A 230686-nucleotide genomic window follows, 5' to 3' on the forward strand; every position below is an offset into this window, starting at 1 on the left:
TACTAGCAGCTAAAGATCAAAGGCCAGCAACGATTCCGGTCGTCATACTGGCAATTACAACGAGTCTTGATACCTTTTCAGTGAGCATATCTTTTGGTATGCTTCAATTAAGGGAGACACTGCTTATATGCAGTATGGGGATTTTTGCCTTCCTATTTTCCTTTATCGCTTTAACTTTAAATAAGAAAATTCCAGTAGCTTTAGGTATATATCTTCAGATGATTGCAGGTGCTGCATTACTTTTGATGGGTATTTTTTCATTAAATTTATAAAAAATTTGAACATTTCGTCAGCGTTATACTATATAATGAAGGGTAAGAGTGCACGATGAGAATTTACTTTATTTGTACAGGAAATACTTGTAGAAGCCCTATGGCAGCAGCTATTTTAAAATCAAGAAACTTACCGGGAGTAGAAGTTAAATCAGCGGGGATCTATGCAATATCGGGACAGCCGATGTCTGCAAATGCACAGGCTGCTTTACAAAAGCATCACATAGACCATGATCATATTTCGCAGCCGGTAAATATTGAGGAACTACAAAGTTCACATTTGATTTTGACCATGACATGCGGGCATAAAGAAGCATTATTACAAGTATATCCTCAAATGGCGGATAAGACCTTCACACTAAAAGAATATGTTTTAGATAGAGATGAAGATGTCATCGATCCATTTGGTGGAGACCTGGATACGTATTTAACAACATTTGAAGAACTGAACAACTTAATTGACGTACTTGAAAAGAAACTACTGGAGGAATAACCCATGGCAAAAAAAAGTGTGCAGCATTCTTTTGGGCTAAAAAAGAAACTCATTTTATTCGTCACCATTCTAGCAATTGTCACCTACAGCATTAGTTTTATCTTTATTGAATATGTGCAACCGCAATTTTTCCCGAATGTTAAACAATCGGTGTTTCAACTCATTACATATGTTTTAGGTATTATTTGGTCTGGTATTTTGGCTGGCATTTTTAGCTCCCTATTAGTGAAACCATTGCAAAAGCTAGAGAATGTTGCAATAGAAGCAGCTGAGGGGAAAATTGGCAAAGATATTGATATGCCAAGAAGTTCAGATGAGATCCGTTCGCTGTCAGAGGCATTCCAAACAATGCTTGTGAGTCTTCGTCAAATGGTAACAAGCATAAACCAAAACTTCCAAACTACCAATGCAACTGTTTTAGACTTATCGGAAGAAACAGAGCGTGCTACAAGACAGACAGAATCAATCGCAGAAACGATTTCACAAATTTCTGAAGGAGCAACAGGTTCTGCCATTGCTATTCAAGAGACAGCGGAAGCCTTAGAAGATGTTCGTTTATTAGCTGAAGAGGTAAATCAACGTGCCTTGACTTCATCCAATCAATCTACTCAAATGATGGGGGAATTAAAGCATACGACTGATGCTATCAATGATTTGGTAGAAGGTATCCAAAAAATTGCTTCAGGGAATTCTTTGGCGTTACAGGATATCCATCAATTAGAGCAAAATGCTTTGAAGGTAGAGCAAATTATTCAGCTTGTCGGTGATATTGCAGAACAAACGAATTTGTTGGCTCTGAATGCTTCTATTGAAGCGGCAAGAGCTGGAGAGCATGGCAAAGGCTTTGCTGTTGTAGCTGAAGAGGTTCGTAAGTTGGCGGATGAAAGTGCCGAAGCGGTCAAAGGGATTACTCAGCTTATCCAAACCATCCAACTGGATGTACAAACTGTCGTTGGTAAGATGACCGAGCAAGTGAGCATTGCAGAAGGTGAAGTCGCTCGAATTTCAGAAACCACATCTGCAGTAGATGGCATGTCAACGAGAGTTGGCGATATGGCTGCTTCAATAGTAGAAATCTCTGAATTCGTTAGCAAGCAATTAAACAACATCGAAAAAACGGCTCATCAATCACAAGAAGTAGCAGCCATTGCTGAGCAAACGTCAGCAGGGGCAGTTGAAGTCCAAAGTGCTACGGACGAGCAAGTACGCTCTATTGAACAAATCGACCAACTGTCACATATGCTAAAAAAACAATCAGAAGATCTATATCAAATGATCCAACAATTCGAACGATAATCTGTACGCGGGGAAATAAACTTTCTCCGCCTTTTTTTATGTCTAAAATAAACATGGATCCTAAACGTATCACCCCCCTCTAAATTGAGTGAAAAATATGTCTTTATACTAAAATAAATGGTAAACTAAAAGTGAAACTTCCTTCAGCTAGTAACGGCTGAAGATTAGATAAACCGTTTTAATTTTAACGAGCATAGTAATGAATATATTCTCGTACATACGAGATGAATAGCATAATGAAAAGAGGGGACTTCTTTTGAAAATCGCAATATCATCAGATCACGGCGGTAACAATTTACGCAAAGAGATCGTTAATCTATTAGAAGAATTAGAGATGGACTACGAGGATTTTGGCCCAACAGATGAAGGTTCGGTGGATTATCCGGACTATGCTTTACCAGTTGCAGAAGGAGTTGCAAGCGGCAAATTTGACCGAGGCATCCTCATTTGCGGTACTGGCATTGGCATGTCGATTACAGCTAATAAAGTAAAAGGTATTCGCTGTGCGCTTGTACATGACGTGTTCAGTGCTAAAGCAACTCGTTGTCATAATGATTCCAATGTTTTGGCTATGGGTGAAAGAGTGATTGGCCCTGGGCTTGCACGCGAAATCGCGAAAACATGGTTATTGACTGATTTCGAAGGTGGACGTCATGAACGCCGTATTGAAAAAATCTCTACAGTAGAAGCAAAAAACTAAACAACAGATGAGAGGCTTAAGCGATGAACTTACAACAAATCGAAGATCAGCTACAAACGCTGTTAGCCGAATTTGAACAACAAGTCCATTTTCGTGAAGGTCAACTGTTGGTTATAGGTTGTTCAACATCGGAAATTAAAGGGCAAAAAATCGGTACAGCTGGAGGCTTAGAGATTGCGGAAGCACTTTATAAGCCATTACGCGCATTTTCCGAAAAACATGGTCTTTATTTAGCATTCCAAGGATGCGAACATATCAATCGTGCCATCACCATCGAAAGGGAAGCGGCAGAAAAATACGGGCTTGAGCCTGTATCAGTTGTTCCTGCTCAAAAGGCTGGCGGATCCATGTCAGCCTATGCATATCGCCAGATGAAAGATCCGGTTGTGGTGGAAGAAGTTCTTGCACATGCAGGTATTGACATGGGCCAAACATTAATTGGCATGCATTTGAAAAGAGTAGCAGTTCCACTTCGTACTTCCATTACACATATTGGAGATGCGGTAGTGACAGTTGCAACGACTCGCCCTAAATTAATTGGCGGCGAGCGTGCTATATATAATTAAATTTTCATAAAACAGGGGGAAAAGGGTTATGGGAAATCTTGCAGCACAAGAAAAATCAAAGATTGCATCACAAGACAAAGCAGTATTTGAAGCGATGGAAAAAGAATTCGCGCGTCAACAATCAAATATCGAATTGATTGCATCTGAAAATATTGTTTCAGAAGCTGTCTTAGAGGCACAAGGCTCAGTTCTAACAAATAAATATGCAGAAGGCTATCCTGGCAAACGCTATTATGGCGGTTGTGAATATGTCGATGTTGTTGAAAATATTGCACGCGATCGTTTAAAAGAAATTTTCGGTGCGGAATATGCCAATGTACAACCACACTCAGGTGCACAAGCAAATATGGCTGTATACTTCACAATCTTGGAGCAAGGAGATACAGTTTTAGGGATGAATTTATCTCACGGTGGCCATTTAACGCATGGTAGCCCAGTAAACTTCTCAGGCATCCAATACAATTTCGTAGAATATGGTGTGACAGAAGATACACATGTGATTGATTATGAAGATGTTCGCCAAAAAGCACTAGAACATAAACCGAAATTAATCGTAGCGGGTGCATCAGCTTACCCACGTGAAATCGACTTTGCTAAATTCCGTGAAATTGCCGATGAAGTAGGCGCTTATTTCATGGTGGACATGGCTCATATTGCAGGTCTTGTTGCAGCTGGAGCACATCCAAATCCAGTGCCATATGCAGACTTTGTTACTTCTACAACACACAAAACATTGCGTGGACCACGCGGCGGTTTAATTCTTTGCAAAGAAGAATGGGGTAAAAAAATCGATAAATCCATCTTCCCTGGTATCCAAGGTGGCCCTCTAATGCATGTGATTGCAGCAAAAGCTGTAGCATTCGGTGAAGCGCAACAACCAGAATACAAAGAATACATCCAACAAGTTGTAAAAAATGCAAAAGTTTTCGGTGAAGCTCTTACAGCAGAAGGCATCAATATCGTTTCCGGTGGCACAGACAACCATCTATTGCTTTTAGATGTGCGTTCTTTAGGTCTTACTGGTAAGGTAGCTGAGAAATTATTGGATGATGTTCATATTACTGCCAATAAAAATACAATTCCATTCGATCCAGAAAGCCCATTTGTTACATCTGGCGTACGCGTAGGAACACCAGCAATTACTTCTCGCGGTTTCAAAGAAGAGGATATGAAAGAAGTTGCTTCTATTATTGCAGCGGTATTGAAAAATCCAGAAGACGAAGCTGTGAAAGAAGATGCCATTAAACGCGTAAAAGAACTAACAGACAAACACCCAATCTACTCTAAATAATCAGCCCGTAAATCCGGGACTCATACAAAAGCTGCTCTCACTATTAGTGAAAGCAGCTTTTTATTTGATCAATATTATTTATTCAAATAGTTTTTTAAAAATTTGTTTAGAATTTATGCATCCAAAAGTCATGTTGTAACGTCATAACATTAAGTGAGCCCCATTTTGTGGGCAATGAGAATATAAAGTTAATAAAAAATATAAACGAATTACATAAGAACCTGCTATTTCTGTTATAATAAGCAGGATAAACTGAAACTACCAACAGTGTAGAATTACATTTCTGCAGATTGGCAGTTGCGATCGGGCTTTCACACGCAGTAAGAATTCTCCTAAAAGCATTCTCTTCTGAGTTTATTTTAGGGTGATTAGTTGTGTGCAAAAGCAAGATAAATATATATAAGTAGGGAGAGAACACCTTGGGAAAAGTATACGTATTTGACCATCCATTAATTCAACATAAGCTAACATACATTCGTGATAAGAACACAGGTACAAAAGAGTTTCGTGAACTAGTAGATGAAGTGGCTACACTGATGGCTTTTGAAATTACACGTGATATGCCAACAGAAGATATCGAAATCGATACACCAGTTACTAAAACAACTACACAAGTTTTATCCGGTAAGAAAATGGCAATTGTACCTATACTTCGTGCAGGCTTAGGTATGGTAGATGGGATGTTAAAATTAATTCCAGCTGCAAAGGTTGCGCATATCGGTCTTTACCGCGATCCAGAAACACTAAAGCCTGTTGAATACTATGCAAAATTCCCAGCGGATATTGAAGAACGTGAATTTATTATTGTGGACCCAATGCTAGCAACAGGTGGATCTGCGATCGAAGCAATCGATTCACTAAAAAAACGTGGCGCTAAAAATATTAAATTTATGTGCTTGATCGCTGCTCCAGAAGGTGTAGAAGCTATTCATGAGCATCACCCGGAAATTGACATTTATATCGCGGCATTAGATGAAAAACTAAATGACCATGGTTATATTGTTCCAGGTCTTGGCGATGCTGGAGACCGTTTATTCGGCACAAAATAATGATTTCGCAAGGAGTGTTTTGATTGTCTAAAAAATGGAAAGTAATGACGGTATTTGGGACAAGACCAGAAGCAATAAAAATGGCGCCCCTTGTATTGGAATTGAAAAAGCATCCAGACAAGTTCGAAACGATTGTGACCGTAACTGCGCAGCATAGAGAAATGCTCGACCAAGTGCTGGAAACATTTCAAATCACCCCAGATTATGATTTGAACATTATGATAGAACGCCAAACCCTTGTTGATGTGACAACAAGGGGATTGGCAGGTTTAGATGCAGTTTTGAAGGAAGTAACTCCTGACATTATTCTTGTACATGGGGATACGACAACTACATTTATCGCAAGTCTTGCAGCCTTCTATAACCAGATTGCCATCGGACATGTCGAAGCGGGCCTTAGAACTGGCAATAAATATTCTCCGTTCCCGGAAGAAATGAATCGCCAGTTGACAGGGATTATGGCTGACATTCATTTTGCGCCAACTGAACAAGCAAAGCAAAATTTGTTGAGCGAAAATAAAAACGAACAAGCAATTGTTGTTACAGGCAATACGGCGATTGATGCGCTGCAAACAACCATTAAAGACAATTACACACATCCTATTTTAGAAAAAATCGGTAAAGATCGCATGATTCTGCTGACAGCCCATCGCAGAGAAAATCTTGGGGAACCGATGCGTCATATATTCAAAGCTGTTAAACGATTAATTGATGAATTTAATAATCTTCAAATTGTTTATCCGATTCATATGAACCCAGCTGTACGAGAAATTGCGAATGAAATACTTGGAGAAGAATCAAGAGTTCATTTGATTGAGCCTTTAGAAGTATTTGATTTCCATAACTTTGCTAAAAGATCTTATATGATTTTAACTGATTCTGGCGGCGTCCAGGAAGAAGCGCCGTCGCTTGGGAAGCCAGTCCTTGTCCTGCGTGATACAACAGAGCGTCCAGAGGGAATTCAAGCAGGGACATTGAAGCTAGCCGGAACAAATGAAGAAACTATTTATCGGTTAGCAAGTGAATTATTGACAAATGAAGAGGCATATAATGGCATGGCACATGCTGCTAATCCATACGGGGATGGACATGCTTCTGAAAGAATAGTTGAATTTTTATACGATTATTTAACAACAAAATAAAGTATTTTTTCTATTATCAAGAAAAAATGAAAATTGCTAGTTGATATTAACAAAAATTGGTTTATCAATTTGCTTTTGAATGAATGAATGATAATTTCCAGAACACCTTATAAACTTTTTAGAGTTTATAAGGTGTTTTTCTTATTTATATCATTTTTTTAATATATTATTATGGTTTCTTGTAAGAGTGTTTATAACTATGTTTCGAGGATGGAATTAAATCTACCATTCAACCAAAAATAGTAAAAGGATAATAATGCTTAAATATTTGTCTACTATTTGACAAATTAGGCATCTTGTGAAGATTTTCTCAATAACCAATTGACATGAAATATTCACTATTGTATGCTTACAAAGGGTAAGAATGATAAGGGTTTCATAGAAAAAACTCTTTGAAAATCTTTTGATACCAAGTTTCTACTAAATGTGCAGTGAAAATAGGTTTACTGCAGAATTTTAGCGGTTTTTGTACGTCTAGTCGATGTCAAAAGTAAAGCGGTTTCCTCTGGTCTATTTATCATATTTACTTTTTGTGAATAGTGATATTTTGTCTATTGAGTCGCTAGTAGTATTTTACTACTTAACTGGCATCTATTCGGTGGTCAGCTATTACTTCCATCATTCGAAAATAAGATTCAGGAGATTAAAGACCAATGCTTGAAATGCATCAGATTTTTGCACGGCAAAAGAAAATGTTATTTTTTTTGCTCGCATTTTGTGCGCTAGGCTGGGGCTTCACATCTTTTAAAACAGTATTCGCTGGTCTCATAGTAGGCGTGCTTTTTGGTCATTATAACTTTTGGATTCTAGTCCGAAGAATGGAAAAATTTGACCGTGCGTTGAGTGAAGAGAAAAGGGCTCCTGGTTTAGGTTCCGGCTTACGTTTTGCCTCTGGTTTCGCAGCGGCAGCAGTCGCACTTACGTGGCCCACATATTTTCACTTAGTAAGCGTTGTCATTGGGCTAATGATTCCGTACGTTCTGCTTTTAGTAGACAGGATCGTATTTCATGTAAAAAACCAATAAGCACAGTTGAAAGTGAGGTGAATACAAAGTGGAACACAACAATCCGCATTTTGAATTATGGGGATTAGATTTTAACCCGGCAAACTTATTAGTTTTGCTTGTCACAGCTTTAATTGTTTTTCTAATCGCTTTCATTTCTACAAGAAGCCTAAAGTTAAAGCCGACAGGCATGCAAAACTTTATGGAATGGGTTATGGATTTTGTGAAAAATATTATCAACAGTAATATGGACTGGAAAACTGGCGGAAGGTTCCATGTATTGGGCATCACGCTGATTATGTTCATTTTTGTTGCTAACATGTTAGGTCTTCCATTCTCAGTGAAAGTCAATGGATACTTATGGTGGAAATCACCAACAGCAGATCCTACTATTACAATGACTCTAGCAGTAATGATCCTCGTATTATCAAACTACTACGGCGTGAAAATGCGCGGTATGAGTAATTATATCGGGACATTCACAAAACCAATGTTATTCTTATTCCCTTTGAAAATTATTGAAGAGTTTGCGAATACGTTAACGTTGGGTCTACGGCTCTATGGTAACATCTATGCAGGTGAAATTCTACTAGGATTGCTTGCAGGACTGGCTACTATGTGGTCAGGTTGGGGCTTTGCAGCAGCAGCCATCCCAACATTAGTATGGCAAGGATTCTCCGTGTTTATCGGTTCAATCCAAGCATTTATTTTCGTTATGTTAACAATGGTTTATATGTCTCACAAAGTGAGCGAAGACCATTAAGTATAAATTTGTCTGGCATTTGCTAGGCAGCTGACAACCACAAAAATACAAACAATTTCCAAGGAGGAAAATTAACAATGGGTTTATTAGCAGCAGCAATCGCAGTTGGTTTAGGTGCACTTGGCGCAGGTATCGGTAACGGTTTAATCGTTTCAAGAACAGTAGAAGGAATCGCTCGTCAACCAGAAGCTCGTGGCGTTCTTCAAACAACAATGTTCATCGGGGTAGCATTAGTCGAAGCCCTTCCAATCATCGCGGTAGTTATCGCATTTATCGTAATGAACAAATAATCGTCTTTAACTGTTTTATCAAATGGCGAAGAAAATTCCATTTATTGAATCCTTCGCCATTCCTTTATGTCTTAAGGGAAAATGACTCAAGAATGTGTATCTTATACAAAGATTCAATCATAAATGATATGAACTCTAGGCTCTTGAAGGGAGTGAAACAATCGTGTTTTTAGACTATCTATTACTAGGTGAAGCAGCTCATCCAGGCGTAAACTGGGGAGATATTCTTGCAACATTAGTAGTCTTTATCGTCCTAATGCTTCTTCTGAAAAAGTTTGCATGGGGTCCTTTGATGGGCATTATGCAACAACGTGAAGAGCAAGTTGCGGGTGATTTAGAGGCAGCTGAAAAAAGCCGCCAAGAAACGAAACAATTACTGGAAGAACAACGTAGCCTTCTTAAAGAAGCGCGTGTAGAAGCACAAGCGATTGTTGAAAATGCGAAGAAACAAGCAGATCTTCAAAAAGAAGAGATTGTTTCAGCAGCTCGCAATGAAGCTGTGCGTTTACAAGAATCTGCTAAACGTGATATCGAAACAGAAAAAGAAAAAGCCATTGCCGCATTGCGCGAAGAAGTGGTTTCGCTTTCTGTTCTTGCAGCTTCAAAAGTGCTTAATAAAGAAGTATCCGAAGAAGATAATCGTTCACTAATCGAAGAAACGATTGCGAAGGCAGGGGAAAATCGATGAGCCAATCGACTGCTAGCACTCGATATGCAAAAGCCTTATTTCAATTAGCTGTGGAACATAAATTGCTGAAAGAAGTAACAGAAGACTTACGTGAAGTGAAGATTGCCTTCAAAGAGAACGGCGAGCTTTTCCAATTGCTAGATTCACCACGTATTGGCGATGAGAAGAAGAAAGCAATCCTTTCTGAACTTTTTGCTTCTGTACAGCCAATTATTGTGAATGCGCTTAAATTGTTAGTTGATAAAAAACGCATTCATGAAGTGGTCAATGTAATTGATGCATTTATTGAACAAGCGAATGCTGCACAAGGCATTGCAGATGCGATTGTCTTCTCGACTCGTCCGCTTACAGAACAAGAAAAGAAACGCATTTCTGCCACATTCGCAGGATTGGTAGGAAAAAGTGCGCTCCATATTACAAACGAAATCGAGCCAGGCTTAATTGGTGGCATTCGAGTTCAAATCGGAAACCAGATTTACGATAATTCTGTTTCAACAAAGCTTACAGGCTTACAACGTAAATTGATCGGTTAATCCAATAAACATTAAAGAGGTGACAAACGTGGGCATCAAAGCTGAAGAAATCAGTGGACTTATAAAAAAACAGATGGAAAATTACCAATCTGAAATGCAAGTTAGCGAAGTGGGTACTATCATCACTGTTGGTGACGGTATCGCTCGTGCTCACGGCCTAGACAACGTCATGGCTGGAGAATTATTAGAATTCTCAACAGGTGTTCTTGGTATGGCACAAAACTTAGAAGAAAATAATGTCGGTATTGTTATTCTAGGACCAGCTAAAGGCATCAAAGAAGGCGATGAAGTACGTCGTACAGGTCGTATTATGGAAGTGCCAGTTGGTGAAGAACTAATTGGCCGTGTAGTAAACGCATTAGGTTTACCAGTGGATGGACTAGGTCCAATTCATACAACAAAAACTCGTCCAATCGAAAGCCCTGCTTTCGGCGTAATGGCACGTAAATCAGTTGATGAACCACTACAAACTGGTATTAAAGCGATTGACGCTTTAGTTCCAATCGGTCGTGGCCAACGTGAGTTAATCATCGGTGACCGCCAAACAGGTAAAACATCTGTTGCGATCGATACGATCTTAAACCAAGCTGACCAAAACATGACTTGTATCTATGTGGCAATCGGCCAAAAAGAATCTACAGTACGTAGCGTTGTTGAAACATTGCGCAAAAACGGAGCTTTAGATTACACAATCGTTATCACTGCTTCTGCATCATCTCCAGCTCCACTTTTATACCTAGCTCCTTATGCTGGTGTATCAATGGGTGAAGAGTTAATGCTCCAAGGTAAAGACGTACTTATCGTTTATGATGATCTGTCTAAACAAGCAGCAGCTTATCGTGAACTTTCATTACTATTGCGCCGTCCTCCAGGTCGTGAAGCTTACCCTGGTGACGTATTCTACTTACACAGTCGTTTACTTGAACGTGCTGCGAAATTAAACGAATCTTACGGCGGCGGTTCAATCACTGCGCTTCCATTCGTTGAAACACAAGCAGGCGATATCGGTGCATACATTCCAACAAACGTAATTTCTATCACTGATGGACAAATCTTCTTACAATCAGACTTGTTCAACTCTGGTGTACGCCCAGCGATCAACGCAGGTCTTTCTGTATCTCGTGTTGGTGGTTCTGCTCAAATTAAAGCGATGAAAAAAGTTGCAGGTACGCTACGTCTTGACTTAGCGGCATACCGTGAGCTTGAATCATTCGCTCAATTCGGTTCAGACCTTGATGCGGCTACAAAAGCTAAACTTGAACGTGGTCAACGTACAGTAGAAGTACTGAAACAAGATCTAAATAAACCAATCAAAGTTGAAAAACAAGTAGTTATTCTTTACGCATTAACTAAAGGATTCTTAGATGATATCCCTGTGCAAGATATTGTTCGTTTTGAACAAGAACTATATGCATGGTTAGATGCGAATGACGAAAAAGGCGCCGGCGTTTTAAATCAAATTCGCACAACAAAAGGCCTGCCATCTGACGAAGATATGGCATCAACTCTTAATGCATTCAAGAAAACTTTCGCTCCTTCAGCTGAGTAAGATTTTTTGATGCGGATTGATAAAATAAAACGGTAAGGTGGTGAAATACCAGTGGCATCATTACGCGAAGTAAAACAACGCATTAAATCTACAACGAGTACAAGTAAAATCACAAATGCCATGCAGCTTGTGTCTTCTTCTAAAATGGCGCGTGCCGAAGCGAATGCTAAAGCATATGTTCCATATATGAATAAAATACAAGATGTTGTTGCAGCGATTGCAGCAGGCACACCAGATGGCTCACATCCTATGTTAGTCTCTCGTCCGGTGAAGAAAACGGCTTACTTGATTATGGCTTCAGACCGTGGTCTTGCGGGTGCATACAATTCGAATGTTATTCGTACTGCACTAGACGCAATGAACCGTCATAACCATACAAAAGAAAACGTCGTGATCTTTGCTGTGGGCCGTGTTGTTCGTGATTTCTTTAGTAAACAAGGCTTCACTGTCGTAGGAGAAGAAATCGGTTTACCCGATCAACCTTCATTTGCGGATATTAAACAAATTGCTCGTAAAGCTGTTGGTATGTTCACAGACGGTACATATGATGAACTTTATATGTATTACAGTCACTTTATCAGTGCAATTGCCAACGAACCTACGGAGAAAAAAGTATTGCCAATTACGGATATAACTCCGTCAAGCGCTACAGGGGCAAGCTACGAATTCGAGCCATCAGGCGAAGCGATTCTAGAAGTATTGCTGCCTCAATATGCAGAAAGCTTGATTTACGGCGCGTTGCTAGACGGTAAAGCGAGTGAACATGCTGCACGTATGACAGCAATGAAGAGTGCTACAGATAACGCTCATGAATTAATCAATGACTTAACAATATTGTATAACCGTGCACGTCAAGCGGCGATTACACAAGAAATTACAGAAATCGTTGGCGGAGCTGCAGCCTTAGAATAGGCGAGCTTCCCCACTGCTGTAATAGTTCGATAGGAGGGAATACAAGTATGAACACAGGACACGTTCTTCAAGTAATGGGTCCAGTTGTCGATGTTCAATTCGACAACAACACATTGCCAGAAATAAACAATGCGCTAACTGTAGAAATCAAACGTCCAAATGAAGAAGCTGTAACGCTTACACTGGAAGTAGCTCTTCACTTAGGTGACAACGCTGTTCGTACAATTGCAATGTCATCTACAGATGGCTTGCAACGTGGCGCAGCCGTAACTGACAAAGGTGCTGCTATTTCAGTACCAGTTGGTGAAGCAACACTAGGTCGTGTATTCAACGTATTAGGTGAAACAATTGACTTAGACGCACCAATCACAGCAGATGTTCGCCGTGACCCAATCCACCGCGAAGCACCTACATTCGAAGAACTTTCAACAAATGTTGAAGTACTTGAAACAGGTATTAAAGTAGTTGACTTATTAGCTCCTTATATCAAAGGTGGTAAAGTCGGCCTATTCGGTGGTGCCGGTGTAGGCAAAACTGTACTAATCCAAGAATTAATCAACAACATCGCACAAGGACACGGTGGTATCTCCGTATTCTCTGGTGTAGGTGAACGTACTCGTGAAGGTAACGACCTTTACTACGAAATGAGCGATTCTGGCGTTATCAAGAAAACAGCAATGGTATTCGGACAAATGAATGAGCCACCTGGTGCACGTATGCGTGTAGCTTTGACTGGTCTTACAATGGCTGAATACTTCCGTGATGAAATGGGACAAGACGTTCTACTATTCATCGATAATATCTTCCGTTTCACTCAAGCGGGTTCTGAAGTATCTGCGCTTTTAGGCCGTATGCCATCTGCAGTAGGTTACCAACCAACTCTTGCGACTGAAATGGGTCGTTTGCAAGAACGTATCACATCTACAAATAAAGGTTCTGTAACATCTATCCAAGCTGTATATGTACCAGCCGATGACTATACTGACCCGGCTCCTGCTACAACATTCGCTCACTTAGATGCAACAACAAACCTTGAACGTAAATTATCTGAAATGGGTATCTACCCAGCGGTTGACCCACTTGCGTCAACATCACGTGCGCTTTCTCCTGAAATCGTAGGGAAAGAACACTATGATGTAGCTCGTCAAGTACAATCAACATTACAACGCTACAACGAATTGCAAGATATCATCGCAATCCTTGGTATGGACGAGTTGTCTGATGAGGATAAATTGATTGTTGGCCGCGCACGCCGAATTCAATTCTTCTTATCACAAAACTTCCACGTGGCAGAACAATTCACTGGCCAAAAAGGATCTTACGTACATGTAAAAGATACTGTACGCGGATTCAGAGAAATTCTAGATGGCAAGTACGATAAATTACCAGAAGATGCATTCCGACTTGTAGGTCCAATCGAAGAAGTAGTTGCGAAAGCAAAAGATATGGGCGTAGAACTTTAATACTAGGGACTTGGAGGAAAAAATATGAAGACAACTGTAGTCAACATTGTCACTCCTGACGGCCCAGTATACGATTCAGAAGTAAGCATGGTTATTGTGAAGACTGTAACTGGTGAAATGGGTATACTGCCTGGACATATTCCAACAGTAGCTCCTTTAGCAGTTAGTGCTGTTCGACTTAAAAAAGACAACAGTATGGATGTTGTAGCAGTAAGCGGTGGCTTTGTTGAGATTCGTCCTGATAAAGTGACAATCCTAACACCTTCTGCAGAAGTTGCTGATCAAATTGATATAGCACGTGCGAAGGAAGCTGTAAAACGTGCTGAAAGCCGACTTCAAAGCAAGCAAGATGACATTGATTTCAAACGTGCGGAATTATCTCTAAAACGCGCGATGAATCGTATCAACGTTAAAGAGGGTAACATCTAAGTAATAAAGTGAAACTTCAATTGGCTGGGTTTTCTTCATTCCTTGCTGATAGTAAGTATTCTATTCGGGTTTTTAGAGACAGCGATCTCCATCTGAACTTTTTGATGATGGAAAGTCTTACTGCCCTTTAAGCCGGATAAAATTAACTTTTTAAGCGAGCAGGATATTCTGCTCGCTTTTTTACAAGTATTAAGGAGGGATGTTATGAACACAATCACAACAATGGTTGGCCAAAATGCACTAATTAGCATATGTTCACATATTTTCTTTATTGCTATTACCTTTTATGCATTGCAAGCCTTTAGGGTGGAGAATATCTTTAAAAAAAATCATGTATTCCAAATACAGCTTGTTTTTATTTTATTGAGCATTGCCATTGGTGCAACTGTGTCAAATTTCTTTCTTGCGATTGCAGCATGGTCTAAACAATTGCCATATTTATTTAATTAAAGCTATTCTGTATGCAAAAGAAATAATGGCACAAACTGATTATACAAACATTCAATCCGGATGATGTATTATAATAGATGTATGCACTTATACAAATTTGATGCATCATACATTATTTCTTTTGCATAAAGCGTAACATTGCCTGGGAAATAAATTGTCGTAAGTTGTTTTATCCAAGAAAATGACGGGTACCTAAGTTGGGTGCAGAATTTTAGAAAATCTTTACACACTTCCAAAGTATTTTACGTAATATAGGAATACTATAGTTATTTATTCGTAGACTGCTAAAATAGTGTAAACGGTGCTTGTCTTTATCCAGAAAAAGCTGTATTATGTAATTTGCTTTGTTACTAATTATTTACAATGATGATTTAAAAAATGGATGAATTTGATGGACTGAAACATAAATATGGATATTTAGAATAAGTTCGGAGGGACATATTGTGGAGAAAATTGTTGTAAAAGGCGGTAAGGTGTTAAGCGGGAAAGTAAAAGTAGAAGGAGCAAAAAACGCTGTTCTACCAGTTCTAGCAGCATCGTTATTAGCATCTGAAGGAAAAAATATAATTAAAAACGTGCCGAACTTGGCCGATGTTTATACAATAGATGAAGTACTAAAAAGCTTAAATGTTCAATTATCTTTCTCAAGTGAGGAAAATATTGTTGAAATTGATGCTTCGGCACAATTATCATCTGAAGCTCAATTTGAGTTTGTACGCAAAATGCGTGCGTCTATTTTGGTGATGGGTCCGCTTCTTGCCCGCAATGGCTATGCGCGCGTAGCAATGCCTGGTGGCTGTGCAATCGGCTCTCGCCCAATTGATCAGCATTTAAAAGGCTTTGAACTAATGGGAGCTAAAATTTCTACTGGCCATGGCTATGTAGAAGCACACACAGAAGGCCGATTAAAAGGCGCTAAAATTTACTTGGATTTCCCAAGTGTTGGAGCGACAGAGAACATCTTGACAGCTGCAGCGCTAGCAGATGGTACGACAATTATCGAAAATGCTGCAAAAGAGCCGGAAATTGTCGATTTAGCGAATTTCATCAATGAAATGGGCGGTAAAGTAGTCGGCGCTGGTACGGATACAATCCGTATCGAAGGTGTTGAAACATTATATGGTACAATACATTCTATTATTCCTGACCGAATTGAAGCAGGCACATTCATGGTTGCAGCTGCAATTACTGGCGGAGATGTACACATTGAAAATGCAGTACCAGAGCATATGACAGCCTTAATTTCTAAAATGGTGGAAATGGGCGTCGAAATCGAGGAAGAAGGAGAAGGCTTGCGCGTCCGTGCAACACATCCATTAAAAGCAGTTGATGTGAAAACAATGCCACATCCAGGATTCCCTACTGATATGCAATCACAGCTTATGTCATTAATGCTTGTTGCAGAAGGTGCAAGTGTTATTACAGAAACTGTTTTTGAAAATCGTTTCATGCATGTAGAAGAATTCCGTCGTATGAACGCGAATGCTAAAATCGATGGCCGCTCTGTTATGATTGATGGACCTTGCAAATTGCAAGGTGCAGAAGTAGCAGCGACAGATTTGCGCGCAGCTGCAGCATTAATCCTAGCTGGCTTAGTAGCTGAAGGCATTACACGCGTGTCAGAACTGAAACACCTGGACAGAGGATATGTTAATTTCCATACAAAATTAGCGGCTCTAGGTGCTGATATCGAACGTATCTCTACAGAAGAAGTCTTTGCCAAAGAATTGCAAGTTAATTCATAAAAAACGAAAAAAACTCATTGCATGTATTGTATGCACTGAGTTTTTTTATTTTGGAGAAATTTCTATGTGTCCGTGAAAACACCTATTGGGTCGAATAAGAATCGGCTGGGTGTCCCAAAATGAAGAATAGAAATTCCCAACCAATCAAGCTGCCCAAGCACAAACAAACGCTTAACCCCTCTTTATGCATAATCAATAGAAACCATACATATAATTCACCATGAAAAAAATACACCTATATATCCTCATTTCAATCGTCGCATTGTTTTTGCTGCCAACTATTGTGATCAAACAAAAAGCCAAGGAGAAAGTACCAGTACAAACACACGTCGCACGGCCCTTAAAAAGTGGACAAGATGCTGTGAAAGAAAAAGATGGAAGCTGCCCGATTACTATTCAAATAGTGGGCCAAAAGGAGACGTACCCACTAGAAGAATATATAGTGGGAGTTGTGGCGGCAGAAATGCCCGCTTCTTTTGATTTGGAAGCTTTAAAGGCTCAGGCCATTGCTTCAAGGACATTTGCTTTAAAACGAACAAGCTTCGGCAAAAGTAAAATTGAACCGACTGTATCTGCCCAGGCTTATGCGAGTCCTTCACAGCGCAAAAAAGATTGGGGTGCCAATTACCAAAAGAATGAGAAAAAGATCCGCAAAGCTGTACAAGCAACAAAGGGACAAGTACTTACTTATAAAAAGGATCTTATTACAGCTATGTTTTTCTCGACTAGTAATGGGCAAACGGAGAGCGCCAAAAGCTACAGTGGACAAGTGGTTCCCTATCTGCAGTCCGTAACTGTGCCAACAAGCGAAAAAGAATCACCGCGTTTTCACACCAACTATACATTCACACTGATGCAATGGAATAACGCGTTCAATCAACAGTGGACCAAATCTCAAATCTACAATATAAAGATTGCACGGAATTCTTCAGGCAGAGTGAAGTATATAGCTTCAGGTACAAAAAAATGGACAGGCAGAGAAGTGAGAGAAAAATTGCAGCTTGCTTCATCTGATTTCACAGTTGCTTGGGATACTGACACGAAAAAGGTCAAAGTTCAAACAACAGGATATGGACATGGTGTAGGAATGAGCCAATACGGAGCAAAAGCTCTTGCAGAAAAGGGGGCGAGCTCGAGCGAAATATTGCATCATTTCTATCAACACGTAAAAATAGAAAAATTAAAAAAATCTTCTTCTCTATGTTTAAACTCTCAAGCTATTGACAAGAATAGCAAATGAGGTGATGAACATGAGAGAGGAAAATAAAAAACCTACTCCACAAAAGAAAAATGTAACAAAACAACGCTGGTTCTGGCCAGTTATTTATGCAAGCTTTGCAGTATTGCTTGTTGCCGGTGTTTGGGGCTACTCAGCATTAACCAATTCTTCAAAACCATTGACAGGCAGCAAGTTAACAGCAACAAATGGTGCAAAGTCACCAACTGTCGAAACAAATGCACAAACGGAATCTTTGCAGTATCCATTTAAAGAAGCACTTTTAAAAGACGCTAAAGTTGTACAGGACTATTACGATGTAGAAGCAAATGAAGAATCAAGAGCAGGCGCATTGCTTGTCTTTAACCAAACATTTACGACAAGCGATGGCATCTCTATTGCTGTCAACGGTGAAAGCTTTGATGTATTAGCAGCATTAAGCGGTAAAGTAGAAGAAGTGAAGAGTGATCCATTTATCGGGAATGAAATCACGATTTCACATTCGAATGGCATGACAACTGTTTATAGCTCTGTCTCAGATATCGCTGTTAAAAAAGGCGATAAAGTGGATCAAGGACAAGTTATCGGTAAAACAACTGATAATCAATATAACCCAGCTGCAGGAAATCATTTATACTTTGAAGTAATGCAAGAAGGCAAGCACATCAACCCAACAAGTTTACTTGCTTTTTAGAAAATTCAATTCACCCAAGTTCTAAGCATACGATTTTAAACATATGGTAAAGAAACGTTCGTACATTGTGGAAAGGAAGAGAATGTGCACGAACATATTCGCAACCGCTGTTTAAAACTCGGTTTTATGCTGAAGGAAACTAAGCAAACCGTAAGAGCCTTAGCACAAAAGACTGGTTACTCCAAAAGTACCATTCATAAGGATCTTACAGAAAGATTGATGCTGGTGAATGAAGAATTAGCGAAAGAAGTAAGCGAGATCTTAGCTTACCACAAATCCATCCGTCATATACGCGGTGGAGAGGCAACTCGGCAAAAATGGTTGACGCACCATGCCGATAATAAGACACCTTCGCAACAAGATTAGCGGGGGTGTTTTTTTATTTTGAACAGGTGGAAAACCCGCCAAAAAGCCCATAATATGGAGAAATAATAGATGTAATTGCGTATAGGCTATGCTAAAATATTCTAGATACATATATATATAAACGTGCGAAAGAACAGTTAGGAAAGGTGAAATTATGTTTTCGAGAGATATAGGAATCGATTTAGGTACGGCTAATGTGCTAATTCACTTAAAAGGGAAAGGTATCGTTTTGAACGAACCATCCGTTGTAGCTCTAGATCAAAAAACAAACGAAGTCTTGGCCGTTGGCGAAGAAGCACGCAAGATGGTCGGCCGTACGCCAGGAAATATTGTGGCGATCCGTCCTTTAAAAGATGGTGTCATTGCTGATTTTGATATGACAGAGTCTATGCTTCGCTACTTTATCAATAAACTGAATATCAAAGGATTTATGTCTAAACCTCGCATTCTTATTTGCTGTCCTACAAATATTACAAGTGTTGAACAAAAAGCGATTCGGGAAGCAGCAGAGAAATCTGGTGGACGCAACGTGTTTTTAGAAGAAGAACCAAAAGTTTCAGCAATTGGTGCAGGAATGGATATTTTTCAGCCAAGCGGCAATATGGTTATTGATATAGGCGGAGGCACTACGGATGTAGCAGTCTTGTCTATGGGTGACATCGTAACATCAGAATCTATCAAAGTAGCCGGGGATTTGTTTGACCATGATATCTTCCAATATATCAAGAAAAAATACAAACTCCTGATTGGTGAAAGAACAGCGGAGAATATTAAAATCACAATTGGTACAGTCTATCCTGAAGGACGTAATGAATCCATGGAGATTCGTGGCCGAGATTTGGTAACAGGTCTGCCAAGAACTTTAGAAGTCCATTCGCATGAAATTGAACAAGCTTTACAAGAATCCGTATCGCTTATCATACAATCAGCCAAAAATGTACTCGAAAAAACGCCTCCAGAGCTCTCAGCAGACATTATAGACCGTGGTGTAATGGTAACGGGCGGTGGAGCTCTACTTCACGGCTTAGACCGTTTATTGGCCGAAGAAATCAAAGTACCTGTCTTTATTGCTGAAAACCCTATGGACTGTGTAGCGATAGGTACAGGAATAATATTAGAAAATATTGACCGAACACCTAAACGTATGAAATAATTAGCCGAAATAAAAAAATGATAGAATCAATAAAAATATACTAAGTAAATTTAATTTATAATATAAAGATTCAACTACGATACTCATTGATGAACGATTACTATATACATTCCAGCTGGAAGGATGAATGAAATGTTTCGTGGATTTTACACGGTCGCTACCGGCATGATTGCAGAGCAGCGGCGCACTGAACTATTATCAAATAATATTGCCAATGCCAATACACCTGGGTTTAAAGCAGATCAATCAACTATCCGCGCGTTTCCGGATATGCTGATGTCAACCATTACAAAAAGTGGTCCTGCAAATCGCCAGAATGGCTATGAAGGCAGTTCCGTTAAACAAATTGGCGCGCTCGGTACAGGCACATACATGCAAGAAACGCTGCCTGACTATACGCAGGGCCAAATCACCGCGACAGATATGCCAACCGATGTAGCATTAGTAGACGGCAATCTCCCTGTAAACGAAGAAACGGGCACAAAGGGAGCGATATTTTACCGTTTGCAAAATGAAGCGGGTAATGAGGCATATACACGTAATGGCAGCTTTACTCTTGATGCTGCTGGCAATCTAGTAAACTCACAAGGTTTATTTGTCCTTTCAGATCAAGGTCAAAAGATTAATTTACAAAGTGATGACTTTCAAATTCGTGAGAATGGGGATGTTTATGAGCAAGGACGAAGAGTGGCTAAACTCGGAGTTGCCTATTCTGATGAACCGGATACACTAGCAAAACGTGATGCAGGGCTTTACTATACAAATAATGGTGATAATCTTCCTTCAGCTTATACAGTGAACGGTGTACAATTTTCAACGAAACAAGGCTATATTGAACGCTCCAATGTTGATTCAGCACGCACGATGACGGATATGATGACAGCCTATAGAGCATTTGAAGCAAACCAAAAGATTCTTCAAGCATATGACCGAAGCATGGATAAAGCAGTCAATGAAATCGGCAAAGTATAAGCATTGGCTTTGGAGGGATATTAAGTGATCAGAACAATGGTGTCTGCTGCCAATACAATGGGGCAATTACAGCAACAGTTGGATACAATCAGTAACAACATATCTAACAGCAATACGCATGGCTTTAAAGCGAAGGAAACAAAATTTGGCGAACTGCTATACCAACAGTTCGATAATGATGATAAAGATAAAGCACCACGGCAATCACAGCCCGGTATCCGCATAGGAGTCGGAGCAGGTCTTGCGCAAGCGCAAATTAATTCGAAACTCGGCACATTTCAACAAACTGGTCGAGCACTTGATTTTTCCTTGTCGAAAGAAAGACAATATTTTAATGTCTTGATGCCAGATGGCAACACTACTAAAACAGTCTACACAAGACAAGGAGATTTTTATCTCTCACCAACAGATAATGGGAATGTGATGCTTGTCAATAACGATGGCTATCCAATTGCTGATTCTAGAGGAAATGCGATTCAATTGCCGAACGGGGCAAAAGAATTCAGCGTAACAGCAGACGGGAATTTAAATGTTCAGTATAATAATAGAAGTGTTAAAATAGAGTTAGGTGTAACTCAAATTCAAAAGCCGGAGCTAATGGAACATATTTCAGGCACTTATATCGGCTTGCCTGAGAACTTCGGTGAATTTGGTGTTCAAGAAGCTTCAGTACTTCAAAATTTGCAAGGCGGAAACCGAAACCAAATCGCCATGCAAAATGGTGGCCTTGAAGCATCTAATGTAGATATTTCGAAAGAGATGTCCGATCTCATTAATACTCAGCGTTCATACCAATTTAACGCACGTACCATTACAATGGCTGATCAAATGATGGGGCTAGTAAATGGGATTCGATAAGTAGAGGAGAATTTTGTAATGGCAAATAATACAACAGAACAAAAAACTGAAAATCCAACTCGTGCCGCTAAAACTCGCAAAGAAGCGAAACAGCAAAAGCAAGCAGGTGTTGGAGAAAGAGACGGAAACTGGGTCACTAGAGGTATTTTTTCCATCGGCATCAGAATCCTAATTGTTGTTGTTTTACTAGCTATTGCAGTCATCGCCGGAGCTATGATTGGCTATGGCGTTATCGGTGATGGCAACCCATTTGGCGTTTTTAAACCGGAGACTTGGGAACATGTCTTTGATCTTATGAACGGCAAATAGGCAGTTGATTTATAGAGGAGGAAGAGCATTGCTAACTGCAGAACAAATCCAACAAATATTGCCGCACCGCTATCCATTTCTTTTAGTGGATCGGATTACAGAAGTAGAAGAAGGCAAACGTGCTGTCGGCATTAAAAATGTATCAATTAATGAGCCTTTCTTTAATGGGCATTTCCCAGGCTATCCTGTAATGCCTGGCGTACTTATTATTGAAGCAATGGCACAAGTAGGCGGCGTTGCCTTATTGAGTTCAGATGACTTTAAAGGTCGTCTAGCCTTCCTAACAGGTATAGACAACGCACGTTTTAAACGACAAGTAGTCCCTGGTGACCAGCTTCATATTGAAGTAGAATTCACAAGGATTCGCGGCACAATGGGAAAAGGCCATGCAAAAGCAACAGTGGATGGAGAGCTTGCTAGCGAAGCGGATATCCTATTTGCAATTGGGCCTGCAGCTCCAAAAGAATAAAGTCCTGCTTTTAAAAAGTTTTTTTAGTTGTAAGGATAGTTTTCCTCTTTCCGTTCATACTATTCTTGAATCGCACACAGCGTGTCGTGGTTTAAGATTATATGCTGGAAGGAGGATTTTAGTATGTGGAGAAAATCAGCAGGCGTTTTAATTTGTACTGCCATTCTATTGGTTGGGTGCAATAACAAAAAAGCAGTAGAAGATACACGTACGGAAACACCAATGGAGGACGTCAACCGTGATGTTAACACTGGCAATACAGATGACGGTGTTACAAATGACGGTGTAAACAACGGCGCTCAAAACGGCAGTACAACAACTGACATTGAGCAAGGCGTGAACAATGGCATGACTGGCGTTGAAGAAGGCGTCAATGATGTGACTGAAGGTGTTGAACAAGGAGTAAACGATGTATTGCCTGGCAACCAGCCTACACCTAATGATCATATGGTAACGGATGATGAAGCTACAAACGGCAATAATGTGCCTCATGATAAGGATGACAATAAATAGTATGGGTTAACACCCATAAGAAAAAGATGATTTCTGTTAAGAGATCATCTTTTTCGTATTTTTTACTTTAATTTTTTTCGATTATGTAAATCGGACTTGAACCGTTCAAGCAATGCATTGCCCGTTAAGCCTTCTTCTACAAGTTCAAGCAATAGCTGCTCAGCGTACTGCCTTCTGTTTGAATTTAGTGTACCTTTCAACAAGACAGATACATGGCCAGTATCGGGCATTTCCGTAATGTTATGGACAACAACGCGGAAGTAAGCAGGTTCATTGTCAGGATAAGAAATTACTGCACGGACGTCAAGGATGTCATCTGTCCCAAGATATTTAGCAAAATCGCCAGCATACTGAGCATCCATATACATCTCTAGAATCCAATACTTATGGCTATTTTCTTGATTGATAATAATCCCGTCTATGAGCGGGTATGACGTGAACTGATTTTCTTCTAACAACTCTAATGATAGCATTTTGAATGTCTTTATAATAATCACCGCCAATCTTTCAAAAGATATAGTATATGACACACCAACGTCAATTATGTTTGATGATTCAGAGAATTTTTACTCTAGCTTTACGTCTAGAGAAGATGACATTATTATAACATGAAAAAAAGCTAAAATAGATTTTTACGTATTTTCCTGCATGAGGAAAACAGCATACTGCTCCGTTTCTCCAGAAACAAAATTGAATATCGAATCAAAATATAGGTTGAATTTTGTTTTCGCTATTTTGCTAAAACGTAGCCACCTCCGTATGATAGGGATAACTTAAGCGGGAGGAGGTGAAGATGTGAATCAAGTTGCTCTTGTGGGGAGGATAACAAAAGATCCAGACTTGCGGCGATTAGGGGAAGGTAGGATGGCAACAAGCTTTACCATTGCGATAAATCGCAAGTTCAAAAATGCGAATGGTCAGGTTGAAGCTGACTTTGTATCTTGTGTTGTGTGGGGCAAGCTCGCTGCGAATGTTGTCAAGTATTGCGGAAAAGGTTCATTAATTGGGGTTGGTGGCCGGTTGCAATCAAGGTCTTATGACCGTGACGATGGTAAGCGAGTATATTTAACAGAAGTGGTAGCGGATGAAGTTCGTTTTATCGCATTGAAGAACCGCGAAGAACATACTCAAAAAGGAACTGGAGACCAGAGGGCAACAACTCAAAATAACATACCACAGGGCTTTGTATTACCGACAGAAGAAGTGGAAGGGTTGCCGATTGTATAATGCGGCAAAGGTTGTAATGATAGCTCCTATGGCAAGACCGCGCCAATGGGTTTGATGAATTGTTCTAAATAAAAAATTCAACCAAATGATCATCCACAGAACAATTCAAAAAAGGCTATTACAGGTACAGGGAAATTATGTGATGAAAGTAAAGCGTATTAAACAAATGTCTATGGGGAAGACAGCGGATGAAGTCATCGATTGTATGACTTTATCTGTACATAATAAAAAGGTTCTGCTGTAAATAGCAGAACCTTTTTTAATTTGGCTAAAAGTTAAATGACAATAAATCCTTGATCTCATCGTCGTTTAGTTCCGTAATCCATTGGCTGGATTGGATTAATTCTTCCGACAACGATTGCTTTTCGGTTAATAATGTATCAATTTTTTCCTCTACCGTCCCAGTCGTCATGAACTTATGTACATGGACAAATTGGGTTTGACCAATCCGGTACGCACGGTCTGTTGCTTGGTTTTCAACTGCTGGATTCCACCATCTGTCTGCATGGAGAACATGGTTAGCTGCAGTTAAATTCAGGCCTGTGCCCCCAGCCTTTAAGGACAAAATGAAAACGGGAAATTCGCCTTTTTGGAAAGACTCGACAAAATAATCACGCTGATTTTTTGGCATGCTACCTGTTAAAAATGGCGCATCTATATCATAGAGTTCTGTTAGACAATGCTGTATGAGCTGGCCCATTCCAATATATTGTGTAAAGATCAGGCATTGCTCACCATTGCCTGCAATATCGCCAGCCAGGGTAATAATACGATCCAGCTTCTCAGAGCGTTCCATCATTTCTTTGGCGTTCTCGAAAGGCTCCTTTAAATAAAGAGCAGGATGGTTACACAGCTGCTTCAACTTATTAAGCATCTTTAAGATAAGCCCTTTTCTTTCAAAGCCTGAGAGTGTCTCCAGTTTTTGCACCGTTTCTTGTATAAAGCTTTCATAAAGCACGGCCTGCTCCTCAGTCAGCGGGCAATATTCCCGTTGTTCCACTTTGTCAGGCAAATTGAGCATAAGGGCAGGATCCTGCTTGGTACGTCGCAGCAGGAACGGCTGGATTTTCTTACGTAAACGGTGTTTATGGACTTCTGAATCATCTCGCTCAATCGGCGCTATATATTCTTCCTGGAAGCGTGAAAAGCTGCCCAGATAACCTTTGTATATAAAATCAAAGATCGCCCATAGTTCAGATAATCGGTTTTCAACAGGTGTACCAGTCAATGCTATATGATGTTTTCCACGCAATTTTCGAATCGCCTTCGATTGTTTTGTATGCATGTTTTTAATATTTTGCGCTTCGTCTAGCGTAACATTTGACCACTCTATTTCTTCAAGCATTTCTACATCCTGGGTGATGGTACCGTAGGTTGATAACACAATTTGCGGTTTTTCACGCTGCAAATGGTCGTAAAATGTTTGGTCCTTCAAACGTGTTGGACCATAATGCATATATACCTTTAAGGTAGGTGCAAATCGTGCTAATTCTTTTTGCCAGTTGCCAAGCACAGAGGTTGGGCAAATAATCAGAGACGGTGACGCTTCTTTGTTTTCATCATAGATATGCAGTAAATAAGAAATAAGCTGTACGGTTTTCCCGAGACCCATATCATCAGCTAAGCAAGCACCAAATTGTTGGTCGTGCATAAAGGATAGCCATTCAAATCCTTCTTGTTGATAAGGACGTAATTCTGCATGTAGATTTTGAGAGATGGGAACTTGTGGCAGGCCTTTTTTATCCACAAGTTTCTTAACATACTCTTGCAGGGACTTTTGCATTTCGAATTGGAAGAACGGATCATCTGCTTCCTCTTCTTCTTCGTCGTCAAGCGGAATGGTTAGCTCTTCCGGCAACTCTTGGAACAAAAGATCTTTCACTGTCCAATTCTCCGATTCGGCTTTATCCATCAGCTTGCGAATCTCTTGCATCCACTGTGCATCGACGCGTACCCATTCTGTACCAGCTCTGATAAATTCACGATTATCATTCACCATCTGTTGGAAGTCTTCCATTGAAATCTCTTGGCCATTTAAAGATAGCTTCCAGTTAAATGTTAAGATTTCTTGCAGGCCGGCAGCTGATTTATAGTTTGATGCAGTATTCGCGGTTGCCCGCACTTTGAAGCGGGAGTCCTTCAGCTCTTTCAGCCATGCAGGCAGAACAATTTCAAAACCTAATGCTTGAAGCCTTGCGAAATCTGACCGCAAAAACTCTCGAACATCCGCATCTTTTAACCGAGATGAAAGGAACTTCTCAGAGTCAACGTCTTGCATATATGCTTGATCTCTCAACAGGTCGATCATTTGCTGTTGCAGCTGTTGAATGCCGATTGCATAGTTCTTCCACTTTTCAGGAAGAGCATTTTCAATTTTTAAGGTACGTTTTCGCACTGGTGGAGCCCAGTAATTCATACTTTTCTTGCCTCGAATGACGGTTTCAAGGTGCCATTCATCTTCGTTTTCTGCTGGCTCTCTTAGCCTCATGCCAACATAGATCTCATCCTCAACAGTTTTGGAATGGATAGGCCAACCGCCATTTCGGAAATAAGATAAAAGGGAAGGGATTTCTCCAATGGCAAGCCCCAATTCAACTAGCTTTTGGGCCAAGGCTGTATTCACTAATTGTGAAGCTTGTTCATTAATTGGCAATTGGAGGGCAAGCTGGTCTTCTTGCACTGATACATAATCCCAAAGATCCTCGCTATACCAATATTTTGACGCAGCAGAAGCTGCCTCTATCCTTTCGTTTGAAGCCTTATCTGCTCCTTCAATAGAAATAAAAGGATGCCTTTGCTGGGCTGAGAACAGCTCGATGAATTCCAGTGGTGTCACTGTAACCGTATCGTCTGTATGGACTGCTGTTAGTCCATAAAAGGATGCCTCGTATTGATAAAAAAGGAAAGATAGCCACTCATCAACATTCATAGGTGTGCCGTGCTCATCAAGCGATTGGATCGTGTAGGACTGGCCATTTTCAGTTTTGATTTCCACTAGCAAGGTTTTCAAAAATGATGCTGGCACTTTTGATTGTAATGTCATAGCTTGAGGTTTCCTTTCTCGATTTCTTCTTGCAATGCTCGCAGGCGCTTATATTGCTTTTTCGTTTGGTCGATGTATTGATTCCAAAACTCGTTCTTTCCGCTTTTTTTGGCAGCGGTCTTCATTTTTTTCCATACTTGTACTGCCTGTTTATAATGCTGACGGGATTTTTGGCCCAATTCATTCATCGCCAAAGAATGGTATAGCGGCAAAAGTACTTCCGGTTTTTGCTCTACGACTGTTTTGAGACCGCAATTTTCCAGATATCCGAGTGAGGAAGGAAAGCGGTGATGAAGCGCCGACCATTCAGTGAATCGACCGCGTTCAACTAAAAAGAGCGAATAGGGCTGCAACCCATAAGTACCAGCTGCTGCAAATAAAACTTCCGCTTCTTCGTCATTAAGATTGATATAAGAACATAGCCTATGGAAAGCCCCCACAAAGTTTGGGCGGTAACGAATTGAAATATGGTTATTTATAAAAGTATCTAAGTGAGGAAGCATTGTACGCAAAATCATTGAAAGTGCTTCATAATCGTTATTGTTTGCGGCAAATTGAGCCAAGTCGAGCCATAGTAGCAGGTCTTCCGAGTTCATCTTCGAAAGCTCACGACCTAGTTCCTCATAATTTTTCAGCATAATATAGAACATAGACTCTATGCTTTCAATACGAACATCATCCGCTACTTGCGTAGTTTGCCGGATTGTTTGTAGCTCATTCTCACGTCTCGCTTTTTCGTTAAACATTGATTCCCAGAAGTTCTTGTAAATCATTAAACGATGTCCAAAAAAGCCCTTTTCCTGCAAAGTAAATCGGCGAACCATCGCCTGAAGTGTATCGTAAAATGGATCTGTAGCAAAAAGGCGGGATTTTGAAGAAGTCGTCCGTATATGCTCCCTAATATTTTCCTTTTCATTATCGATAAAGCGAATGATATAGCCACCATAGGATTTATGGACATCTTCTAAGTGCTTCCATGTATGAATCACTAAAGCCATATGTGTGAAAAGCTTAAACAAACTTTGCCATTCGCGTTCGAGAGGTGTCTCACGAAAAACTTGGCGCTGCATATCTTGAAAAATACTCTCCAGCAAGTATGGAGTGAGCGATGTTTGACGAAATAAGTTGGCCTTATACACTCTTTCTACTAGAGCTAACCAAGATTCAGGCGACCGTTCATCTTTTAGGAGATGAAGCTGTGTAGATTTACTTCTGCGGAAGTTATCTAGCCAGTCTGATAAAGAGTCAATATATTGATACAGAACAAAAATGGCTGCCACTTTATGGCGGCACCATATTTCTCTTGGACAGTTGCATGATATGCGATCAGTATTCATGTTTAATTGAACTAGTGTTGGCATAGCGTCTTGAACCACAAATTGAATTGTATTTTGTGTTTCGCTAAACGTGTTGATTTTCACATAATTATGGCGCGCCAAAAAGGCTGCACGCCGTACTAATTCTTCATCCTCAGCATCGCTGGCATGAAGTTGTAAATCTATTTCGGCCATTTGATTGCGTATAAAGCCTTCATATCTGTTGGCCACTTCAGAAATATTCATATTCATAGTGATCGCTCCTGAAAAAACTTTCCTTTCATTATATCGCTATTTAAGGTCTGCCGTAAATGCCTTTGAACCGTTTCGCCAAAAGCCTTCATAATTGTGCAAATGAATTTAAAAACATTCAGAAAAGGCGACAAAGATTTTTGTGTCATGATTAAAGGTTACATGATATATTGTTAATAATCAGAATATTCCTTATAAGGAGGGGAATAGAATGTTGGAAGTGAAAAGAATGGAACCATTCTACACAAAGCGAGATGGCGCAAGGCTCAAAATGGTTTTTGCCTATCAATATTTCTCCATAATAAAGGACGAAGAAGTATTTCATTTCATCCCTATAGAAGGTAAGGAAATTGTGATTAATTTATCCACTTTGCGCATCGAGAACTTGTCAGAAGTCTTTGTATTTCAAAAAGGAAGCCGATTTCTTCGATTGCCCTTACATGAATTGATGTTGACATCGGATGTAAATAAACATTTGGAGTTAATATTAGATGATCTTGAACTAAAAAGAGATGAACAGCTGAGCGCCCCTTCAGAGATGGATTTGCTGATAAAAGAACTGGAAGACATTAATCGCTTGCAGTTGATTGACAAAGCACTAGCAGAGCGAGATGAAGAGTTATTCTATACTCTCGCAAAAGAGATCGCACCAATGGAGGACGCACAGGTTGAACAATAAGTTAAACAATTAAGAAGCACCTAATCTTTAAAGATTGGGTGCTTTTGCTATATAAAAAAATTATCTATTTTAATTAGGGGAACATTATCCAATTAAGAGAAGGATAAATAGCAAGATTAATAGTATGGCGAGGAAACAACAATAAACCCATATGACGGCATCCATAAAGTTGAAACCTAAACGTTTCCACAACCCTCTCATCCCAATCCCTCCGTCTTCACACTGCCTTACTCATAGATATGAAGAGTTAAGACCTTTTGTGACTAATGACAGAAAGGGTCGATGGTATAGTGGTGTATATGCATTGGTGTAAAACACAGAATAAAAGAAGTTAAAAATAAAATTGAGTGAAGGACAATGGAGGAAATCATCAGACGGCAGGTATATGGAGTCAGTAACTGAACACAACCGGAGTATAGGTAAGCGGTTACGGAGTTACTGAATCTCCATCAGGGATTCTTCATCAAACAACATATCCCTGCCCTGTGAGTTGGATAAGACTTTCCGAAGCACACGATGATGAATTTCTTCCTCAAGAATGCGGATGAATTCAGGGTTCAAATTGTTTCTTTTGGCATCTTTATATGCTTGAACCAATAATTTGTCTGATAACGTATCCATAAACTTCCCTCCTTCTTTTTTTGAAAGTACTGGTTCTATATGGTCAAACGAAAGAATATTATTGTAGGTTGCTTGGGTGTACACCTAATTTAACAAATCGCTTCCAGCAAAACAATATGCCCTTTATCCACAAGAAATAGTGGATAAGATGTGATTAAACTGTGTGGAAAAATAGTAAACCAGTTGACTATGAGTGTGGACATTGTGCATAAACTTATCCACAGAAGACAGAAATATCGAAATTTGTCGAAAACTTTTTTATGAATAATAGTTCTATTATAAAGATTAGGTTAGTTTATAACTATTTTGGTTCAATTTACAAAGACATGGAAGTACAAAAAAAAATTTCCACCATCTTAATAAATATCCAAATAAACAAATACTAAACCTTTTATAAAAAAATTTTCCAATTAATTTTTAAAAATATATAATTATGGAGCAGAGCTATCCTTTATCTCTTACTCACCGAACTTACGTTTCATTATAACAAAGAACAAAGGTTCGATTCAATAGACATTGCATTGTTTTTATCTTTTGAGAGGCAGTATAAAGAAGATTTTGTATAACTAAGATGAAAAGAGCGAACCCTATCCTAATCTATACGTCATGTAAGAATGATCAAGCAATTTAGCGCTATTTGGCGCTAGTAGAACATACAATGAAAATATGCTACAATTAGTGCCAATACGACAAGGTAATAATGTAGCATAATGCATACCGGCTAGTGCCGGAATTTCAAATAAGAAGAGGTGCTATACAAATGATTTATGCTGGAATACTAGCAGGCGGAAAAGGCACGCGAATGGGCAATGTGCCAATGCCAAAGCAATTTTTACACTTAAATGAAAAACCAATCATTATCCACACAATTGAGAAGTTTATACTAAATAAAAAAATCGATACTATTATCGTTGCAACTCCAAAAGAGTGGATACGTCACACTACCGATACATTAGTGAAATACGGTCTAACAATGCCAAACATTAAAGTAATCGAAGGCGGCACTGATCGTAACGATACCATCATGAACATCATTTCATATATTGAAAGCGTTTCTCCGGTCAGCGATGAAGATATCATCATTACACATGATGCGGTAAGACCTTTCTTGACGCACCGCATTATTGAACAAAATATTGAAGAGGGCTTAAAGAATGATGCTGTGGATACTGTTATCAGTGCGATTGATACAATTGTAGAATCAACAGACGGCGAATATATCTCGTCTATTCCAATCAGATCACATATGTATCAAGGGCAAACCCCACAAACCTTTAAAATTAATAAATTAAAGCAAATTTATAGTATGCTTAGCGAAGAAGAGAAAGAAATCCTTACAGATGCGTGTAAAATATTTGCCATCAAGGGTCTTCAAGTGAAATTAGTGCGCGGTGAAACATTTAATATCAAAGTGACAACTCCGTACGATTTAAGTGTTTCCAACGCAATATTGAAAGGAAGTATGGATAAGTGATTAACCAAATTTATCGCCTCGTATCACCAAGACAAATTGAAGTCACTTATAAAGACAGCTCTATAACAGCGGAAAAAGTGGTTGTACGCCCTACACATCTTTCTATTTGTGCGGCGGACCAACGCTATTACACAGGAACGCGCGGCGAAGAAGCAATGAAGAAAAAGCTTCCGATGGCTCTTATTCATGAGGGTGTTGGTGAAATCGCTTATGACCCGCAAGATGAATTCCCTGTAGGCACAAAGGTTGTTATGGTACCGAACAAGCCTACAGAAGAAGATCCTTATATTAGAGAAAATTATTTGACTACAAGCCACTTCAGATCAAGCGGCTATGATGGATTTATGCAGGATTATGTATTTATTCGCCGCGACCGTTTAATTGTATTGCCGCAAGATATTGATATGAATGTTGCTGCCTATACAGAACTTGTTTCTGTTGCTGTGCATGCTATCACTCGTTTCGAAGAAAAATCCATTAAACGCCGTAGTTCATTCGGCGTTTGGGGAGACGGCAATCTAGGTTTTATTACATCTTTATTCTTAAAAACGCTATATCCTGATTGTAAAGTGACGATCTTTGGGAAAACAGATTACAAATTAAATCAATTCTCATTCTGTGATGAAGCGATTTACATTAATGATATCCCAGAAGGCTATGAAATTGATCATGCCTTCGAATGTGCTGGAGGCAAGGGAAGCCAATATGCAATTGACCAAATCATTGATGTCATCAAACCAGAAGGCTCTATTGCATTGCTTGGCGTTAGTGAATATCCAGTAGAAATCAATACGCGCATGGTACTGGAAAAAGGATTAACACTTATCGGTAGCAGCCGAAGCGGTGTGGCCGACTTCCAACGTACAGTGGATATCTATAAAGAACATCCAGAAATCGTTGAATATCTAGCTACTTTAATTGGACAAGTCTTCCACGTGACATCTGTACAAGATGCGCTTAGTGCATTTGAATCAGACCTTTCTAATTCATGGGGCAAAACCATCATGAACTGGAAAATCTAAAAATGGGCATTGGAAGAACCATTCAATACAAAATATTAGCGCTTTACAGGCTGATCTATCGGTGCTGTTATCGTCTGGCATGCATGGGGAAGCCTGTAAAGTCTAATAAGGTTGTTATTCCTTTATATCGCCAAGACGAGCTTGAAGGCAACTTGAAGGCAGTATATGAAGAAATGAAAAAGACTCACCCAGAGCTGCAATTTCATATTATTAAGCCGAACAACAAGATTAGTGTAAAGTTGTTTAAGGAAATCAATATGATTGCAGATGCCAAAATTATCTTGTTGGATGATTATTACTTGCCGGTTTATTTAATCAATCCTCGAAAAGAAACAGATATAGTGCAACTTTGGCATGCAGCAGGCGCTTTTAAGAAATTTGGCTATAGTACGATCAACACAAAATTTGGTCCAAGTAGCAGTTATTTAGACGTTGTGCCAATCCATTCGCATTATACCCATGTATTCGTATCTTCTGAAAACATGATTCCGTATTATGCAGAAGCATTTCATATGCAGAGAGATCGTATTTTTCCATTTGGCGTGCCGCGCATTGATTACTTTAGCGATCAAGCGTTTGTAGAAAAGACGCGAGATCAGATATTAAAGACCTTGTCTGAAAAACAGCGAGGGATGGTTAAAATACTGATTGCTCCTACATACCGCGCTGGAAGCAGCTCAAAGGAATCTGATCTCGATATCGTAGAAGAGTTGATCAAGACAGCCGGACATCTTGACAAGGACAAGCTAATTGTCTTTGTAGGTCATCCGTATATTGACCATAGTCATTTCGAGGCGCTTCAAAAAACGAGCAACATCATCGTTGACGGGCAGTTTTCTACAAATGATTGGATGCTTGTGGCAGATGCTTTCATCACTGATTATTCTTCGGCCATATTTGAATTTGCGCTATTCCACAAGCCATTAGCGCATTATGTACCAGACTTAGAAGCTTATACAAAAAATCGCGGGTTATATAATGACCTTCATAACATTTCAGACGGTGCTATTTTGAGAAGCAGGTCAGCACTGATCGATTGGATTAACAGTCGGCATACAGGCGATTCATATGATACCTCTCGCATGGTAGAATATAATTTTTCCCAAACCTCACATATCGCAAAGAGCATTGTTGAGCAATTGTTTAAATAAGCAGCAGACGAACATTTTCTTGTTTGTCTGCTTTTTTTATGGATTTAGGAGAATTTTCCGTCTTTTATACATATAATTGTTCAACTATTCCGAATTGAACACTATAATGGAATGATAGAGAAATAGGGAAAGAGGGAATTACTATGCCATTATCATTGAATCCACAAATCCATCGAATCGGTTTGCCCGGAATTCGAAAGTTTTCCAACCTTCTAGTAAACTTTCCAAATGCCATTAATTTAACCATAGGCCAACCTGATTTTGCACCACCGGAGGCTGTAAAAAGAGCTGGTATCTATGCACTCGAAAATAATTTAACTACTTATTCCGTGAATGCTGGGTTAGTAGAACTTCGGAAAGCAGTCTCTACATTTTTAGCTGATAAATACCAATGCCAGTATGATGCAAATACTGAAATCCTTGTGACGAATGGGGCTTCCCAGGCAATTGATTCAGTGCTCCGTACGATTTTACAGGAAGGCGATGAGGTTATTTTGCCTGCTCCTATTTATGCAGGCTATGAGCCAGTTATCTCGTACTGCGGTGCAAAAACGGTTTATTTGGATACGACAGACACCGGTTTTCAACCATCTGCGACCAAACTAAAAGAGCTCATTACCCCTAAGACTAAAGCGGTGATCTTTAATTTCCCATCGAACCCAACAGGTGCCACGATTACACCCGATCAAATGGATGCATTGGCAGAAGTGCTAAAAGAAGAGGACATCTACATTGTATCTGATGAAATTTATAGCGAAAATACATTTAGCGGGGAACACCGTTCATTTGGCTATTATCCCGAACTAAAAGATCGCCTTTTTCTTATTCATGGTCTATCTAAGTCCCATGCTATGACGGGTTTCCGTATCGGGTTCCTGCTTGCCGATGCTCCACTTATTCAAGAAGTAGTGAAAGTGCATTCCTTCAATGCTATCTGTGCCTCTGTACCCAGTCAATATGCAGCCATTGAAGCACTGACAAACTGCAGGGATACGCCTGCAATTATGAATGAAAGCTATATACGACGTAGAGATTATGTATACAAAAGGTTAAAGGCAATGGAAATTGATGTACAGCTGCCAACTGGTGCATTCTATATCTTCCCATCCATCAAAAAATTCGGCCTTACTTCTGAAGAATTTGCTGTACGTTTGCTGAAGGAAGCCGGTGTCGGTACCATCCCAGGTTCTGTCTTTACTCCATATGGAGAAGGCTACCTCCGCATTACATACGCCTATTCAGATCAAGAATTGGAGGAAGGCATGAATCGTCTTGAACGTTTCATACAAACACTCTAATGATATGCGCTTATAATCAAAACTAGATAAGACAATTATGAAGGACATCACTATGTGATGCCCTTCTTAAAGTTGCTCCATATTTGTTTAATCTATATAGAATAAAAAAACCCCTAATTAGTATATTTTTTGTATTAATATTTATAATAGTGAATAATTATTTAAAATATATGCTATATTAAAAATAGAAATATGTGGATGGAGAGATTTCTGAAGGGAGTGTTTTTTTGAGTTTATTTTTTACATATTTAATAGCTGGTCTTGCAATTGCAATGCCTGTAGGAGCTATGACGGTAGAAATGACGAAACAAGGTCTGAAAAAAGGGTTTATGCAAGGATGGGCTGTAGGGTTAGGTGGAATGACGGTTGATTTCCTATTAATTATTGCCTTGTATATGGGATTGGCATCTATCCTTTCTATATCTTATATACAAATACCAATGTGGCTGATTGGTGCTTTTTTCTTAGCCTATTTAGGGTACGATTCTATTAAAAACTCGAATCAAGACATTGCACTTGCTGGTGATAAATCGAATGTATCATTTTTTAGCTCCTATCGTAATGGCTTATTCGTAGCTCTTTCACCAGGAAATCTTATGTTTTGGATTTCTGTTTTTGGCGCTGTACTTTCCGATTCTTATGATATGACTCAACCAACGAAATTTTTAGTTGTTGGAGCGGGGATATTAAGCGGAATCTTACTTCATGATGTTGGTCTGCTTTCTATTGTTGCTGTAACAAGGAAAGTGATGAATCAAACCATGATCAAATGGGTATCGATTATTGCTGGGTGTATTTTATTATGCTTTGCAGGGTATTTCCTATATGAGTTTGTGATAGCGACAAAGAGACTACTAGTGAGCTGAAAAAAGGACAACACCTTTAATGTGTTGTCCTTTCTTAGACAGGATAAGTTCATTAGAAATCAGACTTTATAATAGCTTCTAATGCTTTTTTTAACGCTTCTGTATCGCTTTCAGTTAAATCTTGAAGAACCTTATGATTTAGCTTATCTGTGGCTGCTTCTACTTCTTCTCTGATTTCATTCGACTTTTCAGTTGCTATTACTAGGACATTTCTACGATTGTTTGGATCTACCGAACGTTCTATTAATTCGGCCTTTTGCATTTTATCTAATATTCCCGAGACAGTAGGGGCTTCTAAGTGGACCATTTCTCCAATTTGTTTAGGGGATAATTGTCCTTCTCTCCACAGGCAATTCAACACACCATATTGAGCGGGTGTCACGCCATATTCCTCTAATAGCTTGCTGAAGTATTTAAACACTTTATTTTGACTTACGCTTAGTAAAAAATTAATACACTCTTTTAATTCCATTAAATCTCCTCCAAATTGACATTACCTATAATATCATGGTAACTTTTACAATGAAATAGTTTTGTATCAGAAGTATTTTGCAACAAAAGGAGGAAGATATCTATGGATACATTCAAGGCAATAGTGGTAAAGGAACTACAAGATCAGGTCATTTATGGGTTAGAGGATGTTCATATGGACGCTCTTTCTGAGGGAGAAGTGTTAATTAAGGTAGCATACTCTTCCATAAACTATAAGGATATGTTAGCTGTTCAAAAAAATTCAGGAGTGATTCGGAATTATCCAATGATACCTGGTATTGATTTAAGTGGAACTGTTGTTAGTTCAACAGATAGTCGATACACAGAAGGTCAGAAAGTATTGGTTACAGGTTTTGGTACTGGAGTGAGCCATACAGGCGGGTTTGCAGAGTATGCGAGAATACCAGGAGATTGGATTGTTCCATTGCCAAACAACTTAACCTTAAAAGAAGCTATGGTTTTTGGAACAGCTGGATTTACGGCCTCGCTCTCTATCATCGCTTTAGAAAAGAAAGGCTTGGATGTAAACAATGATGCTAGAATCCTAGTCACTGGCTCAACTGGTGGAGTAGGTAGCGTAGCTTTACAAATTTTATCTAAAATAGGTTACAAAAATATCGCTGCTTTAGTTCGAAAAGATTATCAGGTAGAGGTTGCAAAGTCTTTAGGAGCAACAGAGATCGTTTTTGCACATGAATTAGGGGAACTGAATAAACCGTTGAATAAGCAAAACTTTGACTTTGTCCTAGATACTGTGGGCGGCGACATTGCTTCTGTCCTCATTCCTCAAATTTCTTATGGCGGTAGTATGAGTATGTGTGGAAATGCAGGGGGTATAAAAATATCATCAACTGTGTTGCCATTTATCCTAAGAGGAATAAGCCTTTTGGGCATTGACTCAGTAAATGTACCAATTGAAGATCGTCCTGCTGTTTGGGAGAAAATAGCCAATGACTGGAATATTTCTCAAACCACCTTAATAAATGAAATCTCGCTTGAAGAAGTACCACAAACAATTGAAGCTATTAAAAATGGTCAGCATGTAGGCAGAACGATTGTTAAATTTTAGAGGAACTATCTAATTGTTTTTCAATAATTGTTCCGCTACAATTACATTCAAATTTATATTGAAAACCCGTATACATTTTGCTTGTATACGGGTATTTTTCTTACAGATTAATGGGCGTTTAATCTCCCCAATAATTTTTCATTAAAGAAACGGACCAATCCGGTTGTCTTACTTCACCTCTAGGCAAGAATTCCTTCATTACAGGCTTAATATCAATAATAGGTGTGCCGTCGATTGAATCTAACCCCTTTACAATGAATGAACGTTGTTTTAGTTCAATCAGCTCAACGATCGTGACACCTATTTTATTCGGCCTGTTTTTTGCCCGTTGCGCAAAAATGCCGACCTCTGGATAATTTGTATTGTTTCTTGGATGTCTTGCTTCATACTGAATTTTATCGTCTGAAACCTTATCAAAGTAAAAAATGATTTCTAGATGTGAGAATTCATGAATGCCCCTTAGTGAGGCTTCATCTATATTTTCCACAAGTTCAATTGTTGATATGATTGGCCCCCATTGATCATCCGCAATATGCTTTCTTGTATTGTTAACAAAGGCAATTGGTTCAATCGTATACTGCATACTGATCCCTCTTTCTAATAAAAAATTCTCTCTAATTTAATTATATACCTACTTTTTATTTGTTAATTGTTTTTCTTCTACTTAAAAACCTAATGTTCCCTATAAAATCATTGATAGAAGATTATAAAATACTAAATTGGGATATAAGGAAAAAATGGATATACTATGAGTGGAGGTTTTGGATATGAAAAAAGTAACCGTAGCAGTTCCCGTGTATAATGCGGAAGAATATATTGAAACATGCTTGAATTCAATTGTAGAACAATCTTTAAATAAAGATGAGTATGAGGTTATTGTCGTGGATGATGCATCAACTGACCGGACGCAGAGCATACTTGAGTATTTCAAAATGCGCTACCCATCGCTCATCCAAACGATTTATCGCAGCGAAAATTCGGGCGGTGCCAGTGTACCGAGAAATGAAGCAATCGCCATGGCGCAGGGCGAGTATATCTTTTTTGTCGATAGTGATGACTATTTGGGTGCAGAAGCCTTAGAAAGAATGTATGCATATGGCCATGCCAACAATTCCGATATAGTGATCGGTAAATATGTCGGCGTGAAGGGTAGGAAAGTACCGGAAGCTATTTTTGCCAAAGGAAATTTAGAGAAGGCAGAAATACTAGATGACAGCCTGTTCTATGCCTTGTCAGCCCTTAAAATGTTCAGATTAGAGAAAGTGCGTGCGTTGCAGCTATCTTTTGACGCAGACGCCATTGTAGCAGAGGACCAAGCATTCACAGTTTCCATGTATTGTAATACGGAGCAAATCTCAATTGTAGCTGATTATGATTGCTACTTTGTGACGAAGCACGAGGATGGACATTTATCGGAAAATGAACTAAATACAGATTTATATTTTCGTTTAATGGCTGACATCCTTCATTCTATATATCAAGGTTCTGTCGGAGATACAGAGTACAAGCATAAACTGGCGGGCAAATTTGTGACGCGCATGTTCCGTCATGGACAATCAAAGGATTTCTTCAAGAACAAGCACATGACAATGGGACAAAAGAAAGAATGGCTTCTTGCCTTCTCACGTTTTATCAACGAGAACATGCCTGAGGAAGCAGACCGATACGTGACAGCTACATTTAGTGAAAGATTATACTATATTCGTGAAAATGATTTATATAAATTAACAATTGCGGAAAAGCTAAGAACCTTAACCACAGATGTCAAAAAGCTTAGAAAAGAAAATAAAGAGTTGAAAAAAGAAGTCAAAAAGTTAAAATCAGAAAAGAAATCACAAAGCGGTAACAAAACAGAAGGATGAGAAGAATAGCACAATTTGTCGTGATTTAGTGGAATCCACTGGAACGAATGAAGAAAAAACTTTATAATGTAGAAAGTTATACGGCAAAAAGGTGTGGCGAATGAAGCGATTACAGAAACAACACAATGACGCCATAATATTTTCATTAAACGGTAAAAGAGGTACATGCATTGAAGAAGCTAAAAAAAGTGAAAAAGAAATTTCGGAAGAAACTAGATAGAAAATTCAAAAGAGAAATATTCCAAGCACTTTATAAAATGTTTTCTCTATTGCCAATCGATAACAACAAAATCTCGATTCTTTCAGATAGCCGCAAAACATTGAGCGACAATTTTCAATTTGTTTATGATGAGTTGAAGAGAAGGCATAATTATGAATATTATTTCTTGCTAAAAGAAAGTGTTAAAAAACGCAAAAGATATTTAGAAATTATCCAACTAGCCTATAATATGGCTACATCAAAAGTCATCATGGTCGATGATTTTTATCCAATGGTGTATCCGCTGAAAATCCGTAAAAATGCTGATTTAATCCAGCTTTGGCATGCAGTGGGCGCATTTAAAACATTCGGCTATAGCCGTGTCGGCAAAATTGGCGGTCCAGATCCGAATTCCAAAAACCACAAAAACTATACAAAGGTAACGGTCAGCTCTTCGACTGTTGCGCCCTTCTATGCGGAAGGCTTTGGTGTTTCTTTGGACAAGGTTATTCCTACTGGGATTCCACGTACTGATGTTTTCTTCGATGAAACATACAAGAAAGATAAAGAAGAAATGTTGTATACTAAGTATCCGGAATTCAGAGGGAAGAAAATCGTACTCTATGCGCCAACTTTTAGAGGTAATGGACAAAGCAGTGCACACTTTCCAATGGAGATGCTTGATTTCGATCGTATTTACGAAAAGTTGGATGACAATACCATCTTCCTAATCAAAATGCATCCATTTGTGAAGAAGAAAGTTCATATCCCTGCTGAATACAAGGATAAGATTCAAGATTTCACGAAATATCCAAGCGTAAATGATTTATTGTTTATTACAGACGTGTTAATCACAGACTACTCATCTGTTTGCTTTGAATACGCATTATTAAATAAACCCATGATTTTTTATTGCTTTGACCTTGAAGAATATATCGAAACGCGTGATTTCTATATTCCATACCAAGACTTTACGCCAGGTCCGATTGTCCGTACCTGTGATGCCATGATTGATGAAGCAATTCAATTAAAAGATGTGAAAGCTGTAGATTATAAAACATTTACAGACAAATTCTTTGAGGATTTGGATGGCAAATCTACTGAACGTGTAGCGGATTTAATTGACGCTTGCATGGCTTCCAAGTCTTAACCCCCTATGAAAGAAGAAGGAGTGTTATCAACACATGAAGAAATATTTAATACGCTCAGGGATTACGCCATTTCAAACGTTTAGCCCCGCGGAGATGATTGTGAACAATTCAATTGGCGGAAATGTAGGCAACCTAATTTATGCATACAGTGTGTACCGTACATTAATGACGGATGAGAACGTAGAATTCGTGCCCGATTATTATAAAATCAATCCAAAAGATGCAGACTACATCAATGAAACTTATGATGCTTATCTAATTCCGCTTGCGGATGCATTCCGTAAAGATTTTGTGCCAACACTACGCAGATATACGCAGTTAATCAACAAATTAAAAATTCCCGTTTACGTAATAGGCGTTGGCTTACGTACAACATTTGATCCTAAACCGGATGATGAATTTGAATTTGACGAAGACGTAAAAGCATTTGTTAAAGCTGTATTAAAAAGATCTCCAATGATCGGGGTGCGCGGCCAAATTACGGCGGATTATCTAACTCGCCTTGGCTTTAAAGACGGCGTTGATCATATGGCAATCGGGTGCCCATCTATGTACACATTTGGTCGAGAGCTAAAAATCCGTGAAACGAATATTACGCCAGAATCTATGGTTGCTGTCAATTCTTCACGTCTTTCACCGAAAAATGTGTTAGATTTCATTACACGTAGCATGGATGAATTCCCAAATCATTACTTCATCCCCCAATGGCTGAAAGAATTGAGATTGACGTATATTGGTTATCCAGAAATTCCAAAAATCGAAAATGGCAACTATCCAGGAAAAATTACAGATCCTGTTTATGCTAATAACCGTGTTCGCTATTTCCTAAACGTTCCTACATGGTTAGAATTCTTGCAACAAGCAGACTTTGCATTCGGCGCACGTTTACACGGCAACATTACGTCAACAATTGCCGGAACGCCAAGCTTGATGATTCCAAAAGATGGTCGTATGCGCGAATTAACTGAGTACCACCATTTAACACATGTATGGGCAAAGGATATTGACGACAACACAAACATTTGGGACTTAATTGAAAAAGTGGATTTCCATGAAGCATCAAAATACCAAGGCGAGAATTTTGATCGTTATATCGATTTCCTAAATTTAAGCAAAATCGATCATATCTATAAAAATGGCAACGAACCAACACGTATTCCGCTTGATGAAAAGCTAGCTGGCGTTGATTTACAGCCACCTCTAGAACCTATTACAAGCTGCACAATTCCAGAAGCGGTAAAACGTTTTGAAACACTTTCTGAGCTTGAAAACAAAAATGCACCAAAAGCAAAAGCACCTTCAAGCGGCTCTGCTGAAAAACGCAGACTAGAAGAAAAAGAAAAACAAATTAAACATTTGCAAGGTACATTAAACCGTAAATCCGTTCGCACAGCATTGAAAATTGCAAACATGTTTGCGAAGAAATAAAATAAAGACTGTCCATTCGTTATGAGTGGGCAGTTTTTTTATATTTTTTGATCGTCAATGATTTAACATTTACAGACGAAATATTAAAAAGAAAATCGTACTTGTAATTTTTAAGGTAGGAAAAGTTATTATTAAATGCATAGATTAAGATATAGATTATAGTAGGAAGTGTTGGAGAAATGAATATTTAATTTACTCATCTTTTCAATATTGGTATTATTAACTAACAGGGATGCCGTGTGAGAAAAGGAAGTGTGTTTTTGGAAAAAATCACTTTTTTTATATTTAATATAATTTTAGTATTTATATTATTTTTCGATTTTTTTGTACGAGGTAGTAAACTTATATTTGCATTTTTGCTTATTTTGTTAGTAGTAGTTCTATTATTGAATTTTTATTTTTCTAAAAATGAAAAGTTTAGATGGACAATAGGTAAGAAACAGGAAGCGTTAGTAGAGGCTTTAATTGCTACATGTATGATGGTTTTAATTGTTATTTTTTATTTGTTGGGTGGACGTTCTCAGCATGGGGTGGATCCCACAGGATCTGTTATTTGGATATTATATTTATTAACATTAGGTAAGTTTTTTAAGGATTATAAAGAGAATATTCCGGAGTAGAATAATAAATAACACTCAATATCTTATTCATTCGCCTTTTTGTTTTTTACTATATGTCTGAATAATATTGATAGGTTAAGGGAGTTCATACAAACAATAAAATGAGTAGAAGCGTCCTAGAGAACCTGCAACCAAATAAAAAACTGCAGAGACACCTCTGCAGTTATTTTGTCATTAAATCATCTTTTATTTTCGTTGTAGAAATACCTTCTGTTCGAGGAAGGTAGATCACTTCGCAATAATCTTTTAGAAAATCAAATTTGCCTTCCCAGTCGTGGCCCATGACAAATGTGTCAATCCGATGTGTTTTAACATCGTCAATTTTTTGCTCCCATCTGTTTTCAGGGATGACTTCATCCACATACCGGACTGCTTCGAGGATGGTTTTTCGGTCCTCATAGCTGTAGTATGCTTGTTTACCTTTGATGGCATTGAATTCGTCGGTTGATACGGCAACGACAAGATAGTCACCAAGCGCTTTTGCCCGACGCAAAATATTGATATGGCCGACATGGAGAAGATCAAATGTGCCATATGTAATGATTCGTTTCACAGTAATGCCTCCATTCAATGCGCAACTAATTTCGTGCAAGCAAATAATCAACTAGCTTGCTGCTTGCGTGACCATCCGAGAATTGATTCCACGAAGCAGAAAATCGTTGAATGCGCTCATGGTCAAATACATTATTTTGTAGAACGTATACAAGTTCATCGTCCGTTGATACGACAGGCCCAGGCACAAGATCCTCATAGTTGGTCCAAAAACCACGTTCCATCTCATATTTCTCCAAATCATATGGATAAAAGATTTGTGGCTTCCCAAGGAGAGCGTATTCAAATGGAATCGAAGAATAATCTGAGATGACGCAATCAGCTACACACAGCAAATCATTAATTGGTACATTATTTTTTACAGAGATAATTTGTGGATGATTCATCGCTGCCAAATTTTGCGCCACAGCAGGATGCAATTTAATGATTAATAAATAATTTTCGCCAAGTTCGTTTATGATATCCTTAAAGTCTATCGGAATACTTTGTGCATTGAGCTGCTGATCGCGGAAAGTAGGCGCATAAAGAATAATGCGTTTGCCGATCATGTCGGGATATTCTTTGAACAATGCAATTTTCGCCGCTTCCATAGCATCCAGGTCATAGAAAAAGTCTGTACGTGGAATGCCTAAACGTAAAAACTGACCATCCTTCATCTCAAATGCGGATTTGAAAATTGGGACCATCTCGTCTGAGCCTACTACGACACGATTCATACGATTGTACACACGTCTAAAACGGCGTACTGCAGCGGGAGAGCGAAACAGCACGCTCGCATCCTGCATACCGAACTTCTTCACAGCACCTGCTGCATGCCATAGCTGGATACACTCTACATCTGGCCGGAAATTCGTCACACTCAGAATAGGGAAATAATTATCAATTAAAATGGTCCGAGCTGTTGCCAAATGATAAAGACCTCTCACATAATCCATTATATTAGTTGGACTAAACGACAAAATCGCCTTAGCTCCGGTCCCTTTAAATGTTTCTTTACATTTAGAGGTACGCAGCACGATGAAACCTTTTTCCCCCCGCCTTGCCAGCTCATTCGCCACAAAGCGCGCGTTGTCTCCAAAATCACATAATAATACAATTTTTTTCTTTAAAGGCATTAGATTAAACAATTCAAAAATACATTTATTTATAAATAAAAATAGTTCAATTAACCATTCTTTTCTCATTCATTCACCCAATCTACAAAAACTATCTATCCTGCAATGGCAGTACTATGCCACATATTAATAAATGCAGCTTAATAACACGCAACAATCAGTCAGTAAAAAAATCAAAATGATTGAAGTTTATCTTTATAGTTACTGATTATAGCATAGTTTTGCCGACTTTTTCTAAAAAATACCGCGTGACAAATTTCACAAAAAGATGTTATTGCGCTAACGGAATATTTTCCATTAATATGTTATACTATGTTGAAGTATTTTTCTTAATAAATATAAATGAATTGGTGTATTGTGGAACCTTCGATTGCCGCTAGCGTTAGCATTGTAGCGTAAGCGACAAAGCATGCGATAAGGGGCAGAAGCAGTATTCATTTAGGAAATCAAAACCACGAAATTGAGGAATTAACGAAATGAGAGCACTTATAAAAATTATAAAAGAACAATACCATTCTTTTTATTTAATAATGCGCTTGGCTAAATTTCAATTGCGCATCGACAATCAAAACAACTATCTAGGTTTTGCATGGGAAATACTTAATCCAGCGATACAAATGGCGATGTACTGGTTCGTCTTCGGCTTTGGAGTTCGCGGTAAAGAGAATATCACGAACGGCCATTCAGAAATACCGTACATCTATTGGATGCTCGCAGGGATATCAATGTGGTTCTTCATCAATAAGGCGATTCTAAACGGGTCAAAGGCCATTTATCAAAAATATACGATGGTCGCCAAGATGAATTTCCCATTATCCGTATTGCCGAGCTATATCATCATGGGGAAATATTACGGCCATTTAGCGCTTGTAGGCCTCATTATGGTTGTTTTCTGGATTAAGGGTTATTACCCAAGCATCTATTATATACAGCTAATTTATTTCTTACTGATGAGCTATATTCTCGCATTTGCGATTACACTCGTGACATCAACGCTTACTGTTGTTGTACGGGATATTCAAATGCTTATTCAGTCACTATTACAAGCGATGTTCTTCTTATCACCTATCTTATGGGATCGTTCTACATCGATGCCGCACTGGATTCAAAGTATTTTACAGCTTAACCCATTCTATTATCTAGCTAATGGCTACAGAGCCTCGCTTTTATATAATGACTGGTACATTGTAGAACACTGGCAGCTGACTCTATACAACTGGGGATTAATTCTATTCCTTCTGTTAATCGGTTCAACAGCGCACTTTAAATTCAGAAACCGCTTCTCTGACTTTATCTAAAAATGTATTAAAAGGAGAATTACCATGGCGGAATCCGTGATTATCAAAAATGTAACTAAAACATATCGTATGTATAAAACAAAGGGCGAGCAGCTGAAAGATCTTGTGTTGCCTGGAAAATCTGGGTCTGATTTTAATGCAATAGAAGATATCTCCTTCGCAGTCGAAAAAGGGGATGTTGTCGGCCTTGTAGGCATCAACGGCTCCGGCAAATCGACTCTATCCAATATCATCGGTGGTATTGTGCCGCCAACATCTGGCGAGGTGATCGTCGATGGAGAAGTCAATGTGATTGCTATCAATGCAGGCCTGAACAGTCAATTGACAGGCATCGAGAATATCGAATTCAAATGCTTGTTGATGGGCTATAGCAAAGAAAGAATTGCAAAAGTCATGCCTGAAATTATCGAGTTTTCAGAGCTTGGGGACTTTATCTATCAGCCTGTAAAAAAATACTCTAGCGGGATGAAATCAAAACTCGGCTTTGCAATTAGTGTGACCGCAGATCCTGATATCCTGATCATCGACGAAGCGCTATCGGTGGGTGACCAAACCTTTGCTGACAAATCGCTTGCAAAGATGAATGAATATAAAAAACGTGGCAAGACCATCTTCTTTGTCAGCCATAATTTGTCGCAGGTACGAAGCTTCTGTACGAAGATTGCTTGGATTGAAGGCGGCCACTTACGAGAATTTGGGCCGACTAATATTGTCATGAAGAACTATTCCGAATTCATTAAGAAATATCATAAACTTTCGCCTGAAGATCAAAAGGCTTTCCGCGATAAATTGGCCAATCGCCGCAAACAGAACAACAAGTAGTTTTTCACGGATCGAGGCTAAAACTCGGTCCGTGTTTCACCTTAAAAGGATGTGAACTCAATGAAAAGAACAGTATTTATGACAACTTGGGGCATTAGTGATACGTTGGATGACACAACAAAAGAGTTATTACAGCGAGCATCCCTATTTGCAAATGACGAGTATCGCCCGGTTATTCTGACAATGGATTTTAAAATTAATTATGATGAGATTATTAAAGGGCTTTATGCTACAGGCTGGTTAAAAAAAGAGGTTGAAGTAATAAACGTCTTTGATTATTACCGCCAAAAGTTCTCTTCTAAAGAAGTGTCCGCTGCTCAAAAAGCCCAATATGAACAAAATATCAAAAAATATGAGGGCGACTACTGGGTACAAGATGGTGATACAATAGCACGTTATTTCCAAAACGGCAGTTATATCAAGTATAAGCAATGGGATGAGGATGGCGTGCTGAAGTTCATCGACTACTTCGATGAAAATCGTGTACGTATCCGAAAAGAAGAATACAATCCGAAGGGCTACAAAATTCGAGAGACTTTGTATCACCCAGCCAATAATAAAAAGAACCAAGAGCGCTTCTTTACGCCCGATGGCTTTTGTTACTGCACCAATTGGTTCAATTACCAAACAGATAAGCAGCAAGCGCTTTTCCTATTTGACCCTGCTCATAAAAAAGCGGAGGACTTTTCGAATCGAAAAGACTTTCAAATTTACTGGCTAGAAGAATTGTGCCGAACTGAAGTCGTGAAACCGGTCATCATTGTAGACGGCGTGTTAACTGTCAATCGCGTCATTCAGCTTGATGATGATTTAGCGTATAAAATTTATAACATACACCAAAATCACTTTGAAGCGCCTTACACATTGGGCAGTGACTATAATAAAGCAACTAAGCCAATACTTGATATCGTTTCTAAAGGTTTTCCAATCGTTGTGCCGACATCACAGCAACAGTTGGACTTGCACAAAGAGATTGGCAACAGAGGCAATATTCATGTTATTTCACCAAGCGTTGAAATGCCACGTGCTAAGAATGAAAAAAATTCGTTGCTTGTTTCGATGATTGCAGATTTTACGGCAGAAAACCGCATTGGCCAAGCAATCGAAGCATTCATGGAGGTTGCGCGCGACATACCAGGTGCGAAGCTTGAAATTTACGGATCGGGCGAAGAAGAAGACAAGCTGAAGAAATTAATTAAAAAGCTTAAAGTCGCGCACGGTGTAAAACTTAAAGAACCAGTTCAAGATACAGATGCGGTCTACTCGAAATCAGCTGTCTCAATCGTTACAGCAGAAGCGAAAGGTTTCGTCCAAAGTATTCTCGAATCATTTGCCAACGGTACACCTGTTGTGGCTTATGACACCAACTATGGACCAGCTCAACTCATCCAAAACGAGGAAACCGGCTATCTTGTACAAGATGGAGAAATTGAGGCATTAGCAGATCGTATCAAAAAATTGCTTGATAGCCCAGAAGACAGACAACGAATGGGTAACAATGCACAGCAATTAGTGAAAGAACAATATACACCTCAAAGCTTCTATGAAAACTGGAAGCAACTAATTCAGAGCACTATCGAAGAAGATAAACAGAAACCATTGCTTTAGGGCGATGGTTTTTTGTTTTAGTAGGTGCCATCATTTATTGCAGGTCTCGTGGGCTTTATAACCGTTCCTAGGAGTTTTTCAACCGTTGCCATCAGATTTACAACCGTTCCCCGGAAATTTACTACCGAAATTGAATAATTTAAGTCTTTTTTCCCTCTTCAAACAACAAAAGTCACTACTTGCTGTTTAAATAGCTTCCATTTTCGGTTACAATAGCCATATCTAAAACATCCACCGAAGGGAGTACTCATGAATCAAACAGCAAAAGGATTTTTTCTAGTCTTAACTTTTATCCTCGGCATCACTATCACTATGCAAGTACCCGTAGGTGCAAAAACTGCATACAAGACAACGAAAACTCAGGAAGTTGCTCGTATTAAAACGACGTCAGCCAAAATTTATAGCAATCCAACGAAGCTCAAAAGCTTCAAGCTAGCTGCAAAGACACGTATGAGTAAAACTTATGAAGCCAACAGAAAAACAAAGATTGGCAAAACAACGTACTATCAGCTTACACAAGGCAAAACTAAAGTTGGTTGGTTAGCGACAAAAGATATCACACGCCATAAACGCATCCTGCAAAGCACCAAGAAAACAACAGCATACATAGCAGGGACACACAACTCCTATAACATGCCATGGGGCACAACGAAGAACAAAGTATCATCACTAAGTAGCTCTCGTGCAAAAGAATTCAAAGCTATACGCATTGAAAAGATTGGCAGTACTCTTTGGTACAAGGGTACATTGAACAATAAAACGGTGTGGATTTCACAGAGTGCCCTTAAAACAAATCCATATACAGCACTCAATCTTAGAAAACCATCAAACGTTACTGCGAAAGAAATGCAAAACTTCTTAATCAGTAAAGGGAAGTTACCCAATAATGTATTGTACAAGCTAGCACCGACTTTCGTTACGTTACAAAAAGAAGCGGGCATTAATGCGCAATTTATGCTGGCGCATGCCATTCTTGAAACAGGCTGGGGAAGTTCAACCATTTCCCAATACAAAAACAATTATTTTGGTTATCAAGCCTACGATACCTGTGCATTAACCTGTGCCAAATACTTTCCCTCGGGCAAAGCTGGACTTAGCGCATATGCCTATAAAATTTATCGAGACTATCTAACAAGCTCTGGTGCATATTACAACGGTCCGACACTAATTGGCATGAATGTCCGGTATGCGACAGACCCAGAATGGAGCGACAAGATTGCAAACTTAATGGCTCAAATGAAATCGTATAGCAGTAGCTATTATAGTAAAAAAACAGCAAGCAAAGTTGTTTTTAAAGAGCCAAAAGAGTACAACAACGTCATTCCGGTAGGGAAACCACAGCCGGATCAATTCCTAACAATGCCGGATGCGATTAAAGCGAAAGTGGATGTAGCGGAAGGCGCCCAAATCTACAGCCTGCCTTATGTTTACTCCGCACAATACGGCACCTACAAAAAAGGCAAGGCTATCACTTTAAAGGCCTACCACACAGATGTCCGTGATTTTACAAATACCAAAGGTAAAATGGTGCGCTGGTATCGCATTGACTACAGTGGCAAACAAGGCTGGCTCAGAAGCGATCAAATTGCAGTTTCGAATTTAGGCTTTACCAACAATCGTACTGCACTTCAAAACGACAAGTACACACAAGTGGCATCAGTTAATAAGAATGCATTGATCAAGTTGGTCAAAAAAGATAATAAATATGTTACAAAAACAGACAAGAAAAAAGTGAAATGGTATCAAATCTACAAACCAGGCTCTACAAAAAAACTATGGATTAAAAGCTCTAACCTGCAAATGTTCAACTAAAAAGTAACGAGGTTCCTTCTCTGGAATCTCGTTTTTATTTTGACACAATCTACTATCTATTAAATTCACAAAAATCATGATATAGTTAGTAAAAATCCATGATTTTACTAGAAAGGAAGTTTTATATGCCGAATCCCAAAACATTAGCTGCTTCGATGATTTCTGCAGCTATCCTTGCAACGACTGTTACAACGGCCATTCCTACTATTCAAGCGGATGCTAAAACGACTGTCAAAGCAAAAGTAAAACAAGGCAAAACAAGCCGACTTGGCAGAATTAAAACAGCGAAAGCCATTATCTATCCATCACCAACAGCTACAAAGGGGACAACAAGCGCTAAGCAGCTGCACCTGACATTTTATATAAATAAGAAAGCCATCTACAAAGATACAGCGTACTTTTTAATAAGTAATTACAAAGATCCGAGCAAACCAACTGTTGGGTGGGTTAAATCGAAAGATATTACTACGAGAACTCATACTATTGCTAAAAATAGCACAACTAAACGTTATGTGAAAGGAAATGGCAAAGCGTATACAAGACCTTGGGGAGACGAGCGTAATGTTATGTTTACAACTCTCACCAAAGACAAAAATACACTGTTCCAACCAAAAACAACCGAAAAAGTTGGCAATGACGTATGGTACAGTGGCAAATTAAATGGCCAAACGGTCTGGCTTAAATACAATCAGGTTACTACAACAAAACCATCAACAAGTGAACCAAAACCTGAAACACCAAAGCCAACCGAACCACCTAAAACAGAAGAACCAACCAAACCAACTGAACCAACTAAACCAGTCGAGCCGCCAAAGGAAGATCCTTCTTTTGAAACAACTGCTGTTGAAAAAATCGGCTCTTTAAAAAGTACGGCTAAAATCTATCAAGATCCAACTAAGTTAGTAGATGCCGAACTAGGAAGCAGCTATAGCAAGGAAAACTTCTATGTATATAAGAAGACAACTATCAAAAGTAAAACCTACTACCAAATTAGCCGCGATTCAAAACCAATCGGCTGGGTAGAAGAAGGCCAACTGAATCTGAAAAACATCACCTCATCAAGCACAACAAATCTAAAGTTATACCTGACTGGCTTCGGCTCAGCATATAATATCTCTGATGGAGATACAAATAACGTTGTCTATGAGAAACTTGATGCCTACCGTGCGAAAGCTTTCACTGCTAAAAAGGTAGAAGTGGTAAACGGCAAAACGTACTACCAAGGATCGATCGGCGGTAAAACAGTTTGGATCAATCTTGAACAAGCAGGCAATAACTATATAGCAGAAAACTTGCGCAAAACATCAAACATCACACAGAGTGAAATGCAAAATTACTTAATTAAGAAAAAAGGTGCTGCGATCACTTCCGCTACTCTTTACAAAATGATTCCGGCTTTCTTGGAAATTCAAAAAGAGTATGGCATTAACGCACAATTTATGTTTGCGCATGCTATCGTTGAGACAGGGTGGGGAAGCTCGCAAATCTCTCAATACAAAAACAACTTCTTTGGCTATCAAGCATATGATTCTGCGCCATTTACATGTGCGCTATACTTCCCTTCAGGAAAAGAAGGTCTTGCTTATTATGCAGAAAAAATTTACCAAAATTATTTGAGAGTTGGCGGCGTCTATAATAATGGTGTTAATGTGGCGGGCATGAATGTTCGCTACGCGACAGATAAAAACTGGGGACGCACCATTACACGCATTATGGAAGAAATGAAGCCATACAACTCTAGCTATTATGCTGCACAGCCAATCAGCACAATAGTACCGGCGCCAGTAAATAAAACATACGATCATATTATTCCTGCCAATATGCCACAGCCAAGTATCTTTAAAACATTTGATAAAGGCATTAAGGCAACAACGAATGCATCGACGAAAGTTTATTCAATGCCGTATGCACAGCCAGCACGTCAACTTGGCACATTAGCAAGTGGCAAGAGCATTACACTGCTTGGCCATAATTCAGATGTGAAGGACATTAAAGACAGCAGCGGCAAATTTAAAGCACGCTGGTTCCGCATTCAATATACAGATGCTAACGGACAAGCTACGGACCAAGCATGGGTAAGCAGCGAAAGCCTCGATATCCAAAACCTAGCTGTCACAAACGGAGACGGCTGCAACGTCCGCGACAAACCAACAACAAAAGACTCAAAAATCTTAACAAAATTAAATGACGAAACGTATTTCAAACTCGTCTTAGACAGCAAAAACAAACCTGTCACAGAAAAAGACGAAAGTAACACAACATGGTATAAACTTTATATTCCGGGTACCGATACCACAGCTTGGATTAGCTCTACTATTATTACGAAGTTTTAGAAAGAACTCCGCCTATGAAAGGCGGAGTTTTTTTATGTTTTAAAATGCTAAAAGGATGGCAATTGTTTACTTCCAAATCCGATCTAATTGGCCAGCATATAATTCAATAGCTTTTTTGTAACTAAGAATTTCTTTATCATTAGTCGTCTGTATTAAACACTTTAATAATATCTCCATTGCCTGGCTATGTTCATTTAAATTATATAGCGTCATAGAATAGAAAGTTTTGAGTACCTGACTAGTTAGGAAAGCTTCGATTCCCTGTAGAAAGACATCTTTGGATTTTTCATATTCTCCTAAGGTTCTATAGGAGCTGCCTAAGCCTATGTATGCTTCTTCTAAATCCTTTGAAGGTAACCCCAACTGAATAGCTTTTTCATAGTAAGGAATAGCATTCACTTCGTCACCTAAAAGGTCAAAACTCCAAGCGCATTGATAGCTTAAGACAGCATCGTCAGGATATGTCATTACGAGTTTTAAAAGAAGTTCATTAGATGCTTTATACTCTCCACTTTTTCTTAAATCTAATGCTTTATTCAAATCAGTTTCCATTTGACCCTCCGAATAATTTGGCTTCATTCTCTTGATTAGTATTATATAGCAATTCAGAAAGTTAACACATTTAAAATTTACTGCCGTTGCCTGCAATTTTACAACCGCTGCTAAAGCTTTTACAGACGCTCCCATCCGATTTACCACCGCTCTTCATTAGTTAACTCACGAAATTGAGCAATTTAAGTCCTAAGCTGCTCCTAAATAGAGGTAGTATTTCGAGCAAAATCAAATTAGCAACGCGCAAGAAGATCATTGATAAGTAGGTATATAGCGCGCATCTTTATACTTACCTATCTTCTGAAGCTTCATCTGACTTAATAAGCGGTAGGCTTGCCGAGAATTCGCTAAGCCTAAATATTGATAGCATTCCAAACTTGAAATAGAGGGATCAATCAATGAAAAATAGTCATAGATAGCCTGGACATGAGCATCGCGACTTGTGTGATGGCAATAGGGACAGTACCAATGCATATTTATTCTTCGCATTTGCAATTTACGGCAGTTAGGACAAGCTACACCGTTCAAAACGTCCTTTCTAGAAAGGTTATACCTCTGCAATAATGGATAAGGATTATAATCAGTATGCTGTTTCAATAAGGATTGGACGAGTTTTTCTAGCTGCAGGGGTGACAATGGCTCTTTTTGTACCGGTATATTTCGAATATAGGGTTTAATATCATTTTTCAAAAGAATAGTATTAGCTGATGAAGTTAGTTCAATGTAGCTTGAGGAAAAAGGAAAAACTATCGCGCCGTAAATGGGGAGATTGATATAATTGTGTAAAAAGAATACTTGAAGTTGGTGGGTGTATTCTTCCAGTTGGGGTTCTGGACTAGGAAATGCATGTGTTTCACCTGTTGATAAATGGCGCACCAATTGTCGAGGATTTTGTCTTAATTCTATCGTTCCTTTGATATTCTTTACCTCAAACACAACTGCAAAATTTGTAGTTAACAGCAAAATATCTATTTGTATTTTAGATTCCAATACAAGAGATAAGTTATGAAATACATAATACTTTTCAGGTGAATGCAACTGACCAAGAGTATCAACTATAATTTTCTCTCCTAAATCGCCAGCTTCTATATTTCTCCATTGCCTCTCCAATTCCTGTTTCAAAGGATGAGTCGCTGATAACCGATCACTCAGTTTTCGCAAGGAATCTAAATAATGGGTGGGTGCAAAAGGTTTAATCAACATAAAAATCACTCCCAAACTCAATTGTTTAAACGAGTATATAATATGAAGAAACCTGTGTAAAATGGCTGACAATATTACAAACATCAAATAAATATACACAAAAGAAAAGCATACTTGTAAAATATAGTGAATGCTAAATTATGGCCAACTATTGCAGTTGAAAATTTATTATGCAAATATCGACTAATAGCCACAATGCCTAGCTTCAATGCTTACCATCGTTCTCTGTTGATTTACCATCACTGAGGACACATTTACTACCGTTCATACTCATTTAACAACCGCCCTCTAGAAGTTTACTCCCCAAAAAGTACAATTTAAGTCCCGAAGATACTCGCCCGTTCAGCAATCATGGGATCGCTTTGGAAAAGAAATGGCTGTCATTAAAAATATAAATAAGTAAATTAACAAGGGGAGGACCAATATTAGGTTCTCCCTTGTTTGTTTTAAATGCTGCGTTCATTTATTTGCTTTACAATATTCTCTTTAAAATCCTTAAACGGCATACTGATTGATTGTTTTTCGCCGTGCTTTCGAACATTTACTGCGTTTTCTTTTAACTCTTCTTCACCAAGCACAATAATATAAGGAATCTTTTGCATCTGTGCTCTTCTTATTTTATAGCCTAATTTTTCTTCGTCTTCATCAATTTTAACTCGTACTCCTAATTGTCTTAGCTGAGATTGGATTTTTAAGCAATAATCTAGGTGCACCTGAGAAACGGGGACAATTTGTACCTGTGTAGGAGCGAGCCAAACAGGGAAGGCTCCTGCAAAATGTTCAATTAAAATGCCTAAGAAACGATCGATGGAACCGAATACTGCGCGATGAATGACCACCGGACGAGCTTTTTCATTTTGTTTGTCTATATATGTTAAATCAAACTTCTCTGGTAGCTGGAAGTCGAGCTGTACTGTAGCACATTGATGGCTGCGTTGAATGGCATCTTTAATGTGAATATCAATTTTGGGACCATAAAACGCACCATCACCCTCATTGATTTTGTAAGGGTACCCCAAGTTATTTAGTACGTTTTCTAAAGCTGTTTCAGCACGATTCCAAAGTTCCTCGCTTCCCATTGAATCTTCTGGGCGTGTTGATAATTCTATTTCGTATTCAAACCCGAATACTTTATACACATGGTCGATGATCTTTAATGCAAGAGTAATTTCGTCTTCAATCTGTTCTGGTGTAACGAAAATATGAGCATCGTCCTGGCAAAATGATCTAACGCGTAATAATCCATTTAAAGCACCGCTGAATTCATGTCGATGAACTTGCCCGAATTCCGCCATGCGAATAGGCAAATCACGATAGGAATGTCGTTCATTTTTGAAAATGAGCATATGTCCAGGACAGTTCATCGGTTTTAAGGCAAAGCTTTGTTCATCAACCTGTGTAAAGTACATGTTTTCTTTGTAGTGATCCCAGTGACCGGATTGCTCCCACAATCTCTGATTCATCATGAGTGGAGTCCGCACCTCTTTATAATCATACTCAGCCTGTAAATTTCGTAAAAAGGACTCGAGCTCATTCCGTATAATCTGGCCATTTGCCAAATAGAAAGGCATGCCGGGTGCTTCCTCTGAGAACATGAATAACTCAAGCTCTTTTCCAAGTTTACGGTGATTTCGCTTTTCTGCTTCTTCTAGAAAGACGAAATAGTCACGTAGCTCATCCTTTGTTGCAAAAGCGACACCATAGATGCGTTGAAGCATTTTATTATTACTATCGCCTCGCCAATATGCCCCAGACACTTTTGTTAATTTAAAATGCTGGATCTTACCTGTAGAAGGTATATGGGGACCCCGGCATAAATCATAAAAGTCACCCTGTTCATAAACAGTAACTGTTTCATCCTGTGGAATGTCTTCTAACAACTCAAGTTTTAATGGATCATGCGCAAATAATTGCTTAGCTTTCTCGCGTGAAACTTCCTTTCGATTTATCTGCACGTTTTCATTAATGATTTGTTTCATGACCTTTTCTATTTGAGGTAAATCACTTGGAGTGATAGGGGAATCCAGCTCCACATCATAATAAAAACCATCTTCAATGACAGGACCAATTCCAAAATGAATAGAAGGATATATGCGTTTTAATGCGTGCGCCAATAAGTGGGCTGTTGAATGGCGAACCACTGCTATTCCTTCTTTTGAAGCTGCATCATATAAGGAAATCTGTGCATCTTCTGTAATCGGACGTGCTACATCTGTAGGTATCCCATTTACATAACCGACAATTGTCTTTTTAGAAAGACTGGGGCTAATGGAGTTGGCAATATCTGTTAGTGTTAGGCCTCGTTCGTATTGCTGTTGTTTGCCATCTGGAAATTGAATTTGTATAAATTGATCATTCATCATGTTAAACACTCCTATTTTTATAATAAAAAAACACACGCATCCCTAAACAAGGGACGAGTGTGTTGTTAACCCGTGGTTCCACCCAACTTTCCATACGCTAAAGAATAGCCTATGGCTCTGGTGCTGTAACGTAGCATAGACGGTATTGGATACTACATTCCCCAATACAGCTCAAAGGTGGTAAATTATTTTCCTAAGCTAGGAAGATTTCAGCAAAACTTCCCTCTCTGTAAACCGTAAAAATAATTCCTGTCCTTATCATCGCTTTTGAATTTTTCATGCCAATCAATGGAATCCTCCGTTAAATACAAAAAAACGCACGCATCCCTAATAAAGGGACGAGTACGTTTTAACCCGTGGTTCCACCCAACTTCCCATAAGTTAGAAAACAACTTATGGCTTTGGTGCTGTAACGTAGCATAGACGGTACCGGATACTAGATTCCCCGATACAGCTCAAAGGTGGTAAATTACTCTCCTGCGTTAGGAAGATTTCAGCAAAACTTCCCTCTCTGTAAACCGTAAAAGTGATTCATGTCCTTATCAGTGCTTCTTTAGAATTAAAATTATTATATATATTATGATAAGTAGAACTATTTAGCAACACCTATTTTAATTATGAACAATTTATTATCTTAACCTCCTCACCAATCCAATCATTTTACATCCCCTTAAACTTCCGCTAGCATTATGACGTATAAATATCACATTTACACAGATAGATGAAAAAAGGAAGGATGAGTAACATGAGACTCTCTATTCTAGATCAAGCGCCGATTCCAAAAGGGGCTAAACCGGCACAGGCTTTAAAAAACAGCGAAACATTGGCGATTCTTGGCGAAGAGCTAGGCTATCACCGTATGTGGATGGCAGAGCATCATAACGGGCAATCGCTTGCAAGCTCTGCGCCTGAAGTAACAGCGGCTCACTTGGCTGCTAAAACAAACCGTATTCGTATCGGCACAGGCGGCATCATGATGATGCATTACTCACCATTAAAAGTAGCGGAAGTGTTCAAAACATTAAGCGCACTGTCACCTGGCCGCATCGACTTTGGCGTTGGACGCGCACCAGGCGGGGATACTTATGCTATTTATGCGATGGCAAAAGGTAAACGACCTGAGATGACGGATCAATATAAAGAAATTGAAACAACCCTTAAGTTAATGAACGATCAAAAATCAGGCATTTCTGTCTATGATTCAGTCGTGGCGACACCAGCGCAAGTGGAACTTCCTGAAGCATGGTTATTAGGCTCGACTGGTAATAGTGCCGTACGAGCAGGTCGCATGGGTATGGGTTACTCCTTTGCTCAATTCTTCAATGGCGGGATGACAAGAGAAATCTTCGACACATATCGCGCTAATTTCGAGCCTTCATACTTTATGGAAACACCAGAAATTTTGGTGACATATGCGACAACTGTAGCGGAAACAAAAGAAGAAGCAGAATTTTTAGCGATGCCGATTGATATTTCTAGACTACAGCTGATGCAAGGTAATTTAATTCAAACCTTGTCACCAGAAGAAGCAAAAGATTATCCATTAACTGAAATGGACAAAATGATGATTGAAGAAAACCGCAAATTGCATCTAGTCGGAACACCGAAGGAAGTAGGCGATATTATTCGCCGAGACCAAGAGCAATACGGTTTTGACGAAGCGATGTTCAATTGCAACCAATTCAGCATCGAAAGCCGAAAACAAAGCTACACACTATTAGCAAAAGAATTATTGGATTAATTTATATCCACAGCAGAAGCAGGGCAAATATGAATAAAATAAGAAACCAGAAGCGCTGATTAAGTCAGTTCTTCTGGTTTTTTTGTGTTTAAGTAATCTGTAAATGCTCTAATTATTAAAATTATTGGATAGAAAGGTTGTAGAATACCTTACTCATATTTCTTTATTCTACAAAAGCTAATAAAAGGAGTCTTTCTATGGAAGATACAGAAGTTAAATTAATACCGGATGAAGCATTAGTTTCTATGAGTAATATGGAAGAAGTTATCCCAACGAACATTCTAGAAATAGGTGCTCAAACAAAATGGAAAAAGGGGTTTTCTGGGCAAGAGGTAGTCATTGCTGTTATAGATACGGGTTGTGATAGTAGTCACCCAGATTTATCTGAAGCGATAATTGATGGCTATAATTTTACGACTGAGCATTATGGGAATCCTGAAAATTATAATGATACGAACGGTCACGGTACCCATGCGGCAGGTGTGATAGCAGCTGCGCAAAATAATAAGGGAGTTATAGGTATATCATTCAAATCCAAATTATTAATTTTAAAAGTACTAAATTCTGTTGGCGGTGGATCTATTGATAATCTAATTAAGTCTCTTGACTATGCTTCAAATTGGCGTGGACCAAATAATGAAAGAGTTAGAATCATATCTCTATCACTTGGTACAAAGCAATCTTCGACGGAGCTCCACAACGCTGTAAAGAGAGCGATAAATAATGGAATATCAGTTGTAGTAGCTTCAGGAAATGATGGTGATGGAGAATTTAGTACGAATGAATATCGATATCCAGGAGCTTATGAAGAAGTGATTGAGGTTGGGGCAATTGATCAGAATCAAAAAATAGCACATTTCTCAAATACAAATGAGTATGTTGATCTCTATGCTCCTGGAGTTAATGTGTATTCAACATTTCTAAATCAACAATATGCGATTTTATCAGGTACTTCAATGGCTGTACCACATGTAGCAGGAGCGTTAGGTTTACTGATTGAAGAGCATGAATATAAACAAAATAAAAGGTTAAGTGAACAAGAAATTTATGACATTCTAATGCTACATACAGAGAATAGAGAATTAAATAATCATAATATAAATATTTTATCTTTATCTAAAAAACCTTTTAAAAGAAAGGAGGAAATCAGATGAATGATTCCTTAACAATTAAAGAATTGTTTGTTAAATGCTATTGTGAATCTAGGAAAACACAAGCATACTTAACACAGTGCTTGGATAAATGCCCAGAAGAGGAGAGAGAATACTTAATAGAGCTTGTAGAAAAAACAGCCTCAACCTCTAAAAAAATAAAAGAATTTTACGAAAAGCATTAGATTTTATTGTAAAAAATGGTATAATTAAAAAGTAAATATTCAGACAAAAAGTAGAATAAACCTATTTATGACTATACATTGCTAGTCATTTTTTTACAACCAAAAATAGAACATACATTCTCTTTTTGTGTAGGTGTGGAGGTAATTATTATGGAATTTAACATGACAGAAGGATATTGTACGGATGCCCTTCAAAAGTTCAAGTTGGATAATGAGGAGTTTTTAAAAAATAATATTGTTCTTTCCTTTCTTAAAAATAAGGACCATGAGGATTTATTTGTTACTGCTATATGTAATCCAACTATTGAAAATGAGAAAAAATTAGACAATGCCTTTAGGAAGTTTTATTTTCATATTCGGTTTATTTCTTTTATCTCAACAGCTATATATTTTAATGCAGTCAACTTCGATAAAAAACATAGAAAGATTCAACAACGACACCCTCTAACTGTTGATAGACCTTTAGGAAATGATGAAGATGGCACCTTTAAGGATTTAATTACTGATGAAAAAGCCCAAATTCATATTGATCATATTATACAAAAAGAAAGCATTTTGGATTATCTCGAAGATCCACAGTTATGCTCAGCGGTTGAGAAGTTAACGGAAAAGCAAAAGGAAATAATCAATTTAGCATTCGTAAACGGACTCTCAGACACCCAAATTGGGAAGATACTGAACAAATCTCAGCAATCTGTTTCTAAGACTAGAAAAAAAGCAATTCAGAATATAATACAGTCTTTAAAAGGAGGGAAAAATAGCAAATGACAGAAATCCCTGAATGGATTGTTATTTTAGGGAACTTTGGGTTTCCTATAGCCATAACAATGTACTTATTCGTTCGTTTTGAAAAGAAAATAGAAAATTTAGAAGCAGCTATAACAGAACTAGGACAAGTTATTAAAGAAACAAGGAGGAATTAATAGATGACAGTATTCTTATATGAGTTAGTAAAAGAATCACAAGAAAGCAAACATGCAATGCAATCATTAATTGATTTATTTGAACCTAAATTAAAAAAATCTCTTTCGCTTACAAGCTATGAAAATCGAGAAGATTTAGCACAAGAATTAAAATATACACTTATTAAATATATTCATGGATATCAAGTAGAGGAAACACCGGGGTTTTATGATTTGAAAAGAAAAATAGAAAATAAAAGAGCTATGTGAAGAGCTTTAAATTATATGTAATCATAATTTCTATAATAAAACGGAGGGAAATTTTGTATGGAAATCATCGTCTATACTCAACCAAATTGTATATATTGCGAAAATCTCGTAAGCTTTCTTGAAGAAAAGAAAGTGAATTATAAAGAGATAAATATCCATAAAAGTTTGAGGTGTACGAAGAATTCAGTCAACTAGGAGGGAGAGCTACACCTTATATTATTAAAAAAATAAATAATAAAATTGTTTCAAAGATTGTAGGATTTAATAAAAAAGAGATAAGAACTGAACTTAATATTTCTTAATTTAAATTTTAGCAGGTAGAAAATTTATTTCTATCTGCTTTTTTCTATATAAAAGGGTTGTTATTTCATCAACGTTTTCCTCTTTATTAATTATTATGCTGTGTTAGAAAGGATGAGAAAATTGAAGGTTTTAAAAGTATTAACAACTAGTAATTTAAAGATGCATAAGTATTTATTGTTAATAGGGTTAGCTAGTTTATTACTTTATGGGGGACTCATTGAATATACATTGCTATATAAAGCGAAAGATCCAGGTAATGCTTTACAATTTTCAAGTTTTTTAATCCAGTCGGGTATGTTGTTTTTTCTGTTGATAGGATTTCAATTAGCCACTAAGAATCTAACAAGCTCGCTGTATCAAGTAGCAAATAAAGAAATGAGAAAATTACATTGTATTAATATATCCTTTTTATTTATTTTATCCTTACTGTTTGTTTTAACTTTTATCATAAGTACTAACATTTATTATCACTGTATAGACCCTACTAACTCTTTTGTAAAAGAGAGTTCACTGTTCTTTTTGTATTATTGGTGGTTGCCTTTTATTATAAGTGCCCTTATAGGCTATATTTTTGGATTGAGTTTCTCTAGCAAAATAGTTTACGTGTGCATATTTATTGTTTGGGCAATTCTCTCACCTACAAATCTAAACTTTTTAAATAATTTGCTTGTTAACTCACAATTAATAGAGGTAGCCAATTGGCTACAAAATATAAATTTAGGTGTATCTAAAGTTGATGAGTTATATAATTCATTATTTAGCTTTGAATTTGATTGGTATAAAAAAGGCATGTTATTGCTCACCTTAATTTTAATTGTTATTTTACAGATTATCTTTTTGAAAAAATGGAGATTTCAGCAATACAGTATTATCTTAGTGTTTGTTTTATTGTTGTGTTACAGCTCTATTCCATATCATTATTCAAAAAACCAATTACAAGATATACCTACTTTAGCAAAGGAATACGAGTATTATAGAAATTTAGAAAGCACCCCCAAACAAAAATACTTTGATTATAGAATTGATAAAGTTAATTTGAGTATACAAAACACAAACTTATTTTCCGTAACGGCAAAACTTCAAATTTCTAATGTAAAAGATCCTAACATAGCTTTTACTTTATATAAGGGCTTTAAAATAAAGAATATTTCTTTAGATAACGGTAAACCGGTAAAATATTATCAAACCGGTGATTATATATACGTGAATCTTTCTGAAATTAACAAGAAAAAAATAAATACATTGAAATTTACTTATTCGGGCAATGGCACTATGAGAAATCCATCAATTGGGGATGTCGTTTATCTCCCTCATAATTTTACTTGGATTCCTAGTAATCAAAGAATGCCTACCCACTATTTATTTAATCAGGGAGTTACAGCTGCTGCGATTAACAATTCGCCTAATATAGAGTATAGCCTGATACTCCGGGATAACCAGAGACGTTATTTTACGAATTTACGATATGAGGGAAAAGGGAGGTACTATGGTGTAGCTAAAGGTGTTACTTTAATTACCGGAGAACTGACGCATAAACATGATAATAATATGGAAGTGGTTTATCCTAGCTCTTGGTTCCCTTATAAAGAGGAGTTTAAACAGTATGTTACTCAATACAAAGAAGACCTACAAAGATACAATCGTCTTTTAAAAACAAAAAACAAAATACCCCAGAGAATTATATTGCTCCCTACTCTGGATCCGTTTATTTCTGGCATAAATCCACACTCTATTGGGGATGGAACTAATCTTATTATCCATTTGGACCCCAGTAAATTTACAAGAGTGATACCTATCGAAAAGGGGATTCCCTTTCAGATAGACAGTGCTTTTAATGAATACAATAGCTTAACTGAAAAACAAAGAATAAATTGGCTAATTTTTAATAGTTTTGTAGGCTTCAAAATCAGTAACAAGTCTCATGCAGCAGAGTCATTATTTTATTTTTACCTTGAATCCATTCATAGTGCTTTGACACCAAATGAACAAAAAATATTAAAGGATCTAATAAATTTTAGAGAGCGACTTTCAAATGACTTCTTAAAAAAGTGGAAATATCTTATATGCGATAATGAAGAAGATGACTGGAAACAAATCCGGTCTTTAATCAAAGAGAGCTTACTAAAAGAGAGAAAATCGTAAAGGATTTTCTCTTTTTTATATTAGTCCTAAAATATAAAGCTATTTTAAAAATAAGGTTGTAATAATAGCTCTATCTCTTTCTTTATATAATGTCAGCTGATACAAATTAATGCATTAATTTAAAAATGATGAGGAGGAATAGGTATGACAATGGTTTTAGAAAGGTTAAATGTCAAAAAGATTATTGTGTCAGGGGTACTTTTAATGAGTGTGCTTATGGGGATCAATGCATTTGCGGCAATGGATAAATATTCAACTGCTAAATTGAACTTTGCTAGTAAAGCAATTGGGGACAACGTAAATATTTGGGATGGAAAAGCAAAGGTTACTGCAAAAAATGATACTGCAGGTTCTGAACCAACCTTTAGTGCAACAATTAAAAAATCTGTTACATTGCTACCAGATCCAACAACCTGGAATAAGAATATGTTTTCTAGAGGAAGTTTTTCTTCTACAGTTTCTATTTCTGAAGCATCCACCTATTATGCCCAAGCTTCAACACTTTCACCTTTAGGTATGGGGAATGTACAAGTGCAATCACTAGACACTAGTTGGTAAAACATTAAAACAAGATGGACCATTAATTTAATTAATGGTCCATTTGTTTAGTATATAAGAATCTTAAAATAATAGGAGGTTCCTAATGATAAAAATAAGTAATTTATCTAAAACGATAAGAAGGAAAGTAATACTAGATAATATTAATGCAGAATTAAGCGGGATTACAGGGATAATTGGTCCGAATGGTGCTGGCAAAACAACTCTTATGGAGATTATTGCTTCTGTTCAGAAAGCGGATAGCAAATCAATAATTACTTATAACAATAATAATCGGAAAGTGAAAATTGGCTATTTACCTCAAAACTTTAATATCTATCCTAACTTGACTGTAATCCAAGTCATTGAATTAATAGCATCTTTAAAAAAATCTTACCATAAAGTCTATATTGAACAGTTAATAGATCAAATGAATTTAGAACTTTATCGAGATGTTAAATTAAAAAAACTATCGGGGGGAACTTTACAAAGAGTTGGTATTGTTCAGGCCCTCTTAAATAAACCGGATTATTTAATAATCGATGAACCTACTACAGGTTTAGATATTATTGAAGCAATTAAACTAAGGGAGTCTTTGCTGAGTCTGAAAGATGAGGTGGAGATTATAATATCTTCCCATATTCCAGAAGATATAGCATCGATATGTGATAATTTGCTCGTAATTAAAGAAGGTAAAAAAATATATGACGGGGATATTAATCAACTAATCTCAAAAACATCTAATACAACCTACGAAGGCATTATAAATAGGTCGGAATTGAATAGCGCAAACTCAATGGGAAGGTTAGTTCGGGTCGAACCATTGGATAGTAATCAAGTAAAGGTTAGATTGGTTACCAATAATCCATTAAATAATAATTGCTTTAATAAAGTAGAAGCAGACTTTTTAAGTGGTTACATAAATTTATTGGAAGGGGATTATAATGTCTAAAATTATCAGGATAAAGTCAATATCAGTCCAATCTTTATTAAGTATCATCGCTATAATGTTTTTGATTTTTTTCATCGTGATAATGGCTGATATTTTTAAGAGTGCAAATACTATCTTTCTTTTAATTCAAATTGTTTTTGTTCCCCTTTTTAGTATTCTTGTGCTTTTTCTTTTTTATGATCTTTTTGGTACAAGACATACTTCTTTTCTTCTAACAATTTACGATGATTTGGTACAAAGGATTTTTTTTATTTATTTCGGCCTATATAGTATTTTATTATTAATACTTTGCCTTTCATTAAAGACTATTTATGAGGATTTCAATGTATTAGTAGGCTTCTCTTTACTGTTATCTCAAATATTGTTGTTTAGCAGTATATTTTTGTTTCTTTTTATGATTATATCTGACATTAGTATTACCATATCTTTAATGGCTCTTTATCTATCAATAGAATTAGCAACATTTGGTGCTAACCGATTATTATATCATGCATTTTATTTTAATTTACACACTCCAATGAGTCTTTCTACTGTAATCAATATATTTATCATCAATCTTACATTAGGCTTGATAAGTTTTAGACTCTGTAAATCTATCGTTACTTTTGATTAAACTGAAATTTCATCCTGTGGTTGTAAATTAGACGTATTCCTTTTCTTTATATAATGTCAGCTGGCAAATTAAAAATAAAAGGAGGTCCAACAAATGGAAGTTGGATATCATTTAAACCAAGAAGAGATTACAGCTTTAATAAGTAGCTTTAAACAGAAACAAAAGTTTCAAAACTTAATGAAGGAAATTAAACGATACAGTGAATTAGATTTCGATACAGAAAAAGCAGAAGTGATTCAAGCCTTAAAATTTGATACGACAAAAGGGGAGCAAGTAATCACTGCTAAAGCACTGGTACTGCAATTTAGTGATAAAGTTAACATTCGGTATATTACACGATACTTAAATGGAGATCTTGAAACAACGAATGATTTTTTTGTAGGAACACTTAATCATAACAGCATTGAAGAACCAGAAAAAATTCTACAAACAGTTATGAGGGCAAGTGATGACAATGTTGTTTCTGTAATCAAAAATGAATTTGATGAAGAAGCAGTAGAGATGTCGGCAGAAGCAAATGAAAAATTTGAAGAAGAATTTAACTACGATGAAAATTATGAGCCAGGTCAATTAGTCGGACAAGTTGATGCTCAGAGCCCAATTAAAGGTTGTATTGCAGGCGGCTATATTTATTGTGGTGATTCGTGTGGAGGGTACCCTGCATGTAAGAGTACAAAAAGTGGAGTAAATGGTCTGGATAACTGCTGTAAAACACATGATTGTTGCTACAACACCTATGGCGTAGGTTACCCGCATTGCTATTGCGATCAACAATTATGTGATTGCGCCCAAGCTGCTCCTTTTGCCAAGGCTAAGATACTCGTTGAGTCAGCATTCTGCTTTGTATGCTAGTATTCAAAGAATCTATAATGTTAATAAGTCGATGAAACGGTAAATAAAAATGGTTCTATACATCAATTTTGATGTTAGGAACCATTTTTTATTTGCTCAAGCATACAAAATCAGAGATAACGGCATTATATATTATTCGTACAATGTTTTATATTCAATGTAGGAGATGTATTTCAGTATAAGGATAGTATTTGATATTTTATTGAATAATGATTTCCCCAACATATTGAGCCTTTCCTTTATCTGAATTAAGATTAACTTCAATCAAATATTCGCCTTTTTCTTTCGGTACACTAAATGTTTGTTCATTTTTGACCTCTAAATCAATCTTTTGTTGGTTCTTTGAAAGTACGATACTTATACCGTCGGGATCAAAATGGCCATCTTCAATCAAAAAGTCAACTTGTTGGCCACTCTTAAGTTTTATTGGTTCTTGTTTCTGGGCCAAGGAATTAATATCGTCCGTTTTTTTATTATATTTTTTATTATAATCCCATTTAACATTTGCTTTTGCTAATTCTGTCTCTTCACTAATGTTGTTGGGATCTACTAGTGAAACAGTTGGGGGAGAGAAATCGTAATTTTCGCCAAAACAACCTGTTAATAAAAGGGCAAGACATAAGCCTATAGCCCATTTTAATATCCTCATTATTGATTTTACACTCCTTTAAGTTTAAAAGTTACATTTATTATAACATTCTAACTACAAATCCCATAACACCCTTATTAACACAAATCTGAATTCCTTATTTAGAAGGTTTCTACATAACGAATAGCTGATTGCAGAGTATGTATAGTTTGATGGTAATGGGTGATCCATTTCTTTATGTTTCTTAAAATTATGGTTGTGAATAAGGTGATATGCGTTTCTTTATATAAGGTAAGTAAGAATGGTGATATAGCCAAGAGGTAAGGCGAAGGTCTGCAAAACCTTTACACCACGGTTCGATTCCGTGTATCACCTTTATGAATAAATCCTATAATTTCAAGAAGATTTTATGAGTGTCAAATATTAATGAAAAAGGCGGTCCTGTCCTTCAGGGCTGCTTTTTTTGAATTCAACTTGAAGATTGTTCTAATCAAAAAGCCTTTATAATATAAATAAAAAGCCGCATGTAATCAAACTTTTTACAGTTGATTACATACGGTTTTTAAAAAATTTTATGCCTTCTTAGAGGTAAGTTATACCATAAAGAGTACCTCTCCCGGTTGTTGGGTAGGAATCGCTCGCCCTTCCCACTCTTAAAGCGTAAGTGTCACCAGTAATACTAAATTCTCCAGTATTTAATGTAGCACCCGGTTTTACTGTCCAAGATTTCACAACTTTCATTGCAAACTTATACGATAGTATGGAAACTTTGAGATCATTATTTCCTGTATTTGTAGCGGTAACTTTTGCGACGCCACCTAGAATATCAATACGTGCACTCTGCATATAACCAGCTAAAGGACTGTCATAGTTAACTGAAACACTGTTTGTCTCTTTTGGAATTCCTTGAGCAGATACTTCTTTATTGATTTCCTCTTTTTTAAATTGATCGTAATCTTTTTTCATACTCTTCATCCTCCTGAAATTTTTTGAATTACATGTAATAAAGAAGGCTAAGGGGGAAGATTTACAACCTTGCTTAGGAATTTATAAAATCAATCTAATATCGAATAAGTACCGTGAAAATCAATTTCTCACTATATTTCTTCCTATACAAAGGTTGCTGCGAGGTTTAAATTATGCTGAATTTAATTAATCTAAAAAAGTTTTGAAAACAGTATTGACAAGAGTTTGATTTCATGAGAAGATTATCTCGAATTAAAGATATTTGTTTTAAGTCTATTATTTTTTTAATATATATCTCGATTTCGAGACAGTTAGTATTTTCAGATTATATACATTGGAGGAGATTTAAAATGGCAAAATGGACAGTAGATCAATCACATTCAACAGTAGGTTTTGAAGTAAAACACATGATGGTTTCAAAAGTAAGAGGACTATTTGATTCTTATACTGCAGATGTAGAAGCAGCAGATTTAACGGATTTAACAACAGCAACAATCGCATTCAAATTTGATGTAGCAAGCATTAACACAAACAGCGAAGATCGCGATAATCATTTGAAATCAGCAGATTTCTTCGATGCAGAAAACAACCCAACTATCGACTTTACATCTACAAACATCGTAAAAGATGGCGATGACTACAAAGTAACTGGTGATTTAACAATCAAAGGCGTAACAAAACCAGTAACATTCGACGTAGAGTACGGCGGTAAAGGTACAAACCCATGGGGCATAGAAGTGTACGGATTCGAAGCGGAAACAAAAATCAACCGTGAAGAATTCGACTTAACTTGGAACGCAGCACTAGAAACAGGTGGCGTACTAGTAGGTAAAGACATCAAAATCAAAGTGGAATTAGAAATTAACCCAGCTGCATAATAAAAGCTTGTGTATAATGCTGAATTTAGTTGATATAAGTTCAGCATCATCTTCCAAACAAAAGCTCAAAAGCATTTTTTTTAAAACAATATCTCGAATTCAAGATAATTATGGGAGGGGTATTTCATGGATGCACTTAAAGGACTACATCACGTTACAGCTATAACAAGCAGTGCAGAAAAAATATATGATTTCTTCACTTACGTATTAGGTCTTCGATTAGTGAAAAAAACAGTGAACCAAGATGATATCCAAACCTATCATTTGTACTTCACAGATGATGTCGGCAGCCCAGGAACAGATATGACATTCTTTGACTTTCCAGGTATTCCAAAAGGGGTGCATGGCACAAATGAGATTTCTAAAACATCTTTCCGGGTTCCTAATGATGAGGCATTAGCGTATTGGGTAAAACGCTTTGATAAATTTGAAGTGAGACATACAGGAATCCAAGAGCAGTTTGGCAAAAAGACTTTATCATTCGTCGATTTTGACGACCAGAATTATCAGCTCATATCAGATGAGTTAAACGCGGGAGTGCCAGCAGGGACACCTTGGCAAAACGGACCGGTGCCACTTGAATATGCGATTACCGGATTAGGACCTATTTTTGTCCGGACTTCTTTTGCTGACTACTTCAAGCAACTGTTAGAGGAAGTATTCTTCATGAAAGAAGTCGCTAAAGAAGGCTCATTCAAACTATTTGAAATGGGTGAAGGTGGCAACGGGGCTCAAGTAATCGTTGAAATGAACACCGTGCTTCCGCAAGCTCGACAAGGCTATGGCACAGTCCATCACACAGCATTCCGTGTGAATGACAGAGCGGACTTGGATGCTTGGCAACAACGTTTAGAGTTATATAAACTGCCAAACACCGGCTATGTAGAACGTTACTATTTTGGTTCTCTTTATACAAATGCTGCCCCTTCCATTTTATTTGAATTAGCAACAGATGGTCCTGGCTTTATGGGGGATGAACCATATGAAACGCTTGGCGAAAATCTATCATTGCCGCCATTCTTTGAGCCAAAACGCGAAGAAATCGAAAAAATCGTAAGGCCTATTGATACAGTGCGCAGTACTCGCACATTAGAAAAGGAATATTTATAGGGAAGTGAAATCATGGGATTTATGTCTAAATTATTTGGTACAAAACAAGAGGAGGAAGAAACAATGACAAAAGTAAATATCGGTATTATTTTAGGATCAACTCGTGAAGGACGTGTAAGTCCACAAGTAGGCGCTTGGGTAAAAGAAATCGCAGACAAACGTGGTGACGCGAACTACACAATCATTGATATTGCAGATTACAAGTTGCCACTACTAGGTGAAGCAGGCGGAGATGCATCAGGCGCAGCTGCATGGTCAGAAGCTGTTGCAGCACAAGATGGTTTTGTATTTATCGTTCAAGAATACAATCATTCGATTACTGGTTCACTTAAAAATGCACTAGACTACCTTCGCGAAGAATGGAACAACAAAGCAGCTGGTATCGTATCATACGGTTCAGTTGGCGGTGCTCGTGCAGCAGAACATCTGCGTGGCATCTTAGGTGAATTGCTTGTAGCGGATGTTCGTGTACACCCAGCATTATCATTGTTCACAGATTTCGAAAACGGTACAGACTTTAAACCAAAAGCTGTTCAAGAAGAATCAGTGAATCAAATGTTAGATCAAGTCGTTCCTTGGTCAAAAGCATTGTTCACTATTCGTTAATCTTTCTTTCATTCATATACATGCGCAGCGACTTGCGCATGTATATGTACATCATGAAAATTGAGCAAATCGCATCAAACAAGTTGATGGATGTGCTCAGTCGTTGTGAAAAAAGGGATAGATAAGGGGATATAGAGATGACAGAATTCACGCAGTTGGTAAAAGAAAGACGATCGGCAAGCAACTTTCTTCCGAATTATGAAATTTCACAGGAAGAGTTAGATGAAATATTTGGACTAGTAAAGCTTGGACCCTCAGCTTTCAACCTTCAACACACGCATTATATAGTCGTGACAGACCCAGAGGTGAAAGAAGAAATAAGAAAGGCCGCTAATGGGCAGTATAAGGTCCATAGTGCATCAGCTGTCATCTTGGTGCTAGGCGATAAAGAAGCCTATAAAAAAGCAGCCGAAATCAATGAAGGATTATTGATGCTGGGTATATTAAATAAACAAGAATATGACTTTGCGGTAGAAGGTACTGTTGATCTGTATGAGACAAGAGGACCATCATTCCAAAGAGATGAAGCCATCCGAAATGCTTCCTTATCTTCTATGCTGTTTATGCTAGCAGCGAAAGAAAAAGGCTGGGACACTTGCCCGATGATTGGATTCGAAGAGGATAAAGTAAAAGAAATCCTGAATATCAGTGATCAATACGAGGTAGCATTAATGATTACACTAGGTAAAGAAAAAGTAGCGAGCAGACAACCACGAGGCTATCGCAAGCCTGTGAATGAGTTCGTCACCATCGTTTAATAAAGAATTGGAGTGAGTAAAATGAGCAAAAAAACAATGGGTATTCATCACATTACAGCCATTGTAGGCCACCCACAAGAAAACGTAGATTTTTATGCAGGTGTATTAGGATTACGTTTAGTGAAAAAAACAGTCAACTTTGATGATCCGGCAACTTACCATCTTTATTTTGGGAACGATGGCGGAAAACCAGGCACTATCATTACCTTCTTCCCTTGGGCAAATGCACAGCAAGGTGAAATTGGTGACGGACAAGTTGGGGTAACAGCATATGCTATTCCACAGGGTTCTTTGGCATTTTGGAAACAAAGATTGGCTAAATTTAATGTGCAATATACAATTGCAGAACGTTTTGGCGAAGAAGTTCTAGCATTTGATGATCCTCATGGCTTACATTTAGAGCTAGTTGAAAGAGAAGCAGGGGAAACAAATACATGGACTACCGGAGAAATCACACCACAATACGCTATTAAAGGATTTGCCGGAGCTACACTTTATTCTGCAAATCCAAGCGAGACAGCTATGTTAGTCGAAGAAATCATGGGCCTTGAAGTAGTAGGGCAAGAGGGAGATTATATTCGTTTCCGTTCTAGCGCTGATATCGGAAATGTCATCGACCTGAAACTAACAACAAATGGCCGTGGAATTATGGGTGTCGGAACAGTTCATCATATTGCATGGCGTGCCATTGATAATGAGGACCAATTAGATTGGCAGAAATATATCTCTCAGCATGGGTATGGCGTAACACCGGTTCGAGATAGGAATTATTTCAATGCCATCTACTTTAGAGAGCATGGCGAAATCCTGTTTGAAATGGCGACAGATCCTCCAGGATTCGCACATGATGAATCACCAGAAACAATGGGTGAAAAATTAATGCTGCCTGAGCAGTTTGAACCTTATAGAGCGGGCATGGAACGGAGATTAATACCGATTGAAGTGAGAGAGCTAGATTAAATCATATAAAAGGAATGATGACGATGCGATCGATTGACCCAGAAACAATGGCTGAAAGAGATAATTATAAATTTTTGACAGGAAGTATTATCCCTAGGCCGGTTGCATTTGTTACTACCCTTACGCAAGATGGAGTTCTGAACGGAGCTCCATTTAGCTACTTTAATATCGTTTCATCTAATCCGCCTATGATTTCCCTATCGATTCAACGGTCAAACGGGAAAATGAAGGACACAGCGCGAAACATCCTGGACTCTAACGAATTTGTCGTTCATATTGTGGATGAACACAATGTAGGTAAAATTAATATTACTGCAGCCAGCCTTCCACCTGAACAAAGTGAAGTAGAGCTAGCAAACTTAACGCCTGTGGAAAGTACAAAGATTGCTGTACCGGGCATCAAAGAATCAAAGGTCCGAATGGAATGTGTACTGGAGCAAGCCTTAGAGTTAGGTGGCACAGATGAGCCTGGCTGTGACCTGATTATTGGTAAAGTCGTTCAATTTCATATAGAAGAGGCTATTTATGAAAAAGGAAGAATTAATCCTAGAGGATTAGCGGCCGTTAGCAGATTGGCAGGCCAATCCTATGCTAAAATTGGTGAGATGTTTGAAATAGAAAGACCGAAATAGCTTTAGTTATGAGAGAACACAAGAGGAGGTTACAACATGAAGCACATTTTTAATAAGGGGACCAACCCAAATAAACCAACATTTTTAATGCTCCATGGCACCGGTGGGAACGAACTTGATTTGCTGCCATTAGCAGGAGTCATAGATGATGAAGCCAATGTATTAAGCGTTAGAGGGAATGTCTTAGAACAAGGCATGCCAAGGTTCTTCCGCCGATTATCTGAAGGGGTATTTGATGAAGAAGATTTAATCTTCCGCACGAGAGAGCTAAATGAGTTTCTGGATGAAGCAGCAGAAAAATACGACTTCGATCGAGATAACATCATTGCCATCGGTTACTCAAACGGAGCCAATATCGCAGCCAGTCTGCTATTTCACTACCAACATGCATTAAAAGGAGCCATCCTGTTACACCCAATGGTGCCGAGAAGAGGCATCGCTTTACCAGACCTAGCAGGAAAATCTGTATTTATTGGTGCCGGAACAAACGACCCGATCTGCTCTCCTGAAGAGACGAAAGAATTACAACAGCTACTGCAACAAGCCAATGCTAGCGTTGAGCTTCACTGGGAAAATAGAGGTCATCAATTAACAATGGGTGAAGTGGAAAGTGCTAAGGAATGGTATTTGAAGTTAGGTTAGAATCCTATTTATATAGTCTTTAGCTTCATTAAATGAACGAGATTCATTTAGTGGGGTTAAAGGCTTTTTTTCATGCGCTTATTAAATTGAAAAAGGGACAATCTGAAATTTACTGTTGTTCCTACGAGAAATACAACCGCTCACGAGGCGTTTACTAACACTCTCATCCAATTTACTGCCGCTAAGAAGAAGTATACTCAAGAAAAAAGACAAATTAAGTCCCCGCTTTCTATCCGTTAGCAAAACTCACAGATTTTGCTACCAATGATTAAACTCCAACAAAAATCTTCTAAAAAAAGTTTACCAATACAAAACATCGGGTATCTCCTCTCTATGAACAAAATCTAAAGGAGGAAGACAGATGTCACAAGAAGAAATGCAAATGAAGTTCAAAGAAATCCTATTATACGGTTACCAAAGAGGAAATGAAGAGGGTACACTCTCTGCTTCAGATTTAGTACAAGAACTAGCGGATAAAATGAAGGACGTTCTATGGGTCGCAAATACACAAGGGTAATGATAACAAGTATAACTTCAAGCAACTTTTCGAAAATTCGCCAATTGCACTTACACCAAAAACTCCCTATAAACAGATCAACATAAAAGGCACCCTTAACAAACTCGTCAAAGGTGCCTTTTTTCATGCCTTAAATCTTAACAGTATTATTTTCCCGTACACGTTTGATTATCCGACCTCGGCGCCTTTTTAGCGCTACGATACTAGTACCATATTTTACCGAAAGTTCTTCATAGGAGAATCCTCTAATATAGTAATCTATGAGAAATTGCTGATCTTGTTCCTCCAGTTTATTCAACAAACCTTCCAGTTCATTAGCTACTTCGTTGTCAAACTCCATAGGCAAGTGTATCTCCAGCTGGGAGCTTTCTTCAGGCTGATAGTGCGTCTCATAGCGGATTTCTCGTTTTAATTCATCTAGAATACTGCCATGAATGCACCTATAAGCATAGGGAGTAAAGTCGCCCTGTCTGCTGTCGTATTTTTGCCACGCCTGCCACAGAGCAATGCGAGCAGTTTGGCGATAATGCTCATGATTTTTGTAGATTTTACATTTACGGATGGCAGCTGAAATCATGGGCTCGAATCTTGTCAGTATTTCTTCAAAATGATACATATTTGATTTCTCAATTCTCATTGTGCACAACGAATTATTCCTAGGTGAGTTCAGAATAGAATGTTTTCAGAAAGAGGTACAAAAGCTATTCTGTCGAATAATCGCGCCAAAAAGGTCGTTTGCTGGTTCCAAACGATTCAAATGGAAGCCGTAAACGACAAAAGTGAACTATTTTAAGTTGGTGAGAAGAAAAATAGAGAAATCATTTTCTTACTTTATAAATTAAAATATTCTTCCATTGCCATAATAAAAATTTATCAAAATAATAGGAGGATAATCGTAAAATTGTTTTATAAAAATAAGAATTGTATGAATTATTCTTTCTGAAATAAAAGCGGAATTGTTTAGTGGAAATGAGAATCTTTTTGAGTTGCAGAGCATAATGTAGCAGGGTGGCCAGATTGAGGAAACTTATAAAATGGTTGAAATAGGGTAAGGAAGCAGGAAATCATGACGTATATAAAAACAAAGGTCAATCACCAAAAATTTCTATACGATTGAATAATATTTTAATAGGGAGAGTGTTTATAAATATGATTAGGTATATCTAAAGTAAGGAATGATATAGAGATATAATATTTGTACCAGACAAATGGTATATATATAAAGGAAGTTACTCATAAAAGACTAACCTATTTTATCTATATATAAACCAATTTTAAATTAAAAAGTTATTTTTATACTTTACTAATAAATTATTACTTTATCTATTAACTACAAAATAAAATAAATAACTGTTAATAAGAAGTCTATAAAATAATACTATAGTTACAATAATGATATATTTTTGGTAAAAAAACATCATTTATAATATAAAAATGTATTTGTTAGAATATTCTTCACACATTTTTGTTATTTTTAATATTAAATTGACATTAACATTTTTTTGTTCAATATTTTTACAGAAAAAAAGGTGGAAAATTGATAGGATATAGTCGATAATAAGGACAAGCATGGTTAGTTGATAAGTCTATCAATGCGATTTAATGCTAATCATATCCAATAAGGGAGGATTTTCAATTCATGAAGAATTTTAAACTAGTAAAAACTACAGCTGCCCTAGCTCTTGGTGCTTCAGTAGTAACTGCTGCTGTCGTTCCTGGTGCTACTACTGCATCAGCTGCTTCTAAGTACAAAGTGTCAAACGGTCAATTAGTAAACGCTAAAACTGGTAAAGTTGTTAAAGGTTATGTAGTATTCAAATCTAAACTTTACTACAATGGCAAATTGAAAAAAGGTTACAAAACTGTTGGTTCAGGTAAAACAATCAAACTTTACTACAATGGTAAATTAAAAGAAGGTTACAAAACTGCAAGAAACAATAAATTGTTGTTCTTTAACGGTTCACTTAAAAAAGGCTACAAAACAGCTGGTAACGGCGAACGCCTTTACAAAGATGGCCATTTAGACAAAGGCTACGAAGTATACGGTGATGTTGATAAAGATCCATCACTTTACTACAATGGCTACCTAAAATCAGGCTACAAAACAGCTAACAATGCAACTCTTTTATTCTACAACGGTAAATTAAAATCAGGCTACAAAACTGCTAAAGAAGGTACAGTTCTTTATAAAGAAGGTCGCTTAAACGAAGGCCTTGCACTAGTTGGCGGCAAACTATTTAAAGATTCTTCTTTAAATAAAGGCCTAGTAAAATACGAAGATAAATTCTACTTCGATGCAGATCTAGCTAACGGTACTTACGAGTACGAAGGCAAAGAAATTGCTGTTGAAAACGGTGTAGAAGTTAGTGCAAAAGTTAACTCTGTAGAAGCGATTAACGGTACTCAACTTAAAGTAACTTTCAACAAATCAGTAGACGCAACTACTGCAGAAGATGAAGGTAATTACTCTTTAGATAACACAGCATTAAATTCTTCAAATGCTAAAGCAGAATTACAAGATGACTCAAAAACTGTTATTTTAACATTAAATACAGCATTTGATAACAAATCTGAACATTCTGTTGCTGTTACTATTAGTGGTATTCTTGAAAAAGATTCTACAACATCAAAATTACCAAAATTTAGTTCAGTAATTAAAGTGCTTGATACTACTCCAGCACAAGTAGCATCTGTTAAAGGCTTAACTAATGGATCAACAGTTACAGAAGTTACAGTTGATTATTCTGAACCTGTTCAAGCTGGTGCTGTAATTAAAATTGATGGCACTAAAGTAGGCCTAACAACTGCTGGTGAATCACAAACGATTTCTGGTCTTTCTTTAGACTCTTCTAAAGAACATACTGTTGAAGTAGTGAACTTAACAGACGCTGCTGGTAACATAACAGCTGTTGCAACTTCTAAATTCACTGCTACTAAAGATGACGTTGCACCAGAAATTAAATCATTAACTGCATTAAATGACAAAGAATTTGTTGTTGAATTCAGTGAAAAAATTAAAGCTTCAACTCTAACTGCTGCTGATTTCAAATTAGCTAATAGCACTACTTTGGCAACAGTTACTCCTACTGATGTTAGAGCATTAGATGGTGATACTACAGGTACTAAATTTGTTGTTACTACTAATTTGACTTCTGCAAGTTATGAAACTGTTACATCTATTCCTTTAACAGTAGCAGTAGCAGAAAAATCATTTACAGATGTTGCTGGTAATGAAAACGCAGCTACTACTAAATCTGTAACTCTTTCTAAAGATACAACTGCACCAGTAGTACAATCAGTAAAATTCACTAAAGCATCTTCTGGTGATATTGAAAAAGTTACATTTACATTTGACGAAAATGTAGCAGAAGTAACAGGCATGAATAAAGATGCAGTTGAAGTTGTAAGCAAAACTGGCTTATTACAATCTGGTTTTGTAACAGGAACTTCTGTATCTGGTAAAACCTTGACTCTAACTCTTAAAGCTGGTGTTAAAGATGGCACATATAGCTTCACTCTTCCAGCAGGTTTTGTAACAGATACTTCAACTTCATTAAATAAATCTGCTAAAGTTGAAAAAGTTCTAGACTTTGGTGCAGCTGAAGAAGAAACACAATTTGCTATTGTTTCAGCAAAAAATGTTGTTTCTGAAAATAATACTAACGTAATTACAGTTGACTTTGGTAAAGATGTAATCGGTGGTGCATTTGATGGTTCAGCTACAAATACTGATCGTTATACTCTAAATGGTAAAGCTATACCTTCTGATGCTAAAATTGTATTAATTTCTCAACAAAAAGCACAAATTACATTACCAGTTGGAACAGTTGAAACATCTGATGATGCAGCAGTACTACAAGTTTCTGGTGTTAAAACTACAACAGGTTTAACTAACAAACTTTATACTGTAACTTTAGACAATCTTACAGATAACGTAGCACCTAAATTACAAACTGCTCAATTATTACCAGACGGTAAAACATTTGTATTAACTTACAATGAAAATGTTACTGGTGTTGTTACAAATGATGACGTAAAAACAGCATTTAAATTTACTGAAGCTGGTAAAGATGTAACACTTAATACAGCTAAAGTAGTTAGTGTAACTGGTAAAACTGTTGTAATCACAGCCGATAAAGCTGTTACAACTTCAACTCCAGAAGTAAAAGCAGAAGCAGCTGGATTCTACAATGGAAAAACTGCTTATACTCCAGTAGCAAATGATACAATTTTAAAAGGTGGAGTAACATACACTTACTATGCTAAAGGTGATGTAATCGTACCAGCAGCAGATGATCAAACACCAGCAGTAACAGCTCCAGAAGCTGGATTCTATAATGGCACAACAAATGCATACACACCAGTTGCAACTGATAAAATTGTAAAAGGTGATGCAACATACACTTACTATGCTAAAGGTGATGTAATTGTACCTTCTGAGTCTTCAACTTCAGGTGCAGCATTTGATACTACAAAAGCTGTGACAGTTGAAACTCTTGCTGCATTAGTTAAAGACAAAGCTTCAAATACACAAGCTAAAGATATCAAAGTTACAACTACTCGCTAATTGTGATTATTGATTAATCCATCCCTTACCTTATTGGGCGAACGGATTCAAAGACTCCTATCTTCTTCGGAAGATGGGAGTTTTTTTGTTTCAAAGCTAGCGTTTGGATTCTCTTTTCAAATATATATTATTATATTGAATTCTAGCTCTCATATATTCGTATATGGGAGCTTTTTTCGTTAGGAGGGAATGCGAATGATTGCTCTTAAAGCAATATACAAGTACTTAAAAAGCGATTACTTTTAAACATGCCTAAAAGGTAAGGGCTTTTAAGTAATAGCTTTACACGCCTATTTCAAGGTTTTAATAGAAAAGGAGAATCCAAATGGAAGAGATTTTTGTGAAGGAATGGTTTTCTAAACAACTAAGACAGGTATTTCATGTCTATCCACAAGCATTTGATGTAGCAATAGAGGTCATTGATTTAAAGCATTCAGTCTTAGATCAGTACATGCAAGTGATTAATAATAATAAATGGAATTTAAAACTAGTTAATAGTGCTTACTCTTGTACACATGATGATATTAGAGGTAATCACTGGGAAGCATATTTCATCTGTAAAGAAAAGGGTGTTTTGTTTGAACTGTGGAAGAAGAATGATGAAGTAATAGCCTATGAAATCTACAAGTAAAGGAGCATAAGTACATGATATACAGCTACGAACGATTTTTAAAAGGGATGGCACTAAGAACGTCTGACCAAGTAACATTAAACGACATTGGATACGAAAACATTGAACTCTACAAAGAGGAAATGGATGAACGATTCTTTACAGAAGAAGAGTTCAAAGAATTTCCAAAGGTTTGTATGGTCACAGCGATTAGTTATCTAACAAAGACCAATGATGATTACTTAATGATGGATGTTTACGATGAAAGTAACCAAAACCATGTCAAAACAATTTGGGTGAAAAACGGAGAAGTACAATAAGAGAATGAGTAAACTCACGACAAAACTAATCGAGATCTCACGACAAAAGTAAATTAACAGAATGATAAAAAGGACAAGTTCATGTGACAGAAGGCATGGGCTATTTTTGTATGCAAAAAAACTCACGACATTATTATATAACTGTCGTGAGTTTCAATTTTAGGAGGATGAGAGTATGAGTTCAAAAGCAATTTTAACAATTGTAATAACAGTTTTAGCAGAAGTAATTAAACTATTACAGGAAAAGACACAAGAATCCTAAACTAACACAATGGTTTAGGGTTTTATTTTTTTGAAAGGAATGATAACAGTGAAAGCACCTATTGAAACATTTCAACAATGGTTAGTAGAAGAAGGCAAAGCAGTAAAGACAATTGAATCTTATGTGAATGATGTAAAGAAGTTTGAAGCCTACAGACAGGAACATAGCCAATGTGAAGAGTTTCTCACACGTTTTTTGTTTGTACGTTACAAGCAACATTTACAAGAGAACAAGTTTAAAGTAGCAACCATTAACAAGAAGATTAATAGTTTAAAGGTGTATAACGATTTCCTACAGTATAAAGGCTATGTGAATGACAACTACATTCAATTGAAGAAGGATAAGGTTGTAATTGCCAATGGTAGTGAGCATACTGTGACAGCACTAACAGAGGAAGAAGTAGAGCGTTTTTTATTCTACCTAGAAGATAAAGCAAAAGTAAGTGAACGGAACCGTTTAATAGGTTATCTATTACTGTACACAGGCGTTCGAGTAAGTGAGTTAGTAGGCATTCATTTAGAAAATATTAGTCTAATGCCACCAACCATCATGATAAAAGGTAAAAGGGGGAAGATACGTGAGATTAGCCTACGACAAGATGTATTAACCTATTTGAAGGAATACTTACAAGGGGAACGAGAGAAAAGTTCATTTAGTAATAGTCCTTACCTTCTTGTCAGTCAAAGAGGTGAAAAATTACATCGTGATGCAGTTTGGAATTGGTTGAGTCATGTTTCAAAGGAAATAAAAATACATCTTCACCCACATTTATTAAGACATTCTTTTGCCACCAGATTACTCCGTAAAGGTGTAGATATTACAACTGTTAGCAAATTAACAGGACATGCAAGTGTGAACATGACTGCAAAGTATTACATTCAAACATCAAGGGAAGAAAAACTAGCAGCAGTTGAACGTTTATAAATGATATAAGTTTTTCTTATACTAAAACCCTGTAAAGCCCGCTTTTCCGTAGTTTTTCGAAAGAAAATCTATTAACAACAAAAAAGACGTTAAAAATGATTCGTGTGTACTACGAAGTGTTTTACCTCTACAAATCACTAGTTGGGAAGGCTTAGTCCCCAATTACATAGGGGTTATGCAAGTTTTAAGGCTCAGTCCACCATAATTGATATTTTAATGATTATTTTAATGTAAATTGTTATAAAATAACCATTTATTTGTTAAATATTTATTATCAATAGTGGGAATGCATCAATAATATATAGGTGGAGTATAGGAGTATTGAAATATTGAAATTGTATACTTATAATTGAGTAGAAGTTTAAATAACACATCAAAATATATTCCATAAGAAGTACAACTAAAGGTGCGTTGTTATTATTCTTCAAGCTTCAAAATTAAAAATGAAAGGGTGCAAACTTCTATGAATAAAAAGAATCAAGCAAAAAAGATGTGTGAACACAATCGATTGTTGGATAAAGAACTTATCCAACAATTAGGGTTTTATGAAACATGCCAAATAAGAGGACTAATTGGAAAAGGAAGAGAGGTGTAAAACATGCAAGAGTATCATTATTTACTTACTGAATCACAACGTCTTTTACAAGACCCCAAGGATTGTAACTGCTTCTGGATTGAAGGATATGCTTTATCTATTACAACAATACATAGTAAAGAAAGAATTAATATAGTTGAGTTTTCATTAGAAAATGGAAGGTTTCTTTCATTTCCATTTGCCTTAAAAGAGGGAATGAATAAAAACTATCAAAAATTTTCAACAGCTATACGTATAAAACCATCTAAAATAAAAATTCCAGAAGATGTATTGGTGAAAAAGCTTGGTTTACTAGTTTCGACACAGATAGAAAACGGTATAGAAAATTATTATTTGCATAATATTTGTCCACTAGAAGAGTTAAAATATAAGACAAAAAGATATTGTGGTTATTAGTAATATATATAACATAAATGAAATTTGACATATTAATAGAACAAAAGCAGATAATATGTTTGGGAGAGATTAAGCTAAAAGGCTTCAATGTATACAAAAAACACAGAATATTCTGTTATAAATTAAAAGTAATCGTATTTAAATGGGGGAGAAATGAATGGTAGTTAGAAGAGTAAGAAACATTACACCAAACGTGGATAATAAAAAAGGAGATAATAGTACATCGTTTGAAAAAAGTATTTATTCAAATCCATACTTTGAAATGCAAAAACAATTTAACCGATTGAAAGGACATACAAGTATCAGTTATTTGATGGGGGAAAAAGGAATTTTTCAGATTAAAGATAATGAAACTATATTTATTTCAGATCCAATTTGTGTACTTGAACGTTACAAGCAGAGTGAAGAAGGAACAGTCCAAGTGAAGCTAATGTATAAAGTAAATAATACCTTTCAAACACGCGAATTCCCAATGAGTATTCTAGTTCCTAAAAATATTGAAAAGCTAATTGACTATGGTTTTCCAATTCAAGCGAATAATTATAAAGCGTTATCAAATTTTCTAATGCAACAACAATATATAGCACCAATGCTACGACATTACACAGATGTTGGATTCTTTGAAGATAAAGAATGCAAACAATTAGTCTTCGGAATGAATGAGATAATTAAGGGCAATGATACAGAAGGAAGAATGCCATTTGTTTTTGATAGTGAGAATGCTAGCTTTGATTTAACACCTGCTGGTAACCTAGTTGAATGGATAACTATGGTAAAAGATGAAGTAATCGGACATACACCGTTAGAATTCATCCTAGCTTGTGGTTTCTCAAGTGCTATTGTCGGTTATCTCTATCAGAAAGATTATCTAACTGATACATTGATGATTAATTTAACAGGTGATTCCACAAGCGGGAAAACAACTGCGGGTATGTTAGCAGTCTCTATATTTGGTGCACCAACGAAAAAGCAAAAAGGGTTGTTTACTTCATGGAATGGTACATCTAATGCTATCTTACAATCACTTGTTGGTAACTATGGTGTACCTTATCTCATTGATGAATTATCTATGAGTAATGAAGGAGATTTTTCTTCGTTCCTTTATAGTATTGCGGATGGTCGTAACAAAAAAAGATTAAACAAAGAACTTTCATTCCAAAACACTGGTGGTTGGGCAACTACTATTTTCTCAACAGGTGAGTTGTCTATCCTAAGCAAGTCAGCAAATAATACAGGATTAAAACTGCGAGCACTCGAATTTTCTAATGAACAATGGACAACTAGTGCTGAGAATTCTAACAATATTAAAGAATGTGTGATGAAAAATTACGGACATGCTGGAAAAGAATTTGTAAAATACATACTTAAAAACCCGTCAATAATTGATAATTTATTGCCTTTGAACATAAAAAACTTCACTAGTATACTAACAGATTCACCTTTTAAAGAGAGAATGGCGAAAAAATATGCCATCATTCAGCTTGCTGCTGAATTAGCAAACAAAGTCTTTAATTTTGGCATAGATATCGATAACTTAAAAAATTTTATTGTTGAAAGAGATGCTATGCTTGCTGAAAGCAGAGACATTGGCAAAACGGCATGGAATCGCATGCTCGAGTTTGTTCAACAACATCAAAATCAGTTTATTATCGGTAATGTTCCTAACTATTCACAAGAAATTGTAGGGAAAATTGTTGGTGGCAAACCAAAGCTAAAAGTTAGCATCCTTAAGAATGTATTTGAAAAAGCTATGCATGATTTTGGTTATCAAGATACACAAACCATTCTTAAAAATTGGAAGAAAAAAGGCTGGCTTGATTACGAGGGAGGGCGACTTACAAGCAGAAAGCAAGTGTTTTCAAAAGAGCAACAAGATCAGAGACAAGCTATATTAGGTGTGGATGATTTACCAAAAAAACCAGCTGATACTGTGTACACCTTGCTTGTCGATGCAGAAGACTTACAATTTAGCAGTTGAATGTTAGTGTAGTAAAAAATCACAGCTTAGTAGCAATCTATATCATTGTTACTAAGCGTCTTTAATTCACTTTTGAGATAGATATTATTTTATTGAATCAGCTTAAAGGAGAGATTACAATGACAAAAAATTTACTTATTAAACACGCAATCGATATTTACATGAAATATCTTTCACAAAAAGGTATGAGCAAAGAAACCGCTAGAGGTTACCGAATCGACATTGAACAATTTGCTCGTTACATGGCACAAAAAGAAAATGGTCCAGTGTTAGTAAACCGGATTGCACAAGTAGAAGTAGAAGATTTCATTCAGGAAGCAAGAGTTGAACATAAATGGGCTGCTAAAACTGTGAACCGCAAAATCAATTCATTGGCTAGTTTCTTTAAGTACCTGTCCAAATATAAAGAAGTAGACGAAAATATCATGGAAAATGTAGAACGTGTCAAAGTACCATATAAAGAACGTACATTTCTAAGTACCGAAGAAGTCATGCTAATTTTAAAACACATTAAACATCCAACCGCTAAAAGCTTTTTGTACACAATGGCTAACACAGGGTTACGGATTACCGAGTGCATTCATTTACGTTTACAAGATGTAGACTTCGACAAACGAATCATTCATGTCATTAACGGTAAGGGAGGAAAAGATAGAAATATTCCAATTAGCGAATCCCTGTACAACAATCTCCAACAGTACTTAAAAAATGTTCGACCAGAAGTAGATTCATTGTACTTCTTTGCTTTACAGAAAACAGGATCCATTAGTCGTCATTTAATCAATAGCACACTAAAGGAAGCATGTGAAGAAGCTGGCATTCAAAAAACTGTCACAAGCCATGCATTTCGTCATTCCTTTGCAAGTGCATTAGTGAAAAATGATGTCCATGTTGCAGTCATTCAACAATTACTAGGTCATGCAGATTTACGAACAACAACAGTTTACTTGCACGTACAAACAGAGGACATGCAGGCAGCGGTAAATACATTAAGTTTGTAGGAGAGATTCATCATGACAAATTTTAATCCAGAAGTGTACGAAGATGAAAAAGTAGCAACCGTTTTACAAATGCTCAAAAAAGGTTACTCACAAGATGAGATTGTTGAGTTCTATGGAAATAAAAATTGGAAGTCCATTGATATGTACTTTAGACGGAAAGGATTCCGTTGGAAGGATGACACGTTTGTTCCTTATAATGAAGAAAAGGAAAAGGAGAGAAAAGAACGACTTGCAAGTGTACAAGTTGAACTAACAAAGCCAGCTAAAATCATACGAGCATTGGAAAAAGAACATGCGGACATCTTAGAGGTTTCCGTTAAAAGTGGTTTTAGATCCATTGAAGAACTTGGACAGTACATGATGAATAAAGGGTACAAATGGGATAGTGAAAAAGAAAATTACATTGAATACTTTCCAGAACCAGAAGAAGAATCCCAAGGCAAACAAGGTTCCAATGTTGCAACTGTATGCGGAACCAATCCGCAATTTGAAGCCATTCTTACTTACCTCGTTAAACATGAAACACAACTAAAAGAATTACTCGAAACAGAAGAAAAACAACTTCCTACTTTTAAACTTAGAGGAGGAAACGCTAACAAAACTCTCACCATGAATAATCGCATTATTGCACTGCTAGTTGATTACAGTGATGAACACAACATGACACAAAAGACCATTGTAGAAACAGCCCTCATTGAGTTCTTCCAAAAGTACGGGTACAAGGAAGAAGTGAACCGACTGTTTCACCCTTGAAGAAGCGGACAGAACCCCGCTTCTTTTTTTGCTAGGACAAGGATTTCCCGTAAAACCCTATAAATTTACATTGTTTCTTTGCTTTTAGTTTTGAGTAGAAAATCTATAATTTTGTAATAGGTTGCTAATGAATAAACAGCAATTCCAGGTATTAAATAGAGGTATTCTGATATTGTACTTAAATCTTTTGTTTTAATAGGAGAAGAATTAAAATTACTTTCAATTGCTGTATAAGCAGAATTTGCTAATAAGAGCACTGTAATGAGAATTGTTAATATATCTGCTATTTGACCAAGTAAAGGAGTGTCCAATTGACTCCTTTTTTGATGAGATGTACTAATTTTTAGATTGAAAATTTGAGATAAATGACTATCTACTTTTGTAAATATATCTATTTTTTTGAGTAACCAGTAAAATAAGACCGTCAAAATAAAGCAAACTCCAATAAATAGAGTAAATTTTGTTCTATCAAGATTTCTTAAAGAAAAAATATCAAGTACTTTTAATACTAATAACCAAGGAATAAAGGTTACTAAAAAGCAGATAATTAATTGATTCAATGTTTCTAAAATATGTAAAATTCTTTTAGATTCAAAAGTACTGAAAATAGCCCCTTCTACAAACAAATCAAATATTAAAATAAAGAAAGAAATAAGAAAAAAAATAACTAATTCTTGTTTGAATAAGTAAAATATCAAAGGAGAACTTAATGATATTACTAAATAAATTAAAGTTGCAATTTTAGGATTCAAAGACATCTTTTTCACTCCAATGTTATGTAATAAATAATTAATACCGTCAAGTTCTGTTAACGCTATTTACCTTTATTTTTTCGGTTGTGAATTTGAATATATAATAGTAGAAACTCTAATTTTTTATAAATATATTGGGTAGAATGGGAGTTTCCTTATGTTTCATCAGAAATGGATGGGGAATTTATTGGGGAATATATGAGAGTAGCTCTACAATTTTGTAGACTCTACAGTTTAACTACTTTTCCTAGATAGAATAAAAAAATACTAGAATCTAAATAGATTTTCATTCGAATGAAAAAATTGGATGTTCACAAACCCATGTGCCACAAGGAATTGCTAAAATGAAATTAACAGACGAAACATTCTGAATTATAAGCGATTAACGGTACTACTGTTAAAGTTGCATTTAACAAAGCAGTAGACAAAACTGAAGCTGAAAAAGCTGGTGTAGTAGTAATTGAAGGTGTAACTACACTTTCAAAAGGCGAATTATCAGAAGATGGTAAAACTTTAACATTAACTTCAACTGAAGCTATTAAAGTTACAGATGCAGCAGTAGTAGTTAATCCAATCAAAACTAAAGCTGACGATAAAGTTTCTACTGAAAAATATGTAAGTAAAATGACTTATGAAGATAAAGTAGCTCCTTCAATCGTAAGTGTTGAAGCTAAAACAAACGGAACTGTAGCAAAAACTGCTACTATCCAATTATCTGAACCAGTAAAAGCTGGCGCTCTAGTAAAAGTAGACGGTGATTATGCTACAGTAAAATCGTTCACAGGTACTACTTCGGATACATTAGAATTAACTGGTTTAAATCTTGAAGCTGGTAAATCTCATACAGTTGAATTAATCAATGCAGAAGATGTAGCAGGTAACAAAGTGGTTTCTACTACAGCTACTTTCACAGTATCAGTAGATGCAGCTATCCCAGTTGCTACAGTATCAGCTGGTTCAAGCGATAAAGAAATTTTAGTAACTTTCAACAAATCAATGGATGAAAGTACAGTGAAAAATATTACAGTTAAAGATGAAACTCTTGCAAATGTTAATGTTGGAGCTATTAAAGCAGTAGAGAATACAAACAGTACACAATTCTCACTTACTGTATCAGATGCTATCTTTGCAAATAAAGATAGCCGTACATTCAATGTAGTATTACCTAAAGATATGGAAGATAAATTAGGTAACAAAACAACTGAATCTGTACAAAAAGTAACATTAACTAAAGATGCAGCTAAACCAGTAGCAACAGGCTATAACGTACTTAAAGATAAAGACGGTAAAGTTGAAGCAATCGAAATTAACTTCAGCGAAGGTTTAAAAGAAGCATCAGTAGCAACAGGTACTACTTTACATGCGGCAGCTTCTTCAATCGTTGATGCAAATGGCGTTCTTGATACTACTACTTTTGTAAACTTTACATCTCAAGCTGTAAAAGCTGGAGATAAAAAAGTAGTATTTAAATCAACAACACCTGTAGCTATAACAGGTCAATATGCTATCTCATTCAATAATGAATTAGTAACTGACTTATCTGAGGCTGGTAATAAATCAGCAGCATTTAACTACACAATTGATTTCGGTAAAGGTACACAAGCTACGGAATTTGAATTAGATTCTAAAAATGCAACATCAGCTTCTAACAATGTTATTACTGTGAAATACCCAGAAGCAGTTAAAGGTGGAGCAGTAGCTGGTTCAGCTACTGATGTAGCAAACTATACATTAGCTGGTAAACCACTTCCAACTGGTACTACTATTACTCTTAACAAAACACAAGATACTGCAACAATCACACTACCAGCAGAATCTATTGTTAAAAATGACCAAGCAGCTGTATTCACAGTAGCAAACGTTAAAAATACTGCAGGTACAAAAACTTTAAAAACATATACAGGTACAGTAGAAGTTAAAGATAATGTGGCTCCTAAATTACAATCTGCACAACTATTAGCAGACGGTAAAACATTTGTTTTAACATATGATGAGAATTTAAGTTCAGATCTAACTGGAGATGTAGCTTCTGCATTCAAATTCACTGAAGATGGCAAAGAAGTAACAGTATCTGGAGCAGTTATTAAGAGCGTAGCAGGTAAAACATTAATTGTTGAAGCTCAAAAATCGGTTAATGAAACAACTCTTGCAGTAAAAGCACCTGCAAATGGATTCTACAATGGAACAACAACTGCTTATACACCAGTAGCAGGTGATACAATTGTTAAAGATGGAACAACGTACAAATATGTCCTTAAGGATGGGAAAATTGTAGATAACGGTGGTACTGGCGATGTAATCGCGGAAGCAGATGGCTTCTATAATGACACAACAACTGCTTATACACCAGTAGCAGGTGATACAATTGTTAAGAGCGGAAAAACATACACTTATATTCTTAAAGACGGCGAAATCGCAGCTGAAAAAACAGAAACAAAAACAGTAAACTTTGACACTACTAAAACTGTAACAATCGAAACAGTTGCAGCTAAAGATAAAGTTGAAGATGCTACAGGAAATGACCAAAAAGCAGAAGTTAAAGTTACAACTACTCGCTAATTATTACTTTTATTAAATCCACCCTTACCTTATTGGGCGAACGGATTCAAGACTCCTATCTTCTACGGAAGATGGGAGTTTTTTTGTTTCATAGATAGCGTTTGGATTCTCTTTTTAAATATATATTATTATATTGAATTCTAGCTCTCATGTATTCGTATATGGGAGCTTTTTTCGTTAGGAGGGAATGCGAATGATTGCTCTTAAAGTAATATACAAGTACTTAAAAAGCGATTACTTTTAAACAAGCCTAAAAAGGTAAGGGCTTTTAAGTAATCGCTTTACACGTCTATTTCAAGGTTTTAATTGAAAAGGAGAATCCAAATGGAAGAGATTTTTGTGAAGGAATGGTTTTCTAAACAACTAAGACAGATATTTCATGTGTACCCACAAGCATCTAATATAGCAATAGAGGTCTTTGATTTAAAGCATTCAGTCTTAGAACAGTACATGCAAGTGACTAAAAATAAATGGAATTTAAAGCTAGTTAATAGTGCTTACTCTTGTATACATGATGATATTCAAAATAATAATCTAAAATCTAACTAATTATTAAATCCATCCCTTTCCTTATTGGGCGAACAGATTCAAAGATAGAGTTTGGATTCTCTTTTTAAATATATATTATTATTTTGAATGAACAATTCTTAAAGCAACAAAGGACGTCAAAAAGCGATTCCTTTTCAAAGCGCTTATAAAAGTAAAAAGGAGTATGAGAAATCCTTATATATATATTTCAAAGTTTTAAAAGAAAATAAAAATCCAAATAGAAGAGGTTTTTGAAAAGAGTGGTTTACAAAACAATACAAGGTGAACTATTAAAATTTCCCAAAAACTATTAATATTTTACAAATATAGACGATGTTAATATTAGTAGGGATAATTATGAAAAAAATATTCAGTCTATTATTAATTTTTGCCGTTGCTTCTGTTTCCATTTTATTTAGCTCATTTACAGAAGCTTTTGCAGGAACAGCAGCACCTATCACAAAAGTATCTATTGATCGCATTTCATCAGATGGGGTAAATTGGGAGTCCTTAAATGATTCTACAGGTAATTCTCTTGCAGTTAAACCTATAGAAGGTGATACGGTTTATTTTAGAGTTACCTACACTGGAATCTCTAATACTAATATCTTTTATAATGATACTTTAAATATTACTAATAGCGGTGTAATTAATTATCAACAAGTACCAATTACTGATTCTGCAAAAGTTGTTGTAGGTTATCAAAGGTATTATTCAATTCCAGTAAGTGCTTTTGAAAATGGTTACAAACTTAGAATTCATAGCTATAGTGCTGCAGGTCCCAAACAAGCGGATAGTAACACAGTTTTCTTCAGTTTAGCTCAATGATTTTTGCTTATAAAGAGGTGGAAATATGATACAAAATGTACAAAATACCGTAACTTTAATTAGCAATATAAAATCTTCATCTAGAAAAGCAGAAGTTATTGGTAATGTGGACAATTTAGATTCTACACCCAAAAACGAAGTAATAAACACAAAAAAAGACCCAATTATGCACAAAGGTGTCGATATTTCAAAGTTTGATACTGCAGATGTCGAGCGTTGGGATCAAATGATTAAAAACTATGATCCTATGTTTCTTTCATTTTCCATAGTTGCAACCGAATCACTTGATAATTGTAAACCAGGAACAGTTTCAATGAATTTTTATGATTTCTGTTCAGCTATTGAATCAGGACAAGTTATTAATGAACAGAATGCACTGAACGGAAAAATTGTTTACTCAGAACAAAAAGATAGTCTTGAAAACAAAATAATGAATATCATTGATCAATATGGACAAGTGAATAGAGACCAAAACAATAAAGTGTTGGATATTATAAAGAAGTGTTATGATCTTGGCATGATGACAAAGGATCATGGTTTATTACTTCCATCCGAACTTAATGCTATTAAACAAAAACAAAAGTATATTGAGCAGCCAGTGTTTCAGACTAAGCAATCATTAAGCAATCTAGCAGAAAAACAAATCGAGCTACAAAACATATATAAAAACCAAGTGATTCAAAATTCTTACCATAATTCTATTTAAATAAAGCCGTAGTATAAACAATGTTTATGCTACGGCTTTTTATTGTTCTGAAACTAGTCAGTAATTATACTGCAGGCTTGTATCAGAAATCTAAATCAGATCTTAGCGGAAGTAAAATATCTATAGTTTAGGAATGAAAAGCAAAAAGTACTAGAAATCAACCCACATGCATCCGAACATGTGAGTTTTTTAATTAGAGAAAGATTCTCAATTTATGAGTTTTCTACCAGCGACATATAGTTATCTAACTAACGAATTCTTTAAATATATTACTAATTGTAAATATTGAGTTTTTTATTGAAAAGGAGGTGGAAAAATCTATTTCTATAGTAAATAATTAAGATATTCACCAATTGCTGATTTTCGTGTAATTAGCTAAGTGAAAATAAAACCCATTCAGGAGGATTTTTATTTGTGACAAACTACAAATTTGTTAAACCTGCAGCAGCCTGTGTTATTGGTGCATCCCTATTAACTACTTCAATGATTCTTCCGGTTGTAGATGTTTCAGCAAAAACGGCTTATAAAGTGAATAGTAAGGGTAAGCTTGTCAACGCAAAAACGAACAAAGTAGTAAAAGGTTACAAAACGTACAAGGGCAAGCTTTATAAAGATGGCAAAAAGTTTACAGGCATTTATAAAAAGAAGTTTTACTACAAAAAGGGCGTTAAAGCTACGGGCACTTACAAAGGTGCGTACTACTCCAAAGGAATTAAAAAGGTAACAACCGGTCTTTATAAAGGAAAATTCTATAAAAATGGTGCTCTTAACGTCGGTCTTACTTTATACAAAGGTAAATACTACTTTAATGCGTCGTTAGCAAATGGTCCGATAAAAGATAAAAACGGGGAAATCAAATCCTATAAGAATGGTTTGGCTGTAATTTACACTGTAAAAACAGTGCCTACAGTTTATGTATTAGCTGATTACACGCTTGCTTCATCGGCAAAGGGCTCAAAATATACATCAGACGAGCCTGTAGTCGTAGCTTCAACAAAAGCAAAGAAGACTACTTTAAAAAGAGAAAAAGGCGAATACACAGTTTCATCTGCACCTAAATTAGATGCTGCTTTCTTTAAAGACAAGAGTGGAAGTAGTATAACTTCCAAAACAGTTAATCGAATAGTTTCAATTACTGAAACAGGCGAGAAAATTTCTGTTCCGGTTACTTACTCGATTGAACCAGCAAAAACAATAAAAGTAGAAACGTTTAAAAAGGGAACTAAAGAACAAACCTCAAAAGTGAAGGTATCTGGTAAAGTAACAAAGCCATATGGTCTATCAGATCTATTAAAAGCTATTGATTTTAAAACAACGGATCAATACGGGGTGCAATCAGAGCCGTTAACAGCTGCAGATGAAGTGACATTCACAGCAGTAACTGGAAAGGCTCAATTTACTAACAACACTTCTAAACATGCAACAGTACAAGCTGCAACAGCAGGTTCGGTCGTAAATGCTACTGTCACGAAGGACGGTAAATCAGTAACAGTAGAATTAACATTTGAGTATGCATTTGATAACACTCCAAATAATGGAGGGGGGAGCGGCACTGAAGATGGCGTAAAGGTAGTTTCTCCAACAGAGTTTACTGGAACCTCTGAGAATCCAAAAGTTTTTAATGGCACAATTCAAGTAGACATCACTAATGTTGAAAAGTTAGAGCATGCCACTATTAATGGGAATTTGATATTAACAGGCCAAGCTAAAGGTATTACATTTACATCGATTAAGGTAAATGGTCATTTAGATGCTTCTGGTGTCAAAGGCAGTAATATTTCTTTTGATGGCATTGAAGTAGAAGAAATTACGCTGTAATTCTTTAAACAAATACTGATTAAGAAAGGGACTAGTTTAAATGAATAAAAGAAAATGGAAAAAGCCATTCAACGCATTTTTGTCGACACTCTTAACAGCAAGCATCTTAACACCAGCCCTCCCTACATCGGCGGCTGTAACAGGTAAAGCTTCGGAATTAATTATTTCTGAGTACATTGAGGGAAGTAGTAGCAATAAAGCAATTGAACTTTATAATGGGACTGGATCTCCAATTGATTTAAGTCAGTATTCCCTAGAACTCTATGCAAATGGAGCAACTACAGCAACTGCAACATTAAAACTTAGTGGAAGTATTAAAGCTGGAGATACGTACGTTATTTATAATAATAATGCGAATGAATCGATAAAGAGTAAAGGGAATCTCGCTAATTCAACTGTTATTAATTTTAACGGTGACGATGCTGTCGTATTAAAAAAAGTAAATAGTATCATTGATTCGCTTGGACAAGTAGGCACAAAAATCAATAATATGGCGGATTTAACTTTAGTTCGAAAATCTACTATTACGTCAGGCGATACCGTTATTGATGATGCATTTGAGCCAACTAAAGAGTGGGATAAATTCCCGATAGACGATTTATCTAACCTTGGCAAGCATTCAATGGATGGTTCATCAGTAGAACCAGGAAACCCTTCTCCAGTTGAGATTAAATCAATCGAACAAGCAAGAGCGCTACCAATAGGCGATACGGTCACAATCAAAGCTGTGGTAGCTGCGAAACTTAAAAATACAATCTCTGTCCAAGATGAAACGGGCGGAATAGCCGTTCGCCCAGCTACATTAGATGCTGCAGTGGGTGATGAAGTCACTTTGACAGGCAAACTAGCAGACTACAAGGGATTATTGCAGCTAGACGGAGCACAATTGGTTGAGAAGAAATCTAATGTAGGGTCACCAACGCCTAAAGCTGTTACAGGGGCAGAAGTAACTGAAGAAAATGAATCACGCCTAGTAAAAGCTAAAAATATTAAAATTTTATCTGTGGAAGATGGCAGTACGTGGGCGAACTATACTGTGACAGATGGTACTACTGAATTTGTCGTACGTGATGAGGCAAAAACATTGAATTTAGCTGTTGGGAAGACCTATGACTCCATCACAGGGATTGTTCAGCAATTCGATAATGTATACCAAGTCATTCCACGTTCCACATCAGATATCGTTGAAGATGCGAGTGTTGTTCAGCCTATCACACCATCAGTGAAAGCTGGAGCAGTGGCAAAAGGTACTGAATTAGAACTCACAACTCCGACTGAGGGAGCAACCATTTATTATACAACGGATGGAACAGAGCCTACGAAATCAAGTAAGGTATATAGTAAACCAATTACGATTCAAGATAAAATGACAGTAAAAGCGTTTGCTGTTAAAGATGGTTTGAAAGATAGCCCTATTGCTTCGTATGAATATACTGTTTTTGATTCAGCAGAAGGAATTCAAATTCATGATATTCAAGGAGAGTTACATGACTCACAAATGAAAGGTAAGACTGTTTCAGGAATTGAAGGTATTGTCACATATATTTATAAAATCGGAAGCGGCAACTACTTCCACATGCAAACGCCAGATGCTAAAAAAGACAACAATCCAAAGACATCAGAAGGGATTATTGTCTATACGGGTAACACAGCAGCGAGCGTAAAAGTTGGGGATCTTGTCAGTGTAAATGGTAAAGTAGATGAATTCCAAATTGACGGCTATGCTGACTCTAAAAAAGAGACAGATTTATCTGTCACACAGCTTAATGCACGCAACGACCAAGGCGGGAAGGTAGGCGTGTTGAAGAGTAATGTCACCCTTCCAGAACCGGTAGTTATTGATCGTAATAATCTGCCGTCTGAAGTAATTGATAATGATCAATTTACTGAATTTGATCCACAGGAAGATGCGATTGATTTCTGGGAATCTCTCGAAGGCATGAGAGTGCAAGTAGGAAATGTAAAAGCTGTAGGGCCTCAAGATCATGGTGATTTGGTTACTGTTCTAGAAGACAGAAAAACAGATACCATTCATGGGGGTGTCTTGTATACAGAGGATAATGCAAACGCAGATCGTATTCAGTTTAAACTGTACGATAATACACAAGCGAGAGATTTTAAAGTGGCGACAGGCGATAAATTTAAGGGGCCTATTACTGGGGTAGTGAACTACGGCTTCTCGAATTACAAAATCTACGCTGATTATGATTATATGAAAGCAAAACTTGTGGAAGGTGATTCGAAACCGGAAACCACAACAATTGTAAAAGAGGATGACAAATTAACCGTTGCTTCTTATAATCTAGAAAACTTCTCTAACAATACAAAAGAAACCTCTGAGGACAAAGCTGGCAAATTGGCTCGCGCGATTGCATCAGATATGAAAAACCCTGATATTGTTGGTGTAACAGAGGTTCAAGATAACAATGGTTCTACTGCAGGAGATGCTGCTGCTGATCAAAGCTATAAGCGTTTAATTGCTAAAATTGAAGAAGCAGGTGGCGTGAAATATAACTATGCTAATATTGACCCGGAAAATAATGCAGATGGTGGTGCACCGAATGCGAATATCCGTGTCGGCTTCTTGTATAATCCAGACCGCGTACAATTAACGAAAGACATTCCAAGTGGCGATGCAACAACAGCAGTAGATTATAAAGATGGAAAGCTTTCATTGAATCCTGGACGAATTGATCCTACAAATCCAGCATTTGATAATAGCCGAAAACCGCTAGCTGCACAATTTGACTTTAAAGGTGAAAGTGTTGTTGTCATTGCGAATCACTGGAACTCTAAATCAGGAGATACACCATTGTTTGGCTCATCACAGCCGCCTAAATTAGTAAGTGAAGTTCAACGCCATAAAATTGCAACGATCGTGAGAGACTTTACAGAGAAAATTAAATCTGACAATCCAGATGCAAATATTGTCTCAGTAGGTGATTATAACGATTTCCAATTCACTGATTCGTTAAAAATACTGGAAGGTAAATATATGACGAATATGATTAATAAAGTGGAAAAATCCGATCGTTATACGTACGTATATCAGGGGAATTCACAAGTGTTAGACCATATTTTGGTATCCAATAACTTAGCTGACTCGGCGAATATCGATATTCTTCATATTAATTCAGATTTCACTGACATGGCTGGTCGTGCGAGTGACCATGATCCAGTAATGGTGCAGCTAGATTTAGCCGATAGTTCTGGCGGGGATGATCATGCTGAACAGATTGTTGCTGACAAATCTTTCAATTTTACAAAAACAAAAACGAAAAAGCTAACAATCGCTTCTCCAAGTGTTGGGATGAATTTTGTAAGCGGTAGTATTACAGAAGGAATCATCATTAGAAGTTCACAATATGCAGAGCTTAAAGGCCCAGGTTTCGCAGGTAAGGGCTTTGAAGGGGCAACGGTAACAGTCAAACCTAACAAGGCTGGTTTGATTATCAACTTCTCAGGACTAGCATTGGAAAAAGTTATTATTGATGGTCCTAATGTCAAGGAAGTCAGAGGAGCAGAAAACCTAAAAAATATCGAGTATATAAACGGTGCGAACCCTGAAACAATTCAGTTTAGAGATTCAGAGGGCAAAAAAATAGAGCAGCCTAATAAACCAGCAGAAAACAATGCACCAGTAGCCAAAAAAGGTTTTGATAATCAAACGATAACAGCTGGAAAAAAGCTAAACTTTTCTTTGGCAGATTATTTTCTTGATCCAGACGGAGATAAACTAACCTTCAGTTCTACGATGGGCACTATTAACGGTTCAGAATTAACGTTAGATTTGCCTACTGGTACACATTTAGTGGCTGTTACAGCTTCAGATGGTAAAAAATCTGTTACTTCTCGTTTCAGCGTAACTGTGACAACTGCCAATGCTACGGATCAATATTATGGCGATGCTATCGGTAAAGAAGGGCAAGCGTTAAAAACGGCATTGCACGATATCATAGATGATAATAAAGTTCTTTCATACAGTGAAGTATGGGATGCTTTGAAAATCACTGATGAGGATCCAAAAAACAAAAATAATGTCATCCTTCTTTATACAGGTGAATCTCGCTCAAAGGATAGAGCCGGTGGCAATGCGGGCGATTGGAATAGAGAGCATACATGGGCTAAATCCCATGGCAATTTCGGGACGAGCAATGGTCCAGGTACAGACATTCATCATTTACGACCAGCCGACGTTCAAGTTAACGGGTCAAGAGGTAATCTAGATTTTGATAACGGTGGAAACGCAATCAACGGTTGTTCTCTTTGTAAAAGGGATGGCGATTCTTTTGAGCCACCAAATGACGTAAAAGGGGATATTGCAAGAATGCTCTTTTACATGGCTACTCGTTATGAAAAGGGTGACAGAGTTGACTTAGAATTGAACGATCAAGTCAACAATGGAACAAATCCTTACCATGGCAAACTATCTGTTTTAAAGCAATGGAATAAACAAGATCCGGTAAGTGACTGGGAAAAACAACGAAACGAAAAAATATTTAAAATACAGGGGAACCGAAATCCATTTGTTGATCATCCTGAATGGGTAGAAGCTATTTGGTAAATAAGAAATTCATGGTGTAAGAATTCAGAAGAGGCTGGGGCAGTGCGACCAAAGCCGAAGATGGTTATAGTTAAGTTAAATAATGAAAGCCGAACTATTGAAAAATGCTGTACTAGCATTTGGATAATAGTTCGGTTTTTTTAATTGCACTAGGATTTTTTCCTTTAATAGGGTATCGAATAGGTGAAGAAAATTCGTTTAGCTAAAAATACTGTTCTTTTTTTATTGAACAAGCGATTAAAACCTAGTGAAAGTATCATATAAGGATATATAACCTTAAAAAAATCCTAACTGGTAATAATATGTGTAAAATGTAGGTTATTATTCACTTTATTTTTATAGTAAATTAATACTTATTACCTTATAATGAAAATATATAAGGTAATAAATACCTAAAAATGTGATGTTGGCGCGTACGGTTTTTTAAAACGAAGTTTAACTTTCTGCCGATAAAATCAATTCAATATAGTTTTCTGGGAGACGAATTATAAGGGAGGATTTGTTTGAAATGCAGGATTTGAAAAATAAATTTAAATTTATTTGTGATATAAAACCTTTGAGAGACCATAATGGGAATGTTGAAAATTTTGAGGTACATGTCGAAAATAATAATATTCAAGGGTTATCCTTGAATAAATATGGTCAGGGGCCGTTCTGCAAATTCTCTATCCCAAGTGATATACAGCAAGCGGGTTTATATGCAATCGCTTTAAATAATGAACTTGTCTATATAGGTGTATGCGAAAGTCTTTCGCGAAGATTTAATAAGGGATACGGCATGATTTCACCAAGAAAATGCTTTATTGGAGGAGAATCTAACAATTGTCGTATAAATCATCTAATTTATGAAGCGAGCCAGGTAGCTCAAGAAATTAAACTGTATTTCTTGGAGACAGACAACAAATTTAGTATAGAATCAGCCTTAATTGCGAAGGTAAATCCAGTATGGAATATTTCGAGCGAAACAAAGCGATCAATAGTTTTGGAAAGTAAGAAGCTTGTAAGTGAAAGCGTAAAATCAAGAAAATCAAGGCAGAAAACAAATTGTAGGGATGAGTTACTTTCAGCCGTCACGTCATTAGTGAAGGATAAAGGGAAAAATGAATTTACAATCAATGAAGTGATTGAGTATATGAATAAGTTAAATACGAAATATAAAGAATCAACGATTAGAACGCACATCGCATCGAGATGTTGTGTGAATGCTCCGAGACATCATGTAACTGTACATAATGATTTTAGACGGATAGGCAAGGGGGTTTATGAATTGCATGATCTGGAGGAAAGTGAACTCTAATACGAGATTATACTTTTATCTAAAAGAAGCTAAACAAAGTGGAGAAATGATGGTTGAGTAGATATCGTTATATATAAAAAAACAAAGCCCCAACACAAGGAAGGGCTTTGTTTTTATTGTCTAACTACTTTTTCTTGCTTCTTAAATCGAACATAAGAAATGGACTGAATTTTAATAAGTATCCATCCGAAGCCTTTCCAGGATAGGAGTACTGTTAAAATGGCTGCGAAACATAGATATATTTCTAACCAATGGTTAGGTGAAATTTTAGCTAAGTAGTCATTCAAGTGATAATGTTGATAAATAAATAGGATAAAACGATGCAAGAAATAAACTTGTAGAGATCTTACTCCTATTACTGTATACCATGTTTTTTTGTTAGGCATGATTGCCATAACGGCTAAAGAGACAATCGTCGTCACAATCATTAAACCTAGACGGATAAAACCACCCATGACCGGCAGGCCGGCAACTACATATGCATTACGACCTGATAATAGAGGACGTAAGCCATAAATCAGATCAATATTGAAGTAGATAAAGGCTATCGTCAATAAGAGAATAATGCCACTTGTTATGCGAACAGATTTTTGTTGTAAAAAACTCGCGAGTTTTTGCGGATTTGTATAGTAACCCGCCATAAAGAAAGGTAGATAGACTATAATCCGAGAAGCGACTAAAAAATCACCTACTTCTTTATCATAGCCAACTAATAAGGCTAATACTGTAGTGCCAATGAGCACATACTTTGGTTTGAATTGATTTAAGAAGTAACCTATGCAAAGCCACGCTGCCATGGCAAACATAAACCATGATACGCCATCTTCAGAAAACATGGTTAAGTCATAGCTCTCACTTCCAAACCATACATGAAGCATAAGATACAGCACTATTTCCAATATAAAATAGAGCAATAAGAAAGTCAGTACTCGATCAATTCGAAATGGCGATTTATTAATAGTAGATTTACTAAATAAACCGGCTATAAAGATAAAGAGAGGCATATGGAAAATATATATAAAGAAAAATAGAACCTGCATATTACGAGAGATATCAGTATAGTAGTCAACGAAGTGCCCGAGAACTACTAGAAAAATCAATAAAGCTTTTGAATTATCAAAAGTAAAAACTCGTTCTTTAACACCCAATACGTAATTCCTCACTTTCATTTCAACTATCTATTATATTATTGATATAGTAGATAGTTTGTAAATTATGAAGCTAGTTTGCGCATTATTTCATGTTGGTTCTAAAACTAATCTAAAAGGCAGAATAGTGACCTAAAAAATAAAAGACCCATCTGTGAGAGTGGGACTTCTGAAAGAAAGTTAATGGTAAAAAGTATATTTAGCACAGTAACATTCTAAGCTTCTATCTAAGGGAGGTTTCTCTCGTCCTCCTAAATTTGATACTATTCTTGAGGTCACTATGTTAAATCTTAATGGCTATAAAAGTATCTTACAAGGAAAATCATAATACTTTAATGAAAAGAGCGAAATTTTACTAGACTGCTTTGTTTCTATTGGAGTAGATTTGTTTGAATTCATATTAAAAAGTCCTTTTATTATGTTTTTTTTCTCCATTCAAACTATTAAAGTGAAGCCATAGTTTTTCAGTGGAAATAATATAAAAAGCCAACAAAATTGTTGGCTTTTCAAGAATATTAATCTTCGTCCTCATCACTTTGATTATCATCATCGTCTGCTTGGGAATCATCATGATCTAATGATTGTTTTTCAAATTCTACTTCTTTGCCATTTAAAAATTCTACTTCGGCTTCCATATCATATGAACCTTCCAAGTGTAACTCTGTTTCAATAATTGATTGCATTTCTTCTTCTGTTAACTCAGTGGTTGCTTCAAATTTCTTTACTAAGGCTTCAACCGTCGCTTTTGAAATGAATTTCTTACTTACTTTTATTTTGGCATGGCCTTTTTTATATTCATACTCAGCCTCGAAGTCATCATCATCAGTCTCAATTTCTAGTTCGAATTCACGAACTTTTTTTGAGTATTCTACGCCATGCTTGTCTACTTCAGCACCGTCTAAAATTTTATCGTGATCAGAATCTGGATTGCTGGGATCAGTCCTAAGCTCTACTTCAGCTCTATTGCTTAATTTGTCATCATCCGCATCTTCCAACCCATCGTTTACATGATTTTTATCAGTGTCTGCAGATAAAGGGTTTAAGTGAAGTTGGTATTCCACTATATTTGGGAGACCATCTTTATCTTTGTCTTGTGAAGCGATATTTTTACCAGTTAGCTTATACTTCTTTTCCCATTTATCAGCTATCTTATTTTTATTTTTGTCATGAGCCTGTGTTTTGTTCCCATGGCTTTTTTCTGAATGTCCTTTTGCATTTGCTACAGTCATTCCCTGTGACAGTAGCAATGTTGCTGCTAGTCCTACGCTCCATGCTTTCTTCATGTTTATCATATACATTCTCCTTTTATAGATAATTCGGTAACTGGCTGGCTTAGTGGAAACCACCTTAGCCCCTATAGCTTTGCGCAACTATATTTCTATAGTGTTGCCTTGTCGTTGTCTATCTTGAACAGAAGAAACAGCAACAATTATCTATAAATATAATGAGTTTTTTGTATGTTGAATAGGTTAATAAGACCTATTCTTAGAAATATTTTTTGAATATTAAAGAAGTTAGCTATTAAGGCATAGTAGAATTATTAATGCGTTTAATAAGGAGTACAATGAGATAAGCTTTAAAGAAGGAAAATATTAATAACTCAAAGCAGGTGGCGGGAATGAATAACAATTACATAAAACAACTGGTTGAATTATATAACCAACATAAGGATGAAGAATACGCGAACTGGTCACAAAATTATTTGCGCAATCAATTTCAATTTTTAGGGATTCGAACACCTATCCGCAGAAAGCTGACGAAACAATTTTTGAACGAATATGGTGTTCCCTCAAAAGAAAATCTCAAAGAGATTATTCTTACATTATGGGATCTTCCCGAGAGAGAGTATCAAAAGGCAGCGCTCGATATACTAGAGAAGGTAAAAAAGGAACTTACACCTGATGATATGCCGTGGCTGTGTACTTTGTTGGTGACGAAATCATGGTGGGATACGGTGGATGTACTATCGCCGCATATAATGGGGTATTTGTTTACAGTTTATCCACAGTTGATTTCTTCGTATGCAGATGAGTGGATTTTAGGCGACAATATATGGCTACAAAGATCAGCATTACTGTACCAGCTCCGTTATAAGAAACAAACAGATGAAGGACGCTTATTTCACTATATTCGCACAAGAGCCGACAGCAATGAATTCTTTATTCAAAAAGCGATAGGGTGGGTCTTGAGAGAATATGGGAAGACGAACCCTGATGCAGTAAAGGAGTTCGTAGCAACAAATCAATTAAAACCTCTTAGTAAACGTGAGGCCTTGAAAAGACTCTTATAATAATGAACAGAACGTAAAATCAGCCTGTTTTAGGCTGAGTTTTTAATTTAATTTTTCATAAGAAAGTGGAATATAAAAAACCAAAAAAATGTTGGCTTTTCAAGGATATTAATTTTCGTTCTTATCACTTTGATTATCGGTGCGTCAACTTTGAAAATCATTGTTTTGAGGGTCTAAAAATTTAGCGATTCAACCCGATAAATTAAAATATGCTAATAAAATAGAGAGAGATAAATAGATAAGGAGTCTTGAGTATGAAGGGTTTTAAACACTTTTTAATGTTCACAATCACGTGCCTTTTTTTAAGTGGACTGCAAATGAATGTAGAAGCCAAAGGCAGTGATAGAATAACAAATAAGTTTGATCATACGAGAAAAATACAAAGCAACTTAGAACAAAAAGTAAATAAAAGCAAGAAAGGCAAAATTAAAGTAATTGTTCAATTGGAAGAAAAATTCACACCAGAAGGACGAGTATCTAAGAGTCAAAAGGATAAGCAGGAAAGCAATATCCAGGAGACTCAAGATGCGGTTATTGAGGATTTAGATAACAAGGAACAAGATGTATCAGGCCATATTTCTAAATTTAAGACTATTCCTTATATGTCAATGGAAGTAGATGAAGAGGGTCTTAAAGCTTTAGCCGAGAACCCGGATGTTAAGAGTATTACAGAAGATGCGGTCATTTCAAAAAGCGATATAAAAACCAATTCAAACTTCCTAGAAGATAAACTAAGAGCAAAGGATATTTTTACAAACAGTTTAATGAATGCTGAGAGTGCTTGGTCAGCAGGATTTACCGGGAAAGGGAAGAGCGTTGCTATTCTTGATACAGGCGTAGATCGGAGTCATCCTTTTTTAAAAGGCAAAGTCGTCTATGAAGCATGCTTCAGTTCAAATCGAAATTGTGATGGGAAAACAGCAACAACAGGAGAGGGCGCAGCGAATGATACAGAGGGACATGGTACACACGTAGCTGGCATTGCAGCAGGGAATACGACGAACTTTTCAGGCGTTGCTAAAGAAGCGAATATTTTAGCAATAAAAGTACTGGCAGATAAGGATGGAGAAGGGAATTTTTCTGATTTATTAAATGGGCTGGAAAGAGTCTATCTATTAAGAAATCAGTATGATATTTCTGCTATTAATATGAGCTTAGGTGGTGGTAAATATTCTAGTACTTGTGATAGTTCATATACCAGCATAAAAAATATTGTAGACAATCTAAAAAGTGCAGGCATCGCGACAATTGCAGCCTCTGGCAACGATTCCTACAAAAGTGCCATTAGTGCACCTGCCTGTATCTCTTCTGTGGTGAGTGTAGGCTCCACAAATGACTATGACCAAGTATCTAGCTTTTCAAATAGTGTTAGTTTTCTAGATTTATTAGCACCAGGGGATCCGGTTTATTCCTCCTTGCCAGGAGGAGGATACGGGTATCTTTCTGGTACTTCAATGGCAACACCTCAAGTAACAGGAGGATTTGCACTTGTACGTCAAAAATACCCGAATTCCACTGTAGATCAAATTCTTTCTTATATGAAAGAAGACGGAGTGAGCGTTAAAGATAAGGCAAATAATATACCAACACCTAGATTGGACTTTTCTTGGATGCGAGCCATTGCGATAACTTTAGACAGAGTGCAAAAACCTATTTTAGAAGGAGAAATTATTGAATGGACAGATGTCCCAAATGCTTTCCAATATGAAGTTGAATTATATAAGGACAATACAATCATCTATACAACGCGGGTTGATGGAACAGTCCATGAAATAAATCTATCCTCTGAGATGGAGAGTCCAGGGAGCTATACAGTGACAGTCCGAGCGATAGGAGATGGTGCACATTATCAGGACGGACCTGTTTCAACGTATTCTGATACAAGTAAAATCATACCAACTTTAAAGCAAGTTAAAAAACCAATCTGGGATAGCAATACTATTCGATGGGATGAAGTGACAGATGCTTCCCAATATATGATAAAACTCTATAATGGAAAAACATTAATACAAACGCAGACAGTTCAAAATAATGTTCAGCAATATAATCTTGAAAAACAGATGGTAAAACCAGGATCGTATACAGTAACTGTTCAAGCAATAGGTGATTCAGTGAATTATAGAGACAGTATTGTTTCTAGTCCATCTGAAGTAAATAAAAAATTGACAACGCTAGCAAAACCACAAAAGCCCACTTGGAGTGGCGATAGCATTCATTGGAAAACTGTAGAACATACCAAAACGGTGGAGTTACGATTATATAGAGGGAAAACGCTAATCCTTTCTAAAAGGGTCGCAGCAGGAGACAGGAAGTATAACCTTTCTTCTAAAATGAAAAATTCAGGTGAATACACAGTAACAATCAAAGCTATCGGAGATAATAAAAGCTATAAATCTGGAGCAGCCTCCGTACATTCGGATAAAAAGATAACGTTAAAACAAGTTCCCAAGCCTACTTGGAAAGGTACTGTTATTCAATGGCAATCTGTAGCTAAAGCTTCAAAATATGAACTTAAATTATATCGTGGATCTAAACTAGTCTTTACAAAACATGTAACCGCAAGCAACCATAAGTATAGCTATGCTTCAAAAATGAAAGTCCGTGGAACTTACACAGTAACTGTTGAAGCGATAGGAAATCATAAAACATATAGGAACGGTCCTATTTCACATCGTTCAGTTGGAAAAAAGAGATAGATTGAAAGTACCAAGAGACCCAGTCTTGTAAAAGGCAGGGTTTTTGGTGGTTGAAAAAGTAAGGTGTACGCCCCTCCTTTTATTGCTATTCCTAGAGAACTTAAAACTGCGGGGATACCATTAAACTAGAGGGTATTCCTTAGATGAAGGTGTAGGAAAGTTAAATTATCTTTTCGGGAGAGGGTCCACTTTAAAAACAGACTTTTCTGTTGCTCATTGGAGTTTCCGCTTAGCAATACCCTTATCCCTATCTAACAGCTCTATCAATTAAAGTCCCCAAACACCGTTTTGGGACTTTTTTTAATGTTATAATATCGCTAGAATTCCAATTAGGAGGCTAAAATGAAAACTTTTGGTTAACGTAATTACGATTTAAATTATTGGAAAAGAACTGGTGCATATGCTGTTATTCAAAATGACCAACAACAATTCTTATGTGTAGAAGATTTGGATGGGAATTTATTTTTAGTTGGTGGAGGGATTGAAATAGATGAATCTCCTGAAATTGCATTATTAAGAGAGAGCATTGAGAAAACAGGACATGAAATTCGAATCGTTGAGCAGATAGGTAAAGCTGAAAGACATTGGGTTTCAGCAAAATATCCTCGCGACTCTCAACACAATATCGGAATATTATACACTTGTAAACTATTAGAAAAGATAGCTGAACCAGTTGAAAAAGAAAAAATGCGCTGGGTTGATTTCAATTATTTAGAAAAGCATCTTTTCCATGAACATCATTTATACTTATTAAAACAGTATTTAAATATTTCATAATTTCACCTTAAAGCCAAGAATAATAAAAAAGTAAACTTACGAAGAAATGAGTGCTCCAATGAATATAGAAAAAGTTAAATTAATGTATGACAAAATAAACGTGGATAATAATCTTATAGCAATAGTGGCGTGTGTGTTTTGGGCAATTGTTTTAGTGGCTATATTAGTTGAATTTGTAAAAACGAAAAAGACAGCCGCAACTATTGTAGGGAATGCAATTTTAATAGTAATTGTAATGGCGATTTTGATAATTCTAACAATGAATATTGTACAATCCAGAGATGCCATTACAGAGCCAGAGTGGAAAGTGAATTATTTAAAACCGTATTTACAAACTAAACCAGTTACTAAAATTGAATTAGATCATATTGAACAAGTTTTAAATAAGCCTAATCATTTAACGAATAGTGTTTTTGTTCAAGAAAAGAACGTCAAAAATTATTTTAAATTAACTTTTAAAAATAAAAAAAGTATTTATATATCAGCAAAAGTAAAAACGAGTAAGACAAATCAAAGCTATATGACCTTTAAAAAAATAAGTGCTGATATATCTCAGAAATATAATCTAAACACATACTTTGATCCGGTAATTTATGTTCAGAAGGGTTATATACCAGTTCATGAATAGGGGATATGACTGGGAATCAATTTAGCAATAAAAAAGAGCAGCATTAGCTGCTCTTTTTTATTGCTAACATACGTCTAGTAAAAGCTAAACAAAAAATAAAATGATATCTACCGTAATGAGCGAGTGTGAATTGTTCTGTTTACACAATGTGTTGTAAGGTAATAAAGAATTACAATAGGAAGGAATAAAGAGATGAAGGGAGTACGCAGATGAAAACTTTTTTGAGATCCATCTATTCGGTTATTTTATTTGGAGCAGGTGTCCTGCATTTCGTCCATGAACCAGGTTTCCGCAGAATTGTTCCGAAAATCCTCCCATTCCGTCGAGCTATTGTATTAGTGACAGGCGTGTTTGAGATTATTTTTTCTGTATTGCTTTGGGTGAAAAAAGGTCAAGCCATCACAAGTAAATTGCTAGCCTTCTTTATGGTGGCTGTTTTTCCGGCAAATGTGTATATGACAATGAAGAAAATATCATTCAAGCCAGATGAAAAAGCAAATCCTTTAATCCTATGGCTTCGACTGCCACTACAAATCCCCTTGATTATGGGAGCTCTAAAGCTTGGAAAAAGAGAAAATTAAAGTCGAGAAGAACACATCTGTTGAAGCGTATGTGATATTGTAGGCTTCAAACAAAACAAAAAAACCGTATTCAAGAGTTCACCTCTGAATACGATTTTTTTTATGGAAAATTAGTTAAGGCTAACTAATCAATCGTATATTACATTTTTTCCTTCTTCACTTAATTTTTTTAAAGATGTGATCATATGATTTATTTCTTCATCGGAATGCCTTTCCCATGAACCTAATTCAGCTACAATTTTCAGAGGAGATTTGGACCTATAAGAACGTGTAGGGTTTCCCGGGAATCTTTTGTCAGTTAAGTTCGGATCATTCTCAAAATCACCTAATGGTTCTACAATATAAATTCTCTCTTTTGAATTAGTTCTTGCTAATTCAGCACCCCATTTAGCGGCGTTTAATGTTGCAGTAAAATAGATATAGTTAGATTTTTTATCCTGATAATTGGATAAGTATAATGGTTCAAGCAGTTCTCCAATTTTCAGATTTGCTTTCGTACCGTGAAAGAAAGGCCCTGGATCTAAGGTATTCGTTTGGTTATTCATATAGTCACTCTCCTTATTTGTAGACTTTCGTATTACAGTATAAGGCAGGATCAGGGCGAAAAAACAGTCTATAAATAATATTTAGATTGGGTTATAATGTAAGTAGAGGCAAGGGGTTAATGATATTATTTTTAACCAAGCTGATTATTTCAATTTAGAATTATATAACAAACTTAGACAGAAACCTTATTCTTCTTGAAGAGTAAGATTTTTTTTATAGTGTAGAGGAGTTATTTTCTTTTCTATTCTTTCAATTATTAATACGTATGTAAAGTGAGAACCCAGTCTTTTAATAGGCTGGTTTTTTTATTAGACAAACCGTTCATTTGAAGGAGAACCCTTCTTACTTGGAGAAGAAACTACTACTGGATATAAATAAAAAACGGTCCTATAAAAGCAGATAATGACAGGTTTTATGGCCATGAAATTAGTATTCTTAATTCAAGGAGGTGCGATATGGAGTGGATTGATTCTTTACAGAGGGCAATAAACTTTATAGAAGAACATTTGTTAGAGGAAATGACAATCGACGATATAGCAAAGGAGGCACAAGCATCCGTTTTTCACTTTCAACGAACATTCAATATTTTAACTGATAGTACCGTTGGGGAGTATATAAGACGAAGACGGTTAACCTTAGCTGCGCAGGAACTCTCTAATACGAAAAACAAAGTTATTGATATTGCCTTTAAATATGGTTATGAAACTCCTGAATCGTTTACCAAAGCATTTCGTAGGCAGCACGGGATAACACCAAGAGAAGCGCGGTTTCATAAAGGGATGCTTAATTCTTATAACCGCCTGGTCATCCAGGTGAGTCTGAAAGGGGCAGAGCCGATGAAGTATAAAATTGTTGAAAGAGAAAGTTTTCAGGTAGTAGGGATAAAAAGAGAGTTTTCAACTGTGAATGATGAGAACCTTAAAGGGATACCTAAATTGTGGGATCAAGTGAATAAAGATGGAACGGACGATCTTTTATTTAGCTTGAACAATGGGAAAATAGAGGGAGTTCTTGGTGTATGTGCTGCTATAACGGAAAGCAAAAGTGATTTATTTGATTATTGGATAGCTACAGAATATGCTGGTACAACACCTGAAGGTTTGGAAACACTTGATATTCCCGCTTCTCGATGGGCAGTTTTTGAAGTCCACGGACCCATGCCAGATGCTATGCAAAGAGTGTGGAAGCAGATTTTTCAAGAGTGGTTTCCCTCAAATTCATATGAGCACGCGGGTACCCCAGAATTAGAAGTATATTCAGATGAGGACCCTTCAAGTGAGGATTTATATTCTGAGATATGGATTCCTTTGAAGCAAAAGGTGAATTAAAAACCAATTATTTAGATTAATAACCAGTCTTAATAGGCTGGTTTTTTATGTGTTTAAAGGATTTACGGCTTGCCCACAATGATGGCGGCTAAAGAAAAAAGGAGCAATCCTACTATCATCACAGTAGGTTGCTCCTTATAAATTATATAGTTTGCATTTGTCATAGAAGCTGGTTTTGCTAATTTGCAGCAACTTGGCGGCTTCTTGTTTGTTGCCTTTTGCTACAGCCAGTGCGCGTCGAATTGCCGACTTTTCAGCCTGAGCTACTGTATCTTTTAAGGGGCTTAAAGGAATAGTAGTCTGACCTTCAAATTGAGTGTCCTTTGGATCCTCTGCTACATCCTGTAAATATAAAGGCAGGTGAAACAGCTCAATGGTTTTCCCGTCGAGTACATTGATGGCACGTTCTAAAACGTTCTCCAGTTCACGAATATTGCCAGGCCACATATGGCTTTGAAGCCTTTGGATGACTTCCGGTGAAAGAGATAGCTCCTCACGGTAAAATTTCTTCGCTAGCTTTTCTAATAAATGCAGACTAATAATCGGAATATCAGCTTTCCGTTTGTGTAGAGGGGGAATGTCGATCTTAATAACATTTAATCGGTAATATAAATCTTGTCGAAACTTTCCCTCTTGCACCATTTTTTCTAAATTCCGATGTGTAGCGGCGATGACCCGGACATCGATGGGGATGGATTGCTGGCTGCCGATGGGCTGTACTTCTTTTTCTTGCAGAACTCTTAGTAGCTTGCTTTGCATAGAAAGAGGCATGTCACCGATTTCATCCAGAAAAATTGTCCCTAGGTTTGCGTTTTGAAATTGTCCTTTTTTGCCGCCTTTTTTAGCTCCGGTAAAGGCGCCTTCCTCATAGCCGAATAGCTCAGATTCCAATAAATGATCGGGAATAGAGGCGCAATTAATGGGGACGAAAGGAAATGATGCACGAGGGCTGCCCGAGTGAATGGCATGCGCAAATAATTCCTTTCCTGTGCCCGATTCACCTAACAGCAAAACAGACGATTGGCTTCCAGCTACTCTTTCCGCCAGTTTTTTTGCAGCTATGAAATCTGTGCTACTCCCGATTAAATCATCAAAGGTGTATTTGCTTTTCAATTCTTTTTCAAACCGAGTTTTATAATAGGCGAGCTCATCGACCAGTGACTGAATCTTTCGCTGATATTTCTGCCATTCCTCTGGATTACTGAACATCACTGTGCCTAGGGCTCCAACCAATTCGCCATCTATAATTAGAGGGAAACGGTTCGCGATCATTTCGCTGCCATTAATCGATTGGACAGCAGCCAGTTCTGCACGGCCGGTCTCTGCCACGATATGCATACGAGTATTTTCGATCACATCTTCAATATGCCTGCCAATGGCCCAATCAACAGTGGTTCCAATGAAATCGCAATAAGCAGTATTAATATAGAGAATGATTCCTTGGCGATTAACTAAAACAATTCGCTCTGCTGCTAGATTGATAATCTTTTCAAGCCAGTTAAAGGGAATATTTTGAAATCCGTTCATCATGTGCCTCCCTTTTTAATATCTGATAACTCTATTATAGCAAAAAAATATTAAAATATTTAAAATTTAAAAAACTCCATAAAGTACTATTAAGTAATAAACCGCATGAAAGGGAGTACCTTCATGCGGTAATAGGTTCTCTTATTGAACAGTATAGCCACCATCAAGAACCACTGCTTGCCCGGTAACACCCTTTGCTTTATCGCTGGCTAAGAAGACAGCGTAATCCGCGATTTCTTCTACAGTGAGCAGTCTTTTTTGAGGAATGAATGGGAAGAGTACGTCTTCCATCACTTTATCCAGTTCGACACCGCGAGTTGCCGCTAGGTCTGAAAGTTGATTACGTACTAATGGTGTATCTACATAGCCGGGACATAGAGCATTCACAGTAATACCTTGCTCCGCTCCTTCTAACGCAGCTACTTTGGTTAATCCGATGACACCGTGCTTTGCACTATTGTAGGCAGCTTTTCCGGCAAAACCAATCAGTCCGTTGATGGAAGCCATATTAATGACTCTGCCAAAGCCTTGTTGTTTCATAATAGGAAATACATGCTTGATTCCCACAAACGGCGCTGTAAGCATGACATCGATCATTTGCTTGAATTTCGCTGTTGGAAAGTCTTCGATATTTGATACATGCTGCAGACCAGCATTATTAATTAAGATATCTATCCGTCCAAAGGCTTGATAGGTTGTTTCAATACTCTTTGCAAAAGCCTCTTCATCACTTACATCACATGGAGCGGCAATCGCCTCAAACCCTTGTTCTTTCAACTCGTTGACTACTCCGATTGTTGCTTCTTCCTTCAAATCAGAAATCGCTACTTTTGCACCTTCCTTGGCAAAAACTTTCGCAATTTCAAGGCCGATGCCGCTTGCTGCTCCCGTAATCAAAGCTGTTTTTCCTTCTAATAACATTCCCATTTTCGTTCCCTCCGTTTTTCTGTAGTTGTTATTATTGATGTATAAGAAGTTGTGGGCTCACGGTAAAAGAAGCTTCTGTTTTTTCTCGTACTTCTTCTAAGGAGGCGCCATCCACCAGTTCTATTAATACCATTCCACTTGAAGTGAATTCAAAAACAGCCAGATCCGTAATTAAACAGTGCACAACATTCTTACCTGTTAAAGGAAGGGTACATATTTGTTTTACTTTTGATTCGCCATGCTTATTGACGTGCTCCATAACCACGACTACTTTTTTTGCCCCATTCACAAGATCCATCGCGCCGCCCATTCCTTTTACCATCTTCCCTGGAATCATCCAGTTGGCGAGATCGCCAGTTTCAGAAACCTCCATACCGCCAAGGATAGCTAAATCAATATGACCACCGCGAATCATGGCAAATGATTCTGCGCTATCAAAAAAGGCAGCACCGGGCACAGCTGTTACAGTTTCCTTTCCTGCATTAATTAAATCTGGATCTACCTCAGCAGGAGTAGGGTAAGGACCGATTCCTAGCAGCCCGTTTTCTGATTGAAGCAACACGTTGATGGAAGGGGGAATTTCATTAGCAAGCAGAGTAGGTATGCCAATGCCTAAATTCACATTCATACCATCTTTTATTTCTAATACCGCACGTTGAATAATTTTTTGTCTTACGTCCATGAAAAAACTCCTTTCTCCACTTGTACTGTCTTACGTTCAATCCGTTTTTCATATCCGTCGCCTTGTAAGAGCCTTTGTACAAAAATGCTTGGTGTATGAATTTGATCCGGTTGAAGTTCACCTGGTTCTACAATTTCTTCGACTTCAGCTATCGTTACCTTTCCGGCCATAGCAGCCAGTGGATTGAAATTGCGTGCTGTTTTTCGGTATACCAAATTCCCGAGGGCGTCTGCTTTCCATGCCTTTACAAGAGCGAAATCAGCTGTAATGCCTCTTTCAAGGATATACGTCTTTCCGTCAAATTCTTTGTGTTCTTTACCTTCAGCAATTTTCGTGCCAACACCAGTTGCTGTATAGAAGCCAGGTATTCCAGCGCCACCCGCTCGGATACGTTCTGCTAATGTGCCCTGAGGAACAAGTTCTACCTCTAGCTCACCACTTAAAAATTGCTGTTCAAAGGTCTTGTTTTCTCCAACATAAGAGGAAATCATTTTCTTGATTTGTTTATTTGCTAATAATAGGCCAAGTCCCCAATCATCCACGCCACAATTATTACTGATAATGGTTAAGTCTTTTACACCTTTATCTCGAAGCGCAAGGATTGATTTTTCTGGAATGCCGGATAGGCCGAAGCCTCCTACAATAATGGTTGCACCATCTTGTATCTCCTGAATGGCTGATTCAAAGCTTTCATTGATTTTACTCATTTTAGAAGTCTCCCTTTCAAATAAAGGTTACTAGCATAATAGAAACTAGTAACCTTCCAAAAAGATTTATACAATGCCTGTTAAAGAATAAAGCGCAATGATAAAGAAAACGGCAATTGTTTTAATGATTGTTACAGCAAATATATCTTTGTAAGCTTGGCGATGCGTTAAACCTGTAACGGCAAGGAGAGTAATGACTGCACCATTGTGAGGCAGTGTATCCATGCCGCCAGATGCCATAGCGACAACGCGGTGCATCACTTCAGGCGGAATATTGGCCGCTTCAATCATCTGATTATATTTATCTGCCATGGCACTTAAAGCAATCCCCATGCCGCCAGATGCTGAGCCAGTGATACCTGCAAGTGTGGAGGTTGTTACCGCACCGTTTACTAGCGGATTTGTGAAGGTATGAGAAATTCCTCCGCTAATAGCTGAGAATCCTGGAAGAGCAGCTATAATTCCACCAAACCCATATTCTGCACCAGTGTTCATAGTTGCGAGTAAAGATCCGCTGATACTAGCGTTTAATCCTTCTTTAAAGTTTACTTTTACTCGATTCCAGTCATATAGAATGGTGGCAAAGATCCCAACAACAAGCGCCATCTCTACAGCCCAGATAGCCGCAACTGCTGACGTATCGACTACACCAAATGAATCTAGCCCGATTTTCGAAAAGTTGAAGCCGTTTGGATACCATTTCGGAATATAAGTGACGAAAATTTTATTCATTACGCCGACAAGAATCAGAGGTACAAAGGCAAAGATTTGACGGAGTACAGATTGATTTGCCGTAAACTTGATAGCAGGCTCTTCCTTCATCGCTTCAAGAGTAGCAGCCGTTTCTGTTTCGAAGCCATAATAGCCTTCTCCAGCTTTGGCTGCTTTTTTCCTGCGGGATTCTAAATAAAGCAATCCAAAAATTAATACAAATAGTCCGCCAAGAATTCCTAACGTAGGCGCAGCATAAATATCAGTTTTAAAGAAAGAAATCGGAATTACGTTTTGGATTTGCGGGGTACCAGGAATGGCATCCATCGTGAAAGAAAATGCTCCCAATGCGATGGTCCCCGGAATGAGGCGTTTCGGAATATTTGCTTCTCTAAACAGCTGTGCTGCAAATGGATAAACAGCAAAAACAACAACAAATAAGCTAACGCCGCTATATGTTAAAATAGCGCCTAATAAAACGATGGTAAGAATTGCTCTTTTGGCACCGATTAATTTAACAATCGTTTTGGCAATGGATTCTGCAAGGCCAGACATTTCCACAACCTTGCCGAAAATAGCTCCAAGTAAGAAGACAGGAAAATAAGATTTTATAAAACCGACCATTTTCTCCATGAAAACGCCAGAGAAGAAAGGTAATACATAGCTAGGCTCTGTTAATAAAACAGCAAAAAGTGCACAAATAGGCGCGAATAAAATAACTGAAAATCCACGGTAAGCAACAAACATTAATAAACCAAGCGCCAACAGTATGACAATTAAATCCATGAAAATCCCCCTTATTATTATTTGTAAGAAAGCGTTTGCAAAAAAATACATCCTCCTTTTTCAAAAAATCCCCTTCAGCTTAATTTAATTGCAAGAATCATGCCAAAAACATCTGTTTAAGCAAATCCCTTAATTACTGAGAATTCTACGGTGTAATTTGCAAATTAAATTTAAATTTCCGGATTATCGGATTTTTCATTTTAGAAGCGTTCCGTAAAAGTGGAATTTTCCGAGATTGCGGAATGAAAACGGTCATTAGAAATAATGAAATTATTTCCAATCCAATACTTCAGACGGTTTAGCTTTTTTGGAAAGTGCTATAATAATGACGAGTAGTTAAATCATTTCTAAGGGAGGAATCGAAAATGGCAGATCGTTTTAAAGGAAAAACAGTCATTGTAACTGGTGGAGCAAGTGGTATCGGGGAAGCTACGGTAGTAGAGTTTGCGAAAGAAGGAGCGAATGTCGTGATTTCCGACATGTCTGATAAAGGACAAGCGCTTTCGGATCAATTAAATCAAGACGGATACCAAACCATGTTTATGAAAACAAACGTAACGGAAGAGGAAGAAGTACAACGTTTAGTCGAAGAGACTGTGAGTAAATATGGAAGCTTAGATGTCCTTTTTGCCAATGCAGGAATTGGTGCAGCAACGCTTGTTCATGAAATGAGCTATGCTGATTGGAAGAAGGTAATCGATGTCAATCTTAATGGGGTTTTCCTTTGCAATAAATATGCCCTTGCTCAAATGCTAAAACAAGAAACAGGCGGGGCCATTGTCAATAACGATTCAATCCATGGATTTGTAGGGAAGCCAGGAGTCAGTGCATATGCAGCTTCAAAAGGCGGCGTAAAATTGCTTACACAAACGGCAACCTCTGAATATGCAGCAAAAGGCATTCGAATTAATAATGTAAACCCAGGTTATATCGATACTCCATTGCTTGCTGGCATGCCAGAAGAAGCAAAACAAGAATTGATTGACCTCCATCCAATCGGCCGTTTGGGCAGACCGGAAGAAGTAGCAAAAGCTGTTCTCTTCTTAGCAAGTGATGATGCATCCTTTATCTCAGGAGCAAGCTTGCTGGTTGATGGTGGATATACTGCAGTTTAAAATTGAAAGATAGCTTAAATCCCTTTTCTTTTAGAGAAGGGATTTTTTCTGTCGTTGTGGGTGGAATAACTTACCACCTATTTGGGATGATTTACAACCGCTGTTAGTACATTTACCACCGCTCGCTGAAAGTTTACCATCGAAACTATACAATTTAGGTCCTAAGATGCCCCTATGTTCGCGCCTACAGTCAAGTTGGAGAACAAGTTTCCATGCCGGGGCCAAAAGCTGAAGGTGGAATAACTTACAACCTATGTGCGATGATTTACAACCGCTGAGAACTCGTTTATCACCGTTGCGGCGCCATTTACAACCGCTCTCTGAAAGTTTACCACCGAAACTTTACTATTTAAGGCCTAAATATGTATGTCATTTATAAAATATCCACAAAAATTGGTGTGCTATTCACATTTCTCATTCACTGTTCTGTTTTAAAAAGTACGAAGCGGGTAATCAAAGGTATTTGGTTCAGCTGAATGATATATTTTTTTTCGGGAAGAGTAAAGAATGCGGAATCACGATTCAGTATACTAGTGTATTGAAGGTATATTGTATATAATACATTTTATACTTAAAAAAGATAATATCTATATTTCCCTTAAGATTAGGTAGAATTATGGATTAATAAAAGTAGGAAATCTGGTTTTGCATCAAAATAAGTATAGTTTGTTTGAGAGGGGAATAATCATGTCAGAAAATTATCAAGGTCTTGTCGAACGACAACGGGCTTTTTTCCGTACAGGAAAAACAAAGGATGTCGAGTTTCGTGTAGAGACATTAAATAAACTTGTAGACGCAATGAAGAAGTATGAAAATGAAATACTTGCAGCTTTGCGTAAGGACTTGAACAAGTCAGAAAAAGAGGGGTATCGTACTGAAATTGGATTCGTTTTACACGAAATCAAATATATCTTAGATAATGTGCATACTTGGGCTAAGCCGAAAGAAGCACAAACGCCAGAGGTTTTTGGTAATGCTTCGAGTATGCTGTACCCAGAGCCTTATGGTTTGGCTTTAATTATTGCGCCTTGGAACTATCCATTCCAATTAGCTGTTGCCCCATTAATCGGTGCGATTTGCGCCGGCAACTGTGCTGTGCTGAAACCATCAGAATTTACGCCTGCTACTTCAGGAGTACTTGCTAAAATGGTGCAAGAAAATTTCCCTGAAGAATACATTGCGGTTGTAGAGGGCGAAGCAGAAACAAGTACAGCTCTATTAAAAGAAAAATTCGATTACATCTTCTTTACCGGAAGTACGGGGGTTGGGAAGATTATCATGTCAGCAGCTGCAAAACATTTAACACCTGTCACACTGGAATTAGGCGGAAAGAGCCCATGTATTGTCCATGAGGATGCAGATCTCGATACAGCAGCTCAGCGCATTACTAAAGGGAAATTCTCTAATGCTGGTCAAACCTGCGTAGCACCAGACTACTTGCTAATTCACAAGAGTGTGAAAGATGAATTCCTTGAGAAGATGAAAGGACAAATTAAGGAGATGTTTGGAGAAGATGTATCCAAAAATCCAGACTTCACACACATTATTAATGATCGACATTTCAACCGCCTGTCCGCTTTCCTAGACAATGGCATCCAAGTAGTAGGAGGCGATACAGAGGAAGACCGCCTATTTATCGCGCCTACTGTATTAGACGACATCAAGTGGGAAGATCCAGTTATGCAAGATGAAATTTTTGGACCTATTCTTCCGGTTATCGAGTACGATGATTTAACAGAAGTAATCTACAAAATTGTAGAGAGACCAAAACCTCTTGCACTGTACCTATTCACAGAAGACGAAGAAGTAGAAAACACTGTTCTAGGAAATATCTCATTTGGTGGCGGCTGTATCAATGACACCATCTCCCATTTAGCTACACCTTACCTGCCATTCGGGGGCGTAGGTGAGAGTGGTATGGGATCTTATCATGGACAAGGTAGCTTTGATACCTTTACACACTATAAATCCATTTTGAAGCTAAATCGAGCTAAATAATGGCTTTAAAAGCACTAACCTTTGGGTTGGTGCTTTTTTTCATTTTTTATAAATACTTGTCCTCTTTTTCGAAGTTTAGTCTATGTAGTGAATGAAAGGGAGGTGAGCAACATGGCAACGAAAACATTTGAAAAAGGTACACTTCGCATTAAATTCTCTACTGGCGTGAATACGCAAGGACAAATGATCGAAAAAACAAAAGCATTTCAAAATGTAGCGCGAGATGCACAAGTAGAAAACTTGGCAGCTGTAGGTACAGCACTTGCAAGTCTATTCGCGCACGAATGGATCGGCACAGGGATCCTAATGCAAGAAAGCATTCAACAATAATATGAAAAGGAGGAGAACGAATGTCAAAAGTATTGCAGCTTCAATTCCAAACCTCGAAGGGAACAGACTATTCAATAAGTATTGACGTGCCAAAAGAAGGGCTATCATCCAAAGAGGTGTATGATGTGATGAACACCATCATTGAAAAAGGCGTGTTTGAAATAAAAGGCGAACGCTTAGCAGAAATAGATAGTGCCCGTTATGTTGAGCGGACTGTAACTGAATTAGAAGCATAAATAGCAGAGCTGTTCCATCTATATTGATAGATGGAACAGCTTTTTTCGAAGATAGGACTATCCATTTTAGAAATTTTAGAAATGTGTATACAATTGTTATTTCCCTTTGATATAATTTTATTATAGAAAGTATTTCCGTATTACGGAAACATTTGTATTTTTGTAAGCGTTCACAAAGGGGGAAATAATTTTGGACAAGTTTATGAATCTTATTGGGGGTATTACTGATTTTATATGGGGACTTCCGATGATGCTTTTGCTATTAGGTGGGGGGCTGTATCTTACTTTTAAATTAGGTTTCTTTCAATTTCGTTATATGCCTCATATTATCAGTCAAACCTTCGGGAAAATTCTTAGTAAATCTGATGCATCTGAGGGGACATTAACACCATTTCAAGCGGCTACATCTGCGTTAGCTTCAACTGTAGGTGCGGCAAATATTATTGGGGTGCCTGTGGCGATTGCATTCGGGGGACCAGGGGCAATATTTTGGATGTGGGTTGTCTCATTAATAGGAATGGCTGCCAAATATTCAGAAGTCGTGCTAGGGGTAAAATATCGGGAGAAAAATGAAGAAGGGGAATGGGTTGGGGGACCCATGTATTATATTGAGAAAGGTTTGGGATGGAAGCCGGTAGCCTCATTCTTCGCTTTTGCTTTAATGCTCGAAATTGTAGCAAGCACAATGGTGCAATCCAATTCACTTTCCACAACCATTTCTGGTGCGTTTCATATTTCGCCTATCATTACGGGCTTATTAGTTATGGTGTTAATTGGCATTATTGTTTTTGGTGGGATTTCAAGAATCGGTAAAATTACAGAGAAGTTTGTTCCTTTTATGGTGGGCATTTATATAATCGGATCTTTAATCGTAGTCTTTGCCAATGTATCTGCTATACCTTCAATATTCGCTTTAATTTTTGAACATGCTTTCACACCGATAGCTGCTGCAGGTGGATTTGGTGGAGCTGGTATTGCAGCTGCCATTCGATGGGGACTTGCAAGGGGAACCTACTCAAATGAAGCCGGAATGGGGACAGCACCTATTGCACATGCAACCGCTAAAACAGATCACCCTGCAAAACAAGGGTTCTGGGGTGTTTTTGAAGTAATTGTTGATACCATCATCATTTGTACAATGACAGCTATTGTTGTTCTTTGTACAGGGCAATGGGAGAAAGTACCTTCTGAACAGGCTTCGAGCATGGTGACGATGGCGTGGGGACAAGTTTTCGGTGACCAGTTAGCTGGCATTATCATGAGCATTGCTCTCTTTTGTTTTGTGTTATCGACTGTGGTGGTTATCATCTATTACGGGGAGAAACAAGCGGAATATTTATTTGGTACATTCTTTTCAAAAGTAATGCGTTTTGTATATGTTGGAGCCATATTTGTTGGTGCAATTGGCGGATTAAAGTTTGTCTGGCAATTCCTCGATATTCTTTTAGCTCTTGTTATTTTGCCGAACATTATTGCCCTGTTATTCTTAGGCGGTGAGGTGAAAGAGATTACAAAAGATTACTTTACGCGTATCTATAAAAAGAAAAACTACATGGAGGAAGTCCAGCTTTCACAGCCAGAACAGTCATTAGAAAAGGCGGAATAGTCGTTAAAGTCTGTCGATTGTTGTTTTCCTATTCAGGGGAATAGTATAATAGATTCAATAACTATTTTTTAAGAATAGGAGAATACCATGATTCAATCGATTGACCGTGCCATGTCAATTATTCATATTTTAAGATCAGATCCGCATCGAAATGAATGGTCCATTTCTGAGCTATCAAAACGCACAGAGTTGCCAATCAGTACAATGCATCGTTTATTAAACTCCTTAATTGATCATGGTCTTGTTATACAAAATCCTAACACAAAGCATTATAAAATAGGCCTTCTTTGGATGGAAGTTGGTTTACAAGTGCTTGAAAGTATTGATTATAGAAATGTAGCTCGTCCGATCATGGAAGACCTGGCACTGGACGTAAAAGAAAGTATTTACTTAAACATTCAAGATGGGAATTTCGGGATGACAATTGAAATAGTGGACAGTCCCTTAAAGGTTCGTATCGCTGAAACTTTGGGTATTCGCAGTCCATTGAATGTCGGGGCACCCAACAAGGCCATCTTGTCCTTTTTGAAGGAAGAAGAAAGAGCAGATATTATAAAAAAGCTAGGTTTGACAGATGAAGAAACCATTCAATTAAAGGAAACGATAGAAGAAGTACGCCGGAATAGGTATGCGATGAGTAATTCGGAGCGTACGGAAGGCACTATATCTATTGCAGCGCCCATTTTTGGATACGGCAATAAGGTTTTAGCTGCAGTAAGCATTAATGGCCCTGATTTTCGAATAACAGAGGAGAGTCTTCCACAGCTAGTAGAAAAAGTAAAAATGGCTGCGGAGCAAATTTCAAATCGTATAGGAAGATTTTATTGATGGGAATCCCTTGAGTTAATCAAGGGATTTTTTAGTGAAAAAAATAATGACAAACTTATTTGAATATTATATATTATGAATATAAATAAAATAGAAAGCGTTTCCATAATGCAGAAAACATTGGAGGGATGGGTATGTATCAACAATTACAAAAAATGACTTTGCCTCAACAAGTTGAATTTTTAACAAGACAGCTTGTCGGGATAGATAGCGTGAACGGAACAGCTGGAGAGGGAGCTATCGCTGATTCTCTCAAGGAGATCCTTCAAAGTTTTCCTTACTTTATTCAAAACCCTAATCAAGTTTGGGAGAAAAAAGTCCCGAACGATCCTTACCGTAAAAATATTTTTGCCTTGGTAAAAGGTAAGGGAAGCTCTACGAGTACAGTTATTTTCCATTCGCATATTGATACAGTGGGCATTGAGGATTTTGGACATTTGAAACAGGATGCCTTTAACCCTGACCAAATCGAACAGTTTTTCAAAACATATGAACTGGATAAAGATGTCCAAATGGATGCAAATTCTGGCGATTGGATGTTTGGAAGAGGATCTGTCGATATGAAAAGTGGAGCTGCTGTCCATTTAGCCAATGTTCTTTATTTTTCTGAACATGCTGAAGAATTGGACGGGAACATTCTTCTTATGTTCAATCCTGATGAGGAATCCCAGCATAAAGGAATCATCTCAGCTATTCCAGAGTTGAAGCGTTTAAAAGAAGAGCATGGGCTGGAATTTATCTCAGCTATTAATGATGATTTCATTACGCCTCTCTATGAAAATGATCCGCACCGCTATATTTATACGGGTGCTGCTGGCAAAATTCTTCCGAGCTTTTATATTTACGGACGCGAGGCACATGTAGGAGATACGCTATCAGGTGTGGACCCCAACTTTGTAGCAGCAGAACTGACACGCCGAATCCATAATAATCTGGAGCTGGCTGAAAATATTGAAGGGGAAATGACACTTCCCCCAACATGTTTACAACAAAGAGATACAAAGAAGTTTTATTCAGTACAGACTGCAACAAGCAGTTATCTATATTTTAACTACTTCTTATTTGAGCTTTCTGCAAAAGAAGTGATGGATAAGTTGATTGCGATTGCTACAGATGCATGTGTAGACGTAGAAGCTCATTTATCTAAGCAATACGAAGAATTCTTGAAACGAACTGGATTGCCTGGTAAAAAGCTGTCGTGGCATTTAGAAGTGACGAGCTTAGCTGACTTTATGAAGGAATTAGTGGCACAAGGCATTCCTGCTTATGAAGTGGCCAAAAAAGTGCAGCGAGAAAACAAAGAGATGGAGGCCAGGGAGCTTTGCTTTAAAATCGTTGAGGAATTGCAGAACTGGGATCCGTATAAAAAACCAAGAGTCATCATTTTCTTTGCGCCGCCTTATTTGCCTCACAACTATTTGAACCAATCCAATGAACGGGACGCAGAGATTCTAAAATCGGTAAAAGAAACGTTAGTAGAAATGGAACAATTGACGGGCGAAACATTTGCCTTAAAAAAATTCTTCCCGTATTTAGCAGATGGCAGTTTCCTATCCTTGCATGAAAGTGATGAGGAGCTTAGCTCATTAATCAATAATTTCCCTGAATGGGATTCTATTTATCCTGTACCAGTTAACGAAATTCGTGGATTGAATATACCGTCTATTAACGTTGGCGTGTATGGAAAAGACGGACATAAATGGACGGAGCGAGTGTATAAACCATATACATTCCATGTGCTACCGACAGTGATACGCACTATGGCAATGAATTTATTAAAAAAAAAATTATCAGCGCCTGATCTGTCAGAAAGACTGCATGAGGAGCCAATCGGAATCTGATAGAATTTAGCTTAAATCAAATAAAGTGCAGGCTCCGGGTTAATAAAGAGTCTGCACTTAATAGTTCATTTAATTTATACTGTTAAAATCAAGGCCCACTCCTAGTTTTTTTAAGAAGATGAGGAGTCTTGGTAACTTGGTAAGATTTCCCGGTTTTCTTCTAATAGTTTCCTATTTTGAGCTATAGTTTCTTCTATAGTCACTGAAACTTTATTCTCGCTCGGTGTTTCATTAATTTGTTCTTCATTCGGATTAAGATTTGATGACTTATATATTTCGATATCCATTTTATCTTCTCCCCAACATTTGCTTACTTATATACTAGTATAAACACTTTTAGAAAAGTTTCATGTTAAATTTAGGTAACTAATGTTACGATTTAAAGTTGCGTGAGGACAAGATAGGAAGTGAAAAATTGTTTTCTATTAAATGACCACTATAAACAGAGTTATTAAAAGTAGTTCTACATAATTTAAAGAATTTATTAGAATAAATTTACCTCTCAAATCCTTCAAAGTACTAAAATTTTTAGCAACCAAATAACGATCCATGGCTTAAAACTCCCAATTCATGTAAAGTGACTGTATTTGCTCAATATTTTGCCGATATAATAAATAAGATATGGATTGGATTAGGAGGCTTTGAGGTGAAAATACAGTTAGATCATAAAGTGAATCTGATGCACGCAAATGTAACGATGATGAAAAATCAAGAGATGCCACAGCAAAAACAGGAGCAACCAAAAGATTCTATTTCAATTGGTGTACAGGCTCGTCAATTGTTTGGTAGCCATAACAAAAAAAGCTCCCTTATTGAGAGCTTAATGAAACAACGTGAAAATATTTTAGAGCAGAAAAACAAGCTAACTGAACGAGCACTTGATAAAGGAAATGATCTATCTAGTTTGAAAGAACAAATGAAAGCCTTAGAAAAGCAAATCTCTGATATTGATGCACAAATTGCTCAAGAGCAAAAAGGGAAGCTGGAAAATAAAACTGCAGAGTCTAAAGAGTCAGCACCCAAAACCACAGAGGAGTCTATTTTTTCTAAAGCAGACTCATTAGAGCAAACTAAAACACTGTCACGAATGGGACGTACGCTTTCTCGTGAAAAGGTTTCTCTAGAAAGTGAAATGAAGATTGATGCAAAACGCGGTGTGCATAGTGAGTTTAAATTTAATCGACTAGAAAAATTGAAGGAACAAATGACCAATGTTCAAGGATCTCTTGCAGAGAGTGTTAAACAAACTACTGCTACAAGCGAAAATGTTACCAATACCGAAACTGAAAATGAGGATGAATTAAACGTACAGGAGCAGATCAGTCTAAATGCTGCTGATTAGGTTAGAGCTTCCTTATAAAAAATAACTGTCTTATCTATTTGGTAAGGCAGTTTTTTTATTTTTCTTAACGAATAGATAATGAAAAAACCCAATTGTTACTGAGGTCTTAGAGACCGAATAAGTACAATTGGGCAACTATATCTAATCAAATTTAGCTTGAAAACAAATAGGATCTTTTACTTCAGTTGATCATTCAACACACTATCTTCTAAAACAGAAAATTTATCTCCGTATACTTTTGTTAAATGGCTTTCTCCCCATAAACACAGTGAATTGAGGATGCCCTCTAAGCTTTGGCCATATTCACTGAGTTCGTATTCTACCTTTGGTGGCACCTGGTTGTAGACGATTCGGTTGATTACACCATCCTCTTCTAGTTCACGAAGCTGTTGGGTAAGCATCTTTTGTGTGATGTTTGGCATGAGCCGCTTTAATTCGCTTGTGCGTTTTTTGCCGTGAGTTAGATGGCAAAGAATCACACATTTCCACTTGCCGCCAATGACTTCTAATGTGGCTTCCACAGATATATTATATTTCTTCTTTTGCATCTTTTATTTCTCCTCCTTATAGGTACTAAAAGGTTCCTATGATACTTTTATGTTTCTATAGAACTTTAAAGTGCGTACTTTTCTTTGTGATTGATATATACCATAATAACATTTGCCAGCCAATTGATACTATACTTTCTTTCGTAAATTTTCCCCGAAAAGAAAGTTTCTATTTATATAAAAAATGAAGGAGGAGATATTATGGCTTTAGGCAAAAAACAAAGTACGTTAGCTTTGCTTGCTTTAGCAGTGAGTGCTTTTGCGATTGGAACAACTGAATTCATTAGTGTAGGGTTATTGCCCCTTATTGCAAATGATTTAAGTATTCCGGTTACGACAGCAGGCTTAACGGTATCTTTATATACCTTAGGGGCAACATTTGGTGCTCCTATATTAACATCTTTGACATCAGGAATGTCAAAGAAGACATTATTGCTTTGGATTATGGTTGTCTTTATTATCGGGAATACACTTGCAGCTAGCTCTACAACGATTGGGTTATTGCTAGTAGCACGCGTTATCGCTGCATTTTCACATGGGGTATTTATGTCAATCGGTTCGACTATTGCAGCCGATTTAGTACCAGAAAATAAAAGAGCTAGCGCGATTTCAATTATGTTTACCGGACTTACGGTAGCTACAGTAACGGGTGTACCATTTGGAACCTTTATTGGACAGCAGCTTGGATGGAGAGCAGCCTTTATTACCATTGTCATTATAGGGGTTATTGCTTTTATCGCAAATAGCATCCTGGTTCCTTCTGGTTTGAGAAAAGGAGTTAAAACAAGTTTTAGCGACCAGCTTAAACTTGTAACAAACGGACGACTATTGCTTGTATTCATCATTACAGCTCTTGGATATGGCGGAACATTTGTGGTATTTACTTTCTTATCACCATTGCTTCAGGATATTACTGGTTTTAAAGAAGGAACAGTAGCTGTTATTTTGTTAGTTTACGGTATTGCGATTGCGATTGGTAACATGGTTGGTGGAAAGCTATCGAATAAAAACCCAATTCGCGCACTGTTCTATATGTTTATTATACAAGCCATCATCCTATTTGTTTTGAATTTTACAGCACCATATAAAGTAGCTGGATTAATCACAATTATTTTGATGGGGCTATTAGCCTTTATGAATGTGCCGGGATTGCAAGTATATGTTGTTATGCTGGCAGAGCGTTTTGTTCCTAGTGCAGTGGATGTTGCTTCTGCAATAAATATTGCTGCATTTAATGCTGGGATTGCATTAGGCTCATATGTAGGAGGCCTTGTGACAGACTCAATAGGACTTATCCATACACCATGGATTGGTGCCATTATGGTTGTCGTGGCTGCAGTATTAACAGGTATTAGTAAATCATTGGAACGAAAAGATCAAGCAAGTAAAATATAATCAAATTGTGGAGGTTTTACAGATGACAGCAAAAAATTTACAGGATACAACTACTTTGAATAATGGTGTGAAAATGCCTTGGCTAGGACTAGGCGTCTTTAAAGTGGAGGAAGGCCCAGAATTAGTGAATGCCGTAAAAACAGCTATCAAACATGGCTACCGCAGTATTGATACTGCAGCGATTTATGGAAACGAAGAAGGTGTGGGCAACGGGATTCAAGAAGGGCTAAAAGAAGCAGGCATTTCAAGAGAAGACCTATTTGTCACATCAAAGGTGTGGAATGAGGATTTAGGGTATGAATCAACTCTTGCTGCTTATGAAACAAGCTTGAAAAAACTAGGCTTAGACTATTTAGACCTATACTTGATTCATTGGCCAGTGGAAGGGAAATATAAAGATGCATGGAGAGCGTTAGAAACTCTATATAAAGAAGGACGCGTAAAAGCTATCGGCGTAAGTAATTTCCAAGTTCATCATTTAGAAGATTTAATGAAGGATGCAGAAATCAAACCGGTAATCAACCAAGTAGAGCTACACCCACGATTAACTCAAAAAGAGTTGAAAGCATTCTGCCAAGACAATAACATTCAGCTTGAAGCATGGTCACCATTAATGCAAGGTCAGCTGTTAGATAATGAAGTATTAAAAGAAATTGCAGCGAAACATAATAAATCTGTTGCCCAAGTCATCGTGCGTTGGGACTTGCAAAATGGTGTAATGACCATTCCAAAATCAACAAAAGAACATCGAATTGTTGAAAATGTAGACTTGTTCGATTTCGAATTAACACAAGAAGAATTAGAAGTAATCGATGGATTAAACCAAAACCATCGTGTAGGTCCAGACCCAGATAACTTTGATTTTTAATGAATAGACGGACTCAGAGTGCAGAGAAAGATAATTCTTTCTCTGTGCTTTTTTAATTCTAGAAGCTTATCACATTTGTCTTAGTAAAGTAATGTGATCCCTATAGCATTCAAGCAATATATTTCGTATAAATGCTATAATCGAAGAAAAATAACAAAGGGTGAATGGGCATGTGGACGGAAACTTTAAACATTCAAGGTCCGTATAATTTTGACTTGATATTGAGTAGGCTAGCATTAGATCCACTTCATGAGGTTAATCTCTTGGAACGAAGAATAAAAGTGCCACTTCGGTTGCAAGGGGAGCCCATGGTGGTATTAGTTCAAGGGATTGGTACGGTGGATGAACCGGCATTTAGTATTCAGGGGGAAAAAGAAGAATTTAGAGAGGAAGCAGTTCGCCACGTGAGAAGGATTTTCCGTTGGAATGAATCTTTACACGAAATTGCTACACATTTTGCAGGCACTGACCTTCGTGATCTTTTTGAAGAGCATCGGGGAACGGCAATTGTGCTTGATTTTGATTATTTTAACTGCTTGGTTAAATGTATTATTCATCAGCAACTAAATCTTGCCTTTGCCCATACATTGACGGAACGGTTTGTACACACATTCGGCATTCAACTAGACGGCGTATGGTTTTATCCAACGCCAGAAGAAGTGGCGCTACTGACTGTAGAAGAACTGAGGGCACTCCAATTTAGTACGAGGAAAGCAGAATATGTTATTGGTCTTGCTAAAACAATTGCAGAGGGGCATTTAGATTTAGAAGCGCTTGCTCAACAGTCTGATGAAGAAATCATGAATACTCTTATAAAAATCCGAGGAATCGGCAGATGGACAGCTGAGAACTTTCTTTTGTTCGGCGTTGGTCGTCCTAATCATTTTCCTAAAGCTGATATCGGTATCCAGAACGCTATCAAAAAATGGTACAACCTCCCACAGAAGCCGACAATGGATGAGATGGAAAAGTATAGCAAGCCATGGTCTCCTTATTTAAGCTATGCCTCCCTTTATCTATGGCGGAGTATTGAGACATAGTTTTAATTTTAGATTGCTTTAGCAAACCATCTTGGATAAAGGTGGTTTTAGGTTTATATATATTATTTTAATGAACTAATAAAATGATTTTAGATAAACTTCTATAAATTAGTGAGTGAATATATTGTAGATATTGAAAGTAGGGAAAGTAAAAATGGAAGAGAACGTATTTGAACAAATGGCGAAAAAGTATGATTCGGAAGAAAGAAAACAATTAGCAAAAGTGATTGCGAAGGAAGTCAGGAAGGAATTGCAAGATTGCTCATCTCAATCCTTAGTAGATTACGGAAGTGGAACGGGACTGGTCAGTCTGGAGATAGTTGATTTGGTTGACTCTGTTTTATTGATTGATTCATCAAAGCAAATGCTAGAAGTAGCTAAAGCAAAAATTAATCAAAAGAGAATTACAAATGCCAAGGTACTTTATTCTGATTTTACAGTGGAAACACCAGCGTTGAAAACCGACATTGTTTTCATGTCTTTAGTGCTCCTTCATGTGCCAGATACGAAAAAAATAATGCAAGAGTTGTTCAGTATATTAAATCCTGGCGGCAAACTAATCATTGTCGATTTTGATAAAAACGAAAAAGTCTACCATCCGAAAGTTCATAACGGTTTCGCTCATGAAGAACTAAAGACCACTCTAGCTGAAGCAGGATTTACATCAATAGAAATGAAGACATTCTATCATGGAGAACGAATTTTTATGAACCAAGATGCGTCAATGTTTATAGCAAGCTGCGTAAAATGATCCCGCTCTTTAATTTAATCACAAGAAGTATCAAAATGATGAAATAAAGTCCTCCTATAATGGAATAGAGGAGTGAGATAGATGAATAAACAGATACAACATATATGGGCTATTCACCTTATTACTGTTCCTTTAAATTTCATCAGGCAACAGGTATAACGATTAGACGATATGTTCTTCTGAGAAAGCTATATTTATCTACCGATGATTTGAAAAATAATATGAGAATAATTGATATCGCTGTTGATTATGGTTATTCTTCGCAAGAAGCATATAGCAGAGCTTTTAAAAGTGTTTTTGGTCTAAATCCAAGAGAGTTTCAGCTTAATGAGATGCCTCTTCAATCTTTTATTAAACTTACTCTAGAAAAAGAAGGGGAGTGGGATGGAATGATTATTTCAACAAAAGAGGTTGAAAAATTAAAAAGGCAGTCAAGCAAGCTATTTGATAGAGATGTACTAAATGTATTAAACGGTCAATTTATGTATGAACAATTTAAAGAGAATAAACTAATGGGTGATTTTGATTACGTTCCATTTAATGAAGCCATGTGCGTAAATGCAGCAACTAGCCAAGTGTTCGATGAAGAGTTTGTGAAAACTCGTGCTCAGGGACACAATGATTCAGTAGAAAATTATTTTAAAAAAGTAATCGAGCCATTAGATAACCTGTTTACTAAACAGTATAAATGTATTGTTTTATGGTTTGGAGAAGATATGTTTTGTCAGATGAACCTACTTACAATGCTGACTTATCTGGAGCAGTCCAACTATAAGGGAGAGATATTCTTATATAGTTTTAGAGAAGATGAGTTTAAAGTGAATGTAACTGAACTTAAATTGGGTACTTATTCTTCTATTTATAAAGAAGTGCTAGTAAAACATCAAAGACCAACGAATGACGTGTTTCCAGTAATGTATCAGGCCATAGAAATTTATTTAGATATGCTTAAAGAAGACAATGCTGTAGTGAAATATATAGCAAAAAATAAAGATGTACCTACCATGGAATTAGTGAATAGATTGTTTACTCGTTTCCCAACCATAGGGTATGGAGATACACAATATATAGAGCTCATTCATAAAAATAGATAATCATATCACCCGTATTTTAGTAAGCCTAATCTCTATTTATATAATAGAGAATTAGGCTTTTTATTTTAAAATTATTTTATTGAAGAGAATTCAGAAGCTTTTAAAGTTGAGGAAACCACCTCTCTATTAACGCTGATATTTTAAGGTTTTTTAACTAGTTTTCCCAATTTACCAAACTAGCAAGCTGTGATAAGATTTAGAAAATTACAAAAAATAAATCTTAGGAGGAATAATCTATGAAAAAAGGTACATCTATCGCTCTTGCTCTTAGCTTAACTGTTGGTGCCGTACTACCGTTTTCGTCAACTGCCCATGCTACAAATTCTCAAAATGTGTTAGCAGCAAAGATTAAAGAATCAGGTAATGAGAAAAACGTAACCAAGAAAAAAGGACAAGCTGTTCCTACCTTCATTCATGGGAAACTTTCAAACAAACCGCATAAAGACAAAGAAGCGGTTAAACAATTCCTTAAAGATAATAAAGAGACCTATCCATTTGATGTAGAGAAAGATTTAACATTATTGGATGTAACGAAGGATGAAATCGGAAGTAAACACTTTGACTTTGTACAATCTGTTCAAGGTATTCCGGTTGATGGTTCTGCACTAAAAGTTCACACAGATGAGAAGGGCTATGTAACTGCTGTCAATGGTGACGTATTTGTTGAAGCGGGAGATTACTTTAAAGGTAAGGGTAAACTGAAAACAAACCTTACGAAAAAAGAAGCAATCAACAATGCTTGGAAATCTATCGATCTGACAAAAGATGAAACACTAGTTGACTTTGAAGTTGGCCCTAAAGGAGAAAAACAAAGTGGCACCAACGAGGAAGGAAAACAGGTGATTTATAAAAAAGGAGATAATTTCTATAATGCATACAAAGTTAATCTCCAATTTATTAATCCTTATCCAGCGAACTGGGTTGTTTATGTAGACGCTGAAACTGGTAGTGTCATCGATTCCTATAATGCAGTAACAGAAGGGACAGGCGTAGGAGTTCTTGGAGATACGAAGAAATTGAATACCTATTATTCAAGCGGCACTTACTATTTATATGATACAACTAAGGCAATGACAGGCGTGATTGAAACTAGAACTGCTAAAAACTTATCCAGCCTGCCAGGAAGCTACTCTGTCGATCCTGATGACAACTTTAATGCTACAAATCAACGTGCCGATGTAGATGCGCACTACTATGCAGGCGTTGTTTATGATTATTATAAAAATACTTTCAACCGTAATAGTTTTGATAATAAAGGCGCAACGATAACTTCTACTGTACACTATGGAAGAAATTATAATAATGCTTTCTGGAACGGCTCACAAATGGTATACGGTGATGGAGATGGAACTACCTTTACATCATTATCGGGATCTCTTGATGTTGTAGGACATGAGATTACCCATGCCGTGACAGAAAGAACTGCCGGTTTAGAGTATCAGGGACAATCAGGTGCACTGAACGAATCAATTTCTGATACCTTTGCGATGTTTATGGATAAAAAGAATTTCTTAATAGGTGAAGATGTGTACACACCTAAAATTGCAGGTGATGCATTAAGAAGTTTGTCTAATCCAACTCAATATGGTCAGCCGGAAAATATGAGCGGCTATGTGAACACTACATCAGATAATGGAGGTGTCCACACAAACAGTGGTATTCCAAACAAAGCAGCTTATAATACAATCCAAAGCGTTGGATATGATGCAGCTCAAAAAATCTACTATCGCGCGCTAACCGTTTACCTTTCACCAAAAAGCAATTTTAGCGCAGCACGTGCAGCTTTGTTAGCATCAGCAGCTGATTTATACGGCACAGGAAGCACACAGTACAATGGAGTGGCATCCGCGTGGACAAAAGTTGGCGTCAACTAGGAATATTAATAATTAATTCATAGTATACCGGTTTGTTTTAGGCCCTCCAACCTATTGTTCTAATTTATTGGAATAATTAAACTATTGATATAGGGAAGTGGGAGGAGGGAATAAGACAACTTGATCGGTGAAAAAATCCGCTACTTTCGAAAACTGAAAAATATTACGCAAAAAGATCTAGCAGATGGAATATGTGCAATTTCCTATCTTTCAAAAATCGAAAATGGTGTAGCCACGGCGAGTGAGGAAGTCATCAACATGTTATGTGAAAGGCTGGGACTTGACTCGGAGGAAGCAGTGAATAATTTTGATGGGGGATTATTGAAAAACTTTACCCAGTTTAAATGGAATGTAAAAAACAGAAACTTCTCAGAAGCTGAAAAGCTCGCTGAGGAATTAAAGGATGTAATCCAAGGAACTCAATCTCAGGAGATTCTTATTCAATATGATGTTTACTTATTTGGATTATATGTTTTTACAGGACAAATCGAACAATCTACCATTCAATATCAAAAAATCCATCAAACATCGATTGATTTGCTTTCCCAGTGGCCGCAAACTGTTTTTGATTATTATTACTACTTAAGTTTGTATTTATGTGCAAAAGAGGAATTTACTAAAGCCATGAAATGCAATGAAAAGTTAATAGGCTTAATGAAGCTTATAGACATTGCAGAGGTTGAAAAAGGAATAATCTACTATAACCAAGCATGGTTATATACACATCATCGATTGTATTTTCAATCCATTCAGGTTGCTAGAAGTGCTATCGAATCCTTTGAAGCGGAATTTGATATTGAAAATTTGCTTGATTCATTAATTTTAATAGGTGTTAATCAACGTCGGATTCAAAATCATTATGAATCTGAAAAGTTTTTAAAAAGAGCTTTGAAGCTTTCTGAGAAATTACAAAAAACGCATACAATTGCTATCACGCAACATAATCTAGGTTATCTTTATTCAGATATGGGTCGTTCTCTAGAAGCCATTAATCATCTTCAATCTGCCTTTCAGTCTGCGCAATTATCGGGTAATGAATTATTATGTTTAATTTATTTGCTATCGAAAGAATATATGAAACTGGGACGGTTTAAAGAAGCAATGGAATGGTGTGATAAGGGACTGTCTTTATTAGATACTTTTCCTTATAGAGAATACCATTTTCACTTTCATCTTCAATATATGGAGATTAGAAATCTGGAAAATGAGCAATATGAAGAAACACTTCGGGAGGCGATCGATTTCTTTGAAAAAGTACAATTAAACCAGTACGTTGTGGAATATGCGGAAAAGCTAGCAAACTACTACTTTCATCACACTAAGTATAAAAAAGCGAGTGAGCTTTATCGTTTAGCAAATAAAGCTCGCCACAATTAGGAGGAAAACAAAATGAAAAGAAAACAATTATTAGTATTCACATTGATTTTAACAGGAGCTTTAAGTCTATATGTAGGTCTTGATTATCCTGATCATGATATTATCCCACCTATAAAGATGTTTTAGTATGTTGATTGAAAATTTATCTGAACAAAATACCCCCCTTTAAAATAGAATAAGAGTGGTTCCTCCTACAAAAAGGGGAACCACTCTTTTTATTTTAACTCAATTAAAAGACACATAATAAGCAATGCTTATAAAAGTCGGGTAGGTGAAAACTGAAATAAGCGTTATGATGTATTCTCTTCTATTTTTATCATATTTCCATTCAATAAAAGCTCGAATTAAAACAAAAGAAATTAATAAGATCATGGCGAGTGGGAATTTATAGTTACTAAAAACTAAAACAAATAGGAAAATTAAAATCATAGAGATTTCAATTTTTTTGTGTGTAGAATTGACAAAGCGATAATCTTTATCTTTTGGGACTTTTAAGCTTTTTCTTAGTAGTAAATCTAAAGCCCAAACAATAATACAAAAGACAGAGAAAATAATTATAAATTTTAGCAGTATAATACACCCTAACCTTTTTTATACTATTATACTTATTGATTTTTGAATATTCAATAAGATAAGAAGAGTCTACAAATTTATTCTAAGAGTTGATAAAATTTTAAATGCATAGAGGAAAAAAGTTAGGAAGGTTTACCGCTGTTCTTAGATGATTTCCACCGTTCCCGAGCGTTTTACAACCGTTCTCTCTCCATTTACAACCGCCTATCATAAGTTTACTCCCGAAAGAAATCAATTTAAGTCCTAAGCTACCCGCGACGCAGGTTTGGCGGAACAATCATTGATGAGACAGAGATCCAAACTTAATAGATGCCAAAAAGACTTAGCGTGAACATGGGTTAGAAGATGATCCTTCCGTTATTTTGATATCAGAATGTTTATAGATAGCTGTCGCGATTTCATTAGCTAATTGATTAAATTTAGAATCAAACAGTTCATTATCTGTTTTATTAGTAATAAAGCCAATTTCAATAAGAATCGCTTGTGAGTAGGTTTCCCGTAGAACGTGGAAGTCAGCCTGTTTCACACCCCTATCTTTAAATCCAAGGTTCACCATTGCTTGTTGTATTGGGATAGCGAGAGCTTTAGCTTTTTTGTTGTTTGTAAGATAAACAAAGGTTTCTGCTCCCGAGGCGCTAGTATTTTTTGCTGCATTGCGGTGAAACGAGATAAAGTAGTCATATTTTTTCTTGTGTTCAAGATTGCTGCGAGCGAGCAAAGAAATCATGACATCACGATTTCGCGTTTCATCGATAGTTAGACCTTTTTCTCGCAATATGGCCGCAATGGCTTTTCCGAGTTTCAATACATCGTCTGATTCCTTTCTTTTAACTGCAGTAGCTCCGGGGTCTCTGCCTCCATGGCCATAATCAAATAGTAGTAACATAATATATCCCTCCATAACTTTTTATTACTTCAACTAGTACATAGAGAAGAAAGATGAAAAAGGGACATTTAATTATTTTTTATAGCTTAGAGGAATACGATATTGTAGTACCGTATATTTATAGAAAGGAGGGGACACATATGGAATTAAGACAATTAAGAACTAATGACGCTGAGGATTATTTTACTCTCAGGCTTGAAGCTCTCCAACATAGCCCAGATGCTTTTGCCACAACCTACGAAGAGGAAAAAAACCAAACAGCAGCGAAATATAAAGAGCGATTTACTGATCCCATGAACTCATTTACTTTTGGTGCTTTTGAAGAAAACGAGCTAGTGGGAGTGGTCACCTTATTTAGAGAGCCATTAATAAAGCTGAATCACAGAGCAACGATTGTAGCGATGTACATTAAACCTGAAAAGCGAGGAAGTGGATTAGGAAAGACTTTAATTTATAAAGCAATTGAAAAAGCGAAAAGTTTAGAAGGCGTTGAGCAAATATATTTAAGCGTTGTATCAACTAATATCCCTGCCATAAAGTTGTACACCACCTGTGGCTTTTCGATATACGCAAAAGAGAAAAGGGCATTAAAAGTTGATAATACATATTATGATGAAGAGCATATGGTTTTGTATTTAGTTAATAATTGATTAAAAAAGCTCGTTTTCCAAAAAAGGCTTGATTTAATTTGGTACTAAGAAATAACCTGACTATTTTGAAATAATCTCAATTTTAGTATCAAACTAGACATAGATTTAACATTAAGACTTAAATAGCTTTTATAGAATAAATATAATTACTTTAAAAGGAAAAAATTACACAAATAAATATAAATACGATAAAATTATAATATAAATCAAATATTTAGGTGAAGGAGAATGTTAATGAAAAATTTGTGTATTTTTGGTTTATCATTAATGGTTATGCTTTCAGGATTCAGTTATGATATTTTTGCAAAGGAAAAAGAGAATCCTGGACAGTCAAAAAGGTTAATTTCCGACGAAAGTATGAATATTGCCGGAGAAAAAATGCATGTCAAATTAGTACGTAAAACAATAGATAACAAAGATTATCGAGTATCTGAGGTAACTTCAGGTGAAGGAACTATATCTTTTATCTATAGCTTAAAAGATGATAAAATTGACGTAACGAGTAAAGATTTATCAGCTGCTGATTTGAATAAAATACAAAAAAATGCAGATCAAATGATAGAGGGTCTTAATCTAAAGCAAACAAAGTTTAGCAATGTTCAATCAGCCGCAAAAAAAACAACTGGTAGTTGGTTAATTGGTAAATGGAACAAACATAAAGTTACCGCTAATGGGAAATTTACAGCCCAAACTTTAATCGGTATACTTGGTGCTACATTTGGTTTCCCTGGAGCAGTATTTTCAGGAATAGCTAATATTGCTATTCAATATGGCATCAAAGAAGGTTATTATAAAGTGAGACAAGATGTCCGTATTTTAGATGCTAATTATATGGAGTATAGAGTATATACAAAACTATATAAAGATAAGAAATATAAAAAACAAGTTGGTAAAACTCAGGTAAGTCATAGAACTGTTTGGGCGGGTGTTTAGCTTGTAGAATGGAGACTGTTCTTTATTGAAAAATAGAGTATCTAACAAAACCATTTATTTAATTTTTTTAATATTAATGCTTATAATCTTTGTACTCTCAAAGTATGTTAGTAATCAGACTGCTTTTCTTATTATAATCATATTTCCTATAGTGTATTGGGGAATATATAGCTTTTCAAGAAAAAGTAAATGAAAAGAAAATGGAAAAAAAGATAGCAAAATAATGCTATCTTTTTTCTTGGGATTTTTTATTTTAAAGGAAATATGAAAAGATGATTCGTATATTAATCTTATTAATTAATACAGTACCATCAAAAATCAACAATATTATTATAAAGTTTTTACTAAATAAGAGTGAGTTAATTTAGTTCTGGATAATTGACAACTCATTGGTTGTCAATCATTATTTAACGTTATTGACTTTCAACTAGAAAAACCTCTAAAATTCTAGCCCATTTCGATTTTCTCCTGCAGAAACGGATAAAGACTTACGGCAAGGTTGATGGTGAGAAATTGCTGGCTGTTTGACAGGTTTGTCTCTAAGATTTCTTCGACTCTCTTCAATCTATAGAGAAGGGTATTTGTATGAACATGGATGGCTTCTGCGGCTTCCTTTACATTTTGGTTATGTTCCAGATAGGCAAATAGGGAAGGGAGCAGTCCTCCTTTTTTATTTTGATCATATCGGATGAGCGGTCCTAGGGTTTCATATATAAATTCCATTAGCTCATCTTCAGTGTTTTGAAGAAGCAGCTGATGAACACCTAAGTCTTTATAGCTGACGACTTTGTTGTTCTCTCCGTAACTGCTCATGAACTGCAAGCATTTTGCCGCTTCCTGTAATGACTTTGTTGCTTTTTGCAGTGTTGGATGAATCCGGCCGATGCCAATTGACAACGCATCGCCCCATTTTTTGACCACATACTCGTGTTGTAGTTTTGAGACAAGCTCCTTTATTTGCGTTGTGGTATAAGAGACAGAAACCTTTTGCGGAAAGGTCATGAGAATAACGATTTGGTCATGGTTTCTGACGGCAATTCCTTTTATTTGATGATGTGAAAATATATGATTAGCCAACTGGATGAAATGCCGGCTGATGCTGGTTCGAAGCTGGTCCTCTTCATCTATACGCAAGATGAGGGCGATATAATTTCCACTCGGATCAAAATGTAATTGCTTTGCTTTTTGAACGAGCGCATCATCCATTTTACCAGCAAGGAGGTCATTAATAAATTCACCATCTATCCGTTCTTTTGCTTCAAAAATAGCTTGTTCTTTCACCATTTCAAGTGAGATGACAGTGCATGCGTGTTCCAATGCTGCCAAATCGACGGCATCTATTTTCTCACTAGCTGCTACAACGAGTGAACCAAAAATTTCAGGTCTTGCACCAATAGTAAGTAGGTTTATGTATGGATAATGTGGATTGATAGTTCTTTCAATGGACGAACGCACAATTTCAGTGGTTTGCATTGTTTTTTGAACTTTTTCCTTTAGCTTAAACAGTTTGTCGTCATTCCAGCTTACATCATAGGCATGGGAGATGTTTTCTCCTAACTCGTCGAATAGAAAAACTTGATAGCCTGTGATTTCATGCAAATAACTGATAATAGATTGCAGTCCTTCTCCTTTTAAAACGAGCGTCGCAAGATTTTTATGAATTTCGACTGAACGGGAAAGTATTTTGTTTTGATCGATGATTGTATTGTTTAATCTCTCCAATACTTTGACTGTCTGTTCCTGTTCTTGATATAGATTGGCTTTTTCTAATGCAACTGCAGCCTGATGTGCAATTGCATTAAGCAAATGAATATCCTGAGGCACAAACTGTAGGTTCGGATCAAAGGAATCAAGGGTAATAACTCCAATGCATTCACCGTTCGAAAGAATAGGTGAGCATATGGAAGAGTAGGGAAGCATCGGGACAGAGGCGTACATTAGCTTTGAATTTTTCTCAGATAAAGTAGCAGTAGCTTTTTCTACTTCCACTCTATTTTTGAAAATCAAACACTCTCGTGCATTGAAGGCTAAACCTGTCATCGATTCGCCAGGTCGAAGGCGCACTTCGGATAGAGCTGTTGTGAAGCGTCTATTAGATCTGGGCAAAAGAACATTCTGCACCTTGTCATAGATAAATAGAACACCCCCGTGTGCTGCTTCTGTAATAGAAACTGTTTGGTCCATGATGGAATCTATTACCGTATCAATATCTAAAGTTGAATTCAATACATTCGAAACCTCGATTAAAGATTGCAGCTGGCGATGGCTCAATGTTTCTTTCATTTGGCGTCACCTCATATTCTAGATAATATTTATCAATTATAATAAATTTTCAAACTATTTTCTCTACTTTTTGTAGATTTACACAAAAATTTAGTGTTAATTTTGTTTTCAAAAACATAACAAATATTCAGAAAAGTTTTATAATGGTTCTTAACACAAAATTTTAGCCATCACACGATGTCGGGAAGGGGGCAATCATGATAAACCCGGAAAGATTATGGAGCCGGCTTGAACGTCTTGGAGAGATTGGTAAGGCGGAAGGCGGTGGAGTAATCCGCTTATCTTTTACAAAGGAATTACAGGAAGCAAAGGAATTGGTCACTACTTATATGAAGGAAGCGGGTCTGCTAGTTTGGGAGGATGAAGTTGGCAACCTCATTGGCAGAAAAGAAGGGAAGAATCCAGACGCGAGTGTAGTTTTGACAGGGTCGCATATTGATTCCGTATTCCATGGAGGAAATTTTGACGGACCGCTTGGCGTTTTGGCTGCGATTGATGCTTTGCAGAGTATGAACGAACAAGGAATTGAAACAGAGCATCCGATTGAAGTGATTGCTTTTACGGATGAAGAAGGCGCAAGATTTAGCTTTGGCATGATTGGCAGCCGTGGTGTTGCGGGCACGCTTACTCAGAAAGATTTAGAGCAAAGGGATAAAGAAGGAATCTCTATTGCGGAGGCGATGAAGGCTGATGGGCTGAATCCTGATTATATCGGCCGGGCAGCTAGAAGACCAGAGAAAGTCAAAGCTTATATTGAACTACATATCGAACAAGGGAAAGTGCTAGAGACACAAAAATTGTCAGCGGGCATTGTGACAGGGATTGCAGGTCCTCTCTGGCAGAAATTCATCATTGAAGGGGAAGCAGGCCATGCTGGAGCAACTCCAATGGCTATTCGTCAGGATGCATTGGTAGCGGCCTCGAAAGTAATGCTTTCGATTGAAACAGAAGCCGGTCGAAATGGCACAACAGTCGGTACAGTCGGTCAGCTGGATGTGAAGCCAGGTGGCATTAATATTATCCCAGGCAGAGCTGAGTTTACACTCGATTTGCGTGATACGGATGAAGCAGTGCGCGACGAGGTGGAAACACGAATTCGTGAACAAGCTTATGATATTTGTGAAAAGCAAGGAGTGCGCCTAACGATAGAAGATTTGCAGCGCGTTACACCGGTCCCATGTGCAGATTCAGTAAAGAAAGCAGTAGAAGAGGCATTTGACACAGTAGGACTTGAAAAAACATATCTTCCAAGTGGCGCCGGACATGATGGTATGCAGTTTAAAGATTTATGTCCAATGGGGATGGTTTTTATTCGCTCGAAGGATGGCATCAGCCATGATCCTGCTGAATGGAGTTCAAAGGATGATTGTGCGGACGGCGCGAACATTCTTTGCCAAACACTTTTAACGCTAGCAGTCCAAAAAGTAAACGAAACGATAGATTAGTAGAAAAGGGGAGACATGACAATGAATGAGAGCGTAACAGTAGATTTAAATAAAGCAGCACAAGACTTGAGAGAGGATGTTATTAAATGGAGAAGACATTTGCATGAAAATCCGGAACTCTCTTTTGAAGAAGAAAAAACAGCACAATTTGTGTATGACACGCTAGAATCGTTTGGCAACCTAGAGCTTTCTCGCCCAACAAAAACAAGTGTGATGGCTCGTTTAATTGGCCCTAATCCAGGCAAAACATTGGCACTAAGAGCGGATATGGATGCACTTCCTATCCATGAGGAAAACACTTTTGAATTTGCTTCCCAGGTTCCGGGCGTTATGCATGCTTGTGGTCATGATGGCCATACAGCTATGCTTCTAGGCACAGCTAAAATTCTTTCTGGATTAAAAGATCAAATCAAAGGGGAAGTCCGTTTCTTCTTCCAGCATGCTGAAGAGCTGTTCCCAGGCGGCGCAGAAGAAATGGTGCAAGCAGGTGTAATGGATGGCGTTGATCTTGTCATCGGTACTCACTTATGGTCACCTCTTGAACTTGGAAAGATCGGTGTTGTATATGGTCCGATGATGGCAGCTCCTGATACGTTTTGGTTAACAGTCAACGGAAAAGGCGGGCATGCGGCTCTTCCGCATCAAACGGTTGACTCCATTGCAGTTGCAGCTCAGGTTGTAACGAATTTGCAGCATATTGTATCACGCAATACAGATCCACTAGACAATCTAGTACTTTCTGTAACGCAATTTGTAGGTGGTACAACACATAATGTCATTCCTGGATCTGTAGATATTTGCGGTACTGTTCGCAGCTTTGATGCCGACCTTCGTAAAACCATTCCAGAAAAGATGGAACGCGTAATCAAAGGGATTACTGAAGCACATGAAGCGACATATGATTTCAAATATGAGTTTGGCTACCGTCCTGTGATTAACGATGAGGAAGTAACCGCAGTGATTGAGGAAACGGTGCGTGAAGTATTTGGCGAGGAAGCACTTGATCTGATGAAGCCAAATATGGGTGGCGAGGACTTTTCAGCTTACATGGAAAAAGCGCCAGGCTGCTTCTTCTATGTAGGTGCAGGTAATGAAGAAAAAGGGATCACTTATCCACACCACCATGCACGCTTTACAGTAGACGAAGATGCGCTTGAAATTGGCGTTAAAACATTCCTGCATGCGGTGTTTAAATTTTTAGGTAAATAAATAGTAAAAGTTAGAGCCGCTGGGTATCCGGCGGTTCTTATAAAATAAGGAGGTTACTCAATGAAACTGCATCATCTTCTTGCCCTAATCCCATTCGTCGGATTGCTAGGTGGCATTCCATTTGCTAATAAAGTGACACCGTATGTTTTCGGCATGCCTTTCCTTCTATTTTATGTGGTCTTATGGGTAGTGCTGAGTTCAGTTATTATGGCTATCGTCTTCAAATTAGACCCCGAGAATAAGAAGGAGGAAGTACAATGAATATTGCTTTAGTTATCATATTTGGTTTTTTATTGCTATCCATCTTCTTGGGCGTTCGAGCACAAAAAGGCAAGGATATGAACCTTGAACAATGGACAGTGGGCGGCCGTGGATTCGGCACCATCTTTGTCTTCTTGCTGATGGCAGGGGAAATTTATACGACTTTTACGTTCCTTGGTGGTAGTGGCTGGGCATATGGTAAAGGTGGTCCAACATACTACATTCTAGGCTATGGCTGTTTGGCTTATATCATGTCGTACTGGCTATTGCCAGCTGTTTGGCGATATGCAAAAGACCACAAGCTGATGAGTCAATCGGATTTCTTTGTCAGCAAATATAAAAGCCCATATCTTGGCGTCTTTGTCTCGCTAGTAGGTGTTGCAGCTCTTATTCCTTACTTGGTCTTACAGCTAAAAGGTTTGGGGATTATCGTATCAGAAGCATCTGCAGGCTCTATCTCTTCAACAGCTGCGATTTGGATTGGTGTAATTTCAGTAACCGTTTATGTTATGATTTCTGGTATTCATGGCTCTGCTTGGACAGCTGTCATCAAGGATGCTATGATTCTCGGCATTGTTCTTTTCTTGGGTATTTATCTGCCGATTCATTATTACGGCGGTTTCCAGCCGATGTTTGAATCGATTGAAGCAGCAAAACCAGGCTTCCTTGCACTTCCGGATGCAGGCTTAAGTACTTCTTGGTTTATTTCAACAGTTTTATTGACTGCACTAGGCTTTTATATGTGGCCTCATACATTCGGTACGATTTACTCTGCCGAAAACGCACGCGTATTTAAGAAAAATGCTATTATCATGCCATTGTATCAGCTAGTATTATTATTTGTATTCTTTGTAGGGTTTGCTGCAATTCTTCAAGTGAAAGGCTTAGAAGGAGCGGATGGAGATTTAGCTTTATTAAAACTCTCCATGCAAACCTTTGATCCATGGGTTGTCGGATTAATCGGTGCAGCAGGATTGCTGACTGCTATTGTTCCCGGCTCAATGATTATGATGTCTTCATCTACCTTGCTTGCAAAGAATGTTTATAAGGTATTTGTACCGTCAGCAACAGACCAACAAATTTCAAAATTAGCGAAAAACCTTGTGCCAGTTATGGCGATTGTTGCACTGTTCTTTACGTTCAAGGGTGGGGATACACTTGTTACACTACTGTTAATGGGCTATAGCCTAGTAACTCAATTATTCCCTGCACTTGTTTTCAGTCTTGGTAAAAAGAATCCAGTGACAAAGGCGGGTGCCTTCGCAGGGATTGCTGTCGGTGTATTCATGGTGGCCTACATTACAATCAGTGGCTCTACAATCGGAACACTCTTCCCATCATTGCCGCAATTTGTGAAAGACCTTAACGTGGGTGTAGTAGCGTTAATCGTCAATCTCATTGTGACATTTGGCGTAAGTGCTCTAACTAAACCGCAAGCTACTGTCGAGGATTCTGTTGATAAGCAAGTAGCTTAATAGCTATTATAATAATCAAAGTCTTTGGCCTCTTCGGAGGTTGAAGACTTTTTTTGATGGGGTAATTTACCCTCGGTGAAAGTCGATTTTCCACCGTTCTTGAGCAATTTACTACCGCTCCCACAACATTTACCACCGCTTGGAAGCAATTTACTACCGAAAGAAAGCAATTTAAGTCCCCAGCATCCGCTTGTAAGTCGCTCATACCGTACAGTGATTAATGGGTGAAGTAATAATTTCACTTATACTGTAATTCCAAAAGATACATTACAAATAAAATATAATAAATATTCTAAAAATTATAGATTATCAAAAAATATTGTGTTATTATGATAAAAATTACAGTGACACTGTAATTTAAAAGCATTTTAAAGGATTAAAAAGAATATGATTTACAGTACTACTATAATTTTTTAGGAGTTAGCAACGTGGAAGACATCTATAAGAAAATCAAAGAATTAAGGCAGCAAAAGAATTTGACATTAAAAGAGCTGAGTGAAGAGACAGGACTTTCATTAAGTTTTCTTTCACAAATTGAGAGAGGGACTTCTTCATTATCGATTACTTCGTTAAAGAAACTAGCTACTGCTTTGGATGTGTCTATGATCTACTTTTTTGAAGACGATAAAGTAAATCAGAATTATCTCATCAAAAAGCAGGAGCAAAAAACGTTAAAGGTAAATGGAGGAGAGCAGAAGTATATACGATTATCAGGTGCTTTTCCCGATCGTAAACTTGAACCATTATTAGTGATTCTTCCCCCTCATCTGAAAGAAGAGCATAGCTATAGCCATTTAGGCGAAGAGCTCTACTATGTTTTAGAGGGTGAAGTAATATTTACGATCAATGGGGAGTCTTATCACCTGACAGCTGGGGACACGGTCCATTTTCCTTCAGAACTTTTGCATGCATGGGAAAATCCTACTTCAAAAGAAACCAAGATTTTAAGCGTCTCAACACCTGTTATTTTTTAATTTAAAAAAGGGAGTGTAGATCAAATGAGAGTAGCAACAGATATCGGAGGCACCTTCACAGATTTAGTATACGTTGATGATAGCGGTGTTATTGGAATTGCAAAAAGTAATACGACTCCACCTAATTTTGAAAAAGGCGTTTTAGATGTAATGGAGAAGGCTGATGTTCAAAGTGGAGAGTTATCTACATTTATTCATGGTACTACCGTGATTATTAATGCTTTGACAGAACGTAAGGGTGCCAAAATGGGGTTAATTACTACAAAAGGTTTCCGCGACATCCTCGAAATTGCAAGGGGCAACAGACCGGATCTTTTTAACGTAAGATACGAAAAACCTGAACCGTTTGTTGAACGTCATTTACGCCTTGAGGTGGATGAACGCCTGAATTATAAGGGAGAGATACTTTCACCGCTGAATCGCAAAGATATTGAAGAGTGTGTACAGTACTTTAAAAGTGAAGGCGTCGAATCTATTGCTGTTTCTTACCTGCACTCCTATGTGAATTCAGCTCATGAAGAAGAAACTGTAAAAATAATTAAAGAACTATGGCCGGAAGTGTTTGTCACTGCATCAAGTGATATTACAAAAGAATGGCGTGAATATGAACGAACGAATACAGCAGTTCTAAATGCATATGTGCAACCGGCAGCTACCACATATGTGGATAAGCTGGATAGAGAATTGCAAAAACAAACAAAGAGCGATCAGCGTTACATTATGCAATCAAATGGCGGGACAACGAAGTTTAACAATGCAAAGGAAGCGCCTATCAATATGGTTGAATCGGGCCCCGTTGCAGGTATCTTTGGTGCTGCTGTATTAGGTGAATTAATTGGAGAAAAGAATATTATTGCATTTGATATCGGTGGGACAACGGCTAAATGTTCACTAATCGAAAATGGAGAAGTGAAGGTTTCAACAGATTACTATATTGAAAGAGACAGCCGTAACGCGGGCTATCCTATAAAGGCACCTGTAGTTGATATCGTGGAAATCGGCAATGGAGGAGGTTCGATTGCATGGATCGATAATGCAGGTTCTCTAAAAGTAGGGCCACAATCAGCTGGAGCTATGCCAGGACCAGTGGCGTATGGATTAGGCGGTACTGAGCCGACTACTACGGATGCTAATTTATTGGCTGGTCGCTTATCACCTAAGAATTTTGATTATGAGGTGGACATGGATGAAGTGCGAGAAGCCATTCAAACAAAAGTCGGTAATCAATTTGGTATCACAGCAGAAGAAGCTGCTCTAGGCATTATTCGTATTGCCAATTCGAATATGTTAAATGCTTTAAAGTTAATCTCCATCCGTAAAGGGTATAACCCGCAAGATTTTACTTTATTAGCCTTTGGCGGAGGTGGCTCTATGCATGCGCCAGCTCTTGCTCTTGAACTCGGCGTAAAAAAAGTCGTTGTCCCAATCGCATCTCCGGTATTCTCCGCATGGGGCATGCTTATGACGGACTTGAGACATGATTATATTCAAACCTATATCAAGCGAATGAATGAACTATCTTTAGATGAAATAACTGCACAGTGGGATGAAATTGAGAATCACGCACTTCGTCATTATGAGGATGAAGGAATGACAGAGGATAAAGTAGAGTTTCATCGTTTCGCAGATATGCGTTATCTAGGTCAAGAACATACGGTAAAGGTACCAGTCCCTGTGGGGAAATGGTCTGAAGAAGATAAGAGAGACATTATTGAGAGATTCCATACTCTTCATGAAAAGAACTATACATTTAAATTAGAAGATTCACCGACTGAAATTGTGAATCTGCACGTAACAGCTTTCGGTAAAGTACCTAAGCCGGTCATTGCTAAAATTGAACGGATAGGTTCAGTACTGGAAGCTCGGAAAGAATTCCGTGCAGTTTACTTTGAGGAGAAAGGATGGATCAATACACCAGTTTATGATCGTGAAAAGCTCCCATCTAATAAGGTCATTAAGGGACCTGCTGTAGTTGAAGAAAAAGCGGCTGTGACGGTTATTTATGAAGGCCAGCAATTGCATTTAGACAACTACGGAAACATCATTATCGAAATGGAGGAAAAGTAATATGATTACTTCTGTGAAAGTGGACCCGTTTACGCTGGAAATTGTGAAAGATTCTCTTTTGGCGGCAGGGGATGAAATGTTTATCGCTCTTGCTCGAACATCGATGAGCCCAATCATTTATGAAGTGCTGGATTATGCAAGTGGTTTAACAGACGCAAAAGGTAATCTTCTTACACAAGGTAATGGTGTCACAGGCTTCATTGGGATGCTTACATTTATGGTAAAAGAAACAATCAAAAAGTATCCCGGCGAAAAAATAAAGCCCGGCGATGTGTTTATTATCAATGATCCTTACAATGGTGGGGGCTCCCATCTATCGGATGTAGGGCTTGTAATGCCAATCTTTTACGAGGGAGAGCTGATTGCTTTTTCTGCTAACAAGGCTCACTGGACAGAAGTAGGGGGGAAAGACCCGGGCTCGTTTACGAATGATGCTGTTGATATATTCCAAGAAGGCCTGCAATTTAATTGTATTAAGCTTTATGATGAAGGCCGCCTGAATGAGGCAATCGTTGAAATCATTCGTTCTAATGTCCGTTTCCCAGACCTTTCATTAGGTGATATGTGGGCTCAGGTTGCTGCATTGCGTACAGGCGACCGCCGTATAAAGGAATTGTGTGATAAACACAGTAAGGAAACTATCGTAGCAGCGATTAATTATCTCTTAGATCATGGTGAAACCATCTCAAGACAAGAGATTAAAAAACTGCCTAAGGGTGTTTTTGAGGCTGAAGATTTTATTGATACGGATGGCATTGGCAATGGCCCTTTCAAGATTAAAGTAAAAGTAACGATTACAGATGATGAATTTATCTGTGATTTCCGAGGAAGCAGCCCGCAAGTTCCCGGTCCAGTAAACTGTTCATACACGGGTCTAATGTCAGCTGTGCGCACGATTTTCTTAGCTATTACGAACCCTGAACAAGATGTGAATGATGGTGTCTTTAGGCCGCTCCAAGTGATTGTTGACCCAAAATCGATTATGTCGGCTGAACGTCCTGTTCCAGTGTCAAACTACTTCGAGACATTATTAGGAGGTATGGACTTAGTTTGGAAAGCATTAGCTTCGCATCTTCCAAATCGCCTGACTGCAGGGCATCATTTGTCTGTATGCGCTGTAACTCTGTCAGGTAATCATCAAGATACAGACGAGCCATTCCTAATTGTGGAACCATCCGTTGGTGGATGGGGAGGCGGACAGGGTCAAGACGGAGCTTCTGGCCAATTCTGTATGGCTGATGGAGAAACCTATAACGTCCCGGTTGAAGTGGCAGAAACTCGTTATGGTGTTTTGATTGATGAATACAGCCTTCGAGAGGATGGAAATGGTGCCGGTGCAGGGGAATACATTGGCGGAAAAGGGGTCATTCGTTCATATCGTGCATTAACAGATGGACAAGCTGCTACAGTAACCTTTGGGCGTAATAAATTTTATCCTTGGGGTATGAACGGCGGTAACGAAGGCTCGCCAAATGAATTTTATATTCATAAAGCTAGTGGCGAAGTAGACGGACCATATGGTGTGTATCCGCGTTATAAACTACAAAAAAATGATGTGATCCGCTTAATGACAGGAACAGGCGGAGGATACGGAAGCCCGGAAAAACGCCCGGCAGAACAGGTAGCCAAAGACGTAAAAAATGGATATTTCACCATTGAAGAAGCGAAGGAACACTTCCAAGTGGAAGTAAATCCGATTACCTTTGACTATAAGGAGCTCCCTAGAAGATCATAATTGGAGGAATGAGTATGAAAATCGAACAACCAAAGATTACAGAGGATATTGTACAGGTTCTCTTCCAAAATCAGTTTCAAGATGCAGAAGTAAAGTTTGGTTATGTTACCATTCCAGCCGGTGAACGGCTTCCTTTAGACGGAACGACTGTTCATGAAGAGCATGAATACTCCTTTATTATTAAAGGTTCTTTATCTGGCGAAAGTGGTGGTAATCCATACAAGATTCAAGCAGGTGAAGCCTCCTATATTCCAGCAGGCGAATACCATTGGTGTGTAGGCGGAGATAATGATTGCGAATTAGTATATGCCTTAGTGAAATCTAAGTAATGCAAAGGGAGAATAGAAGCTTTTACAAGTTTTCTATTCTCTCATTTTGTATAAATGAAAAGGAGGAAACATATGGCACAACCGAATACAGTAGAGGTGGCAGAAAAAACGAACAAAACGAGTGCTGAGGGTTTTATGGACCAAGATCAGGCATTGGATTCAATCCCAGAGTCCCAGCGCCAGCATTGGCTGACACCAGCCATGATTTTTGGCGGTTTAGAATTTACCATTCCGGTTTTGATGGTAGGAGCTTCTCTTGCTGCTGGCTTTGGATTATCTAGCATTCTTGTGATACTGATTATTTCGCTATTCGGTATTCAATGGATTGGAAATACGCTTCAAGGATATATCGGCGCTAAAACAGGAAGAACCTCTTCCGTTATAGCGAAGACGAGCTTTGGCTCTGTGCAGGCAAAAGTCTTAGTCGGACTGACGATTTTCCTTGTTTCACTTGGCTGGTGGGCAGTTCAAACGGCAGTTGCCGGGAATGCAATATCAGCAATGTTTGGGATTGATTATAAGAATAACTGGATAGGGTGGGCCGTTGTCACGGTTATTTGTGGTTTGCTCTTTGCATTGCCTTCTATTATTGGCTATAGCTCAATGAAATGGACAGATTATATCGCTGTACCAGCAGGCTTACTTTTGATTGCTGGAGGGATATACTATGCCTTAAAGAATACAGGGTGGGAAACCATTAGTTCCTGGCATCCTGAGCCTACCATGTCCATATGGGCAGCTATCAGCCTTGTTATTGGGGTGAATGTTTCTCAGTGGGTGATCGCATCAGATTACACGCGCTATGCAAAACCAACTTGGAAGGATAACTTTATCATTCCGAGTGGCATCGTATTAGTTGGATTCCCTCTTTTCATTGTCGGAGCAATAATGGCAGTAGGCGTAGGTGATGCTGATATTGTGAATGTGATGATGGGCATGGGTTTTCCGATTTGGGGATTTCTAATCCTATGGTTTGCAACATGGACTTCTCAGCTTGTAAATAACTATAGTATGGGTCTCGCCTTAGCAAATGTTTTGAATGTGAATTCCGGTAAGGGGCGTGCGCTTTTAACATTATTAGGAACAATACTCGCTATAATAGTCGCACTATTGGGAATTCTTGACCACTTTATGGACTTCTTGTATTTAACTGCTCTATTGTATCCAGCAATCGGTGGAGTAATGATGGCGGACTTCTTCATGATTCGTAAACAGGAGTGGGAAGATAAAAATGGCTGGAACTGGATGGCAACCATCGCTTTAGTTGCCGGTATCTTTGTTGGCTATTTGACGCAATATGTATATAATGTAGGGCTCCCGGCAGTCCAATCGCTATTGGTTTCTGCGATTGTCTATATGATTGGTATGCGTGTTAAAAAGAATATTGCACCTGACCATTTTACTGTATGAAGTTATTATAATAAACAATTCAAGAATCCTTATCTTTCCTTATTATTGTATTTAGAGAAAATCAAAACCCAAGTTTGCGGAATATGGCATTCAAGGGTTTTGTTTTTTTATTTACAATTACTGTGAGTAAGAAGGATTATTAAGCTTTATTATCGAAAGAAGTAAATTGATAATCGGGAGTTATGAAAGGTGGTTTTTCTTATGGATTTAGATTTAATGAAATTGTTTGATGGGTATGTTAGAAACTATCATACTTTTAATCTAACCATTCATCATGGTAAACACTCATTTACTATGACTGAAATCGAGCATTTTTCTAGACTAGGTTCTATGTTGGGTTATTTCCCTTTTACGGAAGACACTTGTAATGGTCAAAACAGACCAATGGACTTAACATGGTGGGATAATTGGGATGGTGAATATTGGAATGATTTTGTATTACATTTAGAACGTGAAAACTATTTTAAAAAAGATGAAGAGACTTTGGAAAAGCTTTTTTGTGAACGTGAATATTCACCATCTAATGTTATTGGAATAATGAATGTTCGTAATAAAGAAAGGATTGAAACACTACTTACACAAGCTAAGACTATATGTAATGTTGAGAATGCTCTACTAGTATTTAAGACCACATCTAGTGGTAAAGCTCAACAATATTATGATGTTGTTTATGCATATCTGTTAAATAAGAAAAAAATCATTGCTACAAACACTGCTTTTGTTTCCGAACTTTCAGGAACTTTATATATGTATTATAAAAGTGAGAATTGAATGTTATAAATAACTTTATTTCGGAGATGGCACAATTATTCAATGTAGTTGGAAATAATAAGAAGTAGACTGAAAGTTGTTTATATAACTACATAATAAAAAACGAGCGGGAAATTGTTTCCACTCGTTTTTTTAATATGAATGTACGGATTATGTAAGGCTTTGTTTAAATCATGCAGCCGGAGTTTCTTCATGAACCTCGGTTTCTTCTTTTGCTTTAAAAATAGAAAACAAGTAGCAACCTGCAATGACGATGATGCTGCCGATCACTTGTATGAACGTCATTCGTTCTCTTAAAAGTAAAAAAGATAAGATGGCTGTAAAGATAGGATTGAAATTCAAGAAAAGGCCAGCAGTTGTTGCGCCGATTTTTTGCACGCCAATATTCCAAAGCACCATACATAGCACTGTAGAGATAAGCCCGGTATAAAAAAGGGCACCCAAGAAGGATGGATTGACATTGGTGATGTGGAAGTCAGCCACATTAAAAGGAATTATGGCGATTAGCCCAAAAATACCTGAATACAAGGTAGCCATTAACGGTGTGGTTTTCGCCATCGCCCATTTACTAAAAACAGAATAAAGCCCCCAAATCAGAACAGCAGCAATCATCCACAAATCACCCACATTAAATTGAAAGGCGAGAAGTAAGCCTAATTTCCCTTTTGTCAGTACAAGCAAAACGCCAAAGAAAGAGAAGGCCATTGCGAGCGTTTGAAATGGAGCAATCCGCTCTTTTAAAAGAAAAAAAGAAAAGACAGCGATTGAAATGGTATTAAGTGTGGAAATTAATCCAACATTTGTCGCTGAAGTATGTTCGAGCGCTAAAAATTGAAAAATATTAAATAATACTACACCTGTCACACCCATCAGTATGAGTGGTAGAATGGCACTTTTTGATGGCAACAGCTTCTTTTCTTTCCACCATACGAATGGTAGGAGACAAAGTACAGCAATCACCCATCTTAATGTAGTCAAGGTAATGGGGCTAGCATGGTCTACAAGTGATTTTCCCACTACAAAATTCCCCGCCCATAGAAAACTCGTCAATAACAATAAAAATACATACAACATAGGCAAGGTAGCCAGCTCCTTTTTTTATGTATAGCTAATTATAACAAGCATTTCTGAATTTTGAATAAATAAAATTACCCATATAAAGGCCACTCTGTATTCCATCGTCCATCAAAGAATTATCACAGTCATAAAAAAAGACATGCTATATTCCTCTTCTGCACAATGGTTATTCCACTTTTATCTGATATCTATGAAGGATTATTGATATTCTCTGAAAGAATTCGGTTCTAATAGACTTTCCTCATCAATATAATAGGTCAAACATTTGAACGAATTATATTGATGAGAAGAGGTGCATACGATGAATCCATTGAAACTTGTTGATGTTTATCGCGGGAAAAAGATAGAAAGCTCTCATTTTGGACATGTAGCAGTTGTTGATTCGGTAGGTACATTACTATATGCAGCGGGTGACCCATATCGAGTAACTTATGCTCGTTCTTCAGTGAAACCATTGCAAGCTATGCCGATTGTGGAAACGGGAGCAGCGGATCGATTTGGGCTAAGTGAACAGGACCTCTCCTTATGTTGTGCATCACATAGCGGAGAAGCACAGCATACCAACCGTGTTTTGGCTATGTTAAAAAGGACAGGCATAGAAGAAGCGACCTTGCAATGTGGCACACATATTCCTCATTCGCAGGAAACTTATAAACAACTGATGGCAGCGGGAAAGGAACTGACCCCTTTATATAATAATTGTTCAGGAAAGCATACAGGCATGCTAGTGACAGCAAAGCATAACAGTGAATCACTGGAAGACTATTATTTACCTGACCATCCTGTCCAACAACGGATTATGAAGGTGATTTCTGAGATGACTGAGTATCCAATTGAAAAAATACAGATAGGGATAGACGGATGTGGAGTGCCGGTACATGCATTGCCATTAGAACGATTAGCATATGGATTTGCAAGAATGACTCGTCCAAACATGTTTACGAACCGCCGTGCCGAAGCCGTTAATCGAATCACTACCTCTATGATGAAATATCCGGAGATGGTTGGTGGGACCGGCCGTTTTTGCACAGATTTTATGAAAGCTGCCGAAGGAAGAATGTTTGGGAAAGCAGGAGCCGAGGCTATTTACTTAATTGGCGATAAAAAAACTGGCATCGGCATTGCTATAAAGGTAGAAGACGGGAACAGCAGGGCCGTTTATCCAACAGCATTAGAGGTACTGAGACAGCTGGATTTGTTAAATCAAGAGCAATTGAATCATTTAAGGCAATATCATCAACCTGTTTTAAAAAACGCCAAACAAGAGAATATAGGGCAACTCGTTCCGGATTTTAATTTGCGAAAGTGTTAGGGTATCGAAAAAATTTTCGAGGGGGGGTAGGAAATGTTAAGAGAGAGATGTTTAACTAGTGTAGTTGCAGGTAATACATTCCACTCTCGCTGCAATGCCTGTATGGAAATATGCAAAACCGAAGTTCCTGTATTAAAGGAAACTTCTCCAGGCTATTTTTCTGCTTGTCATTTATATTGAAAAGAGATAGTCTTCAATTTATATAATAGACAGATTTTGGTGGTGAAAAGAAATGAGCAGAGTTAGGCTACGTGATCTAGGTATTAAAATAGGTAGATTCGAAACCGGAAAACATAATTCGATAACAGATGTTTCGGATGTGAAGGTGGGACATGTTACCCTTTCCTATAATAATGAAGACGGACATGCCATTCGAACAGGGGTAACAGCTATCCTGCCTCATACTGATTCTCTCTTCGAAGAAAAAGTTTTAGGGAGCTCATATGTGATTAATGGATTTGGCAAGACGGTAGGGACCATCCAGCTGCAAGAATTGGGTGTAATTGAAAGCCCCATTATGCTAACAAATACGCTATCTGTTCCGGCAGTCTTAGATGGAACCATTCGTTATCTCCTCAGGCAAAATCCGCAAATTGGCGATACAACCGGCACTGTCAATGTCATTGTAGGAGAATGCAACGATGGGTATCTGAATGATATTCGCGGCATGCATGTTGCACCAGAACATGCCATTCAAGCAATTCAGAATGCTGAGAGTGGGATCGTGGAAGAAGGATGCGTTGGGGCTGGGACAGGTATGTCTTGCTTAGGTTATAAAGGAGGCATTGGGACAAGCTCAAGAGTGGCTTCCTTTGGTGATAATCTGTATACAGTCGGAGCTTTAGTTGTAAGCAATTTTGGTGAAAAAAAAGATTTGCGCATACCGGGTGACGGCCAATTCGTGAAAGCGGAAGAGAACAAAGAAAAAATGCCAGATGGCTCTATTATGATAATCCTTGCAACAGATGCTCCTTTAAATGAACGGCAGTTGCAACGATTAGCGAAACGCGCTGCCTTTGGTCTTTCGAGAACGGGGTCTTATGCATCCCATGGAAGCGGAGATATCGTTATTGCCTTTTCCACAGCGCATCGTATTCCTCATAAGCTGCCACCTAACCAGGAGTGCAACACATTTCACTTTTTACGAGAGGATGGCCAGCTGATCTCCCAACTTTTTGAAATGGCGGTGGACACTGTGGAAAAAGCTATTTGGAATTCTATCTGTAAAGCCACCACTACCGAAGGGAACAGGGGAAGAGTGAAAGAGGAAATTCCTTATGAGGTTTTAATGGGGCTTAAAGGATGGAATAGTTAGTTGTACTTATTAACTTAATATTGATGCTCCCTATTTGTTAGACAGTTAATCTGTATATTGAATGGGGATTTTTTTATGTCTGAAAAATTATTATAGGAGGAGGTATGTGATCTAGTTTTGGTTTCAAGCCGATCTATTTTAAATGCCCATCATTATTATGGAATGAAAGCATTTACATTTTGACTATTCAAAAGATATTGACAAATAAAAGTATCGTTATTTATAATTTAATCAATATTCCTTTTAACAGAATTTAATTCCGCTATGCGGAAAGAGGGAGCAAAGAAGCTCTTATAGTTTTTAATAGGGGAACAGGTTTGGTTCTTTTATACTTCAAACATATCTTGGGGGTGCGGTTAATGGAGAAAATGGAAACACACGAACAGTTAAACCGTTCGATGAAAAAACGTCATTTATTTATGCTTTCACTAGGCGGCGTTATCGGGACTGGGCTTTTTTTGAATGCAGGTTTTACGATTAATCAAGCAGGAGCGGGGGGAGCTATTATTGGCTATTTGATTGGCGGTTTGATTTTGTATATGGTTATGGTTTGCTTGGGGGAGCTTGCTGTTCATATGCCAGTTACTGGTTCGTTTCAAAAGTACGCAGCTAAATACATTGGGCCATCTGCGGGTTTCTCACTAGGATGGATGTATTTTGTGGGTTCAGCTGCAACTGCAGGTGTTGAATTTACAGCTGCAGGCATGATTATGAAGCATTGGTTTCCTCATACGCCAGTTTGGATTTGGTGTGCTGCATTTATTGTGCTTTTATTCACTTTAAATGCGTTAACAACGAAAGGATTTGCTGAGGCAGAATATTGGTTCGCGGGTATAAAGGTAGTAGCTGTGGTTGCATTTATTCTTATTGGCATCGCGGGCATCTTTGGTTTCATCCCTTTATCTGACCGATCAACTCCATTTATGACGAATTTAGCGCCAACCGGTCTTTTCCCGGCAGGTATTGCCATTGTCTTCGTTACCATGATGAATGTCATTTTCTCATACCAGGGGTCAGAATTAATTGGAATTGCCGCAGGTGAAAGTGAAGAGCCGGAAAAAAATATTCCAAAAGCAATTCGCAATGTCCTTTTTAGAATAATCGTTTTCTACATTTCATCGATCATTATTCTTTCCGCTATTTTTCCTGCTTCTGAATTAGGATTATTGGAAAGTCCGTTTGTTACTCTAATGAAAATAGCTGGCGTGCCATATGCGGCGGGCATTATGAACTTTATTATTTTAACTGCTATCTTATCAGTCGGAAATTCCTGTCTGTATGCTTCAACGCGTTTGTTATGGTCAATGGCTCACGATGGAATGGCTCCTAGAGTATTTGGAAAATTAACTAAGAGAAAAGTTCCTCTCAATGCCCTTATATTCACCATCTCTTTTTCGCTTTTATCTTTATTAACAAGCTTCATAGCAGCTGACACAGTATTTGTTTTATTAATGTCAATAGCCGGAATATCGGTCACTATTTCCTGGATGGGCATTGCTTTATCTCAATATATGTTCCGTCGAAAGTTCCTAAAAGGGGGGAGGAAAGCTGACTGATTTAAAATACAAGGTTCCATTATATCCAATCGTCCCGTTATTTTGTTTTGGATTTTGTTTCTTTATTCTTATCTTTCTTGCCTTTGATCCTACCCAGAGACTGGGTGTGTTTTATGGCGTAGGTTTCTTAATTGCTTGTGTATTGTTTTATAAATTTAAGTTGGCGAAGAAAGTGGTGAAAAAAGAAGAGGAGTTTACTGAACAAACCGTTGTCCAAATAAGTGAACAAGAATCATAGCCATAATAAAAAGCAATGAGTTATTAGCACTGCTGGTAAACCCATTGCTTGTCTTATTAAAAACCGTTATACCCTAACTTTTTAGAAATGCGGTTGCCTGTTTCCACCACATTTTTAATGAGGAAGTCTAGTCTATCATCTGTTAAATTAAAGCTGACAAATCCGATGCTTACTGCACCATGGACTTCTCCAAAATGGTTTAAAATCGGGGCGGCAACAGAAGTCGTCCCTTCCGTTCTTTCATTGTGGCTGATTCCGTATCCGTTCATTTTTGTTTCTTTTAAAACTTCCCAACAAGCTTCTATTTCCTGCTCGGGCAAAAGAGATTCTAAAATTTTCTTTGTCTGTTGGTATGGCATAAATGAGAGCATCGTTTTATTAGCAGCACCTATGTTCATAGGAATCTTAGATCCTAGCTGATCATACACCCGAATTGGGTTTGCTATACTGTCAATCCGCTCAATAATTAGTGATTCATTTCCCATAGGTTGGCTAAGGTAGACGCTTTCTTCTACGTTGTTCATAAGCCTCTCTAGTTCAGGTCTAATCTGACTAATATAGTCCATTTTGTCATACATAATTAAACCGTATTCAAGCCAACTATTCCCTAAGCTATATTGTTTAGATTGGAGATCTTGTTGGATTAAGCCATGCTTCATCATGGCTTTTAGTAGTCGGTGCATAGAGCTAATGGGAAGGCTACATGCTTCTGCGAGCTCGGTAATAGACATCCAGTTATCAGAATCAGAGACTAATATTTTAATAACACTCATTGCACGGTCAATTGATTGCATATGGTTTGTCACCTATCTTTCGGTTCATTAAAATAAAGATTTCTAAAAATTTAAAACATATTGACATTATAACATATTCACTTTTATAATTTAAGAAGATTTTCCTTTAAGCAGAAATAGGTTTCACAATGCGGAAAAAGGAGTGAGAGAGAATGAGTTTTTGTTCATCTATGTATAAACCATTAGAAAGAGTAATTGTTAAACGGCCAGAAGAATCATTTATCAATCAAGAAAATGTCTCGAAGGAATGGAAGAGATTCAACTATTTAGAAGAGCCGAATTACGAAGAAGCAGTAAAAGAACACGCTACGTTTATTTCTATTCTGAAGAAACATGTTCCGAATATTGATTATTTGCCTGCTTTTTCTGATGCAGGATTGGATTCCTTATATGCACATGATCCAGTGAAATTTACAAGTGATGGGGCCATCATTTTAAAATCTGGAAAGGCAGTAAGGCAGCCTGAAGCAGAGGCATACAAAGAATTTCTTAGAGAAAAGAACATTCCTATTATTGGTGAATTGACGGGAGATGCTGTTTCTGATGCGGGGGATCTTGTGTGGCTTGATGAGAGAACACTTGCTATAGGATTGGGCTGCGTTATTGTAGAAGGCAACAATCAGACCAAACAACAGTTGATTGATGCGGGGGCTGAAGTATATGAATACAAGGGGCAAGAAATTAGCTATAAGGGCACAGGAGGACCAACTTGTTTAACATGTCCGGTAGTGCGTAAATAAACTAAAAACAATGGGGGAATAGTAAATGTTTAAAAATGTAATAGTAAAAACACCTGGGGAAAGCTATGTAAATGGATTAACAACATCAGATCTTGGTAAGCCGGATTACGAGAAATTATTGGAACAGCACAAGGCTTATGTTGAAGCATTAAAAAAATGTGGTGTAGAAGTAACTCATCTGCCGGCAAGTGAAGAATTTCCCGATTCTACATTTGTGGAAGACACAGCAGTCCTAACTTCTGAATTTGCGGTGGTTTCCAATCCAGGAGCGCATTCACGAAATGGCGAGATAAAAGAAATGGAAGCTGTGTTAAAAGATTTTTATGAAAAAATATATTATATCAAGGCACCAGGCACTTTAGATGGTGGAGATGTTCTTCAGGCAGATAATCATTTTTATATAGGTATCTCAGAGCGTACAAATGAAGAAGGGGCACGCCAGTTAAAAGAGATAGTAGAATCTGAAGGTTATAAAGGAACTATTGTCCCGTTAGAGAAATTTTTCCACCTCAAAACTGGTATTGCTTATCTTGGCAATAATTTGATTGTGGCAGCAGGCGAATTTTTGGATCATCCAGATTTCGAACAATATGACAAACTGACAGTATCAGCTGAGGATGAATACTCTGCAAACTGCATAAGAGTAAATGATTATGTTATCATCCCAAAAGGCTATGAAGAAACAAAACGAAAAATGAATGAAGCAGGTTATAAAACCATTGAATTAGAAATGTCCGAATTCCAAAAGCAAGATGGCGGATTAAGCTGTTTATCTCTACGGTTCTAGTATAAATAGAATATAAAACTATCACTAAGGGAAATTTTATCAAGGAAGGTGATTGGGATGAGTCAATTATTATGGGCAACCCCGGAAAAGCTTAGAGCACTATTATGTGAGCTGGTCAGCTGGGATAGTCGAACCTTTACTGAGGGAGAACGCCAATTTGCACATAAAGTCCATAAAAAGTTAGGCGACCTTGAATATTTCAAAATGTATCCAGAATACTTGTCTCTTCATGAAGCTGACCTTGGCCGGAAATTGGTGACTGCCTTTTATAGAAATCAAGAGGTAGAAGAAACGGTAGTTTTAATCAGCCATTTTGACACTGTGCAAACAGAAGAATATGGGGATCTTGAGCCGCTTGCCTTCCAGCCGGAAGAACTAACAAAAGAGCTACTCAACCGAAAAAGTAATCTTCCGGAAGATGCGCGGCTGGATCTTGAATCAGGGAAATACTTGTTTGGTCGAGGGACAATGGATATGAAAATGGGCCTTGCGCTTCATATGGCACTTATCGAAAAAGCAAGCGAAGAAAAGTGGCCCATTAATCTAATTTTATTAACTGTTCCGGATGAAGAAGTGAATTCATCTGGCATGAGAAGGGCCGTAACAGAACTAGTCAAGATGCGCGATCAATATGGCATTGCCTATAAATTGTTTTTAAATAGTGAACCTTCATTCGCACAAATACCTGGTGATGAGAGACATTACATTTATTCAGGGACAATTGGTAAGATTATGCCAGCTGCTCTTTTCTATGGAAAAGAAACTCATGTTGGCGAGCCGCTAAAAGGGATGACAGCAAATTATATTTCAACCTTTTTGACGCAACGAATGGAATGGAATTCGCTTTTCCAAGAAAGTGACCTTTCGGAAACCACGCCGTTGCCGGTTTCTCTACAGCAAAGAGATTTAAAAGATACGTATTCAACACAAACACCTTACCGTGCCTCTGCTCTATATAATGTATTTTTAATGAAACGGTCAGCGTCTGAGGTATTGGATTTATTTGAGCAAATTGCACAGGAATCAGCAGAAGACTGTAATAAGGCATATACAGAACTTTGCTTAAAACAAGGAATCGATGGCGTAGGGAATGTAAAAGTATTGCGTTACGAACAATTACTTTCTTACGCAAAAAACAAGTTGGGCATTGAACGGGTGGTACAGATACGAGATGAAGTTATCATAAATATCAATTGGGACGAACGTGAGCAATCTTTACGAATAGCAGATAAGTTAATGATAGAATGCCAAGAGTTGGCCCCAGCTATCGTATTGCTATTCGCCCCACCATATTATCCGGCCGTTAACACATCTGATGATCCGCTTATTATGGATGCTGTCCAATTGGTAAAAGATGTAGCTGTAGAATTTGGTGTAGCAATGGAGCAAGTCCACTATTTCAACGGGATTTGTGATTTAAGTTATGTCCATTATAGTGGAGATGAGGATGGATGGGCTGCATTTGAGCGAAACACACCAGTATGGGGAGACGTTTACAGTATTCCATTTGCTGATATGCATAAACTTCAAGCACCTGTACTTAATGTAGGACCGTTTGGGAAGGATCCCCATCAATTAACTGAACGACTACATATTGAAAGTGCATTTATTCAAACTCCTGCTATGCTTGATCGTTTAATAAAAAGCTTGATGAAAATAACTGTTCAGTGAAAACCATAGTATAGACTATGTCAAAGTCTTCAATCTTTCAAAAGATTGAGGGCTTTTTTGTATTTACTTCTACTCGTCGGCTGGTATATGTACTTTATCTAAATATTATAGAGAGTGCAAACCTATCAATTATACTATTTCTATTCACTTCAATTAGGCCCCAATAATTAACTATTGGAATCCTACAAAACAACTATGATAATCTCTCCATGAACAAAAAAATATTAAAAATCCATATATTTTGGTTGAAAACCTCCAATTTATGTCGAAAAACAATTTATTAATAATATAAAATGTTCAGAATATTTCTATTTAACATTATAAACATAGGTGATATAATTCTTTTACCTAGCTTGCTAACTTAGAATTTTCACACAAAAGAGGTGCTCATATATTCAGAAAAGGGGAGAACAATTTGGACAAGAATAAGCTGTTTAAAAAGGGTATTACAGTTGGATTAGCATCGGCATTATTAGCATCTAATATGTTGATGATGGCAGGTCACGCAAAAGCAGAGACAGAAACTAGCACTGATTTTGACAAAGTGGAAGTTAGCAATCTCGTTAAGGACTTGGCAAAAGAAACAAAGGTTGATCGAGATGCAGAGTTTGAAGATAATCAGAAAGTCCGGGTCATTGTTGAATTAGAGGGCGCTCCAGCCATTTCCTATGCCCAAGACAAAGGCGTGATGTATAAAGAATTGGCACCTAAAACACGCCTAAAGTTGGAATCTGATATTAAAGATGAACAAAAAGATTTCTTAGCAAACGTTAAAAAGCAAAATATTGGTCTTACATTAAATAATTCATTCACGACCGTATTGAACGGTGTCAGCGGTGAAATGGAATATGGAAATATTGAAAAACTAGAAAAACTGCCGGGCGTTCTTAGTGTAAGTATTGCAACAGAGTATGAACGGCCAAAAGAAAAGCCTGATATGGTGACTAGTAAAGAAATGGTTGAGGCACAGCAAACATGGAAAGACGGCTATAACGGAAAAGGTATGGTTGTCGGCATTATCGATACAGGGATTGATTTTAAACATAAAGATATGAAACTAACAACAAAAGAAGGGGAAAAATTATCCGAAAATTCTACCAATGACCTCATCACAAAGAATAGTTTACCAGGCAAATTCTACACTGATAAGGTTCCTTATGGCTATAACTATGCAGATAAAAATGATGAAGTACTAGATCTTGGACCAGATGCATCCATGCATGGAATGCACGTCGGTGGTACGGTCGCAGCAAATGGTGATGAAAACAATGGTGGCGTACAAGGCGTAGCACCTGAAGCGCAATTATTAGCGCTGAAAGTATTCGGCAATGACCCTGCTATGCCATCAACGTTTGGAGATATCTATATTAAAGCAATTGACGATGGAATTAAGCTTGGAGCAGATGTATTGAATATGAGCTTAGGATCTACTGCAGGGTTCGTAGATGATACTAACCTTGAACAAAAAGCAGTTGATAATGCGGTGAACAATGGCATTGTTATGTCCATTTCTGCTGGTAACTCGGATAACATCAGTGGTGAATTCGACGGTGCGCCATTGGCAACAAACCCAGATATCGGCTTAGTTGGTGCTCCTTCTGTTTCTAAAAGCTCACTATCAGTTGCCTCAATGGAAAATAATAAGATTAGTCTAGACGAATTTGAAATAAAAATTGGCGATGAAACAATCAATGTACCATACAAAAAACAATCGTCTCCAGATCCTTTAGAAGTGTTTGGTAACAAGGAAGTAGATGTTGTATATGTAGGGGATGGAAGTCCTGCGCAATATAACAACAAAGACGTAAAAGGTAAAGTGGTGGTTGCAGTTCGTACAGCAACTAATCCTAACTATGGAGAAATCCAAGCACAAGCTGAAAAAGCAGGAGCAGCAGGTGTCATCGTAAGAGGGCATGTATCTCACGGTGATTATGTCAGCATGGCATTAAATAATCCAACTATTCCACTTGTTTCACTTGCCCAAAGTGAAGGGAACAATTTGGCTGCAAAATTACAAGCAGCAGGTGGTAAAGGAAAAGTGACATTTACAGGTAAGCAACAATCTGTTGTAAATACTGCAGCTGGTAAAATGTCCACGTTTACCTCATGGGGCGTAACGCCAAGCCTTGAGATGAAGCCTGAAATCACTGCTCCAGGAGGACAGATTTATTCTACATTAAATAATGATAAATACGGTCTGATGAGTGGTACATCGATGGCGGCTCCTCATGTATCAGGTGGATCAGCATTAGTTCTTCAACGCGTAAAAGAACTATTTCCAGATTTAAAGGATGCAGCTAAATCTAAGATGGCGAAACTGTTGCTGATGAATACAGCTAAACCTGTTGAAGATCCTGATAATGGTGGAATCTACTACTCGCCTCGTCGCCAAGGAGCAGGAATTATGCAGCTGCATTCTGCTGTATCAACACCTGTGTATGTAGCGAAGAAGGGTACCAATGAAGGTAAAGTAGAATTGAAAGAAATCAAAGATGATTCCTTCTCATTCACTCTAACTGCAACTAATACAAGTGATGATGATCTTGAATATGAGGTGAAGACATCATTACTTACAGATTCAGTGACAGGAGGAAAACTTGACTTAAAAGAGCAAAATATTGCTGATGAAGCGAAAATTACTGTAGATACACCTAAGTTTACGTTATTCGGAAATGGCACTAAAGATATTACTGTAAAAGTAAATTTAACTAATGCTAAGGAAAAATTAGAGAAATTAATGAAGAATGGCTACTTTGTAGAAGGCTTTGTGAGACTAGTAGGTACCGATAAAGAAAAGGCAGCACCTGAGCTGACAGTTCCTTTTGTTGGATTCAAAGGAGATTGGAACAAAGCTCCAATACTAGACAACATGATTTATGAGGATGGATCTTATCTAGAAACTTCCTTCATGGTTGATGAAAAAGGAAATGCACTAGGCGAAAATGCGCTGACAGGCGACTTAAGCAAAAATGCAATTGCTATCTCACCTAATGGTGATAAGCAAAAAGATTCTGTTACCCCAGTTCTTTCTTTCCTTCGTAACAGTAAATCTGTTGAGTATAGTATTGTGGATGAAAGCGGTAAGGAATTAAGGAAATTAACGACTAGAGGTGCACAAAGCAAAAATTATAAAGCCACAGCACCGTATGTATATAATCCAAGCAGAACAAACTGGGATGGCTATATCAGAAATGAAAAAGCTAAAGACGGCAAATACTTCTATCAAGTAAAAACACAAGTTGATTATGAAGGTAAAGAGCCACAGGTTACAAAGATTCCAGTAATTGTTGATACGGTAAAACCTGAAATTACTAATGCTTCATTCAGCAGCAATAAAGGTCAACTTTATTTTGAAGCAACAGATATGGCAGGTAGTGGATTGCAATATATTCAAATCCTTGTAGATGGTAAAAATGCAGGCTATTTAGATGGATCTAAAGCAAAAGCGTTCAAAGTACCTGTGAGCAATGTAAAGGATAAATCAACTATTCAAATTGTAGCTGTAGATAATGCAAATAATATTGCATCCACAACAGTTACAAATGATAATACTATTCCTTACATTGTCACTACTTCACCAGAAGCCCTTGGTGTTTATGATACAAAGACAATGGCTGTAACTGGATATGTTGAAGATGCTTCAAAAATTGAGGAATTAAAGGTTACCGGTGATAAATTGGAAGGCGGCGGTATCGAGATTCCTGTAACTGAGAATAAAGTAACGAAGCGATATGACTTTAATACGCAACTGACATTTACTGAAGATGGCGTACATGATATTTTCTTCTCTGGTAAGGACTCAGTCGGAAATAAAATTGAGTTTAGAAGACAGGTTATTGTGGATACAACACCAGCGGAACTGAAGGTGGAAGGTATTCCTGATAATAATATTGTAGGAAAAGATGAAGAGAACCCAACACTAAAAATAACAGCTTCAGATAACTATGATGATCTGCGTCTTGTTGTGGATGGCAATGAAGTTTACAATCATGAATTCGATGAACCATATGAAATGAGAGCATTATCTCATTCGTATGATTATAAGCTAGATTTAAAAGAAGGCTCGAATAAAGTTGTGATTGAAGCTACTGATTTATCTGGGCATGTGACAAAGAAAACGATTGTCATCTACAAAGGTCAACCAGAAAATGGATTTATCACAAATTATGATTTCGGTCCAACAGAAGAAGTTAGCACTGAAAATCCAGCTACTTTAACTGCTGAAGCAAACGAATCAGTTAAATGGGAAGCAAAAGTTACTGATTCAACCGGAAAAGAATTTAAATTAGACACAGCTGAAGGAAAAGAATACAAAGCAACATTCACACCGGATGAATTTGCACCAACTGGTGAATACACATTAGAATTTGGTCCAGAAGGAAGCGAAAAACAAGTAGTGACGTTTACAGTTGCTAACTATCCGATTGTCATTGAAGGGCAAACCAAGAATACAAAAGGAAAAGCAGTAGAAGCTGTGACAGAAGATGGTGTGTTGAATATTGTTGCCAACTTCGCAAACCGCGGTGAAGTAAAACAAAACGCGCAAGTACTAGTACAAGTGAAGGATTCTAAAGATGAAGTGGTCATTTTCAAAGTGCTTAGCCTAGATGAATTCAAAAAAGCTTCTCGCGGAAGAGTTGGGGTAGATATTCCTCTTGAATCACTTAAAACAGGTGCTTATACTGCAGAGGTATTTGTTTGGGATAGCCTAGAAAACCCAACGCCATTGGCACAAACAAGCACAATCAACTTTGATATCAAATAATAAGGAACAGTTGAAAGGGAGGAGTATTCCTCTCTTTCTATTCATAAGGAGGGTCAATAATGAAGAAAAATATAGTCGTCTTTATGACTTCACTAATCTTATGTTTAAGTATTGTCATTCCGGCTTATGCAGCAAATATAGTAGTTTCTTTTAGTACAGATAAATCGGATTATAAAACAGGTGAAAAAATCTTAATAACGGGAAAAGTATTGAAAGATGAAGAACCAGGTTTAGGTACAAAACCTGTTTTATCAATGGTAGATTCCGATAGCAATCTAATCCAAATCTATCAGTGGAAAGATGGAGAAATACAAACAGATGGTAGTATTCATACAAGCATTGCGTTAAATGAATCATTAACAGATGGAACTTACAAACTTAAATTAACTGCAGGGGGCGTGTCAGATACCCATGAGGTTAAGATAACCAAGACAACTCAGCCACCATCTACAGGAGGAGGAGACTCAGGGACAACACCACCATCTACAGGAGGAGGAGACTCAGGGACAACACCACCTCCAGTTGTTACACCGCCTGGAAACCCTGGAGATACAACAGATCCAGTTCTGCCCGTTCCGGTACCCGAGTTCAGCCCAATCACATCAGAAAGCTTAGTTATTAAAGGAACGGCTTCTAAAAATACAAAAATCGAAATTACAGACAAAAAACAATTACAATTTGAGGCTAATACACAAGATAACGGCGAGTTTACATACCAGTTATCCCAAAAGTTAGAGGCAGGAACAGTATTATATGCGAAAGCAAGAGATTTAAAAAGCGGACAAGCTAGTGATGAAGTAACAATAACAGTTCTTGATAAAACAGCACCATCTGTACCAACAGTAAAAAAATTCAGCGATAAAGACAAAGTGGTATCAGGCAAAACAGAAGCACGTGCTACCATCATTATCTATAAACAAAGCAAAAAAATTGCGACAAATAAAGCTGATTCTAAAGGCAGCTTTACAGTGAAATTAGCTAAACAAAAAGCTGGTACTACTTTAATTGTTAAATCAGTAGATGAAGCTGGCAATAGCAGTAAAGGTGCCAAAGTAAAAGTGTTAGACAAAACAGCGCCTAACAAACCTACTGCTAAAAAGGTAACAGCGAAAACAACTAAAATAACAGGCAAAGCAGAAGCAGGATCTAAGGTGTATGTAAAAGTTAAAAACAAAATTATTGCTAAAACTACAGCAACTAAAAAAGGAACATATACATTAAAAATTAAGAAGCAAAAAGTCAAAACAGTCCTATCTTTCTATGCAAAAGACAAAGCAGGTAATGTAAGTAAGGCAAAGGTAGTAAAAGTTGTTAAATAGTGCCTTTATTATTCTCAATCTTAAAGTCTTCGATCTCATAAGAGGTTGAAGACTTTTTTGTTGGAATTAAAATAAAACTTATGATTCATCCAATTAAAGTACTACCATATTACTAATTTAAAATATTTTGAATATTTCGGTTGACGGAATATATGTACTTCTGTATATTTATTAACAATATTCTAAATTTATACTATTCATTTAACAATGAATAGAGTATAAGGGGGGAAAGGTATGACAAATAATATGGCGCCAAAGGTGGTAGACATACGAGAGGCAAAAGCTGGTAAGAAGCCGAAAGAGATCAATGTCTTTGCTCTTTTATTAGGATTGTTGGCTATCTGCGTTATTCTGACGTATACTATGCCAACTGGAGAATATGAAAGGGAAGTGGTCGATGGCAGGAGTATTGTAAAGCCTGATTCGTTTCATTTTATAAAGGCTGATCCAGTTGGGTTTATGGGCATCTTGGGCAGTATTCCTGCTGGAATGGTCGATGCAGCTTCGATTATGTTTTTCCTCTTAATTATTGGAGGTGCATACGGCGTGCTGAATTCGACAGGTGCTGTTGAAGCTTTCATTGTAACGATGACTCGCAAGTTCGGCACTAAAGAGAAATTACTCATTCCCGTTTTGATGCTATTTTTTGCATTGTTAGGCTCATTGCTTGGGATGTATGAGGAAACACTTCCTTATATTCTGATTATCACTCCACTGATTGTAGGGCTAGGATATGATGCGCTTACAGGTCTTGGCATTGTGTTAGTAGGCGTATCCGCAGGTTTTACGACGGCGATTATGAATCCATTTACCGTAGGGGTAGCACAAGGAATAGCTGGGCTTCCGCCATTCTCGGGGATGGGCCTTCGGATTGCAGCTTTTGTTGTTATGTACATAGTATCTGTAATTTTTGTTTATCGGCACGCGATGAAAGTGAAACAAGACCCGTCCTTAGGGGAATATGGAACAATTCAACGTGAACAAATTGACCAGCTATTAAAGTCTGATATTACATTAACACGCAAACATAAATTGATTCTCGCTTGCTTTGTTCTCAATTTGATAATCCTAGGTGTGGGAGTCGTAAAATTTGGCTGGTTTATAAATGAAATTGCCGGAATGTTCATTATATTTGGTATTGCAATTGGGCTCATTGCCCGCTATAACACCAATACATTAGTTGATGAATTCATGAAAGGATCTCAAGCACTCATTTATGGTGCCATGATTATTGGCGTTGCAAGAGGCATTGTGATTGTGCTCGATCAGGGACACATCATGGATACCATTCTGTATTATGCCTCTACTTTAATTAAGGACTTGCCTCCTTCCTTTGCGGCAATTGGCATGATGGTTTTCGATTCGCTGCTCCATATAGCGGTTCCTTCCGGCAGTGGAATGGCTGCTCTAACAATGCCGATTATGTCTCCACTATCTGACATCATTGGTGTGACCCGACAGACAGCTGTACTTATATTCACATTTGGCGATGGCATATTCAATATGATAATACCTGGCATAGCTGTAGCAGGAGCTGCCTTGGTTGGCGTTTCTTATATTCGCTGGTTAAAATGGCTGTTTCCATTGGTGCTTGTGCAATATGCAGTAGCCATCGTGTTTGTCATTATCGCCTATCTCACAAAATATGGACCTTTTTAAAGGATTACTATTGTAAATAAAAAAATGAGGTGTTCTAAATGAATGAAACAAAAATAGAAAATGAAGTAGAAAGAATAAATCAATTAATTGAAGAAAAACGAGACAAGCTGATTGAAGTCAGCAATCAGCTTTGGGAATATGCTGAGACTGGATTTGAAGAGTGGAAGTCTGCTGATCTCATTAGCAAGGTGCTTGAAGATGAAGGATTTGTGGTGGAGAGAGGGATTAGCGGCATTGAAACAGCCTTTGTGGGAAGCTATGGAAGCGGCAATCCTGTGGTGGCGATTTTAGGCGAATTTGATGCCTTGACTGGTCTAAGCCAAAAAGCAGGATCGACCAAACAAGAAGAGGTAGTGAAAAACGGTAACGGCCATGGTTGTGGGCATAATTTGCTTGGTACTGGGTCGCTAGCCGCCGCCATTGCTCTTCGTCAATTAATGGAAGAAAACAATCTGCCAGGTACTATACGGTATTATGGCTGTCCTGGAGAAGAAATCGGGGGCGGTAAAATCTTCATGGTACGAGAAGGCGTTTTTGATGATGTCGACTTTGCCTTAACCTGGCACCCAGAAGCTCATAATAAAATTTGGTCTTCTCGCACACTCGCATGCTATGAAGTGAATTTCCGCTTTATAGGCAAAAGTTCTCATGCTGCAGCAAGTCCTTATTTAGGGAGAAGTGCATTAGACGCGGTAGAGTTAACGAGTGTGGGAGTGAATTATTTAAGAGAGCATATCATTCCAGAAGCAAGGGTTCACTATGCGATCACCAATACAGGTGGAGTGTCGCCAAACGTGGTTCAATCAGAAGCGGAAGTATTGTACTTTGTTCGAGCGCCAGAAGTAAAACAAACACATGAGATTTATGAGCGAGTCTGCGACATTGCAAGAGGAGCTGCTCTTATGACAGGCACCGAGCTTGAGATTGGTTTTGATTCGGCCATGTTCAATTATATTCCCAATACAACGTTAGAAGCCGTTATGCAGGAAAAATATGTAGAACTTGGCGTACCCGAATTTGATGAAAAGGAAATACAATTAGCAAAAGAAATTCGAGATACACTAACAGATGCAGAAAAAGAATTTGGTTTGCAAAATGTGAAAGAGTTAAAAGGAAAAGAACTCGCTGATATTGTGGAGCCACATGTGGAGGACAAAGAAGTCATGCCTGGTTCTACAGATGTAGGCGATGTCAGCTGGATTGTTCCAACAGCCCAATGCTATGCTGCCTGTGCAGCAATAGGTACCTCTTTGCACTCTTGGCAAATGGTCTCACAAGGCGGGTCTTCCATCGGCCACAAGGGAATGCTGCATGCAGGAAAAGTGATTGCTGCTACTGCCGCTGAAGTGATGAAGAGACCAGATATAATCCAGAAGGCGAAAGAAGAATTATTGGAACGTCTTGATGGAGAAAGCTATGTTTCACCTCTTCCGGAGGACTATAAGCAATATAGAATCCGTAGATAATTAATTGGACCCTACTGTTGATTCTTCCTGAAAATAGTGAGCAAGGTACAAAGAAAAACCGTGATGTTAACAACACATCACGGCTTTTTTGTGTGATTGAGATGACTATGGATGTTCCTGGGAATCAGTCTTTACGGCTAATTCCCATCCAGTATTCCTCCCAAATAATATCAAGTCGTAGATAGAATTCCTGCTCATCATAATACTGTGACTCTAAGAACAAACCATTCATTAAGCATTGGAAGGCAGTTGTCATATCTTCACTTTTTCCTTCTCTAACCTCTTTGTTCTGTATAGCTTCTTCAAAGACAGCATCAATCGCTTGTCGTTCTATTGCAACAAGTTTTTGGAAGCTTTCTGTGATTTCACTTTGTAAAACTTCAGGCGGGAAGAGCATCAGCCTTCTAAACAATTTCATTTTTCCAGCTTCAGATAAATGATATTCTGCCGCGGTTACTAACATTCCATACAGTTTATTTTTGGCGTATCCATTCTTCAATTGTTCCAGCATATCTTGCAGATGCTTATGATGCTCATCAAGTATCTCTTGATAGATATGCAGTAACACATCTTCCTTTCCCTCAAAGAATGCATAAATAGATGGAGGCTTTATGCCAACTGCATTTGCAATATCCTTTAAAGTTGTTCCTTCATATCCTTTTATGGCAAATAGTTCTGTAGCCGCTTTCATAATGTTAATTTTTGTCGACAATCTGTTTCCTTCTCCCTCTTGATTACCTAACTAATATTAGGTAGTATATATTTTATTAAACTTTATATTATCAGAATATTTCATATTGATTGAATTATTTGTAAGAAAACTGGAATATTCACGCAAAAAGGGGTGGTTTTAAAGTTAATCTAGCATTGCATGAAAAGAATTCTAGCCTTATCACTTTAAGTATAAATGAAAAAGGAGAGCAGACAATGAAAATTAAAGTAATCATGCCTATTATTTCAGATGTATTTTTAGAGGAAACGAAAAAGGAATTTGATTTATATGGTGCGGCTAACACAGAATTTGGGGTTTGCAGTCTAGATTATGGTCCTGCATCAATAGAAAGTGAATATGATGAAGCATTAAGCGTACCGAATTTGCTAGAAAAAGCTAAGGAAGCGGAAGTGGAAGGCTATGATGGGATTATTAGCGATTGTTTCGGAGATCCCGGAGTGAAGCCTGCCAGGGAGATAGTAGATATTCCTGTCGTTGGGCCATGTGAAGCGGGAATGCTATTTGCGAGTTCATTGGCAAAGTCCTTTTCAGTCGTGTCGGTGCTACCGAATGTGGTGCCAATGATTGAGAATATCAGCAAGACCTTAGGTGTACACGGCAATCTAGCATCCACTCGATATATTAATATTCCTGTGTTGGAAGTCCATGAGAAGGAAAGGTTGAAAGCGGCCCTATTCGAAGAAATGGTGCAGGCAATTGAACAAGACGGTGCACATGCAATCGTACTTGGTTGTACAGGCTTTTTGGGCGTAGCAGCAGAGCTGCAAGAGCGTCTTAAAGAAAAAGGCTATGATGTGCCAGTGATTGATCCGGCCTTTGCCGCAACAAAGATGCTCGAAGGTTTGATAGAGATGGGTGTGAAACAAAGTCGTTTGACATATATGACGCCACCTTCAAAACAAAGAGTAAAGATGTAATAGAGTTTAGTTCCTATGAGTTAGAGCTGAGTAGAGGAGAAGAGGCAAATGGAAAATAAACAAAATACAATGGATGATTATTCACTATCTCGCGTACCACAATCAGCACGACAATCATTATGGAATGTATCGATTGTACGTGTTGGATCAATGGCAACGATATCCTCATTTGTGATCGGGGCGGCACTAGGATATGGCATGACCTTTTGGCAAGCTTTTTGGGCAACGATGTTCGGCAGTGTCATTTTAGAAGTAATTAGCCTTCTCCTAGGATATGCAGGGGCACGTGAAGGACTTTCCACGAGTCTATTGTCAAGATGGACGGGCTTTGGCCGTTACGGATCAAGTATTATTGGCGCCGTTATTGCGATTTCAACAATTGGCTGGTTCGGTGTACAGAACTCCGTTTTTGCAGAAGGGCTAGTGCAAGCAAGCCATGGGAAATTAAGTCTTCCTGTTGCGGCTACACTAACGGGACTTGCTGTTACGGTCCTCGTGATTTTTGGATTTAAATTATTAAGCGCGACCGCGACAATCGCTGTACCTGCATTTCTAATCGCTGTAGCCTTTGGGATTTATCAGGTTCTTAAAGATCATTCTATCTTTGAGTTAATGAATACGGCTCCTGCTGGTGAAAAGATGTCTATGGGCGTAGCAGCAACAATGGTCGCCGGAGGATTTATTATCGGAGCAGTCATCACACCGGACTTTAGCCGTTTTGCTAAAAGTGGAAAAGACGTCTTTTGGATGACAATGATTGGGACGGTTATTGGCGAACTTTTTATTAATATGATTGCGGTTTTGATGGCACTTGCTGCTAGAACAAATGACGTGGCGAGCATCATGATGCAAACATCTGGCTGGCTTGGTGCATTAGTAGTCGTTTCATCAACGATTAAGATTAATAATTTGAATTTATATTCTTCATCACTTGGTTTTACAAACATCTTTGATTCAGTATTTAAGGTTAAATTAAATCGAGGAATTGTCACTTTGGTTATTGGGATTATTGGAACGCTGCTTTCCGTTCTAGGCATTCTTGATAAATTCGTGGATTTCCTTGTCTTGTTGGGCGTTCTGATACCGCCGGTTGCCGGTATTATGGTGATTGACTATTTCATATTAAAAACCAATCGTCAGGCACTTGATGAAAGCAGAGAAAAGGGAACACTGCCAGCAGTGGGTGAAAAGCTAAGTCCGATTACACTTATCGCTTGGGCAACGGGTTTTGCGGCAGGTTATTTTGTCACTCTAGGGATTCCTTCTATTAATTCTCTTGTGGTAAGTGGTGTAGTTTATTACATTGGGAAATTAGCTACGAGATCGAGTGCGAATAAACATATTGAAAATGAGAAACAAGTGGCATAATAAAAATTCGGAATATTCAGGAGGCTTTTTAATGAGGAAAATAGGTAAAAAACAAATTGAAGATATTGCAGTTGGCGCAGCAGTGCTAGGAACAGGCGGTGGAGGTGACCCATATATCGGAAAGCTGATGGCACTGCAGGCAATCGAAGAATACGGGGAAGTCACACTTTTAGATGTAGAGGAAGTACCAGACGACGCTTTAGTAGTGCCATCCTCCATGATGGGGGCACCAACAGTGATGCTGGAAAAAGCGCCAAGCGGTGAAGAGCCTATTTTGGCTTTTAAAAACCTTGAAGACTATTTAGGGAAGAAGGTGTATGCCACATTCCCAATAGAAGCAGGCGGTGTCAATTCTATGATTCCATTTGCGCTTGCTGCCAAACTAGGCATTCCTGTCATAGACGCAGATGGAATGGGTCGAGCATTCCCTGAATTACAAATGGTCACTTTTTATCTAGATGGAATATCTGCTACACCTGCCATACTCGCTGATGAAAAAGGTAATACAACTTTGTTATCTACAGTGGATAATGTGTGGACAGAAAGAATTGCTCGTGCTGTTACTATCCAAATGGGCGGATCCGCTATGACTGCGATGTATTCAATGACTGGCAAGAATCTACGCGACAGTGGCGTGAAAAATATTTTAAAACTGGAAGAGGAAATCGGTAGAACGATTAGGCTCGCTAAAGAAAAGAATGTAAACCCAATCCAAGAATTATTGAAGCAGATCGATGGTTATGAATTGTTCAACGGCAAAGTTAGCGATATCAATCGCAAAACAGAATCAGGTTTTGCAAAGGGTATCGCAACATTCGAAGGGCTTCATTCATATAAAGGGGAAACACTGCAGCTTCATTTCCAAAATGAACATCTTCTTGCCAAGACAGACAATCGCTTACTTTGTGTTACCCCGGATTTGATTGCGGTGCTAGATGCAGAAACAGGGCTACCTATCACAACGGAAGGTATTAGATATGGATCAAGATGTATCGTCATTGGTATACCATGCCACCCGAAGTGGAGAACGGAAGAAGGAATTAAGGCTGTCGGTCCAAGATACTTTGGATACGATGTGGACTATGTGCCTGTAGAAAATCTTGCGAAAAAAGGAGTGCTATCATAATGAGTATTTATCGTATAGGAATTGACGTAGGCGGAACCCACACAGATGCCGTTTTGCTAGACCAAAATAATACTGTATTGTCAGAGACAAAATCCCCTACAACTGAAGATGTGGCAACAGGCATTTATAATGCAATGCACCAAATTATTACGCAAGCAAACGTACCTCGTGAGGAAATTAAATATGCAATGCTTGGCACCACTCATTGCACAAATGCCATAGTAGAAAGAAAAAGGTTAAATAAAGTAGCTGCGATCCGAATCGGAGCCCCTGCAACTTTATCAGTAAAGCCACTGATTGGTGTTCCTGATGACCTTCGGGAAGTACTAGGGAAACATGTTTATCTCGTGCGTGGAGGTCATGAATTTGATGGTAGGGAAATCGTTCCGTTAGATGAAGATCATTTATATCAAATAGCTGAGGAGATTAAGGGAAAGGTAGATTCAATTGCGATTACATCAGTGTTCTCGCCCGTATCCAAATCGCATGAAGAAAGAGCAAGCGAGATACTTCGAGAAGTACTGGGCGATCATATTCCTTTATCACTATCCTCTGAAATTGGTTCAGTAGGACTGTTAGAAAGAGAAAATGCAACGATTCTGAATGCATCCGTTGTGAATGTGGCAAAAACAGCAGCCGACGGATTTATTAACGCACTGAAAAGCGAAGGAATAGATGCGAAAGTATTTTTCGGACAAAATGACGGGACACTAATGTCTATTGAATATACAGTCAAGTACCCTATATTTACTGTAGCGTGCGGTCCGACCAACTCATTGCGCGGGGCTTCTTATTTAAGTGAACTCACTGATGCAATTGTCGTAGATGTTGGGGGCACAACATCCGATGTGGGTGTTTTAGTACAATCCTTCCCGCGAGAATCGTCTCTAGCAGTTGAAATTGGTGGCGCTAGAACCAACTTCCGTATGCCTGACCTTGTGTCGATAGGACTTGGAGGAGGGACGGTGATTCGTACCAAAGACGATAGTGATTTCACGATTGGACCGGATAGCGTTGGGTACAAATTACAGGAAAAGAGCCTTGTCTTTGGAGGAGATATTTTAACGGCTACAGATGTTGCTGTAGCTCTAGGCAAAGTAGAGATCGGTGATTCTGCTAAGGTAGCACATTTAGATAAGGAATTGTTGAATAGAATGTACACGAAGATGGTGTCACTTGTAGAAGAAGCCATCGATAAAATGAAAACGAGCGCAGACCCAGTACCTGTAATTCTTGTAGGAGGAGGTAGCGTATTGTTGCCGGAACAACTGGAAGGTGCTTCAGAGGTAATCCGTCCGGAGCATTCAGGTGTTGCTAACGCAATCGGTTCAGCTATCTCACAAGTAAGCGGCCAAATCGAAAAGATTTATTCTTTAGATGAAATAGGAAGAGAAAAGGCATTAGAGCACGCAAAACTACAGGCTAAAACGGAAGCAATCAATGCGGGTGCAGCCGAGGAAAGCTTGGTCATCGTAGATGTGGAGGATGTTCCACTTGCCTATATCCCGGGAAATGCAACACGTATTCGCGTAAAAGCTGCCGGTGATTTGGCACAATTTGAAATAAAAGAATTGGTGTGATTTTAAAGTTCAATTTATAATTTACCAATTGATCAATAGATGTTCCATCTCCTTAGGGGGATGGAATATCTTTGTTTTTAATGATGAGCATCATTGTAATTGTGTGACAAGGAGATTGAAGCTAAGCCCGCGGAAAGCGCCGTCTGGAACGGAACACAAACTAACTTTTATATGTCAGTTCAATAGAAGAAAAACAAATGAAAAAGCCTGACTCATTATAATTTCACATGGGTTCAGGCTTTCATTAGGATGTTTTATTATTGAAAAATTCAGTCTCTTTTATGTGCAATTTGGTTATTGAACATTTTCTACAAAGGTTCTGGCGCATTCGCTGTTTTTTGTCTCTTTGCTTTTCGAGCCCACGAAAGGATAATAGCTATGATTAAGGCGAGCCCTAGGTAGCCCATAGTAGAGTAGACCTTTCCGACAAGGGTGGTGAAACCGACAAGGCTTGCGCCGAATCCAAGTAAACCAATCATAACAATGGCTGGCTTGAAGTGTTTTTTTTCAGGTTGTACGAAACGAACGGTGAAAGCATAGAACATGCCGACCGCCGTGTTATACATCATGCCAAGCAGGGCAATTCCCATTAGCACTCCAACACTGGGATGGATTTGGGCAGCTAATTCAAGTGTTGGCATGTCAACACCTTTGATAACATCGATCTTTACAAACATCGCAATATTGATAAGGATAATTAAGGCACCCAACATAATCCCGCCATATATCCCGCCCATACCTGCGACTTTGCGGTCTTTAATCGTTCCGCCCATCACAATCAACAAGGCGGCACCAGCAGCGATATTATAGGAAACATAAAGCAGTGCACCCAGCACCCAATTAGAGGCAGCGGAACCTTGCTCTTTAGCGATTGTGTTGGCATCAGCTATGGAGAGATCCATCGTAAAAATAGAATAGATTAATATAATGAAAATAATCGCCATTAAATAGGGAGTGATTACAGCGATCAAATTGATGATATTCTTTATATTTAGCAATAATGTTAGGATGGTGGCAGCGACCATAATCAAACTGCCTATTAATGGAGGAATGCCGAACATTTGATGGAATGTTGATCCAGAACCGGCAAACATCACAACCGCTACACCGAACAAAAAGAATGTAATTAAGACATCTAGAATAAATCCGATATACCGCCCGCCAATATGATAAATCACTTCTTTATGTGAAGAAGTTTGTAAATCTGAGCCAAGCTGAGCCAACATATAGCCTAGAAATGTAAAGGCGATAGTTGCAAGAATTCCACCGACGGTTCCCCAAAGGCCAAAGCTTGTAAAGTACTGCATGATTTCCTGGCCGGAAGCAAATCCGGCTCCTACAATCAATCCAACGAAAGCGGCGCCAATCTGTAAACTTTTCCTCATACATTTCCCTCCATTATTTGTAATGTTTTTTGGCGACAGTAAAGGATTCCACAGCCTCACAGTCAATTTCATATCCTATTCCGGCCGCCTGCGGTACGTTGATGTAGCCATTTTCGGATACGACTTCAGGCTTGATAATATCCTTATCCCAATATCTATTTGAGCTTGCTGTATCTCCCGGTAAAGTAAAATTCGATAATGTTGTTAAAGCCACATTATGTGCACGCCCGATACCTGATTCGAGCATGCCGCCACACCACACGGGAATGTCGTTTGCTTCACAGTAATCGTGGATTTTCTTGGCTTCAGTTAATCCACCGACACGACCGATTTTAATATTAATAATTTTTGTACTCCCAAGCTCTACAGCCTTTCGTGCATCTTCAAGCGAGTGGATGCTTTCATCTAAGCAAATCGGCGTTTCTAGCATTTTTTGCAGCTGTGCGTGGTCAATAATATCATCTGATGCTAAAGGCTGTTCAATCATAGTGAGGTTGAACGCATCTAGCTGTTTTAACAATTCTGCGTCTTCTAACCTGTAGGCAGAATTGGCATCTGCCATCATGGCAACATCGGGGAAAGTGTTTCGTAATATGCGCATGACCTCCACATCCCAGCCTGGCTTAATTTTCACTTTAATCCGTTTGTAGCCTTCTTTGACGTAGCCATCGACTAATTCAACTAGCTCTTCAATGGATTGTTGAATGCCAATACTAATCCCGACTTCAATTTTATCTCTTGTACCGCCGAGTGCAGAGGCAAGAGATTGATTTGTTTGCTGTGCATAAATATCCCACACGGCTCCTTCAATAGTGGACTTAGCCATATTATTTTTCCGAATAGGTGCAAATAACTCACTAACTTCATCCGGGTGGTGGATTTCCTTGTTTAAAAGCACTGGGATTAAAAAGTCCTCCAGCATGTGCCAGTTGGTCTGCAAAGTCTCTTCGTTATACCAAGGCGAGTGGAAGGCGACTGATTCACCCCAGCCAATCGTTCTATCTTGGTCCTGCGCTTCAAGCACGAGAAAATCTCTATCTGTAAATGTTCCAAAACTTGTAGTGAAAGGATCCTTTAATTTCATTTTTAGTTGACGGATCGTGATATTTACAATTTTCATAGTTACTCTCCTCCAAATTCTAATGTTTCTGTTTTCACAAAAATATAGTCATTATGCGTTTCATACGATTGCAAACGTACAGCAGCATAGCCTGCTTTAAATAGGCGTAGAAATATCTTACGTGTTTGCAAGCGCCAATCAATTGCGAGTATTTGACTTTGCGCTTTGAGGAATTGAAAATCTTTCGGTACTGCAATGGAATAGGCAGGTTTATTTAATTCTTGCTCTGGGCTTGCAATAAAAACGGGTAGCCGGTCTTCATTCAGAGAAATAGTGTTCAAGGCTTTGACTACTTCTATTTGAGGCTGTTGTTTTTCAATCACATATGGACTAGTCAAATGCCAATGCACTTCAAACCGGTCTGATGGTAAACCTTGATTAAATTTATTCTGCATTTTTCCATAGCAATCTTCGAAGTAGGTGTTACATATGCCGTTTAGTTTCGTTAGGTTTAGGGATGCATTGCGGGTTTCAAGTGGATCATATGTCCATTTCATGATGTGGAAGCCCTTTGCAATGGCCATTTCACGCTGTGCAAGTTTTAACTTTTCACCAATACCTTGTGAACGGTAATTCTCATCAATCCCGAGCATATGAGAGCATAAATAGCTTTTTCCATTATCAAAACCAGGAAATCCATAGCTGAAGCCAACTAAATCGACTCCATCGAATGCTCCAACTATAATGCCACCATTTTTTACAGCTGTTAAGGTTTGATGAGTCGGTATGGGATCCATATCCCATACTTTTTGTTCAAGCTCTTGAATCTGTTCCATCTCTGCAATGGTCTTCAATTCTCGAATATTCATCATCTAATCGCTTCTTTCTATTTGATGTAGGGCTAGTATTAAGGCTCTTGCAATAATTTCAACACCTGTTGGGAGCCGCTCCTGATTAAAAGTCATATTTGGGTGATGTAATCCGGGTGTAACCCCACATCCAAGCCCAAGCATGGTTGTTTTCAAATGGGGGCGTGTATAGGCATAAAAGTGAAAATCCTCACCACCTGGTGTCACAATCTCAGGCGCTAAATGATCTTCACCAACCACATCGAGGATGGCCTGCTTCATTATGTTTTTCGCGCTATCATCCACTTGTGCTGCTGCAATATGCGCATCTATCTTGTAAGTGATGACTGCGCCAAATAATGTGCTGACGGCTTCCACTACCTTGTCAAAGCCTCTTGTTAATTCATCCATCGATTCATTATTTTGAGCCCGTGCATCAATGCTGAATGTGGCACTCCCAGGAATGATGTTAGTAGATGAACCACCTGCCTGAAGCTGTGTCATCTTAATAGAAGCTGATTGTTCGGGGCTAATCCAAATCCTTTTTAACCCATCGATCATGGCAGCCGCCACTTCAATGGCATTCACTCCTTTCTCAGGACGTGCTCCGTGTGCTTCAAGTCCTTGGATGGTTCCGGTAAATAGTTTTGCCGCTCCGTGATAGAGTGCTGGTGAATAGGTTCCGTCATGTAACTCGTATAGCGGTCTTACATGGGTGCCGAACAAATAGGTCAGGGAATCTACAATTCCTAATTCGGCGAGTGCCTTTGCTCCTTGCGCTTTTTCTTCAGCCGGCTGAAAAAGAATTCGAATGGCGCCTGGCAGGGAAGGGGCCATTTCTTTCAGGAGCAGCACTACCCCTAAGGCCACGGTCATATGTCCGTCGTGTCCACAAGAGTGATTTGCTTTGAATTCACCGTCTACTTCTTGCCATAGTGCATCCATGTCTGTGCGGAAACCAACTTTTGGAATGCCTTCTCCAATATCAACATATAAACCCGTCATATTTTTAAAAAGATGTGGCTTCAAACCCTCTTGACGAAGGAATTCTGCAATAAAAGACGTTGTTTCTACTTCATTCCAGCTAGTCTCAGGGGAATGATGTAGATGTTCGAAAATCGTTTGTAGTCTTTCGGTAAATGGTTGATTCATCAGTTAAAACCACCGATCTGCAATAAAGCTATTTTTATAATCATCGTATCTTACTCGCTGATCCTGATAATATTGCGGATCAAGAGTCATCATACCTGTCACGATAACATTTAAAAATGATATAAGAGATGGCATGAGATCAATCGTCGACAGTTCAGGCTGTTCGAGAATAAAGGAATATGAGCTGTGTTTATGGATAGGGGCTAATTTCGAATCTGTAATAGCTATGACCGTAACCCCTTGGTTGTGAAGAGTTTCTGCAATTTGAATGGGTTCCTTAAAATACCGATGCAATGAAATGACTACGACAACCGAATCCTCATCTATTTCCTGCATTGTCCGAAAGAGATCCGCCGAGTCCGTTTGAATCAGCTTCACGTTCGGCCGAAGGATATTTAACGTAAAGTGCAGCCATCTTGCCCCAAACTCTGATGCACCTCCACCCAAAATATATAGATTTTTTGCTTTATGTAGTCGTTCGGTTGCCTCATTAAAATGTTCTTTATTAATTTGCTTGGCAATCCCGCTGATTTTTGTACTGTCTTTGTTCATGCCTTTTTCTACTAGACATTGGTCATTGTAGAGCTCCATTTTCGAAGAAACATAGTAACCAAGTGTACTAACAGCGGTATTGTTAAAAACATGTAAGGTAATTTTCTTTTGTAGTTCTGTATAGCCTTCAAGCCCAAGCGCAAAGCAGAAGCGAATAACTGTCGTTTCACTTGTTCCCGCCTTTTCACCAACCTCAGTAGCTGAGTGAACACTCACAAATTTGGGATGCCGTAAGACAAAGTTTGCTATCTTTTGTTGAGCTTTTGAGAGATCATGGAATTGCATCTCAATCAATTCTTTGATACTTCGTTCTTTTTCCAAGAGAAGTCTCTCCTTTTTATTGTATGTTTTGAAGTTTCAACTTCATACGAGGATAGCATAAATTAATTCATAAAACAATGAATATTCAGAAATATTTTATGAGATTTAATGATTGAAGATGGATAAAAAAGGATAAGGTTAAAGTTGATTAGACCAGAGGAGAGAATAGTGAAGCATACCTTGAAAGTGACATTATACTAAAAGCCTATTTAAGGGTCAGTAGTCTACTACATAATTATGAAGGCCAAAAATAATATATGTGTTTATGAAGTGGGACAGCGGAGACTCCTTAGGGATTAGCGAGACAGGTAAGACCCCACAGGAAGCGCAGCTGAAGAGGAAGCTTACCGCTCGCCCCTAGGAATGCGCAACTGTCCCACTTCAATTTAATATGAATTAATAAAAACATTAAAATTACACATGTTCAATACCTCAATACAAATCTATCAGCAAATAGTACCGCCAACTTCGCGAATATCTTCATGATCATGTGCAGCCGCAACTGCTGATAGTTTAATGCCTTCTACGATGGTATCAAGACTTAAGCTTGGTTGGTTGTTAGAGACGGCTTGCTCAGGGATGAAAGGAATGTGGATAAACCCTCCACGAATATGCGGCGCCTGATTAGCCAAATAATGCATGACGCCATAGAATAAATGGTTGCAGACAAATGTACCGGCAGTATGAGAGACCGCTGCTGGAATCCCGGCTTCTCTCATATCATGCACCATTCTCTTCACTGGCAGAGTGGACCAGTAGGCAGCCGGACCGTCTGCTGCAATCGGTTCATCAATGGGTTGATTCTTCTTGTTATCAGGGATACGCGCATCATCAATATTAATAGCAATCCGTTCAGGTGTAATTTGAGTGCGTCCACCAGCTTGTCCAACAAGAATTACCACATCGGGCTGGTGCTTTTCAATGGATTCCGTTACAACATTAATTGACTCATGAAAGACAGTAGGAACTTCTTGCGTAATGATGGTTACATCATCAATTTTTTGGCCTTCTAACTTTTTCACAGCTTCTAAAGCGGGGTTGACAGTATCACTACCAAACGGGTCAAACCCGGTAATCAGTACTTTTTTCTCCATTAGAACATTCCTCCTATTTAATTAGAAAATACATAAGAACGATATTGAAAGCTAATGCACATAATGCTGTGGGAATTTGGACTCGAATAACATGATTCTTATCCTTTAAATCTAGTAGAGCTGCAGGCACAATATTAAAGTTTGCAGCCATTGGTGTCATCAATGTGCCACAATAGCCGGCAAACATTGAAATAGCCGCTATTTGATTCGGATTTGCGCCGAATTGTTTGATCAATAACGGAATGGCAATGCCAGCTGCCATCACAGGGAACGCTGCAAATGCATTTCCCATAATCATCGTAAAGACAGCCATGCCGATACAGAACGCAAATACTACCCAGAATAAAGATGTCTCTGGTATAACTTTTGTGACCATATCTGAAACGACTTTGCCCACACCGGCAGAAGTGAAAATGGTTCCAAGAGTAGCTAATAGCTGAGGGAGTACAACTGCCCAGCCGATTGCTTCTAATAGTCTTCGTGACTCTTTAATGGTGGTTTTGGGTGTACTTTTTGTCAGAGCTACTGCTGCGAGGATTGCGATTAAACATGCAATGCCCAGTGATACAAGTGTAGGGTTAGCTGGATCTAATAATTGCAAGGAGCCAATTTTTACATTAACAAATAACTTAGAGCCTATAACCGTGATAATCGGTATTAATAAGGCAGGCAGGAATAACATATTTCCAAGTTTCTTCCGGCGTTCTTCACGTTGTCCTTCTGTGGCCTCTTCATATGAACCTTTCTTTAAACCGCCCAAGCCGACAATTAGCACCATAAGGATAACCATGATTCCTATGTAAAACGGCGGTATGACTTTGCCGAATAGTAGTGTAAGAGAATAAAGAAGATAGAATAAACCGGAGGAAATTCGTCGTGGGTTTGCTTTATCTAAAAAAGTATAGATGGAGCAACAAAACCCAATAATACCCATTATGATATAAATAAATTCAACTGAAAAAACCATTAGCTCACATCCTTTTTACTGATCGGTGGAGTGTTCTCTGTCTTGCCTCTTAGTTTCCGATCTAGCTTTTTATCGAAGAAATATAGTCTTATTGAGTGAACGATGAACACGAAAATAGCGGTCGGGATACCCCAAAGTGCCATCGATATAGGATCAGCTTCAATCCCGTTTTGATCAAAGAAGCCTTTCATCAGTAAAATAGCACCGACAGCTACGAAAATATCTTCTCCAAAAAAGAGTCCGATATTATCTGCTGCAGCAGCATGCGCTCGAATTTCTTCTTTTTCTTTTTCAGGCACTTCTCCGTATTTTGCTTCTGCTGCTCCTTCTGCCATAGGGGCGATAAGCGGTCTAACAGTTTGTGGATGCCCGCCAATGCTATTTAATCCAAGAGCGGCACCGATTTCGCGAATCAGCAAATAAATCGTAAGGATACGTCCTGCTGTAGCGGCTTTTATTTTTGAAACAAGATGTCCCGCCTGATTTTGTAAACCGCTTCTTTCTAACAGCCCAATGACGGGAAGTGTAACAATCAAAATGGACATATAACGATTTGTTGTAAAGGCTTCTCCAAATTGAGTAATGATCTCTTTTATAGGCATACCTGCAATTAAACCAGTTACTAAACCGGCGACAGTTACTACTACAAGAGAATTCAGCCTTAATGCAAATCCGATGATAATTAATGCAACGCCAATTAAAACCATATAAACTCTTCTTTCTCTTAGGAATTTTTTGAATATAAAAATACTAACAGATATAAAATAGGCTGAAAAGGGCTTGAGAAGTTTAATTTTAAAATAGTATTAATTATCTATAAATTAAATATAAATAGAAATATTAATAAATAAATAAAGACTTTATTCTATTTTAAATTGTTTAAATCTTTAAAATAAAATATACTATAATAGTATATTGATATTTATATTAGAAAAGCTATTAAATTAATGACTTTGCAAGGGGGGGAGTTAGATGGATTATACCTTGTCTCCAATGGGAGAAAGTGCAATCATCATCGAATTGGGAAATGAACTAAATTTATCGACGCATCAAAAGGTACAAGCCATTTCATCTTTTTTAGAGAATCATTCATTCCATTGGCTAATCGAATACATACCTGCATTTTCTACAGTAACTATTTTTTATAATCCGTTAAAAATAATGAATAATTTAAAAGGAGAGCTCCCATACCAATTTGTTTGCAATGAATTACATGAGGCATTATCAGACTTACCTGTGGACCAGCATACGGAAACGAGAATTGTGGAGATTCCGGTATGCTATGGGGAGCAATTTGGCCCGGATTTAGAATCTGTTGCCAAGTTGAACGGCTTAACGGCAGATGAGGTAGTTCAAATTCATTCTTCTGCAGAATACACTGTCTATATGATTGGGTTCGCGCCGGGATTCCCGTATCTTGGTGGTATGTCGGAAAAGATTGCAGCGCCCCGATTGCCATCTCCAAGGCTGAAAATTCCTGAAAGGACAGTTGGGATAGCTGGCAAACAAACTGGAATTTATCCGATTTCAACACCTGGTGGCTGGAATTTAATTGGACGGACACCAGTAGAGCTATTTCAACCAAATGCCGAAACGCCAAGTTTGTTGCGAGCTGGAGATAAAATTCGTTTCAAACCGATTAGCTATCAAGAGTACATAGAGTGGGGAGGGCAAGAAGGATGATCACCATAAAAAAACCTGGACTCCTCACAACAATTCAAGACCTAGGTCGGTATGGCTTCCAAAAATACGGGGTAGTTGTGGGGGGAGCAATGGATACCGTTGCACACCGGATTGCGAATTTGTTAGTGGGAAATGAAGAAAATGCTCCGACATTAGAAATAACACTTATGGGTCCTCATATAGAATTTCATGAAGATACACTTCTATCAATTTGCGGTGGTGATTTATCTCCTTCAATTAATGGAGAGGCAGTTTCAATGTGGAAAACCATTTATGTGAAAAAAGGAAGCGAGCTTCGATTTGGTGCGGCGAAGACTGGATGCAGAGTGAATTTGGGGATTGCGGGCGGATTGGCTGTACCCTCGGTTATGGGGAGCAAGTCAACATACCTCAAGGCTGGAATTGGTGGGTTTAATGGAGGAGCTATAAAACAGGGAGATAAAATTTCAACCGATTCAATTAGTGGAGTAGCGCAGCACATGATGGGTCAACTGAAAAAAGACATGAAAAATCAAACATTCGTAGAAGCTGAATGGTCCATTGCATCTGAGCTCATCCCTGCTTTTAAAAATGACCAAGTGATTCGTGTGATGAAGGGGCCTCACTACTCACTTTTTTCAACTTCAAGCCAAAATGCTTTTTTCTCCTCGCGTTTTGATGTTTCTACACAATCGGACCGTATGGGTTACCGATTAGAAGGAGTTCCATTGTCGTTAGCGCAACCGATTGACATGTTATCAGAGGCGGTAAGCTTTGGGACAATCCAAGTACCTTCAGATGGAAATCCGATTATTTTGCTTGCCGATCGCCAAACAACAGGTGGCTATCCAAAGATTGGGCAAGTTGCTGCTGTTGATTTGCCATTATTAGCTCAAGCGAAGCCAGGTGATACCATCCGTTTTACAGAAATTACACATGAAGAGGCCCAGATATTACTTTTACAAAAGGAAAGAAAAATACAATTACTAAAAAAAGCGATAGAATTGAAACTAAACGAGGGGGAATAAACATGCTTAAAGTTGATTTGAATTGTGATATGGGAGAGAGCTTTGGCACTTATAAAATGGGAAGAGATGAAGAAATTCTGGATTTCATCACTTCAGCTAATATTGCTTGCGGCTTTCATGCAGGAGACCCTGCGACCATGAGGAAAACGGTCCGTATGGCAATAGACAAAAATGTTGGTATTGGCGTACATCCAGGATTGCAAGATTTAGTCGGCTTTGGCAGAAGAAATATGCAAATTTCTCCGCAGGAAGCATATGACCTTGTTGTCTATCAAATAGGAGCAATTTATGCTTTTGCTAAATCAGAAGGCGGACAAATTCAACACGTGAAACCCCACGGTGCTTTATACAATATGGCAGCAAAAAATTCAACACTCGCGATGGCGATTGCAGAAGCCGTCTACAAAGTGGATCCAAGCATTATTTTATTTGGTTTAGCAGGAAGCGAGCTAGTCAAAGCAGGTGAAAAAATTGGCTTGCACACAGCAAATGAAGTATTTGCTGACAGAACATATCAAAGTGATGGCTCACTAACACCAAGAACTGAACCGCAGGCTCTCATTACGGACCGCGAAACAGCTGTGAAAGGCGTGATCCGCATGGTAAAGGAAGGGACTGTAGCGTCACTTCAAGGTATAGACGTCCCTATCCAAGCAGATACCATTTGTATTCATGGCGATGGAGAGAATGCACTGGACTTTGCTAGTTATATTTCTAGTAGCCTGCGGGAAGCTGGGATTGAAGTAACGAAGATTGCAAGCTTTAAGTGAATAACGCCTTGATAGTTGTGCTAAAAAAATTACATATATTCTTGAATGACAGAGGCATGGATTGTGACAACCTAATGAGCACCTACTACGCATCACTTCTTCTTGCCTCTTCCAAATAAAATTCCATCACATCTACGATAAATCGATTCAGTTTTCTATCTAGCTTTTTGTACATATAGCCAAAGGGATTGCGAATAAACTGCTTTTTGGTCTGTTGAATGGTTTCTTTGAAGGCCGTAAAACTAATATCTTCGAGTTGTTGTTTGCGAGATTGATATATTTCCCATTCCAGCAACGGCTTTAGTTGCTTGTACACCACATCTACAAACCTCTTTGTCTCTGATGTATTACCTGTGGTAGAAGCTAGATAATGAAAGATTCGATTACGTATGGATGTATTGAGCATCGGGTACGTATGTTTACCGTATTGATGTTTAGGATTAGAAGATAAAGATGGTTCCTGTTTGATTGTTTCAATTTCCGCCTTACTCTCAGAAGGGGTTTCAGCTTCCTCTTGATGTGCCAAAATCGATGTGTCATGGTAGGGTAAAATAGAAAAGATGTTGGCGCCTTTGATGCCATTCATCTTTTTTGTTTGGATGCGTTGGATAATTTGAAATTCTTCTAGGCGTTTAAGCGTACGGAAAACAGTTCTTACAGAAATGCTTAAAGCTGCTGCAATTGTTTGTGCTTTTAGGTGGCAGGCCCCCGGGTAATCCAATGCATGTGAAGCCATTTTATAAAGAATTGCCTTGTCTGATGGAGTCAAATTGTAGTAATGCTTGTGGATATGTTGTTCTACTACTTCGTCCATTTCTTGTACAGTTGTAAATGTGGCATAAGGTGCCAAATAATCAAATCGTGCCATTGTATTCTCCCTCTTTCCGCTTTTACATATTAAATAGAAGAAAGTGTGGAAAAGAGGACAACAAGAGAAAAAATTTTTTCGCTTTATGTGAATGATGATATCAGTCATGCTAAATAAATATATGTCTTCAATCTTCTTTCAGGTTGAAGGCTTTTTTATAAAGTAAATTTTTTCAGGGTGAATTTCATGCAGAGGAGGTAGAGCAAATGAAAATACTATTGGCGCCAGATTCATTCAAAGGTAGTTTAACAGCAATAGAAGCAGCGAATGCTATGAAAGAAGGAATACTGGAAGTTGACTCGAATATTAAAACAATTCTGTTGCCGGTGGCAGATGGCGGAGAAGGCACGATGCAAAGTTTATGTGATGCAACGAATGGCAAACTTATCCGCGTACTTGTAGAAGATCCGCTAGGGAAAAACGTCCAGGCAGCATATGGAGTGCTTGGTGATGGAGAGACATGTGTAATTGAAATAGCTGAAGCTTCAGGGCTTACTCGTTTAAATAAAGAGGCAATAAATCCGATAATGGCGTCTTCATATGGGACCGGACAATTGATCCAGCATGCATTAAATGCAGGGTATCGTAAATTTATCATTGGATTAGGCGGGAGTGCGACGAATGATGGGGGAGCAGGCTTGCTGCAGGCTCTTGGCATTCGTTTATTAAATGATGAAGGAGCAGACCTGAAAAAAGGTGGAGGAGCATTAGCTGATATAGCCTCCATAGATATGAATGGTTGGGATGCTCGCATTGCAGAATCTGAATTTATCATAGCATGTGATGTGAAAAATCCATTCATCGGTCCTAATGGAGCTTCAGTTATTTTTGGACCACAAAAAGGTGCTTCTGCTGAAGAGGTTGTTTTATTGGATTCTAGTTTAAAACGTTTTGCGGATGTGATTGAAAGAGAGATTGGCATTGCGTTACACGAGAAAGAAGGAGCAGGAGCCGCGGGAGGTGCTGGAGGAGCATTTCTAGCTTTTTTTGATGGACAAATGAGACAAGGTATTCAAGTAGTATTAGAAGCTGTTGATTTTGCTCACCATGTATCAGAAGCCGATCTTGTTTTAACTGGAGAAGGGAAAACAGACCTACAGACATTATCAGGAAAGGCGCCCATGGGAATCGCACAAGCAGCCAAAAAAGCAGGCAAACCCACTATTTTAATTTCTGGAACGATTGATGAGGATTGCCGATGTAGTCTTACACCCTATTTTACTGAAATCTATTCGGTTGTAGAAGAGAGCGTCTCAACGGAAAAGGCAATGGATGCAGCCTTTGTATTTTTGAAGGAGAAGACAAAAGAAGTGATGGCACGATTCGTATATAAAGAAAAAGGAAAGTAGTTCAACCCAGTGCTAGAGGGATATAGCTAATTGCATTGTAAATATTATTGAAAACGCTGAACTGGGAAGAATCAGCGTTTTTTTATTTCAATAATTTTCACTAAAAAATATCATTGTAAAGAATGTTCCATTCAGTGTACATTTAATGTGTAGAAATTGGAAAGAGAGGTTGAATAGTGAAAAGAATTATATTTATAGTGCTATCTATCATTGTTTTTATTACTACATTAGTCGGTATTAATCATTCATTTCACACATCAAATAAAACCCCTTTTCCAGTTGATAATGGAGTACTCTCACTAACAAATTGGAACACGAAAAGCGATCCTATTATTATGCTTAATGGAAATTGGGAGTTTTACCCGAACGAGTTGATTGAACCAAGGGCTAACAGGGATGTATTTAAAAGACACCAACAAATACAAAAACAAATTGCAGTTCCAGGTGATTGGAAGAAGGCTTTTTCAAATAAAACAAGCAATGGTTTTGGTACATATCGGTTAACTATTAAGGTTCCTACTGATGGAAGTTACGGAATACAAGCGAATTCTATCCGAAATTCAAGCAAAATTTATATTAATGGAGTGGAAGCAGGAGGAGCTGGGCAACCAGCAGAGCAAAAAGAAAATTTTATTTATAGTAATCAAAATTATACGGTCTTTGGTAAAAGTAGAAATAAGCAACTTGAAATCGTAGTTCAGGCAGCCAACTATACTTATCATACTGGTGGCATAGTTCATCCGCTCACTTTTGGAAGGAGCAAGGACGTTACAGCAAAGCAAGAATTAAGTGAATTAATAGAAGTAGGCATTATTACGGGTTTTATACTGATTGGTCTCATTCACTTTTTTACTTTTTTGCAGAGAAGAAGATATGTTGATGAATTATACTTTGCATTATTTTGTATCGTGTTGGGCATCTATAATTCAATGCTTAATAGCTATGTATTTTTCACTGTTTTCCCTTCTTTCACAGCGCATGAACAATCGCGCCTGCAGCTATCTGCTATCCATCTAGTCGTATTGTTTTTCTTGCTGTTCGTGTCCCGATTGTTTATAGAGCATACAAAGAGAAAAGTATCTATATTTTTAAGTATCTTACTGTGTGTCCAGCTCATAATCGTCAACACCTATAATCCATTAAGCTTCATCATTCCATCTATTTCACTATACGTTCGTCAAATAATGCTAGTAGCCATATTAGCTATCTGCTTTATCTATATTCTTCAAGTATTACTGAAAGCTTTCCTAGGAAAGAAAGAAGGATCGGAGTATTTATTGCTTACGATGACAACTTTCATGTGTTACGGATTGGTATTAGGGCTTAATTTCCTGTTTGAAATTGAAGCGAAAAGCATGCTGCCACTCTTAGGCTTACTGATGATTTTTAGCTTGTCGCTGCTTTTAAGTTACCGGTATCAAACAGCATATAAACGAATACAAAACCTCTCGGAAGAACTTCTGGTGCAGCATAGATTAAAGGATGAATTTTTAGTTCGTACATCGAGTGAATTGAGTACACCTATCGATACGATATTAAACAAATCCTTGGCACTTATGGAAGGAATTGATGGGCCTTTGAAGCGCTCGCAGCATGAAAAGGCTATTGCAATATATAATGAAGGAAAGCGAGTAGCGAGCCTAGTTGAGGACTTATTATTTGTTTCTAATTCAAAAAATAAAGATATTCTTACTAATCCACGCGCAGTTGATTTAAAAGTGGCAGAAGAAGTAATCGCTGAAATTCAATATATGTATGCACAGAAGATGAATGTAAAACTAATAAACCATATTAGGCATGATCTGCCCCTCATTTTTATAGATGAACAAAAGCTGAAACAAGTGCTAACTATTTTATTATCGAATGCCATTCATGCAACGAATCAAGGGACGATTACAATTGATGCAAAAGTAGTTCAAGAAGAGATGGAAATTTCCGTAACTGATTCAGGTATAGGGATTGCAAACGAGCATATAGAACTGATTTTTACGCCCTTTTACCAAATAGATAACCATACCAATGATCAAGAAGGCCTTGGCATAGGGTTAAGTATTGCGAAAAACACCATTGAACTTGCTGGAGGCAAAATAAGGGTGATCTCTGAAGTAGGAAAGGGTTCTTGTTTTACATTTACAGTTCCTCTATTGTCTAATGCAGTACTAGATATACAGACGGAGCAGTTAGATCCTGCAAGAGGAGAACAGCTTTACGCAGCTACCCTTCTTTCAGAAAATAGCGATAATTATCTCTACACTATATTAGTAGTAGATGGAGAATTAGGACAACGCAGGATAATTCAACAGATGGTTCAAGCGTTGCAATATAAAATCCTAAGTGCAAACAACGGTGAGGAAGCGCTAAATATCATTAAAAGGGAATCAATTGATTTGATTATCACGGATACATTGTTAATGGATATGTCAGGTTATGAATTGTGCCAATCTGTACGAGAAGAATATGGACCAATAGAACTGCCGGTCATCTTATTACAATCCGCTAAACACACATCGAATTTAGTATTATCTTTTCAGGTGGGTGCAAATGGTTACCTTCAAAAGCCTATTCAAAAAGAGGAGTTAAAGGCTCGAATCGAATCACTCCTACGTATGAAAAAATCAGCTCAAGATGCTTTACATGATGAACTGAGCTTCCATTATGCTCAAATTAAACCGCATTTCTTATATAACTCACTTAATACGATTATTGGTTTAAGCTATACAGATGAAGAAAAAACACGCGAGGCACTGCAGCATCTGGCAGTCTATTTCCGTGCGAAATTGGATTATCGGAGGCCAGAAGCTCTTGTCTCATTGGAAGATGAGATAGAACTTGTGGAGTCTTATTTGGCCATTGAAAAAATGCGTTTTGGCAGCAGGCTGAACGTTATCTTTGATATTGATGAAACAATTGATCAAACTATTCCTTCTATGACTATACAGCCGCTTGTGGAAAATGCAGTGCAGCATGGCATATCGAAAAATAAAAATGGTGGGACCTTGCTTTTGTCTATTCAGGAAGAGGCAGGATATATTCATATCACCATACAAGACGATGGAGTGGGAATGCCATTGGAAAAACAAAGGGAGCTTTTAGAAGGGCGAAGTAATCGTCTTGGTTTCACGAATCCGTTAAAGAAGTTAAAACTTATAAAAGGAACGGTTTTCCAATTAGAGAGTAAAAAAGGTAAAGGTACAAAAGTAACTATACAATTACCGAGGTGATAAACGGTGAGAGTCATGTTAATCGATGATGAAGAGATCGCATTGAACGTAACTGAAATGATGCTGAAAGAGTTTGATGATGTGAATGTAGTCGGGAGTTTTATGGATCCCTATGCGGCTCTAAAGATAATGGAAACATCACACGTAGATGTTGTTTTCTTAGATATTGAAATGGGTGATGTGCATGGGATCCATTTTGCCTCATTAATCACAAAGAAATTCAGTCATGTCCAAATTATAATGGTAACAGCCCATCCCCAATATGCCCTTGAGGCATTTGATGTAGATGCGGTTGACTATCTATTAAAGCCCATCAATAAGAAACGCCTGCAAAAGGCTATAGAGAAAGCCCGTCGTTCAATCGGGAAATCGGATGCGAATACAATGGAGGATACGGTCTCTTTCTATGCAGAAACTCTTGGGGGCTTTAATTTAGTAGATAACAAACAGAATCCATTGAAATGGCGTACCAAAAAGGTGAAAGAACTTTTCCTCTTTTTGTGGATGCGAAAGGGAATTCCTGTCCATAAAGCCATCGTAATGGAGAAATTATGGCCTGACACAAACCAGGAAAAGAAAATAAGTCTCCTTCATACAACAGTTTATCAGCTGCGAAAAAAGTTCAAAGAAAAAGGAGTGGAAAATGCCATTTCCTTTAATAATAATCACTATACTTTGAATGTATCGGTACGTAGTGATATCAAAGAGATAGAGAAAATCACCCAAGCTCAACAGCTATCGCCAACTGATACCGAAAAACTCCTACTACTCTATAAAGGTGATTTTTTAGAAGAGGAAGACTTTATATGGTCACTATCATTGCAGCATCAGGTAAGGCAGTCTGTATTACGTTATTTGGAAAGGTGTATATCTGTTTATAAAGATAGCGCATTGGTTGAAAGTTGTTTAAAGAAAATGCTAGATATCGATTGTTACCAAGAAGAATATATGTATAAATTGCTAGTATTCTACAAGCAAACGAAAAATGTGAGCGAAATGAAAACATATTATAAAAACATAGAAAGCCGATTAGAGGAAGAATTGGGAATTGAGGTCCCATTGAAAATCAAAGAGCTCTATCAGCAAACTATTTAGCATAAAAAAAAACACTTACTACTATTAATAAGGTAGTAAGTGTTTTTTTGTTCAGAATTTGTTCAGTGGCGAAAAGGTATTGTGGATAAGGTATTTCTGAGACGAATAATTCATCCATAGAGATTTTGCAAACTATTATGCCTAACTTAGCAATACCGACGTATGTTGGAACATGCTATAAGGTGCTAGAGTTTGGTAGCGATCAAGACATTGATGCTATCTTTTGCACCTTGAAAGAAAAATAGTTATAGAGCAACTATGTTCCAAAATCAAAAAAATATTATAGGAGGTAATTATGAAGAGGATTAGCTTTATTGTATTAGCTTGTATGCTGATCTTGCAAAACTTTATAGGCCCATTGTCTGTGCATGCGGTTACTAATACCGACCAAAAGCAGAGTTTTAATGCTTCTATAAGTGCAGATCAGGAAGGAAAAGCTGTACTAAATTGGAATCTAACAGCTGGCTCTGGAAATGAGAATAAGGAGACATATACATTCCGGAGTGAGTATATATTCGATACAGGACAACAAGGGAGTTTACCTGTCGGGAGTTACTCAGTATCACCAGAAGGTGTCATTACTGTAATCGTAACAGCTGGCCAAGAGAAAGATGCCCAGGGAACAATTCCGCTTGCGGACATTCAGAAATCAACAACTAATCATGAAGATGACCCACCATCGGAAGAGTCTACTGATGAAGTGAAAGAGGTTACTAAAGAAAGCAAACCTCCGATAGTCAATATAGGCGAAGAAGACGGAACAGCTGTGAGTAAAGAAGAGACAAAAGATGAGAAAAGCCAAGAAGCTGTAAAAGAAGGAGCGAATGTTCCGGAAGATGAGACTACACCTACAGTGGAAATTGAAAAGACAGTTCCTGCATCCCATATCTCGAAAATTACTGTACTAGTAGACAAGGTCACAGGTGGGAAAGAGGATATCAGCCATATCCCAGATTACCAGGCTCGAAATGGGGACGCTGTTACTTTAAACTTTGAGTTATTAATAGAAGCCGGCCACAAATATGGTGAAGGTTCAACCTTAAGTTATAAATTACCAGAAATATTCACGAATATAAAAGGTAATGGAGAGGTCGGAAGCATTGGTTCATTCAAGGTTGAAAATGGCGAAGTAGTGATTACCTTTAATGGATCTATTCGGGATGATGCAAACCAAGGTATTGAAATTCATAATGCAAGCTTTGCAATTGGTGCCCAATATAGTGAATCTAATACTCAGCTAGAATACGACCTAGTATTGCCTGGTCAAGAAACAATCAAATTGCTTTTTAAACCAAAGGATGGAAATGCCATTACTAAATCGGGTAAGCCCGAAAATAATGGCAAAAGCAGTAGTTCAATTGAATGGACAGTTGACATCAATACAAAATTAGACGAACTCTCAAGTGCATCTTTTAAAGATGTACTGTTACAAGGAAGTCCTGGGAAACATAAATTTGGTAAAAAGCTTTCAGTTATTGAGCTAATCGTGAATGCAAAGGGAGAGGTTGCAGAGGGATCTGAAGTATCTGTTACACCTATCTATAACGACGATAGAACTGAAGTTTCTTTTGATTTATCAAAGGGGAAAAAAGCGTATCGTATCCAATATGACAGTGTGATAGATGAGGGAGATTCTGATTCAGGAAGAGTTACCTATAAAAATACAGCATCTATAACAAATAGTGGTTCAACACAAGAAGCGTCGAATAGTCAAACAGTAAACTGGGGTCCTCCTATTGAGAAGTCAGTAAAGTCAGATGGGTATGGAACCAAAGCTGTGTGGACGATTAAGTATAACTATAACCGAAAAACCATTGTGAAAGATAAAGCTATATTGACGGATGTTATAACAGGGGATCATAAAATCAATAATGCGAGCGACGTCAAGGTCTATAGTGAAGATAATGAACTCATCGATGCTAGCTTGTATCATGTAGACGTTAATTCCGATGGAAAAGGGTACACCCTATCATTTAATCAAGATATTGACAAAACACCTTACCAAATTATATATAAGACAGAGAAAACAGATTATTTTACTAAGGGTGGAAAAGTTAGCAACATTATTACAAGAAAAGATAATAATAAAACCAGCAGTGCATCATTTAATTACAGCAATCCAAGTATCGTGAAATCCACAACAGGAACAAACTACAATGCGAAAACTATTGATTGGAAAATAGATGTCAATAAAGATTCGTATGAAATGAATAACATTGTTATCACTGATACCTATGAGGGTGTAGGTATGAAGTTTAAAGAAGGCTCTTTAAAAGTAATAGGCTTAAATGAAGATGAGTATGAATTTGAGGATCAGGGGAATAAAGGTTTTAGCTTCAAAGTTAAAGGAACAATCAGTAAGCCATTTACAATAACTTATACGACTGATTATGAAATAAAAGATATTGGTGCTAATGACAGGAAGTATATAAACAAAGCAGGCATCGCTTGGGAAACCAATAGCAAAAACTATACATCAAATGCTGAAGCTACTGCCAACATTAGAGAAGAACAAAAAGCAAACGGTTATAAGAAAGGCGTTTATAACTATAAAGAGAAGACCTTCAAATGGACTGTTGGAATTAATTTCAATGGTAACACAATTGAGAATGCTATATTTAAAGATCAGTTACCAGAAGGTCATGTTGTAAGCCAGGTTGAAATAAAACCAGTAATTGTGAATCCGAATGGGACAGTTTCTCCAGATGAAAGTGGAATACCAATTACAAGTAAACCTGATTTGAAGGGTAATAAGATTGAAATTGCTCTAGGAAAGATTACAGGTGCCTATGAAATCACATATACATCTGAAATAGAAAATGGGATTTTCCCTGTTACCGTGGGTAATTATAGAGCGAAAAATACAGCAGAGCTATTCGATGGTGAAAATAAAAATGCCAGTTGGATAGATGAGGTTACTGTCAATTATACAGATGAAACACTTTCAAAAGATGGGAAAGGGAAAAATGCTACATCACAAATTGATTGGAATTTGAAATTAAATTATGGACAATCTAAATTATCTAATATATTTATTTCAGATGCAGTAGGAAAAGATGCAGATGGAAATCCAAATCAATTAATTTTAGAAGATTCCTTCAAAGTATACGAAGTTACTTTAGCGGGTGAATCAAAAAATAGCAAACCAGCTGAAATAAAAACTTTACTAGAAGATGGGTATATTGTAAGAGTAGATAATGCCGAAGGCTCATTTACACTTACATTTAATGAACCTATAACTAAAGCCTATTATATTGAATACAGCACCATTTTCTTAGGAGCACCGAATGATATTGTCGAGAATGGAGCAACTCTTCGTTATGATGGTATTACGACAGGAAAAGAAGAAGTAAAAACAAAGAAATTTAATTATTGGTTTAGTGGATCGGGATCTACAAAAAAAGTACCGTTACAGCTAAAAAAAGTAGATGAGGCTACGCATGAAGTTTTGCCAGGAGCAAAATTTGCTCTTTACAACAAAGACAAAATTAAGCTTACAGAAGGCACTACGAATGATAATGGCGAGCTGCTTTTCCCTGTAAAACTAGGTGAAGGGAAATATGATTTAAAAGAGATAGAAGCACCTACAGGATATCTAAAAAATCCAGCTAAAGAGATTGAGTTGAAAATAGCTTCTTTAAAAGACGGAGTTCAATATGAAACTGTTACAAATAAAAAAATTCGTCAGGCAATTGAATTGACTAAAACAGATGCAGAAGGCACTCCACTTTCAGGTGTTGAATTTGAACTTAGACAAAAAGACGAATCAGGTGAGTACAAAGTAGTTACTGGCTACGAAAAATTAACAACCACCGAAGAAGGAAAAATTAATGTTGATGAGTTGGAGCCAGGAGATTATCAACTAGTTGAAACCAAAGCGCTATCTGGCTATTGGTTAGATCAAAAGCCAATGGACTTCAAAGTGGTAAAGGATCAAACGGAACCGACAAAAGCAACCATGAAGAATGACAAACAGGGTGAGTTGATTGTAAAGAAAGTTGATGCAACTGATACGTCAAAACCATTAGCAGGAGCGGAGTTTGCGCTTTATGACGGAAATGTAGAAATTGCGAAAGCAGTAACAAACGAATCAGGTATTGCAACATTCTCTCCTATTAAATATGGTGAATACACACTGAAGGAAACAGAAGCACCCGCAGGTTATTTAATGAATAACGAAATTGCTACTGGTATAAAAGTGAAAATTGATTCACCAATTGTAGAGACAGAACCGATTAAAAATGAAAAAATCCTCAATGCGTTTAAATTAATTAAAAAGGATGAAGAAAACGGTAATTTCTTAGCAGGAGCGGAGTTTGATTTACTTTATAATGATAAAGATGAGATAGTAAAAGATAAAGAGGGAATAGAACTTAAAGGCCTTAAAACAAATCAAGATGGTGAAATTCAAGTTGGCCATCTTGAACCAGGGAATTATCGTCTGATCGAAACAAAAGCCCCGAAATATTATTTGTTAGACAAAAAAGAACATCCATTTACCATTACTAAAAATCAAACAAAATTCACAGAGGTATTTGCTACAAACAAACGTGGTAAAGGGCAAATAAAAATTGAGAAAGTTGATGCTTCAGATCATTCTATTCTTTTAGATAATGTGGAATTTGTGCTAACAAATGAAAAGGGAACAGTTAAAAAAACTGCCACAACAGATAAGGGAATTGCAACATTCACAGATTTACCGTATGACACGTATACAATTGTGGAAACCAAAGCACCTTCTGACTATTTATTAGATTCAAAAGAACAAACAATCGTTCTAGATTCAGAAAATCAAACAGACAATGCAATTGTTTCTAAAATGATTGAAAATAAAAAAGCGAATCGTTCAGTTTTGTTAACAAAATATAATGAAGATAAAACATTAAGACTTAAAGGTGCTATCTTTGAGTTAAGAAAAGCAACAGATAATGTGGATCAAAACAACAATCCTATTTATGAAGTAGTAAAAGGAATTGATGTTGAAAAACTTACATCAGATGAAACCGGTCAAATTTTCCTACAAGATTTGCCGGTTGGAAAATATCGATTGGTTGAAATTAAGGCGCCTTCTGGCTATCAATTAAATCAAACACCAATTGAATTTGATATAGTGGATCAACAAAAAGAAACAGTTTACCTTGAAAAAACAAATAGCAGAATACCTTGGAGTGGAGGAGGGTCACCAGGCGAACCAGAAAAGCCTACAACACCAGAACAACCAGGTGAACCAGAAAATCCAAGTAAACCGGAAGAGCCAACAAAACCAGAAGAACCAGGTAAACCCGAAAAACCAGGTGAGCCTGAAGAACCAACAAAGCCTGAGAAACCAGGAAAACCTGAACATCCAGACAACCCAGAACAACCAGGTAAACCGGAAAATCCTCATAAACCTGAGGATCCGAATAAGCCAGATCAGCCAAGTACATCATCTGATAAACCAAATGTTCCAGGAAATACGAATAATCCTAATAAGTATACAAATACAACTCTTGAAACATTTGGAGGAAAAGCCTTGCCACAAACAGGTGAAGGGTATTCTCTAAACATGATAGTTGGAGGAATTGCCTCAAGTATACTGGGCCTTTGGATGATTCTCTATAGTTTTAGAAAAGTTAGAAAATCATTTGGTAAAAATAATTAGTTTTCTACTTAGGCACTTGCCACTATTAAAAGGTGGTAAGTGCTTTTTTGTTCAGTTTTTGTTCAGTGCTTTAATGGTAGGATTGTCAAGGTGTCCTAATAAAGGTTTCCGAAAATTATTGTATGAAATGGAGTTGTTTTTTTAACAATTTTATATAGAATTTCCTGTATTTTTTGCTATACTATGAAAGTTGAAATTGATTCGAAAGATACAATAGAGGAATTATTTCAAATGAAGTAGAAGTAAGAATAGAACATTATACTTATGTCTAAAAAATAGTTTTTATTAGAAAGTGTGTTTTAGGCATTAAGAATTATTGAGAGGAATATAATTAATAACCCCTATAAACCTAGTGATAATAAGGGTTTCAGGGGCGTTATAAGGAGCCAACGTGCTTACTATGAAGATACGAGGAGAAACAGTATGAAAGTATTAATAACAGGGGGCTATGGTTTCATTGGTTCGCATGTAGCTGACCGCTTTCATAAGGAAGACCATGAAATATTTATTATTGATGATTTATCATCAGGCAAAAAAGAGAATATCACCTTTAAACACAAAGGATACGTACTTTCTGTTGATGATCCAAAATGTGAAGAAATTTTTAAAGCGGTCCGATTTGATATTGTCATTCACCTAGCGGCTCAAATAAGTGTCGTAAAATCCTTTAATAATCCTTTGTTAGATACAGAATCTAATGTTGTTGGGCTTGTAAATATATTATCACTTTCTCAAAAGTATCATGTGAAGAAGTTTATATTTGCTTCATCTGCAGCTGTATATGGTGTGAACGGGGAATTGCCTTTATCAGAAGAAGAGGAATGTGCACCCATATCACCATATGGAATCAGCAAATGGATTGGTGAAACGTATTGTGAAAAGTGGAACGAAATATATGGGTTTGAAACTGTGTGTTTTCGTTTTTCAAATGTATATGGTCCTCGTCAGAATAGTAAAGGCGAGGGTGGGGTCGTTTCTAAGTTTGTAAACAACACATTAAATAGCGAAGCACTGAAGATTTTCGGAGACGGCGAACAAACGAGAGATTTTATATATGTCGGCGATATTGCGGACGCTATATATAGGTCGACCAATGCTCCTATTAGTGGAGTCTTTAATCTATCCACAAACACAGAAACAAGCATTAATGACTTAGCACAAATCTTTCAGGATATACATGGAAAAGTAAAAGTAAATATGCTGCCTGGAAAAGAAGGAGATATCCGCCACTCTGTTTTAAATAATAGAAAGCTCATGAACGGAATCGATTGGAGTCCACTTTATGATATTAGGACTGGGTTGGAAAAAACCTATCAATGGGCTACAAGAGATCGGGCGCAAAAAGAAATAGCAGCTACTACTGTAGAAGCAACAGATAAGCCGAAGAATTTTGCGCATGTAGTAATGCCTTTTAAAGCTTATATAGAAAATATAGTAGTTTTCCTTATTATCGCATGGTTTGTGATGACAAATGATATATCTATTTTTAATACAACAGAAATTGGTGTTTTTTATATTATGATTTTTGGTGCTATGTATGGTAATAAACAATCTATCTTGTCTGTCGGCTTATCAATTGGACTATTAACCATAGAGAAACTGTTTGAGGGAAGAGAGTTTATATCTTTATTGTACGATACATCATTTTTCTTCCAGGTTGCTTTATTCTTATTTATCGGATTAGTAGTTGGCTACTCTGTGCAACGTAAAACAAATCGTTTACAAGAGCAGCGACAAAAAATGACTGAGCTGGAACAACGCTATGAGTTTTTAGAAGGCATCCATACAGAAACTCGAGAGGTCAAGGATGAGCTGCAATTACGTCTATTAAATAGCGAGGATAGTTTTGGTGAAATTTATTCTATTATTAAAGAGCTAGATGAATTAGAGCCGGAGAAGGTATTTTCAAAAGCTGTTCAAGTTGTAAAGCAGGTAATGGACGCTGATAATGTTTCAATTTATGTCTTTAATCGTAACCAAGCATTTTTAAGATTAGTAGCGAATACAAACTTCTCTCAATCGGCTCAAAAGAATTCGATTAAAGCAAACGAATACGAATATATACAACATGTATTGCAAACAGGCACTATCTTTGTAAATAAAGAGTTGTGGCTGGATACGCCTATTATGGCAGCACCCATCTATCGCAACAATAAGATTTCTGCTGTGATTACAATCGACTGGATGGAATTTAAACATATGTCACTCTACCATGAAAATTTATTTAAAATTACAACAGAGCTCGCTGGTTCAGCATTAGATAGAGCATTGCGTTATATAGAGGCGACAGAGGCCAACCGATTTATTCCTGAAACGAATGTCTTATATCTAGAAGTATTTAAAAGTATATTAGAAAGCAAGAAGGAACAAAAAGATAAGTACGGTATGCCGTATGCAGTGCTTGAGGCTTTTGTTGTTCAGCAAGAGATAGGTACTTATGCAAATAAATTATCAAATTTATTACGAGAAACTGATTATATTGGCATGTTAGACCAGAATCGGATGGGTGTCATTCTTTCGAATACAAATCAGAATGATGTGGAGTTAATTTTATCCCGTTTTGAGGCAAATAATATTTCTATGCGCTTGTTAGAAGGGGAAATGTAAAAATGCTGTACCTCTATCTTATTTATGTAATAGTCTCTGCTATTATCCTTGCGTTGGCTAAAAGAAATGTGAAGGAATGGCTTTTAGGGTTGACGCTTGTATCCTTTTTACCGTTAATTGGCTGGTTGTTACCTAGCATTTGGTCAAAAAAGTTTATTCCAAATGAGGGTAAATCTTTAGAGGATTATATGAATGAGCAAACGAATGATATAGAAATTGAGTTATTAACAAAAGAAGAAAGTGTAAAGCGTGAAAAAGAATTGAATGTGATTCCGATTAAAGAAGCATTGGTTATCAATGATTTTACGACGAGAAGGAAATTGATGCTCGATGTTTTAAAGAAGGACACCATGCAATATATTGATGTCATCAAAATAGCGGTGCTAAATGAGGACTCGGAAACTTCTCACTTTGCTGTAGCTGCTGTCATGGAAGTAAAACGAAAACTATCTCTTTCACTTCAGCGTTTTTCTGTAGAATTTGAAAAGAATCAGCAGAACACAACGGTTGCTAGATCATATGCACAGGTTGTGAAAGAGTACATGGCAAGCGGATTTTTAGATGATCAAACGTTAAAGAAGTATAAGTATATTTACATCCAGGCTGTAGGGATATTGATTGAAAATGGGCAAGGTGAACCAGAGATTTATGAAGAGAAGATGAGAGTAGAAATGGAATTGCACGAATACCAAGAGGCTGAGAAGACAGGGCTTCAATACTTGGAAGCCTACCCTTTGAATGAGGAGCCCTACCTGTTTCTGATGGAGTACTATTACAGAACAAAATCTAAAATGAAGATGCAGGAGATTTTAGATGAATTGATGAATTCAACAATCCAATTTTCCAATCGTGCTCTTACCGTCGTGAGATACTGGTCGGGAGGAAGTAAGCATGAACTTCAAAAGTAAGGAATTAAGAAAAGTATATATTATTCTATTTCTTTTATTTGCCTGTGGTCTTTTACTCTTGTTTTCTCGTTCACAAACCGTTTTGAAAGCTCAAAAAGCAGATTATCCACAAAGAAATCAATATTTGGCAACGATGGAGAACCAGCGGAAGACACCTCAGCTAACCGGAGATAATTATTGTATAGCATATAATTCTTCAAGCGATTATAACAGGAAGCTAAAAGCGAATGCTGAAAAAGCGATTGAAAATATGAAAAAGCGAACCACAATTTTTGATACGAAGGAACACCGAGTGAAGTTAAAGGATTGTAATACCACAATTCTAGCTACCGAGCATTTAAAAGATCTTGGTTCTGTAGAGACTATTGAAAAATATGTACAGAATGGTGGCTTTGTCCTCTTGATGTCAGTACTTAATCAGGATGCAGAATATCAAATTTTATATCGGAAATTAGGTATCTCGAGTTTTGGAGATTATGTATCACCACAAGGTATTCACCTATTGTCGAATGTACTAATTGGAGAAAAAGGATATAAAGTCGACGATGATTTTATAACAAACGATTCGATCAGTCTGGACCTTGATGATCAAACAGAATTGCTTGCTGAAAGTGCAGATAAAACGCCGCTCCTCTGGAAAAGTAAATATGGCGAAGGGGCATTTATGATTTTCAATGGGACTATCATGCAAGAAAAGATTAGTCGTGGTCTATTTACAGGTGCCTTAAGTCTATTAGTTCCTGATTTTATTTATCCTGTGTTTAATGAAAAGCTGTTTTATATTGATGATTTTCCCGCACCTATTCCAAAAGGTAGGAATGCTGCTATATCAAAGGAATATCAGCGTGACATCCCAACTTTCTATAATGAAATTTGGTGGCCGAATATGCTGAAAACAGCGAAGAAATATGGTTTTAAATATACTGGTGGGATTATTGAATCGTACACAGATGTAGTAACACCTCCTTTTGATAGTGTAGAAGATAAAGATAGCCATTACTTAATTGCCTTTGGTAGAGAATTATTAAAAAGCGGCGGAGAATTAGGCTTTCATGGATTTAATCATCAATCGCTTGTTTTAGACCCAAAAGTATCATCAGCATATGGCTACAAGGTGTGGAAGGATGAAGAGGATATGTCGGATTCCATTCGTGAACTCAGCGCGTATGTAAGCAGGGCATTCCCAAATTACAAGATTACTAGCTATATTCCGCCATCCAATGTACTGTCTGAAGAAGGAAGACGTGCTTTAAAGGCAGCTTGGCCAGATTTGACTGTCATAAGTTCTGTATATAGAGAGGATATGACGGGGCTCGGCTATGTCCAAGAGTTTGAGATTGCAAAAGATGGCATTATTGAAATGCCTCGAATTACATCAGGCTATTTTGAGAGCGGATTTGATCGGTGGTCCATCGCTAATACTGTTACAGAGTTAGGGTACTTTTCTCATTTTGCCCACCCCGATGACGTGATTAGTGAAGATCGCAGCAATAATCTTGGCTGGAAAGAGATGTATGATGAGTTTGATCAATACATGGCAAGAATTAAAGGAACGTATCCGTGGCTGCGAGCTAATACATCAACAGATGCAGCTTATGAAGTAGCCAATACACTGCAAATGCAAGTGGAATGGAAGCATACGAAAAATCGTTTGGAAGGTCATATTAGCAACTATGCGCCGAACCAGTTTTATATCCTACGAACAGATAAGAAGCTGAATAGATTAGAGCATTGTGAAGCTACAAAGATTGATACACATACGTACTTAATAGAAGCAAAAAAGGCAGATTTCAAAATTGATTTGGGGGAATCCTGATATGCGCATATGCTTGATAGCTGAAGGATCTTATCCATATGTGGCGGGCGGTGTTTCTAGCTGGATTCACAGTCTTATGACAACAATGAAGGAGCATGAATTTATCATTTATGCTATAGGAGCAGAAACGAAACAAAAGGGACAGTATAAATACCAGTTGCCGCCAAATGTAGTGGAATTAAAAGAGATATTTTTAGATGAATATTTATATGAGAAAAAGAAATGGGGGAAAAGGTATAACCTTTCGACTGTACAGAAAGAGTCCCTCATTTCGTTAATCAATAATGATGTAAAAGTGCCCTGGAACGAGTTATTTGATTTGATACGAAGCAAGAAGTTTTCTAATGTAGGCGAATTTTTATCAAGCAAGGATTATTATGAACTGGTCGAATTTATGGGGAAGAATGAATACACGCAAGCACCTTTCACTGAACTATATTGGACGATCAGCTCTATGTTGCTACCTCTCATATCCATCATCCAGCATGAGGTCCCTAAAGCGGATATCTATCATGCTGTCTCCACAGGATATGCAGGTGTAATAGGGACATTAGCCAAGCATCTATACCAGAAGCCATTGGTCCTGACAGAGCACGGGATCTATTCGCGTGAAAGAGAAGAAGAAATTATTAAAGCAGATTGGGTTAAAGGATATTTCAAAGATATTTGGATTAACTACTTTTACACTTTATCAAGCTCTATTTATCATGCTGCAGACCAAGTCGTGACACTCTTCAACCGTAACAGAGAAATCGAAATAGAATTAGGCTGCCCTGATGAAAAAATTCAGCTTATTCCGAATGGTGTTGAGTGGAAGGATTATCAACAGCTAGAAGTAAAATCCGATACTCAACATATTCAAATTGGAGCAATCGTCAGGGTCGTGCCTATTAAAGATATTAAAACAATGATCCAAAGCTTTGCATTAGTAGAAAAGAAGGTTCCAAATGTTGAGCTATATATCATGGGCCCGACCGATGAGGACTCTGAGTATTACGAGGAGTGCCTTCAATTGGTAGAAGCTCTCGAAATAAAAAATATTGTTTTTACAGGTTTAGTCAATATCAAAGACTTTTTAGGGCAAATAGACTTTTTCCTATTAACTAGTATCAGTGAAGGCCAACCATTGGCTATTCTTGAAGGGTTAGCCTGCGGTAAACCCTTTGTATGCACAAATGTTGGGGGATGCAAAGAAATGCTGTTTGGCGGATTAGATGATGATTGTGGTCAGGCAGGATTTATTGCACCGGTTATGCATTATGAAGAAATCGCGCATTACATGATTGAACTGTGCAATAAACCGGAATTACGCAGAGAATTTGGAAAGAATGGATTGGAACGAGTGAAACATTTTTATACCAGATCTGCTTTGATATCAAACTATCGACAATTATATCAATCGATAGGAGAGGAATAGACATGGCGGGAATTGGTTTTGAACTTCGAAAACTATATAGAGAACAGGGGCTTGTTCAAAATGTAAGAGCTTATGTATATTCTTCGGTCACTACGATTGGTCCAATGATCTTATGCTTAATTTTGATGTTTGCCCAACAAATGATGATGAAGGCGAATGGCAGCAGATACTTAGAGAACGAGTTGTTTATTGCAACGATGGTTTATAGTTTTGTGTTCTCCATCATCATAACATCTGGATTTTCAATGAGCGCTACTAGATATGTTGCCGACATGGTGTACCAGAAGTCATTCAGCAAAATTATTTCAGCTTATTATGGAACTCTCATTGTTGTCGTGCCGCTAGCTGGAGTAATTGCTCTACTCTTTCTTTATGGTGTGGAAGAATCGATAGGCTATAAACTAGTTGCTTATTTGTTCTTTATAGAATTAGTGATTATTTGGCTACAAAATGTTTTTTTATCTGCCCTAAAAGACTATAAGAGAATAGTACGAGGGTTCGTGATCGGCGTTGTTATTTCAATATTAATTAGCCTCTTATTGTTCAAATTGACAACACTACCACCCACAATTAGTGCTTTAGCTGGTATTGATGTAGGATTCGCAGTAATAGTGGGAATGATTATGTTTCACTTTGAACGTGTTTTTCCAAGAGATCCTTCAAAAGATTACTTTGCCTTTTTAACGTATATCCGGAAGTATCCATCTATTTTCTTTAGTGGTCTGTTTGTTTATTCTGGCGTTTATATTCATAATTTTGTTTATTGGATATTCTCTGATCGTCATTTTATAGTGGCCGGTCGGTTTGTCTTAATGCCATTTTATGATGTGCCAGTTTTTTACGCGTATATCTCTGTATTGTCGTCTCTCGTCTTATTTGTCGTGATGGTAGAAACCAAATTTTATGAAAGGTTTTTAAATTATTACCAAAACGTCGTGAACGGCGGCACATATGAGAGTATGAGCAAAGCAAAGAAGAAACTACGGGAGGTATTGATGCAACAGCTGACCTTCCTTGTAGAAGTCCAAGTGCTATTTACGGTTTTATCTATCGCTTTAGGTATTCTGTATTTGCCTAAGATTGGATTTACTATGGAACAGCTGGATTTGTTCCTTATATTGTGTTTGGGATATGTCTTCTTTATCATACTGTTTGTCATCTTGCATTTGCTCATGTATTTTGATGATCGAAAGGGAGTTTTATTTATTAGTGGCTCATTTATACTAGTGAACGTTCTTTTGACGTTTGGCACTATGAAGATAAATTTTGATGGTGCAGGCATGTTTTTTGCGTCATTCTTTGTTTTATTCATTGCCATTTATCGGTTGCTTTATATTATTAAAAACTTAGATTACTATACCTTCTGTTCTCAGCCAGCTATTACGATGAGCAAGAAGAAGCAGGCTTTATCGCGTCCCTTAAAATCTCTTTCTCTTTTCATTCTTTCTATTAGTGCGGCTATGTTGCTAACAGCCTGTTCAACAGAGGGTCAGGCCGATAATAAGAAACAACAAGTGAAGAATGAGATAGAGGTCGAATCTGCGAAAAATAACGATAAGTTAGAAGATGATAAGCGTTTGTATGAAAAAGATCAAGATCACTCCATTAAAAAAATGTATATTACCGTGTTGCCAGACAAATCTAAAGGGTTAGATTGGTATAAACTCAATCGAAATACCAATCGCCAGAACAAAGACAAATTGGATATTATTTTTGCTGAAGGCACTGGCGGTGATAAAGGGGAATTTAGTGTAAATGAGGATGAACCTAATGCCAAAATAAGCCTTCGGGGGAACTCTTCACGAGAGGCTGCGCAGAAATCATATAAAATCAAATTGTTTGATAGTGCAGGTCTTTGGCAGCAACAACGCACAATTAATTTAAATAAACATATTGATGATCCTAGTCGTTTACGAAATAAATTGAGTTTTGACTTGATGGAAAAAATTCCACATATGACAAGCCTTCGTACGCAGTTTGTCCATTTGTATGTAAAGGATTTGACTGATGGAAACAAAAAGAAATATGAGGATTATGGCCTCTATACACAAATTGAGCAGCCGAATAAAAGGTTTCTTCGTACACATTTACTAGATCCGAATGGTTATTTATATAAGGTAACTTTCTTTGAATTTAATCGGTATCCTGATGAAATCAGAGTAAAAACAGACCCGAAATATTATAAACAAAAATTTGAATCTATTTTAGAGGTTAAAGGAAAAGATGACCCCGAAAAGTTGATTTCTATGTTGGATGATGTGAATAACGATAATATGCCAATAGAGGATGTTATTGAAAAACACTTTGATGTGGATAATTTGCTTACTTGGACCGCAATGAATATTCTCATGGACAATATGGATACAGATGCCAATAACTTCTTTCTTTATTCACCATTGAATTCTGATAAATGGTTTATCTTGCCGTGGGACTATGATGGCGGTTGGGAATTACAGCGAAGTGTTAATAGTATCCGACCTTACCAAGCAGGGATCAGTAACTATTGGGGAAATGTATTGTTAAATCGTTATTTTCGTTCAGAAAAAAATGTTCAAAGATTAACGGATAAAATTGAGGAGTTATCAAACCTAATCAATAAACGTACAGTGACTGCTCAAATGAATCAATATAAAGATCTAGTAAAGCCATTCGTCTTTAGCAGCCCAGATAAAAATTATTTGCCTATTGAAAATAAGCTTTATGAGAATGACTTAGACTTAATAAGAAATACACCGGATAGAGCTAAGAAAAGATATTATGCGGATATACAAAAACCGAAGCCTTTTTATACGGATGATGTAGAACAAAACGGTAAAAAATTGATCTTCACATGGGATGTTTCCTTCGATTTACAGGGCGATGATGTATTTTATACATTTACGGTTGCTAAAGATCCTTCTATGAAAAATATAGTTGCAACTAAGAAAGATATACGCACTAATAGAGTTGAATTAGACGATTTGGCTAAAGGTCATTATTTCTGGAAGGTATCAGTGAGGGATAGCAAGAACCATCAGCAAACCTCTTTTGATTTGTATACAGATGAAGAAGGAACAAATTATTACGGAATAAGAGATTTTGAGGTAGATTAATATGGATATTGCACAAAAGGTTTTTAGACACGAATTCAAATATTATCTCAACGCTTTGGAGTATGTTGCATTACAAAAGAAGATTGCTAGTTTCTTACCGCTTGATTCTCATTCATTTGATGAAGAGGGGTATCTCATCTCAAGTTTATACTTTGATGGTATACATCAGCATTCACTGTATGACAAAAATAACGGCGTTCTCAATCGAGAGAAATATCGCATTCGTATTTATAATGGGAGCGATCAAAAGATTACGCTAGAGAGAAAAAGTAAGAATGGAGATTTTATTTGTAAGGAAAATGCTCCTCTTTCTAAGCGAGAGTACGAGGCCATTTTAAATGGGCATCCGGAGGTCTTGACAGATAAAGAAGATGTATTGCTCAAGGACTTCTATGCCGCTTTAATGTATCGAAATTTCCAGCCGGTCGTTATTGTGAGTTATACACGAGAACCATATGTGTATGAGCCTGGTAACGTAAGGATTACATTCGATAAAAAATTAAATGCTGCAGTCAATACCATTGATTTGTTCGATGAACATATGATTTCTCAGGAAGTATTATTGCCGGAACAAGTCATCATGGAAGTGAAATTTGACCATTTTTTACCTGATAGCATTCGTCAGTTATTGCAACCTGAGAGAATGCTGCGTTCTGCTATTTCTAAATATGTGCTATGCAGAGAAGCAACATTTCAAAACTTTAAATAGAAACTTGAGGGAAATTATATGAATGATACAATGGGTTTTCAAGATTTTTTTAAGAAAAGCATCCTTCATCTCGAATCTTTTGAAACAGTATCCTATATTGATATAGTACTGGGGTTAGTTTGTTCTTTTGGCATCGGGATGTTTATCTACTGGATTTATAAAAAATATTTCCGTGGTGTTGTCTATAGCTATAACTATAATGTTTCATTCGTACTAATGACAATGATTACCACTTTAATCATTATGACCATCAGCTCGAATATTATCCTGTCACTAGGGATGGTAGGGGCTTTGAGTATTGTCCGTTTTAGAACAGCAGTTAAAGATCCATTAGATATAGCATATATGTTTTGGGCGATTGCAGCTGGTATTGCGACCGGGGCTAAAATGTATCCATTATCTATTATTGGTTCTCTTGCATTTGGTCTGGTTATTGCGTGGTTGTCTAAGAAGAAAGCAAAACATGAAGCGTACTTGCTGATCGTACGTCATACAGATGAAGCAACTGACGAGCTACGTGTATTATTGCGAAAACTAAATACAAAGCTAAAATCCAAAAGCATTCGTAACGGATTTACAGAGGTAACAGTGGAGATTAATTTAGTTGATGACAACACAGCTTTTCTGAGAGAAATTGACCAAATGAATGGTGTGCAGTCTTGCTCCTTAGTCAACTACACAGGCGACTACGCACAATAATGCATAAATTATATATAAACACAGCCTTATATGGAGGCTGTGTTTTTTACGGGTGTGGGCTTTTTTAGTAACCATTAATGGTATTATAGCGGTAGGAATATTTGTAGAAAGGAGGAAACCGATATAGTTAATAATATCCGATTTTTATGGCGTGGCAACACAATAAGTAGAGGTCTTTCTTGTTTGATCATTGCTTGCCTAAGTCTCTTTATCTGGTGTATGGATGCCAGTGCAGAGACAACCACTTCTCGTATTTTTTATGTAGATAATAATGGGAATGACGAGAATAGCGGAACCATCCATGAGCCTTGGAAAACAATACAAAAAGCCGCAGACAATACTGCACCTGGAGATCTTGTGTATGTTAGGGGAGGTATTTACCCTGAATTGGTCTCTATTAAAAATTCCGGCTCAGCGGAAGATGGATATATTACGTTCAAGGCATATCCAGGAGAAACACCAGTAATGGATATGAATGAGCAGGTGATAAAGAAAGGGAATTCAGCTTTCTTTACGATAAATGCAAATTACATTGTAATTGACGGATTTGAAATGAAGAATTTAATCACAAACAGTCCTGAATATTATCCGAACGGTATCCTAGTTATGAATCAGAGCAATCACATACGTCTCGTTCAAAATGATATTCATCATATTGAAAATCATTCGAAAAAAGGAAATGCGCATGGGATATTGATTTACGGAAATGCCTCAGACCCTATTTCAGATATCACAATCAAGGACAACAATATCCACCATTTAATTCTGGGTAATAGTGAAGCATTAACCCTGAACGGAAATGTAGAAAAGTTTACTATTTCAGATAATGTTGTACATGATAATAATAATATTGGGATTGATATAGCTGGGTTTTATGGGACATGTACTGGGTGCATAGACCAAGCAAGAAATGGAACGATTAAAAACAATCGTGTCTATCTGAACAGTTCTAGAAAGAACCCATCCTATGAAGGGCACTATGCTGCAGGCGGTATTTATGTAGACGGAGGAAAAGCGGTTAAGATATTAAATAATATCGTATATAAAAATGATTTTGGCATAGAGCTTGCAAGCGAAAGAAAAGGGAAAACAACAAGTTCAGTAACGGTGAAGAATAATAATATCTTCAATAATAACGGGGCAGGTCTTCTATTAGGCGGGGCATATACCTCAAATGGTGGAGCAAGCAAAAATATCATTACAAATAATGCATTCTCTTTAAATGATATTAAGCATCAAGGCTATGGTGAGATTACTTTGCAAAAATATGCCAAAAAGAATCAGATTATAGACAATAAATTTTATATAAAGAAGAAATCGACTTCTATTTATCCCGTCCCGAAAAAAAATCCAGAAAACACTTTTAAAAATAACAAAACCTATTTTGAATTCTCCATTTTTCCAACCTGTGAATATTTATCTCTATCTTTCTAGGATGCTTTAAATTATTAATGTAATTAGGAACAATACATTCTAGCGTGAAAAAGCCAAACGAAGCGGAAGTTACTTTCTAATTGTTTGGCTTTTCATTTTGTGGAAATTGTATTTGTAAAGCAGCCTTTCCATCTATTAGTAGATATAGCGGGACAAAAAGCGGATAAAGACCAACGATTCGAAAAAGTAGTATAATAATGTAGCTAAATACTTACTCAATATGATATAGTTCCTTTTTAGAACCATGGATTTCTTATATAGCAACGCTGGTAAGTTGCGATACATAGTTTTCTTTGAAAGGATTCAATTGTTTAAAAGAAGGAGAGAGTATTGTTGAACAAGATAATTTTTGATGTAGATACAGGTATAGATGATGCAATGGCGATGGCTTATGCAGTCAAAGCAAGCGAACTAGAGGTGCTTGCCTTTACGACTTGTTTTGGTAATGTGCCAGTGGAGGATGCAACCCGCAATACATTAACTGTACTAGAAAAGTTAGGAAAGCAGATACCAGTTTATCAAGGGGCGGCAGAGACCTTCGCACGTGGTGAGAAAACGCATTGGGCAAGGCATGTCCATGGTGAGGATGGATTAGGTAATAAAAGATCTGATGATATTTTGAATTTCCAGGCGGAAAGCCAATATGCACCTGATTTCATCATTGAACAGGTGAAAAAACACCCACATGAGATTACGATTATTGCTGTTGGACCGCTGACGAACATTGCGCTTGCTATCCAAAAAGATCCAGAGATTGTTTCGCTCGTGAAAGAAGTGGTCATCATGGGTGGTGCTGTAAGAGTACCAGGAAATACGACTCCATTTGCAGAGGCGAATATTCATGCGGATCCGGAAGCAGCAGAATTTGTTTTTGCTTCTGGCATTGAAGTGGTTCTTGTTGGGCTAGATGTAACCATGCAGACATTATTGCCAATTTCAAAATTGCAAGAATGGCGTGAAACAGGAAAAGAGAGCGCTGCATTTTTGGCAGACATTACAGAATTTTATATTGATTTTTATGAATCGACATATCCTGGCATTGGCGGCTGCGCGCTTCATGACCCACTGGCTGTAGGCGTTGTGATTGACCCAAGCTTTGTTAAAATGGAGACCATCGAAGTCGGTGTCGTAACAGAAGGGGAAGAAGTCGGCAGAACCTTCGAGCAGTCAAATGGCGGACCAAAAATTCGCGTATGTACAGAAGTAGATGCAGATAGATTTGTAGAGCATTTTGTTAATCATACTGTATAACGATTTGAAAAAGGGGACCCAGCACAGGTGTCCTCTTTTTCTGTCCTGTCTTCTCGACATTTGAGCAGTGCAACGTGTGAGAGCAGATGTCGTCCTATGCCTAGGAGGTGGATTTCAGTGAAGTGGAAGAAAAACTTGAAGAAGAAACAGGTTTTTATTTTATGCCTGTTGCTTTTTTTATGTTTAGTTTCCATGGTTTTTGTAACGAATAACTATGGTGTATATGACCGACCGATTGCTAAAGTGGTCCATATGGAAGTCACGCATTCAGAAGCTGAGATAGATATGAATGGAAATAAAGATCGCCTGTATACGCAGAAGCTGATTGGTGAATTAAAAAATGGCAATCAAAAAGGAAAGAAAATCGAGTTAACGAATTCATACACGAAATCGAAGGCCTACGATCAAGCCTATAAAACGGGTGATGAGTTATTTATCACTATCGATAAGTCAAAAGGGAAGACCTTGAAAGGCACTATCCAAGATGTAAAACGCGATAAATATATGATGGCAGGTTTTTGGGCGTTTCTCATTGTTTTATATGGGATTGGGAAAAAACAGGGGCTATTCGCTGTCTTTAGCTTAGCTGTCAATATTGCTTTGCTGGCAGGAGCTCTTGAAATATATGTACGAACTGGACAAAATCTATTACTTCTTTCGGGTTTATTGGTAATTCTCTTTACAGTTCTCTCGCTACTGGTTATTAATGGGCCGAACCAAAAAACATATGCAGCCATTTTGACAACGTTGTTAGGGACATTTGCTTCTATTGGCATTACACTCCTTGTCATGCGGATGACTTCAGAAAACGGCCTTCGCTATGAAGAGATGCAGTTTTTGACACGACCCTATAAGACCGTTTTCATTGCAGGACTATTTATTGGAGCGCTTGGCGCCGTCATGGATGTTGCGATTACCATCACTTCTTCTATTTTCGAGTTGTGGGAGAAGAACCACGACATAACGATTCAGGCATTGAAAAAGTCTGGGCTCGAAATTGGCAGAGATATCATGGGTACCATGACGAGCATTTTGTTTTTTGCTTATATTAGCGGTTCTATTCCTATGTTGATTCTCTATTTAAAAAATGCACTTCCGCTAGGATATACGTTGTCCGTCAATCTTTCTTTAGAATTAACACGGGCTTTGGCGGGCGGCATAGGTATTGTGCTGGCGATTCCGATTGGCTTATATATTTCAATTTTTTTCATAAAGAGAAAGAGGGCTAATATATGAATACGATTGTAGTATTGGCAGCAATTCTACTTATTTTAATGGTTCTTGTTGGAGGGGCAAAAGGGGCAAAATCCTTCATCGCGTTATTTTTGAATTTTATCGTCATTCTATTTACTGTTATCTTAATGTTAAATTCGCATAATAATCCGGTGGTTTTGACCTTGATTGCATGTATAGGCGTTAGTGCAATCAATCTCTTTTATATTAATGGCATTAACAGCAAAACAGTGATTGCCTTCGTATCGACACTTATCACAATAAGTATTCTTCTTTTGCTAATTTATCTATTCGCCAAAAAAGCGATGATCCAAGGTTTCAGCGAAGAAGAAGAGGAGGGTATTAGTATATTTTCACTGCATATAGGAATAGATTTTGTGAAAGTAGCTGTATCCTTAATCATTATCAGTACGCTTGGCGCCATTACCGATGTGGCAATCGCCATTTCTTCGCCGATAAGGGAAGTATTTCATCATCATCCGAAAATAAGCCGCCAGGAGCTTTTTAGCTCGGGGATGGTCATTGGCAGAGATATTTTAGGCTCTGATACGAATACACTTTTCTTCGCTTTCATTGGTGGCTACATGGCACTGCTATTATGGTTCCGTGATCTATCATATTCCTTTGGGGAAATCATTAATTCGAAAGTCTTCGGAGCGGAAATGCTGACGATTTTCTGTGGAGGTATTGGCATTGCGCTCATTATTCCGATAGCGGCAGGTCTTAATGCGTGGTATATCACAAAATATGTACAAGGCGAAGAAACAAAACAATTCGAATAGAAAAACTGTAATAAGCCTATCATTTCTAATGGAGATGAAGGCTTTTTCTTTATTGTTGGTGGATGACTAGGTTTCGCGTTTCAGTGCTATGCTTTGAAGGGTAGTATTGTACAAAATGGTTAATTGGCTACAGTTATTTTTGCGGAAGGATTCACATTCAATTAACTGAAAAATTTATTTTTGTCTGTGACGAATTAAAGTCCTAAACACCTACTGTTTTCCATATAATAAATCGAATCATCACTCTCACCTGCCGCCATACAAAAATCTTTAGAAAGAAGGGGAAAAGTTATATAATCAAGAAACACATTGGTGCAGCAGTGGAGGTGATTCTATTTGCAGCAAAAAATATTGCCGGCCATGTCGACGATGAAGGATTTTGAGAAATTTTTAGCTTCGCCCTTTGAGATAGGGGTATTTCTGGAGGTTCACATCTCACAGCTGAAGAATATTCATAAAATGGCTAAAGAACATAATAAAAAAATGTTTTACCATATGGATTTAGTTCATGGACTAAAAAATGATGATTTTGGGACAACGTATGTGTGCCAGGAATATAAACCATATGGTCTGATTTCTACCAAATCAACCGTGATTACCACAGCCAAAAAAAATGGCGTAATCGCCGTGCAGAGAATTTTTTTAATTGACAGCCATGCGCTGGAGAAAAGCTATAAACTCATCGAGAAGATAGAACCCGATTTTATAGAAGTAATGCCTGGAGCCATGCCTCATATGATACGTGAGGTAAAAAACAGGTTGAACATTCCAATCTTTGCAGGTGGGCTAATCCGTACGGTGGAAGACGCAGAAAAAGCGCTTAATGCAGGGGCTTCTGCGATTACCACATCAGAGAAAGAAATATGGAAACGCTTTTCCTAGAAGTTTGAAATGTAAAAATACTTGTTGACAGCGCTTTCTTTTACGATTAATATGTATTGTAAGTTAATAATCGTGAAGGAGATTGGGAGATCACAGGCAGTAGTAGCTCTTTTTGAGAAGCTATCTATGTCTATGGTCTCCCTTTTTCTTTTACACAAATTCATTCAAATAAAGGGGAGCGGTTAGTATGACACCATTTTGGGGTGAAATGTTAGGTACTATGATTTTGGTTGTATTTGGCGCAGGGGTTTGCGCAGGTGCTAATCTAAACAAATCTTTCGCAAAAAATGGAGGATGGGTTGTCATTTCGTTGGCCTGGGGGCTTGCGGTGACAATGGGTGTATTTGCAGTCGGCAGTATAAGCGGCGCGCATTTAAATCCAGCTGTAACCATTGGCTTAGCGATGAACGGTGATTTTCCTTGGGCAGATGTACCAAAGTATATTCTGGGTCAAATGATTGGAGCTATTTTAGGATCAGTGTTAATCTATCTTCATTATCTACCACATTGGAAAGCAACAGATGATCCTGCCGCTAAATTAGGTGTATTTGCTACTGGACCAGCAATACCACATACATTTTCAAATCTTTTAAGCGAAATGATTGGTACATTTATTCTGGTGTTAGGCTTAGACTTTATCGGGGCAAACAAATTCTCAGAAGGGCTAAATCCATTAGCTGTAGGTTCCTTGATTGTCGTAATTGGGATGTCGCTTGGCGGAACTACAGGTTATGCGATCAATCCTGCCCGTGATCTCGGTCCTCGTATTGCTCATGCTATCTTACCAATTGCTGGTAAAGGCGGATCTAACTGGGGATATGCTTGGATTCCGGTTGTTGGGCCAATTCTAGGTGGTTCACTCGGTGCACTTTTCTTTAAAGCAGCATTTAAAGGAGAGCTAACTGGTTTATTCTGGATTGTACTTATCGTGGTTATCGTGTTGCTTGTTCTGTGCTATATCTTTGGCGAGAAAGGGAAAATTGCACACGATCCCAAAACAGCTAAAATAAATGAATAAAAATATATAATGTTATTAGAGTTACTTAAGTCAATTACATCATACAATTTCAATAGACGAACGTTCTTTATCAATATCGTGGAGCAGAAGACGGCGACTCCGGGGGCACGCAAGAACGAAGTGATGAGAAGATATCCTATGGAATGTGCCGTCTGAAGAGGAACGGTTATTGGCAGCAAATCGCTGAAAGTTTTACGGAATTATTTTACCTATTAAAATAAGCATTGAGGGGGACATATCATGGAAAAGTACATTTTATCCTTGGATCAAGGAACTACTAGCTCTCGAGCTATTCTTTTTAATCATAAAGGAGAAATCGTTCATACAGCTCAAAAGGAATTTACACAATACTTCCCGCAACCAGGCTGGGTTGAGCATGACGCAAGTCAAATTTGGGGCTCTATCTTAGCGGTGATTGCATCTTGTTTATCCGAAGCAAACGTTAAACCAGAGCAAATCGCGGGTATCGGCATTACCAATCAACGCGAAACAACCGTTGTCTGGGATAAAGAGACAGGCAAACCGATTTACAATGCGATTGTTTGGCAATCACGCCAAACTAGCGGCATTTGCGAGGAATTAAAAGCTGCAGGACATAATGACCTATTCCGTGAGAAAACAGGTCTTCTGATTGATGCTTATTTCTCTGGCACGAAAGTAAAATGGATTCTTGATAATGTGGAAGGCGCACGTGAAAAAGCAGAAGCTGGAAAACTCTTATTCGGAACCATTGATACTTGGTTGATTTGGAAACTATCTGGCGGCAAAGCGCATGTAACAGATTACACGAATGCATCTCGCACACTTATGTTCAACATCTATGACTTAGAGTGGGATGAAGAGCTTCTTTCTATTCTGGATGTGCCAAAACAAATGCTTCCTGAAGTGCGTCCATCATCTGAAGTATATGCGAATACGGTAGATTACCACTTCTTTGGGCAAGAGATTCCTATTGCTGGTGCTGCAGGCGACCAACAGGCAGCGCTATTCGGTCAGGCATGCTTTGAACCAGGCATGGCGAAAAACACATATGGAACAGGCTGCTTTATGCTCATGAATACAGGTGAAAAACCTGTACCTTCTAAACACGGTCTTTTAACAACCATCGCATGGGGTCTGAATGGTAAAGTGGAATATGCATTAGAGGGAAGTATCTTTGTTGCAGGTTCTGCAATCCAATGGTTACGTGATGGACTGCGGATGTTCAGAGATGCCGCTGACAGTGAAGAATATGCTACAAGTGTAGAATCTACTGATGGCGTTTATGTGGTACCTGCTTTTGTGGGTCTTGGTACTCCATATTGGGATAGCGATGTGCGAGGTGCAGTGTTCGGCCTAACTCGCGGAACATCCAAAGAGCATTTTGTGCGCGCTACACTTGAATCACTTGCTTACCAAACGAAAGATGTTCTTTCATCTATGGAATCAGATTCAGGCATCGAGCTTAAAACATTGCGTGTAGACGGCGGAGCAGTGAAAAATAATTTCTTAATGGAATTCCAAAGTGATATTTTGAATGTGCCTGTAGAACGTCCACGCATTAATGAGACAACAGCTTTAGGCGCTGCATATTTAGCAGGTCTTGCTGTTGGTTTCTGGGACAATGAGGATGAGATCGCACAACAATGGGCGATTGACCGGGCATTCGAGCCTACCATGGAAGAAGAAAGAAGAAATGACCTATACAATGGCTGGAAAAAAGCAATTCATGCAACAATGGCTTTTAAATAGTAACCACTTTTTAATGACAGCACATGTAGAAAATGATATAATAGAACCAAGTTAATAACAGGTTGGAGATTTGGAGAGGCCAAAGAAACATTTATTTATAAATGTTTTCTTTGGCCTCTTTTTATTTTATTCTCAGGAGGGTTTACTGTGGAATTTTCAAATAAAAATCGGCAAGAAATCAAGAAAGCAATGACAGATGTACAACATGATGTCCTCGTAATCGGTGGTGGAATTACAGGTGCCGGGATTGCGTTAGATGCATCAACACGTGGCATGAAAATAGCGCTAGTGGAAATGCAAGATTTTGCGGCAGGCACATCTAGCCGTTCAACTAAGTTAGTACATGGCGGTTTGCGCTATTTAAAACAACTGCAAGTCGGAGTAGTTGCAGAAGTAGGGAAAGAAAGAGCGATTGTTTATGAAAATGGCCCACATGTGACAACACCTGAATGGATGTTGTTGCCATTCCATAAAGGGGGGACATTCGGCAGGTATAGTACCTCTCTAGGTTTGAAAGTCTATGACTTTTTAGCAGGCGTAAAAAGATCTGAACGTAGAAAAATGCTATCAAAAGATGAAACGATCGAACGTGCACCACTTGTAAAAAAAGAAGACCTCATTGGCGGTGGCTACTATGTAGAATACCGGACAGACGATGCACGTTTAACAATGGAAACGATGAAAGAAGCTGTGAAGTTCGGCGCATTGGCATTAAATTATGCACGTGTAGAAGAGCTCTTATATGAAAACGGAAAAATTATCGGTGTAACCGTGCGTGACCTTTTAACAGATGAAACATTTAACGTCATAGCGAAAAAAATTGTCAATGCAGCAGGGCCATGGGTAGATGATATTCGTGAAAAAGACCATTCAAAAAAAGGCAAAGTCCTGCAATTATCGAAAGGTGTTCACCTTGTGTTCGACCAATCAAAATTCCCATTGAAACAAGCTGTATATTTCGACACGCCAGACGGACGTATGGTGTTCGCGATTCCGCGTGAAGGAAAAACGTATGTGGGCACAACAGATACTTTCTATAATAAAGAAAAGGCAACACCACGCATGACAACAGAGGATAGAAACTATATCATCAAAGCGATAAACTATATGTTCCCGACTGTTGGCATCAAAGATGATGATGTCGAATCTAGCTGGGCGGGCGTTCGTCCACTGATTTATCAAGAAGGAAAAAATGCGTCTGAGATATCCCGGAAAGATGAAATTTGGGAATCTCAATCTGGCCTAATCACCATTGCAGGCGGTAAATTGACAGGCTATCGTAAAATGGCTGAAAATGTAGTCGATCTTGTGGCTAAGAAATTTGCTGCAGAAGAAAATCGTCAATTCCCAGGCACAAAAACAAAACATCTTCCATTATCAGGCGGACATGTTGGCGGTTCAAAAGGTTTCCAAACCTTTATGGCCAATCAGCTTAAAAATGGTATCGATGCAGGATTAACTGAAAAAGAATCAAAAGATATAGTACGTAAATATGGTTCAAATGCGGAAATTTTATTTGAAATTGCCCGTACGAAAAAAGAGGAAGCAAAAGATTTTGGCTTGCCTCTTGGCCTATTCTCTATGCTTGTATATGCAATCGAGCACGAAATGTCTGTAACGCCGCTCGACTTTTTCTTAAGACGAACAGGTTTCCTTCTATTCTCAATAGATACTGTGAGACAATCAAAAGAAAGAGTTATTCATTATATGCAAACAGTCTTTGGTTGGTCTGAAGAAGAGAAAGCACGTCTTGAGGAAGAGCTAGAACGCGAATTGAATTTTGCAGTGAATCCAGCAGATTTACAAAAATAATAATCACATTGAAACTATGAAAGTCTCCATCTTTTTAGAAGATGGAGACTTTTTTGTTGGATGGAATACTGTCAAAAATCTATCACACCTTTTCTATTTACATTTTATAAATGGTGTAAATACTAACAAATTGACCTATCTTAGTCAAGATACATCTCAATCTATTGCGTGTCGAATTCTAGCGGAATTTTGGTTACGGAATATATTTCCAAAATTTTGAATAAAAGCTATGATTCATATGACTATGTTTTTAGGAGGGGAAATGTTGAAATCATTTTATCAGAAACTCGCTGTTCTTGGTGTCAGTACTGGCCTTATGGCTTCTACTATCATGCCAACTTGGACAGCGGCAGTAAGCAAGACGTATAGTACTACAAATCTTTCTAAGTTCGAGGCGAAGGGAATCCACTCAGGAGATACCGAAAAGCAAAACCCATTGAGCAAGGATACACTCGTTATTAAATTTGATAAGCCTCTGACAGCAACAGAGCACAAACTTGCAGGTGGTACAGTCGTAAAGCAGTTTTCGAACCTGCACTATGCCATAGTAAAAGTGAAGGACAAGAAAAACCTGTATAAAGTGATTCAAAAATACCAAAAGCTTCAGAAGGTCCAGTCTGTCAGTCCAAGCGTAAACTATCAGACAATGGGAAATGCTGATCCCAAAGCAGCCTCCGAACAATATCATCTGACAATGCTGAATATTGCTAAAGCGCAGCAGCTAGCGGGCAAAAACAAAGTGACAGTGGCAGTCATTGATACAGGCATTGACACAAATCATCCAGATTTAAAAGGTTTATTTTTACCTGGATACAATGCCCTTGATCCGATGCATCAGCCTGCAGCCGATGATCATGGAACACATGTGGCGGGTATTATAGCGGCCAATAAGGATAATGGCATTGGTGGATACGGGATTAATCCAAATGTCAAAATCCTGCCGATTGATGTATTTGAGCGTTGGGGTGCCAGTGACTACAGCATAGCTGAAGGGATTTTACATGCAGTTAAAAAGGGCGCAAAGGTAGTTAATATGAGTCTTGGTGGTCCAATGCCCTCGCCTTTAATCGAAGAAGCGATCAATAAAGCGAATGAAAAAGGCGTGGTCGTCGTGGCGTCTGCGGGCAACTCTGGAGATGATTGGGTGAATTATCCGGCTGGCTATGAAGGCGTCATCAGCGTAGGAGCTGTGGATAGTCGAAAAAAATTAGCGGATTATTCGAGTTACGGAACTTCCGTTGATCTTGTCGCCCCAGGAGATGAAATTTACAGCACTATTTATGAGGCAGAGAAGAAATCAAGCTTTCAAAAAATGAGCGGTACTTCTATGGCTTCGCCAATGGTAGCAGGTGCCGCTGCTTTATTGCTGTCCAAATATCCAAAATTAACGCCGTCACAAGTCGAGTATATTTTAGAGCAAAGCGCGTCAGACTTAGGCCCAGCAGGTTTTGACGAGAAATATGCGAACGGTCTCCTTAATGTTGTAGAAGCGATGAAATTTAACACTAAGAAAGCTCCTACATTTGTAAAGGAAAAGTGGAATCAGCAGGAAATACTTAAAAATGCTCAAAAGGTAGAAAGCAACGATAAGATAAAAATAGATGGTCAGATAACGAAGCCTTTTGAACAAAAGTGGATCCAGTTTAAGGTTGAAGAAGGTGACTCGATTCAGGCTGTGCTAGAAGGTGCTACCCAGTATGATTATAAAATGATGTTCCATTTCTATGGGGATAACAAAAAAGAAACAATGGACGTAAATAGCACCGGAGCTGGCAAGTCGGAAGGAAAGCTTGTAAAGGCGCCATTTTCAGGAACTGTGGCTATTGGCGTGAAAGATGTAAACGGTAGTTATGACAGCACATCAAAAAAACAATCTCATTATTCATTGTCCGTTGAAAAAACGAAGGAACTCCCAAAGGATGATTCATCTGTAGAAAATATGGTAGCTATAGATGCACTCCCATTCGAATCGAAAGAGGGCTATACATTCATCGGTGAGAAAGGCGATAATGATTACTATACTTTCAAAGTTGAGGAGAAACAAGCGGTTAAGATTACGACAACAGGAGTGCCAGGTGTGAATCCAAGCATGAGCTTGTATCAATTGGAACAAATATTATCGCCTGATGAGGAAATAACAGAAGAAGAAAAGACAAAATTGCTTAAGAACACGTTAGAGGGAAAAGATGAAATTGAACCAATTGCTTATGCCAATAATGGTAGTACAAGTGAAGGTGATAAGCTTACTTACTCAGCTGAGCCGGGAACCTATATCCTTAAAGTGTCCAATAAACCAAGCAATTACTTTGGCCTTTTTGACTTCTTTATGGGTATGGAGATTTCAGAATCCAATACATCCGTTGAACAATCGATTATTCCGTATGGATTAAAAATAGAAACGAAAGTGCTCCCAGAGGATGAGGATAACTATCCGAAAATGGAAGATAAAGAATCTACTGAAGAAATAGATGGAACTGAAAGCCTACAAACAGATGCACTTGCTAAACAGCGAGCAGCACTTGCGGAGGCAGAAGAACAAGAGTCAGAAGATCCGCAAACAGAAGATCCTAATGAATATATTCAGGGTATACTTGATAGCGCAAGACCTTACTCTATGATTGGGGAGACATCCGCTTATTTGCAAAACAACATGGATGAGGATTGGTATATCATCAAACCAGAACAAACAGCCATCTTTAAATTTACGTTAGAAAATAAAGATAATGAGATACCAATGATGGATATATATCAGCTTGATGAGGAGAAAAATGAAAAAGGTGAAAAAATATTAAACTTAAATAACCTTGGTGATAACATTGATTGGGGCAGTAGTTTAATCTCAACCAAGAAGAATTTCTATACAGGTTTTAAAAAAGGCAAGACATATTTAGTGAATATCCAATCGAATTACTTTAATGATTCTAATAGTATTTCGTTTGAACCGTACAAGCTAAGCTCTAAGGTAAGGCTCTCCGGAGTAGAGGATCAATATGAAGACAATGATTCATTTGAGAATGTGAAAAATTTACCTGGAGCATCGTTTAAAGGGAATTTTGCAATGCCAAATGATAGGGATATTTTTTATTATCAGGCAAAGAAAACTGAGTTAATCGGTGTGACCATTGATGAGCACACCATTACAGATACCATGAAAGCAACATATGCAAAGGATTTATTAAGCATGTATGCAGGTGTGACAGGTATAATTGAAGACCGAAATAATAATAGAAAAATAGATGAAGAAGAATATAATTATATTCATATCGTTGACAAGGGTATTTGGGGCCACTTATATGGGTCATTTAACGCTAAAAAGGGAAAGAATTATTTCATTATGATGGAACCAATAATGAATGGTAATGTTCCAATGTCTATTGTCCCTTACACATTTACACTTGCTTCAGCACCCACGAAGGATGAAGATGCTGGCTCAGTTGTGAAGAAAAATATCCCGTCTAAGCCACTTAAGCTGAAAGGATCAAAGGTAAAAACTGCCACAGGCTACTTCAATGCAGGTATTTCAAATGGAGATAGCGACTGGTATGAATATAATGTAACAAAGAATACCAAAGGGGTCATTAAGCTATCTGCTGGCCAAGAAATTGATGGTGTCATTTCTGTTTATAAAAATGGAAAACTAATATTTAAGTCAGATTACTATTCTGGCGGCGATGCTGAAATCACCCCATTTAATCTGAAAAAAGGAAAATACCATATCAAGGTGAATGATGTAAATGGTAATGCTAGCATGAAGCCATATAAACTAAGCATCTCAACTAATAAATAAGAATTAAAAAGTCTTCAATCTCTAAGGAGGTTGAAGACTTTTTTAGTAGAAGTATATATTTGATGAATTGTAATTTGTTGAAGTGGAAATAACGAAGACTCCTGCGGGATAGCGAGACAGACGAGACCCCACAGCGTAGCGAGGAGGCTCGGCGCTCGCCCGCGGAAAGCGTAGTTAATTCCACTTCTTCAAAAGTTTAAATTAGTACTTTAAAGTTTTCTGCGGTTTTAATTTCTATTTTTAATATTAGCCTTTTTTACGAAACAGACTAATTAGTGCTAGTAAAAGAGCTACTGCTGATAGTGTAATTGGAAGCCAATTGGAAGAATTGTTTGTGCTTGTTTCAGCTTTTGCTTCCGTTGTTTTGGCTTCGCTTTGAGCATTAGCCTTATTATGTTCTGCTTCTGCATCGCCTTTGTTAATCGTAGTCACAGAAGCCGGCTCATCTGAATCAGGAGCGCCTGTCCATTTTACTACAGAACCATCCTTATAGGTTTGTAACGCATTCCAACTCACTTCTCCTGGTTTGCTTGGATTCGCGCCAATAAAGGCGAATTCCATAAATTCGTTAGCTTTAATTCCAGCTTTTTTAGCTGTCCAAATAACTGAGCTAACTTGTCCATCTTTATCTTTTTTAAGTTCATAACCCCAATCAGATATTGGCATAACAGAGACAAGGCTTACCCCTTTAGGAACCTTTAATTCTACTTTAGTTGTGTTGATATCCTTTTCAACAGGTACGCGCATTGTATACTTCTCATATGCATTTGTTGTTGATTCCTTCGGTTGTACAGAAACATGAGCATCCGCTGTATAAGTAAATCCCATTAAGATTGCTGTAGCCAATATAGGCGTTAACCATTTTTTCTTTGTTTTCATTTTTATCTTCTCCTATTATTAATTATTTGCACTGCTGATTGATACTTGATCAGTCCATTCCGTGGTTTTCCCACCAGGGTAGTTTGCTGTGATACTGTAACTATAGTTGCCGGACATCACAAAAGGAAGTGAGACCTGATAACTTCCAGTATCCATTTCTTTGGCAGGGTAAGGACCGGCCTTCATATCATGATCGGTCATAAAGATTGTAACGCTCACATCCTTTGGCTTTTTCCCTTTTATCGGAGGTATTTCGATTGTCATTGTTTTATTGCCGGCATGCAAATTCTTCATATGAACTTGGACTGTTGACTCCGAAGCTGTCAAAGGTTTATCATACGAAGTTTTTGGCAGGGGGTAAGCTGATTGGCTTAGCCAAACACCAAGTAATATAAGAACAATACCGATCAACCATTCTGTACGAATTAGACGAAAAGTAGAAAATTCCCCGCTTTTCTTCCATTTAAATGTTTGCACAAGTGCCAAGCAAAGCATTAGAAGAGTAAGCACAATTTTGCAAAGAAGCAATGTGCTCCAATTCATCCATCCTTCGAATATTGCTTTCCAACTGGTTTGGAAAAACACCATGGCTATTCCGGAAAGGATGACTAACCCGGAAAACACAAGTACTCGATTGACGAAGAAGGATCTAAATTCTTCCCAATGAACTTTTCCTTTGCGTCTAATTAAAATCATGTACAAAAGTGCGCCTAACCATAGGCTGATGCCTAGTTGGTGTATAATACGCGGAATCAGAGCAGCATACGGATGTGCCAGCCCCCATACATGGCCTCCAAATGCCGGAGTGATGGCCAATGCTAGCCACAAGACAATATACCAGCCTCGCACCATACCAGGAATCAAAAGAAGTAGTATGCAAGCCAATTGTGCAAATAACATCAGCACAAATGGGAAGTGCAGCAATAGATCCCATCTTCCTTTAAACATAGCTTGTACCAAGCCTGGTGGTAGTGAATTTACGTAAGCGACTAATTCAGCTACACTCGCTACCAGTAGAATTGGATAAACCCAGTTCAATTTAGTGATTAACTGACGAAGAGCAGGATACTTGCGTTTCTCCGCCCAAATGCTAAATATGTAGACACCTGCTAGTAAAACAATAGCGCCTTGTGCAATAGTTCGGAAGATAATCAACATTACACCGCTTGATTGATTGCCATCCGCGATCGCATTTGCTCCATTACTGGTTGCTTTGCCAACTGAAAAGTAGTAAGAACCGCTGACAGGATGACCATCCAATGACACAACACTCCATTGAACGGTATAAGTTCCTTCTTTTAACTTAGGAAGTGAAAAAGAAAGATTAGCTGAACGCTCACTGTTACTTTCTGGTTGATGTGTAAAAACAGGCAATGAGTTTCGATCATAAATAGTAACATTCGCTAAGTCTAATTCTACCGGCTCATTAAAGCGCAACAATAATGTGGTTGGTGATTTTTCAGTTACAGCTTTTTCAGCAGGTATCGATTCGATAAGGGCAGAATGTGCATCGGCAGTAAGCATCCCAAAAAGGGGAAGCAACAAGGCTATGGAAGCAACTATAAACAACGCCAATCGGGCAAAATATTTTTTAAAAATAGCAAACTCCCCCTAGCAATCTGAACAGCAATTATTACTGCTGCCATTCATTTTTTGAGAGACTTGTTGCATAGCTTCTTCAAACGAATACACTTTACCACCAAAACCTTTTACAAAGTTCTCCGCATGCTCACGCCATTGAAAGGGAAGTACTTGAGGTTGGCAGCACCCTAAATTCAGAGAAGTGTCCATCACATACCATGCCATAGGTGCACTAATTGTTGTTTGGGTAAGAAAGTCTGGGCAAATAGCTTGCATGGTTTCCTTTGCCAGCTGTTGATGCCGAAGCAGTCCGCAATGTGTACAACAAGCCATTTCAATCTGATTATTATTTAAAATTAATCGATAGGCTAACTTATCATTAATGCTTTTGTGGCATAGTACACAAACATTTGTGTTAGTGCTTTTGGAAGTTTGGTATGATGGAGCAAGACAAATGCCTCCAAACGTTTTTTCTACAAACCCTTCCTGAATCAATAGTTTTACATCACGATGAATGGTCATTTCGGAAACATTCAATAGCTCACTTAACTCTGTAATCTTCAAATGTTTTCTTTCACTGATTAACTCTTTTATGCGCTTTTGTCGTTCAAGCGGCAACATGATATCCCCTCCTGTTATAGTATTGATAATTTATAACAAAAATAAACATTTTATAACATGATAATTGTAAGTGCATTACAAATAAAAATCAACGAGATAGTCTGATTGTTTACTGCTCTATTATTAAAATAGAAACTTTTTGTGACAGGGAAGTTAATATTCGCCCTATTTACAACGGCTAAATTAAATTGTACTCTCATATTCGGCTAATTTACTTTTTAAAATATCCTCTTTTCTAGTGTAGAAACACTAGATATCATCAATGTCATACTGTAAAATAAACTAACAATATAATCGACAGAATATTCGAAAGTTATTAAAGGTCGAACTATAAAGGAGTTGCAAAATGGCAAATTCTGTAACGGATCATATTGGAAGGTATATAACTGTTCCTGACTCTCCTAAACGAATACTCTCTATTTGTCCAGCCATTACGGAAACTCTTTTTTCATTAGGGCTTGACGAAATGATTGTAGGACGTACAAAATATTGTATATTTCCAAAAGGAAAAGTAGAAAATATACCCGTCGTTGGCGGCACAAAAGAGGTTAAGATTGAAACTATCCGTAATTTGCAGCCGGATTTAATTTTGGCAGAAAAAGAAGAAAATACGAGAGAAATTGTGCTTGCTTTAGAAGAGATTGGTCCAGTTTTCGTCACAGAGGTACAGAGTACAGACGATGCATATCGGTTGATTGAAACACTTGGGGCATTGACCAATCGAAAGAAGCAGGCTCATGAGCTGCTTACCTCATGTCAAAATGTTTTTCCTACACCTACAGAGGATCAAACGCTTAAAGCCGCTTATATAATTTGGCGAAAACCTTATATGGCCGTTGGCGGAACAACTTATATTAATGATGTCTTAAGGATATTAGGGTTCGAAAATCCCTTTACGAATAAAGAATCAAGATACCCCGAGGTTACAAACGAAGATCTTGCAGAGGCTAATCTTGATGTCCTTCTGCTTGCTTCTGAACCATTTCCATTTCAAGAAAAGCATATAGCAGAATTTCGTAAGTTCCTTCCAAAGGTCAAAATTCTTTTAGTAGATGGTGAGATGTTTTGGTATGGCGCAAAGATGCTGGAGTCTTCTGAATATCTGAAGGACGTAAAAAGAAGAGCTATCTCTGAAAGAGATTAGTAAAGTAAATAAATTAGGAAGGTTTTGAACAAAATGAATCCCAAAATTGATGAATATATAAACAGTGCGACCCTTTGGCAAGAGGAAATGAAATTGCTGAGAGAAATAATTCTATCATGTGGCCTAACAGAAGAATGGAAGTGGCGGATTCCTTGCTACACGATGGATGATAACAATATCGTTATGATACAGGCATTTAAAAAATATTGTGCACTTGGCTTCTTTAAAGGCTCCTTATTAAAAGACCCAAATGGCATCTTAGTCAAACCAGGGGAGAATACTCAAGGTGGTCGTCAAATACGATTTGCTAATGTCATAGAGATGGATTCTATGAAAGACACGGTAAAAGCATATATCTATGAAGCAATTGAAGTGGAAAAGGCCGGCATGAAAGTAGCTCCAAAAAAAGAAGAAGTAGAGATGCCAGAAGAATTGAAATCAAAATTTATTGAAATGCCAGCTTTAAAAACATCTTTTGAGTCATTAACGCCTGGACGACAAAGAGCCTATCTCATGCATTTTTCAGCCGCCAAACAATCAAAAACGCGCGATGCCAGGATAACAAAGAATATCGAAAGAATTCTTAGCGGTAAAGGATTGAACGATTGCATATGTGGCATGTCAAAAAAAATGCCGAATTGCGATGGTTCGCACAAGTTTATATAAGGTTATTGAAAAATAAACAACTAATCTGTCGAATAATAAAGGGTTTTGGACTTCTAGAGAAGAATGAAATAAAAACTAAAATACTGAATGAGGTGCTGAGGAAATGAGAGCATGGAAATCGCACGAGCACATCGAAGTAATCTTCGACGAATCTCAGAAACACCGTCTAAAACTCACTTGTACATGGGATGAAGATTTGCCGGATTGTTTATATATTATGTTAAATCCGAGTTCTATTGATTTAGACAAATGTGACCACACGATTGATCGTTGCATTAAGATTGCCGATTTTAATGGTTATGGCTCAATCAGTATTGTTAATTTATTTTCTTTACGCACCGCTAAAACAGAAGAGTTGCTAGAGGCGGAAACACGTTCTATTCCTCAAAATCTATGGACGATCAAGAAATCGATTGATAAAGCTCATATTGTGGTGGCAGCATGGGGCTCAAAAGGGGGATGGTTCAATGCCAACTATCCTATTTTGAAATACTTAGAAGAGACAGGAAAAAAAGCGCACCTTCTCGATGCTAATAGTTTTGGCTGCCCTATGCATCCATCGTTCATTAAAACGATGACCTATTTTAAGGAATATCAATTTCATGAAAAGATAGGCCTGTCATCGTGACTCCTTTGATAGACTAATTAAAAAATACCAATCATCCTAGAAAGTTAATATACATAAATCATTTTATTAATTAAAATATAAGAAAAAAGGAGTTTTAATATGAAGCACCATATGATCAGGAATGTCAGGTGCTACTTTCTACTTTGCTAAAAATGTCGGTTTAATTTTGATTAAACCCAATTACAGTCAAATTGAACTTATAAAAGTCAAAAAATAAGCAAGTAAGGAGTTAATAAATGTGAAGCGAAATCTAGCAATCTTACTAGGGTTTTTGACGTTATGTCTCATGATCTCAGTTACTACCCCTAAAATGGAAGCACAAGCGGCAGGACCTAAAGTAACTATTAAAAAATATAAAGATAAGAAAGAATACCAATACGCAGTTATTAGTGGAGCTAAATATAAAAAAGCGAATGCTCAGATGCTTGCCTATACAAAACATGTTTACAGAGTGAATGAAAAACTCCAAAGAAAAATAAAGAGGATTTGAAAAAAGGATCTATCCCAAACGGAATTCCATATTTTGCTGTAATTACCTGTTCTAAAAAATTTAGTCAATCTTCTAAAGTAAGCATTTTCTGCGAGAAATATACGTATACAGGTGGAGCACACGGTATGCCTTATTCAAAAACCTTTAACTTCTTGAATGGGAAAAGTATGAGTTTAAAAGGAGCGTTTCAATCTGCTAAAAGTTATGAAGATGGTAAGGCCTATGCTAAGCGCTATATTCTAAGCCATCCTGAAAAATATCCATTTGCTGATAGCCATACAAGCATTGCAGGTCATTCTTTCTTTTGGACAACTAAAGGTTTGAAGGTCATTTTTGAGCCATACGAAGTTAGTTCATTCGCAGATGGTTTTAAATACGTTTCAATATCAAGCAAGTACTTGAAAAATTAAAAAGTATATAAAGCTAGCCTTTTGTATTAATAAAAGGCTTTTTTCTTATTTATACAGTTCAAGGGATAAAGCATATGGAATCGGTAGGAACGCTTAATCCAAGGAGAGCAATGAGTCTTTATCAGGTAATGAGAAGATAACATTAAATCCCCAATCTTATTAGATTGGGGTCTTTTTAGGTTCAATATCATTGGTGTTAAGGTAGGGACCTTATATGTCCATTTATAAAGCTCGTATCCAAAGAACGATTTATGGATATGGGTAAGAAGACTGTTATTCTTCCACTCTATGCAATTGCTGATCTGCAAATTCCCTGTAAAGAGGATGTGATTGGTAGAGCTCCTGATGTGTACCGCTTCCTGTGATTTTTCCTTTTTCAAGAAAAATAATCTGATCTGAATCAATAACTGTTGAGAGACGGTGGGCGATGACAATCGTGGTACGACCATTCATTAGATCGTTTAATGCTTGTTGCACAATTTTCTCCGATTTGCTGTCAAGGCTGGATGTCGCTTCATCTAGCATTAAAATTTCTGGATTTCTTAAAAACGCTCGAGCAATGGCAATTCGTTGGCGTTGGCCGCCAGAAAGTTTCATTCCTCTTTCGCCGACTTCTGTACTATAGCCATTTGGGAGATCTGCGATAAATTGATCGGCATAAGCCATTTTAGCGACAGTCTGAATCTCCTCATCGGTCACCTCACGCCTCAAACCGTAGCAGATATTATCCCGTATAGTCCCGGAGACTATCGGGCTTTCTTGTGATACATAACCGATATGACTTCGCCAAGAGGTAAGGGAGAAATCGTTGATTGATTTATCGCCAATGGTAATACGTCCACTATTGGGCTGGTAGTATCGTTCGAAGAGAGAGAATAGGGTTGTTTTACCGCTGCCGCTAGGTCCGACAATAGCGGTTACTTTTCCTGACTGGATAGTAAAGTTTATATCATGTAAGATTGTATCTTTTTCATTGTAACTGTAGTTGACATGTTCCACTTTTAAATCTGCATCTACGTGTTCAACGTCATCTGTAGCATTTGGCTCTGGGGCTAATTCAAGAATATCAATGATTCGTTCTGTGGCACCTGTAGCTTTTTGGAAGTGAGTGAAAAATGACGCCATTTGGGCCATTGGCATAATGATCTGAAACAGATACATGATGAATGCTACTAAAGAGCCCGCTGTTAAAGCACCGGATGAAACGCGCATGCCGCCATAACCCAGTAGCAGAACAAGCAGTGTCATCATGACAAGGCTAATGATTGGGCCAATTAACGATTGGGCCTTAGCTTCTCTTAAACCAAAATTGAATAAGTTGGTAATGCCTCGACGTCCATTCGCATATTCAACTTCTTCAGCATTGGAAGATTTAACAAGTCGAATTTCAGATAAAACCTGCTGAAGGACAGCAGTGAATTTTGCCGTTTCATCTTGTGTTCCTTTAGCGATTTTATACATCTTTTTACCAAGTGGAACAAGTATAGCAGCCGCAATCGGTATTGCAATGAACATCACAAGGGTCATTTTCCAATCTAAAATAAAGAGAACGATAATAGAACCAACAATGGAAATAATACCTGCAACAAAGTTTGCTAAGTGGTCAGAGATGAGATCTTTCACAACCGATGTATCATTCGTCATTCGGCTTACCGTCTCACCAGAAGGGTGTTCATCAAAATAACTGACAGGCAATACAAGTAGCTTCTTCCAAAGTCTATCTCGAATGCTCGCAACAACTGTTTGGCCAATACGATTCAATAAATAAATAGAGAAACCGCTTGCCAATGCCTGAGCAAGAATCGCTACGACTAGGAAGGATATACTTTTTGCGTTGATGGCGCTAATTGAAAAATCATTCACCAGGTTTTTAGTGAAAAGTGGTACGAGCAAGCCCACACCTGTCGTAATCAGACTTAGCAAGATGGCTATGCTGATTAAGAGTTTTGGCGGATTAGCTTGTTGTACAAGCTGAAGAAACGGACGCCAGCCTTTTTGATTCTTTTCTTGTTTCATAGAGTAGTGTTCCTTTCTCTCATAGTAATCAAATTATATACATCTTTTAAGTGTGTGTCAGGCAGCAGGGATTGAATAGTATTGAATCAAAAGGTAATTTGCAAAAGGGAGGGTAAGCTTTGAAGAATACTCCATATATCCTAAAACTAATTTAGAAATTGCAGCCAATCGAATGTTTAGTGAAGGTGTGGACTTAGGGTTACCGTATATAAAAATTAGTGGCAAAGGCCTTCCAGAAGCAGAAGGTTTGGCACTGTTTAATGGTCAAAAATATACAGGTGTACATCTTACTCAAAGAGATTCTCTATTTGTGACATTATTAGGTTATGGGAAATCAAAGATGGTCGAAGTGTCCTATCTGTGGGATAAAGGTGAAGAAAAAGAGCCAGTATCTTTTAATATCATCCGCTTTAAGCAAAAGAAAAAAGTTTCACAGGTAGGTAGTAAGATAAAGGTGAGCTATGAAATAAAAATGCCTATTGTCATGACAGAGTATCCACCGGACCATTTAAATAAAAAGGAAAAAAGAGAGCCCTTAAAAAAGTTTATTGAAAAAAGAATTGAAAAGGACATTGCAAAAATGTTTAAAAAATGTCAAGAGGCTTCTTCTGATGTAGTAGGAATAGGAGAAGATATTAGAGCGTATCATCCGGATCTGTGGAAGGAAGGAAAATGGAAAGAA

At 37.7% G+C, this 230686-nt stretch carries 197 protein-coding genes, 1 tRNA gene, 4 pseudogenes, 1 riboswitch and 2 other annotated features (2 of these 205 cut by a window edge); of the genes and pseudogenes, 158 read left to right on the forward strand and 44 right to left on the reverse strand.

Annotation, left to right across the window (positions count from 1 at the left end; genetic code table 11):
* From F0527_RS00915 to F0527_RS01050, 28 genes are all read left to right on the forward strand, one after another.
* On the forward strand, positions 1–272 hold the 3' portion of the coding sequence (locus F0527_RS00915; RefSeq protein ID WP_150283458.1) for a manganese efflux pump. 226 nt of this gene lie to the left of the window's left edge; 272 of the gene's 498 nt are visible here — the last part of the coding sequence; its start codon lies off the left edge, out of view; its stop codon occupies positions 270–272.
* A gap of 55 nt (positions 273–327) precedes the next feature.
* Positions 328–765, forward strand: a complete 438-nt coding sequence (locus F0527_RS00920) for a low molecular weight protein arginine phosphatase (protein WP_066791737.1) — start codon at positions 328–330, stop codon at positions 763–765.
* Between the two features lie 3 nt (positions 766–768).
* Positions 769–2061 carry a methyl-accepting chemotaxis protein gene (locus F0527_RS00925; RefSeq protein WP_150283459.1) on the forward strand — a complete coding sequence of 431 codons (1293 nt, stop codon included), beginning with the start codon at positions 769–771 and terminating at the stop codon, positions 2059–2061.
* A gap of 256 nt (positions 2062–2317) precedes the next feature.
* A complete protein-coding gene (rpiB, locus tag F0527_RS00930; RefSeq protein WP_150283460.1) occupies positions 2318–2761 on the forward strand; it encodes a ribose 5-phosphate isomerase B in 444 nt (147 codons plus the stop codon).
* Positions 2762–2784: 23 nt separating this feature from the next.
* A complete protein-coding gene (locus F0527_RS00935) occupies positions 2785–3327 on the forward strand; it encodes a TIGR01440 family protein (RefSeq protein ID WP_150283461.1) in 543 nt (180 codons plus the stop codon).
* A 28-nt stretch (positions 3328–3355) separates the two neighbouring features.
* Positions 3356–4618, forward strand: a complete 1263-nt coding sequence (gene glyA / locus F0527_RS00940; RefSeq protein ID WP_150283462.1) for a serine hydroxymethyltransferase — start codon at positions 3356–3358, stop codon at positions 4616–4618.
* Between the two features lie 419 nt (positions 4619–5037).
* Complete coding sequence (gene upp, locus F0527_RS00945) at positions 5038–5667, forward strand: uracil phosphoribosyltransferase (RefSeq protein WP_066791742.1); 630 nt, start codon at positions 5038–5040, stop codon at positions 5665–5667.
* Between the two features lie 23 nt (positions 5668–5690).
* Complete coding sequence (wecB, locus tag F0527_RS00950) at positions 5691–6809, forward strand: non-hydrolyzing UDP-N-acetylglucosamine 2-epimerase (protein WP_150283463.1); 1119 nt, start codon at positions 5691–5693, stop codon at positions 6807–6809.
* A gap of 653 nt (positions 6810–7462) precedes the next feature.
* Positions 7463–7834 carry an ATP synthase subunit I gene (locus F0527_RS00955; protein WP_066791744.1) on the forward strand — a complete coding sequence of 124 codons (372 nt, stop codon included), beginning with the start codon at positions 7463–7465 and terminating at the stop codon, positions 7832–7834.
* Between the two features lie 28 nt (positions 7835–7862).
* Positions 7863–8576, forward strand: coding sequence for a F0F1 ATP synthase subunit A (gene atpB / locus F0527_RS00960; RefSeq protein ID WP_150283464.1), 714 nt, complete (start codon positions 7863–7865; stop codon positions 8574–8576).
* A gap of 77 nt (positions 8577–8653) precedes the next feature.
* On the forward strand, positions 8654–8866 hold the full coding sequence (atpE, locus tag F0527_RS00965) for a F0F1 ATP synthase subunit C (RefSeq protein ID WP_066791746.1): 213 nt from the start codon (positions 8654–8656) through the stop codon (positions 8864–8866).
* 163 nt (positions 8867–9029) lie between these two features.
* Positions 9030–9554, forward strand: coding sequence for a F0F1 ATP synthase subunit B (gene atpF, locus F0527_RS00970; protein ID WP_147195405.1), 525 nt, complete (start codon positions 9030–9032; stop codon positions 9552–9554).
* Entirely contained in the window at positions 9551–10087 is a 537-nt protein-coding gene (locus F0527_RS00975; protein ID WP_150283465.1) for a F0F1 ATP synthase subunit delta, read from the forward strand. Before atpF ends, F0527_RS00975 begins: the two co-directional genes overlap by 4 nt.
* Before the next feature lie 28 nt (positions 10088–10115).
* Positions 10116–11636: a F0F1 ATP synthase subunit alpha gene (gene atpA, locus F0527_RS00980; RefSeq protein ID WP_066791749.1), complete on the forward strand. Its 1521-nt coding sequence runs from the start codon at positions 10116–10118 to the stop codon at positions 11634–11636.
* A gap of 51 nt (positions 11637–11687) precedes the next feature.
* Positions 11688–12548, forward strand: a complete 861-nt coding sequence (gene atpG, locus F0527_RS00985; protein ID WP_150283466.1) for an ATP synthase F1 subunit gamma — start codon at positions 11688–11690, stop codon at positions 12546–12548.
* A gap of 47 nt (positions 12549–12595) precedes the next feature.
* Positions 12596–14011, forward strand: a complete 1416-nt coding sequence (atpD, locus tag F0527_RS00990; RefSeq protein WP_066791751.1) for a F0F1 ATP synthase subunit beta — start codon at positions 12596–12598, stop codon at positions 14009–14011.
* A 24-nt stretch (positions 14012–14035) separates the two neighbouring features.
* Positions 14036–14440 (forward strand): F0F1 ATP synthase subunit epsilon, encoded by a 405-nt coding sequence (locus tag F0527_RS00995; RefSeq protein ID WP_066791752.1) that lies wholly within the window; start codon positions 14036–14038, stop codon positions 14438–14440.
* A 204-nt stretch (positions 14441–14644) separates the two neighbouring features.
* Positions 14645–14890, forward strand: coding sequence for a DUF1146 family protein (locus tag F0527_RS01000; RefSeq protein ID WP_066791753.1), 246 nt, complete (start codon positions 14645–14647; stop codon positions 14888–14890).
* 443 nt (positions 14891–15333) lie between these two features.
* Complete coding sequence (murA, locus tag F0527_RS01005) at positions 15334–16635, forward strand: UDP-N-acetylglucosamine 1-carboxyvinyltransferase (RefSeq protein WP_147195397.1); 1302 nt, start codon at positions 15334–15336, stop codon at positions 16633–16635.
* A 220-nt stretch (positions 16636–16855) separates the two neighbouring features.
* Entirely contained in the window at positions 16856–17875 is a 1020-nt protein-coding gene (gene spoIID / locus F0527_RS01010) for a stage II sporulation protein D (RefSeq protein ID WP_150283467.1), read from the forward strand.
* 10 nt (positions 17876–17885) lie between these two features.
* Complete coding sequence (locus F0527_RS01015; RefSeq protein WP_150283468.1) at positions 17886–18545, forward strand: M23 family metallopeptidase; 660 nt, start codon at positions 17886–17888, stop codon at positions 18543–18545.
* An 84-nt stretch (positions 18546–18629) separates the two neighbouring features.
* Positions 18630–18911, forward strand: a complete 282-nt coding sequence (locus tag F0527_RS01020) for a sporulation transcriptional regulator SpoIIID (RefSeq protein ID WP_066791757.1) — start codon at positions 18630–18632, stop codon at positions 18909–18911.
* Positions 18912–19065: 154 nt separating this feature from the next.
* On the forward strand, positions 19066–20064 hold the full coding sequence (mreB, locus tag F0527_RS01025; protein ID WP_150283469.1) for a rod shape-determining protein: 999 nt from the start codon (positions 19066–19068) through the stop codon (positions 20062–20064).
* Positions 20065–20196: 132 nt separating this feature from the next.
* Positions 20197–21036: a flagellar hook-basal body protein gene (locus F0527_RS01030; RefSeq protein WP_066791759.1), complete on the forward strand. Its 840-nt coding sequence runs from the start codon at positions 20197–20199 to the stop codon at positions 21034–21036.
* 24 nt (positions 21037–21060) lie between these two features.
* Complete coding sequence (locus F0527_RS01035; RefSeq protein WP_150283470.1) at positions 21061–21894, forward strand: flagellar hook-basal body protein; 834 nt, start codon at positions 21061–21063, stop codon at positions 21892–21894.
* Positions 21895–21912: 18 nt separating this feature from the next.
* Complete coding sequence (locus F0527_RS01040; protein ID WP_150283471.1) at positions 21913–22203, forward strand: DNA-directed RNA polymerase subunit beta; 291 nt, start codon at positions 21913–21915, stop codon at positions 22201–22203.
* Positions 22204–22231: 28 nt separating this feature from the next.
* On the forward strand, positions 22232–22672 hold the full coding sequence (gene fabZ / locus F0527_RS01045) for a 3-hydroxyacyl-ACP dehydratase FabZ (RefSeq protein ID WP_066791762.1): 441 nt from the start codon (positions 22232–22234) through the stop codon (positions 22670–22672).
* Positions 22673–22795: 123 nt separating this feature from the next.
* Positions 22796–23185 carry a hypothetical protein gene (locus F0527_RS01050; RefSeq protein ID WP_150283472.1) on the forward strand — a complete coding sequence of 130 codons (390 nt, stop codon included), beginning with the start codon at positions 22796–22798 and terminating at the stop codon, positions 23183–23185.
* A 62-nt stretch (positions 23186–23247) separates the two neighbouring features.
* Here F0527_RS01050 and F0527_RS01055 read toward each other — a convergent pair whose 3' ends face one another.
* The gene (locus F0527_RS01055) at positions 23248–23682 is read right to left on the reverse strand and encodes a YwpF family protein (protein WP_335340637.1); all 435 of its coding nucleotides are present in this window, start codon (positions 23680–23682) and stop codon (positions 23248–23250) included.
* A gap of 298 nt (positions 23683–23980) precedes the next feature.
* Here F0527_RS01055 and F0527_RS01060 point away from each other — a divergent pair, with 298 nt between their 5' ends.
* Positions 23981–24412: a single-stranded DNA-binding protein gene (locus tag F0527_RS01060; RefSeq protein WP_150283473.1), complete on the forward strand. Its 432-nt coding sequence runs from the start codon at positions 23981–23983 to the stop codon at positions 24410–24412.
* A gap of 268 nt (positions 24413–24680) precedes the next feature.
* Here the strand turns inward: F0527_RS01060 and F0527_RS01065 are convergent, their stop codons facing one another.
* Positions 24681–27455 (reverse strand): DEAD/DEAH box helicase, encoded by a 2775-nt coding sequence (locus F0527_RS01065; protein ID WP_150283474.1) that lies wholly within the window; start codon positions 27453–27455, stop codon positions 24681–24683.
* Entirely contained in the window at positions 27452–29023 is a 1572-nt protein-coding gene (locus F0527_RS01070; RefSeq protein ID WP_150283475.1) for an SWIM zinc finger family protein, read from the reverse strand. The genes F0527_RS01065 and F0527_RS01070 overlap by 4 nt, the downstream gene beginning before the upstream one ends.
* Before the next feature lie 211 nt (positions 29024–29234).
* On the opposite strand from F0527_RS01070, the gene F0527_RS01075 reads away from it, so the two are divergent.
* Positions 29235–29702: an IDEAL domain-containing protein gene (locus F0527_RS01075; RefSeq protein ID WP_066791767.1), complete on the forward strand. Its 468-nt coding sequence runs from the start codon at positions 29235–29237 to the stop codon at positions 29700–29702.
* Between the two features lie 435 nt (positions 29703–30137).
* Here F0527_RS01075 and sda read toward each other — a convergent pair whose 3' ends face one another.
* Positions 30138–30323 carry a sporulation histidine kinase inhibitor Sda gene (gene sda / locus F0527_RS17370; protein ID WP_066791768.1) on the reverse strand — a complete coding sequence of 62 codons (186 nt, stop codon included), beginning with the start codon at positions 30321–30323 and terminating at the stop codon, positions 30138–30140.
* Positions 30324–31083: 760 nt separating this feature from the next.
* Here sda and F0527_RS01085 point away from each other — a divergent pair.
* The 5 genes from F0527_RS01085 to F0527_RS01105 all read left to right on the forward strand — a co-directional run bounded on the left by F0527_RS01085 (position 31084) and on the right by F0527_RS01105 (position 36134).
* Entirely contained in the window at positions 31084–31797 is a 714-nt protein-coding gene (locus tag F0527_RS01085) for an IspD/TarI family cytidylyltransferase (protein WP_066791769.1), read from the forward strand.
* Entirely contained in the window at positions 31794–32819 is a 1026-nt protein-coding gene (locus F0527_RS01090; protein WP_147195379.1) for a ribitol-5-phosphate dehydrogenase, read from the forward strand. Before F0527_RS01085 ends, F0527_RS01090 begins: the two co-directional genes overlap by 4 nt.
* A gap of 2 nt (positions 32820–32821) precedes the next feature.
* Complete coding sequence (locus F0527_RS01095; RefSeq protein ID WP_223823502.1) at positions 32822–33970, forward strand: CDP-glycerol glycerophosphotransferase family protein; 1149 nt, start codon at positions 32822–32824, stop codon at positions 33968–33970.
* Between the two features lie 143 nt (positions 33971–34113).
* Positions 34114–35268, forward strand: a complete 1155-nt coding sequence (locus F0527_RS01100) for an aminotransferase class I/II-fold pyridoxal phosphate-dependent enzyme (RefSeq protein WP_150283476.1) — start codon at positions 34114–34116, stop codon at positions 35266–35268.
* Positions 35269–35495: 227 nt separating this feature from the next.
* Positions 35496–36134, forward strand: a complete 639-nt coding sequence (locus F0527_RS01105; protein WP_150283477.1) for a LysE family translocator — start codon at positions 35496–35498, stop codon at positions 36132–36134.
* Between the two features lie 52 nt (positions 36135–36186).
* On the opposite strand, the gene F0527_RS01110 is transcribed toward F0527_RS01105, so the two are convergent.
* Positions 36187–36606, reverse strand: coding sequence for a MarR family winged helix-turn-helix transcriptional regulator (locus tag F0527_RS01110; protein ID WP_150283478.1), 420 nt, complete (start codon positions 36604–36606; stop codon positions 36187–36189).
* Between the two features lie 102 nt (positions 36607–36708).
* On the opposite strand from F0527_RS01110, the gene F0527_RS01115 reads away from it, so the two are divergent.
* Entirely contained in the window at positions 36709–37695 is a 987-nt protein-coding gene (locus tag F0527_RS01115) for a YhdH/YhfP family quinone oxidoreductase (RefSeq protein ID WP_150283479.1), read from the forward strand.
* 118 nt (positions 37696–37813) lie between these two features.
* Here F0527_RS01115 and F0527_RS01120 read toward each other — a convergent pair whose 3' ends face one another.
* Positions 37814–38278, reverse strand: a complete 465-nt coding sequence (locus tag F0527_RS01120; RefSeq protein ID WP_150283480.1) for an SAM-dependent methyltransferase — start codon at positions 38276–38278, stop codon at positions 37814–37816.
* A 184-nt stretch (positions 38279–38462) separates the two neighbouring features.
* Between F0527_RS01120 and F0527_RS01125 the strand changes: the two genes are divergently transcribed.
* From F0527_RS01125 to F0527_RS01140, 4 genes are all read left to right on the forward strand, one after another.
* Positions 38463–39557, forward strand: coding sequence for a glycosyltransferase family 2 protein (locus F0527_RS01125; RefSeq protein WP_150283481.1), 1095 nt, complete (start codon positions 38463–38465; stop codon positions 39555–39557).
* Between the two features lie 170 nt (positions 39558–39727).
* On the forward strand, positions 39728–40906 hold the full coding sequence (locus F0527_RS01130) for a CDP-glycerol glycerophosphotransferase family protein (protein WP_150283482.1): 1179 nt from the start codon (positions 39728–39730) through the stop codon (positions 40904–40906).
* A 34-nt stretch (positions 40907–40940) separates the two neighbouring features.
* Complete coding sequence (locus tag F0527_RS01135) at positions 40941–42335, forward strand: polysaccharide pyruvyl transferase family protein (RefSeq protein WP_066791777.1); 1395 nt, start codon at positions 40941–40943, stop codon at positions 42333–42335.
* Between the two features lie 260 nt (positions 42336–42595).
* Positions 42596–42955, forward strand: a complete 360-nt coding sequence (locus F0527_RS01140) for a hypothetical protein (RefSeq protein WP_150283483.1) — start codon at positions 42596–42598, stop codon at positions 42953–42955.
* Between the two features lie 163 nt (positions 42956–43118).
* Here the strand turns inward: F0527_RS01140 and tagD are convergent, their stop codons facing one another.
* Together tagD and F0527_RS01150 are read right to left on the reverse strand one after the other, a co-directional pair.
* Positions 43119–43508: a glycerol-3-phosphate cytidylyltransferase gene (tagD, locus tag F0527_RS01145; RefSeq protein WP_066791779.1), complete on the reverse strand. Its 390-nt coding sequence runs from the start codon at positions 43506–43508 to the stop codon at positions 43119–43121.
* Between the two features lie 25 nt (positions 43509–43533).
* Positions 43534–44691, reverse strand: a complete 1158-nt coding sequence (locus F0527_RS01150; RefSeq protein WP_150283484.1) for a CDP-glycerol glycerophosphotransferase family protein — start codon at positions 44689–44691, stop codon at positions 43534–43536.
* A gap of 407 nt (positions 44692–45098) precedes the next feature.
* Between F0527_RS01150 and F0527_RS01155 the strand changes: the two genes are divergently transcribed.
* From F0527_RS01155 to F0527_RS01175, 5 genes are all read left to right on the forward strand, one after another.
* Entirely contained in the window at positions 45099–45920 is an 822-nt protein-coding gene (locus F0527_RS01155; protein ID WP_147195359.1) for an ABC transporter permease, read from the forward strand.
* A 24-nt stretch (positions 45921–45944) separates the two neighbouring features.
* Positions 45945–46742 carry a teichoic acids export ABC transporter ATP-binding subunit TagH gene (gene tagH / locus F0527_RS01160; protein ID WP_066791782.1) on the forward strand — a complete coding sequence of 266 codons (798 nt, stop codon included), beginning with the start codon at positions 45945–45947 and terminating at the stop codon, positions 46740–46742.
* A gap of 60 nt (positions 46743–46802) precedes the next feature.
* The gene (locus F0527_RS01165) at positions 46803–48350 is read left to right on the forward strand and encodes a glycosyltransferase (protein WP_150283485.1); all 1548 of its coding nucleotides are present in this window, start codon (positions 46803–46805) and stop codon (positions 48348–48350) included.
* Positions 48351–48599: 249 nt separating this feature from the next.
* Positions 48600–50162 (forward strand): glucosaminidase domain-containing protein, encoded by a 1563-nt coding sequence (locus tag F0527_RS01170; protein ID WP_150283486.1) that lies wholly within the window; start codon positions 48600–48602, stop codon positions 50160–50162.
* A gap of 125 nt (positions 50163–50287) precedes the next feature.
* Entirely contained in the window at positions 50288–52495 is a 2208-nt protein-coding gene (locus tag F0527_RS01175; RefSeq protein ID WP_190323354.1) for a glucosaminidase domain-containing protein, read from the forward strand.
* Positions 52496–52561: 66 nt separating this feature from the next.
* Here the strand turns inward: F0527_RS01175 and F0527_RS01180 are convergent, their stop codons facing one another.
* The 3 genes from F0527_RS01180 to thrS form a co-directional block, all read right to left on the reverse strand.
* Positions 52562–53047, reverse strand: a complete 486-nt coding sequence (locus F0527_RS01180; protein WP_150284878.1) for a tetratricopeptide repeat protein — start codon at positions 53045–53047, stop codon at positions 52562–52564.
* A gap of 252 nt (positions 53048–53299) precedes the next feature.
* Positions 53300–54250: a nuclease-related domain-containing protein gene (locus F0527_RS01185; protein ID WP_190323355.1), complete on the reverse strand. Its 951-nt coding sequence runs from the start codon at positions 54248–54250 to the stop codon at positions 53300–53302.
* Between the two features lie 446 nt (positions 54251–54696).
* Positions 54697–56610 (reverse strand): threonine--tRNA ligase, encoded by a 1914-nt coding sequence (gene thrS, locus F0527_RS01190; protein WP_150284879.1) that lies wholly within the window; start codon positions 56608–56610, stop codon positions 54697–54699.
* A 49-nt stretch (positions 56611–56659) separates the two neighbouring features.
* Positions 56660–56884 (reverse strand) — a binding site (T-box leader).
* A gap of 60 nt (positions 56885–56944) precedes the next feature.
* Positions 56945–57168 (reverse strand) — a binding site (T-box leader).
* Between the two features lie 190 nt (positions 57169–57358).
* Here thrS and F0527_RS01195 point away from each other — a divergent pair.
* From F0527_RS01195 to F0527_RS01245, 11 genes are all read left to right on the forward strand, one after another.
* Entirely contained in the window at positions 57359–58354 is a 996-nt protein-coding gene (locus F0527_RS01195; RefSeq protein ID WP_150283489.1) for an LLM class flavin-dependent oxidoreductase, read from the forward strand.
* A gap of 197 nt (positions 58355–58551) precedes the next feature.
* Positions 58552–59508, forward strand: coding sequence for a S8 family peptidase (locus F0527_RS01200; RefSeq protein WP_150283490.1), 957 nt, complete (start codon positions 58552–58554; stop codon positions 59506–59508).
* Entirely contained in the window at positions 59505–59690 is a 186-nt protein-coding gene (locus F0527_RS01205; protein WP_066791790.1) for a hypothetical protein, read from the forward strand. The genes F0527_RS01200 and F0527_RS01205 overlap by 4 nt, the downstream gene beginning before the upstream one ends.
* 150 nt (positions 59691–59840) lie before the next feature.
* Positions 59841–60458: a sigma-70 family RNA polymerase sigma factor gene (locus F0527_RS01210; RefSeq protein ID WP_147195343.1), complete on the forward strand. Its 618-nt coding sequence runs from the start codon at positions 59841–59843 to the stop codon at positions 60456–60458.
* Complete coding sequence (locus tag F0527_RS01215; protein ID WP_084246991.1) at positions 60455–60613, forward strand: YvrJ family protein; 159 nt, start codon at positions 60455–60457, stop codon at positions 60611–60613. The genes F0527_RS01210 and F0527_RS01215 overlap by 4 nt, the downstream gene beginning before the upstream one ends.
* 3 nt (positions 60614–60616) lie before the next feature.
* A complete protein-coding gene (locus tag F0527_RS01220; protein WP_066791792.1) occupies positions 60617–60862 on the forward strand; it encodes a helix-turn-helix domain-containing protein in 246 nt (81 codons plus the stop codon).
* Between the two features lie 57 nt (positions 60863–60919).
* Positions 60920–61057, forward strand: a complete 138-nt coding sequence (locus F0527_RS17375; protein WP_150283491.1) for a glutaredoxin family protein — start codon at positions 60920–60922, stop codon at positions 61055–61057.
* 228 nt (positions 61058–61285) lie between these two features.
* Positions 61286–63307, forward strand: coding sequence for a hypothetical protein (locus F0527_RS01230; RefSeq protein ID WP_150283492.1), 2022 nt, complete (start codon positions 61286–61288; stop codon positions 63305–63307).
* Positions 63308–63451: 144 nt separating this feature from the next.
* Positions 63452–63865, forward strand: coding sequence for a hypothetical protein (locus F0527_RS01235; RefSeq protein ID WP_150283493.1), 414 nt, complete (start codon positions 63452–63454; stop codon positions 63863–63865).
* A gap of 85 nt (positions 63866–63950) precedes the next feature.
* Positions 63951–64796 carry an ABC transporter ATP-binding protein gene (locus tag F0527_RS01240; RefSeq protein ID WP_150283494.1) on the forward strand — a complete coding sequence of 282 codons (846 nt, stop codon included), beginning with the start codon at positions 63951–63953 and terminating at the stop codon, positions 64794–64796.
* A 706-nt stretch (positions 64797–65502) separates the two neighbouring features.
* Positions 65503–66261 (forward strand): phospholipase A2 family protein, encoded by a 759-nt coding sequence (locus F0527_RS01245; RefSeq protein ID WP_150283495.1) that lies wholly within the window; start codon positions 65503–65505, stop codon positions 66259–66261.
* 199 nt (positions 66262–66460) lie between these two features.
* On the opposite strand, the gene F0527_RS01250 is transcribed toward F0527_RS01245, so the two are convergent.
* Complete coding sequence (locus F0527_RS01250; protein ID WP_150283496.1) at positions 66461–66910, reverse strand: hypothetical protein; 450 nt, start codon at positions 66908–66910, stop codon at positions 66461–66463.
* 243 nt (positions 66911–67153) lie between these two features.
* Here F0527_RS01250 and F0527_RS01255 point away from each other — a divergent pair.
* Positions 67154–67225 (forward strand) — tRNA-Cys (locus tag F0527_RS01255).
* Positions 67226–67432: 207 nt separating this feature from the next.
* Here F0527_RS01255 and F0527_RS01260 read toward each other — a convergent pair.
* Positions 67433–67816 carry a hypothetical protein gene (locus tag F0527_RS01260; protein WP_150283497.1) on the reverse strand — a complete coding sequence of 128 codons (384 nt, stop codon included), beginning with the start codon at positions 67814–67816 and terminating at the stop codon, positions 67433–67435.
* 350 nt (positions 67817–68166) lie between these two features.
* On the opposite strand from F0527_RS01260, the gene F0527_RS01265 reads away from it, so the two are divergent.
* From F0527_RS01265 to F0527_RS16895, 8 genes are all read left to right on the forward strand, one after another.
* The gene (locus tag F0527_RS01265) at positions 68167–68694 is read left to right on the forward strand and encodes a YceI family protein (protein ID WP_150283498.1); all 528 of its coding nucleotides are present in this window, start codon (positions 68167–68169) and stop codon (positions 68692–68694) included.
* Between the two features lie 126 nt (positions 68695–68820).
* Positions 68821–69804 carry a ring-cleaving dioxygenase gene (locus F0527_RS01270; protein ID WP_150283499.1) on the forward strand — a complete coding sequence of 328 codons (984 nt, stop codon included), beginning with the start codon at positions 68821–68823 and terminating at the stop codon, positions 69802–69804.
* 12 nt (positions 69805–69816) lie between these two features.
* A complete protein-coding gene (locus F0527_RS01275; RefSeq protein WP_147195324.1) occupies positions 69817–70410 on the forward strand; it encodes an NADPH-dependent FMN reductase in 594 nt (197 codons plus the stop codon).
* A gap of 137 nt (positions 70411–70547) precedes the next feature.
* Entirely contained in the window at positions 70548–71168 is a 621-nt protein-coding gene (locus F0527_RS01280; RefSeq protein WP_066791804.1) for a nitroreductase family protein, read from the forward strand.
* 21 nt (positions 71169–71189) lie between these two features.
* Positions 71190–72128, forward strand: coding sequence for a ring-cleaving dioxygenase (locus F0527_RS01285; protein ID WP_150283500.1), 939 nt, complete (start codon positions 71190–71192; stop codon positions 72126–72128).
* A gap of 23 nt (positions 72129–72151) precedes the next feature.
* On the forward strand, positions 72152–72760 hold the full coding sequence (locus F0527_RS01290; RefSeq protein WP_150283501.1) for a flavin reductase family protein: 609 nt from the start codon (positions 72152–72154) through the stop codon (positions 72758–72760).
* Between the two features lie 36 nt (positions 72761–72796).
* Positions 72797–73402 carry an alpha/beta hydrolase gene (locus F0527_RS01295; protein ID WP_150283502.1) on the forward strand — a complete coding sequence of 202 codons (606 nt, stop codon included), beginning with the start codon at positions 72797–72799 and terminating at the stop codon, positions 73400–73402.
* A gap of 361 nt (positions 73403–73763) precedes the next feature.
* Positions 73764–73919 (forward strand): YwzD family small protein, encoded by a 156-nt coding sequence (locus F0527_RS16895; RefSeq protein WP_158512616.1) that lies wholly within the window; start codon positions 73764–73766, stop codon positions 73917–73919.
* 130 nt (positions 73920–74049) lie between these two features.
* Here the strand turns inward: F0527_RS16895 and F0527_RS01300 are convergent, their stop codons facing one another.
* Positions 74050–74556, reverse strand: a complete 507-nt coding sequence (locus tag F0527_RS01300) for a sigma-70 family RNA polymerase sigma factor (RefSeq protein ID WP_223823567.1) — start codon at positions 74554–74556, stop codon at positions 74050–74052.
* Between the two features lie 1002 nt (positions 74557–75558).
* Between F0527_RS01300 and F0527_RS01305 the strand changes: the two genes are divergently transcribed.
* From F0527_RS01305 to F0527_RS01340, 9 genes are all read left to right on the forward strand, one after another.
* A complete protein-coding gene (locus F0527_RS01305; RefSeq protein WP_150283504.1) occupies positions 75559–78486 on the forward strand; it encodes a hypothetical protein in 2928 nt (975 codons plus the stop codon).
* 325 nt (positions 78487–78811) lie between these two features.
* Positions 78812–79117, forward strand: a complete 306-nt coding sequence (locus tag F0527_RS01310; protein WP_150283505.1) for a hypothetical protein — start codon at positions 78812–78814, stop codon at positions 79115–79117.
* A gap of 14 nt (positions 79118–79131) precedes the next feature.
* Positions 79132–79416, forward strand: a complete 285-nt coding sequence (locus F0527_RS01315; RefSeq protein WP_150283506.1) for a hypothetical protein — start codon at positions 79132–79134, stop codon at positions 79414–79416.
* Between the two features lie 301 nt (positions 79417–79717).
* Complete coding sequence (locus F0527_RS01320) at positions 79718–80602, forward strand: tyrosine-type recombinase/integrase (protein WP_150284881.1); 885 nt, start codon at positions 79718–79720, stop codon at positions 80600–80602.
* Between the two features lie 463 nt (positions 80603–81065).
* Positions 81066–81197, forward strand: a complete 132-nt coding sequence (locus tag F0527_RS17315) for a hypothetical protein (RefSeq protein ID WP_255475993.1) — start codon at positions 81066–81068, stop codon at positions 81195–81197.
* A gap of 3 nt (positions 81198–81200) precedes the next feature.
* The gene (locus F0527_RS01325; protein ID WP_150283507.1) at positions 81201–81593 is read left to right on the forward strand and encodes a hypothetical protein; all 393 of its coding nucleotides are present in this window, start codon (positions 81201–81203) and stop codon (positions 81591–81593) included.
* Positions 81594–81750: 157 nt separating this feature from the next.
* On the forward strand, positions 81751–83571 hold the full coding sequence (locus F0527_RS01330) for a DUF927 domain-containing protein (RefSeq protein ID WP_150283508.1): 1821 nt from the start codon (positions 81751–81753) through the stop codon (positions 83569–83571).
* Positions 83572–83690: 119 nt separating this feature from the next.
* Positions 83691–84572, forward strand: coding sequence for a tyrosine-type recombinase/integrase (locus tag F0527_RS01335; protein ID WP_150283509.1), 882 nt, complete (start codon positions 83691–83693; stop codon positions 84570–84572).
* Between the two features lie 12 nt (positions 84573–84584).
* On the forward strand, positions 84585–85325 hold the full coding sequence (locus tag F0527_RS01340; RefSeq protein WP_150283510.1) for a hypothetical protein: 741 nt from the start codon (positions 84585–84587) through the stop codon (positions 85323–85325).
* A 65-nt stretch (positions 85326–85390) separates the two neighbouring features.
* On the opposite strand, the gene F0527_RS01345 is transcribed toward F0527_RS01340, so the two are convergent.
* A complete protein-coding gene (locus tag F0527_RS01345) occupies positions 85391–86083 on the reverse strand; it encodes a hypothetical protein (protein WP_150283511.1) in 693 nt (230 codons plus the stop codon).
* A 618-nt stretch (positions 86084–86701) separates the two neighbouring features.
* On the opposite strand from F0527_RS01345, the gene F0527_RS01350 reads away from it, so the two are divergent.
* The 7 genes from F0527_RS01350 (at position 86702) to F0527_RS01380 (ending at position 98377) form a co-directional block, all read left to right on the forward strand.
* The gene (locus F0527_RS01350; protein ID WP_150283512.1) at positions 86702–88636 is read left to right on the forward strand and encodes a hypothetical protein; all 1935 of its coding nucleotides are present in this window, start codon (positions 86702–86704) and stop codon (positions 88634–88636) included.
* A 324-nt stretch (positions 88637–88960) separates the two neighbouring features.
* On the forward strand, positions 88961–89185 hold the full coding sequence (locus F0527_RS01355) for a hypothetical protein (protein WP_150283513.1): 225 nt from the start codon (positions 88961–88963) through the stop codon (positions 89183–89185).
* A 336-nt stretch (positions 89186–89521) separates the two neighbouring features.
* Positions 89522–89992, forward strand: a complete 471-nt coding sequence (locus F0527_RS01360) for a DUF4879 domain-containing protein (protein ID WP_190323356.1) — start codon at positions 89522–89524, stop codon at positions 89990–89992.
* Positions 89993–90017: 25 nt separating this feature from the next.
* Positions 90018–90698 (forward strand): hypothetical protein, encoded by a 681-nt coding sequence (locus tag F0527_RS01365; protein ID WP_150283515.1) that lies wholly within the window; start codon positions 90018–90020, stop codon positions 90696–90698.
* A gap of 414 nt (positions 90699–91112) precedes the next feature.
* Positions 91113–92516 carry a hypothetical protein gene (locus tag F0527_RS01370; RefSeq protein ID WP_150283516.1) on the forward strand — a complete coding sequence of 468 codons (1404 nt, stop codon included), beginning with the start codon at positions 91113–91115 and terminating at the stop codon, positions 92514–92516.
* Positions 92517–92556: 40 nt separating this feature from the next.
* Positions 92557–97080, forward strand: a complete 4524-nt coding sequence (locus tag F0527_RS01375) for an endonuclease (RefSeq protein WP_150283517.1) — start codon at positions 92557–92559, stop codon at positions 97078–97080.
* A gap of 508 nt (positions 97081–97588) precedes the next feature.
* Positions 97589–98377 (forward strand): DUF7669 domain-containing protein, encoded by a 789-nt coding sequence (locus F0527_RS01380; RefSeq protein WP_150283518.1) that lies wholly within the window; start codon positions 97589–97591, stop codon positions 98375–98377.
* A gap of 113 nt (positions 98378–98490) precedes the next feature.
* Here the strand turns inward: F0527_RS01380 and F0527_RS01385 are convergent, their stop codons facing one another.
* The gene (locus F0527_RS01385) at positions 98491–99525 is read right to left on the reverse strand and encodes an acyltransferase family protein (protein ID WP_223823503.1); all 1035 of its coding nucleotides are present in this window, start codon (positions 99523–99525) and stop codon (positions 98491–98493) included.
* A 515-nt stretch (positions 99526–100040) separates the two neighbouring features.
* On the reverse strand, positions 100041–100817 hold the full coding sequence (locus F0527_RS01390; RefSeq protein ID WP_150283520.1) for a hypothetical protein: 777 nt from the start codon (positions 100815–100817) through the stop codon (positions 100041–100043).
* A gap of 23 nt (positions 100818–100840) precedes the next feature.
* Positions 100841–100926, reverse strand: a riboswitch (cyclic di-GMP riboswitch).
* A 217-nt stretch (positions 100927–101143) separates the two neighbouring features.
* Between F0527_RS01390 and F0527_RS01395 the strand changes: the two genes are divergently transcribed.
* The 5 genes and pseudogenes from F0527_RS01395 (at position 101144) to F0527_RS01415 (ending at position 106497) form a co-directional block, all read left to right on the forward strand.
* Positions 101144–101815 (forward strand): DNA alkylation repair protein, encoded by a 672-nt coding sequence (locus F0527_RS01395; RefSeq protein WP_150283521.1) that lies wholly within the window; start codon positions 101144–101146, stop codon positions 101813–101815.
* A gap of 254 nt (positions 101816–102069) precedes the next feature.
* Complete coding sequence (locus F0527_RS01400; protein ID WP_150283522.1) at positions 102070–104511, forward strand: S8 family serine peptidase; 2442 nt, start codon at positions 102070–102072, stop codon at positions 104509–104511.
* Between the two features lie 396 nt (positions 104512–104907).
* Positions 104908–105288, forward strand: a pseudogene (locus F0527_RS01405) (NUDIX domain-containing protein); the annotation flags it as partial.
* Positions 105289–105346: 58 nt separating this feature from the next.
* Positions 105347–105916, forward strand: a complete 570-nt coding sequence (locus F0527_RS01410; protein ID WP_150283523.1) for a hypothetical protein — start codon at positions 105347–105349, stop codon at positions 105914–105916.
* Between the two features lie 209 nt (positions 105917–106125).
* Positions 106126–106497: a DoxX family protein gene (locus F0527_RS01415; protein WP_150283524.1), complete on the forward strand. Its 372-nt coding sequence runs from the start codon at positions 106126–106128 to the stop codon at positions 106495–106497.
* A gap of 128 nt (positions 106498–106625) precedes the next feature.
* Here the strand turns inward: F0527_RS01415 and arr are convergent, their stop codons facing one another.
* Positions 106626–107042, reverse strand: coding sequence for an NAD(+)--rifampin ADP-ribosyltransferase (arr, locus tag F0527_RS01420; RefSeq protein ID WP_147195274.1), 417 nt, complete (start codon positions 107040–107042; stop codon positions 106626–106628).
* A 456-nt stretch (positions 107043–107498) separates the two neighbouring features.
* Here arr and F0527_RS01425 point away from each other — a divergent pair, with 456 nt between their 5' ends.
* Complete coding sequence (locus F0527_RS01425) at positions 107499–108371, forward strand: AraC family transcriptional regulator (protein ID WP_150283525.1); 873 nt, start codon at positions 107499–107501, stop codon at positions 108369–108371.
* A 135-nt stretch (positions 108372–108506) separates the two neighbouring features.
* On the opposite strand, the gene F0527_RS01430 is transcribed toward F0527_RS01425, so the two are convergent.
* The 5 genes from F0527_RS01430 to F0527_RS01450 form a co-directional block, all read right to left on the reverse strand.
* Positions 108507–109898 (reverse strand): sigma-54 interaction domain-containing protein, encoded by a 1392-nt coding sequence (locus F0527_RS01430; protein WP_223823504.1) that lies wholly within the window; start codon positions 109896–109898, stop codon positions 108507–108509.
* A gap of 141 nt (positions 109899–110039) precedes the next feature.
* Positions 110040–110825, reverse strand: a complete 786-nt coding sequence (locus tag F0527_RS01435) for a 3-hydroxybutyrate dehydrogenase (RefSeq protein ID WP_150283527.1) — start codon at positions 110823–110825, stop codon at positions 110040–110042.
* 31 nt (positions 110826–110856) lie between these two features.
* Complete coding sequence (locus F0527_RS01440; protein ID WP_150283528.1) at positions 110857–111507, reverse strand: 3-oxoacid CoA-transferase subunit B; 651 nt, start codon at positions 111505–111507, stop codon at positions 110857–110859.
* Entirely contained in the window at positions 111498–112214 is a 717-nt protein-coding gene (locus tag F0527_RS01445; RefSeq protein ID WP_150283529.1) for a CoA transferase subunit A, read from the reverse strand. The genes F0527_RS01440 and F0527_RS01445 overlap by 10 nt, the downstream gene beginning before the upstream one ends.
* A gap of 66 nt (positions 112215–112280) precedes the next feature.
* On the reverse strand, positions 112281–113711 hold the full coding sequence (locus F0527_RS01450) for a GntP family permease (protein WP_150283530.1): 1431 nt from the start codon (positions 113709–113711) through the stop codon (positions 112281–112283).
* Between the two features lie 365 nt (positions 113712–114076).
* Here F0527_RS01450 and F0527_RS01455 point away from each other — a divergent pair, with 365 nt between their 5' ends.
* The 7 genes from F0527_RS01455 to F0527_RS01485 all read left to right on the forward strand — a co-directional run bounded on the left by F0527_RS01455 (position 114077) and on the right by F0527_RS01485 (position 121665).
* On the forward strand, positions 114077–114826 hold the full coding sequence (locus tag F0527_RS01455) for an SDR family NAD(P)-dependent oxidoreductase (protein ID WP_066784053.1): 750 nt from the start codon (positions 114077–114079) through the stop codon (positions 114824–114826).
* Positions 114827–115513: 687 nt separating this feature from the next.
* Positions 115514–116824 (forward strand): aldehyde dehydrogenase, encoded by a 1311-nt coding sequence (locus F0527_RS01460; protein WP_150283531.1) that lies wholly within the window; start codon positions 115514–115516, stop codon positions 116822–116824.
* 111 nt (positions 116825–116935) lie between these two features.
* Positions 116936–117154: a DUF1659 domain-containing protein gene (locus F0527_RS01465; RefSeq protein WP_066784061.1), complete on the forward strand. Its 219-nt coding sequence runs from the start codon at positions 116936–116938 to the stop codon at positions 117152–117154.
* Between the two features lie 20 nt (positions 117155–117174).
* A complete protein-coding gene (locus F0527_RS01470; RefSeq protein WP_150283532.1) occupies positions 117175–117390 on the forward strand; it encodes a DUF2922 domain-containing protein in 216 nt (71 codons plus the stop codon).
* A gap of 190 nt (positions 117391–117580) precedes the next feature.
* Entirely contained in the window at positions 117581–118996 is a 1416-nt protein-coding gene (locus F0527_RS01475) for an alanine/glycine:cation symporter family protein (protein ID WP_066784067.1), read from the forward strand.
* 87 nt (positions 118997–119083) lie between these two features.
* Positions 119084–119824, forward strand: coding sequence for an IclR family transcriptional regulator (locus F0527_RS01480; RefSeq protein ID WP_150283533.1), 741 nt, complete (start codon positions 119084–119086; stop codon positions 119822–119824).
* Between the two features lie 134 nt (positions 119825–119958).
* Positions 119959–121665 (forward strand): M20/M25/M40 family metallo-hydrolase, encoded by a 1707-nt coding sequence (locus F0527_RS01485; protein ID WP_150283534.1) that lies wholly within the window; start codon positions 119959–119961, stop codon positions 121663–121665.
* A 110-nt stretch (positions 121666–121775) separates the two neighbouring features.
* On the opposite strand, the gene F0527_RS16900 is transcribed toward F0527_RS01485, so the two are convergent.
* On the reverse strand, positions 121776–121952 hold the full coding sequence (locus tag F0527_RS16900) for a hypothetical protein (RefSeq protein ID WP_190323357.1): 177 nt from the start codon (positions 121950–121952) through the stop codon (positions 121776–121778).
* A 359-nt stretch (positions 121953–122311) separates the two neighbouring features.
* On the opposite strand from F0527_RS16900, the gene F0527_RS01490 reads away from it, so the two are divergent.
* Positions 122312–123007, forward strand: a complete 696-nt coding sequence (locus F0527_RS01490; protein ID WP_150283535.1) for a hypothetical protein — start codon at positions 122312–122314, stop codon at positions 123005–123007.
* A gap of 176 nt (positions 123008–123183) precedes the next feature.
* Here the strand turns inward: F0527_RS01490 and F0527_RS01495 are convergent, their stop codons facing one another.
* On the reverse strand, positions 123184–123555 hold the full coding sequence (locus F0527_RS01495) for a winged helix-turn-helix transcriptional regulator (RefSeq protein WP_147195695.1): 372 nt from the start codon (positions 123553–123555) through the stop codon (positions 123184–123186).
* A gap of 201 nt (positions 123556–123756) precedes the next feature.
* Here F0527_RS01495 and F0527_RS01500 point away from each other — a divergent pair, with 201 nt between their 5' ends.
* From F0527_RS01500 to F0527_RS01530, 7 genes and pseudogenes are all read left to right on the forward strand, one after another.
* Positions 123757–124950, forward strand: coding sequence for an MFS transporter (locus F0527_RS01500; protein ID WP_150283536.1), 1194 nt, complete (start codon positions 123757–123759; stop codon positions 124948–124950).
* 22 nt (positions 124951–124972) lie between these two features.
* Positions 124973–125818 carry an aldo/keto reductase gene (locus tag F0527_RS01505; RefSeq protein ID WP_150283537.1) on the forward strand — a complete coding sequence of 282 codons (846 nt, stop codon included), beginning with the start codon at positions 124973–124975 and terminating at the stop codon, positions 125816–125818.
* A 170-nt stretch (positions 125819–125988) separates the two neighbouring features.
* A complete protein-coding gene (locus F0527_RS01510) occupies positions 125989–126858 on the forward strand; it encodes a DNA-3-methyladenine glycosylase family protein (protein ID WP_150283538.1) in 870 nt (289 codons plus the stop codon).
* A 154-nt stretch (positions 126859–127012) separates the two neighbouring features.
* Positions 127013–127609 carry a class I SAM-dependent methyltransferase gene (locus tag F0527_RS01515; protein WP_150283539.1) on the forward strand — a complete coding sequence of 199 codons (597 nt, stop codon included), beginning with the start codon at positions 127013–127015 and terminating at the stop codon, positions 127607–127609.
* Between the two features lie 101 nt (positions 127610–127710).
* Positions 127711–128703, forward strand: a pseudogene (locus tag F0527_RS01520) (helix-turn-helix transcriptional regulator); the annotation flags it as partial.
* 236 nt (positions 128704–128939) lie between these two features.
* Positions 128940–130577, forward strand: a complete 1638-nt coding sequence (locus F0527_RS01525; protein ID WP_150283541.1) for a M4 family metallopeptidase — start codon at positions 128940–128942, stop codon at positions 130575–130577.
* A gap of 120 nt (positions 130578–130697) precedes the next feature.
* Positions 130698–131954 (forward strand): helix-turn-helix domain-containing protein, encoded by a 1257-nt coding sequence (locus F0527_RS01530; RefSeq protein ID WP_150283542.1) that lies wholly within the window; start codon positions 130698–130700, stop codon positions 131952–131954.
* Positions 131955–132179: 225 nt separating this feature from the next.
* Here F0527_RS01530 and F0527_RS17380 read toward each other — a convergent pair whose 3' ends face one another.
* A complete protein-coding gene (locus F0527_RS17380; RefSeq protein WP_150284883.1) occupies positions 132180–132530 on the reverse strand; it encodes a DUF4181 domain-containing protein in 351 nt (116 codons plus the stop codon).
* A gap of 319 nt (positions 132531–132849) precedes the next feature.
* A complete protein-coding gene (locus F0527_RS01540; protein ID WP_190323358.1) occupies positions 132850–133413 on the reverse strand; it encodes an N-acetylmuramoyl-L-alanine amidase family protein in 564 nt (187 codons plus the stop codon).
* A gap of 140 nt (positions 133414–133553) precedes the next feature.
* On the opposite strand from F0527_RS01540, the gene F0527_RS01545 reads away from it, so the two are divergent.
* A complete protein-coding gene (locus F0527_RS01545) occupies positions 133554–134063 on the forward strand; it encodes a GNAT family N-acetyltransferase (protein ID WP_150283544.1) in 510 nt (169 codons plus the stop codon).
* Positions 134064–134297: 234 nt separating this feature from the next.
* Positions 134298–134996: a hypothetical protein gene (locus F0527_RS01550; protein ID WP_150283545.1), complete on the forward strand. Its 699-nt coding sequence runs from the start codon at positions 134298–134300 to the stop codon at positions 134994–134996.
* Between the two features lie 447 nt (positions 134997–135443).
* Here the strand turns inward: F0527_RS01550 and F0527_RS01555 are convergent, their stop codons facing one another.
* The gene (locus F0527_RS01555; RefSeq protein WP_150283546.1) at positions 135444–137279 is read right to left on the reverse strand and encodes a helix-turn-helix domain-containing protein; all 1836 of its coding nucleotides are present in this window, start codon (positions 137277–137279) and stop codon (positions 135444–135446) included.
* Between the two features lie 197 nt (positions 137280–137476).
* Here F0527_RS01555 and F0527_RS01560 point away from each other — a divergent pair, with 197 nt between their 5' ends.
* From F0527_RS01560 to F0527_RS01605, 10 genes are all read left to right on the forward strand, one after another.
* Positions 137477–138724: a Zn-dependent hydrolase gene (locus tag F0527_RS01560; protein ID WP_150283547.1), complete on the forward strand. Its 1248-nt coding sequence runs from the start codon at positions 137477–137479 to the stop codon at positions 138722–138724.
* Positions 138725–138745: 21 nt separating this feature from the next.
* Positions 138746–139933, forward strand: a complete 1188-nt coding sequence (locus F0527_RS01565) for a M20 family metallopeptidase (RefSeq protein WP_150283548.1) — start codon at positions 138746–138748, stop codon at positions 139931–139933.
* 60 nt (positions 139934–139993) lie between these two features.
* Entirely contained in the window at positions 139994–140194 is a 201-nt protein-coding gene (locus F0527_RS01570; protein ID WP_150283549.1) for a DUF3311 domain-containing protein, read from the forward strand.
* Positions 140191–141669, forward strand: coding sequence for a sodium:solute symporter family protein (locus tag F0527_RS01575; protein ID WP_150283550.1), 1479 nt, complete (start codon positions 140191–140193; stop codon positions 141667–141669). The genes F0527_RS01570 and F0527_RS01575 overlap by 4 nt, the downstream gene beginning before the upstream one ends.
* 428 nt (positions 141670–142097) lie before the next feature.
* On the forward strand, positions 142098–142643 hold the full coding sequence (locus F0527_RS01580; RefSeq protein WP_150283551.1) for a helix-turn-helix domain-containing protein: 546 nt from the start codon (positions 142098–142100) through the stop codon (positions 142641–142643).
* Between the two features lie 24 nt (positions 142644–142667).
* A complete protein-coding gene (locus F0527_RS01585; RefSeq protein WP_150283552.1) occupies positions 142668–144710 on the forward strand; it encodes a hydantoinase/oxoprolinase family protein in 2043 nt (680 codons plus the stop codon).
* 1 nt (position 144711) lies between these two features.
* Positions 144712–146445: a hydantoinase B/oxoprolinase family protein gene (locus tag F0527_RS01590; RefSeq protein ID WP_150283553.1), complete on the forward strand. Its 1734-nt coding sequence runs from the start codon at positions 144712–144714 to the stop codon at positions 146443–146445.
* Positions 146446–146459: 14 nt separating this feature from the next.
* A complete protein-coding gene (locus F0527_RS01595; RefSeq protein ID WP_150283554.1) occupies positions 146460–146774 on the forward strand; it encodes a cupin domain-containing protein in 315 nt (104 codons plus the stop codon).
* 72 nt (positions 146775–146846) lie between these two features.
* The gene (locus tag F0527_RS01600) at positions 146847–148184 is read left to right on the forward strand and encodes a cytosine permease (RefSeq protein WP_150283555.1); all 1338 of its coding nucleotides are present in this window, start codon (positions 146847–146849) and stop codon (positions 148182–148184) included.
* Between the two features lie 201 nt (positions 148185–148385).
* The gene (locus tag F0527_RS01605) at positions 148386–148955 is read left to right on the forward strand and encodes a hypothetical protein (RefSeq protein WP_150283556.1); all 570 of its coding nucleotides are present in this window, start codon (positions 148386–148388) and stop codon (positions 148953–148955) included.
* Between the two features lie 171 nt (positions 148956–149126).
* Here F0527_RS01605 and F0527_RS01610 read toward each other — a convergent pair whose 3' ends face one another.
* A complete protein-coding gene (locus tag F0527_RS01610) occupies positions 149127–150029 on the reverse strand; it encodes a DMT family transporter (protein WP_150284885.1) in 903 nt (300 codons plus the stop codon).
* A 304-nt stretch (positions 150030–150333) separates the two neighbouring features.
* Between F0527_RS01610 and F0527_RS01615 the strand changes: the two genes are divergently transcribed.
* The 3 genes and pseudogenes from F0527_RS01615 (at position 150334) to F0527_RS01630 (ending at position 154453) form a co-directional block, all read left to right on the forward strand.
* Positions 150334–151344, forward strand: coding sequence for an asparaginase (locus tag F0527_RS01615; protein ID WP_150283557.1), 1011 nt, complete (start codon positions 150334–150336; stop codon positions 151342–151344).
* A 232-nt stretch (positions 151345–151576) separates the two neighbouring features.
* Complete coding sequence (locus F0527_RS01625) at positions 151577–152659, forward strand: DmpA family aminopeptidase (protein WP_150283558.1); 1083 nt, start codon at positions 151577–151579, stop codon at positions 152657–152659.
* 359 nt (positions 152660–153018) lie between these two features.
* Positions 153019–154453, forward strand: a pseudogene (locus F0527_RS01630) (amino acid permease).
* 56 nt (positions 154454–154509) lie between these two features.
* Here F0527_RS01630 and F0527_RS01635 read toward each other — a convergent pair.
* Complete coding sequence (locus F0527_RS01635; protein WP_150283559.1) at positions 154510–155247, reverse strand: IclR family transcriptional regulator; 738 nt, start codon at positions 155245–155247, stop codon at positions 154510–154512.
* Positions 155248–155399: 152 nt separating this feature from the next.
* Here F0527_RS01635 and F0527_RS01640 point away from each other — a divergent pair, with 152 nt between their 5' ends.
* The 7 genes from F0527_RS01640 (at position 155400) to F0527_RS01670 (ending at position 167654) form a co-directional block, all read left to right on the forward strand.
* Positions 155400–155987, forward strand: coding sequence for an arginine deiminase family protein (locus tag F0527_RS01640; protein ID WP_150283560.1), 588 nt, complete (start codon positions 155400–155402; stop codon positions 155985–155987).
* 25 nt (positions 155988–156012) lie between these two features.
* Positions 156013–156774: a dimethylarginine dimethylaminohydrolase family protein gene (locus F0527_RS01645; RefSeq protein WP_150283561.1), complete on the forward strand. Its 762-nt coding sequence runs from the start codon at positions 156013–156015 to the stop codon at positions 156772–156774.
* Positions 156775–156831: 57 nt separating this feature from the next.
* Complete coding sequence (locus F0527_RS01650) at positions 156832–158445, forward strand: M20/M25/M40 family metallo-hydrolase (RefSeq protein ID WP_150283562.1); 1614 nt, start codon at positions 156832–156834, stop codon at positions 158443–158445.
* Between the two features lie 415 nt (positions 158446–158860).
* Entirely contained in the window at positions 158861–163210 is a 4350-nt protein-coding gene (locus tag F0527_RS01655; RefSeq protein ID WP_150283563.1) for a S8 family serine peptidase, read from the forward strand.
* 59 nt (positions 163211–163269) lie between these two features.
* Positions 163270–164529: an Ig-like domain-containing protein gene (locus F0527_RS01660; protein ID WP_150283564.1), complete on the forward strand. Its 1260-nt coding sequence runs from the start codon at positions 163270–163272 to the stop codon at positions 164527–164529.
* A 234-nt stretch (positions 164530–164763) separates the two neighbouring features.
* Positions 164764–166188 carry a YfcC family protein gene (locus tag F0527_RS01665; protein ID WP_223823505.1) on the forward strand — a complete coding sequence of 475 codons (1425 nt, stop codon included), beginning with the start codon at positions 164764–164766 and terminating at the stop codon, positions 166186–166188.
* A gap of 38 nt (positions 166189–166226) precedes the next feature.
* On the forward strand, positions 166227–167654 hold the full coding sequence (locus F0527_RS01670) for a M20 family metallopeptidase (RefSeq protein WP_150283565.1): 1428 nt from the start codon (positions 166227–166229) through the stop codon (positions 167652–167654).
* 124 nt (positions 167655–167778) lie between these two features.
* Here F0527_RS01670 and F0527_RS01675 read toward each other — a convergent pair whose 3' ends face one another.
* Positions 167779–168366: a TetR/AcrR family transcriptional regulator gene (locus F0527_RS01675; RefSeq protein ID WP_150283566.1), complete on the reverse strand. Its 588-nt coding sequence runs from the start codon at positions 168364–168366 to the stop codon at positions 167779–167781.
* Between the two features lie 215 nt (positions 168367–168581).
* On the opposite strand from F0527_RS01675, the gene F0527_RS01680 reads away from it, so the two are divergent.
* From F0527_RS01680 to F0527_RS01695, 4 genes are read left to right on the forward strand one after another with little or no spacing between them, the layout of a single operon-like run.
* The gene (locus F0527_RS01680) at positions 168582–169304 is read left to right on the forward strand and encodes an aspartate/glutamate racemase family protein (protein ID WP_150283567.1); all 723 of its coding nucleotides are present in this window, start codon (positions 168582–168584) and stop codon (positions 169302–169304) included.
* Positions 169305–169352: 48 nt separating this feature from the next.
* Positions 169353–170672 (forward strand): purine-cytosine permease family protein, encoded by a 1320-nt coding sequence (locus tag F0527_RS01685; RefSeq protein WP_150283568.1) that lies wholly within the window; start codon positions 169353–169355, stop codon positions 170670–170672.
* Positions 170673–170703: 31 nt separating this feature from the next.
* Positions 170704–171798, forward strand: coding sequence for an S-methyl thiohydantoin desulfurase family protein (locus tag F0527_RS01690; protein WP_150283569.1), 1095 nt, complete (start codon positions 170704–170706; stop codon positions 171796–171798).
* On the forward strand, positions 171798–173378 hold the full coding sequence (locus F0527_RS01695) for a hydantoinase/oxoprolinase family protein (RefSeq protein WP_150283570.1): 1581 nt from the start codon (positions 171798–171800) through the stop codon (positions 173376–173378). The genes F0527_RS01690 and F0527_RS01695 overlap by 1 nt, the downstream gene beginning before the upstream one ends.
* A 308-nt stretch (positions 173379–173686) precedes the next feature.
* Here the strand turns inward: F0527_RS01695 and F0527_RS01700 are convergent, their stop codons facing one another.
* The 8 genes from F0527_RS01700 to F0527_RS01735 form a co-directional block, all read right to left on the reverse strand.
* Positions 173687–174763 carry a YkvI family membrane protein gene (locus F0527_RS01700; RefSeq protein WP_150283571.1) on the reverse strand — a complete coding sequence of 359 codons (1077 nt, stop codon included), beginning with the start codon at positions 174761–174763 and terminating at the stop codon, positions 173687–173689.
* 13 nt (positions 174764–174776) lie between these two features.
* Positions 174777–175883 carry an o-succinylbenzoate synthase gene (menC, locus tag F0527_RS01705; protein WP_150283572.1) on the reverse strand — a complete coding sequence of 369 codons (1107 nt, stop codon included), beginning with the start codon at positions 175881–175883 and terminating at the stop codon, positions 174777–174779.
* Between the two features lie 2 nt (positions 175884–175885).
* Positions 175886–176695, reverse strand: coding sequence for a GNAT family N-acetyltransferase (locus F0527_RS01710; protein ID WP_150283573.1), 810 nt, complete (start codon positions 176693–176695; stop codon positions 175886–175888).
* Entirely contained in the window at positions 176696–177823 is a 1128-nt protein-coding gene (locus F0527_RS01715; RefSeq protein WP_150283574.1) for an amidohydrolase, read from the reverse strand.
* Positions 177824–177826: 3 nt separating this feature from the next.
* Positions 177827–178696 carry a MurR/RpiR family transcriptional regulator gene (locus tag F0527_RS01720; RefSeq protein ID WP_150283575.1) on the reverse strand — a complete coding sequence of 290 codons (870 nt, stop codon included), beginning with the start codon at positions 178694–178696 and terminating at the stop codon, positions 177827–177829.
* Positions 178697–179142: 446 nt separating this feature from the next.
* Positions 179143–179790, reverse strand: a complete 648-nt coding sequence (gene pcp, locus F0527_RS01725; RefSeq protein ID WP_150283576.1) for a pyroglutamyl-peptidase I — start codon at positions 179788–179790, stop codon at positions 179143–179145.
* A 13-nt stretch (positions 179791–179803) separates the two neighbouring features.
* Positions 179804–180757 (reverse strand): DUF979 domain-containing protein, encoded by a 954-nt coding sequence (locus tag F0527_RS01730; RefSeq protein ID WP_147195164.1) that lies wholly within the window; start codon positions 180755–180757, stop codon positions 179804–179806.
* Positions 180757–181464, reverse strand: a complete 708-nt coding sequence (locus F0527_RS01735) for a DUF969 domain-containing protein (protein WP_147195162.1) — start codon at positions 181462–181464, stop codon at positions 180757–180759. Before F0527_RS01735 ends, F0527_RS01730 begins: the two co-directional genes overlap by 1 nt.
* A gap of 265 nt (positions 181465–181729) precedes the next feature.
* Between F0527_RS01735 and pxpB the strand changes: the two genes are divergently transcribed.
* From pxpB to F0527_RS01750, 3 genes are read left to right on the forward strand one after another with little or no spacing between them, the layout of a single operon-like run.
* Positions 181730–182440 carry a 5-oxoprolinase subunit PxpB gene (pxpB, locus tag F0527_RS01740; RefSeq protein ID WP_150283577.1) on the forward strand — a complete coding sequence of 237 codons (711 nt, stop codon included), beginning with the start codon at positions 181730–181732 and terminating at the stop codon, positions 182438–182440.
* Positions 182437–183447, forward strand: coding sequence for a 5-oxoprolinase subunit C family protein (locus F0527_RS01745; protein WP_150283578.1), 1011 nt, complete (start codon positions 182437–182439; stop codon positions 183445–183447). Before pxpB ends, F0527_RS01745 begins: the two co-directional genes overlap by 4 nt.
* Before the next feature lie 2 nt (positions 183448–183449).
* Positions 183450–184217, forward strand: a complete 768-nt coding sequence (locus tag F0527_RS01750) for a LamB/YcsF family protein (protein ID WP_150283579.1) — start codon at positions 183450–183452, stop codon at positions 184215–184217.
* An 85-nt stretch (positions 184218–184302) separates the two neighbouring features.
* On the opposite strand, the gene F0527_RS01755 is transcribed toward F0527_RS01750, so the two are convergent.
* Positions 184303–185085: a helix-turn-helix domain-containing protein gene (locus tag F0527_RS01755; protein WP_190323359.1), complete on the reverse strand. Its 783-nt coding sequence runs from the start codon at positions 185083–185085 to the stop codon at positions 184303–184305.
* Between the two features lie 206 nt (positions 185086–185291).
* Here F0527_RS01755 and F0527_RS01760 point away from each other — a divergent pair, with 206 nt between their 5' ends.
* The 20 genes from F0527_RS01760 (at position 185292) to F0527_RS01855 (ending at position 221569) form a co-directional block, all read left to right on the forward strand.
* Positions 185292–186434 carry a glycerate kinase gene (locus F0527_RS01760; protein WP_150283581.1) on the forward strand — a complete coding sequence of 381 codons (1143 nt, stop codon included), beginning with the start codon at positions 185292–185294 and terminating at the stop codon, positions 186432–186434.
* A gap of 176 nt (positions 186435–186610) precedes the next feature.
* A complete protein-coding gene (locus F0527_RS01765; RefSeq protein ID WP_150283582.1) occupies positions 186611–189655 on the forward strand; it encodes a hybrid sensor histidine kinase/response regulator in 3045 nt (1014 codons plus the stop codon).
* Positions 189656–189670: 15 nt separating this feature from the next.
* Positions 189671–190750 (forward strand): response regulator, encoded by a 1080-nt coding sequence (locus tag F0527_RS01770; protein WP_223823571.1) that lies wholly within the window; start codon positions 189671–189673, stop codon positions 190748–190750.
* 295 nt (positions 190751–191045) lie between these two features.
* Positions 191046–196391, forward strand: a complete 5346-nt coding sequence (locus tag F0527_RS01775; protein WP_150283584.1) for a SpaA isopeptide-forming pilin-related protein — start codon at positions 191046–191048, stop codon at positions 196389–196391.
* Positions 196392–196814: 423 nt separating this feature from the next.
* Positions 196815–198998, forward strand: a complete 2184-nt coding sequence (locus tag F0527_RS01780; RefSeq protein WP_150283585.1) for an NAD-dependent epimerase/dehydratase family protein — start codon at positions 196815–196817, stop codon at positions 198996–198998.
* Between the two features lie 2 nt (positions 198999–199000).
* Positions 199001–199906: a hypothetical protein gene (locus F0527_RS01785; protein ID WP_150283586.1), complete on the forward strand. Its 906-nt coding sequence runs from the start codon at positions 199001–199003 to the stop codon at positions 199904–199906.
* Positions 199890–201722 carry a DUF2194 domain-containing protein gene (locus tag F0527_RS01790; protein ID WP_150283587.1) on the forward strand — a complete coding sequence of 611 codons (1833 nt, stop codon included), beginning with the start codon at positions 199890–199892 and terminating at the stop codon, positions 201720–201722. The genes F0527_RS01785 and F0527_RS01790 overlap by 17 nt, the downstream gene beginning before the upstream one ends.
* Before the next feature lies 1 nt (position 201723).
* Complete coding sequence (gene pelF, locus F0527_RS01795) at positions 201724–203139, forward strand: GT4 family glycosyltransferase PelF (protein WP_150283588.1); 1416 nt, start codon at positions 201724–201726, stop codon at positions 203137–203139.
* A 2-nt stretch (positions 203140–203141) separates the two neighbouring features.
* A complete protein-coding gene (pelG, locus tag F0527_RS01800; protein WP_150283589.1) occupies positions 203142–206231 on the forward strand; it encodes an exopolysaccharide Pel transporter PelG in 3090 nt (1029 codons plus the stop codon).
* Position 206232: 1 nt separating this feature from the next.
* Positions 206233–206940: a polyphosphate polymerase domain-containing protein gene (locus F0527_RS01805; protein WP_150283590.1), complete on the forward strand. Its 708-nt coding sequence runs from the start codon at positions 206233–206235 to the stop codon at positions 206938–206940.
* An 18-nt stretch (positions 206941–206958) separates the two neighbouring features.
* Positions 206959–207639, forward strand: a complete 681-nt coding sequence (locus tag F0527_RS01810) for a DUF4956 domain-containing protein (protein ID WP_150283591.1) — start codon at positions 206959–206961, stop codon at positions 207637–207639.
* Between the two features lie 183 nt (positions 207640–207822).
* A complete protein-coding gene (locus tag F0527_RS01815) occupies positions 207823–209073 on the forward strand; it encodes a right-handed parallel beta-helix repeat-containing protein (RefSeq protein ID WP_150283592.1) in 1251 nt (416 codons plus the stop codon).
* Between the two features lie 333 nt (positions 209074–209406).
* Positions 209407–210324, forward strand: a complete 918-nt coding sequence (locus F0527_RS01820; RefSeq protein ID WP_150283593.1) for a nucleoside hydrolase — start codon at positions 209407–209409, stop codon at positions 210322–210324.
* A 96-nt stretch (positions 210325–210420) separates the two neighbouring features.
* Entirely contained in the window at positions 210421–211560 is a 1140-nt protein-coding gene (locus tag F0527_RS01825; protein ID WP_150283594.1) for a YibE/F family protein, read from the forward strand.
* Complete coding sequence (locus tag F0527_RS01830; protein ID WP_150283595.1) at positions 211557–212339, forward strand: YibE/F family protein; 783 nt, start codon at positions 211557–211559, stop codon at positions 212337–212339. The genes F0527_RS01825 and F0527_RS01830 overlap by 4 nt, the downstream gene beginning before the upstream one ends.
* Positions 212340–212675: 336 nt before the next feature.
* Entirely contained in the window at positions 212676–213221 is a 546-nt protein-coding gene (locus F0527_RS01835) for a glycerol-3-phosphate responsive antiterminator (protein WP_269465572.1), read from the forward strand.
* Between the two features lie 187 nt (positions 213222–213408).
* Complete coding sequence (locus F0527_RS01840; protein WP_066784315.1) at positions 213409–214239, forward strand: MIP/aquaporin family protein; 831 nt, start codon at positions 213409–213411, stop codon at positions 214237–214239.
* A 240-nt stretch (positions 214240–214479) separates the two neighbouring features.
* Positions 214480–215970, forward strand: coding sequence for a glycerol kinase GlpK (glpK, locus tag F0527_RS01845; RefSeq protein ID WP_150283596.1), 1491 nt, complete (start codon positions 214480–214482; stop codon positions 215968–215970).
* Between the two features lie 147 nt (positions 215971–216117).
* Positions 216118–217782 (forward strand): glycerol-3-phosphate dehydrogenase/oxidase, encoded by a 1665-nt coding sequence (locus tag F0527_RS01850; RefSeq protein WP_150283597.1) that lies wholly within the window; start codon positions 216118–216120, stop codon positions 217780–217782.
* A 265-nt stretch (positions 217783–218047) separates the two neighbouring features.
* Positions 218048–221569 carry a S8 family peptidase gene (locus tag F0527_RS01855; RefSeq protein WP_223823507.1) on the forward strand — a complete coding sequence of 1174 codons (3522 nt, stop codon included), beginning with the start codon at positions 218048–218050 and terminating at the stop codon, positions 221567–221569.
* A gap of 246 nt (positions 221570–221815) precedes the next feature.
* On the opposite strand, the gene F0527_RS01860 is transcribed toward F0527_RS01855, so the two are convergent.
* From F0527_RS01860 to F0527_RS01870, 3 genes are read right to left on the reverse strand one after another with little or no spacing between them, the layout of a single operon-like run.
* Entirely contained in the window at positions 221816–222448 is a 633-nt protein-coding gene (locus tag F0527_RS01860; protein ID WP_150283599.1) for a YcnI family copper-binding membrane protein, read from the reverse strand.
* An 18-nt stretch (positions 222449–222466) separates the two neighbouring features.
* On the reverse strand, positions 222467–224023 hold the full coding sequence (locus F0527_RS01865; RefSeq protein ID WP_150283600.1) for a copper resistance CopC/CopD family protein: 1557 nt from the start codon (positions 224021–224023) through the stop codon (positions 222467–222469).
* A gap of 36 nt (positions 224024–224059) precedes the next feature.
* Positions 224060–224650 (reverse strand): DeoR family transcriptional regulator, encoded by a 591-nt coding sequence (locus tag F0527_RS01870; RefSeq protein ID WP_190323360.1) that lies wholly within the window; start codon positions 224648–224650, stop codon positions 224060–224062.
* A 346-nt stretch (positions 224651–224996) separates the two neighbouring features.
* Between F0527_RS01870 and F0527_RS01875 the strand changes: the two genes are divergently transcribed.
* The 6 genes and pseudogenes from F0527_RS01875 (at position 224997) to F0527_RS01895 (ending at position 227988) form a co-directional block, all read left to right on the forward strand.
* Entirely contained in the window at positions 224997–225794 is a 798-nt protein-coding gene (locus F0527_RS01875; RefSeq protein WP_150283601.1) for an ABC transporter substrate-binding protein, read from the forward strand.
* A gap of 33 nt (positions 225795–225827) precedes the next feature.
* Positions 225828–226460: a DUF1801 domain-containing protein gene (locus F0527_RS01880; protein ID WP_150283602.1), complete on the forward strand. Its 633-nt coding sequence runs from the start codon at positions 225828–225830 to the stop codon at positions 226458–226460.
* A 103-nt stretch (positions 226461–226563) separates the two neighbouring features.
* Positions 226564–227088 carry a DUF1643 domain-containing protein gene (locus F0527_RS01885; protein WP_150283603.1) on the forward strand — a complete coding sequence of 175 codons (525 nt, stop codon included), beginning with the start codon at positions 226564–226566 and terminating at the stop codon, positions 227086–227088.
* A gap of 238 nt (positions 227089–227326) precedes the next feature.
* Positions 227327–227578, forward strand: a complete 252-nt coding sequence (locus F0527_RS01890) for a hypothetical protein (protein ID WP_150283604.1) — start codon at positions 227327–227329, stop codon at positions 227576–227578.
* Positions 227575–227646: pseudogene (locus tag F0527_RS17385) on the forward strand (hypothetical protein); the annotation flags it as partial. The gene F0527_RS01890 and the pseudogene F0527_RS17385, both read left to right, overlap by 4 nt.
* A gap of 57 nt (positions 227647–227703) precedes the next feature.
* Entirely contained in the window at positions 227704–227988 is a 285-nt protein-coding gene (locus tag F0527_RS01895) for a hypothetical protein (protein ID WP_255475996.1), read from the forward strand.
* 273 nt (positions 227989–228261) lie between these two features.
* Here the strand turns inward: F0527_RS01895 and F0527_RS01900 are convergent, their stop codons facing one another.
* Entirely contained in the window at positions 228262–230004 is a 1743-nt protein-coding gene (locus F0527_RS01900) for an ABC transporter ATP-binding protein (RefSeq protein WP_150283606.1), read from the reverse strand.
* A 172-nt stretch (positions 230005–230176) separates the two neighbouring features.
* On the opposite strand from F0527_RS01900, the gene F0527_RS01905 reads away from it, so the two are divergent.
* Positions 230177–230686 carry the 5' portion of a Ger(x)C family spore germination C-terminal domain-containing protein gene (locus F0527_RS01905; protein ID WP_150283607.1) on the forward strand. It continues 69 nt past the right edge of the window, so the window shows 510 of its 579 coding nt (coding positions 1–510); its start codon is at positions 230177–230179; its stop codon lies beyond the right edge, outside the window.

Origin of the sequence: Rummeliibacillus sp. TYF-LIM-RU47, assembly GCF_008638315.1 — a bacterium.
Taxonomy (GTDB): Bacteria; Bacillota; Bacilli; order Bacillales_A; family Planococcaceae; genus Rummeliibacillus; species Rummeliibacillus stabekisii.

What these genes read in the sequence shown, in the direction of transcription:
- F0527_RS00920 (WP_066791737.1), top strand. Translation starts at nt 328, where the DNA reads ATGAGAATTTACTTTATTTGTACAGGAAATACTTGTAGAAGCCCTATG.
- F0527_RS00925 (WP_150283459.1), top strand. Translation starts at nt 769, where the DNA reads ATGGCAAAAAAAAGTGTGCAGCATTCTTTTGGGCTAAAAAAGAAACTC.
- F0527_RS00935 (WP_150283461.1), top strand. Translation starts at nt 2,785, where the DNA reads ATGAACTTACAACAAATCGAAGATCAGCTACAAACGCTGTTAGCCGAA.
- glyA (WP_150283462.1), top strand. Translation starts at nt 3,356, where the DNA reads ATGGGAAATCTTGCAGCACAAGAAAAATCAAAGATTGCATCACAAGAC.
- F0527_RS00955 (WP_066791744.1), top strand. Translation starts at nt 7,463, where the DNA reads ATGCTTGAAATGCATCAGATTTTTGCACGGCAAAAGAAAATGTTATTT.
- atpE (WP_066791746.1), top strand. Translation starts at nt 8,654, where the DNA reads ATGGGTTTATTAGCAGCAGCAATCGCAGTTGGTTTAGGTGCACTTGGC.
- F0527_RS00975 (WP_150283465.1), top strand. Translation starts at nt 9,551, where the DNA reads ATGAGCCAATCGACTGCTAGCACTCGATATGCAAAAGCCTTATTTCAA.
- atpD (WP_066791751.1), top strand. Translation starts at nt 12,596, where the DNA reads ATGAACACAGGACACGTTCTTCAAGTAATGGGTCCAGTTGTCGATGTT.
- F0527_RS00995 (WP_066791752.1), top strand. Translation starts at nt 14,036, where the DNA reads ATGAAGACAACTGTAGTCAACATTGTCACTCCTGACGGCCCAGTATAC.
- F0527_RS01000 (WP_066791753.1), top strand. Translation starts at nt 14,645, where the DNA reads ATGAACACAATCACAACAATGGTTGGCCAAAATGCACTAATTAGCATA.
- spoIID (WP_150283467.1), top strand. Translation starts at nt 16,856, where the DNA reads ATGAAAAAAATACACCTATATATCCTCATTTCAATCGTCGCATTGTTT.
- F0527_RS01015 (WP_150283468.1), top strand. Translation starts at nt 17,886, where the DNA reads ATGAGAGAGGAAAATAAAAAACCTACTCCACAAAAGAAAAATGTAACA.
- mreB (WP_150283469.1), top strand. Translation starts at nt 19,066, where the DNA reads ATGTTTTCGAGAGATATAGGAATCGATTTAGGTACGGCTAATGTGCTA.
- F0527_RS01030 (WP_066791759.1), top strand. Translation starts at nt 20,197, where the DNA reads ATGTTTCGTGGATTTTACACGGTCGCTACCGGCATGATTGCAGAGCAG.
- F0527_RS01040 (WP_150283471.1), top strand. Translation starts at nt 21,913, where the DNA reads ATGGCAAATAATACAACAGAACAAAAAACTGAAAATCCAACTCGTGCC.
- F0527_RS01050 (WP_150283472.1), top strand. Translation starts at nt 22,796, where the DNA reads ATGTGGAGAAAATCAGCAGGCGTTTTAATTTGTACTGCCATTCTATTG.
- F0527_RS01065 (WP_150283474.1), bottom strand. Translation starts at nt 27,455, where the DNA reads ATGACATTACAATCAAAAGTGCCAGCATCATTTTTGAAAACCTTGCTA.
- F0527_RS01070 (WP_150283475.1), bottom strand. Translation starts at nt 29,023, where the DNA reads ATGAATATGAATATTTCTGAAGTGGCCAACAGATATGAAGGCTTTATA.
- F0527_RS01075 (WP_066791767.1), top strand. Translation starts at nt 29,235, where the DNA reads ATGTTGGAAGTGAAAAGAATGGAACCATTCTACACAAAGCGAGATGGC.
- sda (WP_066791768.1), bottom strand. Translation starts at nt 30,323, where the DNA reads ATGGATACGTTATCAGACAAATTATTGGTTCAAGCATATAAAGATGCC.
- F0527_RS01085 (WP_066791769.1), top strand. Translation starts at nt 31,084, where the DNA reads ATGATTTATGCTGGAATACTAGCAGGCGGAAAAGGCACGCGAATGGGC.
- F0527_RS01095 (WP_223823502.1), top strand. Translation starts at nt 32,822, where the DNA reads ATGGGCATTGGAAGAACCATTCAATACAAAATATTAGCGCTTTACAGG.
- F0527_RS01100 (WP_150283476.1), top strand. Translation starts at nt 34,114, where the DNA reads ATGCCATTATCATTGAATCCACAAATCCATCGAATCGGTTTGCCCGGA.
- F0527_RS01110 (WP_150283478.1), bottom strand. Translation starts at nt 36,606, where the DNA reads ATGGAATTAAAAGAGTGTATTAATTTTTTACTAAGCGTAAGTCAAAAT.
- F0527_RS01115 (WP_150283479.1), top strand. Translation starts at nt 36,709, where the DNA reads ATGGATACATTCAAGGCAATAGTGGTAAAGGAACTACAAGATCAGGTC.
- F0527_RS01120 (WP_150283480.1), bottom strand. Translation starts at nt 38,278, where the DNA reads ATGCAGTATACGATTGAACCAATTGCCTTTGTTAACAATACAAGAAAG.
- F0527_RS01125 (WP_150283481.1), top strand. Translation starts at nt 38,463, where the DNA reads ATGAAAAAAGTAACCGTAGCAGTTCCCGTGTATAATGCGGAAGAATAT.
- F0527_RS01135 (WP_066791777.1), top strand. Translation starts at nt 40,941, where the DNA reads ATGAAGAAATATTTAATACGCTCAGGGATTACGCCATTTCAAACGTTT.
- F0527_RS01150 (WP_150283484.1), bottom strand. Translation starts at nt 44,691, where the DNA reads ATGAGAAAAGAATGGTTAATTGAACTATTTTTATTTATAAATAAATGT.
- F0527_RS01155 (WP_147195359.1), top strand. Translation starts at nt 45,099, where the DNA reads ATGAGAGCACTTATAAAAATTATAAAAGAACAATACCATTCTTTTTAT.
- tagH (WP_066791782.1), top strand. Translation starts at nt 45,945, where the DNA reads ATGGCGGAATCCGTGATTATCAAAAATGTAACTAAAACATATCGTATG.
- F0527_RS01165 (WP_150283485.1), top strand. Translation starts at nt 46,803, where the DNA reads ATGAAAAGAACAGTATTTATGACAACTTGGGGCATTAGTGATACGTTG.
- F0527_RS01170 (WP_150283486.1), top strand. Translation starts at nt 48,600, where the DNA reads ATGAATCAAACAGCAAAAGGATTTTTTCTAGTCTTAACTTTTATCCTC.
- F0527_RS01175 (WP_190323354.1), top strand. Translation starts at nt 50,288, where the DNA reads ATGCCGAATCCCAAAACATTAGCTGCTTCGATGATTTCTGCAGCTATC.
- F0527_RS01180 (WP_150284878.1), bottom strand. Translation starts at nt 53,047, where the DNA reads ATGGAAACTGATTTGAATAAAGCATTAGATTTAAGAAAAAGTGGAGAG.
- F0527_RS01185 (WP_190323355.1), bottom strand. Translation starts at nt 54,250, where the DNA reads ATGTTGATTAAACCTTTTGCACCCACCCATTATTTAGATTCCTTGCGA.
- thrS (WP_150284879.1), bottom strand. Translation starts at nt 56,610, where the DNA reads ATGAATGATCAATTTATACAAATTCAATTTCCAGATGGCAAACAACAG.
- F0527_RS01195 (WP_150283489.1), top strand. Translation starts at nt 57,359, where the DNA reads ATGAGACTCTCTATTCTAGATCAAGCGCCGATTCCAAAAGGGGCTAAA.
- F0527_RS01200 (WP_150283490.1), top strand. Translation starts at nt 58,552, where the DNA reads ATGGAAGATACAGAAGTTAAATTAATACCGGATGAAGCATTAGTTTCT.
- F0527_RS01205 (WP_066791790.1), top strand. Translation starts at nt 59,505, where the DNA reads ATGAATGATTCCTTAACAATTAAAGAATTGTTTGTTAAATGCTATTGT.
- F0527_RS01210 (WP_147195343.1), top strand. Translation starts at nt 59,841, where the DNA reads ATGGAATTTAACATGACAGAAGGATATTGTACGGATGCCCTTCAAAAG.
- F0527_RS01215 (WP_084246991.1), top strand. Translation starts at nt 60,455, where the DNA reads ATGACAGAAATCCCTGAATGGATTGTTATTTTAGGGAACTTTGGGTTT.
- F0527_RS01220 (WP_066791792.1), top strand. Translation starts at nt 60,617, where the DNA reads ATGACAGTATTCTTATATGAGTTAGTAAAAGAATCACAAGAAAGCAAA.
- F0527_RS17375 (WP_150283491.1), top strand. Translation starts at nt 60,920, where the DNA reads ATGGAAATCATCGTCTATACTCAACCAAATTGTATATATTGCGAAAAT.
- F0527_RS01235 (WP_150283493.1), top strand. Translation starts at nt 63,452, where the DNA reads ATGACAATGGTTTTAGAAAGGTTAAATGTCAAAAAGATTATTGTGTCA.
- F0527_RS01240 (WP_150283494.1), top strand. Translation starts at nt 63,951, where the DNA reads ATGATAAAAATAAGTAATTTATCTAAAACGATAAGAAGGAAAGTAATA.
- F0527_RS01245 (WP_150283495.1), top strand. Translation starts at nt 65,503, where the DNA reads ATGGAAGTTGGATATCATTTAAACCAAGAAGAGATTACAGCTTTAATA.
- F0527_RS01250 (WP_150283496.1), bottom strand. Translation starts at nt 66,910, where the DNA reads ATGAGGATATTAAAATGGGCTATAGGCTTATGTCTTGCCCTTTTATTA.
- F0527_RS01260 (WP_150283497.1), bottom strand. Translation starts at nt 67,816, where the DNA reads ATGAAAAAAGATTACGATCAATTTAAAAAAGAGGAAATCAATAAAGAA.
- F0527_RS01265 (WP_150283498.1), top strand. Translation starts at nt 68,167, where the DNA reads ATGGCAAAATGGACAGTAGATCAATCACATTCAACAGTAGGTTTTGAA.
- F0527_RS01270 (WP_150283499.1), top strand. Translation starts at nt 68,821, where the DNA reads ATGGATGCACTTAAAGGACTACATCACGTTACAGCTATAACAAGCAGT.
- F0527_RS01275 (WP_147195324.1), top strand. Translation starts at nt 69,817, where the DNA reads ATGGGATTTATGTCTAAATTATTTGGTACAAAACAAGAGGAGGAAGAA.
- F0527_RS01280 (WP_066791804.1), top strand. Translation starts at nt 70,548, where the DNA reads ATGACAGAATTCACGCAGTTGGTAAAAGAAAGACGATCGGCAAGCAAC.
- F0527_RS01285 (WP_150283500.1), top strand. Translation starts at nt 71,190, where the DNA reads ATGAGCAAAAAAACAATGGGTATTCATCACATTACAGCCATTGTAGGC.
- F0527_RS01290 (WP_150283501.1), top strand. Translation starts at nt 72,152, where the DNA reads ATGCGATCGATTGACCCAGAAACAATGGCTGAAAGAGATAATTATAAA.
- F0527_RS01295 (WP_150283502.1), top strand. Translation starts at nt 72,797, where the DNA reads ATGAAGCACATTTTTAATAAGGGGACCAACCCAAATAAACCAACATTT.
- F0527_RS16895 (WP_158512616.1), top strand. Translation starts at nt 73,764, where the DNA reads ATGTCACAAGAAGAAATGCAAATGAAGTTCAAAGAAATCCTATTATAC.
- F0527_RS01300 (WP_223823567.1), bottom strand. Translation starts at nt 74,556, where the DNA reads ATGAGAATTGAGAAATCAAATATGTATCATTTTGAAGAAATACTGACA.
- F0527_RS01305 (WP_150283504.1), top strand. Translation starts at nt 75,559, where the DNA reads ATGAAGAATTTTAAACTAGTAAAAACTACAGCTGCCCTAGCTCTTGGT.
- F0527_RS01310 (WP_150283505.1), top strand. Translation starts at nt 78,812, where the DNA reads ATGGAAGAGATTTTTGTGAAGGAATGGTTTTCTAAACAACTAAGACAG.
- F0527_RS01315 (WP_150283506.1), top strand. Translation starts at nt 79,132, where the DNA reads ATGATATACAGCTACGAACGATTTTTAAAAGGGATGGCACTAAGAACG.
- F0527_RS01320 (WP_150284881.1), top strand. Translation starts at nt 79,718, where the DNA reads ATGATAACAGTGAAAGCACCTATTGAAACATTTCAACAATGGTTAGTA.
- F0527_RS17315 (WP_255475993.1), top strand. Translation starts at nt 81,066, where the DNA reads ATGAATAAAAAGAATCAAGCAAAAAAGATGTGTGAACACAATCGATTG.
- F0527_RS01325 (WP_150283507.1), top strand. Translation starts at nt 81,201, where the DNA reads ATGCAAGAGTATCATTATTTACTTACTGAATCACAACGTCTTTTACAA.
- F0527_RS01330 (WP_150283508.1), top strand. Translation starts at nt 81,751, where the DNA reads ATGGTAGTTAGAAGAGTAAGAAACATTACACCAAACGTGGATAATAAA.
- F0527_RS01335 (WP_150283509.1), top strand. Translation starts at nt 83,691, where the DNA reads ATGACAAAAAATTTACTTATTAAACACGCAATCGATATTTACATGAAA.
- F0527_RS01340 (WP_150283510.1), top strand. Translation starts at nt 84,585, where the DNA reads ATGACAAATTTTAATCCAGAAGTGTACGAAGATGAAAAAGTAGCAACC.
- F0527_RS01345 (WP_150283511.1), bottom strand. Translation starts at nt 86,083, where the DNA reads ATGTCTTTGAATCCTAAAATTGCAACTTTAATTTATTTAGTAATATCA.
- F0527_RS01350 (WP_150283512.1), top strand. Translation starts at nt 86,702, where the DNA reads ATGACTTATGAAGATAAAGTAGCTCCTTCAATCGTAAGTGTTGAAGCT.
- F0527_RS01355 (WP_150283513.1), top strand. Translation starts at nt 88,961, where the DNA reads ATGGAAGAGATTTTTGTGAAGGAATGGTTTTCTAAACAACTAAGACAG.
- F0527_RS01360 (WP_190323356.1), top strand. Translation starts at nt 89,522, where the DNA reads ATGAAAAAAATATTCAGTCTATTATTAATTTTTGCCGTTGCTTCTGTT.
- F0527_RS01365 (WP_150283515.1), top strand. Translation starts at nt 90,018, where the DNA reads ATGATACAAAATGTACAAAATACCGTAACTTTAATTAGCAATATAAAA.
- F0527_RS01375 (WP_150283517.1), top strand. Translation starts at nt 92,557, where the DNA reads ATGAATAAAAGAAAATGGAAAAAGCCATTCAACGCATTTTTGTCGACA.
- F0527_RS01380 (WP_150283518.1), top strand. Translation starts at nt 97,589, where the DNA reads ATGCAGGATTTGAAAAATAAATTTAAATTTATTTGTGATATAAAACCT.
- F0527_RS01390 (WP_150283520.1), bottom strand. Translation starts at nt 100,817, where the DNA reads ATGATAAACATGAAGAAAGCATGGAGCGTAGGACTAGCAGCAACATTG.
- F0527_RS01395 (WP_150283521.1), top strand. Translation starts at nt 101,144, where the DNA reads ATGAATAACAATTACATAAAACAACTGGTTGAATTATATAACCAACAT.
- F0527_RS01400 (WP_150283522.1), top strand. Translation starts at nt 102,070, where the DNA reads ATGAAGGGTTTTAAACACTTTTTAATGTTCACAATCACGTGCCTTTTT.
- F0527_RS01410 (WP_150283523.1), top strand. Translation starts at nt 105,347, where the DNA reads ATGAATATAGAAAAAGTTAAATTAATGTATGACAAAATAAACGTGGAT.
- F0527_RS01415 (WP_150283524.1), top strand. Translation starts at nt 106,126, where the DNA reads ATGAAAACTTTTTTGAGATCCATCTATTCGGTTATTTTATTTGGAGCA.
- arr (WP_147195274.1), bottom strand. Translation starts at nt 107,042, where the DNA reads ATGAATAACCAAACGAATACCTTAGATCCAGGGCCTTTCTTTCACGGT.
- F0527_RS01425 (WP_150283525.1), top strand. Translation starts at nt 107,499, where the DNA reads ATGGAGTGGATTGATTCTTTACAGAGGGCAATAAACTTTATAGAAGAA.
- F0527_RS01430 (WP_223823504.1), bottom strand. Translation starts at nt 109,898, where the DNA reads ATGAACGGATTTCAAAATATTCCCTTTAACTGGCTTGAAAAGATTATC.
- F0527_RS01435 (WP_150283527.1), bottom strand. Translation starts at nt 110,825, where the DNA reads ATGGGAATGTTATTAGAAGGAAAAACAGCTTTGATTACGGGAGCAGCA.
- F0527_RS01440 (WP_150283528.1), bottom strand. Translation starts at nt 111,507, where the DNA reads ATGGACGTAAGACAAAAAATTATTCAACGTGCGGTATTAGAAATAAAA.
- F0527_RS01445 (WP_150283529.1), bottom strand. Translation starts at nt 112,214, where the DNA reads ATGAGTAAAATCAATGAAAGCTTTGAATCAGCCATTCAGGAGATACAA.
- F0527_RS01450 (WP_150283530.1), bottom strand. Translation starts at nt 113,711, where the DNA reads ATGGATTTAATTGTCATACTGTTGGCGCTTGGTTTATTAATGTTTGTT.
- F0527_RS01455 (WP_066784053.1), top strand. Translation starts at nt 114,077, where the DNA reads ATGGCAGATCGTTTTAAAGGAAAAACAGTCATTGTAACTGGTGGAGCA.
- F0527_RS01460 (WP_150283531.1), top strand. Translation starts at nt 115,514, where the DNA reads ATGTCAGAAAATTATCAAGGTCTTGTCGAACGACAACGGGCTTTTTTC.
- F0527_RS01465 (WP_066784061.1), top strand. Translation starts at nt 116,936, where the DNA reads ATGGCAACGAAAACATTTGAAAAAGGTACACTTCGCATTAAATTCTCT.
- F0527_RS01470 (WP_150283532.1), top strand. Translation starts at nt 117,175, where the DNA reads ATGTCAAAAGTATTGCAGCTTCAATTCCAAACCTCGAAGGGAACAGAC.
- F0527_RS01480 (WP_150283533.1), top strand. Translation starts at nt 119,084, where the DNA reads ATGATTCAATCGATTGACCGTGCCATGTCAATTATTCATATTTTAAGA.
- F0527_RS01485 (WP_150283534.1), top strand. Translation starts at nt 119,959, where the DNA reads ATGTATCAACAATTACAAAAAATGACTTTGCCTCAACAAGTTGAATTT.
- F0527_RS16900 (WP_190323357.1), bottom strand. Translation starts at nt 121,952, where the DNA reads ATGGATATCGAAATATATAAGTCATCAAATCTTAATCCGAATGAAGAA.
- F0527_RS01495 (WP_147195695.1), bottom strand. Translation starts at nt 123,555, where the DNA reads ATGCAAAAGAAGAAATATAATATATCTGTGGAAGCCACATTAGAAGTC.
- F0527_RS01500 (WP_150283536.1), top strand. Translation starts at nt 123,757, where the DNA reads ATGGCTTTAGGCAAAAAACAAAGTACGTTAGCTTTGCTTGCTTTAGCA.
- F0527_RS01505 (WP_150283537.1), top strand. Translation starts at nt 124,973, where the DNA reads ATGACAGCAAAAAATTTACAGGATACAACTACTTTGAATAATGGTGTG.
- F0527_RS01510 (WP_150283538.1), top strand. Translation starts at nt 125,989, where the DNA reads ATGTGGACGGAAACTTTAAACATTCAAGGTCCGTATAATTTTGACTTG.
- F0527_RS01515 (WP_150283539.1), top strand. Translation starts at nt 127,013, where the DNA reads ATGGAAGAGAACGTATTTGAACAAATGGCGAAAAAGTATGATTCGGAA.
- F0527_RS01525 (WP_150283541.1), top strand. Translation starts at nt 128,940, where the DNA reads ATGAAAAAAGGTACATCTATCGCTCTTGCTCTTAGCTTAACTGTTGGT.
- F0527_RS01540 (WP_190323358.1), bottom strand. Translation starts at nt 133,413, where the DNA reads ATGTTACTACTATTTGATTATGGCCATGGAGGCAGAGACCCCGGAGCT.
- F0527_RS01545 (WP_150283544.1), top strand. Translation starts at nt 133,554, where the DNA reads ATGGAATTAAGACAATTAAGAACTAATGACGCTGAGGATTATTTTACT.
- F0527_RS01550 (WP_150283545.1), top strand. Translation starts at nt 134,298, where the DNA reads ATGAAAAATTTGTGTATTTTTGGTTTATCATTAATGGTTATGCTTTCA.
- F0527_RS01555 (WP_150283546.1), bottom strand. Translation starts at nt 137,279, where the DNA reads ATGAAAGAAACATTGAGCCATCGCCAGCTGCAATCTTTAATCGAGGTT.
- F0527_RS01560 (WP_150283547.1), top strand. Translation starts at nt 137,477, where the DNA reads ATGATAAACCCGGAAAGATTATGGAGCCGGCTTGAACGTCTTGGAGAG.
- F0527_RS01565 (WP_150283548.1), top strand. Translation starts at nt 138,746, where the DNA reads ATGAATGAGAGCGTAACAGTAGATTTAAATAAAGCAGCACAAGACTTG.
- F0527_RS01570 (WP_150283549.1), top strand. Translation starts at nt 139,994, where the DNA reads ATGAAACTGCATCATCTTCTTGCCCTAATCCCATTCGTCGGATTGCTA.
- F0527_RS01575 (WP_150283550.1), top strand. Translation starts at nt 140,191, where the DNA reads ATGAATATTGCTTTAGTTATCATATTTGGTTTTTTATTGCTATCCATC.
- F0527_RS01585 (WP_150283552.1), top strand. Translation starts at nt 142,668, where the DNA reads ATGAGAGTAGCAACAGATATCGGAGGCACCTTCACAGATTTAGTATAC.
- F0527_RS01590 (WP_150283553.1), top strand. Translation starts at nt 144,712, where the DNA reads ATGATTACTTCTGTGAAAGTGGACCCGTTTACGCTGGAAATTGTGAAA.
- F0527_RS01595 (WP_150283554.1), top strand. Translation starts at nt 146,460, where the DNA reads ATGAAAATCGAACAACCAAAGATTACAGAGGATATTGTACAGGTTCTC.
- F0527_RS01600 (WP_150283555.1), top strand. Translation starts at nt 146,847, where the DNA reads ATGGCACAACCGAATACAGTAGAGGTGGCAGAAAAAACGAACAAAACG.
- F0527_RS01605 (WP_150283556.1), top strand. Translation starts at nt 148,386, where the DNA reads ATGGATTTAGATTTAATGAAATTGTTTGATGGGTATGTTAGAAACTAT.
- F0527_RS01610 (WP_150284885.1), bottom strand. Translation starts at nt 150,029, where the DNA reads ATGTTGTATGTATTTTTATTGTTATTGACGAGTTTTCTATGGGCGGGG.
- F0527_RS01615 (WP_150283557.1), top strand. Translation starts at nt 150,334, where the DNA reads ATGAATCCATTGAAACTTGTTGATGTTTATCGCGGGAAAAAGATAGAA.
- F0527_RS01625 (WP_150283558.1), top strand. Translation starts at nt 151,577, where the DNA reads ATGAGCAGAGTTAGGCTACGTGATCTAGGTATTAAAATAGGTAGATTC.
- F0527_RS01635 (WP_150283559.1), bottom strand. Translation starts at nt 155,247, where the DNA reads ATGCAATCAATTGACCGTGCAATGAGTGTTATTAAAATATTAGTCTCT.
- F0527_RS01640 (WP_150283560.1), top strand. Translation starts at nt 155,400, where the DNA reads ATGAGTTTTTGTTCATCTATGTATAAACCATTAGAAAGAGTAATTGTT.
- F0527_RS01645 (WP_150283561.1), top strand. Translation starts at nt 156,013, where the DNA reads ATGTTTAAAAATGTAATAGTAAAAACACCTGGGGAAAGCTATGTAAAT.
- F0527_RS01650 (WP_150283562.1), top strand. Translation starts at nt 156,832, where the DNA reads ATGAGTCAATTATTATGGGCAACCCCGGAAAAGCTTAGAGCACTATTA.
- F0527_RS01660 (WP_150283564.1), top strand. Translation starts at nt 163,270, where the DNA reads ATGAAGAAAAATATAGTCGTCTTTATGACTTCACTAATCTTATGTTTA.
- F0527_RS01665 (WP_223823505.1), top strand. Translation starts at nt 164,764, where the DNA reads ATGACAAATAATATGGCGCCAAAGGTGGTAGACATACGAGAGGCAAAA.
- F0527_RS01670 (WP_150283565.1), top strand. Translation starts at nt 166,227, where the DNA reads ATGAATGAAACAAAAATAGAAAATGAAGTAGAAAGAATAAATCAATTA.
- F0527_RS01680 (WP_150283567.1), top strand. Translation starts at nt 168,582, where the DNA reads ATGAAAATTAAAGTAATCATGCCTATTATTTCAGATGTATTTTTAGAG.
- F0527_RS01685 (WP_150283568.1), top strand. Translation starts at nt 169,353, where the DNA reads ATGGAAAATAAACAAAATACAATGGATGATTATTCACTATCTCGCGTA.
- F0527_RS01690 (WP_150283569.1), top strand. Translation starts at nt 170,704, where the DNA reads ATGAGGAAAATAGGTAAAAAACAAATTGAAGATATTGCAGTTGGCGCA.
- F0527_RS01695 (WP_150283570.1), top strand. Translation starts at nt 171,798, where the DNA reads ATGAGTATTTATCGTATAGGAATTGACGTAGGCGGAACCCACACAGAT.
- F0527_RS01700 (WP_150283571.1), bottom strand. Translation starts at nt 174,763, where the DNA reads ATGAGGAAAAGTTTACAGATTGGCGCCGCTTTCGTTGGATTGATTGTA.
- menC (WP_150283572.1), bottom strand. Translation starts at nt 175,883, where the DNA reads ATGAAAATTGTAAATATCACGATCCGTCAACTAAAAATGAAATTAAAG.
- F0527_RS01710 (WP_150283573.1), bottom strand. Translation starts at nt 176,695, where the DNA reads ATGATGAATATTCGAGAATTGAAGACCATTGCAGAGATGGAACAGATT.
- F0527_RS01715 (WP_150283574.1), bottom strand. Translation starts at nt 177,823, where the DNA reads ATGAATCAACCATTTACCGAAAGACTACAAACGATTTTCGAACATCTA.
- pcp (WP_150283576.1), bottom strand. Translation starts at nt 179,790, where the DNA reads ATGGAGAAAAAAGTACTGATTACCGGGTTTGACCCGTTTGGTAGTGAT.
- F0527_RS01730 (WP_147195164.1), bottom strand. Translation starts at nt 180,757, where the DNA reads ATGGTTTTTTCAGTTGAATTTATTTATATCATAATGGGTATTATTGGG.
- F0527_RS01735 (WP_147195162.1), bottom strand. Translation starts at nt 181,464, where the DNA reads ATGGTTTTAATTGGCGTTGCATTAATTATCATCGGATTTGCATTAAGG.
- pxpB (WP_150283577.1), top strand. Translation starts at nt 181,730, where the DNA reads ATGGATTATACCTTGTCTCCAATGGGAGAAAGTGCAATCATCATCGAA.
- F0527_RS01745 (WP_150283578.1), top strand. Translation starts at nt 182,437, where the DNA reads ATGATCACCATAAAAAAACCTGGACTCCTCACAACAATTCAAGACCTA.
- F0527_RS01750 (WP_150283579.1), top strand. Translation starts at nt 183,450, where the DNA reads ATGCTTAAAGTTGATTTGAATTGTGATATGGGAGAGAGCTTTGGCACT.
- F0527_RS01755 (WP_190323359.1), bottom strand. Translation starts at nt 185,085, where the DNA reads ATGGCACGATTTGATTATTTGGCACCTTATGCCACATTTACAACTGTA.
- F0527_RS01760 (WP_150283581.1), top strand. Translation starts at nt 185,292, where the DNA reads ATGAAAATACTATTGGCGCCAGATTCATTCAAAGGTAGTTTAACAGCA.
- F0527_RS01770 (WP_223823571.1), top strand. Translation starts at nt 189,671, where the DNA reads ATGTTAATCGATGATGAAGAGATCGCATTGAACGTAACTGAAATGATG.
- F0527_RS01775 (WP_150283584.1), top strand. Translation starts at nt 191,046, where the DNA reads ATGAAGAGGATTAGCTTTATTGTATTAGCTTGTATGCTGATCTTGCAA.
- F0527_RS01780 (WP_150283585.1), top strand. Translation starts at nt 196,815, where the DNA reads ATGAAAGTATTAATAACAGGGGGCTATGGTTTCATTGGTTCGCATGTA.
- F0527_RS01785 (WP_150283586.1), top strand. Translation starts at nt 199,001, where the DNA reads ATGCTGTACCTCTATCTTATTTATGTAATAGTCTCTGCTATTATCCTT.
- F0527_RS01790 (WP_150283587.1), top strand. Translation starts at nt 199,890, where the DNA reads ATGAACTTCAAAAGTAAGGAATTAAGAAAAGTATATATTATTCTATTT.
- pelF (WP_150283588.1), top strand. Translation starts at nt 201,724, where the DNA reads ATGCGCATATGCTTGATAGCTGAAGGATCTTATCCATATGTGGCGGGC.
- pelG (WP_150283589.1), top strand. Translation starts at nt 203,142, where the DNA reads ATGGCGGGAATTGGTTTTGAACTTCGAAAACTATATAGAGAACAGGGG.
- F0527_RS01805 (WP_150283590.1), top strand. Translation starts at nt 206,233, where the DNA reads ATGGATATTGCACAAAAGGTTTTTAGACACGAATTCAAATATTATCTC.
- F0527_RS01810 (WP_150283591.1), top strand. Translation starts at nt 206,959, where the DNA reads ATGAATGATACAATGGGTTTTCAAGATTTTTTTAAGAAAAGCATCCTT.
- F0527_RS01825 (WP_150283594.1), top strand. Translation starts at nt 210,421, where the DNA reads ATGCCTAGGAGGTGGATTTCAGTGAAGTGGAAGAAAAACTTGAAGAAG.
- F0527_RS01830 (WP_150283595.1), top strand. Translation starts at nt 211,557, where the DNA reads ATGAATACGATTGTAGTATTGGCAGCAATTCTACTTATTTTAATGGTT.
- F0527_RS01840 (WP_066784315.1), top strand. Translation starts at nt 213,409, where the DNA reads ATGACACCATTTTGGGGTGAAATGTTAGGTACTATGATTTTGGTTGTA.
- glpK (WP_150283596.1), top strand. Translation starts at nt 214,480, where the DNA reads ATGGAAAAGTACATTTTATCCTTGGATCAAGGAACTACTAGCTCTCGA.
- F0527_RS01860 (WP_150283599.1), bottom strand. Translation starts at nt 222,448, where the DNA reads ATGAAAACAAAGAAAAAATGGTTAACGCCTATATTGGCTACAGCAATC.
- F0527_RS01870 (WP_190323360.1), bottom strand. Translation starts at nt 224,650, where the DNA reads ATGTTGCCGCTTGAACGACAAAAGCGCATAAAAGAGTTAATCAGTGAA.
- F0527_RS01875 (WP_150283601.1), top strand. Translation starts at nt 224,997, where the DNA reads ATGGCAAATTCTGTAACGGATCATATTGGAAGGTATATAACTGTTCCT.
- F0527_RS01880 (WP_150283602.1), top strand. Translation starts at nt 225,828, where the DNA reads ATGAATCCCAAAATTGATGAATATATAAACAGTGCGACCCTTTGGCAA.
- F0527_RS01885 (WP_150283603.1), top strand. Translation starts at nt 226,564, where the DNA reads ATGAGAGCATGGAAATCGCACGAGCACATCGAAGTAATCTTCGACGAA.
- F0527_RS01895 (WP_255475996.1), top strand. Translation starts at nt 227,704, where the DNA reads ATGCCTTATTCAAAAACCTTTAACTTCTTGAATGGGAAAAGTATGAGT.
- F0527_RS01900 (WP_150283606.1), bottom strand. Translation starts at nt 230,004, where the DNA reads ATGAAACAAGAAAAGAATCAAAAAGGCTGGCGTCCGTTTCTTCAGCTT.